Origin of the sequence: Oceanobacter mangrovi (assembly GCF_019740315.1) — a bacterium.
GTDB classification, from domain to species: Bacteria; Pseudomonadota; Gammaproteobacteria; order Pseudomonadales; family Oceanobacteraceae; genus Oceanobacter; species Oceanobacter mangrovi.
Genome location: NZ_JAHXZR010000010.1, coordinates 1 through 210,343, shown reverse-complemented (window position 1 = coordinate 210,343; position 210,343 = coordinate 1). Strand labels below are relative to the sequence as shown.

The following is a 210,343-nucleotide window of genomic DNA, read 5'->3' as shown; positions in this document are numbered from 1 at the left end:
AGCGCATCAAGGCCAAGGGCATCGAAGTCGTGGTGTACGAGCCGGTGATGGAAGAAGACGATTTCTTCAATTCACGGGTGATCAAGGATCTGCAGGAATTCAAACAGATTTCAGACGTGATTATTGCAAATCGATTGACTGATGATTTACGTGACTTCGAAGATAAGGTTTATACCCGTGATCTTTATGGTAGTGATTGATTAAACGAGTCGTTAAGGGATAGATTTTCACTCGTTTGGTTTATTCAAAGGTTTTAAGAAAAATGAAAATATTGGTAACAGGCGGTCTGGGTTACATCGGTAGCCATTTCGCTGTCTGTGCGATTCAGGCAAGCAAAGAGATCGTGATTGTTGATAGCCTGGAAAACAGTTCACTCAAAGTGCTGGATGCTATCGAGTCCATCACAGGCACACGGCCAGTGTTTTACCAGGGCAAGGTGCAGGATCGTGAGTTGATGACGCAGGTTTTTAATGCGCACTCATTCGACTCTGTTGTGCACTTTGCTGGTTACAAGGCGGTCGGTGAATCTACCAAAGAACCACTGATGTATTACCAGAATAATGTGGCTGGTAGTGCCGTGTTGATGGACATGATGAAAGAGTACGGCGTCAATAAGCTGGTATTCTCTTCATCTGCGACGGTTTATGGCGTGCCGGAATTTGTACCTTACACAGAATCTCATCGTATCGCGCCGTTTAATGTCTATGGCCATTCCAAGGCGATGACTGAAGTGATGATGCAAGGCCTGTGTGAAGCCCAACCGGATTGGTCGGCGATCGCCTTGCGTTATTTTAATCCGGTTGGCGCTCATGAGAGTGGCGACCTGGGCGAAGATCCAAAAGGTATCCCGAATAACCTGATGCCGTTTATTACCAAGGTTGCGGTTGGTGAATTGGCTGAGCTGGGTGTTTTCGGTGATGACTATGATACGGTCGACGGCACTGGTGTTCGCGATTACCTGCATGTGATGGATCTGGCTGAAGGCCATTTGAAAGCGCTTTCTTGGCTGGATGCCAACAAGGGGTTCAAGGCGGTAAACCTGGGTACTGGTAACGGTATGTCAGTGCTGCAGATGGTTGAATCGTTTGAGCGGGTCAATGGCGTCAAGGTGCCATACAGCATCAAGCCTCGTCGTGATGGCGATTTGCCTGCTTTCTGGGCTGATGCCAGCCTGGCCAAAGAGCTGTTTGACTGGCAAGCAAATCGCACACTGGATGATATGATGCGCGATTCCTGGCATTGGCAATCCCGTCACCCCAGGGGTTATCAGAGCTAGCTTTCATCTCAATCCTGGCTGCTTGTGCATCGTCTCAGCAGCCGGTTCAAGTGCTTCGCAAAACTCCGTTTAATATCACCAACTTGGTTTTCAGCCTTCGTATCCTTTTACCATTACGTATACTGGTGGGTGTTGGTTATAGTTAGAAATCTGTATCACACTCAACTACTTGCTACAGTTATACAAAATGGCTCAGGCCAGCAGATCGAACCTAAGGATATTCATGAAGATTTTGGTAACGGGGGGCGCTGGCTTTATTGGCAGTGCAGTTGTCAGAGAGATCATAAACGGTAGTCGTGATGAAGTTGTTAATCTGGATGCGTTGACCTATGCCGGTAACCTGCAATCTGTAGGCCTTTCAGCAGACAGTGAGCGTTACGTTTTTGAGCAGGTAAATATCTGTGATCGCGAAGCGTTAGATCGGGTTTTTCAGCAACACCAGCCTGATGCCGTAATGCATCTTGCAGCGGAAAGTCATGTCGATCGCTCCATTGATGGTCCAGCGGTATTTGTTCAGACCAATGTGGTGGGGACTTACAACCTGCTGGAAGCGGCGCGAGCTTTTTATCTTCAACTGTCAGAAGAACAGCAGCAGAACTTCCGCTTTCATCATATTTCCACCGATGAAGTGTACGGGGATCTGCACGGCACCGACGACTTCTTCACCGAGTCGACGCCTTATGCTCCAAGCTCGCCCTATTCCGCGACCAAGGCTTCGTCCGATCATATGGTACGAGCCTGGGGTAGAACCTACGGCTTACCGATTCTGGTTACCAATTGCTCGAATAATTACGGCCCCTACCATTTTCCGGAAAAACTGATTCCGCACATGATTCTCAACGCTCTGGATGGCAAGGCATTGCCGGTTTACGGGGATGGTTTGCAGATTCGTGACTGGCTCTATGTTGAGGATCACGCCCGGGCTTTGTTAACTGTGCTGAAAAACGGCCAACCTGGTGAAACCTACAATATTGGCGGTAACAATGAAAAAACCAATATTTCTGTGGTTGAGACTATCTGCAGTCTGCTGGAAGAGTTGGTGCCAAACAAGCCGGCTGGTATTAACCAGTACCGCGACCTGATCACTTATGTAAAAGACCGGCCGGGCCATGATGTGCGTTATGCCATTGATGCCAGCAAGATCAAGACGGAGTTAGGCTGGCAGCCACAGGAAACCTTTGAGTCTGGTATCCGAAAAACTGTCGAATGGTATCTCTCGAACTCGGTCTGGTGGAAAAATGTGTTATCCGGCGAGTATCGGCTGGAAAGAATGGGTAGTGGTCGCTAAGAGAGATTGATTATGTATAAAGGTATTGTGCTGGCTGGAGGCTCTGGAACCCGCTTGCACCCGATTACTCGTGGTATTTCCAAACAGTTGCTACCAATTTACGACAAACCGATGATTTTTTACCCAATCTCGGTGCTGATGTTGTCTGGTATTCGCGACATTTTGATTATCTCAACGCCAGAAGATATGCCGTCTTTCCAGCGTATGCTCGGCTCGGGAGAGCAGTACGGTGTGAATTTCAGTTATGCCGTGCAGGCCAGCCCGGATGGCCTGGCTCAGGCATTTTTGATTGGCGAAGAGTTTCTCGCTGGCGGACCAGCTGCACTGGTGCTTGGCGACAATATTTTTTATGGCCAACACTTCAGTGAAAAGCTGCAGGCAGCTGTTTCTCGCTCAGATGGAGCTACCGTATTTGGTTACCACGTTAGCGACCCTGAACGTTTTGGGGTGGTCGAATTTGATAACACTGGCACAGCACTTTCAATTGAAGAAAAGCCTTCACAACCCAGGTCCAATTATGCGGTTACGGGGTTGTACTTCTACGACAGGGATATTGTTGAAGTAGCGAAAGCTGTAAAACCATCTGCTCGTGGTGAGCTGGAAATCACCGATATCAATAATATGTATCTGCAGGCTGGCAAACTCAAAGTAGAGGTGTTGGGCCGGGGTTTTGCGTGGCTGGATACTGGTACCCATGATTCTCTTATTGAAGCTGGTATGTTTGTTCATACCATTGAGCAGCGTCAGGGCTTCAAAATTGCCTGCCTCGAAGAAATTGCCTATCGAAAAGGCTGGATCAGTGCCGCTGAACTGGAAGTACAGGCAGTGTCGTTGCAGAAGACTGGTTATGGCCAGTATCTGTTCAAAATTCTGCAGGGATATGCGTGATGAATGTGATCAAAACTGCCATTGATGGTGTTGTTATTATCGAGCCAAAGGTCTTTGGTGACGAACGCGGTTTTTTTCTGGAAACCTTTCAGGCAGATAGATACCGGGAGTTAGCCGGAATTGATCTGCCGTTTGTACAAGACAACCATTCACGTTCACGTAAGGGCGTCTTACGCGGGCTACATTTTCAGAAATCCCGGCCGCAGGGAAAGCTGGTGCGAGTAGTACGTGGCGAAGTCTTTGACGTAGCGGTTGATATTCGCCCGGATTCACCGACTTTTGGCCAATGGGCTGGCGTGTATCTTTCTGAAGAAAATAAAACCCAGTTTTGGGTTCCACCAGGATTGGCTCACGGCTTTCTGGTGTTATCTGACGTCGCTGATTTCGAGTACAAGTGCACGGATTATTACGACCCTTCAGATGAGGGCAGTTTGGCCTGGAATGATCCTGACGTCGCCATTGATTGGCCACTGGATCGTTTGAGTGGTGTGGAACTGCAGTTATCAGCCAAAGATGCAGAAGCGGGTTCGTTGGCGCAGTTTTCTGCAGGTAGCAAATAATGCGTTGGTTAATTACTGGAGCTAATGGCCAGTTAGGCCAGTGTATGGCTCGGTTATTGAGCGAACAACAGCAGGACTTCCGTGCGCTATCTTCTGCTGAATTGGACATAACGGATACCGTGGCCGTTAATACGGTGTTGAGTGACTGGCAGCCGGATGTTGTGATCAACGCGGCTGCCTATACTGCAGTGGATCGGGCGGAATCCGAGCCAGAGAAAGCCTGCGCAGTGAACGAACTCGGGCCGCGTCTTCTGGCTGAATGGTGCCATGCTCATCAAACACAGTTTGTTCATGTATCAACCGATTATGTGTTTTCTGGCGATAGCCGTGTGGCCTGGGCTGAAACTGACGCAACCGGGCCACAATCTGTTTATGGCGCATCCAAGCTGGCGGGTGAGCAGGCTGTTTTGGCAGCTTGTCCGGATTCAGTGATATTACGCACCGCCTGGGTGTTCAGCGAGTTCGGTAATAACTTTGTTAAAACCATGATTCGGTTGGCGGCTGAGCGAGATAGCCTGTCGGTCGTGAGCGATCAGATTGGTTGCCCAACCTATGCCGGTGATATTGCGGAAGCGATTTATCAGTTGGTTACTGCAGGATATCGGCAGGCGCCTGAAGGTATTTATCATTACGCCGGTGATATTGCCGTGTCCTGGTGGTCTTTTGCGAGAGAGATTCATCGGCAGGCTTTTGATGCCGGGTTGATACCTTCCATACCGGCTTTGTCAGCCATTCCTGGCTCTGAGTATCCAACGCCAGCCAAACGTCCGGCCTTTTCGGTGTTGAATTGCGAACGGATCAATCAGCTGGGAATCCCCAGTTCCAATTGGCAACAATCTCTGGAGAAAGTTATTTCCCGTCTTTGAGTTGATGGCACGCCATGTGATGTTTTATTCGGGAAATAATTCGTAGGGTCCAGGCATGTCTAGACAAATACATTGCAATGCACCGCTGCCGTCACGACATGTCGTGACCCTACGCATTGGGTGTTTGATTCAGAAATGATTTGTAGGGTCCAGGCATGCCTGGACAGGTGATTTTAATTCATCGCTGCCGTCACGACGTGTCGTGACCCTACGCATTGGGTGTTTGACTCAGAAAATGCTTCGTAGGGTCCAGGCATGCCTGGATGGGTGACTTCAATTCAACGCCGCTGTCACGACATGTCGTGACCCTACGCATTTGGCGTTGGATCCAGAAATGATTGTAGGCTCCCTGCATGCCTGGACAGGTGATTTCAATGCAACGGTGCAGTCACGACGTGTCGTGACCCTACGCATTTGGCGTTGGATCCAGAAAACGATTCGTAGGGTCCAGGCACGCCTGGACAAACGGAGGCGTGGTTAATACTTCCTGCGGTTGGGGAATTAATTGTCTCTCTGTGTACCTAAGTTGGCCTGGATGAATGTTTACCAAGAGAGGTGGTATGGCCACGTTGCTGCGCCCGGTAACCCTTCTGGTTACGCTGGCGATATCCGTAAATAGCTGGGCGGAGACGATCTGTGCCAGCCCTGAATATCGTCTGGCAACTCAGGCCAGCTTTGGCGCTACTCCGGACTTACTGGCCGCCATTCGGGCAGAGGGGCAGCAAGGCTGGATTGACCAGCAACTGGCGATGCCTGTTTCGGGAAGCCAATTAAATCGAACCATTGAACTGGCGCTGAAAATTGAGCCGGATATCAACTGGTTTGGCAAGAATGGTTTCAATCCGGATGCTATCGCGCGTGTTCAGAATTTCCAGTCTTCCGCCTGGTGGCAAGCTGCACTGGCTTCACCAGGCCAGTTACGCCAACGGGTTGCCTTTGCCTTATCACAGATCTGGGTAACGTCTATTTATGAGCCTCCATTACAGAATAGAAGTGAAGCGCTGGCTCAATACCAGGATCTGTTGCTGTCACACGCTTTTGGTAATTATCGGGACTTGATGGAAGCAGTCAGTTTGTCGCCAACCATGGGCGTATATCTGTCTCATCAGGGTAACAAGCCGGGGAACCCGGACGAAAACTATGCTCGCGAACTGATGCAGCTGTTTACCTTGGGTATTAACCAGCTGAACCCGGATGGCACCCCGGTGATGGTTAATGGTCAGCCTGTCGCGACCTATAGCCAGGATGATGTGATGGAACTTGCCAGGGTTCTGACGGGTTGGGATCTGGTTGGAAATCATCGCTACGGTGCCAGAAACAAGTTACAGGGCACTTATCTGGTTCCGATGGAATTTACTCCAGAGCAGCACGACTCGGATTCCAAAACCCTATTGGGGCAACAAATTCCTGCGGGCCTTACGGGTAAGGAAGATCTGCAAAAAGCACTGGATATTATTTTTAGCCAGCCCAGCCTGCCGCCTTTCGTATCCCGTCAACTGATCCAGAAATTAGTGACCTCCAATCCGTCTGCTGCCTACGTCAAACGGGTGTCTTCAGTGTTTGTTGATAACGGCTCCGGTGTGCGGGGTGACATGAAAGCTGTGATTCGGACCATTCTGCTGGACCCGGAGGCGAGAGGTAAAGAGCCAGACTCTGTACCGGCTCATTTGAGGGAACCAGTTCTGTGGATGTCCGGGGTACTTCGGTATCTGAATGTTGAGCCAGCTGATCAATTCCAGTGGAGAAATGGCCCCTTGCTGACGGGTATTTATTGGTTCAAACAGCTGGGGGTTGGTCAGGATCCTTATCGGTCTCCATCGGTATTTAATTTTTACGAGCCAAATTATCAGCCTGCCGAGCAATACTTTGGCGACCATGATCTGGTGGCGCCTGAGTCGTCTTTGATGACGGGTGAGTCATTGATCAAACTGGATCAGCGTCTGACGGATGCGTTTGCTTATATGGATAAATCGGGTCTCGATGTATTGCCTGAAAACCAATTGGCTCAGGCAAGACTAAAGCGCAACCGTACGGCTTTTAATATTTCTATTGATAGTATGCCTTTGATGCACCAGCTGGAGATTGCCCTGGATGGTGATGCCAGTGGCGATTTTCATTATTTACAGCAAGTCACGCGGCCCTTGAAAGCAGCACAACGCGATTATCTGACAGATGCTCTGGGCAAGTTTGTCGATCAGGTTGCGGTTGATTTGACTGGCTGTAGCCTCGGCGACGATACACGTACAGAAGTGGTCTCCGCCTTGATTTATATGTGGGGCAAAGATCCGGCTGCTGGTAAAAACAAGGCCGAGAAAGACAAACACGGAAAAGGTAAAAAGCTGTCGCCACTTGAGGCCTCTCAGCAAGCCCACGACTGGGTGGCTTCGACGGTACGATTGGTCGCCATGTCACCCCAATATTGGGTCATGCATTAACAGGCTTAGGAGGTGATTCGATGAAATTATCCAGACGTGATTTGCTCAAGCTGGCGGCGGCGATGTCGGTTGCCAGTGTGGATTTACCAGCCTGGGCTGCTACTCAGCCAGCAGGCCAGAAGCTGGAAAACGACGACTACAAGGCCTTGGTGTGCCTGTTTTTATATGGCGGTAATGACAGCTGGAACTTGCTATTCCCGGTGTCGGATGAACAGGGGAATGGAGCGGGGGGCGGTCGCGGATTCAAGACATTTGCTGAGCGGCGTGGTGAGCTGGCAACTTCCCACAAGGATCTGGTATTACCTGCCGGTAACCAATTCGATCAGGGCAACCCTTACGGGAAAGCAGATGAAGCCTATCGCAGTGGCTTTTATCACCTTGATAACCTGTGGGGCATGGCCGCCTGTGCACCAGAACTGGCGATGCTTCACCGTGATCGGCAATTGGCCTTGATTGCCAATACGGGGGTGTTGGCCGAGCCGGTGACTCGTTCAACAATTAATGAACAGAATCGGCCCTATTTTTTATACGCACATAATCATCAGCAATACGCGCTTGCTTCTGCCAATGCACTGATTCGAACGCGCCTTGGATGGGCCGGTCGACTCGCAGATAACTGGAATCCGGATAGTAAGTCGGTATTGGGTTCTGTGATTGCGTTGGATAAACCTTTCCACACGACCTTTGGTGCTACCGGCAGTGGGCTGATTTTACCTTCGACCGGGCCGATGGCCTTCGAGGACAGTTTTGCCAAGGGCGACAAGAAACTGTCCCGCTTTGGCAAGGCGATACAGACGCTGGCCGCCAGCGGTAACAGTGATGCCTTTGGTGAGCTGGTAGCTTCTCGTTACGCGCAGAGCCTGTCGATTTCCCAAACCCTGCAAACCTGGTGGCTGCCGGAAGCACCCTGGCCAAAAACGACGGCAAGCTATGGCGAGGATCTGTTCTCGATGCCGGATGATGGACTGGTTGGCTTGAACGGCAATCTCGATGGGGGGCTAATGCGTCAACTGGAAGCGACTGCCCGTTTGATTGATATTGGTCGTCGTACTGGTCACAAGCGGCAGCTGTTTTTTATCAGTATGGGTGGCTTCGATACTCACGCCAATCAGGCAGGTCGCCATCCGGTTTTATTACGTTCGCTGAGCCTGGGGCTGTGGCATTTTCAGAATGCCGTTAATGCCATGGGAATTTCAGATAAGGTGACGCTATTCAGTCAGTCTGACTTTGGCCGTACTTTGTCGATGAATAATGATGGTACCGACCATGGCTGGTCCGGTAATCAGCTGGTAATGGGCGGTGCTGTTAAATCGGGAGTGTACGGCACTATGCCAGATCTGCGTGAGGGCAGTGAATCTGTGATGGCGGATAAACGGGGAAGGGTTATCCCGTCGATTGCTTCAGAGCAGGTGACCGCAGAATTGCTGCGCTGGATGGATGTACCTGATAAGGATCTTCATTTGGCGTTGCCATTGCTGGAGAGATTTGAATCTTCCCGGAAAGATAGATTGGGGATTATGGCCTGATTTTTGGACGCCTATGGCGTTTGATTCAGAAAATACTTCGTAGGGTCCTGGCATGCCTGGACGAGTGATTACAATGCAACGGTGCAGTCACGATGTGTCGTGACCCGACGCACAGGGTGTTGGATCCAGAAATACTTCGTAGGGTCCAGGCATGCCTGGACAAGTGATTACAACTCATCGCCGCTGTTACGACATGTCGTGATCCTACGCATTGGGTGTTTGACTCAGAAAATACTTCGTAGGGTCCAGGCATGCCTGGACGGGTGATTACAATGCAACGGTGCAGTCACGACGTGCCGTGACTCTACATATATGGCGTTGGATTCAGAAAGTGATTCGTAGGGTCCAGGTATGCCTGGACAAACGCGGGTGATTTCGGGGGATGCCGTCAGTTTAAGAATAAAATAACGTCATTCCGGACGAGCCTGCGAGATCCGGAATCCATGCAGCGATGGGAAGTTCACCTCTGTTTGGATCCTGAGACAAACTCCGGATGATGAATAATATTAGCGTCCGCGTCCTACGTGATCCGTATTAATGCACTGAACCAGCATTTTTCTCAATTTGAACTATTTCCTGGCAATGGTTTGAATTTTCTTTTTTTGGCGGTTTAATCGCTGCTGTTTTTCTTCTTACAAGGATGTTGTCGTGTCCCCGTTGTTAATTAAAACGGCTATTTCGGCCCTGGTTCGGCTTGCTGCTGTATTTATTGCTTTTGTATTAACCGCGGCTGTTACCCGTGGCCTGGGTGCTGAACAGGCTGGCTATTTCCTTCTGGGATTTACTCTCCTGACGGCACTGTCGACATTTTTCCGGTTGGGCATCGACAATGTTTTGGTACGTGAATTTGGTGCCAACGGCCTGGATGAAAACACTCAGCGTACTCTCGGCTTTGGCATTAAATGGGTTGCAGCCATTACGATTCTGGTTGGTGTCATTGGTGCGATGAGTTCCGGCCACGATATTTGGAAAGCCAGGATTCGCTGATGCCCTGTTCTGGGTAATGTTATCTCTGCCTCTGGTTGCCTTGTTTAATCTGTTGAGCTTTGCCTTTCAGGGCATGCATCGGGTAGTGGCCGCGACGTTTTTTCAGCAGTTGGGCGTAGGGCTGGGCTTTGTTCTGCTTTTTATATTGGTCTGGTGGCAATGGAATTCCTGGTTGAATGCCGGAAATGCTGCGGTTCTGTATTTTCTGGTTGCCGTCCTGGTTCTGCTGATTGCTTCTGCTGTATGGCTGCGACAGCCTCATGCTGAGGTTTCTTTTCCAGCGGTGAATCAATGGAAAAATTCAGAGTTGTGGCGTTCCAGTTCTAACTTATGGGCAGCAGCCAGTATGTCGTTATTGGTTCAATGGTCTGGGGTTTTGATTGCCGGGGTTATGATTGCTGCGGCTGATCTGGCTCATTTGTCTGCTGCCCAGCGAACTGCCAATGTCACTTCGTTTGTACTGATGGTGGTGAATATGGCCGTTGCGCCTCGTTATGCTCGTTTGTGGAAAGAGCAGAAAATGGCGGAGTTGCAGCGATTAGCGAGAGTTTCTACCATGGCCATGATTGCGCTGGTGCTTCCTGTGGTTGCTGTGATGGTGATATTCCCGGGTTGGTTGATGGCGCTTTTCGGGGATGGGTTTGAGCAAGGAGCAATGTTGTTGACGATTATGGCGGTGGGGCAGTTCATCAACGTAGCCACCGGATCAGTTGGCTATCTGCTTAATATGAGTGGCCATGAAAAGGATTTTAGACGAGTCACCTTGTTTGCGGGGCCGCTGACTATTGTGGCTGCTGTACTGCTGACATGGCAGTTCGGCGTTTTGGGGGCCGCGACAGCGACTGCGATTGGTGTGGCGGTGCAGAACATTGGTGCTTTGTTTATGGTGCACAAACGGTTGGGCTTCTGGCCGATTGGATAAGATTAGGCAAGTCTGACCAGGTTTGTGTAATTCCCGCTTTTGTCACGACATGTCGTGACCCTACGCCTGGATGTTTATCCCGGTAATCATTCGTAGGGTCCAGGCATGCCTGGACATGTTCCCGCAATTCACCGCCATTGTCTCTGCATGGTCTGCATGGCTTGCTCAGACGCGGGTGTTCTCATTTCTTCTACATTGTGTGAATCAGATCATCTTTGTCGGTATATAAATTGATCTATTGGTCAGGTTTGTGATCACATAGCGTTATCTTTCAAGGATGGAAAGAATTATGTACACCATATCTCACCACGGGGCTGCTCAAGGAGTAACTGGCTCCTGCCATCGCCTTTCATTGGCCAATGGTCATTCCTTATTGGTTGATTGCGGCCTGTTTCAGGGAAAAGATGATCAACGGCGTCATGCTGCTGGTCACTCATCTCAAATCGATTTTGACCTTGATAGCGTTCGGGCTTTATTGGTTACTCATTGCCATCTTGATCATGTTGGACGTATTCCCTGGCTTTTGGCTGCCGGATTTACAGGGCCAATCTATGCCACAGAGGCGACGGCGGAATTGTTGCCTTTGGTGATTGAAGACGCCGTAAAAGTGGGTGTTTCCAAGGATTCTGAATTAATTCAGGCGGTTATGTATCGGCTGAAAAAGCAGCTGGTTGCTTGCCCGTACAATCAGCGAATTGAATTGCCGGAATTGTCAGGCAACGGCTTGGATACCTGTGTGTATTTTCAGGTGGCCGGGCATATTCTTGGTTCAGCTTATCTGGAAATCGATGTTACAGACGTTGGTTCGGCCAGCACAAAACGAATACTTTTTTCTGGTGATCTGGGATCGCGTTCTTCTCCGTTGTTACCGGATTACAGACTGCCGACCCATGCGGATGTTGTTGTACTTGAAAGCACGTACGGCGATCGTCTGCACGATAATCGGCAACAGCGACAGCAGCGGCTAAAACAGGTATTGCAGCGCTGTCTGGAGAATACTGGAGCTGTGTTAATCCCGGCCTTTTCTATTGGCCGTACACAAGAATTGTTATATGAGCTAGAAGATATCTTCTTTCAGCTCAAAAGCGATCAATCGTTACAAAGTAAAAAAACCGGATTAAGTAGCAGTATTGATGTGGTGGTTGATTCACCGTTGGCAGCACAATTTACTCGTCACTATCGTAAGCTGGCAGATTTTTGGGATCAGGAAGCCCGGGAAAGAAAACAGCAGGGTCGTCATCCACTGGCTTTTGAACAGCTGCTAACCATCAACTCCCATAAAGATCATGGGGCGGTGGTGGGTTATCTGCGTCGCACAGGTAAACCGGCGATTGTGATTGCAGCCAGTGGAATGTGCGCTGGCGGGCGAATTGTGAACTATCTCGAGCAATTGTTGGGGGATGAACGAACAGATGTCTTGCTGGTCGGGTATCAGGCTTATGGTACGCCGGGGCGGGATATTCAGGAGTGGGGGCCGCGTGGTGGCTATGTAGTGCTCAATCAACGCCGGGTCGAAATTCGAGCCAATGTTGAAACATTGTCGGGTTATAGTGCTCATGCTGATCAAAATGATCTGGTGGCTTTTGTTGCGTCAATGGAGACTTCTCCCGCAAAAATTATTCTGACTCACGGAGAACCGCACGCACAATGGGAACTTACCAGACTCCTGCAGTCAGAGCTGCCTGAAACCCAAATCGCTTTGGCCGTTGAATCTGGGCTTTGATTTAGCGTTTGTGCAGTAATGTCACTTCTGACCGGTGATAATCGCAAGCTATGACGTTTTGTCACATTAGCTTTACTGAACGATTGTAGATTAGGACTTTTGTCGGAAAGCGGTTGGGTGTAGATTGCCCGTTACAAAGAGTACCGTTTAGTTGATTAAATCTTGACCTAAGTTGGCGATATGTTACTGTTCGTTGCAGTTTGTGTGACCAATGTCTTGTTTTTGAGATGGACGCTTTAATAGAGTGCTTTCGACAAATTTTGTCTGAAAGACAGTTCGTAAAAAAGCTATCAGCAGTCGTTGATGCTGAAGGATTAGTAATATGACTAGCCAAAAAATCATTCGCCCTAATGCGAATTCCTTTTGTGCCATATATCGTCTGATCGACCTGGCGTTGATTCTGGGCCTGTTTCCTCTGGTGACAATGGCTTATGGCATACAAATGGAATCCATGTACCTGATGACCGCCCTTCTGGCGTCGGTCGGTTATTCGCTGCTCGCAGAGTCCTTCAACGTATATAGATCATGGCGCGGCTCCTCTGTGATTAGCCAGATGGCGGTGCCTGCCGCTGCCTGGGTCAGTGTCTGTATTGTCATGGTGTCTGTCATTTTCTTTGCCAAAATTGGTTCGGACTTTTCCCGAGTGGCGACAGGCGGCTGGATGATTGCCGTAGTGGTTGGCTTGGTAGCCTGGCGCCTGGTTTTGCGTCAGGTACTTAAGGATCTGCGTCGTAGAGGGCATAACACTCGCAAAGTTGCGATTGTTGGTGTGAACCAGATGGCAGTTGCTATGCGAGAAGAACTCGATACCAACCCGGAACTGGGATATGTGTTTCAGGGATATTTTGATGATCGTAGCCACGACCGCATCAAAGAGGAGTGTCCGGGGGCTGTTTTACAGGGCACGATTGGTGAATTGATTGAACGGACCAATCAGGGTGAGTTCGATACCATTTTTATCGCCTTACCGCTGAAGGCTCAGAAACGTATTGATGACATCCTGAAATCTTGTGGTGATACCACGGCTTCGGTGCATCTTATTCCGGATTTCTTTACCTTTAACCTGATTCATGCCCGGCTGAGTGAAATTGGTCAGATGCAGACCATCAGTATCTATGAAACGCCAATTTTCGGTTTCAATGACGTTCTGAAACGTCTGTTTGATATTGTTTTCTCCCTGTGTGTGTTGAGTGTTATTGCGCTTCCTATGCTGGTCATTGCAGCTGCCGTGAAATTTACGTCTCCAGGCCCTGTCATCTTCAAGCAGTATCGTTATGGCCTGGATGGTCGAAAAATCCATGTTTGGAAGTTCCGCAGTATGTCGGTGCAGGAAAACGGCTCCAAAGTTGTGCAGGCTAAAAAAGGCGATGCTCGTATCACCAGAGTCGGTGCTTTTATCCGTAAAACCTCGCTGGATGAGCTGCCACAATTTATTAATGTCCTGCAGGGATCAATGTCGGTTGTTGGTCCTCGGCCTCATGCGGTTGCCCACAATGAGGAGTACCGCAAGCTGATTCCTTATTACATGCTGCGTCACAAGGTGAAGCCGGGAATTACCGGTTGGGCGCAAATTAATGGCTTCCGTGGTGAAACCGATACGCTCGATAAAATGGAAGGGCGTGTCCGCTACGATCTGGAGTACATTCGTAATTGGTCTCTCTGGATGGATGTGAAGATTGTATTTATGACCTTCTTTAAGGGATTTGTTGGTAGTCACGTGCACTGATTAGCAAGTGGACGATTAATCCAGAATATTTTCCTGAGCTTAATCCTTGCTTCACAAATGGGTGTTACCCTTGTGAGAATTGTATGAGCTCATGGTCATAAGCATCTCTGGTTATGTGATTGTCAGGAATGTGTCTGGTTTTGTGAGCTAGTCGTTGTTCTCGCTGGCAGGCTGGAGTCAGACAGGTTTATCTTTTCCAGGTTGTTGCTGTTTGTTACTGAATTTTGTGCTAGTGAAACGGACTTTTGGGCGCTGTTAATTTTTGTAATGGCAGTCCATAATTATGACTTTGAAAATGGCTGGCGTGGGTGCTGGCTCTGGATTTATCTAAAAGGTTGAGGGGATTGGTATGGATATTAAAGCTTGGCAGCTGCCTCTGGTGGCTCTGGCGGCAACCGCTAGTGCGGCTGCAAATGCTGTGGAACCAGAAGGAATCATGCTCGGAAGCGGTGTTACTTTGCTGCCAGGGGTGGAAGTGTCTATTTCTGACAACAACAACATCTATCTGGAAGACGGCGACGAAAACAGCGCAGTTATTACGCGCGTACGTCCAAACGCTGCTCTGAATGCAGATCTTGGTGCAACCCAGCTGCAGGCTTATTACGAGCTTGAGAGTGGTTCCTACGATTCCGATTCCGATAATAATTATCTGGATCAGTTGTTGACTCTGGGCGCTGACATCGAGGCCACTTCTCGTATGGCTTTTGGTGCTGATCTGACTATGAACAAGGGTCATGATGATCGTGGTACCGGCTCATTGCAGACTGATACCACCAACTCCATCGATCCTAGTGAATACACCGAACTGACGCTGGGCGGGGATTTTACTTACGGTGCTGATTCTGCTTTTGCTAACGTAACTGCATATGCATCTACATATAGCAAAGAGTACGACAATAACAAAACCATCACTGAAGAGCTGAATTACGATAAAACCACTCTGGGCGCAGAGCTGGGGCTGAAAGTTTCTTCAGCGACGCGGGTCTTGTTTGAATTGCGTAATAGCGAAATTTCTTACAGCAAGTCTGCTGGTGAATATAAAGATGGTTCTCTCTTGACCTTCCTGGTTGGTGCCAGCTGGGATATTACTGGTAAAACAACCGGTGAGTTCAAGGTGGGTACTGCCAAGCGTAGTTTTGACACTTCTGGAATGAAAGAAAAATCTTCTTTCTCTTGGGAAGGTAACGTGAGCTGGTCTCCAAAGAGCTACTCAACAGTGACTTTGACAACCAGTCAGAGCTCAAATGAATCTACAGGTATTGGTAGCTTCATTGATAACAACTACAGCGCGGTTAACTGGGATCATGAGTTCTCTACCAAATGGGCATTGAATGCCAATGCTTCCATGAATAACGATGACTATGTCGACGGTGATCGCACTGATAAAACCGTTGCTTTCGGTATCAAGGGTATTTATTCACCAAATAAGATGGTTGATGTAACTGGTGGTCTGGAAAAGAGCAAGCGTGATTCCGATGCCGCAGGTGCCGATTACGACAAACAGGTTCTTTCTCTGGGTGTGAATCTGGCCTTCTAAGGCGTTACTGATTATTCTTGCTTGTGTCATCGGCCTGCCTAGCAGGCCGATGGTATTTTGGTGAAATGAAAACAGGATGTCTCAAATGCAGCGGTTGCTTGGCCTGCTGATCTTCAGTGTGCTGTCTTATCTAATGAGCATGCAGGTATCTGCAGCTTCCGATCAATATCGCCTCGGTGCAGGTGACCTTATCCAAATCAGTGTCTATGACGAGCCGGATCTGAGTCAGGAAGTGCGGATTGGTTTGTCTGGTGCTATCTCTTTTCCTTTACTGGGGGATGTGGTGGTATCTGGTTTGAGCCCAAAAGAGCTTGAAACCCATCTGGTTAGTCGACTCAAGGGACCTTATTTGCTGGATCCCAGTGTGACGGTTTCCATTGTTGAGTACCGCCCCTTCTATGTGACCGGTGAAGTAGAAAAGCCTGGCAGTTACGCCTTCCATCCGGGCTTGACCGTTGATAAGGCAATTTCGATTGCTGGTGGTTTTACTGAGCGGGCGTCAAAAGGCAAAATTTTTGTAATGCACGACCAGAGTGAAAACTCAAAAGAAAACAGCCAGGGGATTGGCAAAACTGCTGAACGCAAGCTGACCAAGCTTTATGACGTTGTTCAGCCAGGTGATGTAATTACTGTGGAGCAGAGCTTTTTCTGATTGTGTATGACGATGAACGAACGTAACCCAGGATTCGATACGTCTGGCTCAGCTGCGGTTGAAGTCATTGACTTGATGCATTACTGGCGAGTGTTTCGCCGCCATCTGAGTAAAATTATTGCCCTGACAGTGGTAGCGACTGCTATTGCTGTTTTGGTTGTCATGTCTATGACGCCGATTTATCAGGCAACGACGACTCTTTTGATTGAAGCTGAACAGGCCAAGGTGGTTTCGATTGAGGAGGTGTACGGGCTCGATGGTAAATCGTCGGAATATTTTGAAACCCAGTTTGAGATTCTCAAGTCTCGTGAATTGGCCAAACGGGTTGCTCTGGAACTGGATCTGGTCAATAACCCGGAATTTAATCCCTATCATGAAGCGAATGCCAAAAAGTTCTCTCTGAAAGAGTACTTGATGGGCCCGGGGGAAGCGCCTACCCAGGATCAGGTCTTGGCAGATACCGTCGATAATTTCTGGAAGTCGATCACCATATCGCCAATTCGCAAAACCCAGCTGGTCAAGGTGTCTGTGCAAAGTGAATCGCCGGCTTTGGCTCAGAAGGCCGCTGATGCTATGGCTAATGCCTACATCAAGTCGCAGATGGAAGCCAAGGTCGGTATGACCCAGCAGGCAGCGGTATGGTTGCAGGATCGTTTGGGTGGCTTGAAATCTCGCCTGGATGAATCCGAGCGCAAACTGCAGGACTTCCGTGAAGCCAATAACCTGATCGATGTTGAGGGGGTGGATACCCTGGTTGCCAAGCAACTGGATGAAATTACCAAACGTCTGGTCGAGGCCAGCTCGGTGCGTTTGGAGTCCGAAACCATTTATCGCCAGTTGGAATCCTTGAGTGATCGTAGCTATGAAAGTCTGAGTGGTTTGCCGTTGATCCTGAACAACCCCTTGGTAGCGCGTTTGCGAGAGAACGAAACCCAGGCCGAGTTGAAGGTGTCTGAACTGTCCAAGAGGTATGGCCCAAAGCATCCCAAGATGGTCGCTGCCCAGTCTGATCTGGATGCGGTACGTGAGTCAGTACGTACCCAAATGATGCGTATCGCCAGTGGTATTGAAAAAGATTACGGAACCGCGGTATCCAAGGAAGCTGCTTTACAAAAGGCTTTGGATCAAAAGGTTGCTGAGGTCCGTGAGCTAAACCGTACCGAATTCACTTTGAATGAATATTCTCGTGAAGTGCGGGCCAATCGTCAGCTTTACGAAACCTTTTTTGACCGGATTCGTGAAACCAATGAGACCGGTGAGCTGCAAACTGCCAATGCTCGCATCACAGACCCTGCTGTTCTGCCTGATGAGCCAGTTAAGCCAAATAAAAAGCTGGTAGTTGCTTTGGTGTTGGTGGTGAGCGGTATGTTTGGCGTTGGTCTGGCCTTCTTGTTGGATGCCTTGGATGCAACCCTGAAAAACCCGGAAGATATTGATCGCAAATTGGGAACGCCTTTGTTGGGGATGATGCCAATGATCGATTCCAATGTATTGAAGAAGCTTGATATCGAAGACGGACGTTTGGTGAGGGCCTTTGCGGATGAAACCCTGCATGGTTTTTCTGAATCTATTCGTACCTTGCGGACCAGTTTGACCTTGGCTGGTCTGGAAAATCCGGCTCAGGTAATTTTGCTGACTTCTTCGGTTCCTGGCGAAGGCAAGACCACTACCTCAGCCAACCTGGCAGAAGCTTATGGGCAGATGGAAAAAACCGTCCTGATTGACGCGGATATGCGTCGTCCGACCATGGCCAAAAAGTTGGGCTTGCCACCTAACAGTAAAGGTCTGGCGAATGCGGTTGCCTATCCAGACACGCTGGAAGAGTGCATTCACCATATGGAGGAGTTGGGAATTGACGTTATTCCTGCAGGTCCGATTCCACCAAATCCACTGGAATTGCTGAGTTCGCGTAACTTCGAAAAACTGTTGGAAACCCTGCGCGGTCGTTATCAGCGGATTATCATTGACTCTGCTCCAATGCGATTGGTGAGTGATGCCTTGTATCTGTCCAGTCTGGTCGATGGCGTTGTGTACGTAGTGAAAGCAGACTCAACCCGTGACAAGCTGGTCAATAGCAGCCTGGTGAAACTGGATGAATCCAACGCTCGTGTATATGGCGTTGTGTTGAATCAGTTGAATGTCAGCAAGGAGTCCCGTTATGGCGGTTATGGCTACTATGCGGGCTACTATGATGCTTATGGCTACACATCTGACGAAAAGAATGCCTGATTCTGTAATGGGATCAGGTGCTTCGGCAGCTTCGGTTGGTCCTTTATGGATTAGCCGGGCGCTGATGATTCTGGGGCTGCCATTGGCAGCCTTTTGTGTTTATTTTGCCGCTGTGCATGCCCTGATTCTGATCGGACAGTATTCCGATATTGATGCGACTGAAGGTAAGCTGGTTCGTAATCAGTGGCTGGATATGGCAGAGCCAATGGCTGGTTGGATCCCGGATTTATACGAAGCCCAGGGGCAATATTATCTGGATCTGGGTGTTAAGCTGACGGGAGAATCGCGTGCTGAGGCAATGACGTTGTCCGCCGCATACTGGGATGGTGCTTACGATTTGCGGCCGGGCTGGCCATATTACCCGCTGTCCGCTTTGGTGGCGGAGTCCTATTTCGACGCACCGGCAGACCGTGTTCAGTTGCACATGGACCAGATGATGGCGATGTCGTTCAATGAGCGTGGTATCCATATCCGTTTATTCGATACCAGCTTTCGTTTGTGGGGTAAGCTGACCCGGCCTCAGCAGGATTGGGTGTTGGCACAGGCGGCTATGCCTTATGGTGCTACTACGCGTCGTGCATTTCATGCGGCGAAGCAGTATGGCTTCAAGCCGTTGTTATGTGCACGTTTGCCATGGAATGTGGCGAAGAAGTATTGCTCCAAATAGCAAAGTGCTGCAGATAATCGAAGTTGCTCTTTGAGCTTTTGTGTTTGAAGCTTTGAAGGTGAGATCCGCTGGCAAGGCGTGCCTTGCCCCTACATGCTGTGCCCACTGGATGTGTGCTGAAGTTGTAGGGTCCGGGCATGCCCGGACAGGGAATTGATCTTTAATGCAAATTACGACAAGGCTTAGAAGTTTTCAGTCGAAGTAAACAGGCCTACGCGCAGATCTTTGGCAGCGTAAATTTCGCGACCATCAACTTCCATGATGGCATCAGCGATACCCATCACCAGTTTTTGTTCCATTACGCGTTTGATGCTGATGCGGTAGGTAACCTTCTTGGCGGTTGGCAGAACCTGGCCACGGAATTTCACTTCACCACAACCCAGTGCACGACCACGGCCTGGGTTACCGCGCCAGCCCAGATAAAAACCAACCAGCTGCCACATCGCATCCAGACCCAGACAGCCTGGCATTACCGGATCGGTTTCAAAGTGGCAATCGAAGAACCACAGGGACGGATCGATATCCAGTTCGGCAATAATTTCGCCTTTTCCATAGTGGCCGCCTTCGTCGCTGATGTGGGCAATACGATCCATCATCAGCATGTTAGGCAATGGCAAACGGGCGTTCCCTTCACCAAAAAGTTGACCGTGACCGCAAGCTAACAGGGCATCATGATCATAAGATTGTTGGCGAGTCATGCACGCTTCCTCATATTAAAATGGCATGTTGTATCAAAACAGTAAGATGACATAGCAAGGTTTCGAAGGCTAATGAAGGTTACTTGAAATTTTGGCAATAATCTTCAGGAACTTGCTTGCTGGGTGGTAAGTTGTATTTAGTGAAAAATTGAGGGTACATCCCTGTACCAGGGCAGTCGGCTTTGTCAGTCGACTTTTTCGACCAGCAGGCTGCCGATGGAATAACCGGCGCCAAAGGAACAAATCAGACCTTTTTCGCCATTCTGGAAATCATCGTGATACAGGTGAAAGGCGATCAGGGAGCCGGATGAGGCGGTGTTGGCGTACTGGTCGAGCACGATTGGGGCTTCATTGCCTTCTGGCAGGCGGCCCAGCAGCTTTTTAACCGCGAACAGGTTCATATTGATGTTGGCCTGATGCAGCCACATGCGTTTGAGTTGACTGGCTTCTAGCTGGTTGTCAGCCAGTTGTGATTCGATGAAGTCAGTCACCAGTGGCAACAGTTCCTTGAATACCTTGCGTCCTTCCTGTTTGAAAAAAGGTCGCGCAGCGGGCAGGTCAGTCTGGCAGTGGTCGGTGTAATTGCCGTCGCAGCGGATATTGTCAGAAAAACGGGTGAACTGTTTGGTGTTCAGAATTTTGAACGCTGGTTTGTCACTGATCAGGTTTTCCGTTTCCAGCACCATCGCAGTGGCAACATCACCAAAAATAAAGTGGCTGTCACGAGAGGTCAGATCGACCTGCGGTGTTACAAATTCCGGATTGACCAGCAGTGCCCGGGTTGCTGTGCCGGCTTTCAGGGCTGTAAAGGCGCTGATCAGGCCAAACGTCGCGGAGGAGCAGGCGATCCCCATGTCATAGGCAAAACCCTGACAGCCGAGCTTGTGCTGGATTTCTACCGCGATAGATGGATAGGCACGCTGATGGTTGGTGCAGGCTACGATGAGCAGGTCAATATCGCTGGCTTGCAGGTTGGCGGCTGAGAGAGCCTGCCTGGCGGCGGCCAACCCCATGGTAACGGCTTCTGGTTCATCGCCTTCGCCACATGGCGGAAAGCTTGGACGCATGCGCCTTGTATCCAGCATGCCTTCTTTGTGCATGGTGTAGCGGTGTTTGATACCAGAGGCTTTTTCGATAAATTCGGCACTGGAAAGTGGCATTGCTGCGACTTCGCCGCTTTCAATGGCGCTTGCTTGGCTGTCATTGAATTCGTTGGCGTACTGGTTGTAGGCCGCAACCAGCTCTTCGTTGCTGACGCCCTCGGGCGGAGTAAACAGGCCGGTGCCTGTAATGTAGATGTCTGTCATTGTGCTTTACCTGTTTTTGCGCCCATTATCGACACATCCTTGTCATATTCCAAATTTTCATGAGAGCTTTTCCATCTGTCGTTACTGACTACGGCTGGACCAACTCCGTTTTGAGCTGGAGGCACGATTGTTACGGGATTATCTTTTGTTACTCAGATCAGCCTGGCTAGGCGGTCTCTGGTGCTGTGTTTATCTGGTCCGGCCGGTGCTGGATAGTCAGGGATATTTTCCGCATCATGGCTTGAGTGTGATGAACTGGATGGTTGCTATTGGCTTGTTGATGGGCTGTTTGATACTGGCATTGGGAGTCTGGCAAAGGGTTTTCAGCTGGCAGTCGCGAGCATCGTTGCTGCTGTTGATCCTGATTTTACTGTCGGCCAGTTATTTTGGCCTGCAGCCATGGTGGAAACTACAAATGATGTTGTTGCATGCGCTGTCGTTGCTGGGGGTCTTGTGGTTTCTGAGTGCTCCCCGTCGGGTTCTTTGACCGACAGGCAGCATCAGACCGCCGAATGGCAGGGCGATTCGGCGGTGGGCAAGGCCTAGAACCGTTGCAGGTTCGACAGGTTGGCCTTGGCTTTTGGATTACGGCGCAATAACAGCGCTGTGTTGCCTATCTGCTGGACCAGGATGGCCTTGGTCTGAACGATTACTTCGTCAATCACTGCTTTTTTGACGTCGCGATCGCCGACAGAGACCTTGATCTTGACCAGCTCGTGGTCGTCCAGCGCCCGGTTCAGTTCTTCCAGCACGGCTTCGGTAAGGCCGTTGCTGGCGACAGTCACGATCGGGTTCAGCTGGTGGCCGATGGTGCGATAGGTTTTTTTCTCATCATTGCTGAGTGGCATGGGTTTGTCCGGCCCTCGGGTGTCAGTGTTAGTATAGGGAACGCGGGGTTGGCCCGCGCTTTGTTTAATAGTATATCCAACACTGGGGCAAACCTATATGGCGCGATCCAAATCCAGCGCAGGCTGGTTAAAGGAACACGTTGATGACATCTACGTACAAAAGGCCCAGCAGGATGGTTACCGTACCCGTGCCAGCTACAAGTTGATTGAGCTGGACGAAAAAGATGAGCTGATGCGCAAGGGCATGACTGTGGTTGACCTCGGTTCAGCGCCGGGTGGTTGGTCACAGGTGGTGGTGCAGAGGGTCGGTGATCACGGTACTGTCATTGCTTCCGATATCCTGCCTATGGACTCGATAGCAGGAGTCGATTTTATTCAGGGCGATTTTACGGAAGAATCGGTTTTCAATGCTCTGATGGATCGAATTGGCAATAAGCCGGTCGAACTTGTAATTTCTGATATGGCCCCCAATATGAGTGGGGTTAGCTCAATTGATCAGCCAGGCTCCATGTATCTGGTTGAATTGGCGCTGGACATGGCCCGTCAGGTGCTGGCACCGAATGGTAACTTTGTTGCCAAAGTGTTCCAGGGAGAAGGGTATGATGACTACCTGAAAGAGCTTCGGGGGTCATTTGCCAAGGTCTTGATTCGCAAGCCCAAGGCATCACGGCCACGTTCGCGCGAGGTTTATGTGGTCGCCAAAGGTTTCCGTGGCGAGTAGATGCTTGCTAAGCTTGGATGGAATAACGGCTGAATAGCCGGTAACAGAGAGGTAGTGCCGACCATGGCAAAGAATTTCATCTTGTGGGCAGTCATTGCTGCCGTCCTGATGATGGTATTTAACAATTTCCAGAACGTAGGACGCGGTCAGGAATTGTCTTACTCCGACTTCATTACCGCCGTTGAAAGCGGCCAGGTGGAGCGGGTAACCATTTCAGGTCAAACGATTACCGGGACCAGCACCAATGGTGAGTCCTTCGAGACTGTGCTGCCTGCCTACGATGACAAGCTGATGGACACACTGCTGAATAATCAGGTCAAGGTAGTTGGTGAAAAGCCGGAGAAACAGGGTTTCTTTACCCAGCTGCTGCTTGCCTCGTTGCCAATTCTGATCATTCTGGCGGTGTTCATGTTCTTCATGCGACAGATGCAGGGTGGCGGCAGTGGCCGTGGTGGCCCAATGGCATTTGGCAAGAGCAAGGCCAAACTGCTGAGCGAAGACCAGATCAAGACTACCTTTGAAGACGTTGCCGGTTGCGACGAAGCGAAGGAAGACGTTAAGGAGCTGGTCGAATTCCTGCGCGACCCAGGCAAGTACCAGCGCCTCGGAGGCAAGATTCCACGCGGCGTCTTGATGGTCGGTCAGCCTGGTACTGGTAAAACCTTGCTGGCCAAGGCGATTGCTGGTGAAGCCCGTGTGCCGTTCTTCTCTATTTCCGGTTCCGACTTCGTGGAGATGTTCGTTGGTGTTGGTGCATCCCGTGTGCGCGACATGTTCGAGCAAGCCAAGAAGCAGGCTCCTTGTATTATCTTTATCGACGAAATCGATGCCGTAGGGCGCTCCCGTGGTGTTGGCATTGGCGGTGGTAACGACGAGCGCGAACAGACTCTGAACCAGCTGCTGGTCGAGATGGACGGCTTTGAAGTCAACGACGGCATTATTGTGATCGCTGCAACCAACCGTCCTGACGTGCTGGACCCTGCGCTGCTGCGTCCTGGACGTTTTGACCGTCAGGTGGTTGTTGGTTTGCCGGATATTCGTGGTCGTGAGCAGATCCTGAAAGTGCATATGCGTAAGCTGCCAGTGGATGACGATGTTAATGCATCCCTGATTGCCCGCGGTACGCCAGGCTTCTCGGGCGCCGACCTGGCCAACCTGTGTAACGAAGCGGCCTTGTTTGCTGCCCGTGCCAACCACAGTCGCGTTGGTATGGAAGAGTTCGAAAAGGCCAAGGACAAGATCCTGATGGGTGCCGAGCGCAAGAGTATGGTCATGTCCGAAAAGGAAAAGACTAATACTGCTTACCACGAAGCTGGCCATGCCATTGTTGGTCGTCTGGTTCCTGAACACGATCCTGTTTATAAGGTTTCCATTATTCCGCGTGGCCGGGCCCTGGGTGTCACCATGTTCCTGCCGGAAGAAGACCGTAACTCCATCAGTAAGCGTGGTATTGAAAGCAATATCTGTTCCCTGTACGGCGGGCGTATTGCCGAAGAAATGACACTCGGTAAAGACGGTGTGACAACCGGTGCCTCAAATGACATTGAGCGTGCAACCAAATATGCCCGCAACTACGTCACCAAATGGGGTCTGTCTGAAAAGCTGGGTGCCCAGCTGTACACGGAAGACGAACAGAACGGTTATCTGGGTTCGAGTGGTGGCGCGCAAATGGCCCACCTGTCAGAAGACACTGCGCGATTGATCGATTCTGAGGTCAGGAGTCTGCTGGATCGTTGTTACCAGCGTTCCACTACCATTCTTGAGGAAAACCGCGACAAGCTGGAAATGATGAAGGATGCCTTGATGGAATATGAAACCATCGACGCAGACCAGATTGATGACATCATGTCCGGCCGCAAGCCGCGTCCGCCGAAGTCCTGGAGCGACAAGGGATCCTCCAACAATGGCCCGTCTGCGCCATTGCAGGAAACCCGCGACATGGCTTCCGATGACGATGATTCTGCGGCAGCTGCACCAGCTCGCGATCAATAAGCCGGACTTGCCGGTTACCAGATGAGAGAGCGGCGCAAGCCGCTTTTCTCGTTTTACGCTGGGGTTGCTCCCGAACATTGCAGTACTGTTGGTGCTATTGCAGTATCTGCCCCCTAATCGATTCAATTGGATATTCACGTGATTCTGGAATGTGGTAATCGCCAGTTGTCACTGGCTCGCCCGGTAGTGATGGGCATTCTTAATACAACACCGGATTCCTTTTCGGATGGTGGTCGTTTCAATTCTCTGGATCAAGCGCTTCGTCATGCTGAACAAATGGTTCTGGATGGCGCAGGCATGATTGATGTAGGTGGCGAGTCAACCCGTCCGGGGGCTGACCCCGTTTCTGTCGAAGAAGAGCTACAGCGGGTTGTGCCTGTAGTTGAGGCGATTGCTGCACGACTGGATGTGGCGATTTCTGTTGATACCAGTACACCGGAAGTGATTACCGCCTCGGCGGCGGCAGGTGCGCACTTGATCAATGATGTGCGGGCCTTGGAGCGACCTGGTGCTCTGGCGGCGGCGGCGGCCAGCGGTTTGCCGGTCTGTCTGATGCATATGAAAGGCAAGCCTGACACCATGCAGGATGCACCTGCCTACGATTCTGTCTTTGACGATGTTTACTGCTATCTGGAACAGCGTATAGCCGCTTGCCTGGAAGCGGGGATTCGTCGTGAATTACTGGTGATTGACCCGGGCTTCGGCTTTGGCAAGACAGCGGTCCATAATTATGAACTGCTGCGTCGACTAGCTGAGTTTGAGGCAATGAAATTACCTATCCTGACTGGTTTGTCACGCAAGCGCATGATCGCTGAGGCTACCGGTGTTGAAGTGGCCGATCAGCGTTTGATTGGCAGTGTGACTGCTGCCGCGATCTGCGCAATGAATGGTGCACGAATTATTCGTGTACATGATGTCAAAGAGACCGTTGAAGCGCTGAAGGTGGTTTCAGCGACTCTGGGAGTCTGAAATGGCGAGAAAATTTTTTGGCACTGATGGTATTCGTGGCCGTGTCGGTGACTATCCGATTACGCCGGATTTTGTCATGAAGTTGGGCTGGGCAGCAGGCAAGGTGTTTGCCCAGCAGGGGCGTAGCCGCATTCTGATCGGCAAGGATACTCGTATCTCTGGATATATGTTCGAATCTGCTCTGGAAGCTGGCTTGTCTGCCGCTGGTGTTGATATTGCTCTGCTGGGGCCGATTCCAACGCCTGGCATTGCCTATCTGACCCGTACTTTCCGGGCTCAGGCGGGTATTGTCATCAGTGCATCACACAATCCCTATTACGATAATGGCATCAAGTTTTTTTCTGGTGCCGGACAGAAGCTGCCCGATGACACCGAAGCGGCGATAGAAGAATATTTGCAGCGGGATATGACTTGCGTCGACTCTCGTCAGTTGGGCAAGGCCACCCGCATTGCGGACGCCGCCGGACGTTACATTGAATTCTGCAAGGGTACTGTCAGTGCATTGAACCTGCGTGGTATGAAGCTGGTATTGGACTGTGCTCATGGCGCTACCTACAGCATTGCTCCGGCGGTTTTTGCTGAGTTGGGTGCAGAGGTGGTGGTACTGGGTAATCAGCCGGACGGTCTCAACATCAATAATCAGGTCGGCTCGACGGAACCGCAGGCTTTGCAAGAGCGGGTGTTGGCTGAAAGTGCGGATCTGGGGATTGCCTTTGATGGCGATGGTGACCGGGTGGTGATGGTTGATCATCGTGGCAACATCGTTGATGGCGATCAGCTACTTTACATCATGGCGGCTCATGCGAAGACCTGTGGACGTTTGCAAGGTGGTGTTGTTGGTACCCTGATGAGCAATATGGGGCTCGAACTGGCAATGCAGCAATTGGATGTGCCGTTCCTGCGGGCCAGGGTTGGTGACCGTTATGTATTGCAGCTGCTGGAAGAAAACGGCTGGCGTTTGGGTGGTGAGTCGTCTGGTCATTTGCTGGCTTTGGATGTTCAGACTACTGGCGACGGTATTGTTGCGGCCTTGCAGGTGTTGCAGGCGCTGATGGAGACCGGCAAATCCCTCTATGACTGGCAGCAAGGTATGCAAAAGATGCCGCAAGTCATGATCAACGTGAAACGCAGTCCATCGGCGGATGTCAATAATGCCGCTATCAACAGTGCGGTTGCCGATGCTGAAACCCGGCTGGCGGGCAAGGGCAGGGTGCTGTTACGACCATCTGGCACCGAGCCGGTTGTGCGGGTGATGGTGGAGGCGGAAACGGATCAGTTGGCGTCCGCAATGGCGACTGAATTGGCTGCGGTGGTCGAGGTTGAACTGAATCGTCCCTGAGAACGGCTTGTCTCAGGGCGGCATCTTGGATAGTATCTGCGCTCTTTGAATTTTGGGGGTATCCCGTGCGTCGCTTGATGATTGCCGGAAACTGGAAAATGAACGCCTCGATCAGCTCGACTGGCGAATGGCTGGCTGCGATGGCAGATACAGCGGTTGCCGGTCGTGATGTACTTGTGTGTCCTCCTTTTCCATATCTTGGGCAGTTTCAGGAAGCTGTAGCTGCTGGTCGGTTACTGCTGGGTGCCCAGAATTGCGCTCTTGAAGAGAGTGGTGCTTTCACTGGTGAAGTGTCTGCGGCGATGGTGCGTGACCTCGGTTGCGAATACGTCATCCTCGGACACTCAGAACGGCGCGCGCTGTTTGGTGAAACAGACGAGCTGGTGCTGGCGAAGATGCGTCGGGCACTGGCTTGTGGTCTGAAAGTGATTTTGTGCGTTGGTGAAACGCTCGAACAGCGCCAGTCTGGCGCTGCAGAAAGTGTTGTTGCTGCACAGTTGCAACTGGCTCTGGAACAGTTGTCTGACGATGACTGGTGTCAGCTGGTAGTTGCCTATGAGCCTGTCTGGGCGATTGGTACCGGTGAAACTGCAACGCCGGAGCAAGCGCAATCCATGCATGCCTTTATTCGTGGTCAGCTGGCCGCTCGCAGTGAGCAAATTGCCGAGCAGACCCGGGTGTTGTACGGCGGTAGTGTGAATTCTGCAACTGCAGCCGAGTTGTTTTCCCAGCAAGATATTGATGGTGGTTTGGTTGGTGGTGCTTCACTGGATGCCGAACACTTTTTGAAAATTTGTACCGCATAAGTTTGGGTTACTATGGAATCGATCGTACTTGTAGTTCACATTCTGTTGGCACTTGGCATTATTGGTTTTGTCATGATGCAACAGGGCAAAGGCGCGGACGCTGGCGCATCATTTGGTGGCGGCGCTTCCCAGACTGTCTTTGGTAGTAGTGGTTCCGGTAACTTTCTCAGCCGCACAACTGCGTGGCTGGCTGCTGCATTCTTTGTAACAAGCCTCGGTTTGGGTATTTTTGCCAAGCAACACGCTGAAAATTCCTCTGATGTAGGAATTCCTTCAAAAGAAGTGATTGAAAAGCTTGAGAAAGACACCCCACTTGTGGAAGAATACGCGCCTGCTTCTGACGCCCCAGTGATGGATGCGTCTGCGGCGGATACTCCGGCTGTTGAACAAAGCAACTAACAGAGTATCTGGTCGAGTTTTGTTGCGGATGTGGTGGAATTGGTAGACACGCCATCTTGAGGGGGTGGTGAGCTAAGCTCGTGCGAGTTCGAGTCTCGCTATCCGCACCAACCTAGCCAAGGAGCCGGAACGCTATCCGGTTCGCTTTTTGAGCTCAAAAGCACTACAATGCGCGGGCTCAACTGTCTTAAAGCCCCTCATGCCAGGGGCTTTTTAGTAGCTGTCATCAGGGGAATGAAGTATCTCCGGCGGTGATCTTAACTGCAGTGGACAGGTCTATCCAGAGATACCCTGGTATTACCCTGCAGCAAGCGTTGACAGAGTTGTTGTACAGCCTGTGGTTGTAACAACACCATCGGGCTGGGCACTAGGTGCCCAGTTTTTGTTTCTGAGAGGTGAAAAATATTGGCACGAGATACACGCCTGATTGAAATGCTGTCCCCGGTTGTTGAATCGATGGGATTTGTTTTCTGGGGTCTTGAACTAAGTCAGGGACACCAGTTGCTGTTGCGCGTGTACATCGATCACGAAAACGGCATTACTGTAGACAACTGCGCCGACGTCAGTCGCCAGCTCAGTAGTGTGCTGGATGTTGAAGACCCGATTGCCCAGGATTACACCCTGGAAGTGTCTTCACCAGGCATGGATCGTCCACTATTTGAACTGTCTCATTATCAGCAATCGCTGGGTGAAATCATCGAACTGCGTTTGCGAATGCCTTTTGATGGGCGCCGGAAGTTCAAGGGGCGTCTGCAAGGGATTGAAGATCAGGATATCGTGTTGCTGGTTGATAACGACGAATACCTGTTGCCCATCGAGCTGATTGAAAAAGCTCATATCGTTCCAAATTTTGACAAGTAAGGTTCACAGCGAGGCTGGAAGATGAGTAAAGAAATTCTCCTGGTCGCAGAAGCGGTTTCCAACGAAAAAGGTGTATCGCGAGACGTGATTTTTGAGGCTATCGAGTCTGCCCTGGCAGCCGCGGCCAAGAAACGTTATGAAGATGAGGAAGCCGTCGTTCGCGTAGTTATCGACCGCAAGACCGGTGATTACGAAACATTCCGCAGCTGGTTGGTAGTAAGCAATGATGTGGTTCCAGGCCTTGGCGATGAGCTGACGCTGCAAGAAGCCCATGACATCGATACCAACCTGCAGCCCGGTGATACCTACGAAGTCCAGATCGAGAATCCAGATTTTGGCCGTATTGCTGCGCAGGCTGCCAAACAGATTATCGTGCAGAAAGTTCGTGAAGCCGAGCGCGCCCAGGTCGTCGAGCAATATGAAGACCGGGTTGGCGAGTTGGTTAACGGAACTGTCAAGAAAGTGACCCGTGACAACATTATTGTTGATCTGGGTAACAACGCTGAAGGCCTGCTGCCTAAAGATCAGTTGATCGGCCGTGAAATCATGCGCATGGGTGATCGTGTACGTGCCATCCTGCACGCTGTACGGCCGGAAAACCGTGGCCCGCAGCTGATGCTGAGTCGTACCATTCCAGCCATGCTGATCGAATTGTTCCGCATCGAAGTGCCTGAAATCGCTGAAGACGTCATTGAAATCAAGGGCGCTTCCCGTGATCCAGGCTCCCGCGCCAAGATTGCTGTTAAAACCAATGACAAGCGCATCGACCCGGTTGGTGCCTGTGTTGGTATGCGTGGTGCCCGTGTTCAGGCGGTGACCAACGAACTCGGTGGCAGCGAGCGTATTGATATCGTGCTGTGGGATGACAACCCGGCACAATTGGTGATCAACGCCATGGCTCCGGCCGAAGTGGCGTCGATCATTATGGACGAAGAAACCAACACCATGGATGTGGCGGTAGAAAACGACAACCTGGCTCAAGCCATTGGTCGCGGTGGCCAGAACGTGCGTCTGGCGTCTGAGCTGACAGGTTGGGAAATCAACGTTATGACCATCGAAGATGCAGCTGCAAAGCAAGATCAGGAAGCAACTGCATACGTCGAAACCTTTATGAATGCTCTCGATCTCGACGAAGACTTCGCCATTCTGTTGGTAGAAGAAGGCTTCACCACCCTCGAAGAAATTGCCTATGTTCCAATTGAGGAAATGCTGGCAATTGAGGATCTGGACGAAGAGACCGTCAATGAATTGCGCAACCGTGCCAAAGACGTATTGCTGACCCAGGCAATCGCTTCAGAAGAAAAACTGGAGCATGCCGAGCCAGCAGAAGACTTGTTGGAAATGGATGGTATGGATAAGCACCTTGCCCTGGTTCTGGCCAGCAAGGGGATCTGTACGATGGAAGATCTTGCCGAGCAATCCATCGACGACCTGATGGACATCGAGGATATGACTGAGGAGAAAGCGGCTGAGCTGATCATGACCGCGCGCAAGCCCTGGTTTGAGGGCAACGACTAATTCACTCACTCGGCACAGGAGAAACGTATGGCAGAAGTAACAGTTAAAGAACTCGCCGACGTGGTGGGGACCAGCGTTGATCGCTTGCTGTCCCAAATGCAAGAAGCGGGCTTGCCACAGACCGCAGCAGAACAACAGGTTTCTGATGATGAGAAGGCCAGCTTGCTGGCTTTCCTGAAAAAAAGTCACGGTGATGGCGAGGGTCAGGAGCCGAAAAAGATCACTCTGAAGCGCAAGGTCACCACGACCCTGAAAGCTGGTCAGGGTGGCAAGAAGCAGGTTGCTATTGAAGTGCGTCAGAAGCGTACTTACGTCAAGCGTGACGAGATCGATAAAGATATCGAAGCTGCTCGTCAGGCTGAAAGCGAGCGCAAGCAAGCAGAAGAACGTGCTGCAGAAGAAGCCCGTCAGGTTGCGGAACGCAAGGCTGCTGAAGCCCGGCTGGCTGCCGACAAGGCGGCTTCTGAGCGCGCCGCGCGTGATGCAGCTGAAGCAGAAGCACGTGCTGATGCGGAAGCGGCCAACAAGCCAATCACTGAAACCGCCAAGGTCAGTGTTGCCAAGCGTGTTACCGCCAAGCCGGTTGCGGAAGTGCAGCCAAAGGTTTCGGTACAGGCTCGTCCAAAAGCGGATGCTCGCCCGAAAGCAGATGCCCGTCCAAAAGTTGATGCTCGTCCGAAGGCTGATGCCCGTCCAAAAGCAGATGCTCGTCCGAAAACTGATGCTCGTCCAAAAGTGGCTGTGCGCCCTGCTGGTGATGCTCGTCCGGCTGCACCTCGTTCTGATGATGGTCAGCGTCCACGTCCAGGCAAGCCGGTCGCAGTAGCCCGCGCCAAGCCGCGTACGGAAGACGAAGATGTGGCACAGAAACGCGCTGAAGCCGAATTGGCCCAGCAGCGTGGCGAAGAAGGTCGCAAGCAACGCACCAACAACAAGACTGCTGATCGCAAGCGCGGTGATCGTGAAGACAGCCGTTTTGTCGAAAAGGATGACAGCCCGCTGAGCCGTCGTCGTCCAAAAGGCGGCAAGGGTGGCAAGGGCGTTCGTGGTGGTCGTGGTGGTCATTCGTCCTCCAACGAACACGCTTTCAACATGCCAACAGCACCTGTGATTCGTGAAATTGAACTGCCAGAAGCCATCACCGTTGGTGATCTGGCTGCCAAATTGGCGATCAAGGCTGGTGAAGTGATCAAGGAGCTGATGAAGATGGGCGTTATGGCGACCATCAACCAGACTCTGGATCAGGACACTGCCACTCTGGTGGTTGAAGAACTGGGTCACAAGGTTACCAAGCTGATCTCCGACAACCAGCTGGAAGAAGATGTAACTGACTCCGTCAACTACGAAGGCGACGAGAAACCTCGTGCACCGGTTGTTACCGTAATGGGTCACGTTGACCATGGTAAGACCTCGCTGCTCGACTACATCCGTCGTACCCGCGTGGTTGCTGGCGAAGCCGGTGGTATTACCCAGCATATTGGTGCCTACCACGTTGAAACGGATCACGGCATGATCTCGTTCCTGGATACTCCTGGACACGCGGCATTCACTGCCATGCGTGCCCGTGGTGCCCAGTCAACTGACGTCGTGATCCTGGTGGTTGCTGCTGACGATGGCGTGATGCCTCAAACCGAAGAAGCTGTTCAGCACGCGAAAGCGGCTGGTGTGCCGATTGTGGTTGCGGTTAACAAGATGGATAAGGAAGCGGCTGATCCGGATCGTGTTAAAAACGAACTGTCAGCGCGCGGTGTTCTGCCGGAAGACTGGGGCGGTGACGTTCCATTCATTCCAGTATCTGCTCACACGGGTCTGGGTATCGATGACCTGCTGGAAGCGGTATTGCTGCAGGCTGAAATCCTTGAACTGAAAGCGCACTTCGATGGCCCGGCACAAGGTACTATCGTTGAATCCCGTCTTGACAAGGGTCGTGGTCCGGTAGCGACGCTGCTGGTTCAGAACGGTACGCTGAAGAAAGGTGACATCGTTCTGGCTGGTACATGCTACGGTCGTGCCCGTGCCTTGCTGGACGAAAACGGCAAGCAGGTTGATCAGGCTGGTCCATCCATTCCGGTTGAAATCCTCGGCCTGAATGGTACTCCGGACGCTGGTGACAACTTCATGGTTGTTGAAAGCGAGAAGAAAGCCCGTGAAGTGGCTGAATTCCGTGAAAACCGCGTTAAGGAGCAGCTGCAACAGCGTCAACAGGCTGCCAAGCTGGATGCCCTGTTCAGTGGTATGGGTGAAGGCGCCCAGTCCGTACTGAACGTGGTTCTGAAAACCGACGTACGTGGCTCGCTGGAAGCAATTGTTGCTTCCCTGCAGAAGCTGGCAACCGACGAAGTGAAGGTAAACGTGGTGTCCTCTGGTGTCGGTGGTATCACCGAAACCGACGCGACGCTGGCGGTTGCTTCCAGTGCGGTGGTATTCGGCTTTAACGTTCGTGCCGACAACGCTGCCAAGAAAGTGGTCGAGAACAATGGTATCGACATGCGTTACTACAGCGTGATCTACGATCTGCTGGATGACGTTAAACAGGCCATGGCTGGTCTGCTGGCGCCGGAACTGCGTGAAGAGATCGTTGGTATTGCGGAAGTTCGTGACGTCTTCAACTCACCGAAATTCGGCCAGATTGCTGGCTGTATGGTGATTGACGGTACGGTTCACCGTAACAAGAAAATCCGTGTACTGCGTGATAACGTTGTTATCTACGAAGGTGAACTGGAATCCCTGCGTCGTTACAAGGACGACGTGGCCGAAGTTCGTCAGGGCATGGAATGTGGTATCGGCGTGAAGAACTATCAGGACGTGCGTCCAGGCGATCAAATCGAAGTATTTGACGTCCGTGAGGTCGCTCGTACCCTGTAAGATCTTGCAGGCTTGTCCGATGATCTGCCAAAGCCCGGTTCTACCGGGCTTTGGTGTCTGTAGGGAAAGCCAATTCAGTTATGGCGCAGCAGAGGCTGCTGCGAGAGGTTAAGTTATGCCAAAAGATTACAGCCGAACTTCCCGTCTGGGAGAACAGATTCAGCGTGAACTTGCTCATATGATCCAGTTCAACATGAAAGATCCGCGTCTGGGTATGGTGACCCTGAACCAGGTCAAGGTGGCCAAGGATCTCGGTTACGCCGATATTTATTTCACCGTTATGGGTGCCCGTGGAGAGTCTGACGAAGAAATTCGCCGCCAGACAGAAGAAATTCTGAACGATGGTGCGGGTTACCTGCGCAGCGAGCTGGCGCGTATTCTGACTACCCGCATTACCCCGATGCTGCGTTTCCACTACGATGAAACCCTTGATCGTGGTTACCGCATGAACAGCCTGATTCGCCAGGCGCGCCAGAAAGACCAGGCCAACAGTACCGATGAGTCTGGCCCGATTGGTGTCGACGAAGAAGAATAAGCCGGTTTTCCCGACGATTGATCTCTGTCTGGCGGCCTCCTTTATCAAGCAGGCGTTAGTCAGCTAACATCAACGGCCATCTGTTCAGGTGGCCGTATTGCTTTTGAGTGTTATGGCAAAACGAAAAAAAGGCCGTGATGTCCACGGCATCGTGCTCCTGAACAAGCCCCTGGGTGTGAGTTCCAACCATGCCCTGCAAACGGTCAAACGACTGTTCAATGCCAACAAGGCTGGTCATACCGGAGCGCTGGATCCAGAAGCCAGTGGCCTGTTGCCAATTTGTCTGGGCGAGGCCACCAAGTTTTCCCAGTTGCTGCTGGAATCGGACAAGAGCTACCAGACCCGGGCGTACCTGGGCGAAGTACGCTCCACTGGCGACAGTGAAGGCGAAGTGATTCGTACGGCCGAAGTGCCAGCGCTGAGCGACAGTCAGCTGGCTGACATCATCAATCGGTTTATTGGTGATGTTGAGCAGGTGCCGCCGATGTTTTCAGCGCTCAAGCTGGATGGCAAACCCTTGTACGAGTTGGCCCGTAAAGGCATGAGCGAAGCGGAAGCCAAGGCCATTGCCGAGAAGAAACGCCGGGTTATCAAAATCCATTCGCTGACGCTGGATGCCCGGCCATCGGATCATGAACTGGATCTTACGGTGCATTGTTCCAAAGGCACTTATATTCGGACTCTGGTCGAAGATATTGGTGATGCTATTGGTTGTGGTGCCTACGTTGCCAAACTGCATCGCATCCAGACTGGCCCGTATCAGGGCACAGACATGCTGACGCTGGAACAGCTGGCTGAGCTGGCAGAGCAGGGGTTCGAAACCCTGGATCAGGTGCTGTTGCCAATTGAATCCGCCGTGCCTGGCTGGCCAAAGGTTGAAATTTGTGTCGAAGAAGCCAAACGGATTCTGAACGGGCAGTCACTGAGGACTAGCCTAGAGGACGCGGCTTCAGTACAATTATGGGCTGCTGATTCTGCTCGCCAGCAATTGCTGGGAGTTGGTCAAGTTAGTGATGGTGTTCTCAAGCCGGTTCGGCTGCTGAACATTCCGTTGCAACTGGCTGATTGAACAGAGCCGGTTCTGGTTGGTCAGACCTGTCGTGGTTGGTCTGGCCAGTCAAATGCATCCCACTGTTAATGTGCACGGTGGCGACGTAATCCTTTAAACATCAGGCGAGTGCCTGACGCACATTATCTGGAGTTAAAAGCATGGCATTGTCTGCTGAGAAAAAAGCCGAGATCGTAAAAGAGTATCAAACCGCTGAAGGTGATACTGGTTCTCCTGAAGTTCAGGTTGCACTGCTGACCCACAACATCCTGGGCCTGCAGTCTCACTTCAAGGAACACGGTAAAGATCACCATTCACGTCGTGGTCTGATCCGCATGGTTAACCAGCGTCGTAAGCTGCTGGATTACCTGAAAGGCAAAGATGCTAACCGTTACCTGGAGCTGATCAAGCGCCTGGGTCTGCGTCGCTAATCTCGCTTGCAGCAAAAGCCCTCCGGGGCTTTTGTTGTTTCTGTAGTTCGCTCTGGCGAATGTCTATACTCCGCTGAAATCTGTAGTCACTGTGGTGCCCAACCCCGCCAGATGCGGTGGTGCTTCTAACCATTTGTCGTTCTTCCTGTTTCGTGACCTTGACGTAACCGGAAGCTCGCTACTGCTTCGATCGTTTGGCGATCGATGCAGTTTACGATCAATGCTTAGAAGTACCGGCAGTGATACAGGATGTTTGATCGACAAATAATGGATAAAAAATGAGTAATATCCCTGTTGCCAAGAGCAAAACCTTTCAATTCGGTAACGACACCATCACGCTGGAAACCGGCCGTGTAGCCCGTCAGGCAGACGGCGCCGTACTGGCTACCATGGGCAAGACCCAGGTGCTGGCGACTGTGGTTGCTGCCAAGAGCACCAAGCCAGGCCAGGATTTCTTCCCGCTGTCCGTGCACTACCAGGAAAAAATGTATTCCGTTGGTCGTATTCCTGGCGGTTACCTGAAGCGTGAAGGTCGTCCTTCCGAAAACGAAACCCTGACTTCCCGTCTGATCGACCGTCCGATTCGTCCATTGTTCGCCGAAGGCTTCATGAACGAAGTACAGGTCATCATCACTGTGATGTCTGCTGAAAAAGACGTGAACCCGGATGTACTGGGCATGATCGCGACTTCCGCAGCACTGGCAGTATCCGGTGTGCCTTTCAATGGTCCTATCGGTGGTGCCCGTGTAGGTTTCATCGAAGACGAAGGCTACATCCTCAACCCAAGCATCAGCCAGCTGGAAGATTCTCTGCTGGACATGATGGTTGCCGGTACCAAAGACGCTGTGCTGATGGTTGAATCCGAAGCCGACGAACTGACCGAAGACGAAATGCTGGGCGCTGTACTGTTCGCTCACAAATCATTCCAGAGCGCTATCACCGCTATCAGTGAGTGGGTTGAAGAGCTGGCAGTGGTTCGTTGGGACTGGTCTGCTGAAGCCCGTAACGAAGCTCTGTATGAAGCCGTCAAGGCGGAATCTGCAGCCGGTATCGGTGAGGCTTACACCATCTCCGACAAGATGGCCCGTTATGCCAAGCTGGACGAAGTCAAAGCTGCCGCAGTTGCGAAACTGGTTGCTGCTGAAGGCGAAGAAGGCTTCTCTGCTGATGAAGTGGCCGAGATGGTTGGCGAGCTGAAGTACGAAGTGGTACGTCAGCGCGTTATTGATGGCCAGCCACGTATCGACGGTCGTGACAACGACACCGTACGTCCGCTGACCATCGAAACCGGCGTGCTGGCCAACGCTCACGGTTCTGCCCTGTTCACCCGTGGTGAAACCCAGGCGATTGTTGTGACCACTCTGGGTTCTGCCCGTGATGCGCAGATGATCGATTTCCTGCACGGTACCAAGGACGATCCATTCCTGTTCCACTACAACTTCCCTCCATACTCTGTAGGTGAAGCTGGTCGTCTGGGTACTCCAGGTCGTCGTGAAATCGGTCACGGTCGTCTGGCCCGTCGCGGTGTTCAGGCAATGATGCCAGAGCACGATGAGTTCCCGTACACCATCCGTGTGGTTTCCGAAATCACTGAATCCAACGGTTCTTCTTCCATGGCTTCCGTGTGTGGTGCTTCGCTGGCGTTGATGGACGCAGGTGTACCGCTGAAAGCTCCGGTTGCTGGTATCGCCATGGGTCTGGTTAAAGAAGGCGAGAGCTTCGCTGTTCTGACCGACATTCTGGGTGACGAAGACCACCTGGGCGATATGGACTTCAAGGTTGCCGGTACTGACGAAGGTATCACTGCACTGCAGATGGATATCAAGATCGAAGGTATCACCGAGCAGATCATGGAAATTGCGCTGGAAAAAGCCAAGGCCGCCCGTCTGCACATTCTGGATCAGATGAACCAGGTGATCGCTGAGCCTCGCAAGCAGCTGGCTGAAAACGCGCCAACCATGACTACCATGAAGATTCCTTCCGACAAGATTCGTGAAGTTATCGGTAAGGGCGGTGCAACCATCCGTGACATCACCGACAAGTCTGGTGCCTCTATCGACATCAACGACGATGGCGAAATCAAGATCTTTGCCGCCGGTAAAGAAGCTTCTGATCTGGCTCGCAGCATGATCGAAGCGATCACTGCCGAGATTGAAGTTGGTACTACCTACAAGGGTAAGGTCAGCAAGATCGTTGACTTCGGTGCTTTCATCACTGTTCTGCCTGGTAAGGATGGTCTGCTGCACATCTCCCAGATCAGCGAAGAACGTGTTGAAAACGTTTCTGACTACCTGAAAGAAGGTCAGGAAGTAAACGTACACGTGATGGACGTAGATCCAAAAGGCCGCGTCAAGCTGACCATGAAAGGCGTAGAACAACCAGCCTGATTGGTTCCCTGATCGACCACAAAAAAACCGCCTTCTGGCGGTTTTTTTGTTTCTGGTCAAGCTGGATGCAAAGTCCCGCGCCATCTTCATCAATACGATTGCATGTTTGATGCATGGCAATGAGGTTATGTCAGTCACTATCTAGACTGAAATCGAACCCATCTGCCAGGAGTATTCCTGATGAGCAGCTCCAAGCCTGTTTATCCATCTGACTTGTCCTGTATCGGCGAATTGCTGGTGCCGACCGATGTTGTCGCGAGTTTGCAGCAACTATTGCAACAGCAAGGACAGAGAGTTGCTGGAGAACAGATTGCCCATGCGGTAGTGGAAATGACTGCCATGCAGGAATGGGTTGGGCATCAAATTCCGCAGCTGGCTGAACAGGCCGGGCTGGCGGATTGTGGTTATTGGCAATCCTTGTCACGGTTACAGGCAGCGCAATTACTGCTGAACCATCTGACTGGTAAAAACCGCCGCTGGTTGGTTGCGGAGCCACAATTTGGTCTGGTTGCCGAACTCTGGCAATGGCTGACTGCGACTGGCTCGCCATTACGGCGGCGGCGCTATCCAAACGATCTGGCCGGCTGGCAGAAATTACAGCAGGAGTTTGGTTCTGACAGCAGCAAGCGAGTAGGGCCGGGTCCCTGGTTGTCGCCAGAGCTGGTGCAAATAGAACACATCTCCTATGGCGCTGTGCAACAGGCATCTTTCAGAGCACACAACGGTGAGCTGTTATGGGTCTTGCCTGCCGTTGCGGCAAGCCAGGCACAGCAGCAGCTGGAGGCTGCCGCTGTTGGCCAGTTGTCTGGCGCGGCTGCCTGCGTGATTTTCTGTCTGCCGGATGATTGTGGTTACCACTGTGATGAGTGTGCGACCACTGAGGTACAGCACTGGTTACGTCCCCAGCAGGATTTGCTCTCGCTGGCGGCTGCGCTGTTACAGCTGGAACAGGATTCAGTTAACGGGCCTCGTGTGGTGGTACTGGAGCCTGCTGCCGTAGATCTGGCAGAACCGGCAGGCACTGCGGCTGAAGATGCCGGGGTACTGCAAACCCTGCCGTTGTGGCGCGACAAGCTACCTCGCATTCCGTTTTTACAACCACTGGTCACCATCAACCGGCCATTGCCTCATCGCCGTCAGGGTGGGGAATTATCCCAGCCGATGGCCAATTACCTGATTGAACTGGCAGAGGTAAATCCGGGACTGCGGACCCAGTTGGCTGCCAGTCATCTGGTGATGAATGACGGCGCTTGCAGTGAGCATATTCCTTCTTCAAACCCGCAGGATCTGAGTGAGGGGATTGCCCTGTTGGCGGAACAGCCTGAATTGCTCTGGAATGCCTGTCTGGGTAATCAGCAAGGGATTAACCTGCTGTTGTTGCAACAGCAGCAATTGCAGAGCCTGAGTCCTGCAATTCAAAGCCTGGCCAGAGATCAGCAGCCAATGCGCGCGAATCAGGATATGCCGGTGTGGGCATCCTGGCCATTGGCGGGTTTGTATGACCAGACACTGGATGATGTCTGGGCGGACCTACTGGTGCCGCCGGCCGGATTCCATACGCTTTATTCGCCAGACATGACCACCACACTGGGTCTGCTACGCAGTTGTTATGGTGATAATGGCAGCATTTACCTGAGCGCAATTCCGTTGCGCGAGCCATCCAATCCACTGTCGCAGCTGCAGAGCGATCTGTTGATCAAACAAGGTGCGGTCTGTCTGGCTGGGGAGCCTCACCAGCCAGTACAGCTGGTGGCGTGTGGCAGTACGTCACTGGACGTTGCCTGGCAGTTATCGCGTCGCCTGAACGCTGATGACGTGCCTCATTCACTGGTTTATGTGCTGGAACCCGCGCGCTTTATGCCGTTGGCTGATCACGCTGACTTACCGGAACAGGGCGAACAGGACGACGATGACTGGCTGGAACAACCGCAAATGAGCAACAAGGGCTTTGACGGCTATTTTTCTGCGGATCAGCGTGGCCGTCTGATAATTGCTGATTTTGATCCCACCAGAGTGGGCCAGCCTGTCGGCTGCAAAAAGCACGTTGAATCGGAGGTTTGCCGCTGCCATCAAGGCTATCTGAAAGGCCGTTGGGTCGCGGCCCGTGAGGTGCTGGCCGAGCTGGATTTCTGGGCTGCGCCATCCAATTGGTGATGATCCGCCCGGAAGCTTGCAAGCTGTCCGGGCGTATTTGTTATGCTGTGGATGTATTGACTACCAGCTGCCACTCCTTCGTTTATGTCTCTCTCCGATAACGACCTGCCTGAATCTGCTCGCACGACTGCTGCTAATCCGGATTTGCCGCCTTTTTATTATCTCGATAATTTTGATCAGCTGCTGGCTCAGGTGCTGGAGCGCTATCACGACTTGTTACTCGCCGACGAGCTAGTGTTATTAACCGCTCTGATGGTTTTGCCAGCCAACAGTCGTGGCTGGTTTGTACGCTTGCACAGTCGTAAAGGACGGTTGTTTCGGCTCGACAGGTTGCAATACAAGGAGCTGCACAGTTTGTCTGCGGCAATGGTGGAACTGGCACAGGCGGGTTTAATCAGGTTGCATCCACAAGGACAGCAATTGCTTTTGCCAGTCGCCGACTGGAGTGGCCTGTTTAACAAATCGGAATGGCTGGTTTTGCTCAGACAGGGTGAACTGGATTTACCCTCAGAGCTGGCACGCTGGAAACGCCCGCAGCTGGATGAATGGCTACAGCAGCAAGCTGAACTGCCATTGCTGCCAACCACCATTGCTGAGCTGGCTGACCCTATTGAAGCGCTGTTGCGGCTGCTGCGGTTGTTGTACTTCGGCAATTTGAACCAGAGCCTGACGGATTTTGTACTGTCTGACCTTGGCGTCTACCGCTATGAAAAGGTGTTGCTCGATGCCGAAACGCGACTGTTCGAGAGTCGTGATCAGGTACTGGCCCACCTGAATTATTACGATTGTTTGCCTGAACTCGATGACTGGCCAAAGCAGCTGGACAGTGAGCAGTTACTGGCGCTCGCAGACAGTTTGCCTGTGCTGGATAACGATCCGGTATTGCAACGGCGAGTCGGTCGCCAGTGGCTGAAAATTGCCCGCCAGCTGGAGCGTTTGGGAGAAGATCAACAGGCGTTGGCACTCTATCGTCGGGTGGAGCTGGTGCCGTCTCGCGAGCGCCAGATTCGGCTGTTGGCGACCACAGCGCCAGCGGAAGCACTGGAGCTCTGTCGGCAGATTGCAGTGGCGCCATTCAATGATGAAGAAAGTCGTTTCCTGGAAGGCTTTCTGCCACGTTTGTTGAAAAAGCAGCAACAGCCAGCTCCGGATTGGTTTATGCCTTTGCCAGCCTGGCAGGAACAGCGGCAGGAGCTGGTTGAGGCGGATGAGCAGCTGCTGGTGGCAGGTCAGAATATTGAAGCAGTTGCCTTGCAACGCTTGTTGCAGCAACGAGGAGGGTCTGGTTTTTACGTCGAAAATGCGCTGTTTTCATCGCTGTTTGGTTTGCTGTTCTGGGACGTGATTTATGCGCCGGTTAAAGGCGCTTTCTATCATCCGTTTCAGTTACGACCAGACGATTTGTACGATGAAAACTTTGCGGTAATCAGAGCGCAACGGATTGCGGAGGTATTTGACAGTTTGCAGAGCGGTGACTGGCAGCGGCAGGTACTGCAGCGGCTGGAGCAAAAGTGGGCAACGGCCAATCCGTTTGTGTACTGGACATTTATGGCAGAGGCGTTGGCTTCAGGCTGTTTACAACTGGCGTTCGAGCGCATTCCAGCACTGCATTGGCAGCAGATTTTTGAACGTATGCTTGGGGATTTGAAACGCCGCAAGACCGGTTTGCCGGATCTTGTCTGGTTTGGTGAAGAGGATGGTTACGAGCTGATAGAAGTAAAAGGACCGGGAGACACCTTGCAGCCAAACCAGAAAAGCTGGTTGGGGTTTTTCAGGCAGCAGGGCGTCCCGGCCAGGGTGTGGTACCTGGTACGTTCCACAGGCAGACCGTACCAGTTCCATCAAAACGGTTAATTACAGCATTTTGCCGGTTTCTTCATAACGCTGGTGCCAGCTCAGCGCTTCACCCAGCAGGTGTGGCGTGTGCATGCCGCGGCCGCTGGCGCAGGCGCGTTCGAAGTAGCTCATCAGCGCAGGGCGGTACGCAGGGTCCGCACACTTGTTGATGATTTCCATCGCCCGCTTGCGTGGCGACAGGCCGCGCAGGTCTGCCAGACCGTGTTCAGTCACAATCACTTTCACATCGTGTTCAGTGTGGTCAACGTGAGAGACCATTGGCACGATGGCAGAGATGTCACCGCCCTTGGCAGTGGCAGGTGATACGAAGATCGACAGGTAGCCGTTACGGGCGAAGTCACCGGAACCACCGATACCATTCATCATGCGGGTACCCATCACGTGAGTGGAGTTCACGTTACCGTAGATATCCGCTTCCAGCAGACCGTTCATGGCAATCACACCAAGACGACGGATCAGTTCCGGGTGGTTGCTCAGGTCTTGCTGACGCAGAATGATTTTTTCGCGGTAGAGGTCGATGTTGTCTTCAAATTCCTTGATACCTTCCGGGCTCAGGGAGAAAGAAGTCGCAGAAGCAACGGCCAGCGTGCCGGACTTCAGCATTTTCAGCATGCCGTCCTGAATCACTTCGGTGAAGGACGTCAGGTTCTTGAACGGACCATCGTTAAGACCTTCCAGTACTGCGTTTGGAATGTTACCCACGCCAGACTGGATTGGCAGCATTTCTGGTGGCAGACGACCGATTTCAATTTCGTCCTTGAGGAAATTGATGATGTGATCAGCGATACGCTTGGACACTTCGTCGGTTGGCTTGAACGGGCTGTTACGGTCAGCAGCGTTGGTTTCAACAACCGCGATAACTTTTTCAATCGGACAAGCCAGGTATTTTTCACCAATACGATCAGCCGGCTTGGTGATCATGATTGGCTTGCGGTGCGGTGGCAGGGCAGTACCGTAGTAAACGTCATGCATGCCTTCCAGCTTGGCTGGCTGCTTGTGGTTGACTTCGATAATGATGTGATCAGCCTGCTCGATCCAGGTTTTGTTGTTACCGATTGAGGAGGATGGCACCAGGCTGCCGTCTTCACGAATAGCGGTCGCTTCAATCACGGCAATGTTCATTTTGCCAAGGAAGCCGGACCAAGCGTATTGGGATACTTCGGACAGGTGATAGTCGATGTAGTCCATTTCGCCGTTGTTGATTTTTTCACGACAAATAGGGTCGGTCTGGAATGGCAGACGCATGTTGATGCCGTCAACCTTGGCCAGCTCACCATCCAGCTCAGGTGCAGTGGAAGCACCAGTCCAGACGTTGATGCGGAAACCGGTCTGACCACTTTCATTCAGTTTCTTGATTCGTTCAGCCAACGCTCCTGGCACGGCCTTCGGGTAACCCGCTCCGGTGAATCCGCTCATACCAACGGTTGCGCCCGCCGGGATCAGTTCAGCCGCTTCTGCTGCAGTCATAATTTTGGATTGCAGTGCACTGCAGGCTATGCGTGGAGTATCAGCCATATCAATCTCTCTGTCTGTTCGACACATGCCAATTCGATTTCATAACCGGACTGGCTTGTTTTGTTAATTATTTGTGGCAAATCGGGCCGGATAGTACGGGTTATTGGCCGCTTTGTATGCCTGGGGGAGGAAGACCAAGGTCTAATGAAACAGGGTGTTGTTATAAGTGGAACAATTAAAGGGGCTGGAAAAGCGCCTTGGTGGAAACAAAAAAGCGAGTCATCTGACTCGCTTCCTTGAGTGGTTTATCGGCACTGGTTTATCGGCACCTTGAAGGAACCAATTTGAATAAACCGATCAGCCTTTGTCGGCCAGCGCCTGGTTCACCACGGCCAATACCGCATTCATGCTGGCACTGAGGGTGTCGGCGTCTTCAGCGGCACCCGTATAGCGCTTGCCGTTGATGTTGGCTTGTATAAAGGCGATGGCACCGGCATCAGAGCCTTCACTGGTAGCCTGTTCGTCGAACTGCACGATCTGTACGGCGACGCCCATCGCTCGCAAGATTGCATCGGTGAAGGCACTGATGGCACCGTTGCCGTGGCCATCCATCGCGATCATGTTGGCACCATCATTAATGCTGGCGCGAACTGCGTGTTGATGACCCTGGCCTTCCAGCGAGTAGCTATCGAGCTGCAATTGACCATGGCTGGTCATGAATTGACGACGGAATACGCCAACCACGTCAGCTGTGGTCAATTCGCCTTCTTTGGCTTCGGCCATTTTTTGCACTGGCTGGGCTAATTCAATTTGCACCCAGCGTGGCAAGGTAATGCCCAATTCCTGCTCCAACAAGTAAGAAGCGCCACCCTTGCCAGATTGGCTGTTAACGCGAATCACTGACTGATAGCTGCGACCGATGTCTGCCGGGTTGATTGGCAGGTAGGCAACATCCCAGTACTCGTCGTCAGCCTGTTGGGCCAGACACTTGCGAATAGCGTCCTGGTGGCTGCCGGAGAAGGCGGTGTAAACCAGCTCGCCCAACCATGGATGGCGTGGGTGGGTCTTGATGTTGGTACAGGCTTCAACGGTACTGATGATGTCGTCTGCCATGGCAATATCCAGCTGTGGATCAATGCCCTGGGAGTACAGGTTCATCGCCATGGTGACGATGTCCATGTTGCCGGTACGCTCGCCATTGCCGAGCAAGGTGCCTTCGATACGGTCAGCACCAGCCAGAATCGCCATTTCAGCCGCGGCTACCGCACAACCACGGTCGTTGTGGGTGTGAATGCTCACTACAATGCTGTCACGTTGATTGACGTTGTCGCAGAACCACTCCACCTGGTCGGCAAACACGTTGGGCATGGAGGACTCAACGGTGGCTGGCAAGTTGATGATGGCCTTGTTGTCTGGCGTTGGCTGCCATACATCGATCACGGCGTTACAGACTTCCACGGCAAAATCGATTTCAGTACCGGAGAAGCTCTCTGGCGAGTACTGGAATGTCCAGGCAGTGTTTGGATAGTCGCGGGCAACCTGCTGCACCTTGCGGGCACCGTTACGGGCAATCTCAATGATGCCTTCCTTATCCAGACCAAAAACCTTGTTGCGCTGTACCGGCGAGGTGGAGTTGTACACGTGTACCACGGCACGACGGACACCTTCGAGCGCCTCATAAGTGCGTTCAATCAATTCGTTGCGAGCCTGAACCAGAACCTGAATGGTGACATCTTCGGGGATGCGGTTTTCTTCAATCAACCAGCGCACGAAGTCAAAGTCAGGCTGAGAGGCAGCCGGGAAACCCACTTCGATTTCCTTGAAGCCCATGCTGACCAGCAGATTCCACATGGCCTGTTTCTGGCTCACGTTCATCGGTTCGATCAGTGCCTGGTTACCGTCGCGCAGGTCAACAGAACACCACATAGGTGCTTGCTGGATTTGCTGTGAAGGCCAGCGGCGATCAGCTTTGTTGATCACCGGGAAGCGACGGTATTTGGCAGGCTGGAAGCCGACGTTGGAATAATTCTGGTAAGTCATGGTCAGGTTCTCGCGTGTGAATCCGGTTTGGGTCAGTGAGAATAGTGTATGTCGAAGGCATGAGTGAATGATTGTTTATTGAGCAAAAAAATGGCTTTTTGCTTTGCTTTAATTGCTGGAAAATCCTATTTTAGGACGAATAATTGTTTCATTGTTTTGAACTGTGGCAGTTGATACTTGCCGTAACCCAAAAGCCGCTATTCGTCTGAATCGAATCTGCTGCAATCGTACAAAAGGTCGCCTTATGTCTATCGAATCATCCATGCCAGTGGTACTGGACCGTACTGACCGCAGGATTCTCGAACAGTTGCAGCGGGATGGTTCGCTGTCGAACCTGGAGTTGGCCGAGCGGGTCGGGTTGTCGCCGTCGCCCTGTTCCCGGCGGGTCAAAGCGTTACAGGATTCCGGCATTATTGAGGGTTATCGGGCCCATCTGGATGCCCGCAAACTGGGTCTGACGTTGTTGGCGATGATTCATATCAGCATGGACAAACACACCCCGGAGCGCTTTGCCAGCTTTGAAAAAACCGTCGATGCCTGTCCGGAAGTACTGGAGTGTTACCTGATTACCGGCCAGGCGGCGGACTACATGCTCAAGGTGATTGTGCGTGACATGGAGGATTTCCAGAAGCTGCTGCTCGGCACCATTACCCGTATTGAAGGGGTGTCTGGTGTGCACTCCAGCTTTGTGATGAGGCGGGTAGTAGACCGCAGTGCGCTGCCAATCTGATTGGCGGCAAACGAGTCGATACAAAAGCTTTTGCTAATCGGCCTGCAGCAGCGGTTTGGCTGACTATACTCAGGGAAAGCGTCTGTTCGGGTCCGGTTACCGTGGCTGCAGAATCCCCATCGATTGAAACAAAGCTGACCGTCTACGTACTCTTGTTCAGTGTACTGTTTGGCGTGATTTTCAGTGCTATCCAGATCCGGCTGGACTACCAGACCGATGCCGACAAATTCAACCAGAGCCTGGACAAGCTGATTACCCATCAGAGTGGCCAGTTGGTGCTGTCGCTGCAGCAATATCATTCGGCGGCGATCCAGAAAATTTTCGAAAGCCTGATGCTGGAGCCGTCGATTGTGTCGTTGCAGATCGAAGATGAAGTCTCCGGTTATCAGCAACATCGTGGCTTGTCGCCGGAGCAACTGCAGGGTGAAAACCGCAGTCAGTGGTTACGCAAGTCGATTGATCTGATGGGGCAGAGCTACGTTGGTGCCGAAGAAAGCAAGGTCGGTACATTGACGGTCTGGGTCGACAGCCGCAAGGCTCATGAAGGATTCCGCCAGCGTGCGATGGTTACTGCGCTGATTGAAGTCGTGCGGGCGATGGCGCTGGCGATGATTCTGGTGGTGGTCTTGAAAATCCGGCTGGCCCGGCCACTGCACAATCTGACGGAGCGGCTGCGGGTGCTGGAGCCCGGCGATACCAACGCCGCCAATCTGCAAAGCACCGCCCGCTACCGCGAACTCGACGATCTGGTGGCCAAAATCAATAGCCTGTTTGCCTCCTTCGATATTGAAATGCAGCGCCGCCGCCAGGCTGAAAAACGGGCCCGTTACCTCAACGACAAGCTCGAAGAAAAAGTCCGTGCCCGCACCCAGGAATTAAAGGACAGCAACAGCCAGTTGCAGACCAGTCTGGATGAATTACAGCGTACCCAGCAGCTGTTGTTGCAGGCTCAGCGGATGGCATCGCTTGGCCATCTGGCCGCCGGTATCGCCCATGAAATCAATAATCCGGTGGCGGTGGTGTACAGCAATATCGCCACTCTGAGTGAATACCTGACAGAGTTGATTGAACTGGCGGATCAGTTTCAGTCTATCGAAAGCTCTATTACCGACCTCAATATTCGTCAGGTACTGGCGGGCATGCGACGGGCGATTGACCTGGATTTTGTGCGCAGCGATGCACCAGAGCTGGTGCTGGCTTCCCAGCACAGCCTTGAGCGGGTTCGCAATATCGTCGCCGAATTGAAAACCTTCGCGATTCAGGAAGGACAGGCCAAACGCAGTGCTGACCTGTTTGAGTTGATGCAACAGGCGGTGGTGGAACTCAAACTCGACCACGACGAGCGGATTCGGGTGGATATCCAGATGGCCGGCATTCCACGGGTGGATTGCATCGCTGGCCAGGTACGCCTGGCGTTCCGACATATTCTCGATAACGCCCGGGATGCGATTGTTGGCGAAGGGCGCATCGAAATTGCGGCGGCCCAGATTGACGATCAGGTACAGGTGGTGGTCAAGGACAGTGGTACAGGCATGGATTCGGAAGTGCTCAGCTGTGCCATCAATCCGTTCTTTACCCGCAAGGAAATCGGCAAGGGCACCGGGCTGGGGTTGACCGTCGCGTTTAACGTGATGGTGAATCACGGTGGCTCACTGGATATCGCCAGCCAGCCGGGGCGTGGCACCACGGTGACTTTCACCTTGCCTATCGTGGCAGCGGTTGAGCACTACTAGATTCTTGTCCAGATCCGATCGCGGCCCAGCCAGACGTCAACACTGATTTGCCGTTTACAAGGTTTTGATTTAGCGTTGCCGCAGATAATCCAACAGATGGAAAACGTATGAAAAAGAGTGGTGGTCTGGTGTACTCCACCGAGTTTGGTCGGGCCTGTCCTGAATGCAGTAACCCGATTGATCAATGTACCTGCGGCCAGCCTGAATTGCCGCAAGGGGATGGCATTGTGCGGGTATCCCGTGAAAGCAAGGGCCGCGGTGGCAAGGTGGTGACTCTGGTCACCGGTATTCCGCTCATCGGCGCCGAGCTGAAAACCCTCGCCAAGGATCTGAAAAAGAAATGTGGCGTTGGTGGGGCACTCAAGGACGGTATTGTGGAAATCCAGGGCGACCAGCGTGACCTGCTGGTGGCTGAACTGACCAAACGTGGCTTTACCGTCAAGAAATCTGGCGGCTGAGTGACATCCGTCAGGCCGACATAATAGCAACACCAAATCGTCATCAAGTCGTCGCGCAAGCGCCGCAGTCTGGTAACACACGGGCTGTCAGGGGCGACTGGTAATGGAAGAGGTTCGGTTGTTTGTTGAGCGTGGTGGGGAAGTGGTTTACCCCATCATGCTGGTGATATTTCTGCTCTGGTTTTACCTGTTCGAGCGCATCTTCTATATCTTTTTTATTCATCCGGCCCGCCGGGCACAGGCTATTGCTGAATGGACCAGCCGATCCGAGCGTCGTAGCTGGCACGCCAGACAAATTCATCAGGATCTGGTCTGTGCGCTGGATTTCGGCCTGCAATCCGGTTTTTCCACCGTGCGTATGCTGATTGTGATTTGTCCCTTGCTGGGCCTGTTAGGCACAGTAACCGGCATGATCGAAGTATTTGACGTCATGGTGCAATTCGGTGGCGGGAGCCCCAAACCGATGGCGGCCGGTATTTCCAAGGCGATTCTGTCGACGGTGGCTGGCATGGTCGGAGCCATTTCCGGTTTGCTGGCGCAGTACATCCTGTTAAAGGTGGTCGACAAGGAAAAGCAACGCTGCCACACCAGCCTGAGCTTTGATTAACACGCGGCTGTTCAAGCAGGTATTATTGACGGGTTTTCCTCAGGTGATACCAAATTGCTGGATCAGATAATCAATTCCGACGACGAAGCCATGATGCTGGCGTTACAACTGGCGGCCGAGGCTGGAGATGCTGGCGAGGTGCCCGTGGGCGCTGTGGTGGTACACAACAACCGGGTGGTGGGCATGGGAGCCAACGGCCCGATTACCCGACTGGATCCCACGGCTCATGCGGAAATGCTGGCAATTCGTCAGGCTGCGTCTGTGCTGGGTAACTATCGACTGAGCGGCTGTACTCTGTACGTCACGCTGGAACCCTGCACCATGTGTTTTGGTGCGCTGATTCACAGTCGTATTGAACGGCTGGTATATGGCGCTACGGAACCCAAGGCCGGAGTGATCGAAAGTGCCATGCAGCTGCCACTACAGCCTTTTTTTAATCATTATTTGCGCGTTGATAGTGGCGTTCAGGCACAAGCCTGTAGTCAGATGCTGACCGATTTTTTTGCCCATCGACGGGCGGCCAAGAAAAAACTCAAACAATTGGCTCGGGATGCAGAGCGCTCAGCCGATGCTGAAAGCCAGATGATTGATGATACCAAAGGAGCAGGGGATAAATGATGTCGCCAGCCTCTGCACACAGAGGCTGGCTGCTACCGCACAATTAAAGCAGTGGCGGCACTACCGTAATGGATGACACCAGGCTGTTGTCCGGATCGGCCAGATGCAGCTGCTGCTCTTCATTCCAGACCAGTACGTCGTAATAACGGCGAATGTTCTGCACGTAGTCGACGGCTTCAAAACCACGGGCATAACCATGACGGGTATGCTGGTGATAACGCTTCTGGCTTAACAGCGGCAGGCTGTCCTTGACGTCACGCCAGAGGTTCGGGTTACCGCCCATTTCGTAGGCCAGACGACGGGCGTCCTGCAAGTGGCCATAACCAATGTTATAGGCTGCCAGTGCCAGCCAGGTGCGGTCTGGTTCGTCGATCTGACTGCCCAGACGGTCACGCAGCTCGGCCAGATACTGGCTGCCGCCACGAATGCTCTGGGCTGGATCCAGACGATCCTCAACCCCCAGGTCTGAAGCCGTACCATTGGTCAGCATCATCATGCCGCGCACGCCGGTATAGCTGGTGGCTTTGGGATTCCAGTGACTTTCCTGATATCCGACTGCAGCCAGCAGCCGCCAGTCGAACTGGTAATCGCGGGCAGCTTCTACAAATGAAGGCTTGTAGGTGTCCAGCTTGCGCACAGTCTGACGCAGGAAGCGTTTGGCGCCGACATAGTCCAGCTCGGCCAGATGGCCGTAGTAGCGTTCATTGAGAGTCGCCAGCTGCAGTTTGGTGGAACGCTCTTCAAAGAAGTGGTTCACCGCATCAATCAGACTGTTGTCCCGTGATTGTGGAAACGCCCAGGCCATCGGCTGGTTCTCGACCAGGCTGAGACCTGTGCCGACATTGGGAAAATACGCCTGCAGCATGTTGAACTCATTGGTGTTTACCAGCGTGAAGTCGATTTCGCCTTTCTCCACCATGTGCAACAAGTCAGTGGTATCCAGCTCGGATGATTCACTCCAGCTCAGCTCGGGCAGTTTTTCCATCTGCACTCGACGCAGTGTCTGGGCATGGGCTGAGTCGGCGGAAACCATCAGCATCTTGCCGGGCAGATCACTCAAATCCCGCGGTTTCTGGGTGCCACGACGATAGACCACCAGTTCACTGACGTTCTGGTACGGTGCCGCAAAGCGCAGCCAGCGCTGGCTTTCCGGGGTTTGACTGATGCCCGCAGCTGCCAGATCGGCGGTGCCGGTTTCCAGTTTGGCGAACATGTCGCCAATGTTATCGGCAACAACCAGGTTCAGTTTGACGCCCAGATAGCTGGCCAGTGATTGGGCCAGTTCGTATTCGTAACCGGTTGGACCGGAACGATCTTCGTAATAGGTGGTCGGACTGTTGCGAGTCACCACAGTGATGGTGCCCTGCATTTGGATGGTTTCCAGCTGCGTGGGACGCACGCTGGCCGTGACTGAGGTCAGACACACCAGGATCGTCGCAAGCGTTACCATCAGTTTTACTGATTTAGCCAGCATGTTAGCTCCTGTTTTTCGGGGTAGCACTGCACGGCAGCGACTACCAGTCCATGTTATGAATTACGCGTCCAGTCACTCAAGGTTTGGGCGATCGTGCTTTTGCATCGATGCGATAAGGAAACGGATATTGACCCGTGCTGCCGCTTTCGCAACTCGGGTGGCTTCCTTTAAGTCTAGTTCATCAATCCGTCAGCGGCGGGTCGTTCTGGCCGTTGACTGACGACTGTCAGGTCGTGGCGGTTCGCCAAATGAACACCTCAATGTGTCTGTCGCTGCAAGACTCGTCCTGAGTCAGGCGGGGCGCATGTTACATCAAAGTGAACACTGTTCAAATATTGTACTTTTGAGAACTGTTCAACAGACTGTTCGAATCAGGTCACAAAATAGTCAGGTCGTAAAATTGCCAGCGACTACTGGTACCTGATGATCGCGGTTGGATTCTCTTAATAGCGGTGGCGGCCCAGAGCGCTTTTCAGTATCATTCCGCCTCATTTTTCTGCTGTATTTCGGCTTCCTCCAACGCTTCAAACCCCCGGAGTCAAGGCACAATGCTTGAGCTGCGTGGCGCGCCAGCGCTTTCTGAATTTCGTCAAACCCGAATTCTCAACAAACTGCAGGCGGCTGTGCCGGCGGTTAGCGGCGTTTATGCCGAGTTCGTTCACTTCGCCGATCTGAAAGCAGAGCTGGCTGAGAACGAGCTGCTGGTTCTGGAGCGCATTTTGCGTTACGGCCCCAAAGCTGAGCGTCAGGACCCAGCCGGTGAATTGTTCCTGGTGATTCCACGTTTTGGCACCATTTCACCATGGTCTTCCAAGGCAACTGATATTGCCCACAACTGTGGTCTGGCCAATGTTGATCGGCTGGAGCGTGGTATTGCCTACTATGTTGAAGGCGTTACTGCGGCAGATCGGGAAGCGGTCGCTGCGGTACTGCACGACCGTATGGTTGAAACCGTACTGGCTGGCACTGCCGAAGCCGCCAGCCTGTTCTCTCACGCTGAACCAGCACCGCTGACGACCGTCGATATTCTGGCTGGTGGTCGTGACGCGCTGGTAGAGGCTGACAAGAATCTGGGTCTGGCGCTGGCCGACGACGAAGTCGATTATCTGGTCGACAATTACAAGATTCTGGGTCGTAACCCAACCGACGTTGAACTGATGATGTTTGCGCAGGCCAACTCTGAGCACTGCCGTCACAAGATCTTCAACGCCAGCTGGACCATCGACGGCGAAGATCAAGATCTGTCGCTGTTCAAGATGATCAAGAACACTTACGAGTGTTACAGCGAAAATATTCTGTCTGCCTATAAAGACAACGCTTCCGTTATCTCTGGTCACGAGACCGGCCGTTTCTTCCCGAACCCGGACTCCCGTGAGTACGCCTACCATCAGGAAGCCATGCACATCCTGATGAAGGTGGAAACCCACAACCACCCGACTGCGATTGCCCCTCACTCAGGTGCGGCGACCGGTTCCGGTGGTGAGATCCGTGACGAAGGCGCAACCGGCCGTGGCTCCAAGCCAAAAGCAGGCCTGACCGGCTTCACCGTATCCGACCTGAAAATCCCGGGCTTCGAACAGCCATGGGAAAGCCAGTATGGCAAGCCGGATCGTATCGTCTCGGCCTTCGACATCATGATCGACGGCCCGCTGGGTGGTGCTGCTTTCAACAACGAATTCGGTCGTCCGAACCTGTGCGGTTATTTCCGTACGTTCGAACTGGCCCACGACGGTGAGGTTCGTGGTTACCACAAGCCGATCATGATTGCCGGTGGTTACGGCAACATCCGTGACGAGCACGTGCAGAAGGGTGAAATCCCGGTCGGCGCGGCGCTGATTGTTCTGGGTGGTCCGGCCATGCAGATCGGTCTGGGCGGTGGTGCGGCTTCGTCCATGGCCTCTGGCCAGTCCAACGCGGATCTGGATTTTGCTTCCGTGCAGCGTGAAAACCCGGAAATGGAGCGTCGTTGTCAGGAAGTGATCGACCGCTGCTGGCAGCTGGGCGACCGCAACCCGATCGCTTTTATTCACGACGTTGGTGCCGGTGGTATTTCCAACGCCTTCCCTGAACTGGTTTCCGACGGTGGCCGTGGCGGTAAATTCGAGCTGCGTAACGTACCAAATGACGAGCCGGGCATGAGCCCGCTGGCGATTTGGTCGAACGAATCCCAGGAGCGTTACGTCATGGCGGTAGCCATGGAAGACCTGGAAACCTTCGATGCCATTTGTGCTCGTGAGCGCGCGCCCTATGCAGTAGTCGGTTACGCCACTGAAGAAGAACACCTGACTGTGACCGACGAACATTTCGGCAACAGCCCGGTAGATCTGCCACTGCAAGTGCTGCTGGGCAAGCCGCCGCGCATGCACCGTACTGCGGAAACTCGCGCATCGAAGACAACACCGTTTGAATCTGCTGGTATCGATCTGGCCGAAGCCGCTGATCGCGTACTGAAGCTGCCAACTGTGGCCAGCAAGTCGTTCCTGATCACCATCGGCGACCGCTCCATTACCGGTACTGTGGCCCGTGACCAGTTTGTGGGGCCATGGCAGGTGCCAGTGGCTGACGTCGCTGTGACTACATCTTCCTACGACACTTTCGCTGGCGAAGCCATGGCGATGGGGGAGCGTACTCCGGTTGCTCTGCTGGACTCTCCAGCTTCCGGCCGTCTGGCGGTGGCCGAAGCCATCACCAACCTGGCGGCAGCGCCAATCGAGAAGCTGGCTGATATCAAGATGTCTGCCAACTGGATGTGTGCGGCTGGCCACGACGGTGAAGATGAAAAACTGTACGCCACCGTGAAAGCAGTGGGTATGGAACTGTGTCCTGAGCTGCAAGTGACTATTCCTGTGGGCAAGGACTCTATGTCCATGAAGACCCGTTGGAACGACAATGGTGAAGACAAAGCGGTTACTGCGCCAATGTCTCTGGTAATCACCGGCTTTGCGCCAGTGACTGACGCTCGTAAGGTACTGACGCCAGAACTGAACAAGGACGAAGCGTCCGAGCTGATCCTGGTCGACCTGGGTCGTGGCCAGAACCGTCTGGGTGCTTCCTGTCTGGCACAGGTTTACCAGCAAGTGGGTGATGTGCCTGCGGATCTGGACGATGCCGAAGACCTGAAAGCCTTCTTCGCGGTGGTTCAGGGCCTGAACGCCGACGGCAAATTGCTGGCTTACCACGACCGTGCTGACGGTGGCTTGTTCGCCACTCTGGTGGAAATGGCCTTTGCTTCTCACGCTGGTTTGGATATATCCATGGATCTGCTGGCCGACTCTCAGGAAGAGCTGGCTGCTGCGCTGTTCTCTGAAGAACTGGGTGCGGTGATGCAGATCCGTCGCGAAGATCTGGAAGAAGTGCTGGCGCAGTTTGAAGCTGCCGGTCTGGGCGATTGCACCGCTGTGATTGGCGCGCCAAATGACGATGACCAGATCACCTTCAGCTTCCAGGACGAAGAATTCCTCAGCGAATCCCGCGTCAACTGGCAGCGTGCCTGGTCTGAAACCAGCTTCCGCATGCAAGCGCTGCGTGACAATGCCGAGTGTGCCCAGCAGGAGTTTGACGCGCTGCTGGATGCCGAAGATCCAGGTATTCACGCGGAACTGACGTTCGATATTAATGAAGACATCACTGACGGTCTGGAAGGTCGCCCACAGGTTGCCATCCTGCGTGAGCAGGGCGTCAACGGTCAGATCGAAATGGCGGCGGCGTTTGACCGTGCCGGTTTCGCCACCGTAGACGTGCACATGAGCGACATCTTGTCAGGCCGTGTGACGCTGGAAGGTTTCCGCGGCTTGGTGGCGTGTGGTGGTTTCTCCTACGGTGACGTTTTGGGTGCCGGTGAAGGCTGGGCCAAGTCGATTCTGTTCAACGAACAGGCCCGTGGCCAGTTCCAGGCTTTCTTCGAACGTCAGGACACCTTTGCACTGGGTATCTGTAACGGCTGTCAGATGCTGTCCAACCTGCATGAGCTGATACCAGGTGCCGAGCACTGGCCGCACTTCGTTCGCAATATGAGCGAACAGTTTGAAGCCCGTGTTGCCATGGTTGAAGTACAGGAGTCTGACTCCGTCTTCTTCGCCGGTATGGCTGGCTCTCGCATGCCAATTGCTGTGGCTCACGGTGAAGGTCGTGCGGAATTCGGTTCTGAAGATGATATCGCTGAGCTGTCTGCTGGCCAGATCGCCCTGCGTTTTGTCGACAACTACGGTAAGGTGACTGAGCAGTACCCGCTGAACCCGAACGGTTCTCCACAGGGTATTACCGGTCTGACTGCCAATGATGGCCGCGTTACCATCATGATGCCGCACCCTGAGCGGGTGTTCCGTGCGATCCAGAACTCTTATGTGCCTGTTGGTGCTGATGGTGAGCAGTGGGATGAAGACGGCGCCTGGATGCGTATGTTCCGTAACGCCCGTGTATGGTGTGAAGAGAACTGATCTGACTGACAGACGTTGAATTCAACAGAGGCCGCACTAGCGGCCTCTGTTGTTAGTGGGGAATTGCCAGTACCTGAAGCCGGAAATGATTGCAGGAGACAGAATGAACAAGTGGAGTTGGATTGTGTTAGTGGTGATTGCCACCACTGCCCGGGCTGAAAGCAGCATTGAGTTTCGCCAGCAGGCCGATCCGCAGTTTTGCCAACTGGTACAGAAGGAAACCTGTAGTACCAACAGTCGTGATGGTCTGGAACATTGTCAGGCCGAACATCGCAAGCAGGCGGACAAGTACGGCGCTAATGTGGTGGTAACTGGCGAGACAACCCAGAATCGCCACAAGAAGCGTATGGCCAATGGCTTGTACGATGACTTTATCAAAACCCGTATGGAAGCCAGCTATTACCGTTGCGGCGACCAGCCGGTCGACGCTGACAAGCCGGTCAAACAAACCCGGCCGATGCCATTGCCAGCTGATGCCGGTTCCTTGCCCATTGAAAAGCGGCTGCAGCGCTTGCAATCACTGCGCGACAAGGGGCTGATCAGCGAGCAGGAATACCAGCAAAAACGTCAGCAAATCATTGATCAGCTCTGAGCTGGTTAATGGCAGGTAGCAGGGGCTGGTAAGCGACAATTGGCTTCGGCAAAGTTGTCGTTTACTTATTGATCCGTTCAGACTACAATTCGCGACCCTTTTAATAGGCCTTTTTCGCCTGTTTGCAGGCTGTACCGGCTCTTAATGAGTCAGATAGCAGGCAGTAAGCGAAAGAGAACTTGAACGGTGGGCGATTCCAAAACCCGCCACCGGGAAGTTCGGATACAGGCATTGCCTGTTTTTATCTGATGTTCCCGCTCGATAAATCGATCGGAGTAGATCTTTTTTATGGTAGTTATTCGTTTGGCCCGTAGTGGCTCCAAAAAGCGTCCTTTTTACAACATCAACATTGCGGATTCTCGTTGCCCTCGCGACGGTCGTTTTATTGAGCGTGTTGGTTTCTTCAACCCAATCGCCCGTGGTGCAGAAGAAGAACTGCGCCTGGATATGGAACGCGTTGAATACTGGCTGGGCAAAGGTGCGCAGCCTACTGATCGCGTTAAGCAGCTGATCAAGCAAGCCAAAAAAGCTTCTGTAGAAGCCTAAGGCATGCAGGCGGAGGGAGCGATGGTCTCGGACCAGGAAATCACCATTCTTGGTAAGGTATCCACCGCGTTTGGCATCAAGGGCTGGGTTAAGGTTTATTCCTATACCGATCCCATGACCAATATTCTGGACTACCCCATCTGGCTGATGAAAATCAACGGCGAATGGCGCAAGTTCGAATTGGAAACCGGCCATACCCAAAGCAAGGGGTTGGTGGCAAAACTCAAGGGTGTAAACGATCGTGATGGCGCACTGGCATTGTCCCAGGTCGAAATTGCGGTATACACCAGTGAGATGCCGGAACCTGAAGAAGATGAATTTTATTGGTTCCAGCTTGAAGGTCTGAAGGTAGTTAATACCGCAGGGCAATTGCTGGGCGAGGTAAAAGAACTGTTCGACTCTGGTGGTGGTAACCAGGTGTTGGTGCTGAAGGGCTGCGAAGGCAGTGTCGACAAGCAGCAACGCATGATTCCCTATGTGGATGCCATCGTTCTGGATGTGGACCTGGATGCAGGTCAGATCCAGGTAGAGTGGGAAGCAGATTACTAACCGGCATACGCACGACGTACCGGATAGAGGCACAAGACGATGTGGTTTGGAGTGGTCTCCCTGTTTCCGGAGATGTTCCAGTCGCTCACCGAATTTGGTGTGAGTGGACGGGCAGTGAAGCAGGGTCTGGTTTCAGTTAATCGCTGGAATCCGCGTGATTACGCTTATGACAACTACCAGACCGTGGATGATCGTCCTTACGGCGGTGGTCCCGGCATGCTGATGAAAATTCAGCCATTGCAGGACGCCATCCGGGCTGCTCGCGAAGCAGCCGATCAGCAGCCAGGCGGCCCGGCGAAAGTGATTTATCTGTCACCGCAGGGGCGCAAGCTGGATCAGGCAGGTGTGCTTGAACTGGCAGAGTGCGACAAGCTGATTCTGGTTTCAGGACGGTACGAAGGCATTGATGAGCGTTTGATTGAGCGCGAAATCGACGAAGAGTGGTCTCTTGGCGATTTTGTTCTCAGCGGTGGCGAACTGGCTGCCATGACGCTGATGGATGCAGTGATTCGTCTGGTGCCCGGGGTGTTGGGGCATGACTTGTCTGCCCAGCAGGACTCCTTTATGGAAGGCCTGCTGGACTGTCCGCACTACACCCGCCCGGAAGTGTATGAAGGTGAAGCTGTTCCCGAGGTGTTGCTGAGCGGCAACCATGAAAAGATCCGCCAGTGGCGATTGAAACAGTCTTTGGGCCGAACCTGGCAGCGACGTCCGGATCTTCTGGAAACGCTGGAACTGAATAACGAACAACATAGATTATTGACAGAGTATCTGCGTGAGCACGGCCACATATCCGACACCGGCTCGACAGACTGTTAAGGAGCAATGCAATGAGCAACAAGAATCCAATCATTCAGCAGATTGAAAACGCTCAGCTGAAGGCTGAAGTACCTGCTTTTGGTCCTGGCGACACCGTTGTTGTACAGGTTAAGGTTGTTGAAGGTACCCGTGAGCGTCTGCAGGCGTTCGAAGGCGTTGTAATCGGCAAGCGTAACCGCGGCCTGAACTCTGCTTTCACCGTGCGTAAAATCTCTCACGGTGTAGGCGTTGAGCGTACTTTCCAGACTCACAGCCCGCTGATCGACAGCATTGCTGTGAAACGTCGTGGTGACGTTCGTCAGGCCAAACTGTACTACCTGCGTGAGCGTAGCGGTAAGTCTGCACGTATTAAAGAAAAGGTATAAGCACTCCACTGGAATGCTGTATCGAAAAAACGGGCCTTGTGCCCGTTTTTTTATGCCTGTAAAACAACAGGGGTACACTTGCGAATGGAGTCACCGGAACCTGTGAAGGGCTTTGGTTTCCAACAGCAAATCAAGATTCAGACAAGGTAGCAGTCGAAATGAAAAGGTTAATGCTGGCAAGCCTGGTTGCCGGAGCTGTGATGGTACCTGCGTTGGTGCAGGCGCAAGACAAGGCTGATGGCAAGCGTGATCTGGCAGAGAAGCGTTTGCAGAATATCTATGGCCCGCAAGTGAGGGTGGACGACGCCGCCCTGATTGCCGATGGCCAGATTCTGGAAGTCAGCCTGCAAGGCGGTCCGTTTGTTTATATGACCCCCGATGCGTCGCATCTGATCTATCGTGACGAACTTATCCGCATTGATGGCGACAAGGCTGTAAACGTCACTGAACAGCGTTTGAATCCTCGTCGGGCTGAAGCCCTGGCGGCGGTGAATGACAGCGATACCGTGGTGTTCAAGGCCCATGGCGAGCAGAAAGCGCTGATCAACGTCTTCACCGACATCGACTGTGGTTATTGCCAGAAGCTACATCAGGAAGTGGGTGAGCTGAATGACCTGGGGATCACAGTGCGTTACTTGGCTTATCCGCGTTCAGGCATTGTTGATCGTCAGACCGGCCGCCCAACCCAGTCCTACCAGAAGATCAACTACGTCTGGTGTCAGGACGACCGTACTGCTGCCATGACCGAAATGAAGACGGACCAGCAGGAACTGAACACCCTTGGCCGTCAGATGCGTTCTGGCAATAAGGAAGTGGCCGACAAGGTTGAAGAGTTGCAACAAACTTTGGTTGCTCACATGGAAGCTGGTACCAACTGTAAAACGCCGGTAGCCGAGCAGTACCAGTTGGGGCAAAGCCTGGGCGTTAATGGTACGCCAGCGATTTTCACTCAGGATGGTCAGCTCTATCCGGGCTATATGCCAGCCAACGATATGGCCAAGGCATTGGGAATTCTGTGAGTTTTCCTGCTTGACGAAAAAGCCCGCTTGCGGGCTTTTTTTACGCCTGGCTGTTGGTCTGATGATGACGCTTTGCTGAGTTTGATTTGATCAAAAAACGATCAATCTAAGTGGGCGTCAGACGGTTATTGGCCCAGCTTACCTTTTAAAGGCCCTATACACATTGTTATCCACAGATTCTGTGGATGAACCTCTCTCCAGGCGAGGCTAATCCGGTAAATATCGCGGTTGAACAGCTGTTCGAGAGTCTGGCGGTCAACTTGTGCACAATTCTTCAGGCCTGTTTTTTTTGATACTGGCCAGGAACCTGCTCCATCATTTTGAGACGTTTTTGCTAACCGGCTGATTATCTGGACAATTTTAAACTTGTCCTGAACAGAGGCGAGAGCCGCTCGGGAGAGGTGTCAAAATACCGATAGTTATTCAGATTTTAATCAACAGACTTATTAACAGGATGTTGAGTGTGGGATAAATTCGCTGCGGATTTTATTTTAATGCAAGACTTGACATAAAAGTTTTACAAAAGAACTCGTCGGAATATTTCCGCGAACCGTTATGCACATCACAGATGGGTGTCACAGGCTTGTAGGAAAACCTGTCAAGAGCTTTGTCAAAAATAGTACAAAAAACTCTAAGTTATTGATTTATATTGCGAATGTTTATTGGTGTAAAACCGACCAATTCGAGCAAAAGCCAGTAAATACGGGGCTTGGCGGGACTTTTAAAAGATTTATTCTCAGATTTATCCACAGATTCTGTGGGTAACCAGTCGTCAAGCAGAAAATGCGGAATTTTTGGAAAAAAATCGACCAATTCGTATGAAAATTGATCTGATTGATGTCTATGACCCGAATTGATCAAAACTTATCCACCAGCCATTGGGTTTGTGGATAAGGTCTTATTTTGAACTTTTGGCTTGTGCTAACAGGATAGCCGATGGTTGCAACCAGATCCAAAAGGCGGCAAGGGCCGGAATGGTGGAGTAATGCTGATCACTCAGGTTTTGGATGGTGAATATTGGTCGCCAACCGGAGCTGCCTGGGCCGTGCAGGCGCAAGATTCATTGGTTAGTGAATCGAGCAGCACTGCATGGATTCCAGATCTCGCAGGCTCGTCTGGAAAGACGTTATCTGCAAACTATTCCTGTTAACTGATCGGTAATTGAGATACTGGCGGCTATTCCGTCGGCTTGTCTGTCTCTGACGCTGCTACAGACTGGCGGGTTGCTGGAATTGTCAGCTGCAGGTCTGCAGGCAATTGTGCCTTCCAGTCAAAGCGATCAATCAAACGCAACCAGACATCGTCCATGCTGGCGGTGAAGGTCAGTGTCTCGGCTGTCACCGGATGCTGCATGGACAGTTGCCAGGCATGCAGCAGCAGTCGACCGGCATCCAGGTGATCACGGAAGTAGCGGCTGTGGCGGCCCTTACCGTAACGGGCATCACCAATGATGGGGTGGCTGAGATGTTTCAGGTGGCGGCGAATCTGGTGCTTGCGGCCGGTTTTCGGTAAGGCTTCAACCAGTGAATAACGGGACTGTGGGTATTTGTCGATTTCCACATCCAGTTCCACTGTCGCCAGCCGCACGAAGTCGGTGATGGCTTCCTGTGGTGGCTTTTCCACTTCGTTTTTGGCGTACTTGTCGACCGGTGGTCGCATGGCGTAGTCCAGATGCAATTCTTCCGGCATATAGCCGCGGACAATTGCCAGGTAGCGCTTCTCGATATCGCGCTCGCGCCACATATCCACCACCAGGCTGGCAATCTCACTTGAGAGTGCAAACACCAGTACACCCGAAGTCGGTTTATCCAGCCGATGAACGGGATAAACCCGCTTGCCCAGCTGGTTACGCAGCAGCTGTAACACAAAACGGGTTTCGTGACGGTCAATTTCACTGCGGTGCACCAGCAGGCCGCTGGGCTTGTTGATGGCGACCAGATAGTCGTCCTGATAAATGATTTCGAGCATGTAGGTTTCTGTCAGTAAAATCAGACGCTAACTGTACACCAAGACAGCATTGGCGGCAGAAGTTGTGTAATTTGGCAGCATAAGAATGGGGACTGGTGACAAGGAGGTTGTATGAAACAATGGTTAAAACCTGGGTATTGGTTGGGGCTATTGCTTTGCTGTGCGCCGGTGTGGGCGGACCCGGTAGCGTGGGACGAGCCCGGCCAGCACTGGCTAAGCCGTGAGAGCGAGCATTTCGCTATTCATTATCCACAGCGATTGGAGAGCCAGGCACTCGAGGCGCTGGCGATTGCCGAGCAGGTTCATACGGATTTGTTGCCATTCTTTGGCTCGGCTCCGCAGCGGCCGACCCAGATGGTGCTGCAGGATGATGTTGATTATTCCAATGGCTGGGCGACGCCTGTGCCATTTGCCCAGATTCGTTTGTTTGCCAGCCCTCCTGATAGTGTTAACGGGCTGGAAAGCTACGACAGCTGGCTGCATTTGCTGATTCGCCATGAATACACCCACATCCTGCAAATGGAACTGGCTCGCGGTGCACCAGGTGCCTTGCGGCGGGTATTTGGCCGTCAGTGGTTCACATTTCCGCATATGTTTGAACCGTCGTTTATGCTGGAAGGTCTGGCGGTGTATCAGGAAACCAATCAACAGCTGGGTTACGGCCGTTTGCAGGGCAGCTGGTATCAGATGCAAATGGCAGCCGAAGTCGCCGCCGGTGTTGATTCGTTTAACCAGGTCGTTGCGCCGCTGCGCGACTGGCCGACCGGTAAGGCCTATTTATACGGTGCCTGGTTTATCCAGTTTCTCAGCGAACAGTACGGCGAGGAAAAACTGCAACGCTTTCTGTATGTTCACGAAGGCCAGCTGTTGCCGTATTTCCTGCTCAATCGCAGCTTTCGGGTTACCTGGGGCAAGTCGGCCAATCAGCTCTGGCAGGAGTTTACGCTTTGGCTGCAGCAACGTTTTCCATTAACCCCCAACCATGAAGCGGCCATGGCCAGCAGTCTGTGGAGCGGGCACGAGCGTTTGCGGCCGCTGACCGCGATGGCGGACCAGCTCTATTTTATCGAGAGCAACGGTGATGATCGCCAGGCGTTGTGGCAGCTCGACAGCCAGAACGGCAAGGCCAAACGCTTGCTGGAAAGCAGCGGCATGTCATCACTGGATGCCAGTGCCGATGGACGGCTGGCGCTGGTGCGCAAGCTGGTGACGGCTGATCTGCGCTATCACGGGGATCTGTACACCTATTCAGGCGACGATGGCCTTGAGCGTTTGACCACAGACATGCGTATTCGGCAGGCCCGCTGGTTGCCGGATAACCGGAACTTGCTGGCCCGCCGTATCGACGGTGGTATCAGTGAACTCTGGCGTATTGGCTTGGATGGCAGCCAGCAACTGGTTTGGCGTGGCGAGTACGGTAACGTGCTGGGTGATTTTGACATCAGCCCGAATGGCCGCCAGCTGGTGGCATCGATCAAACGGCCACAACAGGGCTGGAATCTCGAACTGTTTGATCTGGCTTCACGGCAGTGGCAGCCTCTGACGCAAACCCTGGCGGTTGAAAATGATCCGCAATGGTTGCCGCCATCGGCCGCTTATCCAAACGGCCGTATTCTCTACAGCGCCGACTATAACCATCACTTTGATATCTATGCGCTGGAGCCATCAAAGGCCACAGTGGCGACTGAGGCAGAACGGCTGACCAACTCCAGCTGGGGCGCTTTTACACCGCTCTGGCTGAATGGCGGGTTGGTGGCGCAGTTCTACAGTGCTGACGGTTTTGCGCTGGCGCACTGGTCTGAAAAGAAACCAGAGCAGGGGCAAGCACAAGCACGGAGACAGCCGCTGCCACAACAAAACTATAACTATCCGGCGGCCCCGGCTGTTGAGAGCACCCGGATCAGTGCTGCAGAGAATTACACCAGCTGGCCGACCTTGATGCCGACTGCCTGGCTGCCACAGCTGGCGTCCGATGAATATTCAACCCTGGCCGGAGTGTCGATCTGGGGCTCCGATGCCTTGGGCCGTCATTATTATGTGCTGACTCCCCAATTCGATGTCGAAAACAATGTGGTAGCTGCTTCACTGCTTTACCAGTACGACAATCGCTGGCTGCTGTATGGCGATTCGCATTGGAGCTGGCAGGATGGGGTCAATGGCTCAACATCCGATCCCTTGGGCATTCGTGAAGACACTGTCGAATTACGCCGGGATTATTTATGGCGCGCGTTTGACGATCATTTATCGATGAGCCTGGGTGTGGTTTATGACCGCGACAGCATTGAACGCGATGGTGGCTGGCAGGTTTCCGGCAATCGCGACTTTACCCGCTTTGCCGGTGGGGCGGCGTTGATCTGGGATAACCGCGAACTGTTGCAGGATACACCGGGAACCGGTTACGGCAGCCGGGCTGATCTGGTGGTGGAACATCAGGGGCTGGCGGGCAGTGATTACGTCGGCAACCTGATTCAGGGCCAGTGGCGCCATACCTTTGATCTGCCGGGAAGGCATGCCTTGCGCCTGGGACTGTGGGGGGCGCATTCCGGTGTCGGCAGTGTGCCGGTGAGCCTGGGTGGCCAGCGGGACGAGTCCACATTGGTGTTTGGCCGTGATGACTATGCCTTGCCCGGTTTTGATAATAATCGCCAGGTCGGAGATCGGCTGCTGCTGAATCGGCTCGAATGGTCATTCTGGACCGGCCGGGTTGAGCGTAACTGGTCGTTGTGGCCAATTGGCCTGGGTGACCATGCGGTGAATATCTACGCCGCCACGGGTTCTGCCTGGCAGCATGAGTCTGATCCGCAATGGCTCACCAGTATTGGCGCTGAATGGCAGGTCGAGCTGGTGCTGGGCTATCGTTTGTTGCTGCCATTGCGGCTGGGTCTGGCACATGGCATGAACGACGGCGGCAACAGTGAAATCTATCTGCAGACAGGGATTAATTATTGAGTCAGACGTCGGCTGGTGGAATAACCCTGTGGTTGTCGTGGTATAAGATAACGAGTGAACAGCAGTTAAAATCTGCTGTGTAGGTTTTGGGTACCGGGATATATCCCGGAAGCAGCAGCTTGTTTTTAAGGAAGATTGATGGATTTTGTCTGGGTTCTGGTCGCTTTCCTGTGTGGCTTTGCCGTCAAACAAATTGGTATGCCGCCGCTGGTTGGCTATTTGTTGGCGGGCTTTGGCCTTAATGCGGCGGGCATGGAGCCCGACAGCAGTTTGCAAAAACTGGCCGACCTCGGCATTACCCTGATGCTGTTCACCATTGGTCTGAAACTGAATATCCGCGCGCTGCTGAAAACCGAAGTCTGGGCCACCAGTATGGTGCATACCGGCATCTGGACTTTGCTGGTTGCTGCCGGTGTGTTACTGGCTGGCTGGGTGGGTCTCAGCCAGTATCTGGAACTGCCATTGGTCACTGCCTTGCTGGTGGGCTTTGCGCTGAGTTTTTCCTCCACTGTCTGCGTCATCAAAATGCTCGAAGAGGCCTCCGAGCTAAAGGCTCGGCATGGCAAACTGGCGGTTGGTATTCTGGTGATTCAGGATATTGTGGCGGTGTTTTTCCTGGTCGCTTCTACCGGCAAGGTGCCGTCGATTATGGCGTTTGGCCTGCTCGGTTTGTGGCTGCTGAAACCGGCGCTGCATCGGCTGGTGAGCCGGGTTGGTCACGATGAACTGTTGCCACTGCTGGGCTTTTTCCTGGCGTTGGGCGGCAGTGAGTTGTTCTACCTGGTCGATATGAAAGGCGATCTGGGGGCGCTGGTGATTGGTATGCTGCTGGCATCCCATAACAAGGCGGCCGAGATCTATAAGGCGCTGATGGGCTTCAAGGATCTGTTCCTGATTGGCTTCTTCCTGTCGATTGGTTTCACCGCCTTGCCAGACTGGGATATGGTCGTGCCAGTGTTGTTGCTGACCGCCGCGCTGGTGGTCAAATTCGGGCTGTTCTTCGCCTTGCTGCTGGCGTTCAAGGTATCGGGTCGTTCGTCTTATCTGAGTGCGCTGGCGCTGACCAACTTCAGTGAATTTGGCCTGATCGTTGCCGATCTGAGTACTGAAAATGGCTGGATGAGCCAGGAATGGCTGGTGATTATTGCGGTGTCGATGTCGCTGTCGTTTATTCTCAGCTCGTTTATCTATCGCCGTGCCCACCATGTTTACGCACTGCGCAAACATTCCATTAACCGTTATGAGCGGCGAGGTTCCCACGCTCACTATGAACGGCCCAACAATGTCAGCGTGCTGATTCTGGGGATGGGCCGGGTTGGCAAGGGGGCCTATCAGGCGCTTGAGCCGGATTACGGCATTCGTATCTGTGGGGTGGAATCGGACTCTGAACGGGCAGCGTTTCTGCGCAAGCAGGGCATCAATGTGATTGCCGGTGACGCCGACGATATGGAGTTCTGGGAAAGCATGGGCTGTTCCAGCGGTGAGATCGACCTGATTATGATGGCGCTGCCGGGTCATATGGAAATGAAAAGCACGCTGGAAATGCTGCGGCTGTCTGGCTATCAGGGCAAGATTGCCGCCGTTGCCCGTTATGACGACGAACGTTCTGAGCTAATGGCCCTGGGCGTGGATGTGGTCTTCAACTATTACGCCGAAGTCGGAGCTGGTTTTGCGGCCGAAAGCCGCCATTTGCTGGAACCGGCCCCGGCGGTTCCGGCGGGCTTGTCCTGAGTTATTCGGCTTTTCCCTTTTCCTTTCCCCATCTCGTCACGCTCTCACGGCTGCTGGTGTAAAAACGCCAGCAGTTGTGCGGGTTGATCAAAGCGCTGTAACGGCTGACTGCCTGGTCGGCCGAAGTGGGCAAATCCCTGTTGTTCGATATGGCCGAGCAGATCAAAAAACGGCTGCCAGAAATTATCCACATCAAAACAGATACAGGGTTTCTGATGGTCGCCAATATTGGCCCAGCACCAGACTTCGACCAGCTCGTCGAGTGTGCCAATACCGCCGGGCAGGGCGATAAAAGCATCCGCCAGCTCAGCCATTTTGGCCTTGCGTTCGTGCATGGTTTCGACGTGAAAAATATCGCTGAGGTGCTGGTGGGTCTTTTCCCGCTGCTGCAGATTGCCGGGCATGACACCAATAACCTCACCACCGGCTGCCAATGCGGCATCGGCGACCACTCCCATCAGGCCGGAGTGGCTGCCACCGTAAACAATGGCGATGCCAGCATTGGCGAGTTGCCTGGCCAGTGCGGCGGCAGCGGTGGCGAAAGCCGGGTTCTTACCCGGCTTTGAACCACAATAAATAGCAACGCGTTTGATCATAAACAGGCCCGTTTATTGGTTCAGGCCAGCATAACGGATCAGAACAGGTTCAGCACCAGTGCGGCGGTTTCGCAGTGATCCTGTTCCTGCACGTCATTTTTCTGCTTGCTCTGTTCGGAGCGAATCCAGGCGTAACTGCTGCGTGAACCTTTGCAAATGGTCATGCCCAGCACGTTGTTGCGGGATTTGACGTACAGGTTGAGGTTCACCAGCCCACGGGTGCGGGAACGGATGTGAATTTTTTGCGGCGAAATGGTGAAGGAACGCAGGCCGTCTTTGGCAGTGATGTTCATGGCCGAGCCGACCGGCGCATTGACGAACACAGCGTCGTCGCGGATTTCAACACTGGTCCAGTTGGAATCGGTTTCAAACTCCAGCTCGTAAATCTTGTATTCGGGTTCTGGCGGCGCTTTTTCAGTTTCCTTGGGCGCGCTGGCTGCGAATACCGGTGCAGTCAACAGGCTCAGCAGCAGTGTCATAAACCAGCAGCGAACACGCAATTTTGCAGTGGTGACCATAATCAAATCCAGACAGTCCGTAGTTGAGAGTGGATTGCCGGTACGTGTACACCACGTTAAAACCCGGCTGACTGGATTCAGTATAGACAGCTGACAGGAAAGTCACGGCGACCAGAGTTATTTTCTGGTCGCCGTGTAAAGCTGAGGATTATGGAAGAATTTTCTCAGAGGTGGGTTTCGGCGTATTCGGCCAGTGCTGAACGTGGCGATCCTTCCAGATGAATGGTGCCGCCTTCGCTGAACTCCTTGAAGCGTTCGATCAGGTAGGTCAGACCGGAGCTGATGGGATTCAGATACGGCGTGTCGATCTGGGCGAGGTTACCCAGACACACCACCTTGGAACCGGCACCGGCACGGGTAACGATGGTTTTCATCTGGTGGGGCGTGAGGTTCTGGCATTCGTCGATCAGGATCAGACTGTGCTGGAAGCTGCGACCACGAATGTAGTTCAGTGATTTGAACTGCAGTGGCACTTTCTGCAGGATGTAGTCGACGCTGGAATTCTGGTGTTCATCGTCGCTGTGAAGGGCCTCCAGGTTGTCGGTGATGGCCCCCAGCCAGGGCTCCATTTTTTCGGCTTCGGTGCCGGGCAGGTAACCTATGTCTTCATCCAGCCCCTGAGTAGAGCGGGTGGCAATAATACGGCGGAACTGCTTGGTGGCGACGGTCATTTCAATCGCGGCCGCCAGTGCCAGAATGGTTTTACCGGAACCGGCCTGGCCGGACAGGGTCACCAGCGATACCGCCGGGTCGAGCAACAGATGCAGTGCCATGGCTTGTGGTAAGTCCCGTGGCTGCAGGCCCCAGGCGCTTTGCGACATCAGCTGTTCGACCGGCAAATCCTGCAGCGTGACGATGTCGCGGTCGAACGCCACAACCTTGCCGACAAAACCGGCTTCATCAACGATAAAACGATTGATATAGAGCTGCTCGGGTAAATCTGGCCGTGGAATGCGGTGATAGGTGCCGGTCGCGTCGTGGCAGGTTTCGACCTTGTTCTGGCTGTCCCAGAACGAATTGGCGTAGGTGTAATAACCGGTTTCCAGCAGTGACACGTCGGACAGCAGCTGGTCGTTGTGGTAGTCCTGTGCACCGATGCCACAGCCTCGGGCCTTCAGACGCATGTTGATGTCTTTGCTGATCAGGATGATTTCCCGGTGGGGATGTTTTTCCGCCAGCGATACCAGGCCGTTGATGATCTTGTTGTCGTTGAGGTCGAGGGAGAGTGTGCGGTTGCGGCTGTCGAGGCCGTCGAGCAGGATTGAGAAACTGCCGTGGGTGGAGCCATCTGGACGTTCGATGGGCACGCCCTTGGCTACTTCCATTGGGCTGGCATCGCCAATGATGCGGTCAATTTGCCGGATTGCCTCGCGGCAGTCGGTGGCAACTGAAGCCTTGCCCATTTTCAGCTTGTCGAGTTCTTCCAGCACCGTCATGGGGACCACGACCTGATGCTCTTCGAACTGGTGAATCGAGCCCGGGTCGTGGATCAACACGTTGGTATCCAGCACATACATTTTGGTGTTGGTTTTGCGTGCAGCCATATAGACATTCTCCTGATTGCAGTTCCTTTGAAACAAACGCAAACGTGATCCGCAGCGCGGTTGCCCTTGCTGCTGGTTCCTGATGTGGGAGCGGGTGTTGCCGAAAAGCACTAGCGATTTGTGACGCACTGTTGGTGAGGCGCTGCTGAGACAGAGCCTGTGGACATGCTCTTGCTGTGGGTCCTTTAAGTGAGTAGGTGGATGAGAGTGGGGGTTGCTGAAAAGCGGTAGAAGCCTGCGAGGCGCTGGTAAGACAGAGCCCCTGGGGATACGGCAGAAACAGGGTGTGGCGAAGGCTATTAACAGGCCGCCGCACCCGTGCAAGTGGGTAGACTGGCAATGTCTCCCTCCCTCCGTGGGTGAGGCTTCACTATCTACTCAAATGCGGTGCTTGCCAAGCCTTGCGAGTGAATTGTCAGAACAGTTCAATATCATTGCTGGCGGTGGTGCTGGCGCCTTCAAAACGCAGTTTTTCGTCGGTCAATTGATCGATCAGGGAAATCAGCTGCTCGCTCAGCGTTTCAATACGAGCAAATCCCTGCCGCAGCTGTTCATGGGCATTGGCATCATGGTGCCAATCCTTGTGCTGGGCGATATTGAGAACCTGAGACATCTGCTGGTGGATTTCAGCATGCAATGGGTCAATGGCTTTGTAAGATGGCAGGTGGCTGAAATATTGTTGACCGATGCCATAGTGGTACCACTGGCCGAAGCGACAATCGCGATCACTGCAATCGACAGTGCTCCAGGCAGCAGACCCCGGACCAGCCTCGATCGCCTGATAGCCGTATTGCACAAAAATCATATGATCGACCTTGACCAATGAGGCAAAGCTGACGACTTCGGAATAGCTGATTTGTTGATAGGTGCGTTGGGCAATGTGTGCCAGCTCACTGAATGATTGCTCAAAGTTCAGCGTTGAGTCTTTTACAGATGATGTCGATTGCACCAGTTGGGTAGCCGCATCAGAAATCTGGCTGGCAGAGCGCTGAAAGTTTTTCATCAGGTCAGTGATGTTTGATGTTGCCGAGCGGGTATTGGCGGCCAGCGATCGGACTTCGTCAGCGACCACTGCAAAGCCACGGCCAGCCTCGCCAGCTCTGGCGGCTTCAATCGCTGCGTTGAGCGCCAGCAAATTGGTTTGGTCGGCGATGGAGTCAATCTGGGAGAGCACCTTGCTGATCTGGCCGGAGTGCTTTTGTAGTTCAAGCGCGGTGGCATGCATGGAGCCTGATCGTTCGAACTGCTCCTGCAGGTCATGTACGACCAGCCGAATCTTTTCCAGAGCGTCGGTAGACAGGTTGACGCCAATCGAGGACGAGTCTTCGATTTCACTCATCTCATCAGCGACCTTGCGCAGGTCATCCTGATTGCGGCCAAGGTTCTTTAACAAGCCCGCCGTTTTGGTCTTGCTGACGTTACGATCAACCTCCTGAAAATTGGCCAGTACATTGGCGCGCTCAATCGCTTTGAAGGCTTCGGCAATGTTGTTGAGAGAATGCTTCAGTTGGCCGTTGAGGCCCTGGCTGACTGGCCGGCGATAGAATTTTTCCTGACTGGCTGCCTTGAACGACGATTCAACTTCCCGGATGTAGGTTTCCACCTGATCCAGAAAGGAATTCAGATTTTGCGCCATGGTTTCCATGTTGCTGTCAGCATGCTGAAAAATCAGTCGTGGCTGCAGGTCGCCGGTGACAATGGTTTGCAGCAGTTGATGCATTTGTCGGCGTTGCTTTTGTAAAAAAAGCGCCTGGCAGTAACGCATCAGGCTCATGGCAAGTAACAGAAATATCGACGCGGCAATGGAGGCCGTTGAAGCATGATCCAGATAAAGGATAGCGATACTGGTGGCCCAGCCCGCCTGGTTGAGAATGTTAAACGTCCTCGGCTTACAGCGAGAGTATAAATTCTGCATAGCTCTCGTGCTCCCTGCTGAACATCTGCTGCATAAGTTGAATGGATGTGGCGGCTTGCTGTTCCCGGTTCATGCGCGATTCAACAGCCAGCATGCGGCTGTATAAGGGTTCAATGATATTCAATGCTGTACGTTTGGGTTGGCGCCGGACAGAAATGTAGCCAATACATTCGCGATTGCTCATGACCGGGGCAACGTTGGCGAGCGTCCAGTAATAGTCGCCGTCCTTGCGACGGTTTTTGATGTAGCCAAAAAACTCCTCCTCTCGCTTCAGATGTTCCCACATCAACTGGAACACGCCTCGTGGCATATCCTCATGGCGAATCAGGTTGTGCGGTTGACCAAGCAGTTCATCCAGCGTGTAGCAGGAGTAGTTACAAAATTCTGCGTTCGCATAGGTGATCAGGCTCTGGAGGTCGGTTTTTGAAACGATGAGATCATTTTCCGACAGTGACACTTCATTTCCTGGCAAGGTCAGTCTCCCTGGCGCTGGCGAACGATGGTTATTTATGGATGTAAAAAAGTATAGGTAAGATCAGGGTTTTCGCCTTTTGGGGAGTTTTATTAAGGATGGCAGCCTGATAAGGCATTTCGTTATATCCAAACGATTGGTTTTGTTGGTTGAAACCTGGTGAGCTGCCTATATATAGTCTCCCCCCTTGTAAATCAGTCAGGGGGCTGCGGTTTTTCCACCACAGCGCCGGATCGGCTTAGATCATTTCAGGAGAAGGTAATGAGTGAACCACGCCACGTTAAATTGTTGATTCTGGGCTCTGGCCCGGCGGGCTACACCGCAGCGGTTTATGCTGCCCGCGCCAACCTTAATCCTGTGATGATTACCGGCATGCAGATGGGTGGTCAGCTGACCACCACCACCGAAGTGGACAACTGGCCAGGCGACACCATGGGTGTGCAGGGTCCTGAGTTGATGGAGCGCATGAAGGCCCACGCAGAGCGTTTCGAAACCGAAATTATTTTTGACCAGATCAACGAAGTGAAACTGGATCAGCGTCCTTTCTACCTGAAAGGCGACACTGGCGCCTACACCTGTGACGCGCTGATCATCTGTACTGGCGCCAGCGCCAAGTATCTGGGCATGGAAAGTGAAGAAGCTTTCAAGGGCAAGGGCGTATCTGCCTGTGCAACCTGTGATGGTTTCTTCTATCGCAAGAAGCCAGTAGCAGTAATCGGTGGTGGTAACACGGCGGTTGAAGAAGCCCTGTACCTGTCTAACATCGCCTCTGAGGTGGTGGTGGTACACCGTCGTGACGGTTTCCGTTCCGAGAAAATCCTGGCCGACAAGTTGCTCGACAAGGCCGCCAACGGCAACGTCACCATCAAGTGGAACAGCGAGCTGGACGAAGTGCTGGGCGACGACATGGGCGTTACCGGCATGCGCATCAAAAATCGTGAAACCGGCGAAACCGAAAACATCCTGGTTGACGGTATTTTTGTGGCCATTGGTCACCAGCCAAACACTGGCATTTTTGAAGGCCAGCTGGAAATGGAAAACGGCTACCTGAAGGTTCAGACTGGTTCTCATGGCAACGCCACCCAAACCAGCATTGAAGGCGTGTTTGCGGCGGGTGACGTCTCTGACCACATCTACCGTCAGGCGATTACTTCTGCCGGAACCGGTTGTATGGCTGCGCTGGATGCCGAGCGTTACCTCGACAACCTGGAAGCTGCCAAAGGCTGATTACCCGGTTGCTGAATTGAAAAAGGCCTCTCTGTGAGGCCTTTTTTGTACTCATCAGAATTGTAGGATGTATTAGCCCGAAGGCCGTCAGGCCGGGGCGTAATACATGATCCTGTCTGCGTGGTGTAATACGCCTCCGGCTATTACACTCTACGGTGCTGGCTCTTTAATGCAGCTACAAAAACGGCCTCATCGTGAGGCCGTTTTTTGTGCACTGACATTCCCGTCAGCTGATTCGCGCTTGCCCAGACTTATTTGCTCTTTGACGGAGCAAAGTTGGCATCCAGACGCTGGCGCATGTAGTCACGCGCGGTGATGGCCGGGTATTTGCCATCCGGGCCCTGAATGATCTGGTCTTTGTTGGCCTGGCAGAAGTACGCCATGCTGAAGCGCGGGCCCTGATATTCATCGGCACGCGGCATACGTACCCGGTGCAGGGTGGATTTCAGCTTGTCGTCACTCCAGCGCATCAGCATGTCGCCGATGTTGCAGGTGATCAGTTCCAGTTTGGCCTCAACGGTGCTCCACTGCTGGGAGCCCTGAGCGTCTTTGCCCGGGCAGGCTTGCAGGCCGCCCTGACCATCACGCTGGAACACCATGGTGAAACAGTCGAAGTCGGTGTGGGCACCGGCGCGCCAGTTATCTTCGTGCTGGTCGGCCTGTTCCATTGGCAGGTAGTGCAGCAGACGCAGGGTGCTCTGGTATTCCGCACTGCTGCGGTCGTGGGCGCGAGTGAAGAAGTCGCTGTCGAAGCCGAGTTTTTCAGCGAAGCATGACAGTATGTCCATGCCCAGTTTCCAGGCGCGGTATTCGAAATCCAGAATGATACGCTGGAATTCCGGTACCTGAGTCTGATCAGGCCACAGGTCGTTCATATGAGGCATAGTCACCTGATAGCTTTCTTTCTGGTCGGCAGTACCGGTTGACGGACGTACCTGTGCCATAAATTCCCAGCCGGCATTGAGGCCTTCTTTCAGCGGGAACTGCTTTTTCACGTCATTCGGCAGGGCAAAAAAGGCTTCACTCTGGGCAAACGCTTCTTCCACCATAGCCAGCGGAATGGCGTGGTTGCTGAGCTGGAAAAAGCCCACTTCGGTGGCGGCCTGCCACAGTTGTTGCTTGATCGCTTCACGGTTGTTGTCGAAGTCGCTGAGGTCGATCACCGGAATCGCACGAGCGGTGGTTTCTTCTCCCATGCCGCCGATGGTGCTTTCAAAGTTCAGCTCTGCGAGGTTATAGGTTTGAGTCATGGTTTTCTCCAATGTATGCAGCCAGGCTGCGGTTATTGGAGCAATGCCGGGCCAAAGGCCTGCCGCTTATACTCCGTGAATCAAGGGTCTTGCTATTTCGTGAATCAAATGGTCTTGCAATCAGTTCATCAGCTGGATTTTTGCAGGCTCCAGCCAAACCAGATTTTTTGAGTCCATCGCACCGCCTTGAACAGCATCAGGCTGACAATGGAGAGGAAAAACAGTGCCGCGAAGGCCTGCGGAATCTTGAAATACGAGGTCGAGAACTGCACGAAGTAGCCCAGGCCCTGTTCCGCTGCAACAAACTCTGCGATTACTGCACCAATCACGGCCAGGGTAATCCCCACTTTGAGACCGCTGAAAATATGCGGAATGGCGTAGGGCAAACGAATCTGCCAGATCTCGCGAATGGCACCACCGCGCAATGAACGGCTCAGCTCAATCAGTTCTTCCGGTGTCGACAGCATGCCTGTGGTGGCTGATACCACCAGCGGGAAGAAGGTGATCAGACAGGTAATGGTCAAACGTGGCGCATCACCGGTGCCCATGATCACGATCAGCAGCGGCGCAATCGCAATGATCGGCGTCGACTGGATCACCACCAGGATCGGGAACAGGGTCTTGTTGAGAAACTCGGAACGCACCAGTAACACGGCCAACGGCAGACTGATCAGAATCGACAGGGCGAAGCCGGCCAGTGCGATGTACAGGGTGGCGCCCAGATGCAGCAACCAGCGTTGTGGTTCGACTGCAACAAACGCCTCTGCAATGGCGGACGGACGCGGCAGGATGAATTCGGGCACTTCAAACAGCCAGCAGACCAGTTCCCATATCGGGATCAGGGCAATCATCGCCAGTGTTGGCAGTGAATTCCGCAGCATGCTCTTGAGCCGGGTCTTCAGCATGGTGTTTTCCAGCGAGCGAGTGTTGGCAGACATCAGGCAGCTCCCTTGTGGGGTGAGACAGCTTTGCGTGGTTCATCAGTCTTTGCTGATTCACCAGTTTTCTCTTGTTCACCAGTTTTGTGAGGCGCACAGATATAGTTGCGTATGGTGCGGGTATAGGCCGCAAAGTCCGGGTGTTGCAAGGTGCTGTTGTCGCGCTGGCCTGGCAGATCGATCTCAATGTTGTCGACCAGCTCACCAGGACGACCACCCAGTACCACCACCCGGTCGCTCAGCAGTACCGCTTCGCTGATCGAGTGAGTGATAAACAGCACGGTTTTTTTCTGCTCGCGGCAAATACGCAGCAGTTCAAAACCCATTTCTTCGCGGGTCAGGGCATCCAGTGCACTGAAGGGTTCGTCGAGAATCAGGATGTCGGGTGACAACAGCAGCGCACGCACGATACCGACGCGTTGCTGCATACCACCGGACAGTTCACCCGGCATGTGCTGTTGGTAGCTGCCCAGCCCGGCCATTTCCAGTAACTGGCTGGCGCGTTGCTTATCTGCGGGCAATACCCGGCCAAACTTGTGTCGCAGGGGGAACAACACGTTATCCAGAACGTTTTTCCACGGCAGCAGGGTGGGTTTCTGGAACACGATGCCGACCTCGTCCTGGGGCTCGGTCACGGGCTTGTCAAAAATCCGTACTTCGCCTTCGGTGGGCTGGATCAGACCCGACAGCAAACGCAGCAGGGTGGATTTACCACAGCCTGAAGGGCCAACGACCGAAACGAATTCATGGCGCTGGATATTGAAATTGATCGGCGACAGGGCTCGCATACGCTGGCCATCGGCCAGCGTGTATTCATGCCCTACGTCGATAAACTCGACATAGTTTTTCATGGGGGATACGTCCGGATTACTCAGCTGCCAGTTTGGGTTCGCGGGAGATGGCTGTTTCCGGGTCAAAGGAAGCCGGATCAAGCTTCTGCGCAATCGCAGTGGACTTCCAGGTGTCGGCCAGACGCTGGTGGTCGAAGTTGCCCAGACCGGCACTGGCGCTGGCATCGTTGTAGACCAGTGAGCGGATGGAATTGATGGTGGCCACGGCTACGTCCACATCAACTTCCGGTACCTGCTTGTGCACAGCTTCAGCTGCCTGTTGTGGATGGGCCCAGGTGAATTCAACTGCACGGTTGTAGGCGCGGATAAAGCGGCGTGCAACATCCGGGCGCTGCTGCAGGAAACGTTCGGACGCAATCACGGAAGTGGCGTAGAACTTCAGACCGGCGTCGTACCATGGCATCACGGTCAGCTCTTTACCGGCCTTGGCGGCCTGGCTGCGGTATTTTTCGGCATCGGTAATCCAGGAGATCACCACATCGGTATTGCCGGTCAGCAGCATAGGTGCCAGTGAACCCGGATCGGCCTTGACCAGAGAAATGCTGTCCTGATCTACCTTGTTCAGGTCGAGCAGCAGTGGCAGGAAGATATTGGAAGAGGTAAATGGCGAGGTAGCGATTTTTTTACCAGCGACGTCACTGACGCTGTTAATGCCGTTACCCTTGACGGTAAAGAAGGCATGGGGCGCTTCACTGAAAACGGAATAGACCGCTTTCACCGGCACCTGATCATTGGCACGGGCTACCAGCAGGGCAACCAGATCAGCAAAACCGACATCGGCGCTGCCGGTAGCAATTTTGCTGATGGCGTCGGTGGAACCACGGCCCTGGGAAATTTTTACTTCGATACCTTCGTCAGCGAAATACCCCTGATCGATACCGGCATAAATAGAGGCTTTGTCGCCACCCGGTAACCAGTCGAGCTGGAAGGTGACTTTGTCAGCGGCGAGAGTGGCCTGGCTGATCAGGGCGAACGCACCTGTCAGCAGCAGGGACTTCAGGCGGAATGGTCGTTTCATGGTAGATCTCCGAAATAATCGGCAGACTACGCATGCAATCGGGTCAGCTGGGTCAATAAAGATCAGGTCAATAAAGACAGCCACCAACCACAAAAGACATGCATAAGCTTGCCTGTGATTCAGTGAGCAATGACCCAGCTTATAAATAAGCCTGACAGCTTCTACTCGTGAAGTTAGCAATCGTGTTTATTCAAACCCCGTGCCAACAAAAAACGACTTTTCTTGACCGTTTGGTTATGTTTTTGATGCCTTCTGGGGCGTACAGCAATTTTGATGATCCAAACTGATGCAGAGTGTTCGCTGGCGGGATTTTTTCTGCTGAACAGTTGAAAAGCAACAAAATAATTCCATAGGATGACAATAGTCAGGAGTAGAAGCGGTCAGGAAATTGTTCCGGGACATTGCTCTTAGAAGTGTTTTGAAACTCTCCAGGAGCCGCCATGCATTATCTGATTCGCAATTGCGCTGCGATTGCCTCCCATCCCGATTGTCACGACCTGCGTATTCGCGCTAACCGCATTGCCGAAATCGGCAACCAGCTGGAACTACTCGATGCCGAAGTGATTGACGGCAGCCAATGCGTATTGTATCCGGGCCTGGTCAACAGCCATCACCATCTGGCCCAGTCGCTGTTCAAGGCGGTACCGGCGGGTCTGAACCAGCATCTGGGCGAATGGCTCGGCTCGGTGCCTTATCAGTACTGGCCGCATATGACGCCCAACGATATGTATCTGGCGGCGACGCTGGGTCTGTATGAGCTGATGCGCTCTGGCACCACGATCTGCGCCGATCATCATTACCTCTATCACATCGCGGCAACGCCGGAAATGGAAGACGCTGTCTGGCAGGCGGCCGATGATCTTGGCATTCGTCTGGTGCTGTGTCGCGGTGGTGCCACCAACACAGGTACGCATCAGGGCCTGGCGAAGGCTGGTATCAAACCGGAAAACCTCGAACAGATGCTGACAGGGCTGCAAGCCAGTCTGGATCAGTATCATCAGCCGCAAGCGGATGCCATGCGCCGTCTGGTCGTCGCACCAACCAGCCTGGTACACACTTCACCGCCAGACGATCTGCGTCAGCTGGCTGGCTTTGCCCGCGCCAATGGCTTGCGGATGCACTCGCATTTGCTGGAAGTCGGCTTTGATGAACAGCAGTCGCAGCGGAAATATGGCATGAGTGCGGTGAACTATGCCGAGTCCGTCAACTGGCTGGGTGAGGACGTCTGGTTTGCCCATCTGGTGCAGGCCAACGAAGCGGATATTCAGACCCTGGCGGCCAGCCGCACGGGAATCGGCCATTGCCCAACTTCTAACGGTCGTTTGGGCAGTGGTATTGCCAAGGTATTGGCGATGCACAAGGCTGGCATGCAGATCTCGCTTGGGGTTGACGGCGCAGCGTCGTCTGAAAATGGTTCCATGCTGCAGGAAGCCAATCTGAGCTGGCTGCTGCAGCGGGCTGCCAATGCGTCGGTTGAGCCGGATCTGGCACAGGTACTGAGCTGGGCCAGCGCCGATGGCGCTAAACTGCTGGGCTTTGAAGACAGTGGTGAAATCGCGGTTGGAAAGCTGGCCGACCTGTGCCTGTTTGATATTTCTGCCGCTCGTTACCAGGGCATGATGTCGGCCGAGTGGGCGCCATTGTTGGGCGGTGAGCCCGTCAGCCTCAAGGCCGGATTTATCAATGGCAAGCTGCGGGTTGAAAATGGCGCGGTAGCTGGTCTGGACGTTGAAAAGCTGGCTGCCGATCTGGCTCAGGCCCGTGAAGGCCTGATTCGTCGGGCGCTGGGTTAATCGGCAGCTGGCTGCAGAGCCTGCGGCAGTGGCGTTAGTTGCTGCTGCTGTTGTTGCTCATAGGCACTGGCGGCGTTAATCGCAGCCAGTCGTTCCGACGTTAACGGATGCGTCTGGAACACTGCCTGCCAGCGTGATTCCTCATGCTGTTCTAACATCTTTTCAAAAAACTCCTCGGCACCAAGCGTGTGGCCATAATGCTGTTGCAACATGGCTAACGCCTGTTGGTCGGAATCCCGTTCCATATCCCGGCTGAACGACAGCATGGTCAAACCAGCACCCCATTGGCTGAAACCGGTTGGGTCGCCGCCGACCAGCGACAGCAGCAGGCCAAGCGTGGCTTGCTCCAGTGCCAGCGTGATCGGATGGCGCATCTGTATATGGCCGTATTCATGGGCCAATACCATCGCCAGGGCATTTTCCGACGACACGCTGCGCAATAATCCGGCCGTGACAAAGATGTGGCCGCCGATGGTTGCAAAGGCGTTGGGTTCCGGGATGTCGGGTAAATAATGCACATCGACGGGTAATGGCTGGCTTTGGGTTTGTAATAGCTGATCCATCAGTTGCTGCAAGGCCTGACTTTGCGGATCAACGGGCGTTTGACTAACAGCCGTTTCAGGCATTGAAGCCGCAGCCGGGCTGGCAGCAAACCAGTCACGTTCCCACTGATAAGGCACCAATGGCGCCAGCCAGCTGGCGCTCCATCCCAACAACAGGGCTGCCAACACCACAGTGCCAAGCAGCCCGAACGCCAGAATCAGGAAATCCTTCACCGGCGCTTGATGGGCATTATTGATTTCGTCTGGCAGTTTGGGATTGCCGGTTGGCAGTGGCGTGCCCATCTTTATGAACGAGGGTCCGCGGGCGGAATCATGGCTGTGCCATAAGCCAGCATTTCAACCGAACCCAGACCTTGCCTGGCGTTCTGGCCTATGCGGCTGGTTTCGACCCGCAGGTTCATGATCGCCGTTGCCCCGAGCACCTGAGCTTCTTCCTGCATCCGCAGAATGGCTTCACGACGGCCTCGATCGAGCAGGCTTTCATAGGCGCCAATACGACCACCGACCAGATTGCGCAAACCGGCGACCACGGTTTTGAAGTAGTCGACCGAAATCACCACCGAACCGCTGACCAGCTGGGAGTCATGATGGCGAAACTCGGTTGGCGGTACCCGGTTCGGCAACACTACCAGCTGGCGTAACAGCTCTTCGCGTTCATGGATACTGCGGTAATGGCGAGCTTCCGCCCGACGGCCAAAAATGTATCCCAGTGCCAGCAGCACCAGGAAAAAAATCAACTGTTCCATCAGCGATCCTCAACAATCACGGCGCTGCCATAAACAAACAGCTCAGATGCACCTGCGGCAATTGAAGAGGTTGAAAAACGGACGTTGAGAATCGCGTTGGCACCGAGGGTTTTGGCTTGCTGCTCCATCCGCTGCATGGCTTCATCGCGGGATTCGGACAGCAGTTCGGTGTAGCCGCGCAGTTCGCCACCAAAGATATTTTTGAGGCTGGCCATCAGGTCTTTACCGGCGTGCTTGGCGCGTACGGTGCTGCCTTGTACCAGTCCCAGATGCTGGGTGATGCGTTTGCCTGGCACCACTTCCATATTGCTGATCAGCATGTTTGCTCCTTGCTTTATTCAATAGACGTTAGTCTTGTCATCATTCCGTCAGTCTCTATGTTTGGCAAGAATTAAAGCCGTCATTGATGACGCTTGGTAAGCCCAAGGGGGAAAGGCGCAAAAAAGTCAGCATGGACTAGACTCATACAAAATCACTGATTGTATGAGTTGCTTCATGATGGAATCCCTGTCCGGCTGGACGCTGGTGTTAATGGCCGTGATCGCAGTACTGACGGCGTTTTTTCACCTCTATCGGTTCAGTGCACGTACGCTCGATGTTGGCCCCAATATCCTCACCTCGCTGGGTATTTTCGGCACCTTTCTGGGGGTAGCACTGGGGTTGTCGGAGTTCGACACCTCGGATATCCAGGCCAGTGTACCGACCTTGATGGAAGGTCTGAAAACCGCCTTCTGGTCGTCAATTGTGGGCCTGTTTGGCGCGCTGACTATCAAGGTGCGTGGTGCGATTGGCCAGCTTACGGCCGTAGCGGCCAAACAGCAGGGGGCGACCATTGCTGACCTGCTGGCGGCGCTCGACAAGATTCGGCTATCGGTTTCGGAAACCAACCAGTTGGCGCGCGACAGCAATCCGGTTGCCGCGCTGCACGCATTGCAAACTGCACTGGCCAGCCAGAGTGATCGCCAGCATCAGGCGCTGATGGGCGAACTAGAGCAAATCAATCACTCGTTAGAGAACTATCAGGAACGTATGGCAGAGGCTAACGCCCGTGCGTTGGTCGAAGCCATTGAGATGGTAATGACCGAGTTCAACACCAAGATCAACGAACAGTACGGCGATAACTTCAAACGTCTGAACGAATCGGTCATTTCGATGCTGGAGTGGCAAAAGAGCTACAAGGGCCAGATTACCGAGCTGATCAACGAGCAGCAGCGCGGTGCCGAATCGATGAAAGTCGCCTGCGATGCCTTTGAATATATGGTTCGCCATGCCAATGCCTTCAACGGTATTTCGGCTTCGCTGGAAGAACTGCTGTCGGCGATGGAAACCCAGCGTGACAGTTTGCAACAGCAGCTCGGCAGCCTGGCTGGTTTGATCAGCAGCGCAGCTGATGGTTTGCCGCAGCTGGAGCAACGGGTTTTGAGCCTCACCCAGGGCATGGCAACAGCGGTGGAGCAACAGCAAAACTGGCTCAGTACGGAATTGAGCGAGTCGCAGCTGAACCTGCAACAGCAGTGGCAGCAACAGCTGGCCGTGACCCAGGAGCAGATTCAGAACCAGCAACAGCAAAGCCTCTATCAGTTGCAGAAACTGGGCGAGCGGGTCGAGCGTCAGTTTGTGGTGCTGGACGAAAGCCTCGAAGCCGAGCTGAACAAGGCACTGAAGTCGCTGGGTATTCAGCTCAGCGCGCTGTCGGAGAAGTTTGTCTCTGACTACGGCCCGTTGACCGACAAACTGCAACGGCTGGTGCAGGCGGCGGAGCGTGTGAATGAGCAATGAAGCCGAACTGCTGGGCAGCGACAGCAAACCGGAAGGCGAAGCACACTGGTTGTCGGTAGCCGACCTGATGGCTGGCTTGATGATGGTGTTTATGCTGGTGTCGATGGTGTTCATGGTCAACGTCGAAACCGAGCGCAACAAGGTGCGTGACGTGGCGATTCTGTACGATCAGTTGCGTATTCGGCTCTACAACGACCTGCTGACCGAATTTCAGGCGGATATGCAGCGCTGGGGAGCGGAGCTCGACAAGGATCTGGCGTTTCGTTTCAACAACACCGATGTGTTGTTCGACAAGGGGGACGCTGATCTCAAGCCTGAGTTTGAACAGGTGTTAGCTGATTTCTTCCCGCGTTATATCCGTATTATTACTGGCGATCCGTACCGCAATGACATTCTTGAAGTGCGTATCGAAGGTCATACCTCATCGGGCTGGACCGGTGCCAGAACGGCGGATGAAGCCTATATCCGTAACATGGCGCTGTCGCAGCAGCGGACCCGTTCAACGCTGGGTTTTGTGCTCGGGCTGGACGCCATGCAGGATGACAAGAGCTGGCTCAAAACCCACCTGACAGCCAACGGTCTGTCGTCTGCCAAGGTGCTGCGTGACAGCAGTGGCAACGAACTGCCGGAACCCTCGCAGCGGGTGGAATTCCGTGTACGTACCGACGCTGAAGGCCGCATTGCCACCATTCTGGAGCGGATGAACGGCTCATGAAACTGATTGATTTCAGCAATGATCTGGTGTGGCAACAGTTGCGACAGTCAATGGGCGCTACCGACGATGGCGCGTTCGACCTGTACGACCCGCTGCGTCATCTCAGTCATCAGGAACTACGCCAGTTGGCCAGTAGTGGCATAGCGCTGGCGGCGAGTCAGTTATTGGTCCTGAAAGACCGCACGCTGGCGTTAAAGAACCGTCGTATCTGGTTATTGCGAGAGGATGGCAACGGCGCGGGCCAGTGGCATGTCGCCGCCTGTGATCAGGTTAATCAGTGGCGTCATTCGAATCAGCTGGTCAGAGTCAGTACGGTGACGGCCATGCCGCCATTGAAGGATGGCGAAGCACCGAAAATCTGTATGGCTTGCCTGGCTGAGGTCGGTTATCAGGGCATCGACAGTCGCAGGATTCGGCGGGTGGATTTTGCCGAGCAGGTCAGCCGCGAGTTCCGGTTGGAGGCGTTTTTCCGGGAATTTCCCCAGCAGTGGGGAGAATAACAGGCTGTTGATATCGCAGATTGGGCAAGGCATGTTTGCCCCTGCGCACAGGTTTCTGATACGCAGGGGCTGGACAGGTTTGGCCGCTAACGAGCAGTCAACCGACGGTTAGCGTTCCACAGCTGATACCAGAACAGCACCAGACCAACGGCGGCGATGGCGATACCAGCCAGCGCCAATGGATCGCTGGCAAGGCTGGTTTCATGGCCGAGCGACTGGCCAAACAGCAGCGCACTGGCTGGAGCAGCAATCAACAGATTCCAGGCCACCATGGCGACAGTGCTGCGGAACAGCAGCAGTTGGGCACCCAACTGACGGCTGATCGCCAGGGCGGTCACGGCGACCAGCGCCCAGCCAATGGATAAACCGGTGATCGCCAGTACCGTTGCCAGCGGCAGCAATAAACCACCGAGCAAGGCACTGATGGTCAGCCATGGCCAGTTGACCGCCGCCGGAAATTCCCAGCCGTTGATCGACATCCACAACAGCGCGATCACAGCGGCCAGGGTGGCCGAGCCAAAGGCCAGTGAGGTCGGTGAATAACCGTCCAGCGCCAGCCAGCCGCCAATCGCCATCACACCAATACTCGCTGCCAGGCGGACCATGCCATTCAGCTTACGGTGTTTCAGACCGTTAAACTGGTTTTGCCGGGACAATGATGTAAGCAGTGAATCTGTCATGGTGCCCTCCTTGATGAGCAGCGATGGGGATTTGTCATAACAGAATGCCTGTCAGCCGTGATTCTGATTAGCCGCAGATCACCAGCGAATAGGCAGTACAGATGCGGCGTAACAGTTACTGAGCTGGTCAAAAACACGAAAACTGTACTGGTTGGCCAGAATGGGCGCAGAGTATGCTTGTTGATACTCTACCTTGTAGTGTCAGGAGCCCCTGTCAGTTATTTCGCCCTCTAATAGAAGGAACCCGGAAGGAAATCATCATGTTGGAACGTACACTGGAAAAGCCGCTTTACCTGCAACTGGCCGACGGTCTCGCCGCTGATATTCAGACAGGCGTCTACCCGGTAGGCCATAAGCTACCCAGTGTGCGCAAGATGAGTAATCTGAAGGGCATTAGTATTTCCACCGTGTCGCAGGCTTATGCCTGGCTGGAAGATCAGGGCTGGCTGCGCGCCAAACCACAGTCGGGCTATTACGTTCGATCCAGTACTGCAGGTGGCGAGGAGCCAAGATTGCCAGTGTCCCAGCCGGAAGAAACACCGGCAGAAGTCACCAAGGCAGATCTGATTACCGGCTTGCTGGAAGAAATCAAACTGCCCAGCATGGTGAATCTGGGGGCCACCGTTGGTGACGCCAGCCTGATGCCACACCGGCAGCTGCAACAGCACTTCCAGAAGGTCAGCCGTTATCAGATGCACGAAACCCTGGCGTATCAGTTTTCGCCCGGCTATATGCCGTTGCGTCAACAGCTGGCGGTGCGGATGCGGGACACCGGCGTGCATTGCAGCGCCAGTGAAATCGTTGTTACCCACGGTTGTGTCGAAGCCCTGACCCTGTGTTTGCGGGCAGCGACCGAACCTGGTGATCTGATCGCCGTGGAATCCCCCTGTTATTACGGCTTTTTACAGCTGGCTGATTTGCTGGGCCTGAAGGTGCTGGAGATTCCGACCGACCCACAAACCGGTATCAGTGTTGAAGCACTGGAACTGGCGTTGACCCAGTGGCCGATCAAGCTGGTACTGCTGACCGCACGTTTTTCCAACCCACACGGTTCGGTGATTCCGGTCGCCCGGCAGAAACAGCTGGTGAAGCTGGCACGCCGTCATGACATTGATTTACTGGAAGACGATATCTATGGTGAATTGGCTTTTATCGGCCCCAAAGGCGGTGATTCCACCACGGCTGATGGGGCTCACTCGTCGCTGAAATCCTGGGATACCGACGGCCGGGTGATGTACTGCAGCTCGTTCTCGAAAACCCTGTCACCGGGGTTGCGGCTTGGTTGGTGCCTGCCTGGACGTCACTTCCGGCAGGTAGTGAAAGAGCAAACCTTCACGACTTTCTCGGCCTGTACCATCTCGCAGTTCGCGGTGCACTCCTACTTGCAGAACGGCCACTACGACCGTCATCTGCGTAAGTTGCGGCAGACGATTACCGATAATTTTAATCGCTTCAAACAGGAGATCCGCCGTTTCTTCCCCGAGGACACGCTGATTTCCTGCCCCAACGGCGGTTATTGTTTGTGGATTCAGCTGCCGGATGGCGTCGATTCTGCCCAGCTCTATCATCTGGCGCGGGAACGGTCGATCGCGATTGTACCGGGAACCCTGTTCTCCAACAGCGACCGCTTTGACCAATACATTCGCCTGAACATTGCGGTGCCCTGGAGTGACAAACTGGAGCAGGCGATGAAAACGCTGGGACAGCTGGTGGCACAGCTGGCCAAGCAGCGGCTGAATAGCTGATGCAGGGTGGGAAATGATCAAGCTGGTAGCTGGAGAGTGGGCGTTTCGCCCACTTGCAGGCGAGACGCCTGCGCTCCGGCCTGGTGAGTGAGCAGTTCGTCAGGCGTCATCGAGAAATTCATTGTTGTATGGGTCCTGAAGCAAGTTCAGGACGACGGTGTATTCAGACGCTCTAAAATCCGCTGTCGAGTTTGGGTTTACTGAACACAAAGGCTGCGAAATCTTCGGCGGTCAGCGGCTTGCTGTAATGGAAGCCTTGCAACTGTTTGCAGCCACTGTTTTTCAGCAGTTGCAGCTGTTCCGGGGTTTCCACGCCCTCGGCAATGGAGGTCATGCCCAGTGTATCGGCAATCTGGCTGATCGCTTGCACAATCGCCTGATCATCTCGGCTGCTTTCCAGATCCCGAATAAACGACTGGTCGATTTTCAGCTTGTCGACATCAAAGCGCTTCAGGTAACTCATGCTCGAATAGCCGGTACCGAAGTCATCAATGGCCAGATGAAAACCGGCTTCTTTCAATTCGGTCATGGTTTGCATGGCACCTTCAGGGTCCGCCAGCGCCACAACTTCGGTTAATTCCACCTCGATATGACGTGGTTCTATACCTTCCTCACTGAGCACTCGCAGCAGGCTGTCACGCAAGCCGGGGCGAGAGAACTGCACCGCCGAAATATTCACCGCCAGCACCAGCTCTGGCATGCCCTGTTGTTGCCATATCTTTAGCTGTCGGCAGGCAGTACGTAAGACCCAGTCGGTGATCGGTAGAATCAGGCCGTTGGTTTCTGCCAGTGGAATAAACTCCGCTGGTGAGATCAGTCCCATTTCCGGGTGCTGCCAGCGTAACAAGACCTCAGCGCCGACCAGTTTGCCGGTTTTCAGATTGGCCTGTGGCTGGTAGGTCAGATACAGCTGGTCGCGTTCACGGGCGTGTTTGAGGGCATTGGCCAGATACAGGCTGCGGCTGGCCTGGGCATGCATATCCGGCGAGAAGAACCGATAGGTGTTTTTGCCGTTCTGCTTGGCCTGATACATGGCCGCTTCAGCACACATCATCAGGGCCTCAAGGGTCTGGCCGTCGTCCGGGTAGAGCGCGATACCAGCGGAAGCGGTAACGTTCAGTTCAATGTCATTCATCCAAACCGGCTGGTCGATGCCTTGCAGCAGCTCGATGGCCCGGCTACCCGCTTTGTGGTGGTCAGCACAGTTCAACAGCACAATAAAGTTATCGCCGGAAAGACGGGCAATTGAGTCGCGTGAGCCCATTTGATGGGCCAGCCGACTGGCGACTTTCTGGAGCAGAAAATCACCCGCGCTGTGGCCGAGGCTGTCGTTGATTTCCTTGAAGTTATCGATGTCGATACTCACCAGCGCCAGCGCTTCGTTGTACTGGCGCGAGTGATCAACTACAATCAGGAAGCGCTCTTCCAGTAATAAACGATTCGGCAGTTCGGTCAGCTGGTCGTAGTGCGACAGCTGCTGAATACGGTTGGCAGCCTGCTGCTCATTGGTGAGATCTTCGCCGTGGGAGATGTAATTCACCAGATCGCGGGCGCTGTTATAGACCGGGTAAACGGTCAGACGCTCGTTGTAAACCGAGCCATCCTTGCGGCGGTTGCTGAGTTCGCCGCTCCAGCTTTCCCCTTGTTTCAGATGCTGCCACAAATCCTGATAGACGTTGTCGAGCTCCAGTCCGGAGCGCAGCATGCCCGGCGTTTTGCCAATCACTTCGTCCAGCTGGTAACCGGTTGATTTCTCGAAAGCCGCGTTGACGTACTGAATGCGTCCCTGTACATCGCTGATGATCACCGAATGCGGCCCCTGGGCAATCGCGAACGACAGGGTTTCGATATGGCCTTGCATCCGGCGCGCCTGTAGCTGACGCCAGATGGCTTCGACCAGAATCTGCAAGTCTTCGCGGTCGCGCTGGTCGTAGGGTAGTTCCTTATTGAGGGCGCAAACCCGCATGTAAACCTGCTGGTTTTCAATCAGGGGAACGCAGATCAAGCGGGTGACTTCGCGTGACAACACACTTTCACCTAACGCCTGGCGGATCTCGGTCAAGCTGTTGCCAATAAAGGGCTCATTGATAGCGGTGGGCCAGTCTGGCATTTCACCGGGACAGCTGCCCAGCGTCGAGACAAAGCGGCGATCACCATCGGTGATTTGCAGGCAAACCGCTTCGCTGCCGGTCAGAAACTGGATCTGTTCACAACAAAACTGCAGGAAATGATCTTCTCGCTGGTGCTGGGCCTTTTGACTCAGGCTCAGCAAAATCATGTTCAGACGGGCTTCGTAGGCGAGGTCCTGCTGATGCTGCACCATACTGGTTTCGTCGCGCAACAACAGCAGAAACTGCTCCTGATCGTCGTTGCAGTCATAGCTCAGACGAGACACGGTAACGGCAAAGTGGCAGCTCAGCTCACCCAGCTCAACCTGAATCAGATGGCCTTGTGAAACACCGTATTCACGCGCCTCTGACATGGCGTTGGAAATGACCCGGATGGCACTGGTCGGCAGGGCTTCAACCGGTCCATGTTCACGAATCATCCGGGCCAGCGGGTGGTGTTCTTTTTCCGGGCCAGCATGGAAATACAACAGGTTGCCACTGGCATCCAGCTCACACAGCAAGTCTGGCAGCGCCTGAACCGTACTGCGCCATTTCTGCTCGGACTCAAACAAATGACGATAGGGGCGGGTCACGGTATCGACAAACAGCGCCTGATACAGCACCCAATAGGCAATGATCTTGAACAGATGACCCAGCAGGTTATAGAGGTCGGTGACGTTGCTGTAGAGGGTAAAAAAGTGCTCCGACAGCGCCATGATTACCGCGGCGGAAAACAGCCGAATGGCAATACTGTCCTGATATTCCGACCGTTGTGCCTGCAGGTAAAACAGCCAGGCTGAGGCCAGATACAACAGCATCAGGCCATATTCCGCAACCCGCTTGAGCGTGGTCAGCCCCTGTTCCGGGACAAAGACCGCAGGCAGCCATTGCGAGTGAAACAGCACCAGCCAGCCGGACAAACCGGTGAGGCCAATCACCGCCACCATCAACCCTCTGGCAGGCAAGCTGGATGAACGCAGCGACAGCAGCGGAATCGCTGCCATGCCCAACAGACCCAGACCGGCCATAGCTCTGGCCATCAGCCAGAAATAAATCGCTTTTTCAGCACCCGAGTGAGTAACAAAGTCTGGCATCCCGGCGTAGGAAATCACATGCAGGAAATCCAGAGCACCAACGCCCAGAAACAACACTGAAATCCAGCGTACCGCCGGGCTGCGCTGAAAATGGCGGGTATTCCAGCCAATCGCATAAATCATCAGCGCTACGGTTACCGCAAGGGTTTCCAGCAGCGTGTGCAGCGGCAAATAATTACTCAGGCCGTTACTGGCTTTCAGCACCGGCAACGCCACGGAAGCACCGGTGATCAGTACCAGCACGCCCAACAGCCACAAATGCTGGCGAAACAAACCTGAGTGGCTGACGGATGGTTGATAAAAGCCCTGCTTGTTCACAACACAATCTTCCCTGAAATTCCCGGCTTAAGGCCAGGTGATAGCCTCGATATTAGGATTGCTGAGGCTGAAAATACACTGCTTGTGACTATAACGGGATTATTGTGTCGTTTGTAATCAAGACATGTAGGGGAGGGTAAACCGACGGCTAACGCCCTGGTCGTTTATCCGATGACAGATACCTGGTGGCAGCTTCCGCAAGGCTGGTCGTGACCACTTGCAACCACATCGACAGGCTGCAAAGAAGGACCAGCAGATACAGCAGTGGCGGGATCAGCAGGCAAGCGATCATCAATCCGGCCACACAAAAAAATGTCATTATCAGGGCGACGACGATTTCGCCCGAAAGCAGGCTGTTGTGTGTCAGATACAGACCAAACAGCGTCAGCCAGCCGAGCATATGCGGCATCATGTCCTGGCGGTCCATTTTCTCAAACAATGTCATGGGGGCTCCTTGCCGGGGGATGCGTATTTCTCTGGTTTTACTACCTGCTGTCAAACTGGAATTGAAACACCGGTTTGATAATTAATTCCTATCAGGAGTGGTTGGGAGTTGTGGACATTCAATTGGTTGCTAATACGTTTTGGTATATGTTGTCTGCTAACACGGCCCCGATCGGTTGTTGCTGACAAGTTCATTGTCGCTTCAGCTGCTGAGGGGTTTTTTAATGCCTGCCGGTTAGCTTTTCAGCTCTTTCCAGTTCCAGCTTTCACAGCCCGCAATAATACCGCAAGCATCAAGAGACAGTTCTTGGTCACAACCAAAATCCGGAAACTCCATAAGCAGCTCCATCAACCTGTGCCACCAGCTTGAGTTTGGATTAATCGTACAGAGAAGATGCTGCACGATGCATAAAAGCAGGAACGGACGTGCTTGCTTATGCGCATCAGTCCATAGTTCTTGAAACAACAGTGCTTCTGCCGATGCCGGCCGCTTTGGTTGACGAGTGATGTTGCGGTTCCATAAGCGGCTATGGTGTGCACAAACATTTCGCAAGTAGTTCAGACTGGCCAACCATGAAGCAAATACCCCACCATTTTTAATACCGTAGCGAGTTGCGATCTGGTCTTGATGCTCATGCTTCATACCGGCAAACAAGCGCGATATACAGCCAAAATCCCACACTTCACAATGTAGTGGTCAACTAATTCCGGACACGGTTTTAAGTTTTTCTTCTGCAGCGTGAGGACTGATTCCATCATTTGCAGTATGTGGCCGTTGCTGGTTGTAAAAGCCCATCAAAGCATCGGCGTATTCTGTTTGTATTCCATGGAAGGAGAAAACAAGCGGCGAGGCTATAAAACAGTATCCGCCAGTAAATACCGAAAAGGTGCTTGATCCAGAAAAGCAGCCAGATCCGCTGGTGAGTTTTGGGCTATCTGATTCGCCTGCTTCAGCCACTTTTCCCGATCTCGCACCAGAGAGGCATCCTTGTTCAACCCCAACATATCGCGAGTCTGAACCACAGGGTGCTTCTGGTTACGAGTCAGCGTAACCAGCGGTTCAATAAAACCATCGGTCGACAAGGTCCAGAATTGGTTACAGCCAGGTCCCGGTTCGATCGGCAGCAAGCCATTCTTTTTCTTCTGGCCACAGGTCTGATTATTAATGCAGCTCTGGGCGTAATTGTCGTAAACGAAACATAGATGCGGATGGGCATTATTCCCTGCCTTGGGCTTGATATGCTCGACCTGCCCTTCGTCAGGTTTTAGTGAGCGTTCGCAGTAAACACACAAGCCTCCCTGATCCTGATTAAGTGCCGCTTTCACGGCATCCTTGACCGGTTTGAACATCTGAGAATCAAAATCCTTCACAGTCAAACCTGGATGACTGGTAACGAAACCGGTTAACGCAGAAACTCCACCAACCCGGTGCTGCAACTCAACCATAGTGAATTAACCTTCCCTGTTCTTCTTGCGCTCCGCCAGAAACCGCCACGTCGTCAGGTCACTCTCGTGAAACTGATACCCCTCTTGCTGTAGCTGCTGCCAGAGTGTTTGCGCCTGAGCAGATGACTCCCGACCGGATCGCACCAAAAGTTCGTATTCACGCACGACGTCCTTGAGAGCCAGCTCTGGTTCGGTATGTGTCGCCATGATATAAGCCAGCGCATCGCCAGACTCATGAGCCAACGGGCTGAAGCCGGGCTCGGCAATTGTTATCTGGCCATCATTCACCGCAAGAACGCGGATATAACGCTTGGCAACGGTTGTCAGCACCTGTGGACTGTGGGTGCTGACCACAAACTGAATCGCCGGAAAGGCTTCGCGAAGCTGCCCCACCACCACCTGTTGCCAGCGCGGATGAAGGTGCATATCCAATTCATCAATCAATACCACGCCCTTGGTTTTACGAGCAGCCTCAAGCCCCATATGAGGATTTAGCTTGATGCAGCGATAAGCGATGTCTCCGATCATCGCCAACATACTGCGAATGCCATCACTGAGCTGCTCAACCTCCAGAACCCCCTGATCACCGTGTGATAAAACCAGAGACCTATCGTGGGTGACGCTGTATTCAAGTGAATGCCAGCCGGTACTTGGCCGCAAAAAACAGTCGATTGCCTGCTGAACCACTTTTACCCGGTCCTTTGCCGAGGTTAACGCCTCAGCATTCGGCTGGCCTTCCAGGCCCTTGATTTGCTCTTCTCGAAGACTCTCAAAGGCGCCTATGAACCATTCTTTGAAATGTTTGTACGAAGATGCCGGGTCAAGGCAATTCAGATAAGCAAAGGTACGAACACCGACATCGTCATCGGATGCATCGTTTTTGGTTTTGGAAATTTCAGTGAGTTTCTTCTGCGCCCACAGACGCCCGGTTCCGTAGTAACCAAACACCGGCAAGTTCACCTGGCTCTCCAGATCCGGATCCCGTGTCTTGGCTTGCAAATCAGCGACCCACTGCTTGAGTGCCTTGGCATCGCCCCTGTCTTTCGTTTGGCTGGAACGGGACTCTTTATCCCGATAACGCTGCCAACAGCTGACCTCACCATTCCCGTAATCTCCGGTCAGGGATACCGTCGCCGGTAACTGACGGGCCATATTGCCATGACCCATCCTGACCATTCGAACATCACCAATCGAAATACCATTAGCAGGATCGGCTTTTGCATTTCTGGCAATATCAAAACAACTGACAAAAGACCAAAGCCCTATGCGGACAGCATCCAGAATGGACGACTTGCCCTGGCCATTTTCGGCAACCAGCACCGTCAGCTGAGGGTCCAGCTTCAGCTCCGCTTGTTGAAAACAGCGAAAATTTTCAAGGTTCAGTCTTTCCAGTTTCATCAACCATCCTCACATCAGTTCGGTTCAATCGTGCCACTAAGGTAGACACGACCAAACCCGTTCAGGCTCAACTCGATTCTGCTGCTTCGACAACTACCATCAAGGTTGGCATAGGCATAATACAACAGCCCTATTCCCGACTTCTCTTCTCAGATGCAGCATCTTATCTTCGATGCCGACCAATAACGAAAGTCGACAACACGACAACCCGTTTTCTGAACTTCTCCAGCCCGTTTGCCACTCCCCGTCGGCAGCACTTAGGACAGCCATCCCAGCACCTTTACCGATTTGTAGTGGTCAACTAATTCCGGACACGGTTTTGAGGCTTTAATCTGATCCAGCAAGGACTGGAAAACACAGGGGATCTGAGTGCCTGGAATCAGCATTTGGAGACGTGAACCAGTCAGCCCGACGGGGCTGGAATACGAGGAAGTATTGAACTTGATGGCCTCCCCACAGGGACTCGAACCCCGATCGCCCGCTTAGGAGGCGTTATAATCTTTTATATAAGTCATTGTTATATATTATATTTTTTTGAATTGTATGGCTTGTTGACATCAATTTGACACCAATCGCCTAAATTACAGGCAGCATTTCCACTGCATCACGCTGCTGAGCAGTGCGGGTGTTGTAGTACCGCATGGTGGTCTGAATATCGGCGTGATCGGCAAGCTGCTGAACCTTCTGGGGGCTGACGCCATTGTTCAGTAACCAGGTGATCATGGCTGCCCGCATTCCCCAATGAAATGGTTTAACACCGCCTGGCAAACCAGCTTCACGGCAAGCCTTTGTCATATGGGTGCTAACGTGGCTGTGATCGGCTAACCATGGACGCCCATTTCCGTCATCAAGGTACCAGCGTTCACGTTTACCACGACCATTAAGATCACTCTGAAGGAACGCCAAAAGCTGGGAGTTGATCGGCTTGTTGGGCCACTTGCACGCCTTGTTTTTCCAGTTACGTTCGGGCACGTCGCGGATTTTTACCAGAGCGCCGTCAAGATCAATATTAGTCAGTGGAAGGTGGGCAATGGCACCAACACGCAGCAAGCAATTAGTGGCCAGCATGAACGCCCGCATCAGGTTTTTTGCATTGATCAAATCTCGCCCAGGTTCTGCATGATCAATTTTGTCAGTGAGGAACGATTTTAACTGCTGGAGTTGCTCCAGGCTGAAGACCTCCATTTCCTGTTCGGGCAGCTTTGGCTTCTTGATATTGATCTGCTTTTCCATCAACTCGTTGTCATAGGACCAACGCAGGAAGTTGGCCAGGTGACGTAAGTGCATATGCTGGGTACTAACACTGATCGGTTTTTCTGGAGTTCTGGTACTGGGCAATTTAGCAAGGGCATCACTGAATGCGACGTTATGAGAGCGTCCGAATTCTCTCAAGCGGTGATCACCAACAAGCTCAAGGTACAGTCGCATGGTCTGTCCGTAGATCTTCACAGTCCTATCCGAGTGGCTGTTGTTGATCTGATCCAGCCACCTCCTGGAAGCAACAGAAAAAGTTAGATGTTTGAGAGCGTATTCTTCTGCCCGCTTTTTCGCATCATTAGCCGACTGAATATCCCTGATTTCATGTTCAGTCAGGGCATAGCGTTTTAACGCCAGTTCCATTGCCTTGTGCTCTGGCAGGGCTTCACGTTCATCTACAGGCACCAGGCGGCGGCGCAAACCGCGCTTGCCACTCACGAACCCAACGGCAGGATCGTGCGGGTATTCCCCGCACAGATTGCCATGCTTATCTTCAAAAATTCGTTGGCGCATCGGGCACCCCCAATATGTCAAAATCAGAACCAGTCAGGCTGAAGCGGTACCGGGGCAGATCGAAATAAGCGGGGCGGTCATCGAACGCGGTATCGAGCTTTAACAACCGCAACGAAAACAGAACATCAGCGTGCTTGTTGTCTCGGTCAATTTCGCTAATTCCGAAGCGGGCAAAACCATCATGATTTGGCTTTGTAGACGAAACGAAAAGGGAACCATTCCAAGAGCATTCGGCAGCAATATCGTTGTTAGGTTGCTGGCTTGTCTCTTGAATGGTAAAAAAATCAGCACCATCTGAAAGCGGCTTGTACTGAAGACCGGCGGTTTTAAAAGACACTGTGCAATAATTTTCGTTATCAAAGCCAAAGCTAATAGATGCAGAATATTTGGTACCGGTACCGATTTTTGATATCGAAATAAAGTGCAGGGCGCTGGTATCGGTATCGACAGGGGCAGCCACAGCGACAGAGCATACCAGTAGAAGCGGTATAGAAAATAAGCGCATCAACCACCTCCTAAACCCGACGACCAGACACCGCCCACACAACGCGGCCGACAATGGCCACCTCGTCATTGCTGGCGTCATCCAGTTTGATTTCAAAAGGCTGATAGGCGTCGTTGGCAGACGACACTCGCAGAACGCGGCCTGGCAATCGCTGGACGTGCTTCACCATCAAATCGTTGTCCATCCGCAGGATGTAAACGCCATCGCCTGAAAATTCGGTTTCCCGGGTATCCACAAAAATCAGTTCACCCGGGTTCAGCTTGGGCACCATCGAATCACCACGGACCCGAATAATTCGCAGCTCGGTGGCATTGGCGCCCAGCTCATTGCGTAACCAGTCGCGCCGGAAGGCGTACATATCTGCCACTTCTTCAACGGCGACAGATGATCCATTGCCAGCTGATGCTTCGATGTCCATTACCGGAATCAGATCGTAATCGGCGGGTAAATCAGCGCGTGGCTTTTCAACTGGAGCAGAAACCACCGCCTTTTCATCTCCATCAGGGAATGGCGAGCCTTCACCGATCGTCAGCCATGACAGCGAGCACCCAGACGCCCGCCAAAGCGAAATCAGGTTTTCTCTAGAGGTATCAGCACCGGACTTGAGCCGGTACAACTGGGACTGGGAAATCCCTGTTTTTTCGATCAATACAGCCCGGCCAATCTCATCAATCAGAAAAGACACACGGTCGCCAAAATTTTCCATACTTGCGAAATTCCTTTTCTTGGTTTCCTTTTTGCGGGAATTTTTCTCGTTCATGGGTTGACTCCTTCTGAATTCCCGAATAGAGTAATTCGCGTAAACGGGAATATTGTAAATTCTATCGACAATAGAAACATTATCACGATTCCCAAAATTAGAAACATCTAAACGGGGAACCACCATGAGAGGGAAGCCGGAAACGAGAATTAGCGCCAACCAGCTGGCAAAACGCTGGGGCGTTCATCACCAGACAATTCTGAACTGGGAAAAGAAAGGGCTGATCCCAAAACGGGAACGCATGGGAACGATGCTGTTCTGGCTTTTAAGCGTGATCGAGCAGCACGAAGAAGCCAACAACATCAAGCCAGCGGGAGGTGCAGCATGAGCGCATTCACGCAACCACCAAAACACCACCTGGCCGCTGACACCGAGCTGCTGAAATCCATCGAATACATGTACACCCGCAAAAACCGTGTGGGCTACAGCTATCTGTGCATTCGCTGGAACAAGACACCGGCTGAAGTCGAAAAGATTGTTCGCAGCCGCAAATTTCCGCGCCGTATTACAGGGTTGCAGGCCATTGAAAAAAACGCGGGTTACTGGACGCCAGCCGACGTGCATGCCTATGAAAAGTCCACCGGCATGGAGGTCGTTAATCCATGACCACCCCACAATCCCCAATCCTCGCAGCTGCAAAGCTGAACCAGACCGAGGCCGCCAAAGCCGCCGGATGCAGCGTCTCCCACTGGAAGCGCGAAGTGGAAGCCAACCGCGCACCACAGCCGCTGTACATTGCTGGCAAAAAGGTCTGGCTGGAGTCAGACATTGAAGCCTGGATCATCCAGCAGAATCCGCAGCTTCTCGCCGCCATTGAGCTGAAGCAACAGGCCGCCGCCCTGATGGCAAAAAGCAAATTCCGCCGTAAGTCAAAGCCAGCCAGCAAGCTGGGGGTGGCCGCATGATCACTATTACAACCAACAACGGCGGCACCTACCGCGTCAATGTGCGCACCGTGACAGGCCGAGCAGTGGCAGTAGAGGCCATTGGGCCAGACCTGTACCTGCCAGCCGACCCGGTGGACGTATCACTGGAGACCCTGGGCGCTCAGTTCATCGCCAATATTGGCCCGCTGCAGCTGGGGCCAATCGATCAGAGACAGGCAGACAACCTGATCACCTACCTGAAAACCGCACTGGAAGACGCCGGCATCAGCTGGCAGACCCTGCACGCAGCTTGAGGGATCAGCAATGGCCACATCCATTGAAAAGGTGGAATTCAGCGCCGGTGGTAATCACTGGCGCCTGACCAAATCCGCAGACAGCCGCCTGAACAAACTGACGCTGATCATGGGCAACAACTTGCAGGCGTTTGCCGATCCGTCAGCCGTCACGGTGAACGAAATGCCATCCATGAATTGGCTGTATTTCGGTGACATTCACCTGTGGGACATCACCGATGTTGCCGCCGAACAGATCAGCGCCTTTCTTGCACAGCAGCGGGGCCAATTCTGATGGCCTATCAGCTGCTGTTTTGCCATGGCTGCAAACGCGAATACACACTACCGCCTGACACCAATCTGGTTTACTGCCCAGCCTGCGCGCAGGACGGCTGGCAGGAAATGCTGGTCGATGAAATGCCAACACCCGTCAAACAGCCAGCACCGGCACCGTTGCCAGAAATGGCCAGCATCGCACCGCTGGAGCTGGACGGCGGCGACCTGGAAACAATCGCCCAGGTACTGGCCGAGATGCACACCGCGGTAAAAGCGATTGCCGACGACCAACCAGCAGGCACCGCCGACCACCTGAAAAAATCCCAACAGGCGGAACACCTGCTGGCCACCTACTGGAAAATCCAAGACGAAATCGACCGCCGAGCCGCCATAAGCGCCGCCCGGCTTCAGCGTTTCGCCGCCGGTGAAACTGACCTGAACGCCAAACAAGGCGGGCGGGCCGCATGAGCGACGGCAACGCCAACCCGCTGGCGCTGGTGTCAGCCATAGCGCCAAAGCCAAAACCCTACTGGCTTGAGCAGGCTGAAGGCGTAGCCGCCCTGTACCCAGCATTTGAAGTCCCACTGATGCACGACTGGAAACGAGTCGTTAAAGCCGCCAAAACCGGCGGCATCCGCGCCGCCAACCAACGCCTGGACGCAATCATTAAACAGTTCAAGTTCGGAGATTTCCGCGTCGATCAATCAGACAACGACGAGCTGGTTAATGACTACGCCAAGGCACAAGCTGAAAAGTGCATCACAGAGTTGCGCGCCTGGATGCTGGGCAATGGCCGGATGCCAGAAAGCGCCGTTAACGTGGTACCGGTCCTGGCGTATCACGGGCTGGATACCAAGCCGGTGGAAGAACTGGACCTGATTTCAGATATGTCAGCCCAGTGCAATCAGCTGGCAGCCGAGATCACAGCCGCAGAAAACATCCTGATCAAATGGCTGAATCGGGTGGAAACCATGCGCTGGTCACACCGGGTAGCGGCATTGAAAACCCGCAAAATGGAACTGGCCATGGCCAGCCAGCGCAGAAAATTAGAGCGCATGGAATCAAAGCTGGCAGACATACCAGCAAAGTGTCGTGCGCTCCTGATGCGACTGCAGGATCAAGCCTGGTGGCGCCGTAAAACCCGCAGCGTATCCGCCCGCAGGATTGAAGGGATAACCCGTGATCTGGGATTTGTAAACAAGGCCAGGTCAATCTATTGCAGCGACTTTGGCCGCCGCGAATACCGCCGCCGTAAGCAAGCCAACCTGGAAATGATGGACTACACCGTGCTGGAAAATGACGACGGTGAACAGTTCACTCTGGCCGATCTGGCCGCTGTATCCAACGCCAACCCATCCATTCGCAAAACAGAACTCATGGTGCGCCTGGCCGGTTTCGATATCTGGGCACAGGAACTGGGTTACGAAGGCTATGCAATCACCCTGACGACCCCGAGCAAGTACCACGCCCACAACCAGCGTGGCTTTAAGGGCAGTTATCGAAACCCGAACTTCAAAGGCTACACCGCCCGTCAGGCACAAGATTACCTCTGTGACGTATGGAATAAATTCCGCGCCAAGGCTTGCCGCCACGACTGGCGCTATTTTGGTTTCCGTGTAGCTGAACCACACCACGATGGCACGCCACACTGGCACCTTGCCTTGCACATCCACCCGGACGATGCACAAGACTTGCTGAACGCCTTTTATGCACAGGCCATGAAGGTGGACGGCAATGAACGGGGCGCCGTAGAGCACCGCTTTGTCGTCGAAAAAATGAAAACCGGCATCAATCCAAAGACCGGAAAAAGCTATTCACTGGCCGGGTACATGGCCAAATACATCAGCAAAAACGTGGACGGCGAACACATCGATGCCGACGAATACGGCACACCGGCGGAATCATCCGCCGAATCCGTAGTGGTCTGGGCAAGCCGCAACGGCATCAGACAATTCCAGCAAGTAGGCGGACCGAAGGTATCCGGATGGCGCGAACTGCGCCGCCTGGCGCGTCAGCCAGCTGATGAAATAGCCCAATTACCGCCACTGGTCAGAACCGCCGTGGAAGAAGTGGAGCGCCTGACACAAGAGAGCGCCGCAGAAGCCTGGGCATGGTACTGCCGATACTGCGCAGAAAACGGAAAGATCAGTTTGTGGCGCATCGTCAAAACCGCCGAAGAAGCTATGACCGCCATTGAAGAACAGGTGGACGAAACCAGCGGCGAAATCATCACCCACGAATACAACTACACCGACACCAAGTTTATTCAGAACGCCTATGGCGAGCTGGTCGAAAGAGAACACGGTATTCACGCCATCCTGGCCGGTTCTGAAATGTTCATTCAGACCCGCTTTAAAACATGGGTACGCATACCCAACGCCACCCGATCAGAAGCCGAAGCCATCCGCGAACGCCGCAAGGCGGAGAGGGCCGCACGCGCAGCGAAGGCCGAAGCGCAGCGCGCAGCGCGAGCAGCTGTTAAAGGCGCGACAGCGCCGCCTTGGACTGGTGTCAATAACTGTTCGGGGCCACCGGTGCCAGTCGAAACAGACCAGAAAAGAGCCACCACCAAACGCGGCCAGCAAGCCGAATTGTTCCACTAACGAGACAAATATCTAAGGAGGCCAACCAATGAACATCATCACACTGAAAGCCATCATTGCCGTGGCAGTGGCCATGAGTGCCTGGGCAGAAGTTCAGCTGTTCGCATCATTTGCACCAGAGCCAGGCAACTGGCTGGCTGCCACCACCATGGTACTGGGAACACTGGGCGGGCTGTTTGTGGTTGCCCAGTTTGCACTGGCCGCACAGGCCGCCGACCGCTGGCACCAACAGCCATGGCTGGCCGCTGCCAGCGGTTTCACCTGCGCGGTACTGCTGGCCATCAGCGTGGCTGGTACCGCGTCATGGTTCGAGGCCGCCTACCAGCACCGGGTACAAGACCAGCAACCAACCGAACCAGACACCAACACCAAACTGATGCTGGGCCAAATCGAACAGGACCAGGCCAGCGCCGCCGATCTGCTGGCCACAGCCGCCGCCGAACGCAGCCGGGGCAATCACTGGCGCGCCGGTGAACTGACCCGCGAAGCCAACCAGATCAGCGCCCGTGCCGCTGCACAAATCGCCCAGCTACAAACCACCGCCGACAGCGTAAAGGGCGCTGCACCGGCCATGACAAGTCAGGCAACCATAGCAGGTGCGGCACTGGGTGACCGCCGCGGCCTGCTTTGGTTTGGCATTGCACTACTGACCGACCTGGTGCCACTGCTGGCGGTACTGCTGCTGGTAGCCAAGCCAGTCGAAGTTCAAGAGCCAAACCCAGTATTGCCACCAGTTAAAAACGAACCGCCACAAGTACCAGACCACACCAAAGCACCAACACGAACACCAGAACCAACACCAGAACCAACACCAGAACCGCTGGGAGATCAGGAAGCCGTGCGCAGATTGCGCCAGCACATCCGCACCACAGGCACCGTACCAACCCGCCGCCAGGCACAAGAGCAGCTGGCCATCAGTAACACCAAATACCGCCGTGCCTGCCATGCGCTGGAGCAGCAGGGAATCATCCAACAACCAGCACCTGGTAAACCGTACCAGGTGCTTAACCAACTGGAGGCAGTGTAATGAGCCGCGACCGACTGACACCACAAACAAGAGCGGTGGAACGAGCCGCCATGAATGCAGCCACCGCAGCCTTTATGGCCGCCGGTGGACAGATCGAACAGATACCGGCCAGCCAGTACCGCAAAAACCACGGGCTTAACAAACACCCGAATGGCCGAACCAATATCAACCTGAAGCGAGCACCACGAAAATGAACGGATACCAACAAACCACTATGGGCACCCAGCATAACCAGCAGCAGCGCCAGCCACACCATGCACCGCAGCACACCGACCACGGACAACAACCGGCAAGCATGGGAATGGGATACAGCAACCAGGCAGGCTTTGCCTACAACATGAACGAAGCCAATGCAGAGCGAGCAGGGGAAATGCCGTTCATCGACATGAGCGGCGCATACGTCCTGACCATCAAGCGCGCCCAGTACGTGAAAGCAGCCACCGGCCACCGTTCTGAAGGGCTGGAGTTCCACACCGAAACAGACGACGGCCAGCAGGCTAATTACCTGAACCTGTATTTTCAAAAGGGTGACGGTTCGCGCACCTGGCAGGCAGCACTTCTGGATGCACTGCTGTGGCTGGCAGGGCTGAAGGGCTTTAACTGGGTGGCAGGCGTAGACGACAAAGGCCAGCAATGCACCATTGCCAACGAATTGACAGGCGTTCGACTGGGTTTTGTATTGCAGGCAGAGGCATACACCACCGAGCAAGGGAAACAGGGAACGCGCCTGAATATTCGTCAGGTGTTCGACCCGGCCACACGCTGCACCATGACAGAAGCCAAGTCTGGTATGCAGCCAGAAGCAGTGAACAAACTGCTAAAACAACTGGGCGTCTGATAAGCAACACCAACCGCCCGCCGATCTGGCGGGCCTAACCACAGGAGTTGACACCCAATGACCGAACGACCTACCCTGATTCAGTCCCGGCAAAATCCGGGGCCGGGTTTGGCGACCCGAAATCATCCTTGGAGACACCAGCCGCCCTCCAGCGGTTTTTTTGTGTCTGTGCACTGCTACGCCTGAGTTATGGGCGGGCCGTGTGGGCAGCCTTCGGGCTGGCCGGGGTTCTCTTGGATGACCGGTTCGCCAACCCGCACGGTTCCGCTCTCCATGTTTGGCGACATGGAGCGGATAACCTTTTTATCATCCGAGGATATCCAGCATGACAACTCAAAATTGGCAGCAAGTCCTGCCACCCCAAGCCGTCACCACCCAACACGGCGAACTTACCACAACCAGTCTTAAGATCGCTGAAGCGTTTGGAAAACGTCACGACGACGTCCTGCGCCGGATTCGTAGCATTAATTGCAGCCCTGAATTCAACGCCCGCAATTTTGCGGGCGTTGAATATTTGGACAGCAAAGGCGAGCGCCGCCCCATGTATGAACTCACCCGAAACGGGTTTTTCTTCATGGTGATGGGATTCACCGGCAAAAAAGCAGAACGAATCAGAGAGGCCTACATCAACGCCTTTGATGACATGGAGCGACAGCTACAACAGCGAGCCGTCAGCCAACAGAACCTGGTATGCCTGGCCAGCCACGCCACCGAGATAGACCGAATCTGGCGCGCCCAACTGCAACCGGCGTTAATCTCGCTACAGTCACCAGCCCGGCATGAACTCCATGAACGCATACTGACCGCCGCCTACATCGGCCGTCAGGTGCTGGCTAACCGTTAATAAACAAAAAGCCCGGCAATGGCCGGGCTTTCAACAGATCAGTTCGGAGGTTTAAGAATCGTCTTTAACGGTGAACTGCAGGTGTTCACCCAGACCATCAACCATCAGACTGCAGTGGACATGGACGTACTTGAAGACTTCGGCATCATTCAGGATACCCGTGATGAAATTTTCTATATCTTCTTGTGCTTCCCGTTTCTGACCATATTGACTATCGCGGGCCAAGTACAATTCACCAACAACAACTGTTTCAAGGTGGTCGACGTTAGTGAACTGGGAGGATTCTTTGATTGCTCGTCTTGCCTTTTGAGCTTCTGCCTGGCATTGAGCGTTTTTGGGGCTTATGGAGTATGTGAGCTGGTAGTGACGGTACGGCATGTTACTCTCGATCATTGGCTTAATAATGAGCCAGAATTACACAGCAGCAGGGCCAGTAGCAATATGGTATTTCTTGCTGGATAGGAGATAGTTTGACCCTTTCTGCCGCCTAGTGTTTCCGGCTGCTGGATCACATCACTAGCAGCATGGAAGGAGGGATTGAAGGGACTTAGCAGCGAGCCGACAAATCAGCAACCAGCACCCGTCGCTCATCAGCAGGCAATTGGTCAAACAAGTGGGATAACGTCATTTGTGCCGCCGCCGCTTTGGCGGGTATAACCGGTGCAGAAATAAGGCGATGAACAAAACCTGCTAGTCAAAAACAGATCAGAGAGAGTTGTAGCAACAGCAGCAGATTCTGACGGCAATCGTGGAAGAAGCGGAACCGCAAGCACCATCAAAATGACGAGTTCGTCTAGCGACAGGGGAACCATCAGCGCGGTAGTTTGGCGAAACATTAACAACGAGGGTCATTTTATGAACCTGCAAACAGAGATCGCTACCGCGTTGATTGGATTATTTAAAAACCTGATGGCAAGTAAGGCACCAGGGCAAGACCTGCTGCTAACGGATAGCGACGTATTGGGCCTGTTGTTCCTGTTGGATCTGGTAGAACAGAGGGTGTGATACAACACAAAAAAGCCCGGCGGTTGCCGGGCTTTTGTTTAAAAATCGAAGGTCATGTGCTTGCCAAGGCCATCAACCATCAGACTGCAGTGGACATAGACATACTGAAGGACTTCTGCATTGATCAGCATACCCCTGATGAGATTTGTTATATCTTTTTGTGCTTCCCGTCTCCGATCACTTTGACTCTCCTCCTCCAAGAGCAATGTACCAACAACAACTGTTTCTAGGTGTTCGATCTTAGTGAACCGGGAGGATTCTTTGATTGCTCGTCTTGCCTTTTGAGCTTCCGCTTGGCGTTGATCGTTTATGGGGCTTATGGAGTATGTGAGCTGGTAGTGATGACGCGGCATGTTACTCTCGACCATTGGTTTAATAATGAGTCATAGTGGCACGGCGGATTGGCCAGTAACAAGACGTTTTTTGGATTAGAGAGCAGAGTTTCAGGCTATGCTTAGTGGTTTCTTGTGTGCCGCGATTGGCTGATGGGTTGTGTAGCATTTGGAATTGATCGAAGATTCAGTTTTCATCGAGCTTGGTAGTAAGTGTGGAGTGCGTAAAGCATGGATGAATTGAAATTGGTCTGGTGGAATACAGCGCTAAGTCCAGCGGCCAGTACTGAGCCATCAGAAGATGAATATGCATTTGTATGTCGTACGATTGAATATTTTATCAAAGATCAATGCGCAGACTTTATAGCTCTGTGTGAGATAAATGATGATGCATATGATTATATCTGTTCGGTTTGTAAATTTGATGGATATCGGTTCGTTTCTGGGGTGAATAAAGTTGGCCAAACGAATTTTGATTTGATGTATATAATCAATGTCAGCAAGGTAGATGATTTTGCTTTTGAGAATGTTGTTTATGTTAAGAATAATAGAACCAAGAAAATAGCTCAAAAAATTGCTATAAAAGTTTGTGGCTTTGAAGTTCCTTTAGTTATATTTGCATCTCATTGGCCATCAAAAATAAGGGGCGGTGAAAATGGTAATGATAGATATGAATATGCTATGAACTTGCAAGTGGAGGCTCATGATGTTTTTAAAAACTCAAAAGATGGTACCCCGTATGTTATTTTGATGGGGGACTATAATGATGATCCATTTTCGGCATGTATCTTTGATGGTTTGATGGCAACTAGGGATCGAGAGCTAGTCTTGAAGAGAGATGAACTGCTATACAATCCATATTGGAGGATAATGTCAGATTTACCTCATTATGAAAGGGTTATGGGTAGCTATTACTACAAAAGCGGTGCGTTAACTAGGTGGCATGTGTTTGATCAGGTTATCTTTTCAAAAGCCTTTCTTCAAAATGGTGATTGGATCTATTGTGATGGCTCGACTCTTATAATGGATATTCCGGCAATGACTGACGTAGTTTTAAGCTCTAAACATAAATTTGATCACATGCCTTTATCGGTAAGAATTAAGAGGGATATGTAATGGCTGACTTTAAATCATTTCTTGATATTGGGCTTTCAAAAGCTGATAAGGCTGCTGAAAATATTAAAGAAATTCACGCAGTTCTGGATGACTTGAACCGGCAGATTAAGGAAGCTACTACCGGAACAGTTTCTATTGGAATAACGCAAGGCACAAAGGAAAAGGATATGTTTCAGGTGATTATATCACAAGGTATTGGTTCTAGATATATAAACACAACTTTCTTGAGTGCATTTAATGATGAAGTTGGTACAGAAAAGGAATTGGCAGAGTTTAAAATATCGGATGATGGATATCCGTGCAAAATATCAATTGGTGAAATAACGAAGTCATACCAGGATAAGGAATCATTAATAGAAGGGTTGGAGGAATTATTATCAACAACCAGAGTTGGGAAAGCTATTCGAGAAGTAATGCTAAGCGATGATAAAGACGATTGAATAGTTTTTTCTGGCTGCTGGATCACATTACCAGCAGCTTGGAGGGAACGAACGGAGGAAGTTAGACGCGGGCTGACAAATCAGCAACCAGTGCCCGACGTTCATCCGCGGGCAACTGGTCAAACAGGTGGGATAATGTCATTTGTGCCGCCGCCGCTTTGGCACTGATCCAGTGGCCGAAGCAAATATCAAACGTGGCCGATTCGCCAGCATGGTCACATTCATGGTTCTGGCAACGCGCATACACCGTATTCACGGTATCAGTAACTGACGCACGGCTATAAACAGTCATGGCCTTCTGGCAGCTTGGGCATTTGATTCGCATATCAGAAACCTGTTCGATTTGGCGGGCGGGAATTGTACTGGTGTCGTCCGACAAATCATAACCGTATTTGGTAAGAAATTCAGCATTCATGCGGGGTCGCGTCCTTTATTGGGTGGTGTCAACACCGGCATTAAAGTCAAAATCAAAGGCTATAAAGCCAAGCTGGTCGTTAATATCCTGGAACGGCTGAACGTGGGCGCGGGTTTCGTTCTGGCGGTAAAACCGCTGAATCTTATCGATATCACCAAAACCGCCGGTATTCTCCGGCGCCATCCCAGCCAGCGCAGGCTGCATACCGTGCGCAATAAGAATATCCTGTTTGCTGATATTCTTGATTTTCTCGAAATCATCCTTCTGACCAATATCACCAACAGGGATAAGTTTCACGGCCTCTTTATCTCCGCCGGGAATGTTCAGATACATCGAACGGAAGTTACCCGGTCCCTTGCTGTTAGCCACTGCCGTTTTGATTTTTTCTTCCAGGTCTTTGTCCATGTTGGCGCTATTGGTGTACAGGATGTAGCCCATGTGCGAGCCGTTTTTGTAATAGCGACGGCGGAACAGTGTGGCATCACTGTTTAAAAACACATCATGCAAGGCGCCGATCCAGGGCGGCACCCCGTAAATGCCCTGGCCGGTGTCGTAGTGCAGCGCCATAACCACTTCACCGGGCTGGAATTCAATCGTGTCCAGCCCATCATAACGCAGCAGAAAAAACCGGCCATTACGGCCACGGCGCATATTCAGCGCGGGCAAGTGCGTTAATGCCAGCACCTGGCCAAAGCGGTTGCGAACAACCTGGGCGAAGCAGTAGCCGAATGTCTCCAGGTCGCGCATCACCTTGATAAACTCGCCCAATTTCATGGCGCTGGCGTCTGGCTTAAAACAGATAGCAGCTTGCTGCACTTTAAAATTGATACAGCGGCGGTGGTGCGCATTGGCGCGGCCGAGTTTATCCAGCCCGCCGGGGCTTATCGGTGGCGTGTAATACTGGCCGTTGTCGTAGTAATACACGCCCAGAATATCTTCCAGCCCGTTGATAATCGGCTCGGGGTCGCCAAAGGTGAAGGCAATCACGCCATCACTGATAGAGCCTGCCGCAGTTTCTGGCGCGTTTTCAGTACTAGTGGTGTGTTGGCTGGTGTTTGGTGTAGCGGTAGCGTCAGAAGTCATCAAGCGGCCTCACTCAGTGCGCAGGTAGTTTGTCGGCGGCTGCCATCGGTAGAAGTCAGGGGTTCGTATTGCAGGGCGTGCATAATTGCCCAGGCCACATCGGCGTGGCCTATGTTCTTGTCGCGGCTGGCCACGTAGGTAATCCCGTTGGCGGTGGCCTGGCGTTTAATCGCCATAAAGGCCATGGGAATGTCGGCGTGTTCGCCATCCCACTGCACCCGGTTGTCTTTGATCATTGACTGGGCTTTCAGCACCAGCCGGTTTTTAACCTCCACCGAATAGTGCAGCGGTACCGCCGCCGGGTAATGTTCCTGCACCGCCTCGAATACACCAGAGCCTGGGCCAGTCACATCAATGGCCACAAACACGGTATTGAACTGGTCAATAAGCTCTTTCACCGTGCGTGCCTGGAACGCCCAGTTTTCATTCAGCATGGTGACACGCTTCAATAGCGTGAATTTGCCACCCTTCTTCAGCGGTACAGCAAGCACCACAACTTCAGCGCTATCGCGTGATCGGCTGGGGTCGTATCCGATCACTACAGGCCGTTCACCATACGGGCGAACATCGTCGGGCTTATACCCGGGCCAGCGCGAATCATTGGCCGCACAGCGCAGCAGCTGATCCAGCACAAAGGCGCTGTTTTTATCGTCGATAAAGTGGCACTCATAGAGCTGCTTGAATGACTCGTCGTCGTTCTCCAGCATCAGATCGTGCAGGTCGAACAGATCACAGCCACCGGCCATGGCATCGTGAATGCTGATTACTTTGCGATAGAAGCCATCATTGGCTGCCACACCACGGCGCAGCGATTTGGCATCTGGCATCACAAAGTCAGGCAGGGTGGGATCTTTTTCGCGCTTCTTCAGATAGCGCGCACCGCTCCAAATCTGATAGGCATCATGCGACTGGGTAGACGGCGTGCTGAAATAGGTTTTGCGGTAGTGTTTGTGAGAGGCAATTGCCCCGGCCAGTTTTTCCAGCTTCTCAAAATCCCGAATCCAGAACACCTCATCCAGATACACATCACCCGACGGACCCTGAGCCGTGTTGCTATTGGTGCTTAAAAACCAGAACGTCACCGGGCCGTGGTCGGTTTGAATCGTGACCTCATCACCGCCCTTTATCTCAACGCCAAACCACTGCATGGCAAACGCCAGAATGTACCGCTTGAACAGCCGCGACTGGGATTTACTGGCTGACAGAAATGCTTTGTTTCGGCCTTCAATAAGCGCCAGCGCGAACGCCTCGCGGGCGCAGTAGAATGTCCAGCCGATCTGCCTGGACTTCAGATAAAACCGGCGCCGCAGCTTGTTGTTTTTATCCGCCAGAACCTTGTCGAATTCATCCAGCTGATAACCAAACATGCCTTCACGAAAATGGCCCAGCACTTCATCACGGCCAATGCCACGAAAATCATTTTTCAGGCGGCGGCCTTTGCGCGGATTTCTTTCAGTGTCATCGGTGGACGGTGGCGGCTGTTTTTCAAGAGCTTCAAGCGGCAAGCGCACCTGGACCTGGTGGGCAGCCTCAAGGATAGGGCCAGCCTGGCCATCCGGTACCTGAGCAGCAATGCGGCCCTGTTGTTTCTGATACTTGAACAGCGAACCCTGCAGGCTTTCCAGCTCGTTCAACTGGGTCGGCGTCATATCATCAGAGCGATTCAACAGCGCCAGAATCCGCCGCTTGTAGGCTTCTTCAATGTCATCGGTCTGAACCAGGTCAGACCAGTTATATTTTTCTTCCCAGTCATACAGCGTGCGCCGTGGAATCTTGGTTTCTTTCGATATTTCAGGGATACGCCAGCCACGGCAATACAAACCACGGCAGTGGGCTTTCATATCATCAGAATAGGGTTTTGCCATACGGCACCAATAAGCAGCGGTGAATAACAGGTAATAACCGCAGTGTATGGGCCGGGATGAATAAAAACGCGGGTAATGATTTTATAAAGACCTATATAAAACAAAATAGAAAAAACGCGAATTTTTGCCGCTCAAAATACTGGGTTTATATCGCTAGGCTTGCCATATCGAAAACGATTAACAGAGATATGGCGGGGATATGTGAATGCTTTTAACGGATTGGCTGGTTATTGGAACAGCAGGCGCCACGATTGATGGGCGTGATATTCCAGAAGATTGGTTAACCGCAGCGGCTGAACAATACGACCTCGACGTATATACCGCCGTGATCAACTCCGACCACCTGCTGGAATGGTACGGCAGCTTTGGCACCGTGCAGCAAGTGCGCACCGGAAAAAGTAAAGACGGCAAGACGACCCTGGAAGCCCGGATCAATCCCAACCGCCGCCTGGTGGAAATGAACGGCACTGGACAGAAGCTGTTTTTCAGCATGGAAATCATTCCCGAATTTGCCGACACCGGCCGCGCTTATCTGGCCGGTCTGGCCGTCACCGATCAGCCAGCCAGCCTGGGCACCAGTGCAATGAAGTTCAGCGCCAATAAGGCAGCCATGTTCAGCACCGCCACCCCGTTGGACCTACACCTGGACAGGCGAGACGACCAGGAACCGGGCTGGTTCAAAAAATACCTTCCGTTTTTCAAAGGCACCAACCACACGCCAGAACCACAGGACGACGAAACCATGACCCCGGAACAACTGAACCAGATTACCGACGCCATCAAGGCCCAGGGCGAGCAATTCACCAACGCACTGGCCGCGCTGAAACCGGCCGAAGGCCAACAGCCGCCAACTGAACCGGCCACACCGCCAGCAGGTGAACAATTCAGCCTGGGCGACGTTATGAAAAAGCTGGAAGGCATCGAAAGCAAAACCACCGAACTGGAAACCCAGTTTGCCACGCTGAAGCAAACCCCGGTGGGCGGCACCAACACCCCGGACCACACCGGCGGCAACGACGACACCCGCGACGTTTATTAACAGCCAGACACTGACCGCCGGGCCATTCATTCAGAATTAAGGAATCACAATGCAAAACGCCACCCGACAGCTTTACACCCAGCACCTGAATGATCTGGCCCGCACCTATGGCGTGCCAGACGTAACCAAAGCGTTTGATATTTCAACCCCCATCGAAACCAAGATCCGCAAGGCCATTCAGGAAAGCATCGAATTCCTGAGCCTGATCACCATGCGCACCACCGACAAACTCAAAGGCCAGGCCCTGAGCGTCGCGGTTAATGGTGGCGGAGCAAAGCGCACCAACACCGCCAACGGCCCGCGTAAAGGCCGCGTATTGGGTGGCCCGGATGGCACCAACTGGGAACTGGCATTCACCGAATTTGACGTGGCTGTGCCCTACGAACTGCTGGACACCTGGGCCAGTGAACCCCAGTTCTATCAGTTCCTGATGCAAGCGGTTTGGCAGTCAATCGGCCTGGATAAGATGACGATTGGTTTTTACGGCACCAGTGTTGCGGCTGAATCCGACATTGCCACCAACACCCTGATGGAAGACGTGAACATTGGCTGGCTGCACAAGCTAGCCACGGAAAACAGCAGCAACTACCTGACCCAATCCGGTGCCACCGCGGACCAGGTGAGCATTGGTGCGGCCGGTGATTACAAAAACCTCGATCAAATGGTGGCCGACGTGTTTAACGGCATTCCGGTGCACCGTCGCACCGGTAACGAGGTGGCAATTGTTGGCCATGACCTGGTGGCGGATGACATCAACAAGGTGTTGGCAATCCATGGCCAAACCCCAACGGAAAAACAGGTGCAACTGGTTCGACTGTCCAAGTCCTACGGGACGCTGCCATCCATCGTAGTGCCGAAGTTCCCCGGCATGGGCGTCATGGTGACTGACCTGAAGAACCTGCAGCTGATCAGCCAGAAATCCGGCATGCGCCGCACCGAGCGCGACGAACCGGATTACAACCAGATCACCAGCTACATCAGCGACAACGACGCCTACGCCATCGGCGACCTGAGCGCTATTGCTGCCGTCAACGCTGACAACGTGGTGTTCAAGGAATCCTGACTCTGACCGGCCCCGGTAACGGGGCCACAAGAATTCCCCTTAACCAGTAACCAGTACAACAGGAACAAACACCATGAGCACCCCATACCGCCGCCACCAGGAACGTGTGCGCCAGCAGCAGCAAGCGGAAGCAGCCCGTGCCGCCATTGCCGAAAAGCGCGCACCAGAACCACTGGCCGACGTAGCCGCCACCATGGCCGCTATCGATGTGAATCTGGATGCCGATCTGGCCCGCATCAGCAACACGCCACAGCCAGCGCGTGCCGCCCTGAAAGCGGATCTGCTCAAGGGTTACATGCCATCCGTGCGCAAGTACCTGGACGCAGACGAGGTGTACGCCAACCAGGCGCTGGTTATGTGCATGATCTGGGGTTTTGACCTGCTGGAAGAACAGCACCCGGCGGGTGACATCGTGGCCACCATGGAGCTGGCCACCGCAGCAGTGGAACAGGGTCAGAAAATGCCGCAACGCTTCAACCGCGACCTGCCGACGTTTGTTGCGGATGCCGTGCGCTTGTGGGCAGAGCAGCAAATCAAACTGGGCCATAGCCCGGAACCGGCATTCAGCCAGGTATTTGCCAAGCTGGAACACTGGCCGGTACCCAAGCCGGTGCTGATGAAATACCACAAGGTCGCCGCCAACATCGCACTGGATGCCAGCGACTGGGAACGGGCTTATACGTTGCTGCTGAAGGCGGATTTATTGAGCACGCCAAAACACCCGGCCAAGGTCAGCACCAAGCTGGCACTGGCCAAAAAAGAACTGGAAAAGCAGGGAAAAGCCCTGCCCAGCGTCCAGCGCCAAGGCGCTGACACACCGGCACAAGACGCGCCGGAAATGAAGGACCAAAGCACGGACGACAGCGACATGGACGAAAAGGGAAATGCCGCGAGTGGCACGGACGCCACCACCGAACAACCGGCCACTGAATAACAGGGGCCGGGCACGACTCCCGCACCACCGAACGGCCCCGGCGGGCCGTCAGCTTGGGCAGAGGCCTGACTGATCCAGCCGGTTAGCCGTTCCCTAATTTTAACGAGGCAGGCATGAACTGTTCATTTGCACCCGATCCAGCCCAGCAACGCGACCCGGCAGACATCCCAAACGCCGCGTTTTGGCCTGCCCTGAACATGACCACCTTTTGCGACCAGTACGCCATCGACGCGGCACTGGATAACGCCATGATCCGCAATGCCCTGATGATTGCCGCCGCTGCTACCAACCGCCGCCTGGCAACCTGGCAATCGCAACAGGTCGCCGCCGGATTCAGCACCTTGGCCGACGACCAGCTGGGTGGTGCCGACATCCTGCCGCAGCTGTATCTGGCCGCCGCCTACAACACCGCAAAAGCAGACCTGGTTCGCCGGTCCATCAGCACCGGCCGCCGCGAAGATGCCGAGGCTGCCGCCCGCGAAGCCACCGACCTGGCAGACCACTATCAGGCCCAGGCCACAGCAGCACTGGCAGAGATTCAGAACCAGAGCGCTACCGGCGTCTGGCTGATCTGAGAGGTCAAACATGCAAACACTCAACAGCCTGCACGCCATGATCCTGGAGCACAAAGCCGCACTGGGCATTAACCACCAGAGCGTGGACGTGTTCATGGAACGCGGACGCCTGGAGCGTGGCAGCCACAAGGAAGACGAACGAGGGCTGCACTATCTGGATTTTCGTTATTCGCTGGCGCTGGCCATCGAAAACATGCATGCCGACCGTGCTGCACCACTACTGATCTGGCTGCACCAGTGGGTGGGTGGTCTGGATAACCGCGCCGATCTGGCAGAACCAGACATCGTGGTAACAAACACCAGCAGCAAACTGGCAGACGTAGAAATGACGCTGGAAGTACGCGACGGAATTTACCTGGCGCGTGATCCAGCCGGAGAAATTAACGCGCTGGGCGAGCAGTGGACACTGGGCACCCACACCATGGACGTGGCCGAGGAATTCAGCATCAGCGGTGCTATCAAGGGGGCCATCTGATGACGGCATTACGCATCGACCTGGCCGGTGACAAGCGACTGAAAAAGCAGCTCAAGGCATTACAGCCGGGGCCACGCCAGCGCGCCCGCTTTCACCGCACCACTGCGCGCCGGGTGATTGCCAGTGCCAAGGCCAATATCAAGTCCCAGCACACCGTGGGCGGCCAGCCAATGGCCAAACGCAAGCGCGGTACCCACCCGGTATTGCGAAAGCTGACAGCCGGGCAGCGCCTGAAAGCATTCACAGGCCCAAAACGTGGGGTAGTGACGTGGCAGTCCAACAGAGCCGGGAAGATTGCCCGCGCCCAGCAAGACGGCCACACCGAGCGCAAAACCGCCTCGCAGGCAGCCCGCGAAGGTAAGCGAAGGGGCGAACCTGACTACTCAGCACCGGCCACGCTGGCACAGGCAAAAGCCTTGATAGCCGCTGGGTACCGCCGTCCAACAGGCCAATACAAGAGCGGGGCCAAAGCAGGGAAAAGCAAGACCAGAAAGGTCAGCGCCAAACGCATCACAGAAACCATGACTGTGGGGCAAGCCAGTCGGATTCTGCGCATTCTGCGCGGCAAGGCATCCGTGAAAGCCTGGGACATTGAAATACCCGCCCGCCCGTTTTTCGGCCTCAGCAGCGCCGACGTGGTAGAGCTGAAACGCCAGTACATCAACGACATTTTGAACGACACCAGGCGCGCCGCCTGATACAGACACAACCGGAGCAGAGCACATGCCAGCACCCAGTATTTCAATCATCCAGCAGAATCTGAACCAGGGCGGCAATTCGGACGTAGAGCGACGCCCGTTGTTTATTGGTCTGAATCAGGAAAATGCCAACGACGCCGCCACCGTGACAGACGCCGGAGCCGTGCACACCATCGGCAAAACCACCGACCTGGACGCCATCCTGGGCGCCGCAGACAGCAACCTGAAAACCCAGATCGAAGCCGCCCGCGCCAACGTCGGCAGCACCTGGACCGCATATGTTGTACCGCTGTACAGCGCACTGGGTACCGGTGACATCGGCGTACCATTCAGCGATTGGGACGTTGCGCTGGAGCTGGCATTGGGACAGCCCAACAACATCAAGCCTGAATTGGTCGCGCTGACTGACGAAGTGGGAACCGACGATCTGGAAGACATGCAACTGGCAGCTGATAACGCCGCCGCCACCTGGGCAAAGTTGATTACGATCCATGCACCAGTAGCTGGAAACGACGGCAGTCAGACATGGGCCGATTACATCACTGCCACCAAGGCCATCAACGCGGGCGTGCTGTTTGACCGCGTGCATCTGGTACCGCAGCTGCACACTACCAACCTGGGCGCCGTGATTGGCCGCTTGACCACTGAGACCGCCAGCATTGCCGACAGCCCAATGCGGGTAAAAACCGGTGTCGTACTGGGCCTGCAAGACGCTCCCTTAGACGCCGATGGTGTTGCGCTGGAGTTGGATCACATCAAGGAGCTGTCAGAGGCGCGCTTTTCTGTGCCGTACTGGTACCCGGACCTTACTGGCATGTACTGGTGCGACCATATGAGCCTGGACGACCTGACCGGGGACTATTCGGTTTATGAAAACCGCCGCGTGGTGGACTACACCGCCCGCCGTATCCGCCCATTAATGGTGGGCGACGTGGCCAACCGGGCGCTGAACCGCAGCGCCAGTTCCACCGCCTACCACGTCCAGAAATACAGCCAGCCAATCAAGGACGCTGCTAAAGGCAAAGTGATTGGCGGCGAACCAGTAGCCGGGCTGGTACAGCCACCGGTTGATGGTGACGTGGTGATCACCTGGGACAGCTCAACAGAAGTGGTGCTGGCCTTCACCGTAGCCCCCAAAGACAGCCCCAAAAAACTGACCGGCTACATCACGCTGGACCTGAACCGAGTAGAGGCATAACCCCATGAACCGCATTAACGGTAAATCCTTCGACATCCGCCTGATGGGTTTCATGCTGCATGTTGAGAGCTTCACCCTGTCCATTGAAGACAACACCACTGTGGCCAAAAACAAGGGCGTACCAGATGGCACCCTGGCGGGCGACGTGGCCGCATCCGGTGAAATCACGCTGGACATTGCCAACTTCAACCTGTTGACCGCTGCTGCAGCGGAGGCGGGTTCATGGCGTGGTATTCCAGAATTCTCGATTGACGCCTACGCCATTGGCGAAAACAGCCGGGCACAAGAGGCCATGCATGTACACGCCCACGGCTGCAAGTTGCGGGTATCCGATCTGCTCAACATCGACCCTAACAGCAGCGATAAGAGCACCGTCACATTGCCGTATGACGTGACATCACCGGACTTTGTGCTGATCAACGGCGTGTCTTACGTCGATTCCGACGAATTCGAGCGCCTGTAAATCAGCCCGCAGAACCGCCATTAACAACGGAGACACCACCATGACAGCCGTATCCATTCAAGCCATCGCGCTGGCCGTGCGCGCCACTATCGAACAGGCGCTGGCACGCTACCACTTGCCAGACACCGAAGCAGCAGTGCGCCTGCTGCTGATGATTGCTGCCCACGAATCTGGCGCCTTTATATATGTGCGCCAGAAAGGCGGCCCGGCGCTGGGACTGTTCCAGATGGAGCCGCCGACATATCAGTTTTGCATCGACTATCTGACCCGCAGCGGACGCTTTAAAACCATGCCGCTGGGCTACGGGCCACAACGGCTGGTTACGGACAGCGTACTGGCCGCTGGTATGGCCCGCGTTTACCTGTACAGCAAACCGGAACCGTTGCCAGACGCCGACGATCTGGCAGGGCTGGCCAGTTATGCCAAACGCCATTGGAACAGCGAACTGGGCGCGGCCACCGAAGCTGACTACCTGGACGCCTATCTGGCGGTCTATGGGCCAGCATAGGGGACCGCAGCATGATCACAAAATTACTGGGAACCCTGACCTGGAAACTGTTTGCGGATGCCATCAGCGCACTGATTGGCCGCATAGGCTGGCAGATCATCATTGAACGTATGGTCACGCGGATTGTAGTCGCTGGCCTGCGCCAGCTGGAGAGCATGACCAGCAACCGGCTGGTGACAGAAACCGTGGACGACATCATCAAACAGCTGCAAGCGGATGGCCTGAAAAAAGCCAACGAATAGGGAAAGCACAATGCCAGAAATGACACCGGCGGAGCTGTCCGACCTGATGGAGCGGGCCGCCGAAAAAGGCACCAACACCGCCCTGACACGGCTGGGCTTCGACGTGGAAAACCACCTGGAAGCCCAAAAAGATCAGGCGTTTGTGCGCAGCCAACGCAAGGCCAGCGAACAAATCAGCACCGTCACCAGGCGCACACTGATAGGCCTGGTAATCACCGGGCTGGTCAGTTTGCTGGTTGTCGGCATTCAGCACGGCATTACACCCAAGCCCTGACAGCAACGACTGATCGGGCAACCCAACACAACACAGGAAACCAACACCATGGCAGCAACAGCAACCACCGGCAAAAAAGACATCACCCTGACAGTGGCCGAAACCGATCTGCGCTTTAGCGTCGGCCTGACCGAATTCAACGCTTTCCAGAACGAGTTTTTGCCCACCAACAAGGTGGCACCAAGCCACAACTTTCTGGTGCGCAGTATTCACCCGGACGACAAGGAAACATTAACCGCCTGGCTGGATCAGGGGCTGGCGTTTGAACTGGCCAACGCAGTGGCCGAACAGTTCAAGCTGAACACCTCTGAAATAAACCATCACTGATCTATGCAATATTTGTGGGATTCATTGGGTGATTCGGGGAAATATCGGGAACAATTTTGCAATTGAATTGCAGAATGTGAAAACGCTCAGATCACCAAGTAACTACCAACAATCTGAACGATTTCCTGCTCATCTTCATTGGAAATACCCAAGTAAGGGCGAGCTGGAATTTTTTTCCCGGGGATCATGCTTTGTGATGATGTGGTTCCGCCAAAATGTTGCATCGCCGCATACCTAAGCGGCGAGCCAACCAGCAACTCGTCACCATTCACCTGGTAGGTAATCGTCGTTTGTAATTCTCGGGTTTTGCCAGTCAGCGGTTTTTTGTTCAACGCTTTCGCTGTACCAAATTCACGGAAATAGAAGTCGAGTGTGGTTTGGGTATTGGCCTGCCACGGATTGCCGTCTGGATCTGTGGCATTCTGGAATCGTTGCTTGGTCGAGTCGACCAGAGTTTCGCCGATCAACAACAGCATGGGCTCAGGATCTGAGGCTTTTGCGAACAGCTCCTGCAGAACTGTCAGCACCTTCTCGCTGTTGTTTTCGACTGTAATCTTCATTGCGGTGTCAGCGGGTCATCCATCTTGCGCTGCATGTGCGCAATCTGTTCTGGCGTCATGTCAGCTTCACGGGTCGTAATCTCAGCAACGAACTTGCGGCTACGCTGCAGCATTTGACGAGTTTCAGCCTGCCACTGCTCAAAAGAGATGCCTTCTTCTTTGGCAATAGCCTGTTGTTCTTCGACTGGCAAATCCAATACAGATGTCATGGTACCTCCTTCATAACGATAGTTTCGATTCCAGCGTCATCAGTGAAACGATCAATCACTCTGAACCTGGTCGGAGAATTAAACAGCACTTCTCGCTCTGACTCCCCGTAGACACTGATCCAGCCCAGGCGCTTGCCACTCTTGCCGTAAAAAACCAGCCGGTGAGGCCCTGAAAAAACATCCGCCCCGTAACTCGTACTGGTGAACTCCTTCAGAGTCAGCACTTTATTGACCTTATGTTTGGCCAATACAGCAGCTGGCAGTGTTGTGCGTCTGAATGTTTCTCCGTCGTGGTTTGGCAGCTTTCGCAACGCCGATCGCAAAACGGAAATCAGGCCGGACGTCGCTGAGTCCTTTTTATCAACACCGCGCAACTGGCTGTTTATGTCCAGATAGTAGTGGTCAGTATACGCCCGTAGCGCGATCATTTCTGCCTCTGTCAGGCCGTATTCCGTCCCCTTGGTGGAGATTAACGGCTGACTCAGCGCCTCTTTATATTTGCTCACGTCATTCGGATGGAGCGCTTTGCTAACCTGGTTCATCTGCCGCGTGGCTTTCGCTTTAGCAGCGCGCTTGGCGCGGGCTTCGGGCGATACGGGCTTTTTGATTTTGCTGGCCTTGGCTCCCAACTCCTGCGAGACGTCGTCTGCAAACGCTTGAGCCACCGGCTGTGGCAGTTTGGCAGTCTTGCTGGTCACAAAGCCCTGTAGTTCATCCAAAACGGTAGCACCGGGCTGATAGCCCCAGCCCATATCAATACCAGGTGCGGTACCGGTTCGCTCATCGATAGTGTCCCAACCGTCCGGTGGCACTGTATCAGCACCGTCAGGCGGCTTTCGTTTGGCTGTCACATAGCAATGACAGCCCCAACCATTGGGCGGATAGTGAGCCGCCCAAAACGGATGGTCATGGCGCAGCGTCAGCTGAATCTGGCCCCAGTGGTAATGATGTGGCCTGGGATGCAAGACGTTATCGTTATGGCGGTAGGTCCAGTACGGTGCAACCTCCAGCAGCTTAGGATTTTTCAGCTGTGCCAACCGACCTGATGCATAGCTGGTCAGCATGTTGGTCTTATAGATAGTGCGTGTTCGCCAGTTGCGTTCGCCTTTGTATGCCCAGCCATGTTTTTCGACGATCTTGTCGAAGTCCTTTCTGAACCCCTCCAAACCGCCGTCATGTTGTTTTAACCGTTGGTCGATTGATGCTGCCAGATCCGCCAACAGGTCCGCTTTCATGGCTCCGGCAACCGTAAACGCGCGGTCATGGGCGTTATGCAGCATATCCGTCCACTGAGCCGTGGTTACCAGATTGCCCAAGCGCAGCTCTAAGGCTCGGAGCTGCTCCTTAAACTCCAGTTGAACCTGATCCTGGCTTCTGCCGGTAACATCCAACGCCGCGCTGGTCGGCTCCTTTTTAGCCATCGGCTTGGCCGTCCGCGTCCACTTCGTCGTTCACATCAGCGCGGCCTTGAGCATCGGCGACACTAAACGCCAGCTCCATGACGGCGGCCATACTGGTTGCATCCAGATCGTGATAGCTATCCAGAATCGTGTCGCGCAGCTGTTCCAAATCCTCGGCGTCGTCGACCATTCTTCGCAGTTGTTCGATCCATTCCCGCATCGGATCGGCAGCTCCTTGTTGCAGCCGTTCGGTCATCGCGTCCGTTTTTGCGGCGCTGTGCTCGTGTGGGTGATCGCCCTCTGCAAAATCCTGACCCTCATCAACAGCAGCTGTTTTTACCGGATCAGTGGCTGCATCAGCTGCTTTTGTATCCGGTGTTGGAGTCGGTGTGGCTGCATCAGCTGCTTTTGTATCCGGTGTTGGAGTCGGTTCGGCAGGCTCATCTTCAAAATCGTCTTCCTGCAGGTTGTAGGCCCGCATCCAATACTTCTTGGAGAACTTCACACCAGCGGTAGTCAGCTTCCCGTCACGATCTGCCTGGCTCGCATCGCCTTCCTGAGACTCCCAAAGCTCCAGTTTCGGTACCGGACCGCTGATGCCGTTGGCATACATAATCCAATCAATCAGCTGATTTGCCGTGCTCTCAACCAGTCGGGCATCGCTATCGCGCAGATCGTCAGCTACTTCCAAACCTGCTTTGGCGCTGGCCTGAGTAGCACTGGCTTCCGTGGTCTGGTTTTGGCCCAGTAGCGCGATATTGATTTCAGACCGGCACCACATCAGCAATTTTTCATACGCTTCTGCAGCACCTGCTTTTGCTGCAGCCTCCACGATCTCCACACTGGAATCATCCGGCACGACTGCGATCGCATCCTGAATCATGCTTTCCAGATCCATGGCCAGCTCGGCTTTAACATTGCCATTGGTGTTGCGAGGCACTTTGCCAATCAGCCAGGGGGTGCCGTACTTCTCGGCGAACTGAACCCAAAACCGCATCCCGCCTTTCTTGAATGTCGCGGGCCAGAACACCATCGCCAGATCCGCCGTACCCCACGGGTTTTGGTACGTGGCATTGTTGCGCGGAAGCAGGAATTTACGCGGTGGCAGGGCTTCGCCTTCCAGCATATTGTCTCGACTTTTGAAGCGCAGCTCGTTATCCGTGCTGAACACAAACCATTCCGGCGGCTTGGCCACCAGATCCGCCGGAGCCGTCCAGCGCTGACCTTTACCCCATAAAATCTCGATTGGCTGATAACCATACAGAGTGGCTTCCAGCACATCCCGAATCAGCTGATCCATATCCAGATCATCCAGAATCGCCTTGATGTTCCTCTCGGTGCGGGCATTGGCCTGGCCACGATCCAGCCCCCATTCCAGAGCGGTTACCGCCGCTTTTCGGCGGCGCACACCGGCACCCACCGCCGCATCGCCCAGCAAGTCGCGGTAAATCTCAACGCTCTTGCCCTTAGCCCTCAGAATCGGGTCAGGGTTGGGCAAATAGCTGCCCAGTGCCATGAAATCAGGCGAACGGTCACGAGTGACGATATGGTCAGTAAAATTGCCTTTTTCGGCGAACTGAACGAACTGATCGGGTGTTACCCAGATGCCGTTATTGCTCATGAGTAACCCTCAAACATCGAATTGAATTGGCGTGGGCGACGGGTGACCACTTCAACAGGGCCTTTATTCACTTCAATTGACGCGTAAATGGCCAGGGCCAACGCTGGTGCAAAGTCCCCATGGCGGTAGGTGTCCGGGTCTTTCAGATCCTTACGGCGAGCCCGGGCCACCATCGGAATACCGTCTACTTCCTCAATGGCGCGCAGGTCGTTGGCAAGATCCTGATCCTTGGGAATCTGAATCGTGCCGTCTTCAAATTGCTGGATCAGTTTAGGCATCCAGGCCCCATACCAGGCGCGCGAGAATTTCACTTCATCCACTCGCTGACGGCCGTAACGGTCTGCGGTGTACTCAGCCAGTGTTTCACCGTTACCACCGGCGTCCATGGCACCGCCCACCCAACGCGGCAAGGCATCAATCACATGCCACAGAATCTGCTCTTGCTGTCGGGTTGGAACCTTGTGCATTTCCAGCACGAAGGGGCAATAACGGTGACGGCCAGGCTCAATAGCCAGTGGAGCAACAATGGAATAGTCGCGGTGACGGGCGAAGTCCATCCCGTATACGTGCAGATGTTCAGGAGTACAGGTGGCCAGAACCGGGGCCAGATAGCGTCTGATCCAATCTTCCACCCAGGCTTCCCGGTCGGGCACCGGCTTCATGGCGAAGTCTTCCGCTAATGCCAGACGAACCACTTGGCGTGGTGGCTGCTCCGGCATGGCATTATCAATCCAGATACCAGGCATACTGGTGCCAGTACCATCGCGTGGAATGGCGTCCAGTTCCTCACGCATCATGGCCTTACGTGGGCCGTAGGCATTACGAATGGTTGCATACCATTGCTGCTTGGCTTCCAGCGTGGGCTGTTCGCCTTTCATCATACAGACCCGCTCAAATAGGCCATTGGTGACAGCGTCGTCAAATGTGCAGCTGTAGACGGTTGCGCTGTCACCATAACGCCCGTCCTGAATGTCCTTGATCAACTGATTGAACGGATTGCTAACGCCATTGTGAGTACTGATGATCGACACCCGACCACCCCAAATCAGCAGAGCCGTTGCAGCATCAATCACCGCCTGGACATTACGGTGAAACGCCGCTTCGTCGATGATTACCTTGCCTTGCAAACCACGAATGTTGGCCGGGTTACTGGATAGCGCGACGATCTGATAACCAGAAGCGTAACGAATGCGGTAGCTGGTGATGTGCCTGGTGGTGCCGTCTTCCTGCTGATCTTCAAACAGGAACTCTTCGATCTGCGACATACCACCGGCCTGAGCCTGGGCAATCACCTTCGAGAACTTGGCGCAGTAGCCAATAAACTCCAGTCCCTTTTCCTTGGTATCACCGATGTAAAACACGTTCATGCCGCCAGCACTTTTGCGGCTGGCGGCCGTGATTGGGCTATCGAGACCTTCAGCAAAGGTAATGCCGGTCCGGCGTCCTTTTGAACAGGTTTTAATTGGTGTTTGAATACGCAGCCAATCGACCTGGTGTTGCATTAACACGCCATCTGCCATGGGGTCGAAGTCTGCGGGAATATCACGGGCGCGGGCGGGTAATTCTTCCCACTCAACACAGCGGATGGTGTCGGCCAACGGCTTCATACGCCCAGCACCTTATTCCGCCAAAAATCCACCTGAGCTTCATCCAGCCCTTGGGCGCGAGCTGCTTCTTCGGCATTGGATGCCGCTTCCTCCAGCGCTTCTTTTCGGGCTTGCTCCTTGATTTTGGTGTCACGATTAGTGGTGTCAGAAACGGCTTTCTCCAGTTTCTCCTGGGCAACAGACAGCTCTTTGGTCATACCGATCAACTTGGCCAGCTGCTTATCATCAAAATCAGCATCTGGGTCCATGCTCTTGTCGAACATCTGTTTCATCAGCTGCTTAACCGCAATGATCAGACGGAAAATAACGTCCCGGATACTCTCTGATGTCATCAGCGCGATGTCAGTCTGGGCCGCCGCGCCGAACTTATCGACGAACATAGCCGCAATTTCGCGGCTCTCACGCATAGATTCGCCGATCTCATCGAATGAAAGTTTGTACCGGTTGACAGCACTTTTGCTGACGGGATCTTCACCACGCTCTTCAAGAATCGCGTTGATACGAGCCGTCGCTTCGAGCTGGTTTACGCGCGGATCACGCAGCAGTTCGTGGAGCCGTTCCAGAATGTCTGGTGCCAGTTGTTTGATGCTGCTTTGGCGGCCCATATCACAGCTCTCCAGGACGAGGGCGCTCAATACCATCGATGCTCAAACGACCTTCGGTAACCTCAACACCGCGATCATTGATCGTTGCCACCAGGCCAATGCCGTGCACATCCTTCACCGCCAACAGTGCGGCATTCTCCAACCAACGGATATGCTCACGAACTTCATCAGTACTGATGGAATGGCCAGCTGCAGTTAGACCAGCAGCCAAAATGTGCTGGTTGTGGCTATAACCAGCATCTCGTTTCAACAGCTGCAAAATATACAGACGCTGACTGGCTGCGACCCGATCAAGGAAGCTCATGATTTTTTCTCCTGGGAAATCAAATGCTGATAGATGGTGTCGAGCTGCCGGGAATGGCCACTCGACTGGCCAGCAACCTTGCTGAGCGTTTCGACAACGCTATCCAGGCGGCCATAGATATGCTTCAAGTCTTCATGGCTGGGCATGTGCTTGAGTTCTGATTCAACCGCCGTAATACGGCGATCCTGAAGGGTTAACTGATCTTTGATTTCATCGTCATTCTTCTGGATCGTCTCGTTGATGCTTTTTGTAAATGCTTCAAAGTCCTGAGGACTTACAGTCGACTGCTTAAATGTCCAGCCAAGCCAAACCAGCGCCAGATTCATGACCAGTGCAATGGGTGCCCAGTACTTCTCCAATCCCGCTAAAAAATCCACAGCCGCATCCCCAGCTAGCCTAAAAAGTGCAGCCAGTCTGGCTTTTCAATCCCTCCAAATCTTGTAAACGGCTTTACAAGAAAGCCCCGTCAGCCTCGTGCCACAGTGCAGACCTCTGAAAGCAATACACATCATCCAATTCACCAGAGAGAGGTCATGTAATGGGTAATTGGCGATCACTCGAAAACGTCGACACCATCGTTGTTCACTGTGCCGCGACGCCAAACGGCCAGCCGTTCACTGCCGAACAAATCGACAGTTGGCACGCCGACCGTGGCTTCAAACGCGACCTGACAATTCCGCTGGAAGCGGAGCCATTCACCCTGCACACAGAACCCCCGTTAGGTCATATCGGTTACCACTACGTCATCGAGCTGGATGGCACCATCCGATCGGGGCGACCGTTAAATGAAATCGGCGCACATGCCTATGGCCATAACCGCTTCAGCGTGGGCATCTGCATAGTCGGTACAGATGCCTTTACCAAACGCCAATGGGCCGCACTGGCAACCCTTGTGGACTGGCTGATCTGCGAACGCATTGCCGCACCGCCAGTGATTTGTGGCCATCGTGATCTGTCACCCGACGTTAATGGTGATGGCGAAGTGGAACCGTGGGAATGGGTCAAAACCTGCCCAGGATTTGATGTAAAGGAATGGGCTGAAAACAAATTCGTCCCCCTCGACAAACACATTCTGGCCTGAGCCGGGAGGCACCATGCTCAACATTATTAAAAGTTTGCTTTCGGCATTCACATGGCAGCTGGTTTCAGACGCCCTCAGTGCCGTGTTACGCCGTATTCAATGGACCGTGGTACTCGAACGCCTGATTACTCGCGCGATCATCAGCGGCTTGCGCTGGCTTGAAAAAATGGACACCAACGACGTCTTGGGTGACACCGTCGAACTCATCGCCAACATGCTGGAAGAAAAACGCCTGGTGAAAGCCAAGGAATACCAACAGCAGCAAGACAAACGGAAAACGTCGCGATGACCGAATCGGTATATGCCAGCTACGGCTGGCAAGAGTGGGTCTGGCTCTGCCTGTTCGTAAGCGGAGCCTTTTACATGACCATCGACGTCAGCCGCCGAATCACCAGCTGGCTGCTTTCCAGGGCACTGCCGACTCGATATATCATCCCGATCGGCCAGGGCGACGAGCAAAACCGCGTCACCGTATGGGCCTATACCTTCGAACGAGCAGTGATCAAAGCCGCTGCAAAAGACGCCCACCAGTATGTCCTGGACAAACTCGGATGGTCGCTGAAACCAACGCCATGGATATCCGCATGGCCGCAAAATTTAAAGTGGCTGCTGTGGGGCGAGTGGAAAGCCCGGCTGGAATACCGCCAATACGACCAGGGAGAAACCGATGAGCTGCTGGCGGCCTTGATCGAAATATTCGACCAGCCATGGCGTAACCATTGGGCTAACAGGCGGGATTTATGGCTGCTCTGCTTGCGATCGGCAGAGCTGGAGGTTGCTGTTGCTAAGGCTTAAATCTATTCAGATTTTGAAAGCAGCATCCGTGCTGCTTACTGGCCCTTCATTACAGATGGGAAGCTATGATTTTATTCACTGTATCGGCTCCCCAGCCAATCGGTAATTTCACCCTAACGCGTTTCCCGTCACTGACTCGTTGAGCCAATTTGGCAAACTGCACCGCATGTTTTTCCGGCCAGTTATTGGCAATACAAAGTTGTAAGACCTCATCGTAGGGCATCGCCACCCCGTGATGATGTAAGGCCCTGAGCATTTCTTTCGCTCTGGAATCATCTATCGAGTGCAATAGCCCAGTCTGGATGTTCATGCGTTTAGATAGTGCAGAGATGGACTCTGTGAGTACGATGTTAATTTTAGACATTTCAAATCCTCTAAATCGAGTTATGCAACCAAACCAGCGCCGAAATGGCCTGAGTAATTTGGCTACAACTCTATTTAGGGTTTTTCATTCCATTAAATGTCAGCTCTGGCACATTTTTAGAGCTTTCCAGTCCCTAATAATTGCTGCATTAGCGTGGAAATTTTTTCTAGAGATAAATCAATAGCTTCTTTCATCCTAGCTGGATGATTCGCTATATGTTCAACCATGAGATCTTTCGCCTGATCTGGTGGCAAAGACTGCACTTTTTCAGAAAAATTGCGTGCCCTAGTATGATATTCCAGTATATATGAATGATATTTTTCTAAACAATCTTCAAGAGCAGGAACAAGTTCTAAAGGAATAAGAGGTCTATTTATAAAAAAGAATTTTTGAGCATCAGTAAATGGCTTATGGATAGCCTTCCAGCGATCACTATCTGAATGTGCAGATAACTCCAGTAAATTCTGAACAACCTCTTTCATTACAAACAATAATCGGTATATCGTTAACAACGCCTCGGCCTGCTTTTCATAAATTCCTCCATACCGAATATTAAGAAGCATGGCGTCTTTTTGCAGAGCAGCTGAGTGTTCAGTCAATTTGATATTCGCCTGACTTGTAAGATCCGCTCTGAACTGCTCCATGTCTTTTTGCAGGAGTTGCTCTAAGAGTTTTTTCCCTAATAAGGCAGCTAACGCTAATCCACCTAGCGCTCCACTAATAAAACTTGTCACGAACTCCCATGGAATTTCCATTACAACTCCTTCTATCACTGAGCACCGCTCAAACGCTGGCCATCTTCACTTAGGTAGCATCGGTACTGTTCCGCTCCTACATACGCTCCCCAACTATTTTTGGCATTTACATCCAACAAGATTGCGTAGCGCGGGAGAGAGCCATTCGCTAACCAGGCATACTTCACACCCTCGATCCGCACAGAATCGGGGTCCTTAAAGCTGTGAGTATCAAGTACATGCTGAAGGCAGGATCTCTCAAGCATCACTTTCGTCAATTCAGGATCATCTGATTCAACTATTTTGTTCTGTGCCGCTTTAAGCGCCGCCAAAAACCGGGCTTCATCTTCTTTTGCCTTGGCTAATTGTTCCTTCCGTCTCTCTTCCTGGAGAGCTTGCCGCTCTTTTTCTATTACCAGCTGCTGCTGCCGTTTGGCATCTTCTGCAGCCAGGCGCTCCGATTCTTGCTGCTCAACCATAAGTTGCTTCAAGCAGGTCCGATCAGTAGGAAGAGAGTGCCCAGCCTGGATGCGTTTCTGATAAGCCGATATTGAGTCCGAGCATACATTTTGAGATTGAGCGGAATTAGTATTTACGGTACCGCAAGGCTGATCCTGAAAAACGGTGTTTCCGTCAGCATCACGACAGACATGCATTCCTGCTTGAGTCCACGACGTAGCCAACAATCCCAAAAGCAGCATCCAATAACGCATAAAACCTCCATGTATATAACGTCAATTTTCCATAAAACGCATAAAGGCAGTATTGGGTGTGAAGCGCTGCCCTATCGCCTGATAAAGGCTGAGCAGTGCGTTAAAAGCATGCTCACCTTCTTCCCGTGATAGCTTTATGCTCAGGGCCATTTGATCGCTATCAGCAAGTAATATCTCTTCGACCTCGGCGAAAGCTTCATCGGAATCTTGAGTCGGTTCATCGCTGGCATCAGCAAACACCAGTTTTTCATCCATTCGCCATTCAATTTCATCAAATGGACTACTGAATGGGCTATACAGAGGGCCTTCACATTCCCCCAGCAAGGCATAGATTTTATTTAAGTGATCTCTAGCTTGTCGAACGTGTTCTAGTCTTTCCCTGATATCTTCTTCATGAACGTCGACGATTGCTTCCAGGGCTGTCAATTGCTGGCCCATACCGCTTAGAAATGATCTGTCGATATCATCTTCAAGAAGCTGCTGTTCAAACTCCCGAGTTACCTTTTCCAACTCTGCCAAGAATCCTTTCATCTCTATCCCTTACTGACGACTTCAATACACCCCGAGGGAACCAACCAGAGTTCCTGACGAATCAGAACATAGTATGACAATGCTACAGACGTGTGTACACATATACCAATTGTGTACAGATCAGCGCAAATTTTTTAATGAATCCATCTGTGCCTTGAGATCTTCCAGGGCTTTTTCCATTTCAGATATCCGGCTTTTTTCCTTCACGTCCGCTAATAAATCTTGCTGCTGAACGGCACTGAGATTGTCAAAAAGCGCGAGTAGTTCTTGCTGCTTGTCTGTGAGTGGCGGGCTGCTGCAGTTGCTGGCAGTTTCTTCTGCCAAGGCATGACTAGTGGGCTGACCGACGCCCAGCAGCAGCCAGTCCAGAGAAAAATGCTGTTCCTCTGCTGCCTGAATACAAAGCGTGTAAGGGACGGTATTTCTGGTTTTCCAGTTACTGAGTGTCTGGCGGTTTACCTTCGTAATCCGGCTTAACTCTGAATCACTCCCAGCGCCCAAACAACGCTTCAGCCGTTCAATTACCGCCGACGCGCTTTTTTTATCCATTTTGTGTACTCAGTGTTGATGTCCATATTTTGTGTATGTATAGTAAACTCATTGTGTACAGGTAAACAAATTGGGTACAAGTGAACCATGCAGAAGCATCAGATTCTAGCTCGCCTGATGGAAAAGAAAACCAACTGTCGGGAATGGTCGTTCAGACACGGCTACAAGCCACGCACTGTGTATCAGCTGTTAGATCGCTATGCAGGGAAATCTGACTTGCCTCGCGGCCGGTTGAGTTACCGGATTTTGCGAGAACTCTCTCAGGAAATTGGTGAAGAAATTGTGCCCGGAATTCTTGCCACGGCTGCATAAGGAGTCAGCTATGTATCATTCAAACAATATGCATCCAACGCTTCAACGTTTTGCTAATGCGGTTCAGCGCCAGCTGGAGGCCTCCGGCTGGACCGTAACCGCGACCTGGGGCGAGGGCTACTTTACCCATTTAGCCCACGTCGAATGCACTCATGACCGTGAGCATCATGGCTGGGGGCTATTGCTGCCAGAAGTCGCATGGCGCGAGGCATACAAGATGCTTGTGCAGCCTCGCTGCGGAGTGGACTGGTTTGAACTGTGGACTCAGTGCGAACAAGAAGAGGTGCATAAGGCATGAGCACCAACCAATCCGCCGAGCGTGTACTGACCGTGCTGGATCTGCTGATGCGCAATTTCGTCCACGGCATGACACCAACGGACATCGTCAAAGCAACGGGGTTCAGCGCCCCCAACGTCACACGCTACGTGGCCACTCTGGAGGCTACTGGCTGGGCAGAACGCATCCCGGAAACCAGTCGTATCCGTGCCAGCGTTCGACTGGCCCAACGATCGGAACAGATCCGCTCCGATCTGGAGCAGGCTCAGCGCCGTATCGGCGAACTGCAGAACCGAATCAACAACTCTCGTATGTAAGGGAATCCTATGACCGATTTCATTCCAGCCACCACTGCCACTGACGAGGATGCCAACCTGGCTGCCAGTCGTGACGCGATCAACGCCATGTATAAGGCGGCCCAAACCAAAGAAGCCGCCAAAGAGCTGGCTCATGTGCTGAAGTACGGAGGCAATCTGGCACCTGACGTTCTGGAGGACGGTATTCGTGAAAGCCAGGCGCGTATTGGTGCGGAAATTTTTCAGATTGGCGCACGCCTTCTGCTAATCAAAGAGCAAGCTGAGCACGGTCAGTTTTTGGAGTGCCTGCAACGTCTTGATATCAACCCGCGTGCAGCCCAGAAATTTATGCAGGTCAGTTTGAAGTTTTCAAATGCGCCGATATCGGCGCATTTGGCGAAAGTTGGCAAATCTAAGATTCTCGAACTGCTGGTGCTTGATGATGAAGAAATTGAAGAGCTTGCTGAAGAAGGCTCGGTTCGCGGCCTGGAACTGGACGACATCGACCGGATGCCAGTATCCGAACTCCGCAAAAAGCTGCGCGAAGAGAAAAACAAAAGCGAAGCGGCCGAACGCTTGAACACAGTCAAAAGCGAAACCATCGACTCTCTGCTGACCGAGCTGGATCGCAAACCTCAAACGCTGCCAAAACCAGACGAAGACCTTGCCAAGCTGCATGGCAGGGTCGCGGAAATCTCCGAGATTATCAGTAAGGCAATCACAGGCTCATTGAATGGCCACATGACTGCCATTGCCAATCACCATGACCAGCATGGCGGCAGTTCTGACCAAATCCTGCTTGGCCACCTGAATCAAATCAGCAATGAAATTGCCGAGCTGCGCGAATTATTTGCTCTGGCTGAAGTGGTCGACGGCGTGCCGGAATGGGAACGCTGGAATGATAACCAGCTGAACATGCTCGACCAGCTGGACGATGACGCCAGTGTTGGCGAGCAAGGCTAAGAGACGGCGGAGCGGTATCAATGGCAATCAAAACCGAAATTCTGGTGGATGCCTGGCGCACGGCAGAGTCAGCTGGCCACGGCCAAAAGCAGCGGGTTTATCAGGCTGCTGCAGACCGTCTTGGCATCAGCCTGTCCAGCCTCTACCGGGAGTTAGAAGCAGCAGGGCTGAAGAAAGCCCGCAAGAAGCGCTCAGATGCCGGTGATGTGTTGTTGCCTTTGGATGAGGTCATGGAAATCAGTAAATTCATGTATCACTCGTACCGCAACAACAATAAGAAGCTGGCCACGGTTAAGAATGCACTGGAAACGCTGCGCTCCAATGGCACGATTCGGGCGGAATACATCGATGAAAAAACCGGTGAAGTGCGCCTGCTCAGCGAGAACGCCTGTTCACGTGCATTACGTCAATATCAGTTGCACCCAGACCAGCTGCGCCGCCCAACGCCAGCGGTGCAACTGGCCAGCCGTCATCCCAATCATGTCTGGCAGATCGACGCCTCCATCTCGGTGCTTTTTTACGTTCCCGAGTCTGGCGTGGCCGATATGCCACCGGGTGAGTTCTATAAGAACAAGCCAGGCAACTTCGAGAAAATCAAAAAGCAACGCCTGACCCGCTATGTGGTAACCGACCACACCAGTGGTGCCATTTTTGCGCACTACGTTGCTGGCGGTGAGTCTATCGCCAATCTGGCTGAAAGCCTGTTGGCCGCCATGGCCGAGCGCAAGGGTGAATCGGTTTATGGCGTGCCAAATATCCTCTACTTCGACCCGGGTAGCGGTGCAACCAAAACATTCAGACGCTTTTTGAAAGCACTGCAGATCAAAGATGAGATTCATAAGAAAGGCAACAGCCGCGCCACTGGCCAGGTGGAAAAAGGGCAAGACCTGGTCGAGGTCAATTTTGAAGCTGGCTTCAAATATACCGACGTGCCCAGCCTGGAATGGATCAACCAAAAGGCGCGTCAGTTCTGCCGCTGGTTCAATGCCACGCGCAAGCACACGCGTCACGGTAAGACCCGTCTGAATAAGTGGATGGAAATCACACCATCTCAGCTGCGTCTGGCAAACATGGATCATGCCCGTGAACTGCTGACCTCAGAACCCAAAGCTTGCAAGGTACGGGACGGTCTGACCATTTCCTTCAAGGGGCAGCCCTTCGATGTTCATCAAGTCCCTGGGGTCGCTGTCCGCGAAAAGCTCATGGTCACACTGAACCCACTGGTATCGGATCGTGCATGGGTAGTGACCTACGAAGACGGTGCGGAGGTACTGCACCCAATTTTGGCCATCAGCAAAGACGAGAATGGTTTCCTGGAAACCGCCAACATCATTGGTGAGGACTACACCCCGGCACCAGAAACCCAGCTCGACATTAACCGCCGCGAAATCCAACGCCGTATCTATGAAGCCGCCACCGACGCGGAGGTGGATGCAGCTGCGAAGGCCAAGGCTCTGCCATTCGGTGGCCGACTCGACCCTTACAAGCATTTTGAAAACATACCGGACGTAGCTGTACTGCCGCGTCGCGGTACCGAATTAGACCTGGGCGACCGCCCAACGGTAGAGCAACACCGGCTGTCTCTGCCAACCGCTGCCATGCAGATAAAACGAGAGCTGGAGCAGTCCAGCATTGATTGGACGCCTGAGCACTATCAGGCCCTGACAACGGCTTACCCGGATGGTGTGCCTGAATCAGAGATCGCCCGGCTGGTTGAGTTATGGAGCAACGCCACCCCGGGAGCTGTAGGAGTAATCGGCCAATGACCGATCTGGTGGCATATGAAAGCGAACAAACCAGCGAACTGTTGCTGAAACGGGCGTTGGATGAATTTGGGCTGGCGATCAATAGCGCCGCTCAAATGGTGGGAATCAGCCGCTCGGCTCTGTCGTGCATCTGTAACCACAACCGCTGGCCCAAACAAGGCCGCGAGCAACTGCAACAGAAAATCAGGGACACCCTGAAAAGTAAGGGCGCGAGCGCGGCAACGCTCGCTGACCTGTTTAAGCCTGCGTCAAAAGAGGATCAGTCAGCCGACGCAGAACCCAAAGAGGATCAAAATATGTTACTTCGTTATCAACCGCTTTACCAAAAATCCCGCAAGCACTTCGGTCTGTTCGTTAACCCATTCGAGGAATTAACCTCTGCCGATCAGGTGTTCGATACCCCAGACGTTGCCTATATCCGGGCTGCAATGGCCCAGGTAATGACTGGTGAACGCTTTATTGCGGTCGTTGGTGAATCCGGTGCTGGTAAATCCACCCTGCGCCGCGACCTGATCGATCGAATCAACCGCGAACAGCGCCCTGTTATCGTTTGCGAACCGTATGTGCTCGGCCTGGAAGACTCTGAGCTGAAGGGCAAAAACCTGAAAGCACCGGATATCGCCGCCAGCATCCTGCGGAGCCTGAACCCACACATCAAACTCAAGGTCTCCGCAGAGGGCCGGTTTAATCAATTACACCGGGAACTGATCGAGAGCCGCCGGGCCGGTTACCGTCATGTGCTGATTATTGAGGAAGCCCATTGCCTCAGCATTCCAACACTCAAGCACTTGAAACGCTTCTACGAGCTGGAAGACGGTTTTAACCGCCTGCTATCCATCATCCTGATTGGCCAAACCGAACTGTCACAAAAGCTGGCCGAGAACAAACCTGAGGTTCGTGAAGTCGTCCAACGCATTGAAGTTGCCACTCTTGAGCCGCTCGACCGCCACCTGGAAGGCTACCTGAACCACCGTCTCGGCATTGCCAACAAACGGGTGTCAGACATTCTTGATGCCGGAGCATTAGACGCCTTACGCACCAAACTCACCACGCCTGCGCGTACCCGTAATGCGGCTCCAATCAGCCAGCTTTACCCATTGGCAGTCGGCAACCAGCTGGTTGCAGCCATGAACATGGCTGCCGAATTGGGTGCGCCGAAAGTTACCGCCGACATCATCAACGCTGTCTGAGGGCCTTGCAATGGGACTGTTGAATCAAGTGTTAGGTACAAAAATGATGGACGCTGCCGCCTGCCTGAGCGAGCTGGATGCTCTAGATGTGATGGTGCTGTCTGTCGATCTGGATACCGCTATCCCCGTGTTGCGAGTACAGCCAGCCAAAGGGCTGCACCGCCTAACTGGCGCATGGAAACGCTCGCGCCGTGTTGAAGGGGGCCAGCTCAAAGAACTCTACCGGGGCAACCTGGCAAAGTGCTTTGTGGAATGGGAGGTGCGGCCATGAGCTGGCAACTGCTGAAACGACTTCCAGCTCTGGCGCTGTTAGTTGGCGGCATTGTTCTGCTGCAGAGCCACAGCATGACGTTTTGGGCAGACCAAACTGGTGACAGCTGGACCGCCCCGGTCTGGTCGCTGGTGATCGAGCTTGGAGCCGTTTGGCTCTGGGCTCGCGGCAACACCCTGGTGGCCTGCATTGCCACCGTGCTGGCGTTGGGATCACCCTTGTTTGATCTGGCCCAACCACACTATGCCGCATGGCAACAAGGCCGTGCAGCTGCTGCTGCCAACCAGTCCAGCGTCGAGCAATTACGCGTCGATCTGGCCCGCCTGGAAGCCAAACAAGCGACTTACCTGAAAAACAGTGAGCGCCGTGAAGGCTGGGCCGGGCTGATCGAAAAGACCGAAACCCAAATTGCCGCAACCAAAGCGGAGTTGAACCAAACCACCGGCCAGCGCCCGCCAGCTGTGGATCTGGTGGCTGCCTACCAGGTGGGGATTCAGCTCCTTGCCCTGGTGTTGGTGCAAGTTTTGGTGGTCCTTACCACCCGAACCGTATTTGCCCCGCTTGCTGCATCGTCTGTAGGAGGGAATTCATTCCCGAAACAGCCACGAGGCACCCAAACAGCAGCACCCGCCGCTGGGGCCAGCCAGGGCGCAGGACGCGCCCGCGCTGCCCACCACAATCTGACGCTGGTAAAGCGACTGGCTGCCCGCACCGGCCTGATTCAGGCAGCCAGTTAACCCAATACCAGGCAATCCGAGGGCAGCCGCCATGATGGTGCACGGCATTACCAATAAACAACCGTCCACGAATAACGACATAACCCGGTGGCGAGTCCAGTGCCCCAAACATGGTTCATACACCATTTGGGCAACCGATCGGCCGTTTCAATGTACGCGTCGAGGTTGGCGTAAGGCACACCGTCTTTGCCAACGGGCATTAACGATTCTGGGAACAGTGACCGAACACGGAGACATCATCCATGACTGACCTGACCGATATTGAACAGCTCACGCGTACCTATGCAGACGCCCGAGACTTACTGGCTCAACGCATCACGACACTGAACGACGAGCTGGAAACCACCAAGCGTAAAAAGCTGCGCGGCCTGAAACTCGCAGTGCAAAGCATGGCGCAAGCGAAAGACCAACTGACCCAGGCAATTCAGGCGGCCCCACAGCTGTTCACCAAACCAAAAACCTTGATCACTAGTGGCATCAAGGTGGGCTATGCCAAAAGCAAAGGCAAAACCGTGATCCCCGATGCGAACAAGACGGTGCAGCTGATCCGTAAACACTTACCAGACCAGGCTGAAGTGCTGATCAAAACCGAAGAAAAGCCCATTACCTCCGCCCTCGGTAACCTGACTGCCGCCGAACTCAAAAAGATTGGCGTTCAGGTCCATGACGGTACCGACCAGGTAGTGATCAAAGCCACTGACAGCGAAATCGACAAACTGATTAACGCCCTGGTTGCTGAAGCGGCCGAGCTGGAGGTGCAGCCATGAGCAATATCAAACTCTATCGAATCGATTGGGACTACAAGGCAGAGCTGGTCGTAGAAGTCGATCACGAAGTGATGACAGAAGAGAAGTTGCACGAGATTAATAATTTTTGGACCAGCCCTGAATCGCGAATTAGCGATGCAGGAACGGTACTGAATGCGGTTCTAAAAATGCTCACGAGTCGCTGCATTGATCTCATGATTGAAAGCGGTTGGGGGGACTCATTTCTGGTAGATAAATTCGACTGGGATAAAAAATACGGAGTAGAAGGCTGGCCCCAAATGGATGGTTCCGAAGGCATCAAAATCATCTCAGCAGAGCCGCCGGAGTTCAGTTATGACGACATGACGATTGAAGAGCTGGAGGTGCAGCCATGACTGAACTGCCATTAGACATGACCCGGCCAGCACGCCTGGTGTTTGCGGATATCGCCGATGCTATGAGTGCTCAACTTAAACGTGGAGAGCAACCGGTTGTGGTGCTGCCATTCATGGGTGGCGGACTGGAGATCAGGCCAATTTTCCCGGGTGATACCGTCATAACAAAGCACTTCACCGTTAATACCAAGACCGGGGAAGTTCAGCCATGACCAATCCAGCCCAACGCGGCGCAGCCCTCGCCAAGCTGCATATCGCCAAAAAGGAAATGAACATGAGCGATGACGCCTATCGCTCATTGCTGGTGCGCCACGGCGCGCCAGCAGCCGATCCCAGCGCCCGCAACCTGCAAATCAAGCAAATCGACGCCGCTCTGCAAGAAATGATCGGCAAGGGCTGGCAACCCAAACGCCGAATCGGTGCAGGAAAAAAACTCAGCCCACAAACCAGCCACAAGCAGCCAGGAGAAGCCACCAAGGCGGATGCTCTGCGCGCGGTATGGATATCCATGGCCAAAGCCGGGTACCTGCGCGATCGCTCCGACAATGCGCTGCTCGCCTGGGTACGCAAACAATCGGCCTGTGCCGGTAAACCGATCGACGCCATAGAGTGGATTAACCAGGACGACACGCTGGCGAACACACTGCTGCACCGGCTGAAAGGTTGGCGCAAACGCCTGCAGACGATGGCCGCCAAGGGAGTGCATTGATGGAACTGGGACGCTGCCCAATCTGCCACCACCGGATCTCGCTGGATGCGATCGCCAAGGATCAGGCTGGCCGTGAACTGGCGGCGCTGGTCGCAAGAACAGACAGCGCCACCGGTCAGGCGCTGCTGGCGTATCTGGGGCTGTTCCGCAGCCCAAGCCGCGACCTCAGTAACGATCGGGCACTGGCCTTGGCCAAGGAGGTACTGGCACTGGAGGCGCCTCAGTGGATCACTGCTGCAATGCAACAAACCGTCGATGCCATCCACAGCAAACGGGCCCAGGGCGGACAGGTCAAGCCGCTCAAGAATCACAACTACCTGAAACAAGTGCTGGAAAGCGTGATCGCTGGTGGCGTCGACGGCATTGTCAGAGTTGAACAACAACGTCAGCAAGCCAGCTACACCAGTGCCGAAGCCACCGTGCAACGGCTGAACGACACCGATTGGTAAGGAGAGCACTATGAGCAACGATCGCAAAATGAACGCGCCGGAATTCCTGGCCGACCTGTTCGACATCGTCAGTCGATTGGGTCAACAACAGGGCCTTAGCAAAGACGAAGCAGATGAACTGGCCGATCTGATCGTTGACGTCGTCTGTGATGAATGGGGAGGCCTGCCGATTTACATCGGCAAAGGCACCCACATGAAACTGAGTCAGCGCGATCTGGATGTGTACCGGGAATTCAGCGGCGACAACCACCAAGAACTGGCGCACAAGTACGGCATCAGCAAGGTGTGGGTATATGCCATCCTACGGCGGGTAAAACGACAACTGGAAGCAAAAGCGGCTGAACAACAACAGCCGCTTCTATAAGCGCCTGAGAGGCGCTTTTTGCATTTATGGGGACTTGGGCGTCTAACGCCCAAAAACGGCAGCAAGGTGCGTCATGACGCGTCAGGGCTGGGGGTTACGAGTAATTACTGGAGGGACTGCCTCTGCAGGAGGAACTGGCATGTTGGGATTTCTATAACTAGAACTAGCCGCTTTGTGATCGGTTGTTCCAAGTGACCATAAGTTATCGATATTCCTGAGGTAAGTTTGCACGTTATATTCCTGGTCTGCGATTATTCCTTCTAATTCAGTTTGTGCATAGTAACCAACATTCAATGGGTCTGTTCTGTCAAAGTAGCCAAGATCGACCTGCCAGTGATCCCAGTCCACATTAGATGCGATTTTTTCTATTTTGGTTTTGTACGCTTCAATTTCTTCAGGTTGCCATCCATAAAAAAACTTGGCGGCCACAATTACGGTCAAAAAAGCTTTTCTTTCTCCAATAAACTGCACCGGGGCCAACAGACCTTCCAGATACATACGTTCGATAACGAGGATGATCCGCTCGTCGTGATCCTCATCCCAGATAATACCGAAGCGGTGAAGTTGAGCTTCTTTGACTGGTTGGTTCATGACGTCAAACCACTCAGCACATTGAAGCACCGAGTAATGACAGCCTCGACCAATGTTTCCAACTGGCGCTTGTTCATCGTGAAGGGTAGAAAAGTATGGGGAATAAACTGCGGGCGTGTTTATGTCTGCCATGGGGCATCCTCTTGGTTTCGTACAAAGGAATGCAGCTTCCGCTGCAGCACCGGGCTTTCGGCCCGACACGGTTCAGCTGCGAAGTTACTCTTTTCTGAATTAATTGCAATCGTAATATGTTCCTCAGAAACGATATAAAACGATCTTCTAACTTTCTCAAATTAGCGGAGGTTGGTAACAGTCCATCCATCGCCAACGCCCATCTTTAAATGTTAGGTTTCCAGACAAAGCCCCCCGAATGAAGTCTTTTAAAGGGATTTCGTATGGGCCATCCCCCATGACCCATGGGAAAAATACGAAGGGGTTCTTTACATCTGAAACATCGATAGAAAAAACAGGCAAGCTTTCTCGATCTGGATAGTGGCCTCCAGAATCTCGGATCATCGATTGATAAATCACGTTAACTTTTGGTTTTCGCTCCACAAACCATAGACACCTAACCCCAGAATTTTTATACCGGTTGGTTCTGTGGACAAAGTTTTCAAGAGATTGGCGTGCAAGTTGGACTTCAAAGGCTACTTTCGCGCTTCGCCGCGAACACAGAACATCCGCAACCCATTTATTGCCCATTTGATCCTGTCCTGGTTCTTCTGGTTCTGCTTCCCAACCAGCTTTTCTTGCACCAATTACGATTAGCTCTTTGCATCGAATATGTGCTTCTGATTCCGAACCTGTCCCGCACGAGTTAACCTTGTGTGCGAAAAATTGAACTCCATTCTTGCTCGTTTTGGGGATGGCTGGGGCATTGCAGCATTTCATATAGATTCCCATCCCCTGATATTCACGTTTAAGTTTTTTCCATTCATCTGATGAAAACTCAAAGGATAGCAATCGCTCCTCTGTTTTCGTTAAACATGCAATTGGCATAAAGACACCTGAGCTCAATTAAGCAAAAAACTTGTAAACCCCTTTATAAGACCACACCCCAACGCCCGCCGCATCATGGCTTCATCAATCAAGGTGAAGCCCCATGCCAAAGTCCAACCGCCCCAATATTCATCTCTTTGTTCCAGGCCAACACACCAGCATGGCAGGCGCCGATCTGCAGTTTGGCGAAGCCGATCTGCAAGCCAGCGCTGCTGCTTATGACCCGGCCAAACACGAAGCGCCCTTGGTTATTGGCCATCCACGTCACGACGCACCCGCCTATGGCTGGGTGCAGGCGTTGGAGTTTGCAGAAGACGGCTTGACCGCCATCCCTCACCAGATCAACCCGGACTTTGCCGAGCTGCATGAATCGGGTGCCTTTAAAAAGGTATCGGCCTCGTTTTACCACCCCAACGCCAAAGCCAACCCGGTACCGGGTGTGTATTACCTGCGCCATGTGGGTTTTCTCGGCGCGCAACCACCGGCCATTAAAGGCCTTCGCAATCCAGAGTTCTCCGAAGGCGAAACCACAGACGACTTTATCACCGTCGAATTTTCCGAAGCCGACACCACCACAGAGGACACCACCGTGACCCCAGAAGAAGCCGCCGCGCTCAAAGCGCAAAACGACCAACTGACTGCCGATCTGGCTGCCCGCGACAAGCTGCTGGCCGATGAGCGCACCGCGCGGGCCAAAGAAAGTGCCGATCGTGCCCATGCCGACAACGTCGCCTTTGCTGAAAAGCTGGCCACTGATACCCGCATCGGCAAAGACCATGTGCCCCTGATCGCCGCTGTACTGACTCAACTGCAACAGCCGGCTGGTGATGCCGACAAGCCTGTGGAGTTTGGCGAAGGCACCGATGCCAAGCCGCTGCACGCCGCCGTTACTGAAATGCTGGAGCAGCTGCCCCAGCGCGTCGAGTTTGGCGAGCACGCCACCAAAGACAAGGCTGCCCAGGGTGACGAAGACGACGAAACCATCAGTTACGCCGAAGGCACTGATCCGGATGCCATTGCCCTGGACAAGAAGATCCGCGCGCACATGAAGAAGCACAGCGTGGATTACGTCACTGCCGCACATGCCGTTGGTAACAAGTAAGCGGCCAACAAGTAACTGACCGCTCAGCAACCTAACACTCATCAGGAGAGCACTATGTCTCGTTTATCCAATCTGCGCCTCGTCGATCCGGTACTGACCCAGCTCGCCATCGGCTACGGCAACAATATGTTCGGTGCCGCTGAAGCGCTGTTCCCTCTGGTAGAAACCGACAAGGAAGGCGGCAAGATCCCGAAATTCGGCATGGACCACTTCCGTATCTACAGTACCGAGCGTGCTCTGCGTGCCAAGTCCAACCGCATTCAACCATCTGACGTTGGTTCGGTGGATGTCGTACTGGATGAACATGATTTGGAATACCCGATCGACTACCGGGAAGAGTCAGAGTCAGCATTTCCGATGCGCGCTCACGGCACCAATATGGTCACCCAGGGCATTCAGCTGCGCCGTGAAAAGTACTGCGCCGATATGGCCCAGAACCCGGCCAACTACGCGGCCAGTAACAAGATCACTCTGAGCGGTACTAGCCAGTTTACCGACGGCACCAACTCCGATCCGGAGGGCGTGGTGGACGATGGTAAAGAGTCCATCCGCAAGGCCATCGCTAAAGATGCCAACACCATGGTGATTGGCCCGTCATCCTGGAAGGTGCTCAAGCGCCATCCGAAGATCCGTGAACTGTTGTCTACCGCTACCAAACGTCTGGTTCGCCTGGAAGACCTGCAGGATATTTTCGAGATCGAAAACATCCTTATCGGCAAAGCAGTCTGGGCACCCGATGCCGCTACCACTGTCAGCGACCTGTGGTCCGACAACATTGTGCTGGCCTATGTACCGAAAGCACAGGCCAACATGGAGCGTAGCCTGTACGAGCCGTCGTTCGGTTACACCCTGCGCCGTAAAGGCGGGCTGGTCATGGATTCACGAACCGAAGACGGCAAGATCGAGTTGGTCCGCCAGACCGATATTTACCGCCCGTACCTGCTGGGAGCCACCGCCGGTTACCTGATCTCAGATACCAACGCTGATTAAGCGTTGGTTGTCCTCACCTCTCAATAGGAGCAGACCATGGCCGCAGCCAAACCGAAAACCATGCCAGACCGGCAACAGTATCAGGCGCTGGAGCCACTGCTGCACGACGGCGACAAGTACCTGCCTGGCCAGCCAATCGAGCTGACTGCAGAGCAGGCCAAATCCATGCAGTCTCGTCGCCTGGTCACTCTGGTGACAGCCGAAGCTGATTCCGAAGAAGGAGCTGAATAATGGCACTCACTCATCACCCAATTCTGGTCATCTCCATGACCGCTGCTGCCGACCTGACCCGTAACCGTTTTATCGGCGCTGATGGCGACGTTTGTGCCGCCGGTGCGCTGGCAGCTGGCATCGGCGAATACGACGTCGCTGCAGGTGAGCAGGCATCTGTGAATGCGCAGGGCCTGATCATCGTTGAAGCTGGTGCCGCTGTTGCTGTAGGTGCTCAGGTTGAATCCGATGCCAATGGTCTGGCCATCACGCTGGACACTGGTATTGCCAACGGCCTGGCACTGGATGCGGCGGCTGCCAGCGGTGATCTGATCCGCATTTTGCGCTGATCCAGGAACAGGAGCTGACCATGACGGCATACGCAAGCCTGCAACAACTCGCTGATGTGGCTGTAAACGGCTGGTCTGAACTGGCCCGCCGCAGCAGCTCGCACCGGTCAGTTGATGGCGATCTGCTGCAGCACCTTGCAGCCGGTGAAACTCCTGCAGTTGAGGCAGATGTACTGGCCGAAGGCCAGGCGGCTATCACACGTCTGGAGCAGTATCTGGAGTCCGTCAGCCGCTATGCCGACAGCTATCTGAATCAGCGTTACCGCGAGTTGATCCCGCTGGCTGCCGAGCACTACAGCAACACGGGTTTACCCAATGCGGTGGCCACCATCGCCCTGGGCCGACTGTATGGCGCAGGTCGATCAGACGAGCTGAAAGCGTTGGTTGCACAGGCTGAAAACTATTTGCGCGATTTGGCCAAGGGAGTGGCCTCACTGGATTACCAGCAGCCAAGCACACCCGACCAGCCAGGTCGTATGACAGTGAAAGCCCGGCCATCCGCGTTTGATTGGGGTGGTTACTGATGCTGTCAGCCGTACAAGCCGAGATTGTCGCTCGACTGGAGCAGCTGCTGCCGAAAACGGTACGGGTGCTCACAACCGATGACCTAATGGGTGTGCGGGAAGATGAAATGCCAACGCCGTGCGTGCATGTGATTTATCAGGGCGGCAAGGTGCAGGAAAGCCGCCGCCCGGATCACCGCGTTGCCCGGCTGGCTGATAGCTGGTTGATCGTTGTTGTCGTCAGTGCAGAGCGCCGGGGTGACAGTACCGAAGCCATCGAAACCGCCACCGAGCATGTCGATGTGATTCGGCCAGGCCTGATGGGCTGGCGACCACCCAGCGCCAATGGCCCGATGGAGCTGGCAACACCGCCAGCTCCGGCGAAAACCAGCGCCTGCTTCTATCTGCCAGTCGCATTCATTGTTGAAACCATCGTACACGCCAACCGCTAACAGGGGGAATTTATGGCTACCAAGAGCACTACATCAGCCACCACAACCGTCACGCTGGCAGCAGCACACAAGCACCAGGGCAAAGACTACCCAGCCGGTGCCAAATTGACCGTCAGCCTCGAAACCGCAGCCTGGTTGCAGGCTAACGGTGTTGTAAAGCCGGATGAAGACGCGGCTGCTGATTCCGCCAAAACCACCACTCAGGAGAGCAAGTAATGGCTACCACCACCAAAACATTCCGCCCTTATAAAGGCCGCGGCAACGTTTACGCCCGCAAGGCAGGCACCACCGATGCTTTGGTTGAGTTGGGAAACGTCGGCGAGCTGAGCATTGCTCACGAAGAAGACGTGCAAACCCTCGGCGACAACCGCCCGGGCGGCGGAACCTATGCAGAGTCGCGTCAGATCCAATCGGTGAGCATGAGCGCCACAGTATACGACTGGAACCGTCAAAACCTCAGCTGGCTGCTGCGCGGCGCCAATACCACAGTTGCCAGTGGCACCGTCACCGATGAAAGCCATACCGCCAAAGCCGGTGGGCTGCTGATGCTGGCAGCCATTGAACCTGACTCTGTCGTCGTAACGTCCGATCCGGCTGGAACCACCTACGTGGAAGGCACCGACTATGAAGTGCGTCCAGAAGGCATCTTCATTCTGGCCAGCGGCAACATCGCCGACGACACGGCCTTGCTGGTCAGCTACAGCAACCCGGAATACGACGTCATCCAGGCACTGACAGAATCCGCCCAGGAACTGGAAGTGGTGTTTGGTGGCATGAACGAAGCCGACGCTGCAGATGCGACACCGCAAGTGATTGAGTTCTTCAAAGTGCAGCCAGCAGTGGCCGGTGAAATGGCACTGATCGCTGACGGTTTCGGTGGTGTGCCGTTCTCGGCCACGGTGGCCAAAGACAACAGCAAAACCGGCTCAGGCATCAGTAAGTACTACAAGATCAGTCAACGCTGACCCCTGAGCTGACCATGGACTGGTCAGTGGTGCCTGTGGGTAAAGGAAGCAGTAACGGCAAGGACGCCACTATTAACTGCATAAAAAAAGGGCCGACATTCGGCCCTTTTTTGAAGGTGAAACGCGCGATTAACGGCCTCGCAGCGCGGGGGATATCAATCCAAGCCCGGCGACCACAAACGCCGCAACAACCAGTACCGCACCGGCCTTGGCAATGAAGCCAATGCCACTAGTGCCACCGATTACAACAAGCAACAGACCGAACAGAAACAAGCGAGCGTAAAGCATGACTGGTAAAAACCTTGAAGTCGCGTTAGCCCTAAAAATAGCACAAACCGGCCTTGAGAACATTCGCTCGGTATCGGATGCGCTGCGCGATGCAGGTGTTGAAACAGCGGCGTTTGAAGAAGAAGCACAGCAGCTGTCAGATGCTATGCGCGAGGTGAGCCAGCAGCAAAAACTGGTCGATCAGTTTGTTGATTTGCGCAGCAAGACCAACGACGCCAAAGATGCTCTGGACGCCGCGCAGAAAAAGACCAAAGACCTGGCGATTGCGCTGAAATCCACCGAAGCCCCAACCAAAAAACAAACTCAGGAATTTGAACGTTCCCGCAACACCACCCGCGCAGCATCCGATGCATATCAGGAAAACCAGCTGAAACTGCAGCAGCTGCGAGCAGCCATGCAAGATGCCGGTGTCAGCAGTCGCAACTTGCGTCAGCAACAGAACGACCTGTCGCAACAGGCGTCCGATTTGGCCACTGCGTCTGAGGGACTCAAACAGAAAATCCAAACGACAGCCGAAGAAGTTGGCGCCTCCGCATCAGACTACGAACGCGCTGCGGTCAGCCAGGAACAACTGGCAGCGACTGCCCAACGTACCGCCAATGCCATGGTGGTTGCCGGTCAGCGTTTGCGATCGGACACCGAATCGACCATAGAACAACTGCAGTCAGCCGGTATTGAAACCACGCAGCTGGAATCTGAAATCGGTCAGTTGGCAGATGCCATGCAGGCAGCGGGTCAGCAGCAGTCCATGATTGCAACACTGTTGCAGCTGCAGCAAGCCACAGACAAATCCCGTATCGCGATGGACCAGGCGGAATCCCAGGCCAAAGCACTGGGCCAGGCGTTTGATTCCGCGAACTCACCAACCAAAGAACAAGCTGCTGCGCTGGAACGCTCGGAGCAGGTCGCCAAAGACGCCGCCGCCGCTTATCAGCGTAACCAGACGGCGGTAACAGCACTGACCGCCAAACTCAATCAGGCTGGAATCAACACCGAGGATTTGTCTAACCGTCAGCTGGAACTCGCCAGAACCTCCAAACAATTGGATGTTCAGCAGCAATCGTTGGTGGCCCGCCTCAATGCTCAAACCGTCGCTCTGAAGCAAACCTCAACGGCCGCTGACGACACCAGTCGATCGCATCAGAAAATCAGTGCCGGTGTGCAGTCGATTTCGACCGAACTGGCCACCATGCGTAATCTGGTGCAACAGGTATTTTTGATCGATATCGGCAGCCAGATGCTGGTTGAGTTGAGCCGGATTACTGATGGCTATACCAACCTGACATCGCGCCTGAAACTGGCGGTGGGTGAAGGTGCGGCATTTAACCAGGGGTTGGCAGACGTTCGAGATACGGCAAACTCGACCGGTACCGCGCTGGAATCCGTCGGCAATCTTTACACCAAACTGTATCGGGCAACGCGTGAACTCAAAACCAGCCAGGAAGAGGTCGCCCAGTTAACCGACACCATCAGTAAGAGCTTCATTGTGTCCGGTGCATCCGCCCAGGAAGCTGATGCCTCGGTGACCCAGTTAGCTCAAGCGCTATCATCTGGTGTGTTGCGCGGCGATGAATTCAATTCAGTGATGGAGCAATCACCGCGCTTGGTGCAGGCCCTGATAGACTCCCTGGGTGTAACCATTGGTGAACTCCGCAGCATGGCTGAAGAAGGCAAGCTGACGACGGAAACCGTGGTCAAGGCCCTGCAAGAACAAGCTGCTGCGATTGACAATGAATTCAGTCAAATGCCAGAAACGGTTGCCCGGGCTGCCAATCATATGGCCAACGAATGGCAAATATTCCTGGGTGAAATGGACAAGACCACTGGCGTCAGCCAGTTAGCCATTGATGCGCTGAACGGCATTGCCGGTAATCTGGATAACATTGCCAGCCTGGCTGCAACTGCAGGTATCGCTATCAGCTCATCGATGCTGTTACAGGCAGTGCCAGCCGTAACCGCATTGACCACTACAACAGGCCTGGCGGCCGGTGCCATGGCGCTCCTGACCAAGGCAATACCGATCGCGGTGCTGACGTACACCATTACTCAGGCGATTAACCTGGCCAGTGCCTACGGTGACCTGCAGGATGCGACAGAGCGCCTTGACCAGGTTAATCGGGATCTGGCGGATTCGCAGAAAGAGCTGGCCGATCGCTATGCAAAAATCAGCGAAGAAACCGGCGTACTGGTCAAAAACATGTCTGATCTGGATGCAGCCCTCAGGGCTGGCACCATCGTTATCGATAAGCAGACAGCCAGTTACGTCACAGCTGCAGAAGCGGCCCGCCTTTTGGCTGAACGAACTGCTGAAGCAGCTGCTGCACTGAGTAGCCAGAAAGTAGACTGGAATTCGCTGAACACAACCCTAGCAAGCACCAAAAAGGCGCTGGATGATGCCAAAACCGCAGGGAGTGATCTGGCCGACGTACTGGATACACAATTAAAAGCGGCCCTGACAGACGGCCCGTCGGCCATGGCCGGATTTATTCAGGGGTTGGACGAAGCCCGTACCAGTATCAACGGCATTGATAACGATATTACGGAATGGATAACCAAACTCAATGCGACCGACTTGGGGCTATTTCAGTTTTCGCTGCAATCCGCGTTTGAAAGCGGTTTGTTATCCGCTCAGCAACTGGCCGAATATTCAAACACGGTGGTTACTGCTGCGCTGACAAATCTGGGTCTGAATGCAGAACAAGCATTAGGAAAAGTAACGCCGGCCACAACCGCTGCACTGCAAAACTTGGCGAATTTGCAATCAGGTCTGACTCAGACTGGATTAACTGCCGAACAACAAGGCTCTGTGATTGAGCAGGCGTTGGCAAAAGGGTTTTCAAATGCCCAGACGCAGGCGGATGTTCAGAAGTTTAAGGATGAAGTTTCCGCACTCGCCGAAGCAGGCAAATTATCAGCTGACTCCGTTCAACGGCTGAATATCCAGCTAAAAGAGCAGCAAACCACCATTGAACAATCGATCCCGGGTTTGCAGTCCGTTGCCGACGCCTGGGCAACACTGGGTAAAACCAGCCAGGCCGTATTGGAACAACAGGCTGCAGATGCCAAGGCTGCGTTTGAGGTTATTCGTAATAGCGGCGCGTCACTAACCGATATCGGAGACGCATTTACCGCATATGCTGAAAAAGCGATCGCCGCTAATAAAGGTGTTGCAGATGCCACGATTCAGGTTCAAGCAGAAATATATGGTGTTACCGACAAAATCAGCGGTCTGAAAACTGAAGCGACTGACGCCGCCAGCAAGGTGATCGTTCTGGAAGATTCCATGAATAACACCGCAGACTCTGGTCGTAATCTGGGCAGCGCCCTGCAGGCTGCGCAGTTAAATTTACAAGCTGGAGCTGTTGAAATTGCAGGCTGGCTGGACAATATCAAAGCCTCTATGGCCGAGCTTTCTGACGAAGCCAAATACCTGTTTGAAAGCAAACTCAGTATTGATGCCCAACCGGTTGTAACTGAATTGGAACAGTTGAAAGCCGGTATTGATGCTGCCAGCGATGCGATCGGCACACTGGGGCTCGACAGCCAGAAGATATTCAACGCGACCGGTTTGGAGCGTTGGGCAACATCCGTTCAAAAAGCCAGCAACGAAACCGTCATCGCCTATAACCAGCAGAAAATTAAATTCCTCGAATACACAGAAGCTTTGAGCAGTGGCGACACAGTCACTCAAGGCTTTATTAACCAGGCGCAAAACGCTATCCACAATATGAGCCTTCTAGGTTCACAGAATTTGGCCACCCTGCGCTCAGCATTAGCCAGTGCTCAGTCCCAGCTGGATCAAATGAGCGATTCAGCCGCTGATACTCTGACCTCACTGCGCGAGCAGTTATATAACCTGCAGGGAGATACGGCGGCTTATCAACAATCCCAATACAACACCCAAAAAGCCGAGTTAACTGCAGCATTGGCAGAAGCCCAGGCCGCAAACAACACCGAAGCGGTTGCCGCTTATAAAGCCTCATTAAAAACCCTTGAACAGATCCGCCAGGAGCAAAAAGCCCAGGCAGCCGAAACCGCCTCCACCACAGCCAGCAGTACCAGTTCGTCCAGTGCCAGTACAGCGACAACCACCTCAGTAGAAACCGTGACTGTCGAATTAGGCTCCCGATCCGTTGCTGTGCTGGCCAGCGATAAAGACGATCTACTTGCCATGATCGAAGATGCCTATGAACGAGGAGCCGGACTATGACACTCGACGGTATCGAATTGCCCGAGAACCTCTACTGGCAGGATGAAACAGCTTTCAAGCCATTCGCCAGCTCACAAGAGTGGTCAGTCAGCGGTGCGCTGGTGCTGGAGTACCAGGCACTCAGTTATGGCCGCCCAATCACATTGACCGGAGGCTGGATTACCCGAGCGGACCTAGCTGTTTTGCAGGCAATGGAATCTGTCCCCGCCAACAAACGGACACTGGTGCTCAACGACACTACCACCCACAGCGTTCAGTTTGATTTGGCCGCTGGCGGTATCGAGTCCAGCCCACTCTGGCCAACAACCACCCCAGACGACAGCACCGAATACACCCTCACTTTGCACCTGATTACCGTCGAACCTGACGCGGAGTAACCATGGCTATTACCAATGAAGACCTGCAGCTGATGCAGGCTGAACGCAATACCGACAACGCAGACGGCGGCGGCATGATGACCGGCACCCCATTGTCAGATAGCGATATTAATCAGCTCTGGGATGACATTGATTCAACAGAGCTGGCTCGCGGAGGCGTATCCCTGCGTCGATTTTTTGCAGCGGTTCGGACAACCAATACGGATAAATTGTTGGGTGCTCGTTTGGCGGTTATGAAAGATGCGGAAGCTGACAACGTCTCGACGCTGTTATTCCAGTCTGGTGACCATTACGCCGTGCGTTCTGATATTCAGGAGCAGATCGAGAGCTACGTCGTCATCAGCACCAAATCCGCCTTGCGGCCAGTTGGCACTCAACGGGCGGATCAGCGAGCTGTCATTCTCTATGCGGATTACGCAACCGATGCGCCCAATATTGGCGATATTCTGGCATTCGATGACGGTACAGACCGGCAGTTTATTCAAATCACGGATATTGAAGAATCCCGGCAGTCCTATGTCTATCAGCTGAATCAGGAATATAAGCGCTATTACGCCTATCAGTTCGTCTGCTCTATTAGCCAGCCGTTGGAGAAAGACTTTGCGGGTTCTGACCCCACGCCAATCGCCAGCCACGCCACCACTATATTCACCACCCAGTCATCAGACACAGCGACCTATTACGGTATTTCACCGCTGGCAAATGCTGCATCTGTGGGTGATACCACGGTATCCGTGGAAGCCGTTCAGGCCCAGATTATTCCGGTGGCAACGTCTGAGGTTGCCTTGGTCGATCAGGTGCCAGGCATTGCGACGCAACTGGTGCAGGCGTCAGGTGAGTCTCAAACGATTTCCCTGGGAAGTCTTTCCGGCTCAGTCAGCCGCACGCTGCCTGTCGCCTGGGTACCCGGCACATTAACCGTCACCGTCGGCACGGCTCTATATACGGACTCAGGCAATGAACTGCAGCTGCAATCAGGCACCGATAAGCTCAGCAGTGCGGCCGTCTATCCCGCACTGGCCCGACTGGATCTCACGCTGACCAGTTCAGCATCGGTTACGGTTGAATTCACTCCGGGGGTGGCCATCAACCTGCCGCCGTTTACCCGTGCGGTCGAGATCACATCCGCAAACCGCCAATTGACCTACACGCAAACGTTGTCGCCCATTCCAGCACTGGGCACGTTGCGGATTGAATTTCTCTACCAGGGCGAGTGGTACACGCTCAGTGATGACGGCTCTGGCGCGTTGAGTGGTGATGGAGCCACCGGCACCTTGAACCACAGTACGGGCTCGCTCAGTTTTGTGCTGCCGTCAGAGCCGGATGAAAACAGCACGCTGATTTATACCTGGGCATCCGATATCTATGAGTCGTTAGGTACAGCGGATGTGGGCGATGTGGGCTTGTTTCTACCGCTGACCGGTACGCCTGAAAACGGCTCGCTGACGATCAGCTGGGAACGCAACAGCACTGCCTATTCACTGACTCAGAACACCGATGGCAGTTGGACTGGTAATGGCTCAGCTGAAGTGGTCGACGGCGGTATCGTACTGGTCCCCAGTGCGCTGCCGACCGGATCGGTCACTGTCGCGGGCAATCAAACCGCCGATGGTTCAGCCGCGATCTACGGCAACGTGATTGCTGCCAGCGCCGCAGAAGTAACCTTGGCAACACAAGCTGAGATCATGCCGACCTGCCTGTTTTCGGCGCTGATGTCCGTTGAAATCGTCAATACAATTGACGGCGAGCAGCAATTCTCCCGTGAGCAATTTGTTCAGCAGTTCTGGGGACGAGCAGCTGGGCAGGTCATTCGTACCCGAGTGAACGGCAAAGACATTAACGTCGGCACCTTCGATGTCAGCACCGGCGAAATCACGTTTGATCCAACCGCGGTTTATCGCCCGGTCACGCAATGGACTCGGGCTGGTAGTTCGATCAGCAGCGAAACGATCAATAAGCTGGCCAGGCTGGAGTCCCAAACAATCAGCGTGACGGTCTGGCCGGATACTACGGCAGTCACGGCGTTTAGCACTTCACTCGACCAGTCAGACGTGACCGTTCGGGTGCCGTTTGGGGTGGCCTTGATGCCTGCTGCTCAATGGCTCACTGTTGGTGGGCTGGAGCTGGTTGACCAGGGTGACGACGCCATTTACCGGGGCTGGAACACCAGCACCGCAGCTGGTGTTCAAGTCGGTGCCATGAACTACAGCGAGGGACTGATTGAGCTGGACTACAGCCAGGTATCCAGCTACATCAGTAGTCTGGCGGTGGTTATGAAAGCCGGAGCCAAGCGCTTGAGTTCTGTGGTGCCGATTACGGACGTAACATTCAGAACCTCTGGTGCACCGCTGAGGACCAGTGGTCTGACGCTACAGGCTCGCCGCGTGGCAGATGGTGCCCTGATTTCGGCGACCTCAGATATCGACGGCAATGTCTCCGGCTCATTCGACACCGGCGATACCATTACAGAAATTACCGTACCTGGCACCGGCTACACCTTTGAAATCACTCCCGTCACCGTGGGCAATGGTTCGGCCTCGGGCAGCGTCACTTATCAGACAGGCGTCGTTTCGTTGTCATTCAGCCAGCCGGTGTATCTATCAACGCTAACGTATTCAGCGGTCAGCTACAGCACCATTTCCCTGGACCCGGAACGCATTGGGTTGGACCCGGTCAAGCTGCCAGCCAGTGGGAAAGTCCCCCAGTTTAAAAATGGTAACCTGGTGCTGATCCACCATACCGACACGCTGGAGGAATCCACGCCAACCGCTGCCCAGATCATCGACTGTGGTCGAACCGATCTGGCGGTTATCCGTGTCAAAGATGCCGCTGGCACTGCGCTCGATTCCGCTCAGTACACCATCGATTTGTCAGCAGGGACGGTCACATTGGCTGATCCGTTTGTCGCTCAAGACAGTGACGGCAACAGTCTCACCATGCCACTGACGATCTACCACCGTGTGCAAGATCTTTGCGCTCTGTCAGGGGTTCGGGTTGATGGGTTGTTGAGCCTGATGACTGATCTGACCCATGACTATCCATTGGGCGCGCTCTGCAGTGCGGTCGTGGAATTCGGCGACCTGCAGGCCCGTGTCGAGGGCATGTTTGAACAAAAAATCGACGTTTCGGGTGAGTTTGAAGACGAACTGGTTGGCGACACTTCCGTCGCCCAATACGACGCTCTGACATACCCGTTTGAAGTGAACAATCTTGGGGCCGTAGAGGAACGCTGGAAGCTGCGATTTACCAGTGCCAGCGTATTCGATGTGATCGGTGAACAGCGTGGCGTCATCCTTGAAGATCAGGCCATTGGTAATGACTGCGCTCCAATTAATCCCTTCACCGGTACCGCGTACTTCACCGTATTAGCAGCCGGATTTGGCAGTGGCTGGATCACTGGCAACGCCATTCGATTCAATACCAAAGTCGCTGCTGCACCTGTTGAGGCGATTCGTACCACGCTGGCATCCAGCACCAAATTACCCGACCAGACTGTTGAAATTGAATTTATGGGAGATGCTGACTGATGGCAGTGCAACCACGTTTATATCGGGGTGACGATGCCGGAGCCCCCACGACAACCAATGCTCAGGGAGCATACGATATTTTCAAGGCAGTCCTAGTTGATGGGTATGGCGCTCAACCAGCCGCTGGCTGGTCTGTCGTGCTGGATGATTGGGCCAACGGTGGTGCGGTGGTTTTCACGAATGCTGGGGAGTCTGGAGTATTTGGGGTTGTTGCTGACGATGGCAGCAGCTCGGAATATTTCGAGGCCAGTCTGTTTATTGCGGATGGTATGGCGGACACTGTGACGCCGGTGAACGGTCGCACCGGCCCGTATGCGATTGCCGATATTAGTGCTCTGCTGTCGCGCAGTGATCGTCAGGGTCTCTATAAAATTGGTGCGGCTGGGTGGGCGGCAATTGCAAATGAGCATGTTGCTATTTTCTGGTTTTCTCGACTAACGGCAGGATGGATCTACTCTGAAGAAAACAGGAATTACTACGATATTACTTGTCTCGCGATTGGTGCGACGCGTAGTTTGCGCGGGTTGGGGGATATGTCGGCAGCATCAATCGGAAATTTCATTGCAATGGGTGGGTGTCTTGGCTCGTATAAATCGTGCAGTTGGGATCAATATGACAGTGCGTGTGTTTTACGAGATCATGACAATGCCGTGCCTGCGGGGTATTTGGCTGGCAATGCGGCAGTGTTTGCTCAATACCATGGCGTTGGCGAGGACAATGCTGATTCTATTGTTTATCAGCCGATCCAGGCGCTGGATATTTGGGCGTCAACATCAACCAACGACGAAACAAAAATGCAGCATTCGCTCCTGCCTATGCTGCTGTATTTCCCGCAGTTAGCGAAATCCTCGGCTACTGAGTCCACTTCACAGGGCCGGGACTTTTCACCGCGGATTTACAGCGGAGGGGATTTGCTGACGTCGGAATTCGAGCTGGCAGGTAAGACCTGCATCATGGCCCCGCTGCCCAGTAACGCCAGAGTTATTGTCTCCATGGAACTGGAGGACTGGCAGTAATGGACGTGTTTATGGCTCCGACTGCAACGTTGGCTGTTGATCCTGTCGTCATGGTAGAGCTGCAGCACAATCTTGATTTATCTGGCGATGCAACTGCGTGGGTGGTGCAGTTTATTTCAGCCATTCAGCCGGATCTGATTTTGTACGTTGATTCAGATGTTATTCGGTTTTCGCTGGCTGATATCGTGCAGGGTGAGGTCTATCGATTAGTGGCATTTGGAACCACGAACTCGGCATTGCTGAACGGGCTGCTGTGGGTTGATGGCTATGTCTATGATGCCGGGCAGGCTTCTATCGAATTTACATCAGGAGACAGCCAAGGTGGCGATGGCGAGGCCAAAACGTTCTCTGGCTCGGTGTTGATTGAAGGTCAAGGTGTATCCCGCGCCGTTTACGCCATTGCACTGGATGCCGTACCGCCATACTTACTGCCGCCCACGCAATCGTCCACCGATGGCTCTTATACGCTGGAATGGAACGGCTACAGCGGGCAGTTGCTGGTGACCGCTCTGGACGATTATGGCGTCGATTTTGAAACCGGTCTGACCTTGGGTGAAGGTGATCGCGTTCATCCAACAGCGCCCAATGGGTACGTTTACGAAGCGGCTAATCTGGGGACTCTGGGAGCTGAGCCTACCTGGCCAGCAGCTGAGGCCGGTACCGTTGTCTCTGGGAGCGTCACCTTGGTAGCGGTGCCGTTCTGGCGTCCGAAAAGCTCCGGGCCTTTCAGTGTATGAGCTGGGTGCCAGGGCTTTCTACGGCAGCAGGTATTCATTACCAGGCTGCTGACGAATTACGGACGTCGGCCCAGTGTTCGGTTAGGGCGTATCCAACCAAGCGCAACGCAGTGGAGACAGCGGCGGCTGTGGCTGATTTTAAAACCCGGGATAATGCCATCTGCTACGGCAAGCCACTGGAACTGTTGCAGCTGGCTCAAATCCGCTTCCAGCCAGGTGAGTATCAGCAGCAATTAACCAGCATTAACTGGCAACAAGCCAGGCCGATTTGTCAGCCATCCCAGCTGTTGTTGGCAGAAGCCAGCCAACCGGTGTTCAGCGATTTTTTGCTGTTCGCATCAACACAGATCACGCTGAAAAGCCGCGACATTGAACTGCAGAATCTGGTTGTGAACCCGTATGCAACCCGACCTGATGCCGGCGCGTTACGAGCTGCTGAACTGTTCGTCGATGCCAGTACCATCATTGAATTTGACGACGCTCCGCATATCCCCAGCTCAATCATCAATTGGGCCGGTGAGGATCTCACTAGGCGTGCGGCCATTCCGGTATTTAGTCAGGCAATTCTGCGGGCATACCAGCCACCGGAAAAACGTCGTATGACGGAAGCTGGCTGGCTAACAACCAACGAATACGGCAACGACACCAGCGTCAGCTATCCATCCCAGATCCCGCTGGGGATCGCACCCGATCCCAATGCAGCAGAGACCCATATCATTATGAACAGCGTACAAACCTACACGTTGCCCGATGAAACACCGCTGGCATTGGCTGATATCGCCATCGATGCTGATTTGGATTCAGTCGGCTGGAAGCTCTCGGCCCAGGCATTGAATGAGGCAACCGCAGATCTATTGCGCCGGGATCGTAGCGGCCGCAAAGAGCTGGCGATTCTGATCAACGGATACAGGTGGGAGTTTTTCGTCGCCAAAGTTGATGAGAGCAAGTCCATCAGTAACGACCAGTTAAATCGGCGCTTCAACATCACCGGCTATTCGCGCAGCCAATATCTAACCGCGTCCTATGCACCGGAACAGACGAAAAGCATCACGACAACAACAGCCGTTCAAGCCGCCACGGCCGAGCTGACTGGCACGGGATTTACGTTGGACTGGGCTGTCACTGGGTTACCCGACTGGACAATGGCCAACGCCTCCTTCAGCTATCAAAGCCTGACGCCCATGGCAGTCATCAAGAAGCTGGCCAGCGCTGCTGGCGGCATTGTCCAGACCGATCCAGCAGTCGACACCATCGTTGTGAAACCTCGTTATCCGGTTGAGCCATGGTACCTGCAAGCCTCTGACATGGACGTCACGATCCACGAAAGCCAAGTGACCAATGTCTCCGTTTCAGAAGTGCCTGGCGTGCTCTACAACGCGGTATTCGTCAGCGGCGAAAGTGAAGGCGTCAGTGCCATGATTACCCGTCAGGGCACCTCAGGGGACAGTCCATCCAGCGACATTACGGATGGCTGGATTACTGCAGTTGAATGCAATACCAACCGAGGTAAAACCGAACTAGGCCAAAGCGGTGACCGGCTCACACACGATCTGGAGGTGCTGTTACCTGAAACTGGTCAACCCGGTCTGGTACTCCCAGGTATGACCGCTGCTGTTCAACACAACAACAGCGCCAAGGATTTTCGGGCCTACGTCAGTGGTGTGCGGATCTCGGTTCCTGGTAGAAACAACGCCAAAGTCCGTCAGACCGTAACGCTAGATCAGCCGGTCGGCTGGGAGGAATACAGCGCATGAGTAACCCTTGGACACGCTTGAATAAACTGCTGGCTCCCGGAGCCAAGACCATTGTCACCATCACGACCGTCAATACAGATGGCACCAGCATCGTCACACTGCGCAGCGGCGACACAATCAAGGTTCAGGGGGATACGGTTAGCGTTGGTGACAAGGCGATGATTCAGGCTGGGAGAGTCGTGGCTAAGGTGCCAGGGTTGGCTTTCTATGAAATCGAGATCTAAAGGGCTTTTATAAAGCCCTTTATTAGAAAAGAAGGCTTAAAAGTAACAGTCTGTTAGACAGGAAACGGAAGCGACACCCACCGGCTGCAACCGGTAGGTGACGCCAACCACAGCGAACCAAGCACTGTGATTAACCAAGGCTTCCGCGCTTGTACAAGCCGAGGCAGTTTATCAGATGTTTTTCACATGCTTGAATATCGTTGCACCAGTTGCAAGAAACTACTTTTTAAGTCGCAGGACTGCGGATCGATTGAAATCGTGTGTCCGCGATGCAAACGTCTAAACATCATCAATGAGCGCCCAGAGCGCCACGGAGAGAAACATGGCAAAGCCCATATTTCCGTGGCCAGGCGGTAAGAGAAAACTGGCAAAACACATACTACCTCTATTGGGCGAACATACTTGTTATGTCGAACCATTTGCTGGCGCAGCAGCGATATTCTTCGCCAAAGAGCCCAGCAAGGTTGAGGTCTTGAATGATCTAAACGGCGACCTGGCTAATCTATATCGGGTGGTTAAGCATCACTTTGGCGAACTTTACAGTCAGTTCAAATGGGTGCTTATTAGCCGAGAGAACTGGAACAAGATCCGTTCAGTACCACCAGAATCGTTGACTGATATTCAACGAGCTGCGCGATTTCTCTATGTCCAAAAAATGGCCTTCGGAGCCAAAGTTGAAGGGCCAACCTTTGGCATAGCGAGAACAGCAGCGCCCAGGTTCAATTTGCTGAGCCTTGAACGGGATCTGGAAGATGCTCACTTGAGACTCACACGAACATACATTGAGCAACTCGACTGGAAACGCCTGATCAATAAGTACGATAGCGAGTCTACTGTGTTCTACTGTGACCCACCGTACTGGGAGACTGAAGGTTATGGAATCGAGTTTGGCTGGCAGGAATACGAGGCCTTGGCTGAACTTTCTCATACGCTCAAAGGACGTATGGTCCTCAGCATCAACAGTCATCCTGAGATCAGAAAACTATTTTCAGGAATCCCTCTGAAAGAGGTCGATTATCGATACACCATCGGCGGAGCCGACGAGGCGAATTCAAAGCCAGTGAAGGAACTGATCTATTGGACGGAAGCTGGTTGATGCAAATTCATTGCACAGTATGAAACAAGTGCGTCGTGGTATTTATTGCATCGGAGAGTGCTTAAATATCGCGGCGCGCTTCATCAAGCCGCAGGTAACCATCACGGTAAAGGCATAAACCGGGCAGTACAGGCGTTAAAGGAAAACCAGCTGGGCCAGGCGCTTGTGCTGGCCCGGTATTACTTCAACACCACCAACCCGACCGAAGACGAACTGGCCGGGGCGGTGTGGCTACACCATGACCTGTTTCAAAACCAGACCAATGCCATAGCCAACGGCATTGCCAAGGCATTCAGCAAGTGAGCACACAATGAGCGTCACCGCACTTGAAAAACTGATGTTCACCGTGGGCATGACCGATCAGGCCAGCGGCCCACTGGGCAACATCAGCAAAAGCCTGGACGGCGTAAAGCGCAACGCCAACGCCGGATTTGACGCTATCCGGGGCGGCGCTATTGGTATGGGGGCCGCCTTCTTCAGTATCAAAACGCTGATGGAACCGGTCCATGAAATGGACAACGCGCTGGGTGAAGTGCGAAGCCTGGGCGTGATCGATTCTGAACTGGCCACGTTGAAAAAATCCGCGCTGGATTTTTCCGTGCAATACGGCGAAAGCGCCGCCGACTTTGTTCGCTCAAGCTACGACATCCAGAGCGCCATTGGAGGCCTGACTAACGGCGAGCTGGCCAAATTTACCGAAGCCAGCAACGTGCTGGCCAAGGGCACCAAGGCGGACGCCGCCACCATCACCGGTTACATGGGCACCATGTACGGCATCTTTCAGGACCAGGCCAACAAGATGGGCAAGGCCCAGTGGGTGGAGCAGCTGACCGGCCAGACCGCGCTGGCGGTGCAAATGTTCAAAACCACCGGTTCACAAATGTCTGGGGCGTTCAGTGCATTAGGAGCAACTGCAAAATCAGCAGGTGTCGATATATCTGAACAGATCGCCATCCTTGGAACACTGCAGGCCAGCATGAGCGGGTCGGAGGCTGCTACCAAATACCGGGCATTTTTGGAAAACGCGGGTAAGGCACAAGAGAAGTTAGGGCTGCAATTTACCGACAGCCAGGGCCGACTATTACCAATGGTCGAAATACTCGGACGAATCAATAACAAGTATTCAAATCTTACAGATGTTAGCCAAAGCGGTGCACTGAAAGACGCGTTTGGATCAGGTGAGGCTGTAGCTCTGATTTCAGGGTTGATTGATAAAACAGACGGCCTCAGTGCCAGCATCACTAAACTGGGCCGCAACACCGGTATGCAAAACGCCGCCGATATGGCCAGCGAAATGGTCGACCCGTGGGACCAGTTCGAGGCCGTCACCAAGGGCGTGCGCATTGCATTCGGTTCAGCCCTGCTGCCAACCATCAACGACGTGCTGGGAACCATGACCGACGGGCTGACCGTGGTCATGGGATGGACCCAGGAATTCCCGCACCTGACCAAATGGATTGGACTGGCCACTCTGGGCGTGCTGCTGCTGACCGGCGCCGTGGGCTTTATGTCCATGGTTGTAGGTATTGGTCGTGCCGCCTGGGCGGGCATGTTGTTTCTTGGCACCGTGGCCAAGGTCATTTGGGGGCTGGCCAGAATGGTCGGCATTTTGCGCGTGGGCTGGATGGCAATGTCTGCCGTGATCGCTATCACCACATCACCACTATGGGGAACCGTGGCACTGATCGCCGCAGTAGGTGCCGTGCTGGGCTGGCTGGTTTACAAGGTCGGGGAATACACCGGCGCGTGGAAAATTCTGGGCAAATGGTTCGACCAGTTCCACAGCTGGATGGAAACCACCGAATGGGGCCAGGCAATTCTGGAAAAGCTGGAAAAAATCAAAGCCTATGTGGTCGGCCTGATCGATGACTTTAAAGAGCTGGTCGATTTTGACTTCAGCTTTTCCGACCTGAACCCATTTTCAGACAGCCCGGAGATTCAGCCACTCAGCGACAACAAGGCCGCCAGCGACCTGCCATCCGTGCGCCAGTCCGTGGCCGGAATGGTCAGCGGCACCGGCGGTACCCACTGGGGTGGTGTAACCATCAACGCAGACGGCGGTATGTCACCGGCAGATTTGGAACAGTGGGCACAGCTGAACGGGGGGTAGAGATGGCCACATACACAGACATAAAAATCACCAACGACGACATCGAACTGGACACCGCTGGCCAGCCGGTGCTGATTTATGACCGCGACGTCATCGCCCAGGACGTTGGCCACGCCATCCGCGAATCGGGCTATTTGCCGCAGCTGATCGGCCAGCGCAACACCCAGCAGCGGGCACTGATTCGCAAGCAAATCAAACGGGTGATAGAGGCAGACACACGCGTAAAACCAGGTACCAGCACCGTGACTGAATATTTCACCAGTGCCAGCGCCGTGGCCATTACCGCCACTGCTGAAACCGAATTCGGCCTAATCACCATCGGCGCAGACACAGGAACCGCATAACATGGCCATCAGCGACGAAACCCAAGAATTTTTCACCCAGCAGGCAAGCGAGGCCGGTATACCAACAACCGCAGCCGAGCTGAAAACCCAGTTTCAAACCGCTGCCGACGACGCCGGGCTGACAATAAGCAACGCCAGCGGCTACAGCGCGTTTTGGAATTTCGTCGTCGCCGTGGTCACCACGCCGGTGCTGGCGCTGCTGCAATACCTGGTGGGCACCGTAACGCCAAACATGTTTCTGCGCTACGCCACCGGCAGCTGGCTGGATTTGCACGGCTGGGCACGCAACACCGACCGCACTACAGCCACCGCCACCAAGGGCGGCATTCTGTTTACCCGCACCGGTACCGGCACCACCTTAACCGTGCCTTATGGCACCGTCATCAAAACCCCGGCCATCAATGGCACCGTATACCGTGTTACCACGTCTGAGGCGTACACATTCGCCGCCGACGAATTAACCGCCACCATCCCGGTAGTGGCAGAAAACACCGGCAGCGCCTACAACCTGGCCGCCGGGTATTTCACCGTATTGGCCGAGGCCATCACCGGCGTGGCCAGCGTCACCAACGCAGACGACTGGATAACCACGGCGGGCACCGACGACGAAGACGACGACGATTTTCGCGAGCGCCTGCGCCTGCTGTTTCCATCCGTGGCCGACTGGCACATTGATGCCGTGTATAAATCCATCATTGCCGAACAAACCGGAGTGCCGATTTCCAACATTTGGATCAACAGCACATTGGCACCCCGAGGGGCAGGCAGCGCCGACGCTTACGTCATGCTGGACGTCGGCACCATCAGCGCCACCGCACTGGCGGCGGTGAACAGCCACATCAACGACGACGGCAACCACGGCCACGGCGACGACCTGCAAGTGGTGGCCTTCCCGGAGACCCAGCACGACGTTATAACCAAACTATACGCGGCCGCCGGTACCAGCGCCGACGACATGGCTGCTGCCGCCGATCTGGCCGAACAAATTATTCGGTTTGCATTCCGCGAAAACGCCGCGTTTGACGAAACCGACGTCACCCGCGTGCGGTTCTTAACACGGTTTTCTTTCGCCAAACTCGCAAGCCAAATCCGCGCCCTGGTACCGGTACTAACCGCCGTGGAATTTAACGAATGGTCGCTGATGCCTGGTGAAGAAATCCCGCGCCTCAACAGTCTGGCAGTCACCATCACCGAGGACGCCAGCTGATGGATTTTATTAGCCTGAAATTCTGGCAGCGCGGCACCGGCAGCAAAGCCGACGCCAAAGCTGCGGCCACCGTGGTAGACACCTGGTGGACAACCGTCAAAGGCTGGCTTGCGTTCCCGTTTACGGTGTGGGAAGTCGACACAGCGCCGCTGTTTATTGTCGACTTGCTGGCGTGGGAGCGGGACATAACCCGCTACACTGGCGAGCCTGAAAGCCTGTACAGATTGCGCGTAGAACACGCCTACGCCAACGCCAAAGACGCCGGAAGCACCGCCGGTTTTGTGCGCATTTGGGAACGGCTGGGCCTGGGGAGTTGTTTTATCGTCGAACGCCCGGAAGACGACGATTGGGACATTGTTTATATCGACATGGACCCGGCTGTTTTCGCGGGCAATGAAACCCTGATCATGACCATGCTAAACCAGTATGGCCGCACCTGCCGCCGTTATCGGGTATCAACAACCAGCGTGGTATCCATGAGCGTGGCCGCGCCTTATGGCGGGTTTGATACAGCATTTAATATTGTTTCTAGTGAATATGTATTTGTTAATCCAAATATACTGGAATACTCACACTCTATAGATATGTGGGGTAAATTTAATACATTGATTGGGAGTGTCGAAAATAACTACGGGCGTGACTGCTACAGGGTAGAATCAACAAAAACGTCGACAAGTACTGCATGTAATATATCAATACCATTTGACAAGATTGATGGTGAATACTACACGGCTCAAATAATAGTTCACAAAGGTGAAACGTCAAGGGTTTTACTTGGTATTTATGATGGTGTGAATTATCAGGATTTGATAGTTGATCTTGACTCACTAACTAAAATATATAGTTCTTCAGGTGTTGAAGAATGGAGTATTGAAGAACTTGAAAACGAGTGGTTTATGTTGTCGATGTGCATTATTGCAAATGAAACAACGAGTTTAAGAGGTATTTATTTAGGCCCTATATCAAAGAGTGGAAATAAGCCTTGGTATATAACAGCTAGCGCTGGGGTTTATATTTCATCAGCACAGGTTTTAAAATCACAATATCCATTAAAAACAATATTTTATACGGGTTGAATATGTCTTCTGTAATTACTACGGCTGGTTCTGAATTTATTGCTAGTATAGGGACTGGGAACGTGTTGTTAACTAATGGCTTTGCTGATCAGATTATTATTGGTTATCAGCAAGGAATAGACGCGACGGTAACGCCCGACAGCGACGCATTACCAGATACCGTGCTGGAAACCGTCACCATCAATAAAATGGGATTAAAAACCGCCAATGTCGCGGTATTTAATGCTGTGTTATTGGCCAGCATGGGAGATTACACATTTAACTGGTTGGGGCTGTATAACTCAGAGCATGACGTATTAATTGCCGTCGTTTATGAGCCTGCCCAACAGAAATGGGCCACCACCGGCGAACAGGTCGGCAACGTGTTAAACAAAGCCATTGGCCTGCAAGTGGATAACGCCGCAGCCATCACCGGCATTACTGTGTCAATAGAAAGCTGGCAGGTGGACTACCAACAAGAAATCGTCGATTTGACGGCCGCGTATGAGGCCGCCACTACCGCACTGGAAGCCGCCACCGCCACCGCCGAACAGGCCAGCACCGACAGCGACAGCGCCGTGGAAACCGCCAACAACGCGTCAACTGCCGCCGCCACGGCCGTAGACACAGCCAATAGCGCCAGCACAACTGCCAACAGCGCAGCAACGGCCGCCGCCAACGCAGTGACCACCGCCAACAGCGCAGCAACGGACGCCGCCAACGCAGTGACCACCGCCGCCAGTGCGGAAAGCACTGCCAACGGCCTGGCCGACAGCATCGCCACTGCGAACACGACGGCCGACAGCGCAGTAACTACCGCCAACAACGCGGCAACTGCCGCCGCCACGGCACAGTCAACAGCAGACAGCGCCGCAACCGCTGCCAGCTCGGCACAGTCAACCGCAGACAGCGCCGCGACCGCCGCCGCCGCTGCACTACCAGCCAGCGGAAATCTGGCCGAATTGACTAACCTGCTGACTGCCCAGGCAAACATTGGCATTCGGGCCGGGACTGTCACATCAACGGATGATGCAGCAGAAACATTTACGTTCGACACCGAATTTACGACCGCCTGTATTGTGTGCCTGGTAACCCGTATTGGCACAGCATCCAACGCTATTGGCGCATATGCATGGACAAAAACCGGGTTTACGGTAGACCGTGACGATGCCATTGATGGCAGCCAGCAACTAGCCTACCTGGCAATTGGCTACTAATGACCTGGGCAGCCATTACCCGCACCCCGGCCAGCTGGGCCACTGACACCGGCATCACCGGCCAGCAGCAAACCGCGCTGGCCGGTTTGGCTTTGCCTGCCGATCTGGCTACAGCGGGCAGTTTGGCCGCGACAGCCGCAACCAGCCACCGCGCTAACATCACCGCTGCCCGCCAGAGTCTGGCCGCCGCCATGGTCACCCCATGGGCGCACGGCACCCCGGCGCGGGGCCGGTCGGTTAGCCACACACTCACACCCAGTGCGGCCCAGGACATTCTGGCCACCGAATCCGCCGGGTTTGCCGCCATGCTGGCGTTTATGATCCCAGCCGACACCGCCGCCCAGCTGGCCCAAAAACTGGCCGTACTCAATACCGTCTTACCGGCCCCGGCACTGGCCGCCGCATTGCGCACCGCCAGCCAGTACGCCAGCCACGAATCCGCCAAGTTTTTTCTGGCCAACGCCCCCGAAGCCGTGGCACAGCCATTCACCGGCGGCCAGCGCGAACATGATGCAGCCGACCACGTAGCCGCACTGGCCGAAGCCATCGCCAGCGACACGACGCCAGCCGATCTGCTGGCGCAATTCGCAAGCGCCCGCGCCAACCGCCACGCCGAGCAGGCCGCCGCGCTGGCCAGTTACGGCGGCGCGATTGAATGGGCCATGTACCTGGCGGGCGATTTGGAAACCCAACTGGCCGGCATCACCGCCCCCAACAGCAGCGCGCCATATTCCGCCGCGTTCGCTTTGTTTGGCAGTGTCGATGCATTGGCCACACTGAAAGGAGAGCTGGCACTATGATTTTGGAACGCGACGGCACAACAACGGAAATCAGACTAAAAGACCTGAAAGTATCGGTGAAACTGCCGATTAAAAACGAAGACGCCAGCGGCACCGGTAGCGGTACCGCCACGCTGAACAGCGGCACCAAAGCCAAAACCCTAAGCGTGGCAGGGCGGCTGCCGTTCAACAGCGCCGACCACCTGACCGAGCTGGTAAAACTGGCCGAAGCCCTGACCGACGCCGGAACCCGAGCCATCTACAACATCACCGAAACCGCCGCCGACGCCGTGCAAATCAACCGCGTGCAATTTAACGGCGATTTTGACGCCCGGCCCATCGACGGATTGATGGCCTGGGCCGTTACGTTCGGCCTGACCGAATACCAGAGCACCGCCGAGCGGGTAGAGGCACAACGGCTGGCCGGATACACCAGCGCCGGTACCGAAACCGACAGCGCCAGCGGCACCGCCGCAACAGGTACCGAAACCGATAGCAGTACAGAATCTGACGGCATCGACCGGGATTCGCTGCTGTACAAAATCGCCGCCAGCGTCGAAAACTATCTGGCAGAATTGGACGCAGACGAATGAACATTAGTCACGCCCTGACCATCACCGACAGCACCGGCACGGCCTCCGCCGCCGAACTGGTACGCCATACCACGCGGCTGGAACTGCACAGCCCAGGCCGCGCCATCATCACTGCCATAACCGACACCGCACCGCAACCGGGCCAAACCGTCATCCACGACGCCCAACTGACTGGCCAGCCGTGGCGGCCGCTGTTTTTCGGGTTTATTGAGCAGGCGGTGCAAATCAACACCGGCGCCTGGCAAATCATGGCGCGGGAACCGGCGGCACTGCTGAACCGGCGGATAGCGTTAAACCTACGCCACCCGCTGCCAATCGACGTGTTAAACGCCCTGGCCGACACAACCGGCCTGCAATTTGTGTTGCCAACCGCCGAACAGGGGGCCGACTGGACACAAACCCAGCTGGCCCGCTTTCAGCACACCGGCGGCGGCTATGGCGCATTAGATAATTTGCTTAGGGCGTGGGCGGTACCCGGCGGAATATGGCAGCAACAGCCAGACGGCCGGGTATTCGTGGGCAACCGCGCATACAGCGCCCAGGGGGGGAAAACCATCGAATTGCCAGCCAGCATCTTTTCGGATTTGAGTAATACCGGCGGCACCATGCCGCTGATGCCACGCATTCGACCGGGTGCCGGAATCAAAGTGGGCGACGGCCAAGCCCAGGTAATCCATAGCATAGACGCCACTGGCGACGTTATGCGGCTGCAATGGCGGCCAACCGCCGCCGCCAATACATTAAAGGCCCTTCAATGAATCCAGATTTACGCCGCCAGATTTTGCGCGAATTCCCAGAGCTGGCCGCCGGTTACCACACCCCGCAGCTGGCCGAAGTGCTGGCGGTACCAGACGCCCCAGCAAGTGGCGGCATTGGCGACAACTACCGGCCGCGATATGCAGTCGATATCGAAATGCTAACCAGCACAGGCAAAGCCACCGGAATTCTATTGGACGGCGTGCCCGTGCAACTGCCAGCAGGCGGCGGGGCAGAGCGGGGACTATTTGCCGCCCCGGTACCGGGAACACTCGTCACAGTCGAGTGGATCGGAGGTAACCCAGAGCGACCAATCATCACCGGCACCCTGGGCGACCGCCAGGCACTGCCGAACGTCAGCACAACCGGGCAAACATGGCAGCAAGCCAACCACCAACGCCAGGCCGTAGACGCCGCCGGAAACTGGACACGCGAAACAGACCAAACAATCACAGACAGCGCTGACAGCATCACCCAGACAGCGCGCCTGCTGGCCCAAACCATTGGCCACGAAACCCGCCGCATCCATGGCCACAGTAAAACGGACGTTACCGGCGAACACCGAACCGAAGCCGCTGCAATGCACCTGCTGGCCGAAACCGTGGCCAACATCCTGGCCGCTGGCAGCGTCAACACCGTGGCCGGTCAACACATCACCGCCAGCGCGGGCGGCGACATTCGCCAACACGCCACCGGCAACCGAGAAACCACCACCGGCGGCGAACACAACACTATCGCCGGAACATCAGCCAGCCTGACCGCTCCACTGGTCCACATCGGCCCGGATGGCCAGAACCTGCTGAAACTGATCAGCGATACACTGGCCCAGCTATCAACCGCCCTGAGCAACATCAGCCTGCTGACCGTCACAACCAGCGGCGTGACATCAAGCGTGCCAGTCAACGCTGCCGCATTCACAACCGCAAAAACGGCAGTGGACACACTCAAAGCCCAGCTGGACAGCTACACAAAATAATCCGCACAACCCGTTAGCCAACAAGCCACCCGCGCACACAGCGCCGGTGGCTTTTTTGTACCTGTAAAAACTCACAACCACCATGCACAACGCCAGCACCGCCGCGCCTTACAGCCGATCACCAACCACCGCAAGCCGCCCGCCAGAAAATCCCACAGAAAAAACACACCCAGCGAAAAAAAACACTCCACCTCACACACACCTGCGGCCTTTATGCACAGATTTTGTGCGGTTTTTGAGTATGTGCAAACAGTGCTGAACCCGCGTCACTACTGGAGGTTTCCGGGGTGAAAGGAATATGCACATTGTGCGGATAAATGCGGAAACGAGCGAACGCGGAAAACAGCAAGGGAATAGAAACTGCGAAGGAATCAGGGTTTCCGGAGAGATTAACACTCCGCACAGCAGCGCGGGAAAGGGCGGTGTCACTCGTGAAAAGTTGACACCAATTTGACACTAGAGCGGTTTTGACACCACTTTGACACTAAATAAAACACTGGCTAAAAATACAGTGATATTTTCACAACTATATGATTTTGTTGTGTTTTTTGTGGCCTCCCCACAGGGACTCGAACCCCGATCGCCCGCTTAGGAGGCGGGTGCTCTATCCTGTTGAGCTATAGGGAGGCAAACAAGGTCGCGTATGGTACTGGATTTTGTAAATTACGCAAATTAACCGGGCTGGTTGCTGCAAGCAGGCAGGGTAACTGTGAAGCAGGTTTCTCTCTGGCTGGAGCTGACGCTGATCCAGCCTTGATGCAGGTGGATAATTGAACGGCTGATAGCCAGCCCGAGGCCGTTGCTTTCCAGGCTGCCAGGCTGCCGTTGGCGTGATGGGTCGGCGCGGTAGAAGCGTTCGAACAAATGTGGCAGGTGTTCGGTCGGGATGGGTTTACCAGGGTTGATGACGTTAAGGCGAGCGTAACGGACGCCATTTTTCTGCAGTTGTTCAAGCTTCACTTCGATGTTTCTGTGAGCCGGGGTATGACGCAGGGCGTTGGACAGCAGGTTGCTGATGGCGCGGCGCAGCATGTTGCGGTCGGCCAGTACGTCGGGGGCTGTGCCACTCAGTTGCAGGGTGATCTGGTGGTCGTCGGCCAGGGCTTCGAAAAATTCAAACAGCTCGTTGAGCTCATCGGCCAGCTGCACCTGCACCGGTGTCATGGCTTGCTGGCCGTTATCTGCCTTGGCCAGCCACAGCATGTCGGACACCATGCGTGCCAGCCGTTCTTCTTCTTCCAGGCTTGAATAGATCAGCTCTTCGTATTCCTGTAGCTGGCGTGGCTGACTCAGCATGACCTGGGTCTGGGTAATCAGGTTGGTCAGTGGCGTGCGCAGTTCGTGGGCGATGTCGGCGGAATAATTGGACAACCGTTCGAAGCCATCTTCCAGCCGTTCCAGCATTTCATTGAATGACTGAATCAGTGGTCGCAGTTCGGGAGGGCAATGGTCTTCGGCAAGCCGCTGGTGCAGTTGGTCGGAGCCGATCTGGCCGATTTCTTCACTGAGCTGCCGGAGCGGGGCCAGCCCCTGATGAATGGCAAAACCGACGGCTATCAGGGTCAGGCTGCCAATGCTGAGTACGATTAGCCAGAGGGTGCTGCGAAATTGATCCAGGAAGCGTTTGTGAAACGACATATCCGATGCCATTTTCAAACTAACGCTTGTTCCAAATAGCCGGGTCGTCAGTACCAGGCCACGGTAAGGGCGGCCTTCAAAGTTCCATTCCTGTAGCTGAGCGCTATGAATCACCTGGCCATTTTTTAACATGGGCAGGTTATCTGGCCAGCTGGCATTGCCGGCGTGATAAAGCAGGGCGTCTTCAGGCTGATTGGCTTGTGTCCACAATAGCTGTACCGACAGGCCGTGGTAGTTACTCATCACCTGATCTAACGCCCGTGCCAGCTGTTGTTTGCCTGCGGCTGTCAGCGGCAGGCGGTGGCTCAGGTGGGTGTGTTCTGTTACGGCTGTGGATGCAGCTTCAATAGCGGTCGCCAGCAGGGTCAGTTCCTGGCTGTCTTGCTCGGCAAAGTGGTTTCGAATCGAGTGCTGCACCATGCTCACCAGCAGCGCCAATCCCAATGAGATGGCCAGCCCGGTATACAGGGCTGTTCGAAGCTGCAGCGATAGCGGGCGCTTACTCATGTTCGTCGTCCAGGCGATAACCCATGCCGCGTACGGTATGAATCAGCTTGGGTTCGAATGGGTCATCGATCTTGCGGCGCAGACGGCGAATGGCAACGTCGATGACGTTGGTGTCGCTGTCGAAGTTCATATCCCAGACTTGCGAAGCGATCAATGATCGGGTGAGGACTTCGCCCTTGCGGTTGACCAGCAGTTCCAGCAGGGTGAATTCGCGGTTGGTGAGCGGGATGCGATTGCCCTGGCGGCTGGCGGTACGTTTGTTGATGTCGAGGGTAAGGTCGGCAACGCTCAGTTCGTTGGTGACTGGCCGACTGCCACGGCGCAGCAGCGTTCGTACTCGCGCCAGCAGTTCGACAAAGGCAAAGGGTTTGACCAGATAATCGTCGGCCCCCAGCTCCAGTCCACGGACCCGGTCTGCAACCTGATCGCGGGCGGTCAGAAACAGAATCGGCGTGTCGTTACCACGCTCGCGGATCGACTGGCAGATTTTCCAGCCATCAACGTCCGGCAGCATGACGTCGAGCAGAATCAGATCGAAATTTTCGGTCATCGCCAGGTGGTGGCCATCGAGGCCGTTACGCGCCAGTGCAACAACAAAGCCAGCCTCGCTCAGACCCTGCTGCAGGTAGTCACCGGTTTTCTTTTCATCTTCGACAACCAGCAATCGCATGGCAGGTCCTCCAGGGGGCGTTCTCAATTAATTAACGGGTCCTGTTATGGAAGAAAAATTCATCAGGCAAGGCGTTGAACGAAGGGAATGGCTCGCCCTTTACAAGTTCAACAACACCGCATGGTGGATTTTTAACCATCACCCTTCGGGCTGAGTCCAGTTGGCTCCAGGCACTGCGTTATTCGTCACTTGTTTAGCTCGCCCTGTTTATTGAACGACAAAGGGCACGCTCCTCATGCCTTGTTCTGAAGCCAACTGGCTCTCAGCAGGGCCGCTTTACTAATTGAGAACGCCCCCTGGCTCTGGATAGTTGGCAGTCTACCGAATTTGCCATACCCGCACATGACCTGCAGATGACGTTTTTGTCATCTTCGGGTCATCGGTGGGTCAGCTTGGTCTACTTATTCTGCTCGTCAGTTTTTGTCTATCTCATGTAGTTCGCTGTAAATCAGAGACAGGAGAGTCGTATGTCGAATAAACGTGACTCCAGCCAGGCTGCCGAGCTTGCCCATATGGCTGAGCTGGCCAGGGCGGGGCTGTCACGCCGCCGTTTTGTGCAGGGGCTGGCGGGTGGTGTTGCGCTGGCTTCCAGCGGTTTGCGGGTGCAGGCAGGGGAAACTGCCGGAACAGCCGCTGCTGCGGTCTTGAGCGGTAATCATTTTGAGCTGGAAATCAGTGAGCTGGCGGTGAATTACACCGGCTCGCGCCGGCTTGCTACTGCCATCAATGGCTCGGTACCGGCGCCCACGCTGGTGTGGCAGGAAGGTGAGACGGTTACGATTCGGGTGACCAACAAGCTCTCTGTACCCAGCTCGATTCACTGGCACGGCATTATTCTGCCGTACCAGATGGATGGCGTGCCGGGCATCAGTTTCAAGGGCATTGCCCCCGGTGAAACCTTTACCTATCAGTTCAAGGTCGAGCAGAGCGGCACTTATTGGTATCACTCCCATTCCGGCTTTCAGGAAATGACCGGCATGTATGGTGCCATCATTGTGCGGCCAAGGCAGGCGGACCCGGTGGCTTACGACCGCGAGTTCCCGCTGGTGCTGTCGGACTGGACCGACGAAGCGCCGATGAGTGTGCTCGGCAAGCTGAAAACCCAGGGGGACTATTTCAACTACATCAAACCAACTGCGCCTGAGTTCTGGAAAGACGTCCATCAGTACGGCATGCAGGGCGCGATGCAGAAGCGTCAGATGTGGAATGACATGCGCATGAGCCCGACTGATCTGGCGGATATTTCGGCAGCCGGATTTACCTATCTGACCAATGGCGTGACACCCGCAGGTAACTGGACCGGCGTGTTCAAACCCGGCGAGCGAGTGCGGTTGCGCTGTATCAACGCCTCATCGAATACCTTTTACGATGTGCGGATTCCGGGCCTGAAGCTGACGGTCGTGCAGGCCGACGGCCAGAACGTTGAGCCGGTAACGGTCGATGAATTCCGTTTTGGCCCGGGCCAGACTTGCGACCTGATCGTGCAACCGGCCGACGAGCCTTACACCATTTTTGCCCAGAACATGGATCGCAGCGGTTACGCCCGCGGCACGCTGGCTCCGGCACAGGGGCTGAGCGCAGCGGTTCCCGCGCTGGACAAGCCGGAATGGCTGACCATGACCGATATGATGGGCAGTATGAATGGTATGCCAGCCATGTCTGGGCAGATGGCCGGGCACGGCTTGCATCAACCAAGCCAGACAGTTCGTCATGCCCATAGCGAATACGGTGCTTCCACCGATATGCGCGTCGATACACCGCGTACCAATCTGGATGATCCGGGCATTGGTTTGCGTAACAACGGACGCAGGGTATTAACGCTGGCAGATTTGCACACCCTCGGCGGGCCAATGGATCAGCGTATGCCGAGCCGTGAAATCGAACTGCATCTGACCGGCAATATGGAACGCTACAGCTGGTCGCTGGACGGGCTGGAGTTTGGTGATTCGACGCCGGTATCGTTCCGCCATGGCGAACGGCTGCGGGTGATTTTGCACAACGACACCATGATGACCCACCCGATGCATATGCACGGCATGTGGAGTGAGTTGGAAACCGACCGTGGCGAGTTTGTCGCCCGCTTGCATACGATCCCGGTGCAACCGGCGCAGCGTATCAGTTTTCAGGTCACCGCTGACGCTCTGGGCCGTTGGGCCTGGCATTGTCATCTGGCATTTCATATGGACGCAGGCATGTTCCGGGAGATTGTAGTCGCATGAACAAGCTGACATTCAAGAAACGTAACGGGTTGGTTGTGGCCCCGATGCAGGCCGTATTGTTGTTGGGGCTGGCAGCTGCTTCCAGCGCTAGCTGGAGCCATGGAGACGATCACAAGGATCTCGAAGACGCCTGGTATATGAATATCGATGAGTCTGATGCGGAACAAACCAGTCAGCAGTCGATGCCGGGCACGATGTCTCCCGCGCAAATGGACCACAGTTCCATGGATCACAGCAGCATGAATCACGGTGCCATGACTCCGGCAACCTCGACGTCGATACCAATGGCTCCCGCGCAAATGGACCACAGCACGATGGATCACGGTTCCATGGATCACAGCACGATGGATCACAGCAACATGAACCACGGTGCCATGACTCCGGCAACCACGACGTCGATGCCGATGGCTCCCGCGCAAATGGACCACGGCTCCATGGATCACAGCAGCATAAATCACGGTGCCATGACTTCAGAAACCACGACGTCGATGCCAATGGCTCCTGCGCAAATGGACCACGGCTCCATGGATCACAGCAGCATGAACCACGGTGCCATGACTCCGGCAACCACGACGTCGATGCCAATGGCTCCGGTGCAAATGGACCACAGCGCGATGGGACATGGGGCTATGGACCACAGTGCGATGTCCGGCAGCGCTATGCCAATGCAACCAGTAATGGATCATGGCATGGCTATGGACCACGATATGAGCTCGATGCAGGGTGGTTCAGCACCGGCCGGTGCCCGTGATCCTCATGGCTGGTCTGATGGCTATACCCTGACGTCCGGCCCATACGCCATGGCTGGTCCGCGCCAGCTGGTGATGGGTGACGAGCACTGGTTTTCCGCCTTGCAGATCGACAAGCTGGGTATCAGCCGGGAGCAGGGTGACAATAGCAAGGTGATCGAAGGGGAATACTGGGTCGGCAGCACCTGGGACCGGTTGGCGTTGACCTTTGATGGCAGCCGCTTTGATGGTGAAAATGATCTGTCGCTGGGCGCTTACTGGCGTCATGCGTTAACGCCGTTCTGGAATACCCAGCTGGGCGTGAAGCGTGATCAGTCAACGGATCTTAAGCGCAATTGGGTTGGTGCCGGTTTTGAAGGTCTGGCGCCTTACTGGTTTGAATCCGAAGCCATGCTATACGTGACCAATCAGGCCGTGACCTTGCTGGCGTTAAAAGCCAGCTACGACATTCTCTTCACTCAACGCTGGATTATGACGCTGGAAGCCAGCGCCGATCTGGCAGGTAAAAACGATCCTGAAGGGGAGTTTGGTCGTGGTCTTGGCACTCTGGCGCTGACGCCGGAACTGCGTTATGAGGTCACTCGCCAGTTTGCGCCATACCTTGCGGTCGAGCGCAGCCAGCATTTTGGCAAAACCCGCGATTTGATCGGTACTCCAGCCGAGACTGCCTGGCAGGCCGGAGTGCGGATCTGGTTCTGACCCGAGGTCTGCTGCTGTAGGGCTCTCAGCCCTCAACTCAGCCCTGCAGGGGCGGCTCGTCATCTTGCTGACGAGCCTGCCGTTCTTCCCACTGAAAGTCGGTAATCAGCTTGCGAATATAGCGCTGGGCGGCCGACGACATCTGTAAAAACACATAGCCCGCCAGGGTGTTGCCGTCACGATCCAGAATCAGGTGCTTGAGCTCCAGTGAGCAGTCCATGTGGTGCTCACGGTTGAAGCGGATTTCAGCACCGTGAATCGGATTCAGCTGGCGCAGTTCTTCCATAATATCGCCCTGGAAAATCGCCTTGAAGCCTGATTCAGACAAGTCCTGCAAACGACCGGCAATGGTCGGGGTAACCAGCATCGGTGACTGGTCGCGTTGATCCGGCAGGTTGACCTGAATCGGGTGAGCGTCAGGCACTGCAACCCGGTAGGCACCACGGCGTTGCAGGTATTCCACCTGGCTGGGAAATTCACCGCGGAATTCGTTATTGGCGGGTTGGAAACGCAGACGACCGTCGGCCACAAAACGGACTGAGGCACCCTGATTTTCACACTCAATCCGGAAACGTTTACCCGAGCGAATCAGTTCGGCACCGGACTCCGGCAGGATGTCGCTGAGGAAAAAACTGCGGCTTTTTAACTGCACATCGCGAATTTCGGCGCTGTAGGTTTCATTGCTGCCATCAATAAACAGCCTCACTGGCCGTTCGAACAACACCAGCGCCCGCAAGGCACCATAAATGTCGATGGTTTCAACCAGAGTGTTTTCGGTTGTCTGCTGCGTAAAATCGCTGGTCGCTGTCTGCATGCTTGATCCTCTACACGTTCCGGCTTGCTGCGACGGCTCAGGCTTCTATATAGCCTCCGCCAGAACGGTTTAACTGACTGGTTCCCTGACTAGTATAGAGGATGGTTGAACGATCTTTCTGGCCACGCAGAATCTCCAGCCGTTTTTGTATGCGACGGCGGTTTTTCAGGACCAGTTCGGACAGCTGGCCAGAGAGATTGCTGTTGGTTTGATATTGGGTGGCAAGTTGTTGCCACAGTTGCTGCAGTTGTGGACGAGCGGCAATGGTCGGGTGTTGCAGGAAGGCGTCGGCCAGCGGTAACTGCTGCAGTTCCATCCACTCCAGGCGGCTGTTGGCCTGGCGGTTGAGGCGGCTCAGAGTGGCGGATTTTTGTTTGGCACTATCGGCCAGAGCCTGCGGGCTGGCATCGCCCAGCAGGGAAAACTCCTGATGCAGCCGGTGTTGCAGCAAGCGTGCGAGCGCCAGTTCATCAAGGATCAGACGGGCAAGTTCAGTTGCCTGGTGTTCGGAAAATCGCAGGTCGGCAGAGTCGGTCATGGGCGGAATGCTCCGGATTAATTAAGGCCTCCCTCAAAATCCAGCATTTTTCCTGCCAACCGGTCGTAGTCGATTTTGTATTCGCCATTTTCAATAGCACTGCGAATGCGTTCGACGGTCGCGTCGTTCACTTCCGGCATCGAGCTGATCTCGGCTTCAATCTGTTGAATGCTCTTGCCACTGGCACTCAGCTTGACCTGATCAGAATAACTTTCGGTTTTGCCGCTTTCGCTCTCGGCTGCCGGTGTGGCAGTGGCCGACTCGTTGCGGCTGGTCGCGCGACTGTTGTCGACACCACCATTAATCTTGTTGATATTCATATTGAAGTCTCCGAACCATTGCATTGTACATACTCCTGCAGTGTCTGTATCGGCACCCGACCGAAGGACTTTAGCCCAATTTTAAAAAATTTTGCGATTGTTTGTAATGGCTGCTATTCGCGCGCAAGGCGCATGTGGCGTGGCTTGCAGCCGTTTAACGCACCACCACTTCTCCAGCCTGATCAACGCTGGCTGAAATAATTTTGCCTGATTTGAGGTTACGCACCCGGATGGTTTCGCCGATGCGACCATCACTGAGCGCCTCGCCTCGGGTTTCAATCCGGATTGATCCACGCTCCAGACGAATGCGTACCAGCTCACCGCGCTGAATCACTTCCGCTGCCCGCAACATGTCCGGGCTCAGCACGGTGCCAGCGCGCAGATTGCGGCGATACTCCTGTTGCTGCAGCTGCTGTGGTGACGCTATGTAGCCCTGGCTCAATTCGCCGAGATCCTGCTTGCCAAAATGAATGCTGGACGGGTCAACCACATCACCAGAATTCACTGCTTGCGTCAGAATTGCGACGGTTTCGTATACGTGCAGCTGTACGGCGACAAATTGTTGCCACCAGGGCGAAGCACAGCTGATCGTCACACCATTACGACCCGGTTGCAGCGCGCGGGACGGGCTGAATTGCAGCGTTTGATTGCAGTTCGGCAGTTGATAATCACTGCTGGCTGAAATCAGCGAAACCGCGCTGTTATTGGCGTCGCCACCGACCTGCTGCCATTGCTGTAACAGGCTTTGTTGCAACTGTTGCTGCCAGTCGGCAGCGGCCAGGGCCGGTACGACCAACAGAAGAATTGCAATTATCCGACACATACCTGAGTTCTCTACTATGCTTCTGTTTGACTGATGTTAAACGTCACGTTTCTGGCGATCAGTCAGTGCTGGTGGACTCTCTACAGTGAGGTTTGCAAGCGCTGTGCCGGATTAATTTTGGGAGCTTTATATGGCCGGTGTGTTGGATGCGGTTAATCAGCGAACGCAACTGGTGGGTGAAAACCGCCTGGAGCTGCTGCTATTCCGCGTAAACGGGCGGCAGATCTATGGCATTAACGTATTCAAGGTTAAGGAAGTGCTGCAATGTCCTGCCTTGACGGTACTGCCTGGCAGCAATCCGGTGGTACGTGGTGTTGCTCATATTCGGTCGGGAACCATCCCGATTATGGACATGAGTTTGGCCACCGGTAACCGGGCCCTGCAGGATCTCAAGACCGCCTTCGTGATTATTACTGAATACAATGGCAAGACCCAGGGATTCCTGGTTGGCGGTGTGGAACGCATCGTCAACATGAACTGGGAAGAGATTCATCCACCCCCAAAGGGAACGGGGAGAGAGCATTACCTGACGGCCGTAACCCGGGTAGATAAAGAGCTGGTCGAGATCATCGACGTGGAGAAAATCCTGGCTGAAGTGTCACCGGTGAACGAGGAAATCAGCGACGGTGTGATTACTAACGAAGTACAGCAGCGGGCCCAGACCCACCGCGTACTGATCGTTGATGATTCCAAGATTGCTCGCAAGCAGATATCACGCTGCCTCGAGAAGATTGGTGTCGAAGTGGTTGCGCTGAACGATGGTCGCCAGGCGTGGGAACACCTGTATGAGATTGCCGACAGTGGTGAACGACTACAGGATCGTTATCTGATGCTGATTTCAGATATCGAAATGCCGGAAATGGATGGTTATACCCTGGTGACGCGCATTCGCAGTGATAACCGAATGGCAGGCTTTCATGTCGTGCTGCACTCATCACTGAGTGGCGTGTTCAACAAGGCGATGGTTGAAAAGGTAGGTGCCGACGACTTTATTGCCAAGTTTGATCCGGATGTTCTGGCAGCTCAGGTGGCTGAGCAGATACAGTCTGTATAAACGCGGCAGGGCGCTGATGGGGCCATGGACGGCGCATGGCTCCGGTGATACCGGAGCTGATTTTGATTATGAGTTTCAGGGCAGAGTATGACACTGCAAATTACCGCTGACGAATACAAACAGTTCAGGGACATGCTGGAGCGATCCAGCGGTATTATGTTGGGCGATGGCAAGGAATATCTGGTGTCCAGCCGCCTGCGCCGCTTACTCGACGAGAACGGGCTCAAGTCGATCAGTGAACTGATGCGTTCGATGGGGCTGAATCGTCGGTTGCAGGAGCAGGTTATCGACGCCATGACCACCAATGAAACCCTCTGGTTCCGGGACGAACACCCGTACCGGGTGTTTCGCGAACGCCTGTTACCTGAATTGTCCGAGTTCCGGCGGCCGCTGAAAATCTGGTCTGCCGCCTGTTCGACTGGGCAGGAGCCGTATTCCCTTAGCATTGAAATTGAAGAATACCGCAAGCGTTATCCCGGCAAGCTGGCTACCGGCGAGCGGATTCTGGCGACGGATATTTCACCGTCCTCGCTGGCGTCAGCCAAAGACGGTACCTATCAGCAGCTGGCGATTCGTCGTGGCATGAGTGACCAGTATCTGAAATCGTATTTTCACCCGCTCGATGGTGACCGCTGGGAAATCAACCGCCAGATCAAGAGCCGGGTCGATTTTCGTATTCAGAACCTGCAGCAGAGTTTTGCCGCGCTGGGACGTTTTGATGTGATTTTCTGCCGCAACGTGCTGATCTATTTTTCAGCAGATCTCAAGTACGACATTCTCAAACGCATGCATGGTTGCCTCAACAAGGGTGGCTACCTGGTGCTGGGCGCGTCTGAGAGCATGAACAATCTGGGTGAGTATTTCGATATGGTGCAGTGCCATCCGGGGATTATTTACCGGGCCAAATGACAGGCTGCTACTCGTAATGCTGTTCATTTAACCAATCCTCGTCATCCCGGACGCGAAGCAGATCCGGGATCCATAGGGCTTTGGATCCTGAGCCTGCGCGGCCAGAACAGTTCAGGATGATGATAATTTGTGGTTACAAACGCTTAAGTGAACAGCATTAGGCTGCTATGCAGGTTTGGTGGTGGCTAACGCGGGGTGGAGTAGCACCCAGCCCGCAAATTGTTAAGGCTAGCTAGCGCAGCGCCAACACCATCTCATGCCAGGCCAGACCGCCATGGTCAGAGGCCGACTCTTTTTGATAGACAAATCCCGCTTGCTGATAAAAGCGAATATGCTCGCTTTTGCACATCAGATGAATGCGTGTCTTGCCAAGTCGGCGGATGTGCTCGATAAAGTTTAACAGCAGCGTTCGTCCCCAGCCCTGACCTTGCAGGTGCGGGTGAATCACCACCGACATCACCAGATTTTCCGGTCCTTCAGGGTCATGGCCTTCGAGGTTTTTGAAACCCTCATCTTCCATGTAGACCTGATAACAGCAGCCGGAATTCACAAAGCCCTGAATCTTGCCGGCCATTTCCAGCAGCAGAAAGCCCTGCGGGTATTGATCAATACGGCGCTGGATTTTCACCAGTGTGGCGGCTTCCTCACCACCGTTATACGCCAGCTGTTCAAGCTGATAACAGGCAACGGCATCAGCCGGATGCGCCTGTCGCAGCCGGTAGCTGGTTTCAATGGTTGCGGGTGCGATGGGGTGATCGGCGGTGAACTGGGGCATAACAATGTCCGCGGGTCAGCTGATGATAAATTCTTTCCAGGCCAGCAGCAGGTCGAGGAAATCATCCAGGCCACAACCGGCCTGTTGATCGAACTCCTGTAGCTCCAGCTGTTGTTCGTCGAGCACTTGCAGGTCCTCGTCGTACATAACACTCAGTGCACTGACCTGGGCTTCGTCGCGGCTCAGCTGCAACAGGGTTTCCTTGCCTTGCCATTGGTAGTCGCGCAGACCACCTTCCAGCAGTAATTCGACCGTGGTGATCAGGGCCTTCAGATGTTTGAAATCGTCACCGATTTCATCACTGAGCCAACGCCCCATCAGGGCTTGTTCATCATCCAGCCGCGCCATTGGCTTGCGGCCTTCAAACCAGAATTCGTAGTCCAAGAGGTTGCCTGCAAATAAAAAGTCAGCGAGCCGGATTATTCATCCGGCGTTTCTACACCTGGCTCAATCGCCAGTGGCCAGCCGCCCAGATCCTTGTAGCGGTTCACAATAAAGCAGAACAGCTCAGCGGTTTTCCAGGTGTCGTAGGCGGCGCTGTGGGCAGCGCTGTTATCAAAGTCGATGCCTGCGGTGATGCAGGATTTTGCCAGCACGGTTTGTCCCAGCGCGATGGCCGCAATTGAGGCGGTATCGAACGAGGAGAACGGGTGGAACGGATCGCGTTTGATGTCACAACGGTCAACCGCAGCCTTAAGGAAGGAGTGGTCGAAGTGGGCGTTGTGACCAACCAGCACGGCGCGGTTGCAGCCATAGTGTTTGATTTCGCGGCGGATCACCTGAAACATGCTGCTGAACACATCGATTTCAAATTCAGCATCACGTTCCGGGTCGAACGGGTCGATACCGGTGAAATCGAGTGCTTCCTGTTCGAGGTTGGCACCATCGAACGGATGTACGTTGGCGGCCAGCGTCTGGTCTGGATGCAGGTAGCCGTCGTCGTCCATTCTCAGGGTCACCATGGCGATTTCCAGCAGGGCGTCGGTGTCGGGGTTGAAACCACCGGTTTCAACGTCAACGACGACTGGCAAAAAGCCACGGAAGCGCTGTGCCATTAATGATTTGGATTGCTTGTCGGTGCCGTTGGCGGCATCTGGGCTCGTCATTATCAGTCCTTAATTCAGCCGTTGGCCAATTTCCAGCGCAGGGTTTCACCAGCACGCAGCGGTACAATGATGTCGCTGCCGAATGGCATTTCTGAGGCGACCTGCCAGTCTTCTTTCACCAGGGTGATGGTATCTCTGTTACGTGGCAAGCCATAGAAGTCCGGGCCAAAGTGACTGGCGAAACCTTCCAGTTTGTCGAGCGCACCGAGGTCTTCAAAAATCTCGGCGTACAGTTCGATAGCACCATAGGCGGTGTAACAGCCCGCGCAACCACAGGCATTTTCCTTGGCTCCTTTGGCGTGTGGTGCGCTGTCGGTTCCGAGGAAGAATTTTGGACTGCCGGAAGTCGCTACCTGCTGCAGTGCCTGCTGGTGGATGTTGCGCTTCAGAATCGGCAGACAGTAGAAATGCGGTTTGATGCCACCAACCAGCATATGGTTACGGTTGTAGGCCAGGTGCTGGACGGTAATGGTGGCAGCGACGTTGTCGCCCTGTGATTGCACAAACTCGGCGGCATCTTTGGTGGTGATGTGTTCAACCACCAGTTTCAGATCGCTGTGTTTGGCTGCCAGTGGCGCCAGAATGGTATCGAGGAATTGCTTTTCACGGTCGAAAATATCGACGTGGTTGTGGGTCACTTCGCCGTGCACCAGCAGCTTCATATCGTGCTCGGCCAGCGCGGCACAGACGTCGTCCAGCTTGCCGAGGTCGGTGACACCGGAAGCCGAGTTGGTGGTGGCTCCGGCGGGGTACAGTTTGGCGGCAACAATGTGACCGGTTGCCTTGGCAGCAGCGATCATTTCCGGGGTGGTGTTGTCAGTCAGGTACAGCACCATCAATGGCTCAAAGCCGGTATCGCCAGCCTGCGCCAGAATCCGTTCGCGGTAGGCCAGCGCCTGTTCGGCATTCATAACCGGCGGTTGCAGATTGGGCATGATGATCGCACGCTTCATCACCCGCGCGGTGGCAGGGACCGTGTGTTCCAGAACCTGGCCGTCACGTACGTGCAGGTGCCAGTCATCGGGGCGGGTGATGGTTAGACGATCAGTCATAGTGTTTCCCTGGAGAGTTATTACAGAAGCATGGCGGGTTACCGGCGAAGCCGTGCCAGCGGGCAAAAAATTGGCGGTATTGTAGCCTAAAGCAGAGTTTGCTGCTTGGCTTTGTCGCGGCTTGCTGTGGCTGACGGTTGATCTGTCAGCGAGGAAATTTGCTCAAGGTTTGTTAATTCCGGCCGCTAACCGTGACGATCAGCCAATTTTCTATCCGGCTGGCGAAGGATCATCATGAAGCGTTTACACATTACCGCGACGGGCTTGTTCTGGCGCCGGTTGCGGCTGACTACATTGACCGGCCTGCTCGGTCTTTTGACCAGCCTGCAGGCGGCTGGCGGGCGTATTCCGCTGCCGCTGGAATATGGCCTCGACGTGCAGGACACCCGCTGGCTGGTGTCCGGGTCGATTTTTGAATGTCGCTTTGAACAACCAATTCCGACCTACGGCAGTGCGGTGTTTGTGCACAAGGCCGGTGAAGATGTCAGCTTCCAGCTCGAAGCCATCAATAACATGATGGATTACAGCCCGGCGCGGATTTCGTTGTTGCCACCACCATGGCGGCCATCGGAGCAGTCGGAAAACATGGGCACCGCCAAACTTAGTCAGGCACCGCCCTTGCTTGCACTGGACGCCCGTCGCAGCAATGTCTTTTTGCATGGCTTGCTGGAGGGCAAGCGGCCAACCATCAGTCACAAGACCCGTTACGACACCGACCGCTTTGTGCGGGTTTATTTGTCGAATGTGACCTTTCAGGATTTTTACCCAGTCTTTTTGGAGTGTGTCAGCCAGCTGCTGCCGCTTAACTTCGATCAGGTGGCCCGCCGCAAGGTGTTTTTCCCCAGTGGTGGTGACAAGCTCGACAAGAAAGATCTGCAATCACTCGACCAGATTATCTATTACATCCAGCACGACCCGAGAGTAAATGCCGTCTATCTGGATGGTCATGCAGATAATCAGGGGCGTCGTTATGACAATCGCCAGATTTCCAAAAGCCGGGTTGAAGCGGTTGAACGTTATTTGGTTGAAAAGGGCATCGACGCCACCATGCTGACCACCCGTTTTCATGGTGACCGTTATCCGGTCGCCAGCAACAAGACGGCGCAGGGGCGGGCCGAAAACCGACGCGTAACCATCCGGCTGGAAATGGATAAGGACATGGCGATTCCGGACGAACTGCTGTTCAAGCCAAAGCCGCGTAACTAGCGTCATTCGGAACGAACTGCTGTTCAAGCCAAAGCCGCGTAACCAGCGTCATTCCGGACAACTGCTGTTCAAGCCAAAGTCGCGTAATTAGCGTCATTCCGGACGAGCTTGCGAGATCCGGAATCCATACGGCCTGACCAAACTCTCTGATCCATGTATCTGGCGCAGCACTTGCTGTTGGGAAGTGGCTGGTAGCAGCTGGACAGCTCCCGTCAGTCTGCAAACACACCGATACGGTCGCTGTTACCTTCGTCATCGATCACCACAATCTGCTGTTCGCCTGGCTGTCGCAGTGGCAATTGGAATACCTGGCGCTCGCCGCTGCTACCGCGATATTCGCCATTGATGTACCAGTGCCGCAGGCCAACGCCACCGTTGGCACCTAACGCCAGTACTGGCAGCGCCAGCTGACCATCTTCCTGCCGATGCACTGACCGTAAACGCTCGTTCGGCTCCAGACCGGTAATCTGCAAATTGCGTTGTAATGACAGAGCCTGGCGGCAATCTGGTGCCACTTCTGGCAGCTGTTGGCTGAGCCGTTGCTGACGTGGAGTCCAGGCTTCCAGCATCAGTGGCCAGCTGGCCAGATAACGCAGCTGATAGGGGCCGGGATCGCAGCTGGCATTGACCCGCAGACCTTGCTGATTCACCAGCACTGGCAGCGGATTCTGGCCATTCGGGTTGGCGTTGTCCGGCAGGGTGGGCGGCACCATTTGGCGAATCGTCCAGCCGCTGAGTTGGCGGTGGCACTGATCCGTCGGAGTTGCACTGGCCAGTCGTCCCAGCGGCCAGCAGATGGTTTGTTGCTGTACTTCTTCTGGCGCGGTTGGCCAGTCCGGCTGGCGATCCAGCAAACTCATGATGCGTTGCAGTGTTGGCATCGCTGTGATGCCACCAAAATAACCTGGTGACGGCGTGCCGTCGGGCCGTCCAAACCAGACGCCGACGGTATATTGCGGCGTGATACCCAGCGCCCAGGCATCCCGGAAACCATAGCTGGTGCCGGTTTTCCAGCCAAATGGCCGAGCCTGCCAAACGTCCAGACTACGGCTGTGGCCTGGCAGCGGATTGCGCAGCCAATCGGCGGTGACCCAGGCGGCGGCCGGGCTGAGCAGGTGTTTGGCCGGGAGATTGGTCGTCGGCGGATCGGCCAAGAACTGTGACGGATACACATCGCCCTGATTCATCAAGGCGCTGTAAAGCATGACCAGCTGCCACAGGCTGACGCCACCGCCGCCGAGCGCCAGTGACAGATTCGGTTTGGCGGCCTCTGGCAGTTGATAGTTGAAACCGACGTTACCCAAGGCGGCGTAAAAACGCTCCGGCGTCAGTGCTTCCAGTACCTGAACGGCTGGCAGATTGAGTGACTGGTGTAACGCCTGCTGCGGTGTCACCGGGCCGGAAAAACCGCTGGCAAAGTTACCCGGTTGATATTGTTGTCGTAACCGTGGCGCGTCACTTAACAGACTGGCGCCGTGAATCAGCCCCTGATCCAGCGCCAGACCATAAATAAAGGGTTTCAGCGTCGAGCCGGGCGAACGAATGGCCTGCACCATATCAACGTGGCCCAGACGTTGCTGGTTACCAAAATCGGCAGTGCCGACGTAGGCGCGAATCTGATGGGTCTGGTTGTCCAGCACCAGTACCGCGGCAGAATGCTGACGGGTCATCTGCTGCACATCGCGTTCAACCTGCTGACTGATTTCGCGCTGCAACTCACCGTCGATGGTGGTGCGAATCAGACTTTGTTGGGGATATTGCTGAATCAGCTGGCGGGCCAACAAGGCCGCTTGCTGTGGGGTGTCGGGCTGGCGTGCAAATACCGGGTCGAGCAACGCCAGCTGGTAGTCGTGCTGGTTGATCACCTGAAAGTCCAACAGCCGTTTCAAGACCTTGTCACGGGCGGCTTTGGCTCTTTGTGGGTGGCGGTCAGGACGCCAGAAACTGGGTGATTGCGGTAACACCGCCAGCAATGCGGCTTCGGATAACGACAGCTGCGACGCTGGCTTGTCGAGGTACATTTGTGCTGCGGCTTCAACGCCTTCAATGACACCGCCCATCGGCGCGTAGTTGAGATACAGCTGCAGAATGTCATCCTTGCTGAGATGCCATTCCAGCTGCAGCGCCCGCAATGCCTGCTGCAGCTTGCCGCTAAAATCCCGTGAGTGTGGATAAAGACGTCGCGCTACCTGCATGGTGAGCGTGGAACCGCCGGACACTACACAACCACAACGGAGGTTCTGCCAGCTGGCGCGGGCAATCGCCAGCGGGTTGATGCCGGGATGCCAATAGAACCAGCGATCTTCGTAGTTGATCACGGCCTGCAGGTAATCCGGGCTGACCTGATCAAGCGCAATCGGCATGCGCCAGACGCCGTTGCGATCAGGGAAGGCGCGCAGGGTGCGGCCCTGGCTGTCGACCACCACGCGGGAGAATTCTGCGGCCTGGTGTTGTGGCAGTTGCAGCGGCAACAACCAATCCAGCAGTAGCGCGACAGCCACCAGTAAAACCGGCACCGCCAGTATTATTCGTAACAGACGTTGGCGAACAACCCTGACTGGCGCTTTGGTTCCAGGTGTGGGGCTTGATGGTTGCTGATTCGCCGGGGAGGTCATACCGCTGTCATTCTAAAAATTTGCTGGGCATGGCCCATCCTACATAATGTTGTTGATTATCGAGCCAGCGCGGCCCCTGAGTTGTAGGTTGGCCGCGCCCAACACCACAGGAATGATGATGGGCATGGCCCATCCTACATGCCTGTTGCCGCCCCGAGAATTTTCCCAACCTGGCCTGTAACTTATTGCTGCGTAGGTTGGGCCGCGCCCAACAAGTGCTGGGCAGAGCCTGGCTTACACAATGTTGTCGACCCCTCTTACTCAATAATCAACCAGTTCGAGTTGGCACCCACCGAACGCGCTTCCGGATCATACATATCTTCCAGCAGCGGCCCGGGAATACGGTATTTACCCGGTGTCACAGCTCGTACCATGTAATAGATACGGGAGCTATAGCTGTCGCCAGTGGCCAGTGCGGCAACAAAGCGGTCGTCACGGAATTCCTGATGAACCACGCCATTGTTACTGCTCCAGTCAGCGATGCTGGTGCTCTCGATCTTGATGTCGGCGATTGACTGGCTGTCGAGCAGGTTCTGGTTTTCCAGCTCCAGACCGGCAGGCAGCAGGTCGACTGCCAGCAGATCCGGCCGATATTTATCCGCACGAATGCGCAGCTCAACCAGCATCAAATCGCCGGTTTTCATCTGCAGTGGCTGGTCCCCCATGGTGATGGGCTCGCCCTTGCGAGTGAAATAACGACGCTCGATATAAACGTTGTCGTTCACGCGTGGGGTTTTCAGCTCTCGATAACCGCGCACGGCGATTTCGCTGCTGAGGCTTTCCGGGCCGCTGTTTTTCAGTTCAATACCTGCCAGAACCGCAGCATCCTGAGTGCGATAACGCTGTTGTTGGGTGCCTTGCAGGTCGATTTGCTGGTCTGCAAAGGCCAGCTGGACCTGCCAGTTCTGGGTACTTTGCGGTTGCAACTGCGCCGCTTTTAGCAGCTGGATGCGTTCCTGGGTGCTCAGATAACGGCGGCTGCGTAACTCGGTTTCGAGCTGGTAGAGCAGGTCGTCGGCCCAGTCCCGGCGATAATCGTTTTCCATCAGCAACGCTGCGGTTGCAGCCTGATCTCGAATATCCGAACCATAATCGCCAATGTAGTAATAGCGTTCGCGTTTGCTGCGTTTGGCCTGTTCGATCAGGCCGTTGGCGAGATCGTTATCACCCAGCTGACGAGCTGCCAGCGCCAGCTGCACCAGACTCAAGGGCGTTGCATGTTCCGGCTTGCCGTTGGTCAGCTTGCGCACGTCTGACAGCGAGATACGTTGCTGTAACGCCAGTACGTAGGCGGCATACGCTCGATAGGCGAAGCGGTAGGCGTTGCTGTCGTTGCTCCAGCGCTCGGAACTTTCACCGCGTCCACGCACATAGTCGTGCAGGCGGTTAAGGGCCTTGTCGATGGTTGGCTGGTCGACGTTGTAACCATGGTTTTTGGCATCGATCAGGAACTGGGTGGCGTAGGCTGACAGCCAGTGCTGCTCATAGTCGTCGCTGGAGGACCACAGCGAGAAGCCACCGCTGCTGCGCATTTTGCGGACCACACGCTGGATGCCACTGGCCATCGCTTGCTGACGGTCGAAGGCTTTGCCACTGCGCTCGTTCAGCTCGTCGATTTGTTGTTGTGGCACCAGCAACCAGGGATAACTGCTGGAAACCGACTGCTCCAGACAGCCGTACGGGTAGTGCAGCAGGTCGTCCAGTTGCCGACGCGGATTGAGGTTGACCTGACTATCGAGCGTTACCTGGGTGCTGACGTAGCGCGGATCAATACCAGCCAGTTGTGCGGCATCCAACGCCAGGGTTTCCTGACTGCTGAGACGGCCGCGGGTGAATTCGGTGAAGGCTGGCAGGGTTGGGCGACTGACCAGTTGCCAGTGGCGATCAATCGGATAATCAGCCACACCATCAACTGTGATATGGAAATCGATTTGTCCCAGTGACGCCTGTTGCGGATAGCTTGCCTTGAACGGGTACACCAGCGTCTGTTTCTGCTGATTGGCCAGTGTCAGGGTTTGCGGCTGGGCGCTGAACTCAACCGGGCCGGTAGCGGTTGGCGTGACTGTCAGGGTCTGGCTGGCACCGCTGAGGTTGGTGATATCAAAGGCAATTTGGGAGTCATCCCCCATACCGGCAAAACGTGGCATCGACAATTGGGTCACTACTGGCGCGGCGACGGTGACTTCCTGTTCCAGTGAGCCAAAGGCGTCGTCTGTGAAGGCTACTGCCATCAAACGCAGGCGGCCGTTGAAGTCCGGCAGTTGCAGCGGCACGCTGGCCTTGCCGTTGGTTACGGCAACCCGGCCGGAGAACAGCGAGACAATCTGCACCTGCGAACGGGCCATATCGCCACCGCGAGCCATGTCTGCATCGCCACCAAAATTGAGTGTTGCCGGCTTGCTGTTATTAAAGGCGATCACGTCGTTGTAGAGGTCGAACATGTCGACGTCGTAGCGACGCGGCTGAAAGAAAAACTCAAATGGATCGGGCGTTTCAAAACGGGAAATCGACAGTACGCCGACATCTACTGCCGCCAGGGTAACCCAGGCCTGTTTGACTGCTTGCTGCTGCTGGCTGATGTCCAGCTCCACGGTGACTTGCCGATCTGGCAGCCATTTTTCCGGCGCGTTGGTGCTGATCTCAAGCTTGCGTGGCTGGCGATCCAGCGGCAGGTGAATCAGGCCAACCGCGCGGGTCGGTGTGATGCGTTTCTGGTTATCTGCCGGTTGCAGGTACAGCACGGTTGCGTAGATATCGTGGCGGTTCCAGCTGGCATCAATCGGGATATCAACATGACCGCCCTGGTTGTCCAGTTCGACTCGCTTCAGCAATAGCAGCTCGTCGGATTCGATCATCACCACCGCCTGCGACGGTTGATCAGGCAGTTGTTCCGCCGCTGCTGGTGGCGTGATTGTCAGGCGGGCAACGTCGCCAGCCTGATAACCGGCCTTGTCCCAGGCCAGACTGACCTGCCGTGGACGGGCGTTACCTTCGCTGGCGTACGATCCCCACCAGCCATAACCGGATTCAAAATCCACCACTGCAGTCTGACCGTTATCCGGGTTTTCGACTTCCAGGCGGTAGTCGCCCCAGTCGACCGGCACGGCAATGCGGGTGGGTTGCTTGCTCGACAGGTCAACGCTGAGGGTTAGCTCAACGGTGGCCTGATCGCGGCGTTCGTAGTACCAGCCACGGTCGCTGTTGTAGCGCCAGTCGTAATCCGGATTGGTGTTGATCAGCCGCACATTGACTTGCCGGGCATCGAACAGCTGTTCGGTACCGTCGGTTTTGACCAGCTCAAAATGGGCCAGACCGTTGGAGGGCGCGCGATCCTTGAACAGTGGTTTGACGCCCACCAGTTGTTTGGCGGGCAGCCAGATTTCTTTCTGACGACGAACTACCGGGCGACCACCACTTTCAAACAGGCTGCCAGTAATGGTGACTGCCATCGGAATGCTGGCGGCTGACCAGCTGTTGCTGATTTGCAGATCCAGCTTGCCGTAGTCATTGAGGGTGCTGTCCTGTTCATCCTGGCTGTTCCAACGGGTTTCGCTGGCATCGGCGAAGCTGTAATCGCGCCAGTTGTCGAACGGATGTAGTTCCGGCTTGACGTTCAGACTGGCGAGGAAACGGTTGCCTGACGCTGGTGCGCCATAGAGGTATTCACCAAGTACCGGCACGGTCAATTTGCCGTTGCCCGAATGCTGGTTGGCATTGCTGCTGGTGGCGTCCGGGTGCCAGCTGATTTTCAGCCGCTCCGGCATAAAGTCCTCGACCTTGAAGTAATAACGGCTGGTGCTGTTATCGGGCAGCTTGACGCTGACGTCCCAGTCACCCGTCATGGCGTCGTCCGCCAACGCAACGGACCAGTGGTAATAACCTGCGGACTCGGTTGCCAGACTAATGCTGGTCAGGCGCTGGCCATCCGGCTGGGTAACCACCGCCTGCAATTTGGGAACCCGGATCGGTTTGCCATCGGGGCCACGCAGCAGTGCTGAAAACTCGGCGGTTTCGCCACCGCGATAAAGATCGCGCGGGCTGTAAATAAAGAGTTCCTGCGCACGCGATGGCCTTTGGCTGAACTGGAATTCAGACAGATCCAGGGCGCTGGTTGAGAGTGACAGCAGGCTGACCGATTCGCCTTTGCGAACCACCAGGGTGCCGGCGCGCTCATAACGATCCATCATGCTTTTGCGAATACTCAGGCGGCCGTCCTGATCGGTCAGACCCAGCTGGACGGAGGCTCCTTCGTAGTCGAGCAGCTCAACGCTGGCATTGGCAATCGGCTGGGTCGTTTCAAGGCTTTGCACCAGCAGTTCGGAGCGGTTGCCGTATTGATGTAAATGCAGGCCAAGGTCGGTGAGGCTGTACCAGCTGGTGGCCACCTGATTATCAAACGTGCCGGGCTGCTGCATCACCACCAGATAAATACCGGGGGCGGAAAGCTGCGGAATATCCCGTACCGGCAGGTTGATCTGACGGCGGCGATTGCGTTCATCGGTGAGTTTGAAACGGCCTTCGTATTTGAAGTCGGATATTTTCGCCAGACTGTCACGGCTCCACAAGTCTGTGCGAGTGCCTCGGCCCAGATACCGTTGAATCTTTTGCAGCTGGTCGTCCTGCACCCGGAAGAAGCTGACATTGGCTTCGGCGATGTTCTGACTGATGACCGGCAGGCCTTGCTGGCTGCTGAGTGCCAGTACCCGGCCATCGCTGGCAAACTCCAGGCTGGCTGGTGCGGCGAGGGTGGTGACTTCAGCTTTGGCGGCGCTGTTCAGCACACTGCCATTGCTGCCCTTGAGACCGGCGTTGACGGTAATGCGGTAGCTGGTTTGCGGCTCGGCTCCGAGCATATAGAGTGAGCGATGATCTGCTGATTTGATCCAGCTTTTGCCTTTCTGGCTGTTGACCGTGATGTAGTCTTCCAGCGTGATGCTGTCGTCCAGTGGCACCGACAGCTGTATACGCACGGTACTGCCGCCGTCATAACTGGCTTCACTGATACGGGCGATGGTCAACGGGATGCCAGCATAACGTTCGGCATCAGCGGCGGGTTGGGAGTCAGCAACGGTTGTTGCGGCGGCTGGCTGCTCAACCGGTTCGGCCGTTGGTGCTGAGGCAGTGGTCGTGGCAGCTGTCTGGTCGGCACTGGCTTCAGGCTGAGCAGGGGGGCTGGCCGTTTGTGTTTGTTCAGTTAATTGTGGTTCGGCAGCAGGACCTGAGTCGTTTTCGCCGCAGCCTGCCAGACCTGTGTAAATTCCCAGAGTCAGTAAAATCGCTGCCGCCGACCGCGTGAGTCGAGTCATCAGATTGCCCTCCTGGCAATAGAGTCGTTGTCGTTATGCGGCGGAGTATAACGGCTTGGAGCGATTGAAAGTTGCAGCGTCTGTATATTTTGCGGCAGCTTCCACAATCCGTAGAAGCTGCCAGTGATTGATTTGAGATTAAACCAGTCTGGCCAGCTGCTCACTGGTCTGGCGGTACTGAACGATGTCTTCAATGGTTAATACCGGCATATTGAATTCACGGCCAAAAGCAATGATCTCTGCGGTTTTGGCCATACTGCCATCGACGTTAGTGACTTCGCACAAGACGCCTGCGGGTGACAGCCCCGCCAGTTTCATCAGATCAACCGTGCCTTCGGTATGACCACGACGTTCCAGCACACCGCCAGCGCGGGCACGTAGCGGGAATACATGGCCAGGACGGGCGAGGTCTTCGGCTTTGGCACCCGTGGCACAGGCGGTTTTGATGGTCGTCACCCGGTCGGCGGCGGAAACGCCGGTGGTGACGCCGCGTTTGGCTTCAATCGAGACGGTGAAGGCTGTCTGGTTGGCGCTTTCGTTGTTGATCACCATTGGTGGTAATTGCAAATGGTCGGCGGCTTCGTCGCTCAGACAGAGGCAAACAATGCCGCTGCATTCACGAATCATCAGCGCCATCTGGGCGTTGGTGAGGTGGTCGACGGAATAGATCAGGTCACCTTCGTTTTCGCGATCTTCATCGTCAAGGACCAATACGCCCTGGCCATTACGCAGCGCCTGTAACGCACGTTCGACACGTTCAAGCGGGGAGCCAAAAGCGGCCAGCAGAGAGTGTTGCGGAGCAATCTGATTCATGGGGTCTCCAGAATTAATCTTCATGAATCAGGGCTGACAGGAGGGCTGTTTTCAGGCAGCAAAAAACGCATGGCAAAACAGTCGCATTTTTCGAGCTTGACGCTAACGAGTGTTAGTACTTGAGCCCGAATGCAATCACTGATGCCGTGTGTATCCTCTTTCATCCGGACTATGACCGTCGGCTCTGGAGTTTGACCAGATCTGCTGTCCCTGCAAAAACTACCTGCAGGCGCTCGTGGGCTTATGCCTGGCGGACTACCAGTCCAGACACCTACCACCGGTGGGGAATTTCACCCCGCCCTGAGAATATTTCGCTACCGTCTCTTTGCAGAATGTCGCGTAGGTAGAGAGTAGCGAGCGTCCGATGCTAGATATTCAGGTTGGCCCGGGTCAACCCTTCAATCTGGAACAGGTTATTGCTGCCAGCGCTATTCTGTAATCAGCGCAACGGCTGGAACGGAGCCGTATAGGACGTATAGAGAGTCGCACTACGTATAGATCCATCATCATATCGATAACCGGGATGCAGTGAATTTTCTGAAAATACAAATGCTGGCAATACAGGTATTGCAAAGATAAGAAAATTTATCTTGTTGTTTAATATTTAATCGGCAATATTCGCTGGGTTTTACGTTGTTATGTGAAAATATGATTCGACCAGCAAGCTGGCGTAATAATCGTGAAGGGAGGTGCTTATGGATTGGGTGCGGAATTCCATGATGGCCGTAGGGCTATGTGGAACTCTCGGGCTTGCTGCCTGCGGCGGCGGTGGAGGCGGCGGGGGCGATTCCGGTGGTAATGAGGAACCTCAATCCGTGTCGCTGACGGGGGTTGCTGTAAAAGGGCCACTGGCTCAGGCTGACGTTGCTGTGTACCAGCTGGATGTGACTGCCGCTGATCTGAAAGGCTCACTGATTACCTCGGGTAATACGGCCGATACTTCCTTTATTAATAATCTGACAATTCTCTCCAGCCTTGCTGGCCAGAAACTGTTGGTCGAATTTACGACTTCTGACTCGACCACTGATATCAATACGGGCACGACGCCGCTAATCACAACACTATCGACCGTTATTGATGCCGATACAATCATTGCTGGAGGCTCTGTTTACGCGTCTCCGCTCACAACGCTGGCGATCAAACTGGCACGTTTGCAAGCCGATTCACTGGCTCCCTATAGCGGTAATAACGACGGCACCATTACCACCGCCGAGTACAGCAGTGCGTTGGATCTGGCGGTTCAGCAGGTGCTGTCGACCTTCGGTTTTGGCTGGCAGACCGATGCTGACCTGCTCAACACCCCACCACTGGTAACGTCTGATTCCAGTACCGACGAAGAACTTCGCCAGGTGTTGTTGTGTCGTCAGGCCATCGAAGGCGTCGCTGTGGTGGTAAACGATATTGCCACCAGTTTATTGGCCGGAGAGGTAACCGCCGAACAGGTGTTTGATGCGATTGCCGAAGATCTGACCGACGGTGTGATTGACGGCAATTCCAGCACAGGTGCGATTGCCTTGTTCAGTTCAGTGACCAGTGCTGATTTGCAGGCGGTGGTGGAAGAGGACGTCAGCGATAAGCTGATCCCTGGCACTTCAACCACGGTTGGTGATGTAGAAAACCTGCTGGTTGCAGAAACCGACACCACCCTGGTACTGCAATCCACCACCAGTCTGTCGGAAGGTACTGTCAGCAGCACACCAACCACGGCCAGTGCGGTATCCGATGTGGACAGTGACGGTATTGCCGACACCGACGATGCCTTCCCGCAAGATTCGACAGAGTGGCTGGATTCTGATGGCGACGGTGTGGGCGATAACTCAGACGCTTTCCCCAATGACGCCAGTGAAACCACCGACACTGATGGCGACGGTTTGGGCGACAATTCTGACCCATATCCAAACAGCAGCGATGGTGATGGCGATGGCGTTAATGACCCGCTCGATAATTGCCCGACCATCGCCAATGCCGATCAGGCCGATACGGATTCCGATGGCACCGGTGACGCATGTGAAACCCTCGCCGAGGCGGTGTGGGACGATACTAACTGGGACCAGTCCAGCTGGCAGTAAGCACAGAACAAGATTCAGGAGATGATTATGAAAACCAAAATCACAGCCATGGCGGCAATTCTGGTCGCTGGACTGAATGCCCAGGCAGGCGTTGTTGACTCAGGTAATATAACGACTTTTACTGCCGGTACAGCGGCAAAGGCATCGGAAGTGAATGGTAATTTTGACGCGGTTGTTACTGCGGTAGATGCCAACGCGACCGATATCAGCAGCTTGCAATCAACAATTACCGACTTGCAAACCCAGCTGACCAACTTGCAGGACCAGGTCGATGGCATGGATGAAGCCGTGACTCTGGATGATCTGGTTGGCCGTAGCTATTGCATGGTAGGCACCTACAGTGGTGTTGCCTATCAGGGCGATAATTTCGCGCGGGTCAATCTGGGAGCACAGGAGTACCGTGTGTCCATCACCAGTTCTTCGCAGGTGACGGTTACCATAGACAGTGAGCAAGAAGCTGAGCTTGGTATGGGGCTGGAGCTATACAGCTACGATGACAATGGTACGACATACGAAACCCAGGGGCTGCAAGGTACATTGGATAGCTATTCCAATTCCGGCACCAGCACGCTGACGATCAACAGCTTCGCTGATGGCGTGCTGTCATTAACCGATGATGAAGGAACCCATTCGTTTTATGTGAACAAAATGGGCGACACCATGATCGCTTCCAGCTTTACCAACAACACCGCTGATCAGGAGATGTGGACAGGCATCAATATTCTGGTTGAATGCCGTTAATGACTGGTTGGAAGCGTATAAATTAACCGCTGGTAAAACAGTTTTATAAGCCGCTTAGGGGCTGAAACTGGCGAACGGGGCCGCATTTATGTAAAATGCGGCCCTTTTTCTTTTGGCCGTTCCGTCTGGTACGGCGCCTTCTGGTTAGTCGCCGGTTGGCTGAATTCACCTGGAGATTTTCATGTCAGACATCAAAAAAGTGGTGCTGGCCTATTCTGGCGGTCTGGACACTTCCGTGATCGCCAAATGGCTGCAAGAAGAATACAAGTGCGAAGTGGTTACCTTCACTGCTGACCTGGGTCAGGGCGAAGAAGTAGAACCAGCACGTGCCAAAGCCGAAGCTCTGGGCATCAAGGAAATCTACATTGATGACCTGCGCGAAGAGTTTGCCCGTGACTTCGTTTTCCCGATGTTCCGCGCCAACACCATTTACGAAGGCGAATACCTGCTGGGTACTTCCATTGCCCGTCCGCTGATCGCCAAGCGTCTGATCGAAATTGCCAACGAAACCGGTGCTGATGCCATCGCTCACGGTGCGACCGGCAAAGGTAACGACCAGGTTCGTTTCGAAATGGGCGCCTACGCCCTGAAGCCAGGCGTTAAAGTAATCGCCCCATGGCGTGAATGGAACCTGACTTCTCGTGAAACCCTGATGGCCTACTGTGATCAGCACGGTATCAAGGTTGAGAAGAAGGCTGGCAAAAAATCCCCATACTCTATGGACGCCAACCTGCTGCACATTTCCTATGAAGGCGACATCCTGGAAGATCCATGGTCCGAGCCTGAAGAAGACATGTGGCTGTGGAGCAACTCGCCAGAGAAAGCACCAGACACTCCAGCTTACCTGACCATCACTTTCAGCAACGGTGACCCGGTTGCCATTGATGGCGTTGAGAAATCTCCAGCCACCATTATGGAAGAGCTGAACAAGCTGGCTGGCGAGCACGGCGTTGGTCGTGTCGACATCGTGGAGAACCGTTACGTCGGCATGAAAGCCCGTGGCTGTTACGAAACTCCAGCCGGTACTGTACTGCTGAAAGCCCACCGTGCGATCGAATCCATCACGCTGGATCGTGAAGCCGCTCACCTGAAAGACGAGCTGATGCCAAAATACGCCAGCCTGATCTACAACGGTTACTGGTGGTCTCCAGAGCGCAAGATGCTGCAAGCTGCCATCGACGAAACCCAGAAAGTGGTTAACGGCGATGTACGCATCAAACTCTACAAGGGCAACGTGATTGTGGTTGGCCGTCGTTCCGACGACACCCTGTTCGACGAGAAGATTGCTACCTTCGAAGACGACGCAGGTGCTTACGACCAGAAAGATGCGGCAGGCTTTATCAAGCTGAATGCCCTGCGTCTGCGCACTGCCGCTCGCAAGGGCCGCAACCTGCTGTGATGATTACGTCAGAGGTCTGAAGTCGGACGTCTGACGCGATTGTGCAAGTTGAAAGACGGGAGCTCTGGCATTAGCTGGCTCCCGTTTTTTGTCTCTGGCAGACGCATCGGGCCAGGCATGCACTTCTTTTGCAAGAGCCTGCGCTCTGTCCCAAATCCCATTACTCTGGAATTCCTATGCAAACCGTTCTGATCAACCGCGAGCCGGTTGAACTGTATAAAATCCTCAAATTCGAAAACATCGCTTCCAGCGGTGGCGAAGCCAAGATCATGATCGAAAATGGCGAAGTGCTGTTGAATGGCGAATTGGAAACCCAAAAGCGCAAGAAAATTATGAATGGCGATGTGCTCGAGATCTTTGGCGAGCAGTACCGGATTGTGCTGGCGGAGTAAAGATCACGTGTTGGCTTTGGCCTGGGGCTGACACCCGCTTCAGCCTTGATCCCCCCAGATTTCCTGGCCAGTCCTTGATCACCAACAGCTAGCGGTCGTGAAGCTGATGCAGCGTTAACTTCAGACAGTCCGTGAATATCATTGATCATGAATACAGGTTGTCTATCGGCAAGCTGTATTGATACATCCTCATCGCAACATTCAAACGTTAGCAATAATCAGAAAATCACAGACATAAAATTGGAATCCAGAGTAGATCGCCGGTTTAGCTTCATCACATGAGGCTTGCCGGATTATGGCTTCGAATTAATAAAACATATCTATATTGGTATATTCTTATTTTGGGTTTTATTATTTAACAAAATATTCAATTAAGTACGTTGGGATATGGTCATTTCTGGCACCTCCGAATAGTTGACCTGTATTAGCTCCTGATTCCATTCTTTTAGCCGATGTTGACGCGTGTCTTCCCGCTTTAGGCTGTTGGCGGCCAAATTGGAAGGCTTCTCATTGAGTGTTGGTGAAGCCCTTCCAAATGGCAAAACTGATTTTGCTGTTGGCAACTCTTTCTGTGAGCAGCCGATAGAAATCATTCCCGGATTACAGCTCTCCAAATGCCGTCATGGCTTGAAGCGTTAAAAGCGGTTTTACGGGCTTGGGGAGAATTCGATAAGGATGGATATAACGATGGATAATCTCGTTGAACTGACAGGTATTAATCACTCTGGCATGACGGTGCTGGAGGAACAGTCTGTGGTCAAGAGTGGTAGTCGTGTACAGGTATCCGAACGTCAACGCTTTATGTCGGGGCAGTTTAATACCTTACTAAACCCGGTAACCCGGGAATTAACTGTGATAGGGACCCGCCTTGACTGGAATGCCTCGGTGCCCGTATTGGAAGCATTACGCCTCAGTCGCGATGTTACCCGTATCGTACTGATAGCGGACGAGATTCGTATTGAGCAGGTGTTGCAATGGAAAGGGGCGCAGGTCGAAATCTATGCTCGCCGACTATTGTTTCGTGGCGAAGGAAAAATCATAACTACACCTGAAGCCTATGCTGGCGCTGCCTTTTCCGAGACCCGGGATTCTGATGGTCGGCCGCTCAATAATAACCGGATTGAAGCAGCGAACGGCCTGGATGGCGAAAACGGTGGCGATGTTTATCTTTATGTAGCTGAGCTGGATGTTGGTGATGCCAGCAAGGTTCGTATTGTTACCGATGGTGGGGCAGGGCAAGTCGGGGAACGGGGGGGACTGCTGCCGTTCAAGCCTCGTCAGAATGGTCCGGCGGGCAAAGATGTAGAAGTGATCAGTAGCGATCAGGTTAAAAGTATTTTTACCGATAAGGCCAATTCGACCGGAGATTTGAATGACCTGAAACATTGGCGGGTTGGTGAAGTGGCAGACCAGGCCAGGGACTTTGATTCGCTCTGGAGCTGGCTGAAACACGATGGTATTGATGTTAGAAAAAACCAGATTATCGATTATAGCCATTATTCCATTGTTGATGTGCGGGTTGGTCTGGCGTTTCAGAAAGGCCTGCAGCTGATGTACAACGAAGTTCCAGTTCCCTCCAAGAAACGCTCATCAGCAATGCAGAATATTGCCAACACGGCTGGATTCGAGAATGCCTGGAAAAAGACCAGCAAGTTGGAAAACCCCTGGTCTCCGTCTGATGGTGAAGATGCCTTTCCTTCTGGTTTTACCGGCAGAGGCGGACGTGCTGGCAATATTTCCCTGACCTGCTCTGCCAATGGCAGCGCCTGGTATTCGCTTGAAGGTGGGGCGTCACCCTTGTCTGACGCGGTAGCGGGAGGGGCAGCTGGAACGCCACAGCACTACATCTGTGCTGCCATTGGCTTCAAGCAGTTCATGCAGCAGGCCTTTACTCCTGAAGGAACCAATGGATTTCAGCCGCTGCTTTCCTTCTCGACCGGCCGCCTGCCTGGCAGCACCAAGCCTGGCAAGGATCAGCAGGGCCGCGCCAAAGGTAAAGGGGAAGATGGCAGCCTGCAACAGCTTGCTGACAAGCTGTGGCTGGAACCACGGCTGCTGCGTACCATGGCTGACTACGCCCGTGAATATTATGCGGCAGGGCAGCGCCAGCAGGCCTGGGAAATTATCTCCCCTTACTGGCTGATCACGCGAGAATTGCCGCGTTCAGAAATGGCTACGGATGCCCGTAGCAGCCTGCAGGCAATTGATAATCTGGTGCAGAACTATCAGGCCAACCTTGATCTTTATGGCAATCCACCTGGCTGGATTCCTCGCTTCAGTGCCAGTGACTACCTGCGTACCTACCTCGCTGACAGGCGCTTCAGCTACCGTTTTGTCGGGGTAATGGAGCAGGCGGTGCGCCTGATGGAAGGGCTGGAGCAAGCCAATGCCATGCTGGCAGACCTGGCCAATAATACCGAAGCTGCTATTGATCAGTTGCGTGAAGAGCTGTTTGAGGCCTTTACACGTTACGAACATGCCCGGGATCAGCTGGATACGGCGAATGCTACCCTTTCAAAACTTCAGCAGCAGCTGTCAGCGCTGGAAAGCGACGCGGAACTGGCGGCAGCAATTAACGTTCACGACAAGGCCGTGCTGAAAGCCGTGTTCGATATTTCCGGAGCCGTGCTGAAGGCCATCCCGGTTTATCAACCAGCACTGGCAGCAGTCGGGGGTATTGTTGAAAGTGTCGGCAGCGTGGTCGTCGATGTTGTCCACCCAGACGATGAGAAGCCTCTTAACGCCTGGGATGCAACAGCCAGAATCAGCTCATCTGTTGCTGGCGTTCTGGAAGACAACGCTGATACGTTCAAAAGTCAGCTCGATGACAAGCAACGGTCGCGTTACAAGGACAAACTCGACCCGGATGCCACGGATCTGAAAACCCAGGTTGATCAGTTGCGGGTGGCATTGAAAGAAGGTCAGAAGGAACATGATGATGCCGTGATCAAGGCCGACGGTGAACTTGAGCGTAGCCAGCTGTTGGCTGCCCTGCTGGATACGGGTGAGGAGTTGGCACAGGAACAAAGCCGTCATGCAGCCAACCGAGAGCAGTTATTGCAGGAACTTAAAACACTCAATCAAACCCTGGATGGTCTGGCGTCTGCGGCAGGATCGGGAGCCGCAGATGAGGCGGCGCAGCGGGGCAAGCAGCGGTTGCTGGTGGCGCGTGCCAAGTTGTATACCCTGCTGGCAAGCTCCCAGAATGAAGCCCGTGATCTGGAGCAGCAGATTGCCAGCAATGCCAGTCGGCGCGCTGAACTGGAACAACCCCGTCAGCAATTGGCAGAGCGTCGTAGCAAACTGGAAAAGCAACAGGCCGAGCTTGACAAGCTGTTGCCTGATTTCGAAAAAACGGAAGCCAAAAACAAAATCAAGCGTGCAGCGAATACAGCGGGCAAAGTGCTGGAAGGTGCCCAGCGGCTGGCCGAAGGCGCAGCGACCATCGCCACCTCGATCAGCTCTGCGGTAACCATGCCTGAAGCCGATAGTGATGAGGTACAGCAAGCCAAAGCCAGTTTGCTGAAGGGCAAATATGGTGAACGCTATACCGAGTTGCAGGGTCTGGTTGAAGCAGCCAGTGATGATCTCAGCCAAGCCTTGAGTGAGCTGATGGCCTGTAATCAGGGCGTAACCACCTTGACGGCTGACTTTGCCAGCCTGATTCAGTCAAGCATTGATATCGGTCGTAACCGGCTTTCATTTGCCCGAGGTGTGGATGCTGCGTTAAAGACCTCACTGGTCGCCATGCAGCGCCAGGCCCGTCAACGTATGGATTATTATCTCTACCTGTTCCGCAAGGCCTACATGTACGAATACTGCGATACCGTTGGCAGTGACGTTGCTGGTTTGAATGGCTTTATTGAGAGGCTCGACAAGTGGGTACGGGAAAGCCGTTCTGCCGTTACTGAGGGACGCCGGGCAGAGAATCAGTCGGCGGCCTTGCAGGGGCTGACCAGTCTGGTTGACATGCCTAACGATAAGCTCGACGACATCGGTAATGATGCCCTCCGTAATACCCTTGCCAACCTGGCCAGCAAGCTGCTGCAACGCCGTCAGCAAACGGGCGTATCCCGTGGCAACACGCTGCGCTTTGAAATCAGTGCCGGGCAACGCCAGTTACTGGCGGATGAACAGGGACTTGATCTTGGTCGGGTGCTGAATTTGTTACCCGATTTGAATGAGCGCAAGACTTTCTTTACCAACAACCCACTGCTCAAGATCACAGGCCTCGAGTTTGGCCGCACCAACCTCAAATTCAGGGCGTCCGAAGTTCCAGGGCCGATGCGACTGGTGTTTGAGTTCGGTCGGGAAATGGTGCTGTGGGATGGCCAGCAGTACGTCATGTTCCGGCTGGCCAAATCTGAAAAACCACTGCGGTTTGGCTTCACTGCCAACGAGTTTTCCCAGGATGGCAACGGTGAGTGGACAGGGGAATTCAAGGCTGACAGTGGCGGTAATCTGGATGATCTGTTCGCAACGGTTTCCTCGGAGGTGCTTGGGAAAAGCATCCAATACCGTGAAATAAACCCGTCTTTTCTGTCCCAGCTGAGCGTTTTTGTGACCATTGGGCGCAAGCAAATTGAAGAAATTACCCATTTGTCACTCAACGTCGGCTGGCAAACCAACTGATGTGTTGACGTCAATCCTCTGCAGCTACCGACCAATGTCGGTGAGCTGCCCTTTTTTCCAACCAGGAGTTTGTTATGCCAAGAATTCACCGTGCTGACCTGCGGGGTATGACTCTGCAACAATTAATGGACCTGTTGCAGGCTGCTGCCGACGATGGCACCTACTCGCGGGGAGATATTGAGAAAGTGCTGGCGAAAATTCGTAAGCGTATCCTCAATGGGGATGCCAACGTGGTTGTCGACGACGATACGGTTGACGATATTGTCAAAACCTGTGGTGGCATGGATATGTTTTGATGGGCATAGTGGTTGTCTGCCTGAAAGGCGGACAGCTGCCTGTTATTGTCTTGCTGGCATTTATCAATCCTGAGCGGGTGAACCTTGTGTCTGAATCTGCGGTTGTTATGTACCTGGCTGCCAGGCCCGAAGCGGTTGAAGATTATCCCTTTGGCCCTGATGCGCGGGTTTTCAAAATCGCTGGCAAGATGTTTGCCCTGTTGATGCACCGCCATGGCCAGGATTGCGTTAATCTCAAATGCGACCCTCAAGAAGCTATTGAACTGCGGGATGTGTTTGCGGCAGTACAGCCGGGCTATCACATGAATAAAAAGCACTGGAATACCGTGGTGCTGGATGGTTCTCTGCCTCAGGGTGAAATCGAACGCATGATCGACAACTCCTATGCGCTGGTGGTCAAGACCCTTCCCAAAGCCACGCGACAAGGGCTGGAAGCCCGTCATGGACGTGCAATTATCTATCGCACTGATTGCTGAATTCGGCCTTCTCTTATTGTTCTGACTGTTTTGCCGGCAGGGCTGCGGCTGTTAGTCTTGAGGCATTGGATATAGTAAGAGGTTGAATCAATGGACTTGGGACTTCGAGGTAAAAAAGCAATTGTTTGTGCCGCATCAAAAGGCCTTGGCCGCGCTTGTGCCAATGCACTGGCCGCTGAAGGCGTTGATCTGGTAATAAACGCCCGTACCGAAAGCGAGCTGCAGCGAGCAGCGGAGGAAATTCAGGCAGCATATGGTGTTAGCTGTGTCGCTGTGGCTGTCGACATCACGACTGAGGCTGGCCGGGCTGCTGTGCTGGCTGCGATGCCGAATCCTGACATTCTGGTAAATAATGCTGGTGGACCACCACCGGGCAACTTTCGTGACTGGGGCCGTGATGAATGGCTGGCTGCTGTCGAAGCCAACATGATTACGCCAATCGAACTGATTCGCCAGGTAGTGGACGGCATGTCAGAACGTGGTTGGGGACGCATTATTAATATCACTTCGTCAGCCGTGAAAGCGCCAATCAATATTCTGGGGTTATCTAATGGCGCACGTGCAGGTTTGACCGGTTTTGTTGCGGGTCTGGCACGTGATGTGATTGCTCATGGAGTCACGGTGAACAACCTGTTGCCGGGCTCTTTCTATACCGACCGTTTGCGCAATACGCTGAATGGTCTGGCTGTGAAATCGGGTTCGACGGTTGACGATATTGCCAATCAACGGCGGGCCGGAATCCCGGCTCAGCGCTTCGGGGAGCCTGAGGAGCTGGGAGCAAGCTGTGCTTTTTTGTGTTCCGTTCAGGCGGGTTATATTACTGGCCAGAATCTGCTGATTGATGGCGGTGCGTACCCGGGAACTCTATAGCCTGTCGTTTCATCGACGATGATTGCCGACAGCTGCTGAGGGGGCGTCTGATGTTTGAAATTGCAAAAGTGGGCGATAAACGGCTGGATATGGTGATGTCTGGCAAGCTGGACAAGGCAACGATGGAGCAAGCGCTTGATCAGTATGTGGCCTTGTCAGCGGATATTGAGCATGGCCAGTTGCTGTTTGATATCGTCGAATTCCATTTGCCCAGCTTTGATGCCTTCTGGCTGAAGTTTTCCCGGATGTCTGAGTTGCTGGCAGTGGTCAAACACTTTGAACGTGCTGCAGTACTGTCTGACGAGAGCTGGTTAAAAACCATCAGTGAACTGGAAGGCAAACTGTTTCCAGGGCTTGAGATCAAGGGGTTCAATCGGGCAGACAAGGCTGCCGCGATTTCCTGGCTGGAGGGCTGAGTCAGCCCTTCACTGGCTGTGCTCCACCATCAGGCCTGGACAATAACGGTTGCGGCCGCTGGCCTTGGCTTCATAAAGCGCCTGATCCGCTGTCGCCAGCACGTCGTTCAACAGCTGGTCGGGCTGCGCCAGACAGCTACCAGCACTGATGGTCAGCGAAATCACGGCGTTCTGTTCTGTTCGTACTTCCTGTTTTTGTACCGCGCCACACAGTCGGCGGCCGAGCTGATCAAGCAGGAATTGCTGGTCGGTGTTTACCAGCAACAGGAACTCATCACCACCCCAGCGGCAGGCAAAGTCATCTGGTCGAATATGCTCACGAATCACCTGGGCCGTTGCTTTCAAGGCAAGGTCACCCGCAGCATGACCAAATTCATCATTGATATTTTTGAACAGATCCAGATCGAGCCAGACAATGCCAAAACTGTCTGTCGCTGTGTGTAGCTTGTCCATTTGGCGCATTAGTTGTTCCATCATGCCGTGCCGATTCAGCAGTCCTGTCACCGGATCGGTATAGGTCATTTGTTCCAGTTCTTCGGTGCGTTGCCGCACCCGTAACTCCAGTCGTTCGCGTGACTGCAGCACTTCTGCCGCCATCTCACTGAAGTGGCCCAGGATACGACCAAAATCGCCGTGAATATGGCCAGGGATGGTTGTTTCAACTGGCTTACTGTCGTGTAAGCGGGCGATACCGTTTTCCAGCTTCCGCAAGGGTTTGAGTACGTAGCGGTTGAGCGCCAGGTTAAACAGCAGCAGGGCGGCGAAAATAATGGTGCCAGTCAGCAGGAAAAGTTCATTGAAGGTACTGAGTGGCAGCAGGGTGTTGAGATCCAGCAAGGTCATCACATACCAGTCGACTTCTGGCAGGTAGATGACGCCGGCCATGTGTTTACTGCCATGACGAACCAGATTCATGCTGACAACCTGATCAGGCTGTGATCGAGCGTTTTCCATTGCCTGCTTGAGCTTGTTGCGCTGGTTGTCGTCGTCGAGCTGACGCCATATGGTTTTGTGGTCGCTGGCATCCTTGGTGATGCTGGCAAAGTCGATCTGGGACAGGTCTTCTGATATCTGGATGGCGCCTTCATGGTCAAAAAACAGATTGTTGACGCCGGGTTCCGGGGTCGTGGTGAACTGCTGGATAAAAGTTGTCAGATCCAGTCCGGTACCGACGACACCAAGGATGTTATCGCCGTCGCGCAGCAAGACATCGATCCAGAGTTTGGTGACCTTGAGCGGGATATCCGGGTTAACGTTAAGATGAATATCGCGGCGTTGATCAATAATACTGTAGAACCAGCGATCGTCCGGATTATCGGCTCGTAAGGTGTAGCGATATTGGGCGTTGGCAAATTCATCGCTGGCATTGTTGTGGTAGTAGTTGCCGGATTTGAGCAGGGCTGCAAAATAACTGTGGTCAGAAAAATTGTTGCGATAGGACTCCAGCTCGGCGAGTGCCAGTTGTCGCTTCTGCGGATCACTTTCGTCATTGGCCCAGTTGCGCAGGGTCGGTGATTCGGCCAGCTGTCGGGCCAGTGCGACTTCACGAATGATGGGCTGAAGGGAGCGTTCTTTTTCCAGTTTTACCTGGGTTTCAAAGTGCCGCAAGGCTGACTGCTGCAACACATCCAAAGCCACTTTCTGGCTGAACCACCAGATTGCCAGCGCCGACAGTAGCATCAGTACGGCGGTGAGAAGCAGAAAACGTGGCTTGAGGTTCATTGCGGCTTCCTGTTTGCCGGTATCCGGACCAGAGTATGGAAGCGTTGGATCGCGGTAAATCCAACACACTGTCTAATATCTGGCCGCTGAGACTATCACGCTTTTACAACTCCGGCATTCTAATAACCCGGCTGCTTGCTCTAAACTGGGGTCTGGATAACAAGAAAGCTATCAATATGGCCACTGTTGCCAGCTATCTGGAGTAGGTATGTCCCGGACAAGAAATGGTGTTGTGGTTGGCAGCAGCCTGTTGGTGATGTTGCTGGCAGGTTGTAGCAGTATGACCTCGGTTGAAGCGAAGTTTGCCAATAACGATCGCTCGTTAGATTCGGCTCACAATTCGGCCGTCGTCAGTCAGGGCGAATGGCTTGAGCATTTGTACCGTCAATATGATGACTGGCGTGGCACTGACTATTTGTACGGTGGTACCAGCAAAAAAGGCGTCGATTGTTCCGGCTTTGTGTATGTGACCTATCGCGACCAGCTCAACAGCTGGGTTCCCCGCACAACCCTGCTGCAGTCCCAGTTTGGCAAGCCGGTAAGCCGAGATCAGTTAAAAGCTGGAGATCTGGTGTTCTTCAAAACCGCAGACAAGGTTCGCCATGTCGGCATGTATCTGGAGGATGGCAAGTTCCTGCACGCTTCAACCAGTGACGGCGTGGCGATTACCCGTCTTGATAACCACTACTGGAAAGACAAGTTCTGGCAGGCGCGCCGAATGGCAGACTGATTCGGCGCTGTCCGTGGCGTTGGTTATGGCACTTTCCCACAGCGTTTTACAGGCGTGCCAGCAGTTCCTGTTTTTTGAGATCAAACTCATCCGGGGTCAGTACTCCGGCATCCCGTAACCTGCCCAGTTGTTCCAGTAGCTGAATGACCTCGTCGGACGAATTGCTTGATGGCAGTGGTTGGGCTGCGGGCTCAAAGTCAGCTGTTGGAGTCGCAAAGTTGGTGTGGGATGCGCTGGGCTGGCTGAACGGCTTGCTGCTTGAGTCTGAAACCCGTGGCAGGCTGTCGACGGCAATGGTGCCGTACTGGCTGCTGAAGGTCAGCGAGGTATTGTTGCCCTGTTGCTGGCTGACGCCGCCGATGTTGTGATCCAAAGTATCGTAAACCTGTACATCGCCATTATTTTCAATGGCCAGGCGCTGAGGAAAGATGGCGTAGCGGATGTTGTTCTGGGCACCACTGCTGAACGGGCTGCCAAGTTCTGCAGGCCACCATTGATTACTGCCAGCAGGGCCAGTGGCAATAGGCGGAAAAATCTGATTGTTGGCGAGAACGTTGGACAATTCATTGCAGAGGTTATCGACGGTGGCCTTGAGGCCGTTGTTAAACATGTCGCCGACCATGGTCATACCACCGCGCATCCACTGGCCCGAGCCACCGAGTTCCGGACAGTTGAACTGGGCCATGCTGCCACCACCGTTGTTGACGGCAATCAGCATGTGCACAACGGCATCATATGAAAGTTGGTAGCGGGAGGCGATGTCGTTGACGATGTTCTGTCCGACCGTAGTGAGCGTTTGCATCAGCATTCTCGATATGGCGGGTTGAAGTCCATGCTAACACGTTGGCTGAACGATACCTGGCTGTCATGAATATTTAACCCGCAGATATCGTTGTCCGGGTGGCCAGCATCATGCCTGCAGCCAGTGTAATGCTGTTCACTTAAGGGTTTGTCACCACAAATGGTCGTCACCCTGAACGGTTCGGGCCGCGCAGGTTCAGGCTCCAAAAGCCCTATGGATCCCGAATTTGCTTCGCGTCCGGGATGACGTGGATTTGTTAAATGAACAGCGTTACAGCAGCCAGTGGGTTTGTTATAAGGCGGTTTTGGCAGTCGCCTGCGGTTACCGGTTATTGTGATGGAGGATTTGTGCAGGAAATTCTGGACGACATTGTTGCCACCATTGGCAGCAGCACTGAACGAGGACGAGTGGCTGACTACATTCCAGAACTGGCGGGGGTGAATCCGCAGCAGTTTGGTATCTGCGTGGCAACGGTTGATGGACAGCTGTTCAGTGCCGGACATAGTCAGCAGTTATTCTCGATTCAGAGTATCTCCAAGGTGTTCAGCCTTACCGTCGCATTGGGCAAGCTCGGTGATGGTGTCTGGAAGTGGGTTGGCCGTGAGCCGTCTGGCGATCCCTTCAACTCCATTGTCCAGCTCGAACATGAACACGGCAAACCGCGTAATCCCTTTATTAATGCCGGTGCCATTGCCATCTCTGATGCGATTCTGATGAAACACTTGCCGCGCGAAGCGCTGGCGGAAATCCTCAGCTTTGTGCGGTTTATCGCCGATGACGAAAGCATCTGCTTCGATGACAAGGTGGCCAAATCCGAGCTGGAAACCGGTGAGCGTAACCGCGCCCTGGCGCACTTTATGGCCGCTTACGGCATCATCAAAAATCCGGTGGATTATGTGCTGGGTACCTATTTTCACCATTGTGCGATTGCCATGAATTGCCAGCAGCTGGCGCGGGCCGGGCTGTTTCTGGCCGGTGATGGCCGTAATCCGGTAACGGGTGTGCGGGTGGTGTCTGCCAGTCGGGCACGGCGGATCAATTCGCTGATGCTGATGTGCGGTCATTACGACGGTTCAGGTGAGTTTGCGTTCCGGGTCGGCTTGCCGGGAAAGAGTGGTGTTGGTGGTGGCATCCTGGCGATTGCGCCGGGTCATGCTTCGATTGCAGTCTGGTCGCCAGGGCTGGATGACGTTGGTAACAGCAAACTCGGCAGCCAGGCGCTGGAACGATTGGTGATGAAAACCGGTTGGTCAATTTTTGCCTGATTAACAGCCGGCACATGCCTATCGCCAAAGTTGTATCGAACGACCGTTAAAATAGATCTAAAGAACAATGGAACCTGCAGCTTGCCGACCTAGCATATCGACCTGTTTCTGCCGCGGTTCTATCTATGCCTCTCCATCAGATTGCCCTTTGGGTGATGTTGTTTTTTTTGCTTGCCGGATTGGCTGGTATCGCTTCTGCCCATGGTGTGGCCAACGCTGACGCCACTTTTCTTGAGTCGGTCAGAGGTGTGGCTGCGGGTCCTTTTGTGTATCTGGGGGCTAAACATATGGTCACGGGGTATGACCATTTGTTGTTTCTGGCCGGAGTGGTTTTCTACCTTTATCGCCTCAAGGACGTGGCTGTCTATGTCAGCCTGTTTGCGCTTGGCCACAGTATTACCCTGTTGAGCGGGGTGTTGGCTGGTTGGCATATCAGTGCCTGGCTGGTGGATGCCGTGATTGGTTTCTCGGTTGTCTATAAAGCGTTAGATAACATGGATATCGCCGGTTTCAGCGCAGTCTGGCGCCGTTATACGCCGGATAGCCGACTGGCGGTGTTGTTATTCGGGCTGGTGCATGGGCTGGGTCTGGCCACCAAACTGCAGGATTTCCAGTTGGCGCCGGATGGCCTGATAGCCAATATGCTGTTTTTTAATCTCGGTGTTGAGTTGGGCCAGTTATTGGCGTTGGCCTTGATTCTGTTTGTGTTGAATCTGTTGCGGCGGCTCGGCTGTTTTACGGCCTTGGCATTGCAGCTCAACCTGGCTTTGCTGGTCGCAGGTTTGTTGTTAATGGGCTATCAGCTGACGGGGTATCTGCTGGTTGGCTAACAGCCAGAGGATCCGTTGGTGGTTATGCAGGAGAGGCGCGTGAATCAAGCAATTGGTGGGCAGCAGGTTGTTGCCAGTTGGAAGCAGCTGCTGGCGGCCTTGCTGGTTGCCATGATCCTGCTGGTTGGTGTGGTGCTGCCAGCGGAGTTTGGGATCGACCCTTCCGGTATTGGCCAGCAACTGGGGCTGACACAAATGCGGCCGTTGACAACCGCCATGCCGCCCGCTGCGGCTGATGAACAAGCGGGAAAGCGGCAGGGTTCCGTCAATGGCCTGGTTTGGTTTGCAGATGATCAACCGCAACAGCAGCAATTCAATCTCAGTTTGGCGTCTGGTCAGGGACTGGAGTTGAAGGTGGTCATGCTGGCAGGGCAGCAGTTGCTGTTCGCCTGGCAGGCCAGCGGTTTCCTGTACGTTGATATGCATGCCGACCAACCGGGTGCGGCGGCTGATGACTTTATATCCTACCGGGAGCAGCAAACCACCTCGTCACAAGGGGCTTTGAAAGCGGGCTTTGGTGGCAATCACGGTTGGTACTGGAAAAATAACGGTACCGAAACCGTGACGCTCACGCTGTCGTTGAATGGCTACTATCAGGGTGTTTATATGCCGTGAGCCGAGTTACTGCTGTGCTTGCTGCTGATAGTGTTGGGCGACCTGTAACACCCGTTCGGCGGGCACCCGTAGTTGTGCCATCAGGTAATAACGGAAGTCTGCCGGATAATCCAGCTCGACCAGAGCGCGGTCCATACACATCAGCCACTGTTCAGTGGTTTCCCGGTCGACCGGCAAATGCGCGTGGGCACGCGGGATATTAATGGTGCCGTAGTGTTGGCTATAAAGCTTGGGACCACCGGTCCATGCGCTCAGAAAGCGGGTCAGACGAATACGGGATTCGCTCAGGTCAGGCGAATGCATGGCTCGCAACGGTGCGACCTCCGGCAAGCTGTCCATCAGATCGTAGAAACGGTTGACCAGTCGCTCCAGTCCTTCATAACCACCGGCTCCCTGATAGGTGGCGTCGCCCTGGCCGTAGACCGGCAGTTCGGTGCTTGCAGTTGTGTCGTTCATGGTGGTTTTCTTCCTCCGGTTTGCTGACTTTCGGCAACCTGAATTGCAAACCCGCAGCATGCCACAGCTGTGGCTGTGCGGGTTGATCCAGGCAGGGGAAATTCGGCCTGCCGCCGCTTTGGCTGCTTGTTAGAAGCTGTATTGGCCTTTCAGCCACAGGGTACGGCCAGGTTCATTCACTCGGGTATCGGTTTCGTAACCGGCGATGGCAGCACCTGAGCGTGAGATATGCTCGGCGTAGGCGCGGTCAAACAGGTTGTCGATACCACTGCTGAGGCGCAAGGCAGGCGTTATTTTCCAGGCGGCGTGTAGTGAGGTCACCTGGAATGCCGGGCTTTGGCCGATGTCCTGACCAACCACGGTGCCGGAATTGACCGCTACCCGATTCTGCGCTGCGACACCGCGCCAGAGCACGCCAGCTTCCCAGTCATCGGTCTGATAGTTCAGCCCAAATTTCACTTCCAGTGGTGGCATCTGGCCCAGCGGCTGGTGATCGGTCAGGTTCTGGCCGTGTACCCAGGCAGCGGAGCTGGTGCCTTGCCAGCGTTCAGCCAGCTTGAAGCTGGCATCCGCTTCGGCGCCCCAGCTGCGAGCGCTGATATTACGGGCGTTACTGGCGTAGCTGCTGATGTCTGGCAGCTGTTCGACCAGAATGTAGTTGTTATGGACGGCATAGAATACTGACACGCTGCCACGAGCCTTGCCGCTGGTATGCAGCATGCCGAGGTCGAGCTGGGTGGTTGCTTCCGGGGCCAGATCGAAGCTGCTGGCGCTGCCTTTCATCATCATGCTGGTGGCTGCCGGGGTTTTGCTGCGTTCCCAATAGTCGGCGGCGCGTTCGCTGTGGCCGACGCCAACATACCAGCGGTGATTGCCACGCATGACCTGCTCGTAACGGACAAAAGCGTTTTTGAGGGTGTTCCGGTCGTCTTCTCCAGACGTCTCAAAGCCGCTGCGCAGATCGCGGGCATAGTCCTTGTTCAGACGCAGACCCAGATGCAGGCTGCTGAAATAGCCGGTTGGCTGGCTCAGTTCAGCGTACAGGCCGGTGCTGGTAAAACGCATGTCGTCCTGACGCGTCAGGCTTTCATAGTCTGGTGCAATGCCCATCATGCCAGTGGCGCTGCGCAGCCGATGGCTGTTGGATTGCCAGTCGAGACCAACTTCCAGTTCGCCTGCCGGCAGGTCGCTGAGATTGGTGTCTGAGGTTAATGACAGCAGCGCACCTTTGGTATCGCGATCCGGATTACTGACCATGGTCATGCCGGAATTGCTGCGCAGGCTGTAGTTATCCATCACATGGTCGATGCGATTGCGATAAACCCGGGCTTCGATTGCCCGTGGGCTGATGGCGTTGCTGTCGTTGCCAGCCAATTGCTGAACCCAGCGGCCGCCAATGTTTTTGCGGTCGAACTTGCTGCCGTCCATGGAGCGGTCAGCGTAGCGGGCTTCACCGTCACTGCGACCGGCGGACAGCTCGAAGCGGCTGTTGTCGTTGGGCGTCAGGCCGACAGTGGCGTCGGTGCTCCAGCGGGTGTAGGCCGAGTGGACCTCGTTGCCGTTGCCATCTTCATAATTATTGGCGTCGGCGCGGGTAGCGTTCAGTTTTAGATAGGCGTTTGGATTGCCCGCCAGGATATGCGCCATCTGGTCGTTACGGTCAGCGCTGGCGTACAGCAGGCTGGCGTCACCGGAAATAGCCGCTGTATCAAATGTCGGGTCCTTACGCTCGAAATGCACCACTCCAGCACTGGTGCCGGGGCCGTATTTAACCGATTGTGGGCCTTTCAGGACGGTAACCTGATCGTAGGCTTCCGGGAAAACGTAGGCGGTCGGTGGATCCATGCGCATACCACAGCCACCAAGAATCTGTTCACCGTCCAGAATGATGCCCAGTCGCGAAGCCGCCATGCCGCGCAGCACCGGATCGCCGTCACTGCCGCCTTTGCGTACTACGCTGAAGCCCGGAATGTTCTTCAACAGATCAGCGCCATCGGCAGCAGGCAGGGGCTGGCGCGGTGCTTTGGGATCGGTAATCAGCAGCAGTGGTTGTTCAGCCTGGCTGGTCGTTACGACGATGGTGTCACTGATGCCGCTGCTGGTTTCTTCAGCCTGAACGGCCATGCTGCTGGTTTCTTCAGCCTGAACGGCCATGCTGCTGGCGATACAAATGGCCAGCGTCAGCGGGTGTCGTTGAATGTTGAATGATCGTGCCATGTCCTGCTCTTTGCGAGTTGTTGTAATGGCGCGGAGGTTAACAATTAGTTCCCTGACTAACGCGTGACCCAGTGTCGCAGGACTGACCTGCGACAACTAACGTCGGAACCTGCGAGTGGCGGCTTTGCCCGATGATCGCGTGACTGACGGTTATTTTCTGGTCAGTCGTGCGCTGTACTTATGTAAAGACATTGCCTTGCTGGTGGGCTTTCGGGATGCTGCGCGGCATCTTTGAATTCGTTTTATTAAATTCGTCTGTTGGAACCTGGTTGGTGGTTATGGATATTTTTCTGCAGATTTGGGCTGCGTCGTTCTATTTGTGTAACAAGGCCTTGTTTGCGATTGCCGAGTCGCGCGATGAAGTGCGCAAGCGTCAGCTGAAGATTGTTGGCTGGGCAATTTATATTCTCGGCGTGCCACCCTGGGTGGTGATTATGGTGGCCAAGAATAACTGGATTGCAGCGGCGATCGAGGCTGGTGGTATTCCGGCCATGTTGCTGGGCTTGTTTAACGTGGCGAAAGGGCGGCCGTCTGAAAACAAGTGGCTGAATCGATCAGTGGAGATTTTCACTTACACCATGATTGTGTTGGGCGCCGGTTACAGCTGGCTGGAGCATGGTGGTCTGGGGCAGTTGTCGCAGTGGCTGGAAGTGGGGGTGATGGTTGGCTTCCTGATGGGAGGTTATTACATGGCGCGCGGCAATGCCAATGGCTGGCTGTTTTTCGCCTTGATGAACCTGTCGATGGGTAGCCTGACGCTGTTGCAGGACAAATACGTGTTGGCGATCCAGCAAAGTGTGTCGCTGTGTTTTGTGATTTACGGTTTTATCAGCGCCAAACGGGCGCGGGGTTAGGCGGCGCAAGATATGACCAGTCTGCAAGGCAGTTTTTATCGCAAGCCGGAAACGGAGGAATATTTCTTCGTTGAAGGCTGCCATATTCTCGAATACCTCAACGACGAGGCGGATGCGGCTTGTTCAATCGCCAGGGCGCGCGTCGAAGCGGGTGTTGAAACCCGCTTGCATGCGCTGGTGAATACCACCGAGCGCTATCTGATTTTATCGGGTAGCGGGCTGGCAACCATCGGAGATCAGCAACGTCAGCTGGTGGCTGGCGATGTGGTGGTGATTCCACCTGACTGTCCACAGCAGATTCTGAATAATGGCTCAGAGGATCTGGTATTTCTGGCGATTTGTACGCCTCGCTTTGTACCGGATTGCTATCAGGATCTGGAAAACCACTGAATTAATTGATGCTTTTCTGACCATCTGGATCTCTCAGGTTCTTCTTGTCGCTTCTTTGCGTTTCTTGGCTTTTATGTGTCCGATTTTTCGATTTATCGGTAAATATATTGATTTATATCAATATATTATTTTACACATTCTTTACGAAAGTGTTCGGGCTTGTTGTTTTTTCATGTGAAATATAAACAGTGTTGAAATTAACTAATGATCTCCTTACCCGTCCAATAATCCGCCAGTTGCCAATTGTCAGAACAGGAATAATCTTCCGCCACCTCGAGACACCGTACTGACGGTGCGCCAAATAAAAACAATCCCTTCGAGCAAATTTCATTTCTGAGCAACTGTTCCCTGAGGAGGGGATACATGAAAAAGCAAATTTTGTCTGTGGTATTGGGTTCGCTGGTTTCGTCCATGGCAGCGGCCGCTCAATGGGGTTACGAAGGTGCAGAAGGTCCATCTCACTGGGCCGAAATGTCTTCTGAATTTGATACCTGTGCGACTGGCAAAAACCAGTCACCTATCAACCTGACCCATATGGTCAAGGGTGACTTGCCAGCCCTGAAAATCAACTACGTCAAGGGTGGCCAGCAGATCGTTAATAACGGTCACACTGTGCAGGTGAATTATACCCCGGGCAGCTCGTTGGAAGTGGATGGCCATAAATACGAGCTGAAGCAATTCCACTTCCACACTCCAAGCGAAAACAACATCGAAGGTGAATCCTTCCCGATGGAAGCGCACTTTGTGCATGCCGATAAAGACGGCAACCTGGCCGTGGTTGCGGTGATGTTCAAGATTGGTGACTTCAACCCAGAGTTGGAGAAAGCCTGGTCGCAGATGCCTGTCATTGCAGGAGACCAGCAACAGCTGAAGCATGTGGTTAGCGCGGCTAACCTGCTGCCACAGGATCACAATTACATGCGTTTCAACGGCTCGCTGACCACGCCACCATGCACTGAAGGTGTAAGCTGGTTTGTGATGAAGGGCTACGACACCGCCTCCAAAGAGCAGATCGAACATTTTGCCCACACCATGCATCACAACAACAACCGTCCGCTGCAAGCCATGAATGCACGAGTTGTTGTTCAGTAATTACTGACAGTCGTCAGGTTTATTAAAATGGCGCTGTGGTTGGATCCCGCAGCGTCATTTTTTATGGCTGTTTTTGGGGGCGGAGAGGGATCAAGAGTCTGAATGTATAGTGAAACTGGCTATAGAGGCGATGCGATAAATCAATGCGTGCTATTCCACCGAGCTTGCTCGCTTTTCAGGTGGCGCTCGCTCCACTGGTACAAAGCGTCGATCAGCGGTTCAAGCGACTGACCCAAAGGTGTGAGTGAGTACACCACGGTGATGACATTGCCTTCGTGGACTTCCCGGTTGATCAGGGCCATGGCCCTCGCATCTCTCCAAACTGCTGCGGCCCATTGCCCCGCAAATGAATCATCATGGGTTTCCATTTGCCGGTAATCAGCCCTGGATGGCGACTACCGGACAGGGAAAGCAGCTTTACAGAGCTGATCTATATGTTCTGGTTGAATAACCCGGACACCTCAAGAAGAGATAAACTCTTCTCAGCCAGAGGTGTCAGCCATGAGTCAGAAACGCAGTTACAAGCAGTACCCACAAGAATTTAAGGAAGAAGCCGTCGCGCTCATGACCGAGCAAGGCTACTCCGTCCCTGAGGCCGCAAAATCCCTGGGTATCGCCACCAACTTGCTCTACCGGTGGAAGGAAAAACAGGAGCAGTTAGCCAATGAATCGAAGCCTGCAGAAACCGAGCT

Annotated in this window: 208 protein-coding genes, 2 tRNA genes, 1 pseudogene and 1 riboswitch; of the genes and pseudogenes, 144 read left to right on the top strand and 67 right to left on the bottom strand. The window is 53.9% G+C overall.

Annotated elements, in window-relative coordinates; all coding sequences use genetic code 11:
* From K6123_RS19030 to K6123_RS18955, 16 genes and pseudogenes are all read left to right on the top strand, one after another.
* A pseudogene (locus K6123_RS19030) lies at positions 1 to 200 on the top strand (UDP-glucose 6-dehydrogenase); the annotation flags it as partial.
* 62 nt (positions 201 to 262) lie between these two features.
* Positions 263 to 1,276, top strand: a complete 1,014-nt coding sequence (galE, locus tag K6123_RS19025; protein ID WP_221800678.1) for a UDP-glucose 4-epimerase GalE — start codon at positions 263 to 265, stop codon at positions 1,274 to 1,276.
* A gap of 223 nt (positions 1,277 to 1,499) precedes the next feature.
* Positions 1,500 to 2,564, top strand: a complete 1,065-nt coding sequence (rfbB, locus tag K6123_RS19020; RefSeq protein WP_221800676.1) for a dTDP-glucose 4,6-dehydratase — start codon at positions 1,500 to 1,502, stop codon at positions 2,562 to 2,564.
* A 12-nt stretch (positions 2,565 to 2,576) separates the two neighbouring features.
* On the top strand, positions 2,577 to 3,452 hold the full coding sequence (gene rfbA, locus K6123_RS19015; protein ID WP_425517719.1) for a glucose-1-phosphate thymidylyltransferase RfbA: 876 nt from the start codon (positions 2,577 to 2,579) through the stop codon (positions 3,450 to 3,452).
* Positions 3,452 to 4,012, top strand: a complete 561-nt coding sequence (gene rfbC, locus K6123_RS19010; protein WP_221800672.1) for a dTDP-4-dehydrorhamnose 3,5-epimerase — start codon at positions 3,452 to 3,454, stop codon at positions 4,010 to 4,012. The genes rfbA and rfbC overlap by 1 nt, the downstream gene beginning before the upstream one ends.
* On the top strand, positions 4,012 to 4,878 hold the full coding sequence (gene rfbD / locus K6123_RS19005) for a dTDP-4-dehydrorhamnose reductase (RefSeq protein ID WP_221800670.1): 867 nt from the start codon (positions 4,012 to 4,014) through the stop codon (positions 4,876 to 4,878). Before rfbC ends, rfbD begins: the two co-directional genes overlap by 1 nt.
* Before the next feature lie 560 nt (positions 4,879 to 5,438).
* Complete coding sequence (locus K6123_RS19000) at positions 5,439 to 7,313, top strand: DUF1800 domain-containing protein (protein WP_221800668.1); 1,875 nt, start codon at positions 5,439 to 5,441, stop codon at positions 7,311 to 7,313.
* A gap of 20 nt (positions 7,314 to 7,333) precedes the next feature.
* Positions 7,334 to 8,839, top strand: coding sequence for a DUF1501 domain-containing protein (locus tag K6123_RS18995; protein ID WP_221800666.1), 1,506 nt, complete (start codon positions 7,334 to 7,336; stop codon positions 8,837 to 8,839).
* Between the two features lie 648 nt (positions 8,840 to 9,487).
* Positions 9,488 to 9,826, top strand: coding sequence for an MATE family efflux transporter (locus tag K6123_RS23285; protein WP_246624902.1), 339 nt, complete (start codon positions 9,488 to 9,490; stop codon positions 9,824 to 9,826).
* A gap of 52 nt (positions 9,827 to 9,878) precedes the next feature.
* Positions 9,879 to 10,748: an MATE family efflux transporter gene (locus K6123_RS18985; protein WP_221800661.1), complete on the top strand. Its 870-nt coding sequence runs from the start codon at positions 9,879 to 9,881 to the stop codon at positions 10,746 to 10,748.
* A gap of 289 nt (positions 10,749 to 11,037) precedes the next feature.
* On the top strand, positions 11,038 to 12,471 hold the full coding sequence (locus tag K6123_RS18980; protein ID WP_221800659.1) for an MBL fold metallo-hydrolase RNA specificity domain-containing protein: 1,434 nt from the start codon (positions 11,038 to 11,040) through the stop codon (positions 12,469 to 12,471).
* 322 nt (positions 12,472 to 12,793) lie between these two features.
* The gene (locus tag K6123_RS18975; protein ID WP_221800657.1) at positions 12,794 to 14,197 is read left to right on the top strand and encodes an undecaprenyl-phosphate glucose phosphotransferase; all 1,404 of its coding nucleotides are present in this window, start codon (positions 12,794 to 12,796) and stop codon (positions 14,195 to 14,197) included.
* Positions 14,198 to 14,546: 349 nt separating this feature from the next.
* Complete coding sequence (locus K6123_RS18970; protein WP_221800655.1) at positions 14,547 to 15,734, top strand: outer membrane beta-barrel protein; 1,188 nt, start codon at positions 14,547 to 14,549, stop codon at positions 15,732 to 15,734.
* An 85-nt stretch (positions 15,735 to 15,819) separates the two neighbouring features.
* Positions 15,820 to 16,386, top strand: coding sequence for a polysaccharide biosynthesis/export family protein (locus tag K6123_RS18965; RefSeq protein WP_425517718.1), 567 nt, complete (start codon positions 15,820 to 15,822; stop codon positions 16,384 to 16,386).
* Positions 16,387 to 16,398: 12 nt separating this feature from the next.
* A complete protein-coding gene (locus K6123_RS18960) occupies positions 16,399 to 18,615 on the top strand; it encodes a GumC family protein (RefSeq protein ID WP_221800653.1) in 2,217 nt (738 codons plus the stop codon).
* Entirely contained in the window at positions 18,545 to 19,282 is a 738-nt protein-coding gene (locus K6123_RS18955; protein ID WP_221800651.1) for a hypothetical protein, read from the top strand. The genes K6123_RS18960 and K6123_RS18955 overlap by 71 nt, the downstream gene beginning before the upstream one ends.
* Positions 19,283 to 19,464: 182 nt before the next feature.
* Here K6123_RS18955 and fabA read toward each other — a convergent pair whose 3' ends face one another.
* The gene (fabA, locus tag K6123_RS18950) at positions 19,465 to 19,980 is read right to left on the bottom strand and encodes a 3-hydroxyacyl-[acyl-carrier-protein] dehydratase FabA (protein WP_221800649.1); all 516 of its coding nucleotides are present in this window, start codon (positions 19,978 to 19,980) and stop codon (positions 19,465 to 19,467) included.
* Positions 19,981 to 20,165: 185 nt separating this feature from the next.
* Positions 20,166 to 21,287 carry a beta-ketoacyl-ACP synthase III gene (locus tag K6123_RS18945; protein WP_221800647.1) on the bottom strand — a complete coding sequence of 374 codons (1,122 nt, stop codon included), beginning with the start codon at positions 21,285 to 21,287 and terminating at the stop codon, positions 20,166 to 20,168.
* A 145-nt stretch (positions 21,288 to 21,432) separates the two neighbouring features.
* Here K6123_RS18945 and K6123_RS18940 point away from each other — a divergent pair, with 145 nt between their 5' ends.
* Positions 21,433 to 21,774, top strand: a complete 342-nt coding sequence (locus K6123_RS18940) for a hypothetical protein (protein WP_221800645.1) — start codon at positions 21,433 to 21,435, stop codon at positions 21,772 to 21,774.
* 55 nt (positions 21,775 to 21,829) lie between these two features.
* Here K6123_RS18940 and K6123_RS18935 read toward each other — a convergent pair whose 3' ends face one another.
* On the bottom strand, positions 21,830 to 22,135 hold the full coding sequence (locus tag K6123_RS18935) for a YhbY family RNA-binding protein (protein ID WP_221800644.1): 306 nt from the start codon (positions 22,133 to 22,135) through the stop codon (positions 21,830 to 21,832).
* A gap of 97 nt (positions 22,136 to 22,232) precedes the next feature.
* Between K6123_RS18935 and rlmE the strand changes: the two genes are divergently transcribed.
* The 16 genes from rlmE (at position 22,233) to K6123_RS18855 (ending at position 42,014) form a co-directional block, all read left to right on the top strand.
* Positions 22,233 to 22,856 carry a 23S rRNA (uridine(2552)-2'-O)-methyltransferase RlmE gene (rlmE, locus tag K6123_RS18930; RefSeq protein WP_221800642.1) on the top strand — a complete coding sequence of 208 codons (624 nt, stop codon included), beginning with the start codon at positions 22,233 to 22,235 and terminating at the stop codon, positions 22,854 to 22,856.
* 63 nt (positions 22,857 to 22,919) lie between these two features.
* Positions 22,920 to 24,848 (top strand): ATP-dependent zinc metalloprotease FtsH, encoded by a 1,929-nt coding sequence (gene ftsH, locus K6123_RS18925; RefSeq protein ID WP_221800640.1) that lies wholly within the window; start codon positions 22,920 to 22,922, stop codon positions 24,846 to 24,848.
* Positions 24,849 to 24,986: 138 nt separating this feature from the next.
* Positions 24,987 to 25,817, top strand: a complete 831-nt coding sequence (gene folP / locus K6123_RS18920; protein WP_343224016.1) for a dihydropteroate synthase — start codon at positions 24,987 to 24,989, stop codon at positions 25,815 to 25,817.
* A gap of 1 nt (position 25,818) precedes the next feature.
* Complete coding sequence (gene glmM / locus K6123_RS18915) at positions 25,819 to 27,156, top strand: phosphoglucosamine mutase (RefSeq protein WP_221800638.1); 1,338 nt, start codon at positions 25,819 to 25,821, stop codon at positions 27,154 to 27,156.
* Positions 27,157 to 27,233: 77 nt separating this feature from the next.
* The gene (tpiA, locus tag K6123_RS18910) at positions 27,234 to 27,962 is read left to right on the top strand and encodes a triose-phosphate isomerase (RefSeq protein WP_281423963.1); all 729 of its coding nucleotides are present in this window, start codon (positions 27,234 to 27,236) and stop codon (positions 27,960 to 27,962) included.
* Positions 27,963 to 27,974: 12 nt separating this feature from the next.
* On the top strand, positions 27,975 to 28,361 hold the full coding sequence (gene secG, locus K6123_RS18905; protein ID WP_221800634.1) for a preprotein translocase subunit SecG: 387 nt from the start codon (positions 27,975 to 27,977) through the stop codon (positions 28,359 to 28,361).
* A 24-nt stretch (positions 28,362 to 28,385) separates the two neighbouring features.
* Positions 28,386 to 28,471 (top strand) — tRNA-Leu (locus tag K6123_RS18900).
* A gap of 292 nt (positions 28,472 to 28,763) precedes the next feature.
* Positions 28,764 to 29,222 (top strand): ribosome maturation factor RimP, encoded by a 459-nt coding sequence (gene rimP, locus K6123_RS18895; RefSeq protein WP_221800695.1) that lies wholly within the window; start codon positions 28,764 to 28,766, stop codon positions 29,220 to 29,222.
* A gap of 21 nt (positions 29,223 to 29,243) precedes the next feature.
* Positions 29,244 to 30,740 carry a transcription termination factor NusA gene (nusA, locus tag K6123_RS18890; RefSeq protein WP_221800632.1) on the top strand — a complete coding sequence of 499 codons (1,497 nt, stop codon included), beginning with the start codon at positions 29,244 to 29,246 and terminating at the stop codon, positions 30,738 to 30,740.
* Between the two features lie 27 nt (positions 30,741 to 30,767).
* A complete protein-coding gene (infB, locus tag K6123_RS18885) occupies positions 30,768 to 33,605 on the top strand; it encodes a translation initiation factor IF-2 (protein WP_221800630.1) in 2,838 nt (945 codons plus the stop codon).
* A gap of 115 nt (positions 33,606 to 33,720) precedes the next feature.
* Positions 33,721 to 34,140: a 30S ribosome-binding factor RbfA gene (rbfA, locus tag K6123_RS18880; RefSeq protein WP_221800628.1), complete on the top strand. Its 420-nt coding sequence runs from the start codon at positions 33,721 to 33,723 to the stop codon at positions 34,138 to 34,140.
* Between the two features lie 112 nt (positions 34,141 to 34,252).
* The gene (gene truB, locus K6123_RS18875) at positions 34,253 to 35,209 is read left to right on the top strand and encodes a tRNA pseudouridine(55) synthase TruB (protein ID WP_221800627.1); all 957 of its coding nucleotides are present in this window, start codon (positions 34,253 to 34,255) and stop codon (positions 35,207 to 35,209) included.
* 140 nt (positions 35,210 to 35,349) lie between these two features.
* Positions 35,350 to 35,619, top strand: a complete 270-nt coding sequence (gene rpsO / locus K6123_RS18870; protein WP_221800626.1) for a 30S ribosomal protein S15 — start codon at positions 35,350 to 35,352, stop codon at positions 35,617 to 35,619.
* 278 nt (positions 35,620 to 35,897) lie between these two features.
* Positions 35,898 to 38,006: a polyribonucleotide nucleotidyltransferase gene (gene pnp / locus K6123_RS18865; protein ID WP_221800625.1), complete on the top strand. Its 2,109-nt coding sequence runs from the start codon at positions 35,898 to 35,900 to the stop codon at positions 38,004 to 38,006.
* Between the two features lie 180 nt (positions 38,007 to 38,186).
* Positions 38,187 to 40,160: a hypothetical protein gene (locus K6123_RS18860; protein ID WP_221800624.1), complete on the top strand. Its 1,974-nt coding sequence runs from the start codon at positions 38,187 to 38,189 to the stop codon at positions 40,158 to 40,160.
* Between the two features lie 84 nt (positions 40,161 to 40,244).
* Positions 40,245 to 42,014, top strand: coding sequence for a VRR-NUC domain-containing protein (locus tag K6123_RS18855; protein ID WP_221800623.1), 1,770 nt, complete (start codon positions 40,245 to 40,247; stop codon positions 42,012 to 42,014).
* Here the strand turns inward: K6123_RS18855 and scpC are convergent, their stop codons facing one another.
* Both scpC and K6123_RS18845 read right to left on the bottom strand, forming a co-directional pair.
* Entirely contained in the window at positions 42,015 to 43,532 is a 1,518-nt protein-coding gene (gene scpC, locus K6123_RS18850) for a succinyl-CoA:acetate CoA-transferase ScpC (RefSeq protein WP_221800622.1), read from the bottom strand.
* 297 nt (positions 43,533 to 43,829) lie between these two features.
* Positions 43,830 to 45,512: a 2-isopropylmalate synthase gene (locus K6123_RS18845; protein WP_221800621.1), complete on the bottom strand. Its 1,683-nt coding sequence runs from the start codon at positions 45,510 to 45,512 to the stop codon at positions 43,830 to 43,832.
* 244 nt (positions 45,513 to 45,756) lie between these two features.
* On the opposite strand from K6123_RS18845, the gene K6123_RS18840 reads away from it, so the two are divergent.
* The 5 genes from K6123_RS18840 (at position 45,757) to tadA (ending at position 49,658) form a co-directional block, all read left to right on the top strand.
* On the top strand, positions 45,757 to 46,242 hold the full coding sequence (locus tag K6123_RS18840) for an Lrp/AsnC family transcriptional regulator (protein ID WP_246624899.1): 486 nt from the start codon (positions 45,757 to 45,759) through the stop codon (positions 46,240 to 46,242).
* 101 nt (positions 46,243 to 46,343) lie between these two features.
* Positions 46,344 to 47,975 carry a sensor histidine kinase gene (locus tag K6123_RS23475; RefSeq protein WP_221800620.1) on the top strand — a complete coding sequence of 544 codons (1,632 nt, stop codon included), beginning with the start codon at positions 46,344 to 46,346 and terminating at the stop codon, positions 47,973 to 47,975.
* A gap of 107 nt (positions 47,976 to 48,082) precedes the next feature.
* On the top strand, positions 48,083 to 48,433 hold the full coding sequence (locus K6123_RS18830; protein ID WP_221800619.1) for a translation initiation factor Sui1: 351 nt from the start codon (positions 48,083 to 48,085) through the stop codon (positions 48,431 to 48,433).
* Between the two features lie 103 nt (positions 48,434 to 48,536).
* Positions 48,537 to 49,040, top strand: a complete 504-nt coding sequence (locus K6123_RS18825; protein ID WP_221800617.1) for a MotA/TolQ/ExbB proton channel family protein — start codon at positions 48,537 to 48,539, stop codon at positions 49,038 to 49,040.
* A 54-nt stretch (positions 49,041 to 49,094) separates the two neighbouring features.
* Entirely contained in the window at positions 49,095 to 49,658 is a 564-nt protein-coding gene (tadA, locus tag K6123_RS18820) for a tRNA adenosine(34) deaminase TadA (RefSeq protein WP_281423960.1), read from the top strand.
* 43 nt (positions 49,659 to 49,701) lie between these two features.
* Here the strand turns inward: tadA and mltF are convergent, their stop codons facing one another.
* The gene (gene mltF / locus K6123_RS18815) at positions 49,702 to 51,132 is read right to left on the bottom strand and encodes a membrane-bound lytic murein transglycosylase MltF (RefSeq protein WP_221800614.1); all 1,431 of its coding nucleotides are present in this window, start codon (positions 51,130 to 51,132) and stop codon (positions 49,702 to 49,704) included.
* 548 nt (positions 51,133 to 51,680) lie between these two features.
* Here mltF and purL point away from each other — a divergent pair.
* The 7 genes from purL (at position 51,681) to K6123_RS18780 (ending at position 59,458) form a co-directional block, all read left to right on the top strand.
* Positions 51,681 to 55,568, top strand: coding sequence for a phosphoribosylformylglycinamidine synthase (gene purL / locus K6123_RS18810; RefSeq protein WP_221800612.1), 3,888 nt, complete (start codon positions 51,681 to 51,683; stop codon positions 55,566 to 55,568).
* A gap of 103 nt (positions 55,569 to 55,671) precedes the next feature.
* Positions 55,672 to 56,160, top strand: a complete 489-nt coding sequence (locus K6123_RS18805; RefSeq protein ID WP_221800610.1) for an SHOCT domain-containing protein — start codon at positions 55,672 to 55,674, stop codon at positions 56,158 to 56,160.
* A gap of 288 nt (positions 56,161 to 56,448) precedes the next feature.
* The gene (gene rpsP / locus K6123_RS18800) at positions 56,449 to 56,706 is read left to right on the top strand and encodes a 30S ribosomal protein S16 (protein WP_221800608.1); all 258 of its coding nucleotides are present in this window, start codon (positions 56,449 to 56,451) and stop codon (positions 56,704 to 56,706) included.
* A 21-nt stretch (positions 56,707 to 56,727) separates the two neighbouring features.
* On the top strand, positions 56,728 to 57,255 hold the full coding sequence (gene rimM, locus K6123_RS18795) for a ribosome maturation factor RimM (protein ID WP_221800606.1): 528 nt from the start codon (positions 56,728 to 56,730) through the stop codon (positions 57,253 to 57,255).
* Between the two features lie 39 nt (positions 57,256 to 57,294).
* Positions 57,295 to 58,074 (top strand): tRNA (guanosine(37)-N1)-methyltransferase TrmD, encoded by a 780-nt coding sequence (trmD, locus tag K6123_RS18790; protein ID WP_221800604.1) that lies wholly within the window; start codon positions 57,295 to 57,297, stop codon positions 58,072 to 58,074.
* Between the two features lie 11 nt (positions 58,075 to 58,085).
* On the top strand, positions 58,086 to 58,439 hold the full coding sequence (rplS, locus tag K6123_RS18785) for a 50S ribosomal protein L19 (RefSeq protein WP_221800602.1): 354 nt from the start codon (positions 58,086 to 58,088) through the stop codon (positions 58,437 to 58,439).
* A gap of 158 nt (positions 58,440 to 58,597) precedes the next feature.
* The gene (locus K6123_RS18780) at positions 58,598 to 59,458 is read left to right on the top strand and encodes a DsbC family protein (RefSeq protein ID WP_221800600.1); all 861 of its coding nucleotides are present in this window, start codon (positions 58,598 to 58,600) and stop codon (positions 59,456 to 59,458) included.
* 1,176 nt (positions 59,459 to 60,634) lie between these two features.
* Here the strand turns inward: K6123_RS18780 and truC are convergent.
* Positions 60,635 to 61,426 carry a tRNA pseudouridine(65) synthase TruC gene (gene truC / locus K6123_RS18775; protein ID WP_221800598.1) on the bottom strand — a complete coding sequence of 264 codons (792 nt, stop codon included), beginning with the start codon at positions 61,424 to 61,426 and terminating at the stop codon, positions 60,635 to 60,637.
* Between the two features lie 111 nt (positions 61,427 to 61,537).
* On the opposite strand from truC, the gene K6123_RS18770 reads away from it, so the two are divergent.
* Positions 61,538 to 64,375 carry a TolB-like translocation protein gene (locus K6123_RS18770; protein ID WP_221800596.1) on the top strand — a complete coding sequence of 946 codons (2,838 nt, stop codon included), beginning with the start codon at positions 61,538 to 61,540 and terminating at the stop codon, positions 64,373 to 64,375.
* A gap of 138 nt (positions 64,376 to 64,513) precedes the next feature.
* On the top strand, positions 64,514 to 66,106 hold the full coding sequence (locus K6123_RS18765; RefSeq protein WP_221800594.1) for a cation:proton antiporter family protein: 1,593 nt from the start codon (positions 64,514 to 64,516) through the stop codon (positions 66,104 to 66,106).
* Positions 66,107 to 66,150: 44 nt separating this feature from the next.
* Here K6123_RS18765 and K6123_RS18760 read toward each other — a convergent pair whose 3' ends face one another.
* The 5 genes from K6123_RS18760 to K6123_RS18740 all read right to left on the bottom strand — a co-directional run bounded on the left by K6123_RS18760 (position 66,151) and on the right by K6123_RS18740 (position 71,151).
* Positions 66,151 to 66,702, bottom strand: coding sequence for an LOG family protein (locus K6123_RS18760; protein ID WP_221800592.1), 552 nt, complete (start codon positions 66,700 to 66,702; stop codon positions 66,151 to 66,153).
* Between the two features lie 38 nt (positions 66,703 to 66,740).
* Positions 66,741 to 67,220: a hypothetical protein gene (locus K6123_RS18755; protein WP_221800590.1), complete on the bottom strand. Its 480-nt coding sequence runs from the start codon at positions 67,218 to 67,220 to the stop codon at positions 66,741 to 66,743.
* 164 nt (positions 67,221 to 67,384) lie between these two features.
* Positions 67,385 to 68,764: a PhoH family protein gene (locus tag K6123_RS18750; RefSeq protein ID WP_221800588.1), complete on the bottom strand. Its 1,380-nt coding sequence runs from the start codon at positions 68,762 to 68,764 to the stop codon at positions 67,385 to 67,387.
* A 415-nt stretch (positions 68,765 to 69,179) separates the two neighbouring features.
* Complete coding sequence (locus tag K6123_RS18745; protein WP_246624898.1) at positions 69,180 to 70,484, bottom strand: methyl-accepting chemotaxis protein; 1,305 nt, start codon at positions 70,482 to 70,484, stop codon at positions 69,180 to 69,182.
* Positions 70,485 to 70,653: 169 nt separating this feature from the next.
* The gene (locus K6123_RS18740; RefSeq protein WP_221800584.1) at positions 70,654 to 71,151 is read right to left on the bottom strand and encodes a PAS domain-containing protein; all 498 of its coding nucleotides are present in this window, start codon (positions 71,149 to 71,151) and stop codon (positions 70,654 to 70,656) included.
* Positions 71,152 to 71,412: 261 nt separating this feature from the next.
* On the opposite strand from K6123_RS18740, the gene trxB reads away from it, so the two are divergent.
* Entirely contained in the window at positions 71,413 to 72,378 is a 966-nt protein-coding gene (gene trxB / locus K6123_RS18735; protein ID WP_221800583.1) for a thioredoxin-disulfide reductase, read from the top strand.
* Positions 72,379 to 72,629: 251 nt separating this feature from the next.
* Here trxB and K6123_RS18730 read toward each other — a convergent pair whose 3' ends face one another.
* The 4 genes from K6123_RS18730 to K6123_RS18715 form a co-directional block, all read right to left on the bottom strand.
* Complete coding sequence (locus tag K6123_RS18730; protein WP_221800582.1) at positions 72,630 to 73,628, bottom strand: isopenicillin N synthase family dioxygenase; 999 nt, start codon at positions 73,626 to 73,628, stop codon at positions 72,630 to 72,632.
* A gap of 128 nt (positions 73,629 to 73,756) precedes the next feature.
* Positions 73,757 to 74,566 (bottom strand): ABC transporter permease, encoded by an 810-nt coding sequence (locus tag K6123_RS18725; protein WP_246624897.1) that lies wholly within the window; start codon positions 74,564 to 74,566, stop codon positions 73,757 to 73,759.
* Positions 74,566 to 75,417, bottom strand: a complete 852-nt coding sequence (locus tag K6123_RS18720) for an ABC transporter ATP-binding protein (RefSeq protein WP_221800581.1) — start codon at positions 75,415 to 75,417, stop codon at positions 74,566 to 74,568. Before K6123_RS18720 ends, K6123_RS18725 begins: the two co-directional genes overlap by 1 nt.
* Positions 75,418 to 75,433: 16 nt before the next feature.
* A complete protein-coding gene (locus tag K6123_RS18715) occupies positions 75,434 to 76,435 on the bottom strand; it encodes an ABC transporter substrate-binding protein (RefSeq protein ID WP_221800580.1) in 1,002 nt (333 codons plus the stop codon).
* 440 nt (positions 76,436 to 76,875) lie between these two features.
* Here K6123_RS18715 and K6123_RS18710 point away from each other — a divergent pair, with 440 nt between their 5' ends.
* Positions 76,876 to 78,228 carry an amidohydrolase family protein gene (locus K6123_RS18710; protein WP_221800579.1) on the top strand — a complete coding sequence of 451 codons (1,353 nt, stop codon included), beginning with the start codon at positions 76,876 to 76,878 and terminating at the stop codon, positions 78,226 to 78,228.
* On the opposite strand, the gene K6123_RS18705 is transcribed toward K6123_RS18710, so the two are convergent.
* Genes K6123_RS18705 through K6123_RS18695 form a run of 3 tightly spaced genes read right to left on the bottom strand, consistent with a single transcriptional unit; the run spans position 78,225 to position 79,857 of the window.
* Positions 78,225 to 79,073, bottom strand: coding sequence for a M48 family metallopeptidase (locus K6123_RS18705; RefSeq protein ID WP_221800578.1), 849 nt, complete (start codon positions 79,071 to 79,073; stop codon positions 78,225 to 78,227). The genes K6123_RS18710 and K6123_RS18705 overlap by 4 nt on opposite strands.
* A gap of 2 nt (positions 79,074 to 79,075) precedes the next feature.
* On the bottom strand, positions 79,076 to 79,537 hold the full coding sequence (locus K6123_RS18700; protein WP_221800577.1) for a YbjQ family protein: 462 nt from the start codon (positions 79,535 to 79,537) through the stop codon (positions 79,076 to 79,078).
* Positions 79,537 to 79,857 (bottom strand): YbjQ family protein, encoded by a 321-nt coding sequence (locus tag K6123_RS18695; protein WP_221800576.1) that lies wholly within the window; start codon positions 79,855 to 79,857, stop codon positions 79,537 to 79,539. The genes K6123_RS18700 and K6123_RS18695 overlap by 1 nt, the downstream gene beginning before the upstream one ends.
* A gap of 175 nt (positions 79,858 to 80,032) precedes the next feature.
* On the opposite strand from K6123_RS18695, the gene K6123_RS18690 reads away from it, so the two are divergent.
* From K6123_RS18690 to K6123_RS18680, 3 genes are read left to right on the top strand one after another with little or no spacing between them, the layout of a single operon-like run.
* On the top strand, positions 80,033 to 81,316 hold the full coding sequence (locus K6123_RS18690) for a hypothetical protein (protein WP_221800575.1): 1,284 nt from the start codon (positions 80,033 to 80,035) through the stop codon (positions 81,314 to 81,316).
* Positions 81,306 to 82,031 (top strand): OmpA family protein, encoded by a 726-nt coding sequence (locus K6123_RS18685; protein WP_221800574.1) that lies wholly within the window; start codon positions 81,306 to 81,308, stop codon positions 82,029 to 82,031. The genes K6123_RS18690 and K6123_RS18685 overlap by 11 nt, the downstream gene beginning before the upstream one ends.
* Positions 82,028 to 82,531, top strand: coding sequence for a hypothetical protein (locus tag K6123_RS18680; protein WP_221800572.1), 504 nt, complete (start codon positions 82,028 to 82,030; stop codon positions 82,529 to 82,531). Before K6123_RS18685 ends, K6123_RS18680 begins: the two co-directional genes overlap by 4 nt.
* A gap of 86 nt (positions 82,532 to 82,617) precedes the next feature.
* On the opposite strand, the gene K6123_RS18675 is transcribed toward K6123_RS18680, so the two are convergent.
* Positions 82,618 to 83,211: a hypothetical protein gene (locus tag K6123_RS18675; RefSeq protein WP_221800570.1), complete on the bottom strand. Its 594-nt coding sequence runs from the start codon at positions 83,209 to 83,211 to the stop codon at positions 82,618 to 82,620.
* 260 nt (positions 83,212 to 83,471) lie between these two features.
* On the opposite strand from K6123_RS18675, the gene K6123_RS18670 reads away from it, so the two are divergent.
* Positions 83,472 to 84,956 (top strand): aminotransferase-like domain-containing protein, encoded by a 1,485-nt coding sequence (locus tag K6123_RS18670; protein ID WP_221800568.1) that lies wholly within the window; start codon positions 83,472 to 83,474, stop codon positions 84,954 to 84,956.
* Between the two features lie 172 nt (positions 84,957 to 85,128).
* Here K6123_RS18670 and K6123_RS18665 read toward each other — a convergent pair whose 3' ends face one another.
* From K6123_RS18665 to K6123_RS18630, 8 genes are all read right to left on the bottom strand, one after another.
* A complete protein-coding gene (locus K6123_RS18665) occupies positions 85,129 to 88,476 on the bottom strand; it encodes an EAL domain-containing protein (RefSeq protein ID WP_221800566.1) in 3,348 nt (1,115 codons plus the stop codon).
* A 148-nt stretch (positions 88,477 to 88,624) separates the two neighbouring features.
* Positions 88,625 to 88,921, bottom strand: a complete 297-nt coding sequence (locus K6123_RS18660; RefSeq protein ID WP_221800564.1) for a hypothetical protein — start codon at positions 88,919 to 88,921, stop codon at positions 88,625 to 88,627.
* 234 nt (positions 88,922 to 89,155) lie between these two features.
* On the bottom strand, positions 89,156 to 89,602 hold the full coding sequence (locus K6123_RS18655; RefSeq protein WP_343224015.1) for an Abi family protein: 447 nt from the start codon (positions 89,600 to 89,602) through the stop codon (positions 89,156 to 89,158).
* A 170-nt stretch (positions 89,603 to 89,772) separates the two neighbouring features.
* Complete coding sequence (locus K6123_RS18650; protein ID WP_221800560.1) at positions 89,773 to 90,366, bottom strand: retron system putative HNH endonuclease; 594 nt, start codon at positions 90,364 to 90,366, stop codon at positions 89,773 to 89,775.
* A 6-nt stretch (positions 90,367 to 90,372) separates the two neighbouring features.
* The gene (locus K6123_RS18645; RefSeq protein ID WP_246624905.1) at positions 90,373 to 91,764 is read right to left on the bottom strand and encodes an AAA family ATPase; all 1,392 of its coding nucleotides are present in this window, start codon (positions 91,762 to 91,764) and stop codon (positions 90,373 to 90,375) included.
* Between the two features lie 576 nt (positions 91,765 to 92,340).
* Entirely contained in the window at positions 92,341 to 93,534 is a 1,194-nt protein-coding gene (locus K6123_RS18640) for a tyrosine-type recombinase/integrase (RefSeq protein WP_221800556.1), read from the bottom strand.
* Positions 93,515 to 94,039 (bottom strand): hypothetical protein, encoded by a 525-nt coding sequence (locus K6123_RS18635; RefSeq protein ID WP_221800555.1) that lies wholly within the window; start codon positions 94,037 to 94,039, stop codon positions 93,515 to 93,517. Before K6123_RS18635 ends, K6123_RS18640 begins: the two co-directional genes overlap by 20 nt.
* Before the next feature lie 10 nt (positions 94,040 to 94,049).
* Positions 94,050 to 94,799, bottom strand: coding sequence for a S24 family peptidase (locus tag K6123_RS18630; RefSeq protein ID WP_221800554.1), 750 nt, complete (start codon positions 94,797 to 94,799; stop codon positions 94,050 to 94,052).
* A gap of 124 nt (positions 94,800 to 94,923) precedes the next feature.
* Between K6123_RS18630 and K6123_RS18625 the strand changes: the two genes are divergently transcribed.
* The 11 genes from K6123_RS18625 (at position 94,924) to K6123_RS18575 (ending at position 101,546) form a co-directional block, all read left to right on the top strand.
* Positions 94,924 to 95,127, top strand: coding sequence for a helix-turn-helix transcriptional regulator (locus K6123_RS18625; RefSeq protein WP_221800553.1), 204 nt, complete (start codon positions 94,924 to 94,926; stop codon positions 95,125 to 95,127).
* Positions 95,124 to 95,405 carry a hypothetical protein gene (locus tag K6123_RS18620; protein ID WP_221800552.1) on the top strand — a complete coding sequence of 94 codons (282 nt, stop codon included), beginning with the start codon at positions 95,124 to 95,126 and terminating at the stop codon, positions 95,403 to 95,405. Before K6123_RS18625 ends, K6123_RS18620 begins: the two co-directional genes overlap by 4 nt.
* The gene (locus tag K6123_RS18615; RefSeq protein WP_221800551.1) at positions 95,402 to 95,704 is read left to right on the top strand and encodes a helix-turn-helix transcriptional regulator; all 303 of its coding nucleotides are present in this window, start codon (positions 95,402 to 95,404) and stop codon (positions 95,702 to 95,704) included. Before K6123_RS18620 ends, K6123_RS18615 begins: the two co-directional genes overlap by 4 nt.
* Entirely contained in the window at positions 95,701 to 95,979 is a 279-nt protein-coding gene (locus tag K6123_RS18610; protein WP_221800550.1) for a hypothetical protein, read from the top strand. Before K6123_RS18615 ends, K6123_RS18610 begins: the two co-directional genes overlap by 4 nt.
* A 10-nt stretch (positions 95,980 to 95,989) precedes the next feature.
* Positions 95,990 to 96,253, top strand: a complete 264-nt coding sequence (locus tag K6123_RS18605; RefSeq protein WP_221800549.1) for a hypothetical protein — start codon at positions 95,990 to 95,992, stop codon at positions 96,251 to 96,253.
* On the top strand, positions 96,253 to 96,702 hold the full coding sequence (locus K6123_RS18600) for a hypothetical protein (RefSeq protein WP_221800548.1): 450 nt from the start codon (positions 96,253 to 96,255) through the stop codon (positions 96,700 to 96,702). The genes K6123_RS18605 and K6123_RS18600 overlap by 1 nt, the downstream gene beginning before the upstream one ends.
* On the top strand, positions 96,699 to 98,837 hold the full coding sequence (locus K6123_RS18595) for a replication endonuclease (protein ID WP_221800547.1): 2,139 nt from the start codon (positions 96,699 to 96,701) through the stop codon (positions 98,835 to 98,837). Before K6123_RS18600 ends, K6123_RS18595 begins: the two co-directional genes overlap by 4 nt.
* Positions 98,838 to 98,865: 28 nt before the next feature.
* Positions 98,866 to 99,864, top strand: a complete 999-nt coding sequence (locus K6123_RS18590; RefSeq protein ID WP_221800546.1) for a hypothetical protein — start codon at positions 98,866 to 98,868, stop codon at positions 99,862 to 99,864.
* On the top strand, positions 99,864 to 100,058 hold the full coding sequence (locus tag K6123_RS18585; protein WP_221800545.1) for a hypothetical protein: 195 nt from the start codon (positions 99,864 to 99,866) through the stop codon (positions 100,056 to 100,058). The genes K6123_RS18590 and K6123_RS18585 overlap by 1 nt, the downstream gene beginning before the upstream one ends.
* A complete protein-coding gene (locus K6123_RS18580; protein ID WP_221800544.1) occupies positions 100,055 to 100,702 on the top strand; it encodes a hypothetical protein in 648 nt (215 codons plus the stop codon). The genes K6123_RS18585 and K6123_RS18580 overlap by 4 nt, the downstream gene beginning before the upstream one ends.
* A gap of 325 nt (positions 100,703 to 101,027) precedes the next feature.
* On the top strand, positions 101,028 to 101,546 hold the full coding sequence (locus tag K6123_RS18575; RefSeq protein WP_221800543.1) for a Rha family transcriptional regulator: 519 nt from the start codon (positions 101,028 to 101,030) through the stop codon (positions 101,544 to 101,546).
* A 51-nt stretch (positions 101,547 to 101,597) separates the two neighbouring features.
* Here K6123_RS18575 and K6123_RS18570 read toward each other — a convergent pair whose 3' ends face one another.
* Positions 101,598 to 101,924, bottom strand: coding sequence for a hypothetical protein (locus tag K6123_RS18570; RefSeq protein ID WP_221800542.1), 327 nt, complete (start codon positions 101,922 to 101,924; stop codon positions 101,598 to 101,600).
* Between the two features lie 477 nt (positions 101,925 to 102,401).
* On the opposite strand from K6123_RS18570, the gene K6123_RS18565 reads away from it, so the two are divergent.
* From K6123_RS18565 to K6123_RS18555, 3 genes are all read left to right on the top strand, one after another.
* Positions 102,402 to 102,551, top strand: coding sequence for a hypothetical protein (locus K6123_RS18565; protein WP_221800541.1), 150 nt, complete (start codon positions 102,402 to 102,404; stop codon positions 102,549 to 102,551).
* 563 nt (positions 102,552 to 103,114) lie between these two features.
* Positions 103,115 to 103,999: an endonuclease/exonuclease/phosphatase family protein gene (locus K6123_RS18560; protein WP_221800540.1), complete on the top strand. Its 885-nt coding sequence runs from the start codon at positions 103,115 to 103,117 to the stop codon at positions 103,997 to 103,999.
* Entirely contained in the window at positions 103,999 to 104,439 is a 441-nt protein-coding gene (locus K6123_RS18555; protein ID WP_221800539.1) for a hypothetical protein, read from the top strand. Before K6123_RS18560 ends, K6123_RS18555 begins: the two co-directional genes overlap by 1 nt.
* 61 nt (positions 104,440 to 104,500) lie before the next feature.
* On the opposite strand, the gene K6123_RS18550 is transcribed toward K6123_RS18555, so the two are convergent.
* From K6123_RS18550 to K6123_RS18540, 3 genes are all read right to left on the bottom strand, one after another.
* Positions 104,501 to 104,854 (bottom strand): hypothetical protein, encoded by a 354-nt coding sequence (locus K6123_RS18550; RefSeq protein WP_221800538.1) that lies wholly within the window; start codon positions 104,852 to 104,854, stop codon positions 104,501 to 104,503.
* A gap of 15 nt (positions 104,855 to 104,869) precedes the next feature.
* The gene (locus K6123_RS18545; RefSeq protein ID WP_221800537.1) at positions 104,870 to 105,841 is read right to left on the bottom strand and encodes a phage portal protein; all 972 of its coding nucleotides are present in this window, start codon (positions 105,839 to 105,841) and stop codon (positions 104,870 to 104,872) included.
* Positions 105,842 to 105,936: 95 nt separating this feature from the next.
* Entirely contained in the window at positions 105,937 to 107,802 is a 1,866-nt protein-coding gene (locus K6123_RS18540; protein ID WP_221800536.1) for a terminase large subunit domain-containing protein, read from the bottom strand.
* A gap of 205 nt (positions 107,803 to 108,007) precedes the next feature.
* Here K6123_RS18540 and K6123_RS18535 point away from each other — a divergent pair, with 205 nt between their 5' ends.
* The 12 genes from K6123_RS18535 to K6123_RS18480 all read left to right on the top strand — a co-directional run bounded on the left by K6123_RS18535 (position 108,008) and on the right by K6123_RS18480 (position 115,598).
* Entirely contained in the window at positions 108,008 to 108,841 is an 834-nt protein-coding gene (locus K6123_RS18535; RefSeq protein WP_221800535.1) for a GPO family capsid scaffolding protein, read from the top strand.
* A gap of 49 nt (positions 108,842 to 108,890) precedes the next feature.
* Positions 108,891 to 109,904 carry a phage major capsid protein, P2 family gene (locus K6123_RS18530; RefSeq protein ID WP_221800534.1) on the top strand — a complete coding sequence of 338 codons (1,014 nt, stop codon included), beginning with the start codon at positions 108,891 to 108,893 and terminating at the stop codon, positions 109,902 to 109,904.
* A 73-nt stretch (positions 109,905 to 109,977) separates the two neighbouring features.
* Positions 109,978 to 110,838, top strand: coding sequence for a phage terminase small subunit (gene gpM, locus K6123_RS18525; RefSeq protein WP_221800533.1), 861 nt, complete (start codon positions 109,978 to 109,980; stop codon positions 110,836 to 110,838).
* A 113-nt stretch (positions 110,839 to 110,951) separates the two neighbouring features.
* The gene (locus tag K6123_RS18520; RefSeq protein ID WP_221800532.1) at positions 110,952 to 111,413 is read left to right on the top strand and encodes a head completion/stabilization protein; all 462 of its coding nucleotides are present in this window, start codon (positions 110,952 to 110,954) and stop codon (positions 111,411 to 111,413) included.
* A gap of 10 nt (positions 111,414 to 111,423) precedes the next feature.
* Positions 111,424 to 111,888 carry a phage tail protein gene (locus tag K6123_RS18515; protein WP_221800531.1) on the top strand — a complete coding sequence of 155 codons (465 nt, stop codon included), beginning with the start codon at positions 111,424 to 111,426 and terminating at the stop codon, positions 111,886 to 111,888.
* Positions 111,888 to 112,586 carry a hypothetical protein gene (locus tag K6123_RS18510; protein WP_221800529.1) on the top strand — a complete coding sequence of 233 codons (699 nt, stop codon included), beginning with the start codon at positions 111,888 to 111,890 and terminating at the stop codon, positions 112,584 to 112,586. The genes K6123_RS18515 and K6123_RS18510 overlap by 1 nt, the downstream gene beginning before the upstream one ends.
* Before the next feature lie 25 nt (positions 112,587 to 112,611).
* Complete coding sequence (locus K6123_RS18505) at positions 112,612 to 113,784, top strand: DUF2586 domain-containing protein (protein WP_221800527.1); 1,173 nt, start codon at positions 112,612 to 112,614, stop codon at positions 113,782 to 113,784.
* Positions 113,785 to 113,788: 4 nt separating this feature from the next.
* On the top strand, positions 113,789 to 114,247 hold the full coding sequence (locus K6123_RS18500) for a phage protein (RefSeq protein ID WP_221800525.1): 459 nt from the start codon (positions 113,789 to 113,791) through the stop codon (positions 114,245 to 114,247).
* A 40-nt stretch (positions 114,248 to 114,287) separates the two neighbouring features.
* Positions 114,288 to 114,755 (top strand): hypothetical protein, encoded by a 468-nt coding sequence (locus K6123_RS18495; protein ID WP_221800522.1) that lies wholly within the window; start codon positions 114,288 to 114,290, stop codon positions 114,753 to 114,755.
* 11 nt (positions 114,756 to 114,766) lie between these two features.
* A complete protein-coding gene (locus K6123_RS18490; protein ID WP_221800520.1) occupies positions 114,767 to 114,997 on the top strand; it encodes a hypothetical protein in 231 nt (76 codons plus the stop codon).
* 10 nt (positions 114,998 to 115,007) lie between these two features.
* A complete protein-coding gene (locus K6123_RS18485; RefSeq protein WP_221800518.1) occupies positions 115,008 to 115,271 on the top strand; it encodes a hypothetical protein in 264 nt (87 codons plus the stop codon).
* 48 nt (positions 115,272 to 115,319) lie between these two features.
* Positions 115,320 to 115,598 carry a putative phage tail assembly chaperone gene (locus K6123_RS18480; protein WP_221800516.1) on the top strand — a complete coding sequence of 93 codons (279 nt, stop codon included), beginning with the start codon at positions 115,320 to 115,322 and terminating at the stop codon, positions 115,596 to 115,598.
* A gap of 86 nt (positions 115,599 to 115,684) precedes the next feature.
* On the opposite strand, the gene K6123_RS18475 is transcribed toward K6123_RS18480, so the two are convergent.
* The 8 genes from K6123_RS18475 to K6123_RS18440 are packed head-to-tail and all read right to left on the bottom strand — an operon-like array spanning position 115,685 to position 122,281.
* Positions 115,685 to 116,158: a phage virion morphogenesis protein gene (locus tag K6123_RS18475; protein WP_221800514.1), complete on the bottom strand. Its 474-nt coding sequence runs from the start codon at positions 116,156 to 116,158 to the stop codon at positions 115,685 to 115,687.
* Positions 116,155 to 116,367, bottom strand: a complete 213-nt coding sequence (locus K6123_RS18470; protein ID WP_221800512.1) for a hypothetical protein — start codon at positions 116,365 to 116,367, stop codon at positions 116,155 to 116,157. Before K6123_RS18470 ends, K6123_RS18475 begins: the two co-directional genes overlap by 4 nt.
* Positions 116,364 to 117,788: a phage minor head protein gene (locus K6123_RS18465; RefSeq protein WP_221800510.1), complete on the bottom strand. Its 1,425-nt coding sequence runs from the start codon at positions 117,786 to 117,788 to the stop codon at positions 116,364 to 116,366. The genes K6123_RS18470 and K6123_RS18465 overlap by 4 nt, the downstream gene beginning before the upstream one ends.
* The gene (locus K6123_RS18460) at positions 117,781 to 119,388 is read right to left on the bottom strand and encodes a DUF935 domain-containing protein (RefSeq protein WP_221800508.1); all 1,608 of its coding nucleotides are present in this window, start codon (positions 119,386 to 119,388) and stop codon (positions 117,781 to 117,783) included. The genes K6123_RS18465 and K6123_RS18460 overlap by 8 nt, the downstream gene beginning before the upstream one ends.
* Complete coding sequence (locus tag K6123_RS18455) at positions 119,385 to 120,995, bottom strand: hypothetical protein (RefSeq protein ID WP_221800506.1); 1,611 nt, start codon at positions 120,993 to 120,995, stop codon at positions 119,385 to 119,387. Before K6123_RS18455 ends, K6123_RS18460 begins: the two co-directional genes overlap by 4 nt.
* Positions 120,992 to 121,600, bottom strand: a complete 609-nt coding sequence (locus K6123_RS18450; RefSeq protein ID WP_221800504.1) for a phage protein Gp27 family protein — start codon at positions 121,598 to 121,600, stop codon at positions 120,992 to 120,994. The genes K6123_RS18455 and K6123_RS18450 overlap by 4 nt, the downstream gene beginning before the upstream one ends.
* Before the next feature lies 1 nt (position 121,601).
* Positions 121,602 to 121,904, bottom strand: coding sequence for a VpaChn25_0724 family phage protein (locus tag K6123_RS18445; protein WP_221800502.1), 303 nt, complete (start codon positions 121,902 to 121,904; stop codon positions 121,602 to 121,604).
* Complete coding sequence (locus K6123_RS18440) at positions 121,901 to 122,281, bottom strand: hypothetical protein (RefSeq protein ID WP_221800500.1); 381 nt, start codon at positions 122,279 to 122,281, stop codon at positions 121,901 to 121,903. The genes K6123_RS18445 and K6123_RS18440 overlap by 4 nt, the downstream gene beginning before the upstream one ends.
* Positions 122,282 to 122,442: 161 nt before the next feature.
* Between K6123_RS18440 and K6123_RS18435 the strand changes: the two genes are divergently transcribed.
* The 3 genes from K6123_RS18435 to K6123_RS18425 are packed head-to-tail and all read left to right on the top strand — an operon-like array spanning position 122,443 to position 123,780.
* Entirely contained in the window at positions 122,443 to 122,985 is a 543-nt protein-coding gene (locus tag K6123_RS18435) for an N-acetylmuramoyl-L-alanine amidase (RefSeq protein ID WP_221800498.1), read from the top strand.
* Positions 122,986 to 122,998: 13 nt separating this feature from the next.
* Entirely contained in the window at positions 122,999 to 123,274 is a 276-nt protein-coding gene (locus tag K6123_RS18430; protein WP_221800496.1) for a hypothetical protein, read from the top strand.
* Positions 123,271 to 123,780 (top strand): hypothetical protein, encoded by a 510-nt coding sequence (locus K6123_RS18425; protein WP_221800494.1) that lies wholly within the window; start codon positions 123,271 to 123,273, stop codon positions 123,778 to 123,780. Before K6123_RS18430 ends, K6123_RS18425 begins: the two co-directional genes overlap by 4 nt.
* A 49-nt stretch (positions 123,781 to 123,829) precedes the next feature.
* Here the strand turns inward: K6123_RS18425 and K6123_RS18420 are convergent, their stop codons facing one another.
* From K6123_RS18420 to K6123_RS18400, 5 genes are all read right to left on the bottom strand, one after another.
* Positions 123,830 to 124,144, bottom strand: coding sequence for a DUF1889 family protein (locus K6123_RS18420; RefSeq protein WP_221800491.1), 315 nt, complete (start codon positions 124,142 to 124,144; stop codon positions 123,830 to 123,832).
* A gap of 116 nt (positions 124,145 to 124,260) precedes the next feature.
* Complete coding sequence (locus K6123_RS18415) at positions 124,261 to 124,899, bottom strand: hypothetical protein (protein WP_221800489.1); 639 nt, start codon at positions 124,897 to 124,899, stop codon at positions 124,261 to 124,263.
* Positions 124,900 to 124,913: 14 nt separating this feature from the next.
* Positions 124,914 to 125,591 (bottom strand): DUF4124 domain-containing protein, encoded by a 678-nt coding sequence (locus K6123_RS18410; protein WP_221800487.1) that lies wholly within the window; start codon positions 125,589 to 125,591, stop codon positions 124,914 to 124,916.
* A gap of 21 nt (positions 125,592 to 125,612) precedes the next feature.
* Entirely contained in the window at positions 125,613 to 126,122 is a 510-nt protein-coding gene (locus K6123_RS18405; protein ID WP_221800485.1) for a hypothetical protein, read from the bottom strand.
* 120 nt (positions 126,123 to 126,242) lie between these two features.
* On the bottom strand, positions 126,243 to 126,671 hold the full coding sequence (locus tag K6123_RS18400; RefSeq protein ID WP_221800483.1) for a helix-turn-helix domain-containing protein: 429 nt from the start codon (positions 126,669 to 126,671) through the stop codon (positions 126,243 to 126,245).
* A 322-nt stretch (positions 126,672 to 126,993) separates the two neighbouring features.
* Between K6123_RS18400 and K6123_RS18395 the strand changes: the two genes are divergently transcribed.
* From K6123_RS18395 to K6123_RS18335, 13 genes are all read left to right on the top strand, one after another.
* On the top strand, positions 126,994 to 127,281 hold the full coding sequence (locus tag K6123_RS18395) for a hypothetical protein (RefSeq protein ID WP_221800481.1): 288 nt from the start codon (positions 126,994 to 126,996) through the stop codon (positions 127,279 to 127,281).
* Positions 127,278 to 127,577, top strand: a complete 300-nt coding sequence (locus tag K6123_RS18390; RefSeq protein ID WP_221800479.1) for a helix-turn-helix domain-containing protein — start codon at positions 127,278 to 127,280, stop codon at positions 127,575 to 127,577. Before K6123_RS18395 ends, K6123_RS18390 begins: the two co-directional genes overlap by 4 nt.
* 9 nt (positions 127,578 to 127,586) lie before the next feature.
* Positions 127,587 to 128,519, top strand: coding sequence for a hypothetical protein (locus K6123_RS18385; protein ID WP_221800477.1), 933 nt, complete (start codon positions 127,587 to 127,589; stop codon positions 128,517 to 128,519).
* 20 nt (positions 128,520 to 128,539) lie between these two features.
* A complete protein-coding gene (locus tag K6123_RS18380; protein WP_221800475.1) occupies positions 128,540 to 130,285 on the top strand; it encodes an integrase catalytic domain-containing protein in 1,746 nt (581 codons plus the stop codon).
* The gene (locus K6123_RS18375) at positions 130,282 to 131,475 is read left to right on the top strand and encodes an ExeA family protein (RefSeq protein WP_221800473.1); all 1,194 of its coding nucleotides are present in this window, start codon (positions 130,282 to 130,284) and stop codon (positions 131,473 to 131,475) included. The genes K6123_RS18380 and K6123_RS18375 overlap by 4 nt, the downstream gene beginning before the upstream one ends.
* 10 nt (positions 131,476 to 131,485) lie before the next feature.
* On the top strand, positions 131,486 to 131,746 hold the full coding sequence (locus K6123_RS18370) for a hypothetical protein (RefSeq protein ID WP_221800471.1): 261 nt from the start codon (positions 131,486 to 131,488) through the stop codon (positions 131,744 to 131,746).
* Entirely contained in the window at positions 131,743 to 132,483 is a 741-nt protein-coding gene (locus K6123_RS18365) for a hypothetical protein (RefSeq protein ID WP_221800468.1), read from the top strand. Before K6123_RS18370 ends, K6123_RS18365 begins: the two co-directional genes overlap by 4 nt.
* A 242-nt stretch (positions 132,484 to 132,725) precedes the next feature.
* Entirely contained in the window at positions 132,726 to 133,250 is a 525-nt protein-coding gene (locus tag K6123_RS18360) for a host-nuclease inhibitor Gam family protein (RefSeq protein WP_221800467.1), read from the top strand.
* Positions 133,247 to 133,624: a DUF2528 family protein gene (locus tag K6123_RS18355; RefSeq protein ID WP_221800465.1), complete on the top strand. Its 378-nt coding sequence runs from the start codon at positions 133,247 to 133,249 to the stop codon at positions 133,622 to 133,624. Before K6123_RS18360 ends, K6123_RS18355 begins: the two co-directional genes overlap by 4 nt.
* Positions 133,621 to 133,836: a hypothetical protein gene (locus K6123_RS18350; protein WP_221800463.1), complete on the top strand. Its 216-nt coding sequence runs from the start codon at positions 133,621 to 133,623 to the stop codon at positions 133,834 to 133,836. Before K6123_RS18355 ends, K6123_RS18350 begins: the two co-directional genes overlap by 4 nt.
* Positions 133,833 to 134,333: a regulatory protein GemA gene (locus tag K6123_RS18345; protein WP_221800461.1), complete on the top strand. Its 501-nt coding sequence runs from the start codon at positions 133,833 to 133,835 to the stop codon at positions 134,331 to 134,333. The genes K6123_RS18350 and K6123_RS18345 overlap by 4 nt, the downstream gene beginning before the upstream one ends.
* Positions 134,333 to 134,782 (top strand): hypothetical protein, encoded by a 450-nt coding sequence (locus K6123_RS18340; RefSeq protein WP_221800459.1) that lies wholly within the window; start codon positions 134,333 to 134,335, stop codon positions 134,780 to 134,782. Before K6123_RS18345 ends, K6123_RS18340 begins: the two co-directional genes overlap by 1 nt.
* Before the next feature lie 10 nt (positions 134,783 to 134,792).
* Positions 134,793 to 135,146 (top strand): Mor transcription activator family protein, encoded by a 354-nt coding sequence (locus K6123_RS18335; protein ID WP_221800457.1) that lies wholly within the window; start codon positions 134,793 to 134,795, stop codon positions 135,144 to 135,146.
* Between the two features lie 81 nt (positions 135,147 to 135,227).
* On the opposite strand, the gene K6123_RS18330 is transcribed toward K6123_RS18335, so the two are convergent.
* Positions 135,228 to 135,869 carry a hypothetical protein gene (locus K6123_RS18330; RefSeq protein ID WP_221800456.1) on the bottom strand — a complete coding sequence of 214 codons (642 nt, stop codon included), beginning with the start codon at positions 135,867 to 135,869 and terminating at the stop codon, positions 135,228 to 135,230.
* Positions 135,870 to 136,025: 156 nt separating this feature from the next.
* Positions 136,026 to 136,736 (bottom strand): competence protein CoiA, encoded by a 711-nt coding sequence (locus tag K6123_RS18325; protein WP_221800454.1) that lies wholly within the window; start codon positions 136,734 to 136,736, stop codon positions 136,026 to 136,028.
* Positions 136,737 to 136,839: 103 nt separating this feature from the next.
* Between K6123_RS18325 and K6123_RS18320 the strand changes: the two genes are divergently transcribed.
* Genes K6123_RS18320 through K6123_RS18285 form a run of 8 tightly spaced genes read left to right on the top strand, consistent with a single transcriptional unit; the run spans position 136,840 to position 141,308 of the window.
* Positions 136,840 to 137,838 (top strand): hypothetical protein, encoded by a 999-nt coding sequence (locus K6123_RS18320; RefSeq protein ID WP_221800452.1) that lies wholly within the window; start codon positions 136,840 to 136,842, stop codon positions 137,836 to 137,838.
* Between the two features lie 54 nt (positions 137,839 to 137,892).
* Positions 137,893 to 138,828, top strand: a complete 936-nt coding sequence (locus K6123_RS18315; protein ID WP_221800450.1) for a major capsid protein — start codon at positions 137,893 to 137,895, stop codon at positions 138,826 to 138,828.
* A gap of 36 nt (positions 138,829 to 138,864) precedes the next feature.
* A complete protein-coding gene (locus tag K6123_RS18310; protein WP_221800448.1) occupies positions 138,865 to 139,059 on the top strand; it encodes a DUF7210 family protein in 195 nt (64 codons plus the stop codon).
* A complete protein-coding gene (locus K6123_RS18305; protein WP_221800446.1) occupies positions 139,059 to 139,388 on the top strand; it encodes a capsid cement protein in 330 nt (109 codons plus the stop codon). Before K6123_RS18310 ends, K6123_RS18305 begins: the two co-directional genes overlap by 1 nt.
* A 20-nt stretch (positions 139,389 to 139,408) precedes the next feature.
* Positions 139,409 to 139,912 carry a phage protein Gp36 family protein gene (locus tag K6123_RS18300; protein ID WP_221800444.1) on the top strand — a complete coding sequence of 168 codons (504 nt, stop codon included), beginning with the start codon at positions 139,409 to 139,411 and terminating at the stop codon, positions 139,910 to 139,912.
* On the top strand, positions 139,912 to 140,343 hold the full coding sequence (locus K6123_RS18295) for a phage tail terminator protein (RefSeq protein ID WP_221800442.1): 432 nt from the start codon (positions 139,912 to 139,914) through the stop codon (positions 140,341 to 140,343). Before K6123_RS18300 ends, K6123_RS18295 begins: the two co-directional genes overlap by 1 nt.
* Positions 140,344 to 140,355: 12 nt before the next feature.
* Positions 140,356 to 140,559 carry a DUF7210 family protein gene (locus tag K6123_RS18290; RefSeq protein WP_221800439.1) on the top strand — a complete coding sequence of 68 codons (204 nt, stop codon included), beginning with the start codon at positions 140,356 to 140,358 and terminating at the stop codon, positions 140,557 to 140,559.
* Positions 140,559 to 141,308, top strand: coding sequence for a phage tail tube protein (locus K6123_RS18285; protein WP_221800437.1), 750 nt, complete (start codon positions 140,559 to 140,561; stop codon positions 141,306 to 141,308). The genes K6123_RS18290 and K6123_RS18285 overlap by 1 nt, the downstream gene beginning before the upstream one ends.
* Positions 141,309 to 141,437: 129 nt before the next feature.
* Here the strand turns inward: K6123_RS18285 and K6123_RS18280 are convergent, their stop codons facing one another.
* Entirely contained in the window at positions 141,438 to 141,596 is a 159-nt protein-coding gene (locus K6123_RS18280) for a hypothetical protein (RefSeq protein WP_221800435.1), read from the bottom strand.
* Here K6123_RS18280 and K6123_RS18275 point away from each other — a divergent pair.
* The 19 genes from K6123_RS18275 (at position 141,595) to K6123_RS18185 (ending at position 163,574) form a co-directional block, all read left to right on the top strand.
* Complete coding sequence (locus K6123_RS18275) at positions 141,595 to 145,806, top strand: tape measure protein (RefSeq protein ID WP_221800433.1); 4,212 nt, start codon at positions 141,595 to 141,597, stop codon at positions 145,804 to 145,806. The two genes, K6123_RS18280 and K6123_RS18275, sit on opposite strands and share 2 nt — an antisense overlap.
* A complete protein-coding gene (locus K6123_RS18270) occupies positions 145,803 to 146,183 on the top strand; it encodes a hypothetical protein (protein ID WP_221800431.1) in 381 nt (126 codons plus the stop codon). The genes K6123_RS18275 and K6123_RS18270 overlap by 4 nt, the downstream gene beginning before the upstream one ends.
* A 2-nt stretch (positions 146,184 to 146,185) precedes the next feature.
* A complete protein-coding gene (locus K6123_RS18265) occupies positions 146,186 to 149,710 on the top strand; it encodes a hypothetical protein (RefSeq protein ID WP_221800429.1) in 3,525 nt (1,174 codons plus the stop codon).
* Positions 149,710 to 150,726, top strand: a complete 1,017-nt coding sequence (locus K6123_RS18260) for a hypothetical protein (RefSeq protein WP_221800427.1) — start codon at positions 149,710 to 149,712, stop codon at positions 150,724 to 150,726. The genes K6123_RS18265 and K6123_RS18260 overlap by 1 nt, the downstream gene beginning before the upstream one ends.
* A complete protein-coding gene (locus tag K6123_RS18255) occupies positions 150,726 to 151,463 on the top strand; it encodes a hypothetical protein (protein WP_221800425.1) in 738 nt (245 codons plus the stop codon). The genes K6123_RS18260 and K6123_RS18255 overlap by 1 nt, the downstream gene beginning before the upstream one ends.
* Before the next feature lie 290 nt (positions 151,464 to 151,753).
* Entirely contained in the window at positions 151,754 to 153,217 is a 1,464-nt protein-coding gene (locus K6123_RS18250; protein ID WP_221800423.1) for a hypothetical protein, read from the top strand.
* A complete protein-coding gene (locus K6123_RS18245; protein WP_221800421.1) occupies positions 153,214 to 153,441 on the top strand; it encodes a hypothetical protein in 228 nt (75 codons plus the stop codon). Before K6123_RS18250 ends, K6123_RS18245 begins: the two co-directional genes overlap by 4 nt.
* Before the next feature lie 186 nt (positions 153,442 to 153,627).
* Complete coding sequence (locus K6123_RS23420) at positions 153,628 to 153,798, top strand: Com family DNA-binding transcriptional regulator (RefSeq protein WP_221800419.1); 171 nt, start codon at positions 153,628 to 153,630, stop codon at positions 153,796 to 153,798.
* Positions 153,764 to 154,537: a DNA adenine methylase gene (locus tag K6123_RS18235; RefSeq protein ID WP_221800417.1), complete on the top strand. Its 774-nt coding sequence runs from the start codon at positions 153,764 to 153,766 to the stop codon at positions 154,535 to 154,537. Before K6123_RS23420 ends, K6123_RS18235 begins: the two co-directional genes overlap by 35 nt.
* A gap of 57 nt (positions 154,538 to 154,594) precedes the next feature.
* Positions 154,595 to 154,840 carry a DUF6890 family protein gene (locus K6123_RS18230; protein ID WP_221800415.1) on the top strand — a complete coding sequence of 82 codons (246 nt, stop codon included), beginning with the start codon at positions 154,595 to 154,597 and terminating at the stop codon, positions 154,838 to 154,840.
* Between the two features lie 7 nt (positions 154,841 to 154,847).
* The gene (locus K6123_RS18225; RefSeq protein ID WP_221800412.1) at positions 154,848 to 156,647 is read left to right on the top strand and encodes a phage tail tape measure protein; all 1,800 of its coding nucleotides are present in this window, start codon (positions 154,848 to 154,850) and stop codon (positions 156,645 to 156,647) included.
* A gap of 2 nt (positions 156,648 to 156,649) precedes the next feature.
* Positions 156,650 to 156,991 carry a DUF2590 family protein gene (locus K6123_RS18220; protein WP_221800410.1) on the top strand — a complete coding sequence of 114 codons (342 nt, stop codon included), beginning with the start codon at positions 156,650 to 156,652 and terminating at the stop codon, positions 156,989 to 156,991.
* A gap of 1 nt (position 156,992) precedes the next feature.
* Positions 156,993 to 158,198, top strand: coding sequence for a baseplate J/gp47 family protein (locus tag K6123_RS18215; RefSeq protein ID WP_221800409.1), 1,206 nt, complete (start codon positions 156,993 to 156,995; stop codon positions 158,196 to 158,198).
* On the top strand, positions 158,198 to 159,274 hold the full coding sequence (locus tag K6123_RS18210) for a phage head spike fiber domain-containing protein (RefSeq protein ID WP_221800407.1): 1,077 nt from the start codon (positions 158,198 to 158,200) through the stop codon (positions 159,272 to 159,274). The genes K6123_RS18215 and K6123_RS18210 overlap by 1 nt, the downstream gene beginning before the upstream one ends.
* A 2-nt stretch (positions 159,275 to 159,276) precedes the next feature.
* A complete protein-coding gene (locus tag K6123_RS18205) occupies positions 159,277 to 160,470 on the top strand; it encodes a phage tail-collar fiber domain-containing protein (protein WP_221800405.1) in 1,194 nt (397 codons plus the stop codon).
* Positions 160,470 to 161,270, top strand: a complete 801-nt coding sequence (locus K6123_RS18200; RefSeq protein ID WP_221800402.1) for a hypothetical protein — start codon at positions 160,470 to 160,472, stop codon at positions 161,268 to 161,270. The genes K6123_RS18205 and K6123_RS18200 overlap by 1 nt, the downstream gene beginning before the upstream one ends.
* Positions 161,267 to 161,842: a baseplate complex protein gene (locus tag K6123_RS18195; RefSeq protein ID WP_221800400.1), complete on the top strand. Its 576-nt coding sequence runs from the start codon at positions 161,267 to 161,269 to the stop codon at positions 161,840 to 161,842. The genes K6123_RS18200 and K6123_RS18195 overlap by 4 nt, the downstream gene beginning before the upstream one ends.
* Positions 161,839 to 162,600, top strand: a complete 762-nt coding sequence (locus K6123_RS18190) for a hypothetical protein (protein ID WP_221800398.1) — start codon at positions 161,839 to 161,841, stop codon at positions 162,598 to 162,600. Before K6123_RS18195 ends, K6123_RS18190 begins: the two co-directional genes overlap by 4 nt.
* Entirely contained in the window at positions 162,597 to 163,574 is a 978-nt protein-coding gene (locus K6123_RS18185; protein ID WP_221800396.1) for a hypothetical protein, read from the top strand. Before K6123_RS18190 ends, K6123_RS18185 begins: the two co-directional genes overlap by 4 nt.
* Before the next feature lie 551 nt (positions 163,575 to 164,125).
* On the opposite strand, the gene K6123_RS18180 is transcribed toward K6123_RS18185, so the two are convergent.
* From K6123_RS18180 to K6123_RS18170, 3 genes are all read right to left on the bottom strand, one after another.
* Positions 164,126 to 164,201: transfer RNA gene (locus K6123_RS18180), tRNA-Arg, on the bottom strand.
* Positions 164,202 to 164,246: 45 nt separating this feature from the next.
* Complete coding sequence (locus tag K6123_RS18175) at positions 164,247 to 165,719, bottom strand: heavy metal sensor histidine kinase (RefSeq protein WP_221800394.1); 1,473 nt, start codon at positions 165,717 to 165,719, stop codon at positions 164,247 to 164,249.
* Positions 165,712 to 166,389, bottom strand: coding sequence for a heavy metal response regulator transcription factor (locus K6123_RS18170; RefSeq protein ID WP_221800392.1), 678 nt, complete (start codon positions 166,387 to 166,389; stop codon positions 165,712 to 165,714). Before K6123_RS18170 ends, K6123_RS18175 begins: the two co-directional genes overlap by 8 nt.
* Positions 166,390 to 166,856: 467 nt before the next feature.
* On the opposite strand from K6123_RS18170, the gene K6123_RS18165 reads away from it, so the two are divergent.
* Both K6123_RS18165 and K6123_RS18160 read left to right on the top strand, forming a co-directional pair.
* Complete coding sequence (locus K6123_RS18165; RefSeq protein ID WP_425517717.1) at positions 166,857 to 168,608, top strand: copper resistance system multicopper oxidase; 1,752 nt, start codon at positions 166,857 to 166,859, stop codon at positions 168,606 to 168,608.
* Complete coding sequence (locus tag K6123_RS18160) at positions 168,605 to 170,056, top strand: copper resistance protein B (protein WP_221800390.1); 1,452 nt, start codon at positions 168,605 to 168,607, stop codon at positions 170,054 to 170,056. Before K6123_RS18165 ends, K6123_RS18160 begins: the two co-directional genes overlap by 4 nt.
* A gap of 37 nt (positions 170,057 to 170,093) precedes the next feature.
* On the opposite strand, the gene K6123_RS18155 is transcribed toward K6123_RS18160, so the two are convergent.
* The 4 genes from K6123_RS18155 to flgA all read right to left on the bottom strand — a co-directional run bounded on the left by K6123_RS18155 (position 170,094) and on the right by flgA (position 172,551).
* Positions 170,094 to 170,870 carry a flagellar brake protein gene (locus K6123_RS18155; protein ID WP_221800388.1) on the bottom strand — a complete coding sequence of 259 codons (777 nt, stop codon included), beginning with the start codon at positions 170,868 to 170,870 and terminating at the stop codon, positions 170,094 to 170,096.
* Between the two features lie 37 nt (positions 170,871 to 170,907).
* Positions 170,908 to 171,408, bottom strand: coding sequence for a flagellar export chaperone FlgN (gene flgN, locus K6123_RS18150; RefSeq protein ID WP_221800386.1), 501 nt, complete (start codon positions 171,406 to 171,408; stop codon positions 170,908 to 170,910).
* A gap of 17 nt (positions 171,409 to 171,425) precedes the next feature.
* Positions 171,426 to 171,752 carry a flagellar biosynthesis anti-sigma factor FlgM gene (gene flgM, locus K6123_RS18145; RefSeq protein ID WP_246624895.1) on the bottom strand — a complete coding sequence of 109 codons (327 nt, stop codon included), beginning with the start codon at positions 171,750 to 171,752 and terminating at the stop codon, positions 171,426 to 171,428.
* A gap of 130 nt (positions 171,753 to 171,882) precedes the next feature.
* Complete coding sequence (gene flgA, locus K6123_RS18140; RefSeq protein ID WP_221800384.1) at positions 171,883 to 172,551, bottom strand: flagellar basal body P-ring formation chaperone FlgA; 669 nt, start codon at positions 172,549 to 172,551, stop codon at positions 171,883 to 171,885.
* Positions 172,552 to 172,681: 130 nt separating this feature from the next.
* Between flgA and K6123_RS18135 the strand changes: the two genes are divergently transcribed.
* Positions 172,682 to 173,605 carry a chemotaxis protein CheV gene (locus K6123_RS18135; RefSeq protein WP_221800382.1) on the top strand — a complete coding sequence of 308 codons (924 nt, stop codon included), beginning with the start codon at positions 172,682 to 172,684 and terminating at the stop codon, positions 173,603 to 173,605.
* Between the two features lie 87 nt (positions 173,606 to 173,692).
* Complete coding sequence (locus K6123_RS18130) at positions 173,693 to 174,514, top strand: CheR family methyltransferase (protein ID WP_221800380.1); 822 nt, start codon at positions 173,693 to 173,695, stop codon at positions 174,512 to 174,514.
* Between the two features lie 232 nt (positions 174,515 to 174,746).
* Here the strand turns inward: K6123_RS18130 and K6123_RS18125 are convergent, their stop codons facing one another.
* The 4 genes from K6123_RS18125 to pyrC are packed head-to-tail and all read right to left on the bottom strand — an operon-like array spanning position 174,747 to position 177,447.
* Positions 174,747 to 175,289, bottom strand: a complete 543-nt coding sequence (locus K6123_RS18125) for a GNAT family N-acetyltransferase (protein ID WP_221800378.1) — start codon at positions 175,287 to 175,289, stop codon at positions 174,747 to 174,749.
* Positions 175,290 to 175,304: 15 nt separating this feature from the next.
* On the bottom strand, positions 175,305 to 175,673 hold the full coding sequence (locus tag K6123_RS18120) for a YacL family protein (protein WP_221800376.1): 369 nt from the start codon (positions 175,671 to 175,673) through the stop codon (positions 175,305 to 175,307).
* Positions 175,674 to 175,708: 35 nt separating this feature from the next.
* Positions 175,709 to 176,395 (bottom strand): ribonuclease T, encoded by a 687-nt coding sequence (rnt, locus tag K6123_RS18115; RefSeq protein ID WP_246624894.1) that lies wholly within the window; start codon positions 176,393 to 176,395, stop codon positions 175,709 to 175,711.
* A 14-nt stretch (positions 176,396 to 176,409) separates the two neighbouring features.
* Complete coding sequence (pyrC, locus tag K6123_RS18110; protein ID WP_221800374.1) at positions 176,410 to 177,447, bottom strand: dihydroorotase; 1,038 nt, start codon at positions 177,445 to 177,447, stop codon at positions 176,410 to 176,412.
* Between the two features lie 234 nt (positions 177,448 to 177,681).
* On the opposite strand from pyrC, the gene K6123_RS18105 reads away from it, so the two are divergent.
* A complete protein-coding gene (locus K6123_RS18105) occupies positions 177,682 to 178,653 on the top strand; it encodes a flagellar protein MotY (protein ID WP_221800372.1) in 972 nt (323 codons plus the stop codon).
* 212 nt (positions 178,654 to 178,865) lie between these two features.
* Here K6123_RS18105 and pbpC read toward each other — a convergent pair whose 3' ends face one another.
* The 3 genes from pbpC to ribB all read right to left on the bottom strand — a co-directional run bounded on the left by pbpC (position 178,866) and on the right by ribB (position 187,387).
* Positions 178,866 to 181,154: a penicillin-binding protein 1C gene (gene pbpC, locus K6123_RS18100; protein WP_221800370.1), complete on the bottom strand. Its 2,289-nt coding sequence runs from the start codon at positions 181,152 to 181,154 to the stop codon at positions 178,866 to 178,868.
* A gap of 371 nt (positions 181,155 to 181,525) precedes the next feature.
* The gene (locus tag K6123_RS18095; RefSeq protein WP_221800368.1) at positions 181,526 to 186,574 is read right to left on the bottom strand and encodes an alpha-2-macroglobulin family protein; all 5,049 of its coding nucleotides are present in this window, start codon (positions 186,572 to 186,574) and stop codon (positions 181,526 to 181,528) included.
* 138 nt (positions 186,575 to 186,712) lie between these two features.
* Entirely contained in the window at positions 186,713 to 187,387 is a 675-nt protein-coding gene (gene ribB / locus K6123_RS18090; RefSeq protein WP_221800366.1) for a 3,4-dihydroxy-2-butanone-4-phosphate synthase, read from the bottom strand.
* A 148-nt stretch (positions 187,388 to 187,535) separates the two neighbouring features.
* Positions 187,536 to 187,699, bottom strand: a riboswitch (FMN riboswitch).
* Between the two features lie 383 nt (positions 187,700 to 188,082).
* On the opposite strand from ribB, the gene K6123_RS18085 reads away from it, so the two are divergent.
* From K6123_RS18085 to K6123_RS18045, 9 genes are all read left to right on the top strand, one after another.
* Positions 188,083 to 189,456, top strand: a complete 1,374-nt coding sequence (locus K6123_RS18085) for a thrombospondin type 3 repeat-containing protein (RefSeq protein ID WP_221800364.1) — start codon at positions 188,083 to 188,085, stop codon at positions 189,454 to 189,456.
* A 27-nt stretch (positions 189,457 to 189,483) separates the two neighbouring features.
* Positions 189,484 to 190,197, top strand: a complete 714-nt coding sequence (locus K6123_RS18080; RefSeq protein WP_221800361.1) for a hypothetical protein — start codon at positions 189,484 to 189,486, stop codon at positions 190,195 to 190,197.
* 181 nt (positions 190,198 to 190,378) lie between these two features.
* Positions 190,379 to 191,596 carry an argininosuccinate synthase gene (locus K6123_RS18075; protein ID WP_221800359.1) on the top strand — a complete coding sequence of 406 codons (1,218 nt, stop codon included), beginning with the start codon at positions 190,379 to 190,381 and terminating at the stop codon, positions 191,594 to 191,596.
* Positions 191,597 to 191,772: 176 nt separating this feature from the next.
* Positions 191,773 to 191,988 carry an RNA-binding S4 domain-containing protein gene (locus K6123_RS18070; protein ID WP_221800357.1) on the top strand — a complete coding sequence of 72 codons (216 nt, stop codon included), beginning with the start codon at positions 191,773 to 191,775 and terminating at the stop codon, positions 191,986 to 191,988.
* Positions 191,989 to 192,675: 687 nt separating this feature from the next.
* Complete coding sequence (locus tag K6123_RS18065; RefSeq protein ID WP_221800356.1) at positions 192,676 to 196,620, top strand: ATP-binding protein; 3,945 nt, start codon at positions 192,676 to 192,678, stop codon at positions 196,618 to 196,620.
* A 74-nt stretch (positions 196,621 to 196,694) separates the two neighbouring features.
* Positions 196,695 to 196,916: a hypothetical protein gene (locus K6123_RS18060; protein WP_221800354.1), complete on the top strand. Its 222-nt coding sequence runs from the start codon at positions 196,695 to 196,697 to the stop codon at positions 196,914 to 196,916.
* A gap of 107 nt (positions 196,917 to 197,023) precedes the next feature.
* Complete coding sequence (locus K6123_RS18055) at positions 197,024 to 197,392, top strand: MmcQ/YjbR family DNA-binding protein (protein ID WP_221800682.1); 369 nt, start codon at positions 197,024 to 197,026, stop codon at positions 197,390 to 197,392.
* A 90-nt stretch (positions 197,393 to 197,482) separates the two neighbouring features.
* Positions 197,483 to 198,262, top strand: a complete 780-nt coding sequence (locus K6123_RS18050; protein WP_221800352.1) for an SDR family oxidoreductase — start codon at positions 197,483 to 197,485, stop codon at positions 198,260 to 198,262.
* A 50-nt stretch (positions 198,263 to 198,312) separates the two neighbouring features.
* Positions 198,313 to 198,678, top strand: a complete 366-nt coding sequence (locus K6123_RS18045; RefSeq protein ID WP_221800350.1) for a SpoIIAA family protein — start codon at positions 198,313 to 198,315, stop codon at positions 198,676 to 198,678.
* A gap of 9 nt (positions 198,679 to 198,687) precedes the next feature.
* Here the strand turns inward: K6123_RS18045 and K6123_RS18040 are convergent, their stop codons facing one another.
* Positions 198,688 to 200,400 carry a GGDEF domain-containing protein gene (locus K6123_RS18040; RefSeq protein ID WP_221800348.1) on the bottom strand — a complete coding sequence of 571 codons (1,713 nt, stop codon included), beginning with the start codon at positions 200,398 to 200,400 and terminating at the stop codon, positions 198,688 to 198,690.
* A gap of 208 nt (positions 200,401 to 200,608) precedes the next feature.
* Here K6123_RS18040 and K6123_RS18035 point away from each other — a divergent pair, with 208 nt between their 5' ends.
* Entirely contained in the window at positions 200,609 to 201,130 is a 522-nt protein-coding gene (locus tag K6123_RS18035) for a C40 family peptidase (RefSeq protein ID WP_246624892.1), read from the top strand.
* Positions 201,131 to 201,176: 46 nt separating this feature from the next.
* Here the strand turns inward: K6123_RS18035 and K6123_RS18030 are convergent, their stop codons facing one another.
* The gene (locus tag K6123_RS18030) at positions 201,177 to 201,932 is read right to left on the bottom strand and encodes an SHOCT domain-containing protein (protein ID WP_221800346.1); all 756 of its coding nucleotides are present in this window, start codon (positions 201,930 to 201,932) and stop codon (positions 201,177 to 201,179) included.
* Positions 201,933 to 202,279: 347 nt separating this feature from the next.
* Between K6123_RS18030 and K6123_RS18025 the strand changes: the two genes are divergently transcribed.
* From K6123_RS18025 to K6123_RS18015, 3 genes are all read left to right on the top strand, one after another.
* Positions 202,280 to 203,197: a glutaminase gene (locus K6123_RS18025; RefSeq protein ID WP_221800344.1), complete on the top strand. Its 918-nt coding sequence runs from the start codon at positions 202,280 to 202,282 to the stop codon at positions 203,195 to 203,197.
* A 125-nt stretch (positions 203,198 to 203,322) separates the two neighbouring features.
* Positions 203,323 to 204,027 (top strand): HupE/UreJ family protein, encoded by a 705-nt coding sequence (locus K6123_RS18020; protein ID WP_221800342.1) that lies wholly within the window; start codon positions 203,323 to 203,325, stop codon positions 204,025 to 204,027.
* Between the two features lie 39 nt (positions 204,028 to 204,066).
* The gene (locus tag K6123_RS18015) at positions 204,067 to 204,642 is read left to right on the top strand and encodes a hypothetical protein (protein ID WP_221800340.1); all 576 of its coding nucleotides are present in this window, start codon (positions 204,067 to 204,069) and stop codon (positions 204,640 to 204,642) included.
* 6 nt (positions 204,643 to 204,648) lie between these two features.
* On the opposite strand, the gene K6123_RS18010 is transcribed toward K6123_RS18015, so the two are convergent.
* Both K6123_RS18010 and K6123_RS18005 read right to left on the bottom strand, forming a co-directional pair.
* Positions 204,649 to 205,098 carry a group II truncated hemoglobin gene (locus K6123_RS18010; RefSeq protein ID WP_221800338.1) on the bottom strand — a complete coding sequence of 150 codons (450 nt, stop codon included), beginning with the start codon at positions 205,096 to 205,098 and terminating at the stop codon, positions 204,649 to 204,651.
* Positions 205,099 to 205,227: 129 nt separating this feature from the next.
* Positions 205,228 to 207,315 (bottom strand): TonB-dependent copper receptor, encoded by a 2,088-nt coding sequence (locus K6123_RS18005; RefSeq protein WP_221800336.1) that lies wholly within the window; start codon positions 207,313 to 207,315, stop codon positions 205,228 to 205,230.
* A 278-nt stretch (positions 207,316 to 207,593) separates the two neighbouring features.
* Here K6123_RS18005 and K6123_RS18000 point away from each other — a divergent pair, with 278 nt between their 5' ends.
* The 3 genes from K6123_RS18000 (at position 207,594) to K6123_RS17990 (ending at position 209,651) form a co-directional block, all read left to right on the top strand.
* Entirely contained in the window at positions 207,594 to 208,169 is a 576-nt protein-coding gene (locus tag K6123_RS18000; RefSeq protein ID WP_246624891.1) for a nicotinamide mononucleotide transporter, read from the top strand.
* Positions 208,170 to 208,181: 12 nt separating this feature from the next.
* The gene (locus K6123_RS17995; protein ID WP_221800333.1) at positions 208,182 to 208,559 is read left to right on the top strand and encodes a cupin domain-containing protein; all 378 of its coding nucleotides are present in this window, start codon (positions 208,182 to 208,184) and stop codon (positions 208,557 to 208,559) included.
* Between the two features lie 363 nt (positions 208,560 to 208,922).
* Positions 208,923 to 209,651 (top strand): carbonic anhydrase, encoded by a 729-nt coding sequence (locus tag K6123_RS17990; RefSeq protein ID WP_221800332.1) that lies wholly within the window; start codon positions 208,923 to 208,925, stop codon positions 209,649 to 209,651.
* A 140-nt stretch (positions 209,652 to 209,791) separates the two neighbouring features.
* Here the strand turns inward: K6123_RS17990 and K6123_RS17985 are convergent, their stop codons facing one another.
* Complete coding sequence (locus tag K6123_RS17985; protein WP_221800330.1) at positions 209,792 to 209,953, bottom strand: winged helix-turn-helix transcriptional regulator; 162 nt, start codon at positions 209,951 to 209,953, stop codon at positions 209,792 to 209,794.
* Between the two features lie 199 nt (positions 209,954 to 210,152).
* On the opposite strand from K6123_RS17985, the gene K6123_RS17980 reads away from it, so the two are divergent.
* Positions 210,153 to 210,343: transposase (locus tag K6123_RS17980; protein ID WP_221800328.1), on the top strand; the 191-nt coding region annotated here is incomplete at its 3' end.

Bases quoted from the DNA above. Each gene is read 5' to 3' on its own strand.
- K6123_RS18400 (WP_221800483.1), bottom strand. From the start codon at position 126,671: ATGGATAAAAAAAGCGCGTCGGCGGTAATTGAACGGCTGAAGCGTTGT.
- truC (WP_221800598.1), bottom strand. From the start codon at position 61,426: ATGCTCGAAATCATTTATCAGGACGACTATCTGGTCGCCATCAACAAG.
- K6123_RS18385 (WP_221800477.1), top strand. From the start codon at position 127,587: ATGACCGATTTCATTCCAGCCACCACTGCCACTGACGAGGATGCCAAC.
- K6123_RS18450 (WP_221800504.1), bottom strand. From the start codon at position 121,600: ATGGGCCGCCAAAGCAGCATCAAACAACTGGCACCAGACATTCTGGAA.
- gpM (WP_221800533.1), top strand. From the start codon at position 109,978: ATGAGCACCCCATACCGCCGCCACCAGGAACGTGTGCGCCAGCAGCAG.
- K6123_RS18310 (WP_221800448.1), top strand. From the start codon at position 138,865: ATGGCCGCAGCCAAACCGAAAACCATGCCAGACCGGCAACAGTATCAG.
- flgM (WP_246624895.1), bottom strand. From the start codon at position 171,752: ATGCAATGGTTCGGAGACTTCAATATGAATATCAACAAGATTAATGGT.
- K6123_RS18305 (WP_221800446.1), top strand. From the start codon at position 139,059: ATGGCACTCACTCATCACCCAATTCTGGTCATCTCCATGACCGCTGCT.
- K6123_RS18765 (WP_221800594.1), top strand. From the start codon at position 64,514: ATGGATTTTGTCTGGGTTCTGGTCGCTTTCCTGTGTGGCTTTGCCGTC.
- K6123_RS18515 (WP_221800531.1), top strand. From the start codon at position 111,424: ATGCAAACACTCAACAGCCTGCACGCCATGATCCTGGAGCACAAAGCC.
- scpC (WP_221800622.1), bottom strand. From the start codon at position 43,532: ATGGCTGATACTCCACGCATAGCCTGCAGTGCACTGCAATCCAAAATT.
- K6123_RS18455 (WP_221800506.1), bottom strand. From the start codon at position 120,995: ATGAAGCCGTTGGCCGACACCATCCGCTGTGTTGAGTGGGAAGAATTA.
- K6123_RS18670 (WP_221800568.1), top strand. From the start codon at position 83,472: ATGTTGGAACGTACACTGGAAAAGCCGCTTTACCTGCAACTGGCCGAC.
- K6123_RS18170 (WP_221800392.1), bottom strand. From the start codon at position 166,389: ATGCGATTGCTGGTTGTCGAAGATGAAAAGAAAACCGGTGACTACCTG.
- K6123_RS18235 (WP_221800417.1), top strand. From the start codon at position 153,764: ATGGCAAAGCCCATATTTCCGTGGCCAGGCGGTAAGAGAAAACTGGCA.
- fabA (WP_221800649.1), bottom strand. From the start codon at position 19,980: ATGACTCGCCAACAATCTTATGATCATGATGCCCTGTTAGCTTGCGGT.
- rpsP (WP_221800608.1), top strand. From the start codon at position 56,449: ATGGTAGTTATTCGTTTGGCCCGTAGTGGCTCCAAAAAGCGTCCTTTT.
- K6123_RS18410 (WP_221800487.1), bottom strand. From the start codon at position 125,591: ATGCGTTATTGGATGCTGCTTTTGGGATTGTTGGCTACGTCGTGGACT.
- K6123_RS18480 (WP_221800516.1), top strand. From the start codon at position 115,320: ATGGCAGCAACAGCAACCACCGGCAAAAAAGACATCACCCTGACAGTG.
- K6123_RS18360 (WP_221800467.1), top strand. From the start codon at position 132,726: ATGACTGACCTGACCGATATTGAACAGCTCACGCGTACCTATGCAGAC.
- K6123_RS18405 (WP_221800485.1), bottom strand. From the start codon at position 126,122: ATGAAAGGATTCTTGGCAGAGTTGGAAAAGGTAACTCGGGAGTTTGAA.
- K6123_RS18660 (WP_221800564.1), bottom strand. From the start codon at position 88,921: ATGACATTGTTTGAGAAAATGGACCGCCAGGACATGATGCCGCATATG.
- K6123_RS18060 (WP_221800354.1), top strand. From the start codon at position 196,695: ATGCCAAGAATTCACCGTGCTGACCTGCGGGGTATGACTCTGCAACAA.
- K6123_RS18825 (WP_221800617.1), top strand. From the start codon at position 48,537: ATGGAAGAGGTTCGGTTGTTTGTTGAGCGTGGTGGGGAAGTGGTTTAC.
- K6123_RS18830 (WP_221800619.1), top strand. From the start codon at position 48,083: ATGAAAAAGAGTGGTGGTCTGGTGTACTCCACCGAGTTTGGTCGGGCC.
- K6123_RS18650 (WP_221800560.1), bottom strand. From the start codon at position 90,366: ATGGTTGAGTTGCAGCACCGGGTTGGTGGAGTTTCTGCGTTAACCGGT.
- K6123_RS18380 (WP_221800475.1), top strand. From the start codon at position 128,540: ATGGCAATCAAAACCGAAATTCTGGTGGATGCCTGGCGCACGGCAGAG.
- K6123_RS18155 (WP_221800388.1), bottom strand. From the start codon at position 170,870: ATGCAGACAGCGACCAGCGATTTTACGCAGCAGACAACCGAAAACACT.
- K6123_RS18755 (WP_221800590.1), bottom strand. From the start codon at position 67,220: ATGGTCACCACTGCAAAATTGCGTGTTCGCTGCTGGTTTATGACACTG.
- K6123_RS18625 (WP_221800553.1), top strand. From the start codon at position 94,924: ATGAGAGGGAAGCCGGAAACGAGAATTAGCGCCAACCAGCTGGCAAAA.
- K6123_RS18050 (WP_221800352.1), top strand. From the start codon at position 197,483: ATGGACTTGGGACTTCGAGGTAAAAAAGCAATTGTTTGTGCCGCATCA.
- tpiA (WP_281423963.1), top strand. From the start codon at position 27,234: ATGATTGCCGGAAACTGGAAAATGAACGCCTCGATCAGCTCGACTGGC.
- K6123_RS18605 (WP_221800549.1), top strand. From the start codon at position 95,990: ATGGCCACATCCATTGAAAAGGTGGAATTCAGCGCCGGTGGTAATCAC.
- K6123_RS18280 (WP_221800435.1), bottom strand. From the start codon at position 141,596: ATGCTTTACGCTCGCTTGTTTCTGTTCGGTCTGTTGCTTGTTGTAATC.
- K6123_RS18415 (WP_221800489.1), bottom strand. From the start codon at position 124,899: ATGGAAATTCCATGGGAGTTCGTGACAAGTTTTATTAGTGGAGCGCTA.
- K6123_RS18635 (WP_221800555.1), bottom strand. From the start codon at position 94,039: ATGCGCTTATTTTCTATACCGCTTCTACTGGTATGCTCTGTCGCTGTG.
- K6123_RS18035 (WP_246624892.1), top strand. From the start codon at position 200,609: ATGTCCCGGACAAGAAATGGTGTTGTGGTTGGCAGCAGCCTGTTGGTG.
- K6123_RS18225 (WP_221800412.1), top strand. From the start codon at position 154,848: ATGAGCGTCACCGCACTTGAAAAACTGATGTTCACCGTGGGCATGACC.
- K6123_RS18970 (WP_221800655.1), top strand. From the start codon at position 14,547: ATGGATATTAAAGCTTGGCAGCTGCCTCTGGTGGCTCTGGCGGCAACC.
- K6123_RS18395 (WP_221800481.1), top strand. From the start codon at position 126,994: ATGTATCATTCAAACAATATGCATCCAACGCTTCAACGTTTTGCTAAT.
- rfbA (WP_425517719.1), top strand. From the start codon at position 2,577: ATGTATAAAGGTATTGTGCTGGCTGGAGGCTCTGGAACCCGCTTGCAC.
- K6123_RS18375 (WP_221800473.1), top strand. From the start codon at position 130,282: ATGACCGATCTGGTGGCATATGAAAGCGAACAAACCAGCGAACTGTTG.
- ftsH (WP_221800640.1), top strand. From the start codon at position 22,920: ATGGCAAAGAATTTCATCTTGTGGGCAGTCATTGCTGCCGTCCTGATG.
- K6123_RS23420 (WP_221800419.1), top strand. From the start codon at position 153,628: ATGCTTGAATATCGTTGCACCAGTTGCAAGAAACTACTTTTTAAGTCG.
- K6123_RS18185 (WP_221800396.1), top strand. From the start codon at position 162,597: ATGAATCCAGATTTACGCCGCCAGATTTTGCGCGAATTCCCAGAGCTG.
- K6123_RS18285 (WP_221800437.1), top strand. From the start codon at position 140,559: ATGGCTACCACCACCAAAACATTCCGCCCTTATAAAGGCCGCGGCAAC.
- K6123_RS18430 (WP_221800496.1), top strand. From the start codon at position 122,999: ATGCTCAACATTATTAAAAGTTTGCTTTCGGCATTCACATGGCAGCTG.
- rpsO (WP_221800626.1), top strand. From the start codon at position 35,350: ATGGCATTGTCTGCTGAGAAAAAAGCCGAGATCGTAAAAGAGTATCAA.
- rplS (WP_221800602.1), top strand. From the start codon at position 58,086: ATGAGCAACAAGAATCCAATCATTCAGCAGATTGAAAACGCTCAGCTG.
- K6123_RS18640 (WP_221800556.1), bottom strand. From the start codon at position 93,534: ATGCGCCAACGAATTTTTGAAGATAAGCATGGCAATCTGTGCGGGGAA.
- K6123_RS18270 (WP_221800431.1), top strand. From the start codon at position 145,803: ATGACACTCGACGGTATCGAATTGCCCGAGAACCTCTACTGGCAGGAT.
- K6123_RS18550 (WP_221800538.1), bottom strand. From the start codon at position 104,854: ATGAATGCTGAATTTCTTACCAAATACGGTTATGATTTGTCGGACGAC.
- K6123_RS18295 (WP_221800442.1), top strand. From the start codon at position 139,912: ATGCTGTCAGCCGTACAAGCCGAGATTGTCGCTCGACTGGAGCAGCTG.
- K6123_RS17990 (WP_221800332.1), top strand. From the start codon at position 208,923: ATGAAAAAGCAAATTTTGTCTGTGGTATTGGGTTCGCTGGTTTCGTCC.
- K6123_RS18595 (WP_221800547.1), top strand. From the start codon at position 96,699: ATGAGCGACGGCAACGCCAACCCGCTGGCGCTGGTGTCAGCCATAGCG.
- pyrC (WP_221800374.1), bottom strand. From the start codon at position 177,447: ATGACTGATCGTCTAACCATCACCCGCCCCGATGACTGGCACCTGCAC.
- K6123_RS18460 (WP_221800508.1), bottom strand. From the start codon at position 119,388: ATGAGCAATAACGGCATCTGGGTAACACCCGATCAGTTCGTTCAGTTC.
- rlmE (WP_221800642.1), top strand. From the start codon at position 22,233: ATGGCGCGATCCAAATCCAGCGCAGGCTGGTTAAAGGAACACGTTGAT.
- rnt (WP_246624894.1), bottom strand. From the start codon at position 176,395: ATGACGAGCCCAGATGCCGCCAACGGCACCGACAAGCAATCCAAATCA.
- K6123_RS18620 (WP_221800552.1), top strand. From the start codon at position 95,124: ATGAGCGCATTCACGCAACCACCAAAACACCACCTGGCCGCTGACACC.
- K6123_RS18560 (WP_221800540.1), top strand. From the start codon at position 103,115: ATGGATGAATTGAAATTGGTCTGGTGGAATACAGCGCTAAGTCCAGCG.
- K6123_RS18355 (WP_221800465.1), top strand. From the start codon at position 133,247: ATGAGCAATATCAAACTCTATCGAATCGATTGGGACTACAAGGCAGAG.
- K6123_RS18630 (WP_221800554.1), bottom strand. From the start codon at position 94,799: ATGAACGAGAAAAATTCCCGCAAAAAGGAAACCAAGAAAAGGAATTTC.
- K6123_RS18675 (WP_221800570.1), bottom strand. From the start codon at position 83,211: ATGACAGATTCACTGCTTACATCATTGTCCCGGCAAAACCAGTTTAAC.
- mltF (WP_221800614.1), bottom strand. From the start codon at position 51,132: ATGCTGGCTAAATCAGTAAAACTGATGGTAACGCTTGCGACGATCCTG.
- K6123_RS18475 (WP_221800514.1), bottom strand. From the start codon at position 116,158: ATGAAGATTACAGTCGAAAACAACAGCGAGAAGGTGCTGACAGTTCTG.
- K6123_RS17985 (WP_221800330.1), bottom strand. From the start codon at position 209,953: ATGGCCCTGATCAACCGGGAAGTCCACGAAGGCAATGTCATCACCGTG.
- K6123_RS18190 (WP_221800398.1), top strand. From the start codon at position 161,839: ATGAACATTAGTCACGCCCTGACCATCACCGACAGCACCGGCACGGCC.
- K6123_RS18715 (WP_221800580.1), bottom strand. From the start codon at position 76,435: ATGAAACGACCATTCCGCCTGAAGTCCCTGCTGCTGACAGGTGCGTTC.
- K6123_RS18695 (WP_221800576.1), bottom strand. From the start codon at position 79,857: ATGCTGATCAGCAATATGGAAGTGGTGCCAGGCAAACGCATCACCCAG.
- K6123_RS18165 (WP_425517717.1), top strand. From the start codon at position 166,857: ATGTCGAATAAACGTGACTCCAGCCAGGCTGCCGAGCTTGCCCATATG.
- K6123_RS18505 (WP_221800527.1), top strand. From the start codon at position 112,612: ATGCCAGCACCCAGTATTTCAATCATCCAGCAGAATCTGAACCAGGGC.
- K6123_RS18245 (WP_221800421.1), top strand. From the start codon at position 153,214: ATGAGTAACCCTTGGACACGCTTGAATAAACTGCTGGCTCCCGGAGCC.
- K6123_RS18855 (WP_221800623.1), top strand. From the start codon at position 40,245: ATGTCTCTCTCCGATAACGACCTGCCTGAATCTGCTCGCACGACTGCT.
- K6123_RS18105 (WP_221800372.1), top strand. From the start codon at position 177,682: ATGAAGCGTTTACACATTACCGCGACGGGCTTGTTCTGGCGCCGGTTG.
- rimM (WP_221800606.1), top strand. From the start codon at position 56,728: ATGGTCTCGGACCAGGAAATCACCATTCTTGGTAAGGTATCCACCGCG.
- K6123_RS18725 (WP_246624897.1), bottom strand. From the start codon at position 74,566: ATGTCTGCCAACACTCGCTCGCTGGAAAACACCATGCTGAAGACCCGG.
- K6123_RS18585 (WP_221800545.1), top strand. From the start codon at position 99,864: ATGAGCCGCGACCGACTGACACCACAAACAAGAGCGGTGGAACGAGCC.
- K6123_RS18160 (WP_221800390.1), top strand. From the start codon at position 168,605: ATGAACAAGCTGACATTCAAGAAACGTAACGGGTTGGTTGTGGCCCCG.
- K6123_RS18995 (WP_221800666.1), top strand. From the start codon at position 7,334: ATGAAATTATCCAGACGTGATTTGCTCAAGCTGGCGGCGGCGATGTCG.
- K6123_RS18315 (WP_221800450.1), top strand. From the start codon at position 137,893: ATGTCTCGTTTATCCAATCTGCGCCTCGTCGATCCGGTACTGACCCAG.
- K6123_RS18960 (WP_221800653.1), top strand. From the start codon at position 16,399: ATGAACGAACGTAACCCAGGATTCGATACGTCTGGCTCAGCTGCGGTT.
- K6123_RS18555 (WP_221800539.1), top strand. From the start codon at position 103,999: ATGGCTGACTTTAAATCATTTCTTGATATTGGGCTTTCAAAAGCTGAT.
- K6123_RS18070 (WP_221800357.1), top strand. From the start codon at position 191,773: ATGCAAACCGTTCTGATCAACCGCGAGCCGGTTGAACTGTATAAAATC.
- K6123_RS18045 (WP_221800350.1), top strand. From the start codon at position 198,313: ATGTTTGAAATTGCAAAAGTGGGCGATAAACGGCTGGATATGGTGATG.
- K6123_RS18010 (WP_221800338.1), bottom strand. From the start codon at position 205,098: ATGAACGACACAACTGCAAGCACCGAACTGCCGGTCTACGGCCAGGGC.
- K6123_RS18485 (WP_221800518.1), top strand. From the start codon at position 115,008: ATGCCAGAAATGACACCGGCGGAGCTGTCCGACCTGATGGAGCGGGCC.
- K6123_RS18220 (WP_221800410.1), top strand. From the start codon at position 156,650: ATGGCCACATACACAGACATAAAAATCACCAACGACGACATCGAACTG.
- K6123_RS18500 (WP_221800525.1), top strand. From the start codon at position 113,789: ATGAACCGCATTAACGGTAAATCCTTCGACATCCGCCTGATGGGTTTC.
- K6123_RS18615 (WP_221800551.1), top strand. From the start codon at position 95,402: ATGACCACCCCACAATCCCCAATCCTCGCAGCTGCAAAGCTGAACCAG.
- K6123_RS18330 (WP_221800456.1), bottom strand. From the start codon at position 135,869: ATGGCAGACATAAACACGCCCGCAGTTTATTCCCCATACTTTTCTACC.
- pnp (WP_221800625.1), top strand. From the start codon at position 35,898: ATGAGTAATATCCCTGTTGCCAAGAGCAAAACCTTTCAATTCGGTAAC.
- K6123_RS18945 (WP_221800647.1), bottom strand. From the start codon at position 21,287: ATGACAGACATCTACATTACAGGCACCGGCCTGTTTACTCCGCCCGAG.
- K6123_RS18030 (WP_221800346.1), bottom strand. From the start codon at position 201,932: ATGCAAACGCTCACTACGGTCGGACAGAACATCGTCAACGACATCGCC.
- K6123_RS18095 (WP_221800368.1), bottom strand. From the start codon at position 186,574: ATGACTCGACTCACGCGGTCGGCGGCAGCGATTTTACTGACTCTGGGA.
- K6123_RS18260 (WP_221800427.1), top strand. From the start codon at position 149,710: ATGGCAGTGCAACCACGTTTATATCGGGGTGACGATGCCGGAGCCCCC.
- K6123_RS18710 (WP_221800579.1), top strand. From the start codon at position 76,876: ATGCATTATCTGATTCGCAATTGCGCTGCGATTGCCTCCCATCCCGAT.
- K6123_RS18690 (WP_221800575.1), top strand. From the start codon at position 80,033: ATGATGGAATCCCTGTCCGGCTGGACGCTGGTGTTAATGGCCGTGATC.
- K6123_RS18700 (WP_221800577.1), bottom strand. From the start codon at position 79,537: ATGGAACAGTTGATTTTTTTCCTGGTGCTGCTGGCACTGGGATACATT.
- K6123_RS18335 (WP_221800457.1), top strand. From the start codon at position 134,793: ATGAGCAACGATCGCAAAATGAACGCGCCGGAATTCCTGGCCGACCTG.
- K6123_RS18210 (WP_221800407.1), top strand. From the start codon at position 158,198: ATGGATTTTATTAGCCTGAAATTCTGGCAGCGCGGCACCGGCAGCAAA.
- K6123_RS18840 (WP_246624899.1), top strand. From the start codon at position 45,757: ATGTCTATCGAATCATCCATGCCAGTGGTACTGGACCGTACTGACCGC.
- K6123_RS18805 (WP_221800610.1), top strand. From the start codon at position 55,672: ATGAACAAGTGGAGTTGGATTGTGTTAGTGGTGATTGCCACCACTGCC.
- K6123_RS18845 (WP_221800621.1), bottom strand. From the start codon at position 45,512: ATGACTTACCAGAATTATTCCAACGTCGGCTTCCAGCCTGCCAAATAC.
- K6123_RS18645 (WP_246624905.1), bottom strand. From the start codon at position 91,764: ATGAAACTGGAAAGACTGAACCTTGAAAATTTTCGCTGTTTTCAACAA.
- rfbB (WP_221800676.1), top strand. From the start codon at position 1,500: ATGAAGATTTTGGTAACGGGGGGCGCTGGCTTTATTGGCAGTGCAGTT.
- K6123_RS18535 (WP_221800535.1), top strand. From the start codon at position 108,008: ATGCTTTTAACGGATTGGCTGGTTATTGGAACAGCAGGCGCCACGATT.
- flgA (WP_221800384.1), bottom strand. From the start codon at position 172,551: ATGTGTCGGATAATTGCAATTCTTCTGTTGGTCGTACCGGCCCTGGCC.
- K6123_RS18975 (WP_221800657.1), top strand. From the start codon at position 12,794: ATGACTAGCCAAAAAATCATTCGCCCTAATGCGAATTCCTTTTGTGCC.
- K6123_RS18770 (WP_221800596.1), top strand. From the start codon at position 61,538: ATGAAACAATGGTTAAAACCTGGGTATTGGTTGGGGCTATTGCTTTGC.
- K6123_RS18760 (WP_221800592.1), bottom strand. From the start codon at position 66,702: ATGATCAAACGCGTTGCTATTTATTGTGGTTCAAAGCCGGGTAAGAAC.
- K6123_RS18955 (WP_221800651.1), top strand. From the start codon at position 18,545: ATGGCGGTTATGGCTACTATGCGGGCTACTATGATGCTTATGGCTACA.
- K6123_RS18135 (WP_221800382.1), top strand. From the start codon at position 172,682: ATGGCCGGTGTGTTGGATGCGGTTAATCAGCGAACGCAACTGGTGGGT.
- K6123_RS18435 (WP_221800498.1), top strand. From the start codon at position 122,443: ATGGGTAATTGGCGATCACTCGAAAACGTCGACACCATCGTTGTTCAC.
- trxB (WP_221800583.1), top strand. From the start codon at position 71,413: ATGAGTGAACCACGCCACGTTAAATTGTTGATTCTGGGCTCTGGCCCG.
- truB (WP_221800627.1), top strand. From the start codon at position 34,253: ATGGCAAAACGAAAAAAAGGCCGTGATGTCCACGGCATCGTGCTCCTG.
- K6123_RS17995 (WP_221800333.1), top strand. From the start codon at position 208,182: ATGACCAGTCTGCAAGGCAGTTTTTATCGCAAGCCGGAAACGGAGGAA.
- K6123_RS18325 (WP_221800454.1), bottom strand. From the start codon at position 136,736: ATGCCAATTGCATGTTTAACGAAAACAGAGGAGCGATTGCTATCCTTT.
- K6123_RS18425 (WP_221800494.1), top strand. From the start codon at position 123,271: ATGACCGAATCGGTATATGCCAGCTACGGCTGGCAAGAGTGGGTCTGG.
- secG (WP_221800634.1), top strand. From the start codon at position 27,975: ATGGAATCGATCGTACTTGTAGTTCACATTCTGTTGGCACTTGGCATT.
- K6123_RS18055 (WP_221800682.1), top strand. From the start codon at position 197,024: ATGTACCTGGCTGCCAGGCCCGAAGCGGTTGAAGATTATCCCTTTGGC.
- K6123_RS18350 (WP_221800463.1), top strand. From the start codon at position 133,621: ATGACTGAACTGCCATTAGACATGACCCGGCCAGCACGCCTGGTGTTT.
- K6123_RS18040 (WP_221800348.1), bottom strand. From the start codon at position 200,400: ATGAACCTCAAGCCACGTTTTCTGCTTCTCACCGCCGTACTGATGCTA.
- K6123_RS18750 (WP_221800588.1), bottom strand. From the start codon at position 68,764: ATGGCTGCACGCAAAACCAACACCAAAATGTATGTGCTGGATACCAAC.
- K6123_RS18005 (WP_221800336.1), bottom strand. From the start codon at position 207,315: ATGGCACGATCATTCAACATTCAACGACACCCGCTGACGCTGGCCATT.
- K6123_RS18780 (WP_221800600.1), top strand. From the start codon at position 58,598: ATGAAAAGGTTAATGCTGGCAAGCCTGGTTGCCGGAGCTGTGATGGTA.
- K6123_RS18275 (WP_221800433.1), top strand. From the start codon at position 141,595: ATGACTGGTAAAAACCTTGAAGTCGCGTTAGCCCTAAAAATAGCACAA.
- K6123_RS18365 (WP_221800468.1), top strand. From the start codon at position 131,743: ATGAGCTGGCAACTGCTGAAACGACTTCCAGCTCTGGCGCTGTTAGTT.
- K6123_RS18195 (WP_221800400.1), top strand. From the start codon at position 161,267: ATGATTTTGGAACGCGACGGCACAACAACGGAAATCAGACTAAAAGAC.
- K6123_RS18320 (WP_221800452.1), top strand. From the start codon at position 136,840: ATGCCAAAGTCCAACCGCCCCAATATTCATCTCTTTGTTCCAGGCCAA.
- K6123_RS18075 (WP_221800359.1), top strand. From the start codon at position 190,379: ATGTCAGACATCAAAAAAGTGGTGCTGGCCTATTCTGGCGGTCTGGAC.
- K6123_RS18565 (WP_221800541.1), top strand. From the start codon at position 102,402: ATGAACCTGCAAACAGAGATCGCTACCGCGTTGATTGGATTATTTAAA.
- K6123_RS18085 (WP_221800364.1), top strand. From the start codon at position 188,083: ATGGATTGGGTGCGGAATTCCATGATGGCCGTAGGGCTATGTGGAACT.
- K6123_RS18965 (WP_425517718.1), top strand. From the start codon at position 15,820: ATGCAGCGGTTGCTTGGCCTGCTGATCTTCAGTGTGCTGTCTTATCTA.
- rfbC (WP_221800672.1), top strand. From the start codon at position 3,452: ATGAATGTGATCAAAACTGCCATTGATGGTGTTGTTATTATCGAGCCA.
- K6123_RS18300 (WP_221800444.1), top strand. From the start codon at position 139,409: ATGACGGCATACGCAAGCCTGCAACAACTCGCTGATGTGGCTGTAAAC.
- K6123_RS18465 (WP_221800510.1), bottom strand. From the start codon at position 117,788: ATGGCTAAAAAGGAGCCGACCAGCGCGGCGTTGGATGTTACCGGCAGA.
- purL (WP_221800612.1), top strand. From the start codon at position 51,681: ATGCTTGAGCTGCGTGGCGCGCCAGCGCTTTCTGAATTTCGTCAAACC.
- trmD (WP_221800604.1), top strand. From the start codon at position 57,295: ATGTGGTTTGGAGTGGTCTCCCTGTTTCCGGAGATGTTCCAGTCGCTC.
- K6123_RS18340 (WP_221800459.1), top strand. From the start codon at position 134,333: ATGGAACTGGGACGCTGCCCAATCTGCCACCACCGGATCTCGCTGGAT.
- K6123_RS18495 (WP_221800522.1), top strand. From the start codon at position 114,288: ATGACAGCCGTATCCATTCAAGCCATCGCGCTGGCCGTGCGCGCCACT.
- K6123_RS18745 (WP_246624898.1), bottom strand. From the start codon at position 70,484: ATGCATCAACTGCTGCAAACCATTGTCACCGGCGACCTGCAGCCACGA.
- K6123_RS18570 (WP_221800542.1), bottom strand. From the start codon at position 101,924: ATGCCGTACCGTCACTACCAGCTCACATACTCCATAAGCCCCAAAAAC.
- K6123_RS18065 (WP_221800356.1), top strand. From the start codon at position 192,676: ATGGATAATCTCGTTGAACTGACAGGTATTAATCACTCTGGCATGACG.
- K6123_RS18020 (WP_221800342.1), top strand. From the start codon at position 203,323: ATGCCTCTCCATCAGATTGCCCTTTGGGTGATGTTGTTTTTTTTGCTT.
- K6123_RS18600 (WP_221800548.1), top strand. From the start codon at position 96,253: ATGGCCTATCAGCTGCTGTTTTGCCATGGCTGCAAACGCGAATACACA.
- infB (WP_221800630.1), top strand. From the start codon at position 30,768: ATGGCAGAAGTAACAGTTAAAGAACTCGCCGACGTGGTGGGGACCAGC.
- rbfA (WP_221800628.1), top strand. From the start codon at position 33,721: ATGCCAAAAGATTACAGCCGAACTTCCCGTCTGGGAGAACAGATTCAG.
- K6123_RS18510 (WP_221800529.1), top strand. From the start codon at position 111,888: ATGACGGCATTACGCATCGACCTGGCCGGTGACAAGCGACTGAAAAAG.
- flgN (WP_221800386.1), bottom strand. From the start codon at position 171,408: ATGACCGACTCTGCCGACCTGCGATTTTCCGAACACCAGGCAACTGAA.
- K6123_RS18420 (WP_221800491.1), bottom strand. From the start codon at position 124,144: ATGTCTAAAATTAACATCGTACTCACAGAGTCCATCTCTGCACTATCT.
- K6123_RS18680 (WP_221800572.1), top strand. From the start codon at position 82,028: ATGAAACTGATTGATTTCAGCAATGATCTGGTGTGGCAACAGTTGCGA.
- rfbD (WP_221800670.1), top strand. From the start codon at position 4,012: ATGCGTTGGTTAATTACTGGAGCTAATGGCCAGTTAGGCCAGTGTATG.
- K6123_RS18125 (WP_221800378.1), bottom strand. From the start codon at position 175,289: ATGCCCCAGTTCACCGCCGATCACCCCATCGCACCCGCAACCATTGAA.
- K6123_RS18345 (WP_221800461.1), top strand. From the start codon at position 133,833: ATGACCAATCCAGCCCAACGCGGCGCAGCCCTCGCCAAGCTGCATATC.
- K6123_RS18705 (WP_221800578.1), bottom strand. From the start codon at position 79,073: ATGGGCACGCCACTGCCAACCGGCAATCCCAAACTGCCAGACGAAATC.
- glmM (WP_221800638.1), top strand. From the start codon at position 25,819: ATGGCGAGAAAATTTTTTGGCACTGATGGTATTCGTGGCCGTGTCGGT.
- K6123_RS18685 (WP_221800574.1), top strand. From the start codon at position 81,306: ATGAGCAATGAAGCCGAACTGCTGGGCAGCGACAGCAAACCGGAAGGC.
- K6123_RS18175 (WP_221800394.1), bottom strand. From the start codon at position 165,719: ATGAGTAAGCGCCCGCTATCGCTGCAGCTTCGAACAGCCCTGTATACC.
- K6123_RS18730 (WP_221800582.1), bottom strand. From the start codon at position 73,628: ATGACTCAAACCTATAACCTCGCAGAGCTGAACTTTGAAAGCACCATC.
- K6123_RS18290 (WP_221800439.1), top strand. From the start codon at position 140,356: ATGGCTACCAAGAGCACTACATCAGCCACCACAACCGTCACGCTGGCA.
- K6123_RS18205 (WP_221800405.1), top strand. From the start codon at position 159,277: ATGTCTTCTGTAATTACTACGGCTGGTTCTGAATTTATTGCTAGTATA.
- K6123_RS18540 (WP_221800536.1), bottom strand. From the start codon at position 107,802: ATGGCAAAACCCTATTCTGATGATATGAAAGCCCACTGCCGTGGTTTG.
- K6123_RS18590 (WP_221800546.1), top strand. From the start codon at position 98,866: ATGAACATCATCACACTGAAAGCCATCATTGCCGTGGCAGTGGCCATG.
- K6123_RS18445 (WP_221800502.1), bottom strand. From the start codon at position 121,904: ATGAGCTTCCTTGATCGGGTCGCAGCCAGTCAGCGTCTGTATATTTTG.
- K6123_RS18370 (WP_221800471.1), top strand. From the start codon at position 131,486: ATGGGACTGTTGAATCAAGTGTTAGGTACAAAAATGATGGACGCTGCC.
- K6123_RS18265 (WP_221800429.1), top strand. From the start codon at position 146,186: ATGGCTATTACCAATGAAGACCTGCAGCTGATGCAGGCTGAACGCAAT.
- K6123_RS18255 (WP_221800425.1), top strand. From the start codon at position 150,726: ATGGACGTGTTTATGGCTCCGACTGCAACGTTGGCTGTTGATCCTGTC.
- K6123_RS18580 (WP_221800544.1), top strand. From the start codon at position 100,055: ATGAACGGATACCAACAAACCACTATGGGCACCCAGCATAACCAGCAG.
- K6123_RS18080 (WP_221800361.1), top strand. From the start codon at position 189,484: ATGAAAACCAAAATCACAGCCATGGCGGCAATTCTGGTCGCTGGACTG.
- galE (WP_221800678.1), top strand. From the start codon at position 263: ATGAAAATATTGGTAACAGGCGGTCTGGGTTACATCGGTAGCCATTTC.
- K6123_RS18610 (WP_221800550.1), top strand. From the start codon at position 95,701: ATGATCACTATTACAACCAACAACGGCGGCACCTACCGCGTCAATGTG.
- K6123_RS18490 (WP_221800520.1), top strand. From the start codon at position 114,767: ATGATCACAAAATTACTGGGAACCCTGACCTGGAAACTGTTTGCGGAT.
- ribB (WP_221800366.1), bottom strand. From the start codon at position 187,387: ATGAATCAGATTGCTCCGCAACACTCTCTGCTGGCCGCTTTTGGCTCC.
- K6123_RS18390 (WP_221800479.1), top strand. From the start codon at position 127,278: ATGAGCACCAACCAATCCGCCGAGCGTGTACTGACCGTGCTGGATCTG.
- K6123_RS18980 (WP_221800659.1), top strand. From the start codon at position 11,038: ATGTACACCATATCTCACCACGGGGCTGCTCAAGGAGTAACTGGCTCC.
- K6123_RS18530 (WP_221800534.1), top strand. From the start codon at position 108,891: ATGCAAAACGCCACCCGACAGCTTTACACCCAGCACCTGAATGATCTG.
- K6123_RS18200 (WP_221800402.1), top strand. From the start codon at position 160,470: ATGACCTGGGCAGCCATTACCCGCACCCCGGCCAGCTGGGCCACTGAC.
- K6123_RS18720 (WP_221800581.1), bottom strand. From the start codon at position 75,417: ATGAAAAACTATGTCGAGTTTATCGACGTAGGGCATGAATACACGCTG.
- K6123_RS18935 (WP_221800644.1), bottom strand. From the start codon at position 22,135: ATGCCACTCAGCAATGATGAGAAAAAAACCTATCGCACCATCGGCCAC.
- K6123_RS18860 (WP_221800624.1), top strand. From the start codon at position 38,187: ATGAGCAGCTCCAAGCCTGTTTATCCATCTGACTTGTCCTGTATCGGC.
- K6123_RS18470 (WP_221800512.1), bottom strand. From the start codon at position 116,367: ATGACATCTGTATTGGATTTGCCAGTCGAAGAACAACAGGCTATTGCC.
- K6123_RS18000 (WP_246624891.1), top strand. From the start codon at position 207,594: ATGGATATTTTTCTGCAGATTTGGGCTGCGTCGTTCTATTTGTGTAAC.
- nusA (WP_221800632.1), top strand. From the start codon at position 29,244: ATGAGTAAAGAAATTCTCCTGGTCGCAGAAGCGGTTTCCAACGAAAAA.
- K6123_RS18520 (WP_221800532.1), top strand. From the start codon at position 110,952: ATGAACTGTTCATTTGCACCCGATCCAGCCCAGCAACGCGACCCGGCA.
- K6123_RS18575 (WP_221800543.1), top strand. From the start codon at position 101,028: ATGACAACTCAAAATTGGCAGCAAGTCCTGCCACCCCAAGCCGTCACC.
- K6123_RS18130 (WP_221800380.1), top strand. From the start codon at position 173,693: ATGACACTGCAAATTACCGCTGACGAATACAAACAGTTCAGGGACATG.
- K6123_RS19000 (WP_221800668.1), top strand. From the start codon at position 5,439: ATGGCCACGTTGCTGCGCCCGGTAACCCTTCTGGTTACGCTGGCGATA.
- K6123_RS18215 (WP_221800409.1), top strand. From the start codon at position 156,993: ATGGCCATCAGCGACGAAACCCAAGAATTTTTCACCCAGCAGGCAAGC.